Origin of the sequence: Streptomyces sp. NPDC048507 (genome assembly GCF_043199995.1) — a bacterium.
Classification (GTDB): Bacteria; Actinomycetota; Actinomycetes; order Streptomycetales; family Streptomycetaceae; genus Streptomyces.
Map to the genome: position 1 here is coordinate 673,309 of NZ_JBICWZ010000002.1, position 163,343 is coordinate 836,651.

149 protein-coding genes and 1 pseudogene (1 of these 150 running past the window's edge) are annotated in these 163,343 nt (G+C 74.9%); 78 read left to right on the forward strand and 72 right to left on the reverse strand.

The genetic code is table 11. The features are described 5' to 3' along the window. Positions 1–98, forward strand: partial view of an alpha/beta hydrolase fold domain-containing protein gene (locus ACGFXC_RS08100; protein WP_393710650.1) — the 3' end only. It extends 724 nt beyond the left edge of the window; 98 of the gene's 822 nt are visible here — the last part of the coding sequence; the start codon falls outside the window, past its left edge; its stop codon occupies positions 96–98. Here ACGFXC_RS08100 and ACGFXC_RS08105 read toward each other — a convergent pair. The 4 genes from ACGFXC_RS08105 to ACGFXC_RS08120 all read right to left on the reverse strand — a co-directional run bounded on the left by ACGFXC_RS08105 (position 95) and on the right by ACGFXC_RS08120 (position 3,696). After that, complete coding sequence (locus ACGFXC_RS08105) at positions 95–829, reverse strand: class I SAM-dependent methyltransferase (protein WP_393710652.1); 735 nt, start codon at positions 827–829, stop codon at positions 95–97. The two genes, ACGFXC_RS08100 and ACGFXC_RS08105, sit on opposite strands and share 4 nt — an antisense overlap. An 85-nt stretch (positions 830–914) precedes the next feature. Continuing rightward, positions 915–1,268: a FeoC-like transcriptional regulator gene (locus ACGFXC_RS08110; RefSeq protein WP_393710654.1), complete on the reverse strand. Its 354-nt coding sequence runs from the start codon at positions 1,266–1,268 to the stop codon at positions 915–917. Beyond that, on the reverse strand, positions 1,265–3,469 hold the full coding sequence (gene feoB / locus ACGFXC_RS08115) for a ferrous iron transport protein B (protein ID WP_393710655.1): 2,205 nt from the start codon (positions 3,467–3,469) through the stop codon (positions 1,265–1,267). The genes ACGFXC_RS08110 and feoB overlap by 4 nt, the downstream gene beginning before the upstream one ends. Beyond that, positions 3,466–3,696, reverse strand: coding sequence for a ferrous iron transport protein A (locus ACGFXC_RS08120; RefSeq protein WP_393710657.1), 231 nt, complete (start codon positions 3,694–3,696; stop codon positions 3,466–3,468). Before ACGFXC_RS08120 ends, feoB begins: the two co-directional genes overlap by 4 nt. A 224-nt stretch (positions 3,697–3,920) precedes the next feature. Here ACGFXC_RS08120 and ACGFXC_RS08125 point away from each other — a divergent pair, with 224 nt between their 5' ends. Both ACGFXC_RS08125 and ACGFXC_RS08130 read left to right on the forward strand, forming a co-directional pair. Then, positions 3,921–6,131: a PP2C family protein-serine/threonine phosphatase gene (locus ACGFXC_RS08125; protein WP_393710658.1), complete on the forward strand. Its 2,211-nt coding sequence runs from the start codon at positions 3,921–3,923 to the stop codon at positions 6,129–6,131. Positions 6,132–6,416: 285 nt separating this feature from the next. Continuing rightward, positions 6,417–7,823, forward strand: coding sequence for an APC family permease (locus tag ACGFXC_RS08130; protein WP_393710660.1), 1,407 nt, complete (start codon positions 6,417–6,419; stop codon positions 7,821–7,823). Positions 7,824–7,913: 90 nt separating this feature from the next. Here the strand turns inward: ACGFXC_RS08130 and ACGFXC_RS08135 are convergent, their stop codons facing one another. After that, complete coding sequence (locus ACGFXC_RS08135) at positions 7,914–9,722, reverse strand: glycoside hydrolase family 15 protein (RefSeq protein WP_393710662.1); 1,809 nt, start codon at positions 9,720–9,722, stop codon at positions 7,914–7,916. 128 nt (positions 9,723–9,850) lie between these two features. Beyond that, positions 9,851–10,429 (reverse strand): DoxX family protein, encoded by a 579-nt coding sequence (locus tag ACGFXC_RS08140; RefSeq protein WP_393710663.1) that lies wholly within the window; start codon positions 10,427–10,429, stop codon positions 9,851–9,853. Positions 10,430–10,540: 111 nt separating this feature from the next. Here ACGFXC_RS08140 and ACGFXC_RS08145 point away from each other — a divergent pair, with 111 nt between their 5' ends. Both ACGFXC_RS08145 and ACGFXC_RS08150 read left to right on the forward strand, forming a co-directional pair. Beyond that, positions 10,541–11,005, forward strand: a complete 465-nt coding sequence (locus ACGFXC_RS08145; protein ID WP_393710665.1) for a MarR family winged helix-turn-helix transcriptional regulator — start codon at positions 10,541–10,543, stop codon at positions 11,003–11,005. A gap of 26 nt (positions 11,006–11,031) precedes the next feature. Continuing rightward, positions 11,032–11,322, forward strand: coding sequence for a YkvA family protein (locus ACGFXC_RS08150; protein WP_393710942.1), 291 nt, complete (start codon positions 11,032–11,034; stop codon positions 11,320–11,322). A gap of 31 nt (positions 11,323–11,353) precedes the next feature. Here the strand turns inward: ACGFXC_RS08150 and ACGFXC_RS08155 are convergent, their stop codons facing one another. Beyond that, positions 11,354–12,010 carry a fasciclin domain-containing protein gene (locus tag ACGFXC_RS08155; protein WP_393710667.1) on the reverse strand — a complete coding sequence of 219 codons (657 nt, stop codon included), beginning with the start codon at positions 12,008–12,010 and terminating at the stop codon, positions 11,354–11,356. 181 nt (positions 12,011–12,191) lie between these two features. Between ACGFXC_RS08155 and ACGFXC_RS08160 the strand changes: the two genes are divergently transcribed. Continuing rightward, on the forward strand, positions 12,192–13,484 hold the full coding sequence (locus tag ACGFXC_RS08160; RefSeq protein WP_393710669.1) for an SUKH-4 family immunity protein: 1,293 nt from the start codon (positions 12,192–12,194) through the stop codon (positions 13,482–13,484). A gap of 55 nt (positions 13,485–13,539) precedes the next feature. Here the strand turns inward: ACGFXC_RS08160 and ACGFXC_RS08165 are convergent, their stop codons facing one another. The 3 genes from ACGFXC_RS08165 to ACGFXC_RS08175 all read right to left on the reverse strand — a co-directional run bounded on the left by ACGFXC_RS08165 (position 13,540) and on the right by ACGFXC_RS08175 (position 19,061). Then, on the reverse strand, positions 13,540–16,359 hold the full coding sequence (locus ACGFXC_RS08165; RefSeq protein WP_393710670.1) for an AAA family ATPase: 2,820 nt from the start codon (positions 16,357–16,359) through the stop codon (positions 13,540–13,542). A 297-nt stretch (positions 16,360–16,656) separates the two neighbouring features. Further along, on the reverse strand, positions 16,657–18,009 hold the full coding sequence (locus tag ACGFXC_RS08170) for a cytochrome P450 (RefSeq protein ID WP_393710671.1): 1,353 nt from the start codon (positions 18,007–18,009) through the stop codon (positions 16,657–16,659). A gap of 14 nt (positions 18,010–18,023) precedes the next feature. Then, the gene (locus ACGFXC_RS08175) at positions 18,024–19,061 is read right to left on the reverse strand and encodes a lyase (protein ID WP_393710673.1); all 1,038 of its coding nucleotides are present in this window, start codon (positions 19,059–19,061) and stop codon (positions 18,024–18,026) included. Between the two features lie 415 nt (positions 19,062–19,476). Between ACGFXC_RS08175 and dhaK the strand changes: the two genes are divergently transcribed. The 3 genes from dhaK to ACGFXC_RS08190 all read left to right on the forward strand — a co-directional run bounded on the left by dhaK (position 19,477) and on the right by ACGFXC_RS08190 (position 21,556). Further along, on the forward strand, positions 19,477–20,481 hold the full coding sequence (gene dhaK, locus ACGFXC_RS08180) for a dihydroxyacetone kinase subunit DhaK (protein WP_393710674.1): 1,005 nt from the start codon (positions 19,477–19,479) through the stop codon (positions 20,479–20,481). Between the two features lie 62 nt (positions 20,482–20,543). Next, positions 20,544–21,152: a dihydroxyacetone kinase subunit DhaL gene (gene dhaL / locus ACGFXC_RS08185; protein WP_393710676.1), complete on the forward strand. Its 609-nt coding sequence runs from the start codon at positions 20,544–20,546 to the stop codon at positions 21,150–21,152. Beyond that, positions 21,149–21,556: a PTS-dependent dihydroxyacetone kinase phosphotransferase subunit DhaM gene (locus tag ACGFXC_RS08190; RefSeq protein WP_393710678.1), complete on the forward strand. Its 408-nt coding sequence runs from the start codon at positions 21,149–21,151 to the stop codon at positions 21,554–21,556. Before dhaL ends, ACGFXC_RS08190 begins: the two co-directional genes overlap by 4 nt. A 79-nt stretch (positions 21,557–21,635) precedes the next feature. Here ACGFXC_RS08190 and ACGFXC_RS08195 read toward each other — a convergent pair whose 3' ends face one another. Then, positions 21,636–22,022: an RNA-binding S4 domain-containing protein gene (locus ACGFXC_RS08195; protein ID WP_393710680.1), complete on the reverse strand. Its 387-nt coding sequence runs from the start codon at positions 22,020–22,022 to the stop codon at positions 21,636–21,638. 146 nt (positions 22,023–22,168) lie between these two features. Between ACGFXC_RS08195 and ACGFXC_RS08200 the strand changes: the two genes are divergently transcribed. From ACGFXC_RS08200 to ACGFXC_RS08215, 4 genes are all read left to right on the forward strand, one after another. After that, entirely contained in the window at positions 22,169–22,564 is a 396-nt protein-coding gene (locus tag ACGFXC_RS08200) for a molybdopterin-binding protein (RefSeq protein ID WP_393710681.1), read from the forward strand. 140 nt (positions 22,565–22,704) lie between these two features. After that, positions 22,705–23,526, forward strand: coding sequence for a molybdate ABC transporter substrate-binding protein (modA, locus tag ACGFXC_RS08205; protein WP_393710683.1), 822 nt, complete (start codon positions 22,705–22,707; stop codon positions 23,524–23,526). 158 nt (positions 23,527–23,684) lie between these two features. Continuing rightward, positions 23,685–25,637, forward strand: a complete 1,953-nt coding sequence (locus ACGFXC_RS08210) for an ABC transporter permease (RefSeq protein WP_393710684.1) — start codon at positions 23,685–23,687, stop codon at positions 25,635–25,637. Between the two features lie 136 nt (positions 25,638–25,773). Continuing rightward, positions 25,774–26,556: a DUF4328 domain-containing protein gene (locus ACGFXC_RS08215; protein ID WP_393710686.1), complete on the forward strand. Its 783-nt coding sequence runs from the start codon at positions 25,774–25,776 to the stop codon at positions 26,554–26,556. 56 nt (positions 26,557–26,612) lie between these two features. On the opposite strand, the gene ACGFXC_RS08220 is transcribed toward ACGFXC_RS08215, so the two are convergent. Next, on the reverse strand, positions 26,613–28,691 hold the full coding sequence (locus ACGFXC_RS08220) for a SpoIIE family protein phosphatase (RefSeq protein ID WP_393710688.1): 2,079 nt from the start codon (positions 28,689–28,691) through the stop codon (positions 26,613–26,615). Positions 28,692–28,756: 65 nt separating this feature from the next. Next, positions 28,757–30,160, reverse strand: a complete 1,404-nt coding sequence (locus ACGFXC_RS08225) for a DUF6777 domain-containing protein (protein ID WP_393710690.1) — start codon at positions 30,158–30,160, stop codon at positions 28,757–28,759. A 142-nt stretch (positions 30,161–30,302) separates the two neighbouring features. Here ACGFXC_RS08225 and ACGFXC_RS08230 point away from each other — a divergent pair, with 142 nt between their 5' ends. Continuing rightward, positions 30,303–31,547, forward strand: a complete 1,245-nt coding sequence (locus tag ACGFXC_RS08230; RefSeq protein WP_393710692.1) for a streptophobe family protein — start codon at positions 30,303–30,305, stop codon at positions 31,545–31,547. Between the two features lie 31 nt (positions 31,548–31,578). Here the strand turns inward: ACGFXC_RS08230 and ACGFXC_RS08235 are convergent, their stop codons facing one another. The 3 genes from ACGFXC_RS08235 to ACGFXC_RS08245 are packed head-to-tail and all read right to left on the reverse strand — an operon-like array spanning position 31,579 to position 35,498. Next, positions 31,579–32,484 carry a serine/threonine-protein kinase gene (locus ACGFXC_RS08235; RefSeq protein ID WP_393710694.1) on the reverse strand — a complete coding sequence of 302 codons (906 nt, stop codon included), beginning with the start codon at positions 32,482–32,484 and terminating at the stop codon, positions 31,579–31,581. Beyond that, complete coding sequence (locus ACGFXC_RS08240) at positions 32,484–33,089, reverse strand: hypothetical protein (RefSeq protein WP_393710695.1); 606 nt, start codon at positions 33,087–33,089, stop codon at positions 32,484–32,486. The genes ACGFXC_RS08235 and ACGFXC_RS08240 overlap by 1 nt, the downstream gene beginning before the upstream one ends. Before the next feature lie 9 nt (positions 33,090–33,098). After that, positions 33,099–35,498: an FHA domain-containing protein gene (locus tag ACGFXC_RS08245; protein ID WP_393710697.1), complete on the reverse strand. Its 2,400-nt coding sequence runs from the start codon at positions 35,496–35,498 to the stop codon at positions 33,099–33,101. A gap of 161 nt (positions 35,499–35,659) precedes the next feature. Between ACGFXC_RS08245 and ACGFXC_RS08250 the strand changes: the two genes are divergently transcribed. From ACGFXC_RS08250 to ACGFXC_RS08270, 5 genes are all read left to right on the forward strand, one after another. Further along, positions 35,660–36,691 (forward strand): cation diffusion facilitator family transporter, encoded by a 1,032-nt coding sequence (locus tag ACGFXC_RS08250; RefSeq protein WP_393710699.1) that lies wholly within the window; start codon positions 35,660–35,662, stop codon positions 36,689–36,691. 29 nt (positions 36,692–36,720) lie between these two features. Beyond that, entirely contained in the window at positions 36,721–37,224 is a 504-nt protein-coding gene (locus ACGFXC_RS08255; protein ID WP_393710701.1) for an NUDIX domain-containing protein, read from the forward strand. Between the two features lie 48 nt (positions 37,225–37,272). Further along, on the forward strand, positions 37,273–38,529 hold the full coding sequence (locus ACGFXC_RS08260; RefSeq protein ID WP_393710702.1) for a Tm-1-like ATP-binding domain-containing protein: 1,257 nt from the start codon (positions 37,273–37,275) through the stop codon (positions 38,527–38,529). Between the two features lie 143 nt (positions 38,530–38,672). After that, the gene (locus ACGFXC_RS08265) at positions 38,673–40,307 is read left to right on the forward strand and encodes a protein kinase (RefSeq protein ID WP_393710704.1); all 1,635 of its coding nucleotides are present in this window, start codon (positions 38,673–38,675) and stop codon (positions 40,305–40,307) included. After that, the gene (locus ACGFXC_RS08270; RefSeq protein WP_393710706.1) at positions 40,304–40,942 is read left to right on the forward strand and encodes a hypothetical protein; all 639 of its coding nucleotides are present in this window, start codon (positions 40,304–40,306) and stop codon (positions 40,940–40,942) included. Before ACGFXC_RS08265 ends, ACGFXC_RS08270 begins: the two co-directional genes overlap by 4 nt. Here ACGFXC_RS08270 and ACGFXC_RS08275 read toward each other — a convergent pair. Both ACGFXC_RS08275 and ACGFXC_RS08280 read right to left on the reverse strand, forming a co-directional pair. Further along, a complete protein-coding gene (locus ACGFXC_RS08275; RefSeq protein ID WP_393710707.1) occupies positions 40,920–41,246 on the reverse strand; it encodes a DUF6191 domain-containing protein in 327 nt (108 codons plus the stop codon). The two genes, ACGFXC_RS08270 and ACGFXC_RS08275, sit on opposite strands and share 23 nt — an antisense overlap. Positions 41,247–41,569: 323 nt before the next feature. Beyond that, positions 41,570–42,859, reverse strand: a complete 1,290-nt coding sequence (locus tag ACGFXC_RS08280) for an ATP-binding protein (protein WP_393710709.1) — start codon at positions 42,857–42,859, stop codon at positions 41,570–41,572. Between the two features lie 284 nt (positions 42,860–43,143). Here ACGFXC_RS08280 and ACGFXC_RS08285 point away from each other — a divergent pair, with 284 nt between their 5' ends. Continuing rightward, positions 43,144–43,914 (forward strand): trypsin-like serine peptidase, encoded by a 771-nt coding sequence (locus tag ACGFXC_RS08285; RefSeq protein ID WP_393710711.1) that lies wholly within the window; start codon positions 43,144–43,146, stop codon positions 43,912–43,914. 1 nt (position 43,915) lies between these two features. On the opposite strand, the gene ACGFXC_RS08290 is transcribed toward ACGFXC_RS08285, so the two are convergent. From ACGFXC_RS08290 to ACGFXC_RS08300, 3 genes are all read right to left on the reverse strand, one after another. Next, positions 43,916–44,452: an NUDIX domain-containing protein gene (locus ACGFXC_RS08290; protein WP_393710713.1), complete on the reverse strand. Its 537-nt coding sequence runs from the start codon at positions 44,450–44,452 to the stop codon at positions 43,916–43,918. A gap of 37 nt (positions 44,453–44,489) precedes the next feature. Then, entirely contained in the window at positions 44,490–46,112 is a 1,623-nt protein-coding gene (gene lnt / locus ACGFXC_RS08295; protein ID WP_393710715.1) for an apolipoprotein N-acyltransferase, read from the reverse strand. A 69-nt stretch (positions 46,113–46,181) separates the two neighbouring features. After that, positions 46,182–46,697: a hypothetical protein gene (locus ACGFXC_RS08300; RefSeq protein ID WP_393710717.1), complete on the reverse strand. Its 516-nt coding sequence runs from the start codon at positions 46,695–46,697 to the stop codon at positions 46,182–46,184. A gap of 221 nt (positions 46,698–46,918) precedes the next feature. Here ACGFXC_RS08300 and ACGFXC_RS08305 point away from each other — a divergent pair, with 221 nt between their 5' ends. Further along, positions 46,919–47,884: an ADP-ribosylglycohydrolase family protein gene (locus ACGFXC_RS08305; protein WP_393710718.1), complete on the forward strand. Its 966-nt coding sequence runs from the start codon at positions 46,919–46,921 to the stop codon at positions 47,882–47,884. Between the two features lie 26 nt (positions 47,885–47,910). On the opposite strand, the gene ACGFXC_RS08310 is transcribed toward ACGFXC_RS08305, so the two are convergent. Together ACGFXC_RS08310 and ACGFXC_RS08315 are read right to left on the reverse strand one after the other, a co-directional pair. Next, entirely contained in the window at positions 47,911–49,197 is a 1,287-nt protein-coding gene (locus ACGFXC_RS08310) for a hypothetical protein (protein WP_393710719.1), read from the reverse strand. A gap of 120 nt (positions 49,198–49,317) precedes the next feature. Next, a complete protein-coding gene (locus ACGFXC_RS08315; RefSeq protein WP_393710720.1) occupies positions 49,318–50,118 on the reverse strand; it encodes a glutamate racemase in 801 nt (266 codons plus the stop codon). Between the two features lie 107 nt (positions 50,119–50,225). On the opposite strand from ACGFXC_RS08315, the gene ACGFXC_RS08320 reads away from it, so the two are divergent. From ACGFXC_RS08320 to ACGFXC_RS08340, 5 genes are all read left to right on the forward strand, one after another. Then, a complete protein-coding gene (locus ACGFXC_RS08320) occupies positions 50,226–51,455 on the forward strand; it encodes a glycosyltransferase (RefSeq protein ID WP_393710722.1) in 1,230 nt (409 codons plus the stop codon). 271 nt (positions 51,456–51,726) lie between these two features. Further along, positions 51,727–52,254 carry a DUF6643 family protein gene (locus tag ACGFXC_RS08325; protein ID WP_393710724.1) on the forward strand — a complete coding sequence of 176 codons (528 nt, stop codon included), beginning with the start codon at positions 51,727–51,729 and terminating at the stop codon, positions 52,252–52,254. A gap of 83 nt (positions 52,255–52,337) precedes the next feature. Then, the gene (locus ACGFXC_RS08330; protein WP_393710725.1) at positions 52,338–53,165 is read left to right on the forward strand and encodes an MOSC domain-containing protein; all 828 of its coding nucleotides are present in this window, start codon (positions 52,338–52,340) and stop codon (positions 53,163–53,165) included. A gap of 283 nt (positions 53,166–53,448) precedes the next feature. Beyond that, positions 53,449–54,060: a hypothetical protein gene (locus ACGFXC_RS08335; protein ID WP_393710727.1), complete on the forward strand. Its 612-nt coding sequence runs from the start codon at positions 53,449–53,451 to the stop codon at positions 54,058–54,060. A 133-nt stretch (positions 54,061–54,193) separates the two neighbouring features. Beyond that, on the forward strand, positions 54,194–56,686 hold the full coding sequence (locus tag ACGFXC_RS08340; protein WP_393710729.1) for a right-handed parallel beta-helix repeat-containing protein: 2,493 nt from the start codon (positions 54,194–54,196) through the stop codon (positions 56,684–56,686). Here the strand turns inward: ACGFXC_RS08340 and ACGFXC_RS08345 are convergent. Beyond that, the gene (locus ACGFXC_RS08345) at positions 56,637–59,087 is read right to left on the reverse strand and encodes a hypothetical protein (RefSeq protein ID WP_393710943.1); all 2,451 of its coding nucleotides are present in this window, start codon (positions 59,085–59,087) and stop codon (positions 56,637–56,639) included. The genes ACGFXC_RS08340 and ACGFXC_RS08345 overlap by 50 nt on opposite strands. A 193-nt stretch (positions 59,088–59,280) precedes the next feature. On the opposite strand from ACGFXC_RS08345, the gene ACGFXC_RS08350 reads away from it, so the two are divergent. Next, positions 59,281–59,769 carry an SRPBCC family protein gene (locus ACGFXC_RS08350; RefSeq protein WP_393710731.1) on the forward strand — a complete coding sequence of 163 codons (489 nt, stop codon included), beginning with the start codon at positions 59,281–59,283 and terminating at the stop codon, positions 59,767–59,769. A gap of 26 nt (positions 59,770–59,795) precedes the next feature. Here the strand turns inward: ACGFXC_RS08350 and ACGFXC_RS08355 are convergent, their stop codons facing one another. Continuing rightward, complete coding sequence (locus tag ACGFXC_RS08355) at positions 59,796–60,971, reverse strand: PLP-dependent cysteine synthase family protein (RefSeq protein ID WP_393710732.1); 1,176 nt, start codon at positions 60,969–60,971, stop codon at positions 59,796–59,798. 198 nt (positions 60,972–61,169) lie between these two features. Between ACGFXC_RS08355 and ACGFXC_RS08360 the strand changes: the two genes are divergently transcribed. Beyond that, a complete protein-coding gene (locus tag ACGFXC_RS08360; protein ID WP_393710734.1) occupies positions 61,170–61,715 on the forward strand; it encodes an ATP-binding protein in 546 nt (181 codons plus the stop codon). 112 nt (positions 61,716–61,827) lie between these two features. Here ACGFXC_RS08360 and ACGFXC_RS08365 read toward each other — a convergent pair whose 3' ends face one another. Continuing rightward, entirely contained in the window at positions 61,828–63,204 is a 1,377-nt protein-coding gene (locus ACGFXC_RS08365) for an ROK family protein (RefSeq protein WP_393710735.1), read from the reverse strand. A gap of 41 nt (positions 63,205–63,245) precedes the next feature. Beyond that, a complete protein-coding gene (locus ACGFXC_RS08370; RefSeq protein WP_393710737.1) occupies positions 63,246–63,920 on the reverse strand; it encodes an alpha-ketoglutarate-dependent dioxygenase AlkB family protein in 675 nt (224 codons plus the stop codon). A 36-nt stretch (positions 63,921–63,956) separates the two neighbouring features. Here ACGFXC_RS08370 and ACGFXC_RS08375 point away from each other — a divergent pair, with 36 nt between their 5' ends. Continuing rightward, on the forward strand, positions 63,957–64,700 hold the full coding sequence (locus tag ACGFXC_RS08375) for a maleylpyruvate isomerase family mycothiol-dependent enzyme (protein ID WP_393710739.1): 744 nt from the start codon (positions 63,957–63,959) through the stop codon (positions 64,698–64,700). A 16-nt stretch (positions 64,701–64,716) separates the two neighbouring features. Here ACGFXC_RS08375 and ACGFXC_RS08380 read toward each other — a convergent pair whose 3' ends face one another. Both ACGFXC_RS08380 and ACGFXC_RS08385 read right to left on the reverse strand, forming a co-directional pair. Continuing rightward, entirely contained in the window at positions 64,717–65,760 is a 1,044-nt protein-coding gene (locus ACGFXC_RS08380; RefSeq protein ID WP_393710741.1) for a spherulation-specific family 4 protein, read from the reverse strand. A 189-nt stretch (positions 65,761–65,949) separates the two neighbouring features. Next, positions 65,950–66,648, reverse strand: a complete 699-nt coding sequence (locus ACGFXC_RS08385) for a TetR/AcrR family transcriptional regulator (RefSeq protein ID WP_393710743.1) — start codon at positions 66,646–66,648, stop codon at positions 65,950–65,952. A gap of 150 nt (positions 66,649–66,798) precedes the next feature. Between ACGFXC_RS08385 and ACGFXC_RS08390 the strand changes: the two genes are divergently transcribed. Next, the gene (locus tag ACGFXC_RS08390) at positions 66,799–67,257 is read left to right on the forward strand and encodes a nitroreductase/quinone reductase family protein (RefSeq protein WP_393710745.1); all 459 of its coding nucleotides are present in this window, start codon (positions 66,799–66,801) and stop codon (positions 67,255–67,257) included. Positions 67,258–67,326: 69 nt separating this feature from the next. Here ACGFXC_RS08390 and ACGFXC_RS08395 read toward each other — a convergent pair whose 3' ends face one another. Continuing rightward, positions 67,327–68,517, reverse strand: coding sequence for a geranylgeranyl reductase family protein (locus tag ACGFXC_RS08395; protein WP_393710944.1), 1,191 nt, complete (start codon positions 68,515–68,517; stop codon positions 67,327–67,329). A 444-nt stretch (positions 68,518–68,961) separates the two neighbouring features. Here ACGFXC_RS08395 and ACGFXC_RS08400 point away from each other — a divergent pair, with 444 nt between their 5' ends. Further along, positions 68,962–70,326, forward strand: a complete 1,365-nt coding sequence (locus ACGFXC_RS08400; protein WP_393710747.1) for a dipeptidase — start codon at positions 68,962–68,964, stop codon at positions 70,324–70,326. A 174-nt stretch (positions 70,327–70,500) separates the two neighbouring features. Continuing rightward, positions 70,501–71,205 carry an MBL fold metallo-hydrolase gene (locus ACGFXC_RS08405; protein WP_393710749.1) on the forward strand — a complete coding sequence of 235 codons (705 nt, stop codon included), beginning with the start codon at positions 70,501–70,503 and terminating at the stop codon, positions 71,203–71,205. Between the two features lie 19 nt (positions 71,206–71,224). Here ACGFXC_RS08405 and ACGFXC_RS08410 read toward each other — a convergent pair whose 3' ends face one another. After that, on the reverse strand, positions 71,225–71,860 hold the full coding sequence (locus ACGFXC_RS08410) for a helix-turn-helix domain-containing protein (RefSeq protein ID WP_393710750.1): 636 nt from the start codon (positions 71,858–71,860) through the stop codon (positions 71,225–71,227). Positions 71,861–71,938: 78 nt separating this feature from the next. On the opposite strand from ACGFXC_RS08410, the gene ACGFXC_RS08415 reads away from it, so the two are divergent. Beyond that, the gene (locus tag ACGFXC_RS08415) at positions 71,939–72,925 is read left to right on the forward strand and encodes a class I SAM-dependent methyltransferase (protein ID WP_393710752.1); all 987 of its coding nucleotides are present in this window, start codon (positions 71,939–71,941) and stop codon (positions 72,923–72,925) included. Between the two features lie 71 nt (positions 72,926–72,996). Here ACGFXC_RS08415 and ACGFXC_RS08420 read toward each other — a convergent pair whose 3' ends face one another. Then, positions 72,997–74,046, reverse strand: a complete 1,050-nt coding sequence (locus ACGFXC_RS08420; RefSeq protein WP_393710753.1) for an NUDIX domain-containing protein — start codon at positions 74,044–74,046, stop codon at positions 72,997–72,999. 205 nt (positions 74,047–74,251) lie between these two features. Here ACGFXC_RS08420 and ACGFXC_RS08425 point away from each other — a divergent pair, with 205 nt between their 5' ends. Then, entirely contained in the window at positions 74,252–75,241 is a 990-nt protein-coding gene (locus ACGFXC_RS08425; protein ID WP_393710945.1) for a LacI family DNA-binding transcriptional regulator, read from the forward strand. Here the strand turns inward: ACGFXC_RS08425 and ACGFXC_RS08430 are convergent. Continuing rightward, positions 75,231–75,431 (reverse strand): hypothetical protein, encoded by a 201-nt coding sequence (locus tag ACGFXC_RS08430; RefSeq protein WP_393710755.1) that lies wholly within the window; start codon positions 75,429–75,431, stop codon positions 75,231–75,233. The genes ACGFXC_RS08425 and ACGFXC_RS08430 overlap by 11 nt on opposite strands. A 179-nt stretch (positions 75,432–75,610) precedes the next feature. Here ACGFXC_RS08430 and ACGFXC_RS08435 point away from each other — a divergent pair, with 179 nt between their 5' ends. Then, positions 75,611–77,986, forward strand: a complete 2,376-nt coding sequence (locus ACGFXC_RS08435) for a WD40 repeat domain-containing protein (protein WP_393710757.1) — start codon at positions 75,611–75,613, stop codon at positions 77,984–77,986. A 35-nt stretch (positions 77,987–78,021) separates the two neighbouring features. Here the strand turns inward: ACGFXC_RS08435 and ACGFXC_RS08440 are convergent, their stop codons facing one another. The 5 genes from ACGFXC_RS08440 to ACGFXC_RS08460 all read right to left on the reverse strand — a co-directional run bounded on the left by ACGFXC_RS08440 (position 78,022) and on the right by ACGFXC_RS08460 (position 82,773). Next, positions 78,022–79,320, reverse strand: coding sequence for a DUF6986 family protein (locus tag ACGFXC_RS08440; RefSeq protein WP_393710759.1), 1,299 nt, complete (start codon positions 79,318–79,320; stop codon positions 78,022–78,024). 184 nt (positions 79,321–79,504) lie between these two features. Further along, positions 79,505–80,467, reverse strand: a complete 963-nt coding sequence (locus tag ACGFXC_RS08445; RefSeq protein WP_393710761.1) for an electron transfer flavoprotein subunit alpha/FixB family protein — start codon at positions 80,465–80,467, stop codon at positions 79,505–79,507. Between the two features lie 60 nt (positions 80,468–80,527). Next, a complete protein-coding gene (locus ACGFXC_RS08450) occupies positions 80,528–81,313 on the reverse strand; it encodes an electron transfer flavoprotein subunit beta/FixA family protein (protein ID WP_393710762.1) in 786 nt (261 codons plus the stop codon). Positions 81,314–81,515: 202 nt separating this feature from the next. Beyond that, positions 81,516–81,995 (reverse strand): flavin reductase family protein, encoded by a 480-nt coding sequence (locus ACGFXC_RS08455; RefSeq protein ID WP_393710946.1) that lies wholly within the window; start codon positions 81,993–81,995, stop codon positions 81,516–81,518. A gap of 430 nt (positions 81,996–82,425) precedes the next feature. Next, positions 82,426–82,773, reverse strand: a complete 348-nt coding sequence (locus tag ACGFXC_RS08460; protein ID WP_393710764.1) for a TlpA family protein disulfide reductase — start codon at positions 82,771–82,773, stop codon at positions 82,426–82,428. A gap of 216 nt (positions 82,774–82,989) precedes the next feature. On the opposite strand from ACGFXC_RS08460, the gene ACGFXC_RS08465 reads away from it, so the two are divergent. Further along, positions 82,990–83,712, forward strand: a complete 723-nt coding sequence (locus ACGFXC_RS08465) for a lysophospholipid acyltransferase family protein (RefSeq protein WP_393710766.1) — start codon at positions 82,990–82,992, stop codon at positions 83,710–83,712. Positions 83,713–83,805: 93 nt separating this feature from the next. Beyond that, positions 83,806–85,059 carry an MFS transporter gene (locus tag ACGFXC_RS08470; protein WP_393710768.1) on the forward strand — a complete coding sequence of 418 codons (1,254 nt, stop codon included), beginning with the start codon at positions 83,806–83,808 and terminating at the stop codon, positions 85,057–85,059. Here the strand turns inward: ACGFXC_RS08470 and ACGFXC_RS08475 are convergent. From ACGFXC_RS08475 to ACGFXC_RS08495, 5 genes are all read right to left on the reverse strand, one after another. Further along, on the reverse strand, positions 84,995–85,594 hold the full coding sequence (locus tag ACGFXC_RS08475; protein WP_393710770.1) for a transglutaminase family protein: 600 nt from the start codon (positions 85,592–85,594) through the stop codon (positions 84,995–84,997). The genes ACGFXC_RS08470 and ACGFXC_RS08475 overlap by 65 nt on opposite strands. Positions 85,595–85,638: 44 nt before the next feature. Next, the gene (locus ACGFXC_RS08480; protein ID WP_393710771.1) at positions 85,639–86,733 is read right to left on the reverse strand and encodes a threonine aldolase family protein; all 1,095 of its coding nucleotides are present in this window, start codon (positions 86,731–86,733) and stop codon (positions 85,639–85,641) included. After that, positions 86,712–87,473 carry an SDR family NAD(P)-dependent oxidoreductase gene (locus tag ACGFXC_RS08485; protein ID WP_393710773.1) on the reverse strand — a complete coding sequence of 254 codons (762 nt, stop codon included), beginning with the start codon at positions 87,471–87,473 and terminating at the stop codon, positions 86,712–86,714. Before ACGFXC_RS08485 ends, ACGFXC_RS08480 begins: the two co-directional genes overlap by 22 nt. A 26-nt stretch (positions 87,474–87,499) precedes the next feature. After that, the gene (locus tag ACGFXC_RS08490; protein ID WP_393710775.1) at positions 87,500–88,906 is read right to left on the reverse strand and encodes a DUF6421 family protein; all 1,407 of its coding nucleotides are present in this window, start codon (positions 88,904–88,906) and stop codon (positions 87,500–87,502) included. Between the two features lie 149 nt (positions 88,907–89,055). Continuing rightward, the gene (locus ACGFXC_RS08495) at positions 89,056–90,189 is read right to left on the reverse strand and encodes an LLM class flavin-dependent oxidoreductase (RefSeq protein ID WP_393710777.1); all 1,134 of its coding nucleotides are present in this window, start codon (positions 90,187–90,189) and stop codon (positions 89,056–89,058) included. A gap of 49 nt (positions 90,190–90,238) precedes the next feature. Between ACGFXC_RS08495 and ACGFXC_RS08500 the strand changes: the two genes are divergently transcribed. Together ACGFXC_RS08500 and ACGFXC_RS08505 are read left to right on the forward strand one after the other, a co-directional pair. Then, positions 90,239–90,889: a PadR family transcriptional regulator gene (locus ACGFXC_RS08500; RefSeq protein ID WP_393710778.1), complete on the forward strand. Its 651-nt coding sequence runs from the start codon at positions 90,239–90,241 to the stop codon at positions 90,887–90,889. 190 nt (positions 90,890–91,079) lie between these two features. Next, on the forward strand, positions 91,080–91,763 hold the full coding sequence (locus tag ACGFXC_RS08505) for a glycerophosphodiester phosphodiesterase (RefSeq protein ID WP_393710780.1): 684 nt from the start codon (positions 91,080–91,082) through the stop codon (positions 91,761–91,763). Positions 91,764–91,794: 31 nt separating this feature from the next. Here the strand turns inward: ACGFXC_RS08505 and ACGFXC_RS08510 are convergent, their stop codons facing one another. Then, complete coding sequence (locus ACGFXC_RS08510; RefSeq protein ID WP_393710781.1) at positions 91,795–92,334, reverse strand: GNAT family N-acetyltransferase; 540 nt, start codon at positions 92,332–92,334, stop codon at positions 91,795–91,797. 154 nt (positions 92,335–92,488) lie between these two features. On the opposite strand from ACGFXC_RS08510, the gene ACGFXC_RS08515 reads away from it, so the two are divergent. The 3 genes from ACGFXC_RS08515 to ACGFXC_RS08525 all read left to right on the forward strand — a co-directional run bounded on the left by ACGFXC_RS08515 (position 92,489) and on the right by ACGFXC_RS08525 (position 94,877). Continuing rightward, positions 92,489–93,076: a DUF5134 domain-containing protein gene (locus ACGFXC_RS08515; RefSeq protein WP_393710782.1), complete on the forward strand. Its 588-nt coding sequence runs from the start codon at positions 92,489–92,491 to the stop codon at positions 93,074–93,076. Between the two features lie 91 nt (positions 93,077–93,167). Continuing rightward, complete coding sequence (locus ACGFXC_RS08520) at positions 93,168–94,103, forward strand: M56 family metallopeptidase (protein WP_393710783.1); 936 nt, start codon at positions 93,168–93,170, stop codon at positions 94,101–94,103. Between the two features lie 150 nt (positions 94,104–94,253). Continuing rightward, on the forward strand, positions 94,254–94,877 hold the full coding sequence (locus ACGFXC_RS08525; protein WP_393710784.1) for a TetR/AcrR family transcriptional regulator: 624 nt from the start codon (positions 94,254–94,256) through the stop codon (positions 94,875–94,877). A gap of 13 nt (positions 94,878–94,890) precedes the next feature. Here the strand turns inward: ACGFXC_RS08525 and ACGFXC_RS08530 are convergent, their stop codons facing one another. Beyond that, positions 94,891–96,378, reverse strand: a complete 1,488-nt coding sequence (locus ACGFXC_RS08530) for an LVIVD repeat-containing protein (RefSeq protein ID WP_393710786.1) — start codon at positions 96,376–96,378, stop codon at positions 94,891–94,893. A 76-nt stretch (positions 96,379–96,454) separates the two neighbouring features. Here ACGFXC_RS08530 and ACGFXC_RS08535 point away from each other — a divergent pair, with 76 nt between their 5' ends. Together ACGFXC_RS08535 and ACGFXC_RS08540 are read left to right on the forward strand one after the other, a co-directional pair. After that, complete coding sequence (locus tag ACGFXC_RS08535) at positions 96,455–97,114, forward strand: DUF305 domain-containing protein (RefSeq protein WP_393710788.1); 660 nt, start codon at positions 96,455–96,457, stop codon at positions 97,112–97,114. A 52-nt stretch (positions 97,115–97,166) separates the two neighbouring features. After that, the gene (locus ACGFXC_RS08540) at positions 97,167–98,522 is read left to right on the forward strand and encodes an FAD-dependent oxidoreductase (protein WP_393710789.1); all 1,356 of its coding nucleotides are present in this window, start codon (positions 97,167–97,169) and stop codon (positions 98,520–98,522) included. 32 nt (positions 98,523–98,554) lie between these two features. On the opposite strand, the gene ACGFXC_RS08545 is transcribed toward ACGFXC_RS08540, so the two are convergent. Both ACGFXC_RS08545 and ACGFXC_RS08550 read right to left on the reverse strand, forming a co-directional pair. Further along, on the reverse strand, positions 98,555–98,920 hold the full coding sequence (locus ACGFXC_RS08545; protein WP_393710791.1) for an ArsR/SmtB family transcription factor: 366 nt from the start codon (positions 98,918–98,920) through the stop codon (positions 98,555–98,557). Between the two features lie 121 nt (positions 98,921–99,041). Beyond that, entirely contained in the window at positions 99,042–100,121 is a 1,080-nt protein-coding gene (locus tag ACGFXC_RS08550; protein WP_393710947.1) for an NADH:flavin oxidoreductase/NADH oxidase, read from the reverse strand. Between the two features lie 188 nt (positions 100,122–100,309). Between ACGFXC_RS08550 and ACGFXC_RS08555 the strand changes: the two genes are divergently transcribed. The 3 genes from ACGFXC_RS08555 (at position 100,310) to ACGFXC_RS08565 (ending at position 103,157) form a co-directional block, all read left to right on the forward strand. Next, positions 100,310–101,398, forward strand: coding sequence for a WD40/YVTN/BNR-like repeat-containing protein (locus ACGFXC_RS08555; protein WP_393710793.1), 1,089 nt, complete (start codon positions 100,310–100,312; stop codon positions 101,396–101,398). 41 nt (positions 101,399–101,439) lie between these two features. Continuing rightward, positions 101,440–102,126 carry a uracil-DNA glycosylase gene (locus ACGFXC_RS08560; RefSeq protein ID WP_393710794.1) on the forward strand — a complete coding sequence of 229 codons (687 nt, stop codon included), beginning with the start codon at positions 101,440–101,442 and terminating at the stop codon, positions 102,124–102,126. A gap of 110 nt (positions 102,127–102,236) precedes the next feature. After that, on the forward strand, positions 102,237–103,157 hold the full coding sequence (locus ACGFXC_RS08565; protein WP_393710796.1) for a hypothetical protein: 921 nt from the start codon (positions 102,237–102,239) through the stop codon (positions 103,155–103,157). A 77-nt stretch (positions 103,158–103,234) separates the two neighbouring features. Here ACGFXC_RS08565 and ACGFXC_RS08570 read toward each other — a convergent pair whose 3' ends face one another. The 4 genes from ACGFXC_RS08570 to ACGFXC_RS08585 all read right to left on the reverse strand — a co-directional run bounded on the left by ACGFXC_RS08570 (position 103,235) and on the right by ACGFXC_RS08585 (position 108,376). Continuing rightward, a complete protein-coding gene (locus ACGFXC_RS08570; RefSeq protein WP_393710797.1) occupies positions 103,235–104,302 on the reverse strand; it encodes a lactonase family protein in 1,068 nt (355 codons plus the stop codon). Between the two features lie 55 nt (positions 104,303–104,357). After that, a complete protein-coding gene (locus ACGFXC_RS08575) occupies positions 104,358–105,497 on the reverse strand; it encodes a nitric oxide synthase oxygenase (protein ID WP_393710799.1) in 1,140 nt (379 codons plus the stop codon). 190 nt (positions 105,498–105,687) lie between these two features. Further along, positions 105,688–107,184: an FUSC family protein gene (locus ACGFXC_RS08580; RefSeq protein ID WP_393710948.1), complete on the reverse strand. Its 1,497-nt coding sequence runs from the start codon at positions 107,182–107,184 to the stop codon at positions 105,688–105,690. A gap of 463 nt (positions 107,185–107,647) precedes the next feature. Further along, positions 107,648–108,376: a VOC family protein gene (locus ACGFXC_RS08585; protein WP_393710949.1), complete on the reverse strand. Its 729-nt coding sequence runs from the start codon at positions 108,374–108,376 to the stop codon at positions 107,648–107,650. Between the two features lie 353 nt (positions 108,377–108,729). Here ACGFXC_RS08585 and ACGFXC_RS08590 point away from each other — a divergent pair, with 353 nt between their 5' ends. Together ACGFXC_RS08590 and ACGFXC_RS08595 are read left to right on the forward strand one after the other, a co-directional pair. Then, a complete protein-coding gene (locus tag ACGFXC_RS08590; RefSeq protein ID WP_393710800.1) occupies positions 108,730–109,194 on the forward strand; it encodes a DUF5133 domain-containing protein in 465 nt (154 codons plus the stop codon). Positions 109,195–109,398: 204 nt separating this feature from the next. Continuing rightward, complete coding sequence (locus tag ACGFXC_RS08595; RefSeq protein ID WP_393710802.1) at positions 109,399–109,623, forward strand: hypothetical protein; 225 nt, start codon at positions 109,399–109,401, stop codon at positions 109,621–109,623. A gap of 109 nt (positions 109,624–109,732) precedes the next feature. Here the strand turns inward: ACGFXC_RS08595 and ACGFXC_RS08600 are convergent, their stop codons facing one another. Together ACGFXC_RS08600 and ACGFXC_RS08605 are read right to left on the reverse strand one after the other, a co-directional pair. After that, a complete protein-coding gene (locus ACGFXC_RS08600; RefSeq protein ID WP_393710803.1) occupies positions 109,733–112,213 on the reverse strand; it encodes a SpoIIE family protein phosphatase in 2,481 nt (826 codons plus the stop codon). A gap of 39 nt (positions 112,214–112,252) precedes the next feature. Then, a complete protein-coding gene (locus tag ACGFXC_RS08605) occupies positions 112,253–112,741 on the reverse strand; it encodes a flavin reductase family protein (protein ID WP_393710804.1) in 489 nt (162 codons plus the stop codon). 467 nt (positions 112,742–113,208) lie between these two features. Here ACGFXC_RS08605 and ACGFXC_RS08610 point away from each other — a divergent pair, with 467 nt between their 5' ends. Beyond that, on the forward strand, positions 113,209–113,580 hold the full coding sequence (locus tag ACGFXC_RS08610) for a hypothetical protein (RefSeq protein ID WP_393710806.1): 372 nt from the start codon (positions 113,209–113,211) through the stop codon (positions 113,578–113,580). 57 nt (positions 113,581–113,637) lie between these two features. Beyond that, the gene (locus ACGFXC_RS08615) at positions 113,638–115,278 is read left to right on the forward strand and encodes an FAD-dependent monooxygenase (protein WP_393710808.1); all 1,641 of its coding nucleotides are present in this window, start codon (positions 113,638–113,640) and stop codon (positions 115,276–115,278) included. Between the two features lie 15 nt (positions 115,279–115,293). Here ACGFXC_RS08615 and ACGFXC_RS08620 read toward each other — a convergent pair whose 3' ends face one another. The 3 genes from ACGFXC_RS08620 to ACGFXC_RS08630 all read right to left on the reverse strand — a co-directional run bounded on the left by ACGFXC_RS08620 (position 115,294) and on the right by ACGFXC_RS08630 (position 117,915). After that, the gene (locus ACGFXC_RS08620) at positions 115,294–115,716 is read right to left on the reverse strand and encodes a universal stress protein (protein WP_393710810.1); all 423 of its coding nucleotides are present in this window, start codon (positions 115,714–115,716) and stop codon (positions 115,294–115,296) included. 9 nt (positions 115,717–115,725) lie between these two features. Next, positions 115,726–117,207, reverse strand: coding sequence for an APC family permease (locus ACGFXC_RS08625; RefSeq protein WP_393710950.1), 1,482 nt, complete (start codon positions 117,205–117,207; stop codon positions 115,726–115,728). A gap of 114 nt (positions 117,208–117,321) precedes the next feature. Next, on the reverse strand, positions 117,322–117,915 hold the full coding sequence (locus ACGFXC_RS08630) for a histidine phosphatase family protein (RefSeq protein ID WP_393710811.1): 594 nt from the start codon (positions 117,913–117,915) through the stop codon (positions 117,322–117,324). Between the two features lie 91 nt (positions 117,916–118,006). Here ACGFXC_RS08630 and ACGFXC_RS08635 point away from each other — a divergent pair, with 91 nt between their 5' ends. Continuing rightward, on the forward strand, positions 118,007–118,741 hold the full coding sequence (locus tag ACGFXC_RS08635) for a YoaK family protein (RefSeq protein ID WP_393710813.1): 735 nt from the start codon (positions 118,007–118,009) through the stop codon (positions 118,739–118,741). Between the two features lie 97 nt (positions 118,742–118,838). After that, on the forward strand, positions 118,839–119,468 hold the full coding sequence (locus ACGFXC_RS08640) for an RNA polymerase sigma factor (protein WP_393710815.1): 630 nt from the start codon (positions 118,839–118,841) through the stop codon (positions 119,466–119,468). On the opposite strand, the gene ACGFXC_RS08645 is transcribed toward ACGFXC_RS08640, so the two are convergent. The 3 genes from ACGFXC_RS08645 to ACGFXC_RS08655 are packed head-to-tail and all read right to left on the reverse strand — an operon-like array spanning position 119,368 to position 123,615. Beyond that, complete coding sequence (locus ACGFXC_RS08645; RefSeq protein ID WP_393710817.1) at positions 119,368–120,417, reverse strand: MerR family transcriptional regulator; 1,050 nt, start codon at positions 120,415–120,417, stop codon at positions 119,368–119,370. The two genes, ACGFXC_RS08640 and ACGFXC_RS08645, sit on opposite strands and share 101 nt — an antisense overlap. 5 nt (positions 120,418–120,422) lie before the next feature. Further along, the gene (locus ACGFXC_RS08650) at positions 120,423–121,808 is read right to left on the reverse strand and encodes a cryptochrome/photolyase family protein (protein ID WP_393710819.1); all 1,386 of its coding nucleotides are present in this window, start codon (positions 121,806–121,808) and stop codon (positions 120,423–120,425) included. A 16-nt stretch (positions 121,809–121,824) separates the two neighbouring features. Next, positions 121,825–123,615 (reverse strand): SDR family oxidoreductase, encoded by a 1,791-nt coding sequence (locus tag ACGFXC_RS08655; RefSeq protein ID WP_393710820.1) that lies wholly within the window; start codon positions 123,613–123,615, stop codon positions 121,825–121,827. Positions 123,616–123,815: 200 nt separating this feature from the next. Between ACGFXC_RS08655 and ACGFXC_RS08660 the strand changes: the two genes are divergently transcribed. The 14 genes from ACGFXC_RS08660 to ACGFXC_RS08725 all read left to right on the forward strand — a co-directional run bounded on the left by ACGFXC_RS08660 (position 123,816) and on the right by ACGFXC_RS08725 (position 135,597). Continuing rightward, on the forward strand, positions 123,816–125,099 hold the full coding sequence (locus ACGFXC_RS08660; protein WP_393710822.1) for an NAD(P)/FAD-dependent oxidoreductase: 1,284 nt from the start codon (positions 123,816–123,818) through the stop codon (positions 125,097–125,099). Beyond that, positions 125,096–125,863, forward strand: a complete 768-nt coding sequence (locus ACGFXC_RS08665) for a DUF1365 domain-containing protein (RefSeq protein ID WP_393710824.1) — start codon at positions 125,096–125,098, stop codon at positions 125,861–125,863. The genes ACGFXC_RS08660 and ACGFXC_RS08665 overlap by 4 nt, the downstream gene beginning before the upstream one ends. After that, the gene (locus tag ACGFXC_RS08670) at positions 125,833–127,077 is read left to right on the forward strand and encodes a class I SAM-dependent methyltransferase (protein WP_393710826.1); all 1,245 of its coding nucleotides are present in this window, start codon (positions 125,833–125,835) and stop codon (positions 127,075–127,077) included. The genes ACGFXC_RS08665 and ACGFXC_RS08670 overlap by 31 nt, the downstream gene beginning before the upstream one ends. Positions 127,078–127,133: 56 nt before the next feature. Further along, positions 127,134–127,943: a DUF1295 domain-containing protein gene (locus ACGFXC_RS08675; protein WP_393710951.1), complete on the forward strand. Its 810-nt coding sequence runs from the start codon at positions 127,134–127,136 to the stop codon at positions 127,941–127,943. A gap of 25 nt (positions 127,944–127,968) precedes the next feature. Then, a complete protein-coding gene (locus ACGFXC_RS08680) occupies positions 127,969–128,463 on the forward strand; it encodes an Lrp/AsnC family transcriptional regulator (RefSeq protein WP_393710828.1) in 495 nt (164 codons plus the stop codon). 46 nt (positions 128,464–128,509) lie between these two features. After that, positions 128,510–129,226, forward strand: coding sequence for an HAD family hydrolase (locus ACGFXC_RS08685; RefSeq protein ID WP_393710830.1), 717 nt, complete (start codon positions 128,510–128,512; stop codon positions 129,224–129,226). A 101-nt stretch (positions 129,227–129,327) separates the two neighbouring features. After that, positions 129,328–129,573 (forward strand): hypothetical protein, encoded by a 246-nt coding sequence (locus ACGFXC_RS08690; RefSeq protein ID WP_393710831.1) that lies wholly within the window; start codon positions 129,328–129,330, stop codon positions 129,571–129,573. 8 nt (positions 129,574–129,581) lie between these two features. Further along, positions 129,582–130,115 (forward strand): hypothetical protein, encoded by a 534-nt coding sequence (locus ACGFXC_RS08695; RefSeq protein ID WP_393710833.1) that lies wholly within the window; start codon positions 129,582–129,584, stop codon positions 130,113–130,115. A gap of 161 nt (positions 130,116–130,276) precedes the next feature. Continuing rightward, positions 130,277–130,360, forward strand: coding sequence for a putative leader peptide (locus ACGFXC_RS08700; RefSeq protein WP_349817350.1), 84 nt, complete (start codon positions 130,277–130,279; stop codon positions 130,358–130,360). Between the two features lie 224 nt (positions 130,361–130,584). Beyond that, a complete protein-coding gene (locus tag ACGFXC_RS08705) occupies positions 130,585–131,493 on the forward strand; it encodes an ABC transporter permease (RefSeq protein ID WP_393710835.1) in 909 nt (302 codons plus the stop codon). Further along, complete coding sequence (locus tag ACGFXC_RS08710; RefSeq protein WP_393710837.1) at positions 131,466–132,224, forward strand: ABC transporter ATP-binding protein; 759 nt, start codon at positions 131,466–131,468, stop codon at positions 132,222–132,224. Before ACGFXC_RS08705 ends, ACGFXC_RS08710 begins: the two co-directional genes overlap by 28 nt. Before the next feature lie 86 nt (positions 132,225–132,310). Then, positions 132,311–133,363 carry an ABC transporter substrate-binding protein gene (locus tag ACGFXC_RS08715; RefSeq protein ID WP_393710839.1) on the forward strand — a complete coding sequence of 351 codons (1,053 nt, stop codon included), beginning with the start codon at positions 132,311–132,313 and terminating at the stop codon, positions 133,361–133,363. Continuing rightward, a complete protein-coding gene (locus ACGFXC_RS08720; protein ID WP_393710841.1) occupies positions 133,363–134,454 on the forward strand; it encodes an LLM class flavin-dependent oxidoreductase in 1,092 nt (363 codons plus the stop codon). Before ACGFXC_RS08715 ends, ACGFXC_RS08720 begins: the two co-directional genes overlap by 1 nt. A 45-nt stretch (positions 134,455–134,499) precedes the next feature. Then, positions 134,500–135,597, forward strand: coding sequence for an FAD-dependent oxidoreductase (locus ACGFXC_RS08725; protein WP_393710843.1), 1,098 nt, complete (start codon positions 134,500–134,502; stop codon positions 135,595–135,597). Here ACGFXC_RS08725 and mltG read toward each other — a convergent pair. Together mltG and ACGFXC_RS08735 are read right to left on the reverse strand one after the other, a co-directional pair. After that, a complete protein-coding gene (gene mltG, locus ACGFXC_RS08730; RefSeq protein WP_393710845.1) occupies positions 135,594–136,445 on the reverse strand; it encodes an endolytic transglycosylase MltG in 852 nt (283 codons plus the stop codon). The two genes, ACGFXC_RS08725 and mltG, sit on opposite strands and share 4 nt — an antisense overlap. A gap of 73 nt (positions 136,446–136,518) precedes the next feature. After that, the gene (locus ACGFXC_RS08735) at positions 136,519–138,456 is read right to left on the reverse strand and encodes an ABC transporter ATP-binding protein (protein ID WP_393710847.1); all 1,938 of its coding nucleotides are present in this window, start codon (positions 138,454–138,456) and stop codon (positions 136,519–136,521) included. A gap of 86 nt (positions 138,457–138,542) precedes the next feature. Between ACGFXC_RS08735 and ACGFXC_RS08740 the strand changes: the two genes are divergently transcribed. The 4 genes from ACGFXC_RS08740 to ACGFXC_RS08755 all read left to right on the forward strand — a co-directional run bounded on the left by ACGFXC_RS08740 (position 138,543) and on the right by ACGFXC_RS08755 (position 145,861). Next, positions 138,543–139,025 (forward strand): MarR family winged helix-turn-helix transcriptional regulator, encoded by a 483-nt coding sequence (locus ACGFXC_RS08740; RefSeq protein ID WP_393710849.1) that lies wholly within the window; start codon positions 138,543–138,545, stop codon positions 139,023–139,025. Between the two features lie 75 nt (positions 139,026–139,100). Beyond that, entirely contained in the window at positions 139,101–142,046 is a 2,946-nt protein-coding gene (locus ACGFXC_RS08745) for an FAD-binding and (Fe-S)-binding domain-containing protein (protein ID WP_393710851.1), read from the forward strand. A 186-nt stretch (positions 142,047–142,232) separates the two neighbouring features. Continuing rightward, positions 142,233–144,083 (forward strand): ABC transporter transmembrane domain-containing protein, encoded by a 1,851-nt coding sequence (locus ACGFXC_RS08750; RefSeq protein WP_393710853.1) that lies wholly within the window; start codon positions 142,233–142,235, stop codon positions 144,081–144,083. Beyond that, positions 144,080–145,861, forward strand: coding sequence for an ABC transporter ATP-binding protein (locus ACGFXC_RS08755; protein ID WP_393710855.1), 1,782 nt, complete (start codon positions 144,080–144,082; stop codon positions 145,859–145,861). The genes ACGFXC_RS08750 and ACGFXC_RS08755 overlap by 4 nt, the downstream gene beginning before the upstream one ends. 37 nt (positions 145,862–145,898) lie before the next feature. Here the strand turns inward: ACGFXC_RS08755 and ACGFXC_RS08760 are convergent, their stop codons facing one another. Next, positions 145,899–146,690 carry a metal-dependent hydrolase gene (locus ACGFXC_RS08760; protein WP_393710857.1) on the reverse strand — a complete coding sequence of 264 codons (792 nt, stop codon included), beginning with the start codon at positions 146,688–146,690 and terminating at the stop codon, positions 145,899–145,901. 145 nt (positions 146,691–146,835) lie between these two features. Here ACGFXC_RS08760 and ACGFXC_RS08765 point away from each other — a divergent pair, with 145 nt between their 5' ends. From ACGFXC_RS08765 to ACGFXC_RS08775, 3 genes are all read left to right on the forward strand, one after another. Further along, complete coding sequence (locus tag ACGFXC_RS08765) at positions 146,836–149,358, forward strand: DEAD/DEAH box helicase (protein WP_393710858.1); 2,523 nt, start codon at positions 146,836–146,838, stop codon at positions 149,356–149,358. A 61-nt stretch (positions 149,359–149,419) separates the two neighbouring features. Continuing rightward, a complete protein-coding gene (locus tag ACGFXC_RS08770) occupies positions 149,420–150,322 on the forward strand; it encodes an acyl-CoA thioesterase (RefSeq protein ID WP_393710860.1) in 903 nt (300 codons plus the stop codon). Between the two features lie 73 nt (positions 150,323–150,395). Continuing rightward, positions 150,396–150,797 carry a YchJ family protein gene (locus ACGFXC_RS08775; RefSeq protein WP_393710862.1) on the forward strand — a complete coding sequence of 134 codons (402 nt, stop codon included), beginning with the start codon at positions 150,396–150,398 and terminating at the stop codon, positions 150,795–150,797. Here the strand turns inward: ACGFXC_RS08775 and ACGFXC_RS08780 are convergent. After that, entirely contained in the window at positions 150,761–151,627 is an 867-nt protein-coding gene (locus ACGFXC_RS08780) for a DUF6397 family protein (RefSeq protein ID WP_393710864.1), read from the reverse strand. The genes ACGFXC_RS08775 and ACGFXC_RS08780 overlap by 37 nt on opposite strands. A 106-nt stretch (positions 151,628–151,733) precedes the next feature. Then, positions 151,734–152,132: a roadblock/LC7 domain-containing protein gene (locus ACGFXC_RS08785; RefSeq protein ID WP_042800536.1), complete on the reverse strand. Its 399-nt coding sequence runs from the start codon at positions 152,130–152,132 to the stop codon at positions 151,734–151,736. Between the two features lie 106 nt (positions 152,133–152,238). On the opposite strand from ACGFXC_RS08785, the gene ACGFXC_RS08790 reads away from it, so the two are divergent. Then, entirely contained in the window at positions 152,239–152,667 is a 429-nt protein-coding gene (locus ACGFXC_RS08790) for a PPOX class F420-dependent oxidoreductase (RefSeq protein ID WP_393710866.1), read from the forward strand. An 8-nt stretch (positions 152,668–152,675) separates the two neighbouring features. Here the strand turns inward: ACGFXC_RS08790 and ACGFXC_RS08795 are convergent, their stop codons facing one another. The 5 genes and pseudogenes from ACGFXC_RS08795 to ACGFXC_RS08815 all read right to left on the reverse strand — a co-directional run. Next, a complete protein-coding gene (locus ACGFXC_RS08795; RefSeq protein ID WP_393710868.1) occupies positions 152,676–153,296 on the reverse strand; it encodes an ATP/GTP-binding protein in 621 nt (206 codons plus the stop codon). After that, positions 153,296–153,688 carry a DUF742 domain-containing protein gene (locus tag ACGFXC_RS08800; protein ID WP_393710870.1) on the reverse strand — a complete coding sequence of 131 codons (393 nt, stop codon included), beginning with the start codon at positions 153,686–153,688 and terminating at the stop codon, positions 153,296–153,298. The genes ACGFXC_RS08795 and ACGFXC_RS08800 overlap by 1 nt, the downstream gene beginning before the upstream one ends. Before the next feature lie 17 nt (positions 153,689–153,705). Then, positions 153,706–154,209: a roadblock/LC7 domain-containing protein gene (locus ACGFXC_RS08805; RefSeq protein WP_393710871.1), complete on the reverse strand. Its 504-nt coding sequence runs from the start codon at positions 154,207–154,209 to the stop codon at positions 153,706–153,708. Beyond that, positions 154,209–156,839: a nitrate- and nitrite sensing domain-containing protein gene (locus ACGFXC_RS08810; protein ID WP_393710873.1), complete on the reverse strand. Its 2,631-nt coding sequence runs from the start codon at positions 156,837–156,839 to the stop codon at positions 154,209–154,211. The genes ACGFXC_RS08805 and ACGFXC_RS08810 overlap by 1 nt, the downstream gene beginning before the upstream one ends. A gap of 342 nt (positions 156,840–157,181) precedes the next feature. Continuing rightward, a pseudogene (locus ACGFXC_RS08815) lies at positions 157,182–157,925 on the reverse strand (MHYT domain-containing protein); the annotation flags it as partial. Positions 157,926–158,101: 176 nt separating this feature from the next. On the opposite strand from ACGFXC_RS08815, the gene ACGFXC_RS08820 reads away from it, so the two are divergent. Then, positions 158,102–158,719, forward strand: coding sequence for a class I SAM-dependent methyltransferase (locus ACGFXC_RS08820; RefSeq protein ID WP_393710875.1), 618 nt, complete (start codon positions 158,102–158,104; stop codon positions 158,717–158,719). Positions 158,720–158,772: 53 nt separating this feature from the next. Here ACGFXC_RS08820 and ACGFXC_RS08825 read toward each other — a convergent pair whose 3' ends face one another. Further along, entirely contained in the window at positions 158,773–159,687 is a 915-nt protein-coding gene (locus ACGFXC_RS08825) for an oxygenase MpaB family protein (protein ID WP_393710876.1), read from the reverse strand. A 134-nt stretch (positions 159,688–159,821) separates the two neighbouring features. On the opposite strand from ACGFXC_RS08825, the gene ACGFXC_RS08830 reads away from it, so the two are divergent. Then, complete coding sequence (locus ACGFXC_RS08830) at positions 159,822–160,625, forward strand: hypothetical protein (protein ID WP_393710877.1); 804 nt, start codon at positions 159,822–159,824, stop codon at positions 160,623–160,625. A 42-nt stretch (positions 160,626–160,667) separates the two neighbouring features. Here the strand turns inward: ACGFXC_RS08830 and ACGFXC_RS08835 are convergent, their stop codons facing one another. Then, on the reverse strand, positions 160,668–161,228 hold the full coding sequence (locus ACGFXC_RS08835; protein ID WP_393710879.1) for an MOSC domain-containing protein: 561 nt from the start codon (positions 161,226–161,228) through the stop codon (positions 160,668–160,670). A gap of 23 nt (positions 161,229–161,251) precedes the next feature. Beyond that, positions 161,252–161,434: a hypothetical protein gene (locus ACGFXC_RS08840; protein ID WP_393710881.1), complete on the reverse strand. Its 183-nt coding sequence runs from the start codon at positions 161,432–161,434 to the stop codon at positions 161,252–161,254. Positions 161,435–161,703: 269 nt separating this feature from the next. On the opposite strand from ACGFXC_RS08840, the gene ACGFXC_RS08845 reads away from it, so the two are divergent. Then, positions 161,704–163,343, forward strand: a 1,640-nt coding sequence (locus ACGFXC_RS08845; RefSeq protein WP_393710883.1) for an SNF2 helicase-associated domain-containing protein, incomplete at its 3' end; no start/stop codon positions are given.

A 163,343-nucleotide genomic window follows, 5' to 3' on the forward strand; every position in this document is an offset into this window, starting at 1 on the left:
TGCCCCACCTGTACCCGCTGCTCCCGGTCCCCGAGGGCCGCAGTGCGCGGGAGCGCATCGTCGAACTGATCAGGGCCACGACGGCGGACGGTCCTTAGGCCGTACAGGTCATCAGCGAGCTCACCGGCCAGGCGCGGTACGCGTCCCAGTACGCCTCGTCGCGCGCCGGGTCGGCGGGCGGGGTGCGGCTGGGCTGCCAGCCGACGGTGCTGAAGCCCGCGTCGACGGCGGCCTCGGCGAAGTCGGCGTGCGCCCATTCCCGGTACTCGAAGTGCTGCGGGGGCTCGGTCAGGAACTGGGCCTTGAGCAGCGGGGCGTCGCCGTCCGGCAGCCGGTCGAGGATCCGCATCCCGTACGGGGACCAGTCCACGCGCGGAAAGCCGCCCGGGTTGCGCACGAGCGTCAGCAGGCGCCCGCCGGGCCGCAGGTTGGCGCGGATCCCGCGGAACATCGCGTGCAGGGCCTCCCGGTCGGGTGCGTGGCTGAACAGGTACACGGCGGTGGCCACGTCGAAGGGGCCCAGCTGGGGCATGGCCACGGCGTCGGCGAGGACGTACTCGACGCGCACGGTGCCGGGCGCCGCACCGGAGGCGGCCGCCTCGGCCCGGCGCAGCCGTTCGGGGCAGCTGTCGACGCCGACGGCGCGCCGGGCCCCGGACTTCGCGAGCAGCGCGGCGGTGCCGCCGTGTCCGCAGGCCACGTCGAGCGTGTCGAGGTCGCGGACCCCGCCCAGGGCGTCGAGTGCGGTGCGCAGCGTGTGGGCGTCGGCCGCGGTGAAGGCCGCCCGGGGCGCCGGGTGCGTGGACGTCGTGTCGGAGGGCTGGTGCATGCCGGGATGCCTCCCCGGTGGCGGCGCGCGGGACGGCCCGGTGGCGGGCGCGTCCCCCGCACGGGGGAGGCGTTCGGGTCATCGTCTACGGCGTACGGGTCCCGGACTCCCCGCCGCCGGCGCCCGGGGCGGCGGGGTTCGCCGCGGGGGTGAGGGCGACGAGGTGCGGGCCGGCCCCGGCCCGGCAGGACCCGCCGCGCTCGGCCGGGGCGCAGGAGCGGGCGGCGAGGGGGCAGCCCCCGCAGTCGGGGACGCCGAGCGCCGTGCGCCGCAGCCGGCCCTTGCGGACCCAGTACCCGGCGAGTGCCTCCGCCTCGGCGGCGGCGACCCCGAGCCGGGCCGCGATCTCGGGCAGCCCCTCGCCGGGGGCGGCCCGCTCGACCTCGCGCAGGAACTGCCGCAGCAGGCCCGGCCCGGCGGCCCCCGGGCCGGGGGTCACCACAGCAGCCGCCCGATCTGGAAGACGCCGGTGGCCAGCAGCCAGGCGACGCAGAGCTGGAGTCCGAGGCCGATGAGGGTGAGCCGGGTGCCGATCTCGGCCCGCTGCGCGGCGACGGTGGCCATGCAGGGGGTGTAGGCCAGGACGAAGACGAGGAAGGCGAGGGCCGCCGCCCCGGGGTGCCCGCCGGAGGACGCCTCGAAGGTGGCGCGCAGGCTCGCCGTGAACCCCGGACCACCGGGGCCGGCGTCGTCACCGTGCTCACCGCGCCCGGCGGGAGCCGCGTCCGGCCCGGAGGCGTAGGTCTGGGCGAGCGTGGAGATCACGCCCTCCTTGGCGACGAGCCCGGTCCCGAGGGCGGCGGTGGCGTGCCAGTCGCCGAACCCCGCCGGGGCGAGGACGGGCGCGACGGCCCGGGTGACGGTCCCGAAGACGCTGCGCCCCACCTCGGTGTGGCCGAAGCCGCCCGCCCCCGGCCCCGCCGGAACGGCCATCAGCAGCCAGACCGCGGCCGCCGTCGCCACGATGATCCCGCCCGCGGTGCGCAGGAACGCGGAGAGCCGCTGCCACACCTGCGCGCCGGTCACCCGCGGGGTGGGGAGCCGGTACGGGGGCAGCTCCAGCACCAGGGGCTCCTGCGGCATCCCGCGGAAGAGCAGGGGCCGCAGCAGCAGGCCCATGCCGAGGACCAGCAGGACGGAGGCGACGTAGAGGAAGAAGACGACGGTGCCGGAGCCCGCGCCGAAGAAGACCCCGGCGATCATCACGTAGACCGCCAGCCGGGCGGTGCAGCTCGTGTACGGGATCAGCATGCCGACGAGCAGCCGGTGCCGGCGGCGGGCCAGGACGCGGGTGCCGGCGAAGGCGGGGACGTTGCAGCCGAAGCCGACGACGAGCGGCAGGAAGGCCCGGCCGGGCAGGCGCAGCGCACGCATGAGCCGGTCGGCGACGAAGGCGGCGCGGGCGATGTAGCCGGAGTCCTCCAGCAGCGCCAGCAGGGCGAACATGATGATCATCAGGGGGACGAAGGTGAGCAGCTGTCCGACCCCGCCCACCAGTCCGTCCACCAGCAGTCCGGTCAGCCAGCCGGGGGCCCGGGCGGCCTCCGCCAGCCGCTGCGCTCCCCCGCTGACGGGTCCGGAAACGAGGGCTCCGAGGCCGTCCTGGAGGGGTTTGGCGAGGGTGGTGGTGGCCTGGAAGACGGCCCACATGACGGCCAGGAAGAACGGGATCCCGAAGGAACGGGACAGCAACAGCCGGTCCACCCGGTCGGTCAGGGTCGGCCGGGCGCGGGCCGGGCCGGGCACGGCCCGCCCGATGACCGCGTGCGCCCAGGCGAAGCGGGCCTCCGCGACGAGCAGCTCGGCATCGGCGTCCCCGTCGGCGCGGGCGAGCCGGTCCGCCTCGGCGCGGGCCAGGGCCTCCAGCCCGGGCGGTGCGTCCTCGGGCCCCTCCCCGCAGAGCAGGCTCACGGCGAGCCGGCGCGGCGGGTGGGGGTGCGCGGCTTCGGCTGCGGCCCGTTCGAGGCGTTCCAGCGGGGCTGCGACGACCGACCCGGCGTACCAGGCGGCGGGAGCCGCGGCCGGACCGCTCCGGGGGACGGCGGCCCCGGCGACCGCCCCGGCGGGGGCCCGCAGCACCGCCGCGACGGCCTCGCCGAGCCGGTCCAGCCCTGCTCCCGAGCGCCCTACGACGGCCACCACCGGCAGCGCGAGCTCCCGGGCCAGCGCCTCGGGGTCGGTGGCGGCGCCGCGCCGGGCCGCCACGTCCGCCATGGTCAGGGCGACGACGACGGGGATGCCGGTGTCCAGGACCTGGGAGAGGAGGTAGAGGTTGCGGGCGGGGTTGGCCGCGTCCAGGGCGAAGAGCACGGCGTCGGGCCGCTCTCCGGGAGGCGCCGTCAGCACGTCCCGGACCAGGGCTTCGTCCGGAGAATCGGGCTGCAGGCTGTAGGTGCCCGGCAGGTCGGCGACGCGCAGCGGGCCCGCTCCGGGGGCCCGCCAGGTGCCCCGGGCCACGGCGACGGTCTTGCCGGGCCAGTTGCCGGTCCGCTGGCGGGCTCCCGTCAGGGAGTTGAAGAGGGTCGATTTGCCGACGTTCGGGTTTCCGGTGAGCGCGACGAGCGGCGCCGTGGTGGCCGTCCCCCCGCCCTTCCGGTGCCCCGCGTCGGCCACCGTGGCGCCGGTGCTGTGGCAGCTCACCGCTCGCACCTCAGCCGCCCGGCCGTACGGGAGTCCAGCGCCACCCTGGCCGCGCCGAGCCCGACGAGCACCCCGCCGGTGGCGCCCCGGGCGATCACGGTGACGTCGGCGCCGGGCACGAAGCCGAAATCCAGGAGCCGTCTGCGGCTGTCTCCGCCCCCGCCCCCGGGGGCGATCCCGGTGATCCGTACGGTCGTCCCGGGACGGCTGTCATTGAGTGACGGCACCGGTGCACCTTCTTCGGGGTGGTTCCTCGGCTCGGGCGGGGTTCCCGGGCGGGAACGGAGTCGGTAAGGCAACCCTAAGCAGCCCCGGGCGGTCCGGAGCGCGGCCAAGGTCCCCGATCGGCCGGGACCTAAGACCGGCCGATCCCCGTCCCGCCTCGGCCGTTCGGCCGCCCGCCGTGCGGCCGCCCGCCGACCGGAGCCGCCGCGCGAGCGGAGGCGCCGGGATGCAGCGCCGGGCTCCGAGGGCGCATCCTTGCTGTGTGACGGCGAGACCGGACGGCGGCGGCCCCGCCCCCGACGACGCCACGGCCCGGGTGCTCGCGCGTGCGACCGTGAGCGCCGTGGAGGCTCTCGGCGGATACGCGGGCGGGGTGTACCTGCGTTCGGAATCGGCGGAACTGCTGCGGATGGCGGTGGTCACGGGGCTGCCGGGGCCGCTGTTCCGGCCGTGGTGGCGGATGCAGGTGAACCGCCCCTACCCCGTCGCCGAGGCCCACCGCTCGGGCCAGTCCGTGCACCTGGCGGACGAGGAGGCGGCCATGCGCCGCTTCCCCCAGCTGATGGCCGGACTGCCGTTCACCTTCGCCTCGCTGTACGAGCCGGTCGTCGCCGGCCGGGAGCGGTTCGGCGTGCTGTTCGTACTGCGCCCGGCCACCCCCGGGGTTCCGGTGGGGGCCGCCGACCGGGAGCGGCTGCGCGCCTGCGCCGACGGCCTCGCGGCGGAGCTGGCCGCGCTGACGGCGGCTCGCGGAGTCCCCGTGCGGTGGGACGGCGACCCGGTGGACGTCACCCCGCCCCACCCCCCGCCCGGCGGGGGCGCCCGGGAGGCCGTGGACCGGCTGGCGCAGGCCGTGCTGTCCGTGGACCGGGAGGGCAGGATCGGCTTCGTCAACGCCGCCGCCCTGGACCTGCTGGCCGCCGGGGCACCCCCGCCGCGCGGCCGGATGCTGTGGGAGGCGCTGCCCTGGCTGGGGCACCCCGCCTACGAGGACCACTTCCGGGGGGTGTTCCTGTCCCCCGTACCGGTGCTGTTCCCGGCCCGGCGCGGCCCGGGACCGGGCGGCGACTGGGTGGCGGTGGGCCTGTACCCCGGGCCCGACGGGGTGACGGTGACCATCGGCTCCACCGAGGAGCCCGTCTACGCGCCCGGTACGGCGGCCCGCCCGGATCCGGCGCTCGGCCCGCCCGCCGACCGCGCCTCGGCCCTGTACCGGCCGGTGGCACTCGCCATCGCGCTGACGGAGGCGGTGACCGCCCGCCAGGTCTCGGCGGTGGTGACGCAGGAGCTGCTGCCCGCCTTCGGAGGCCGCCAGCTGGCGATCTACGTACTGAACGAACGGCACCTGCACCTGGCCTGGGAGACCGGATTTCCCCAGGGGTTCCTCGACCGTTTCGACGGGGTGTCGCTGGACGTGCGGCTGCCGGGCGTGGAGACCCTCACCTCGGGCCGTCCGCTGTTCTTCGAGTCGATGGGCCACCTGGCCAGGGCCTATCCGGGGATCCCGCTCGACGCCGACGTCGGCGCCCGCGCCTTCCTGCCGCTGATCGCCTCCGGCCGGCCGGTGGGCTCCTGCATCCTCGGCTTCGACACCCCGCGCGGCTTCAGCCCGGAGGAGCGTACGGTGCTCACCGCGCTCGCCGGCCTGATCGGGCAGGCCCTGGAGCGGGCGCGGCGCTACGACAGCGAGGCCGCGCTCGCCCGGGGCCTCCAGTCGGCCCTGCTGCCGCACCGGCTGCCGGTCCTGGAGCACGTGGACACGGTGGGCCGGTACCTGCCCGGCTCGCTCGGCATGGACGTCGGCGGGGACTGGTACGACGTGATCGCGACCCGCGCCGGGCTGCTGGCGCTGGTCATCGGGGACGTCCAGGGCCACGGGGTCGCGGCGGCCGCGACCATGGGCCAGCTGCGCAGCGCCGTACGGGCCTTCGCGCTGAGCGGCAACACCCCCGACGAGGTGGTGCGGATGACGAACGAGCTGCTGATCGACCTGGACCCGGGGCAGTTCGCCAGCTGCTGCTACATCGAGCTCGACCCGGCCTCCGGCCGCGCCCTGGCCGTCCGCGCCGGCCATCCGCAGCCGTTGCTGCGCCGTCCCGGCGGCCGCACCGAGGTGCTGGACCTGCCCGGCGGGGTGGTGCTGGGCATCGACGGGGGCGGCGACTACCCGGTCACCGCGCTGCACCTGGAGCGGGGCGCGGTGCTCGCCCTCTACACCGACGGGCTGGTGGAGACGCCGGGAACGGACATCGACGAGGGGATCGAGCGGCTGCGGGCGGCGCTGGCGCGGGCCCGGCCCTCACCGCTGACGGAGACGGCCGACCGGCTGGTCGCCGAGGCGGGGAGCGCGGCCGACCGCCCCGACGACATCGCCCTGCTGCTCGCCGCCCGCACGGACGGGCCCCGGCGGGCCCCGGAGCGGCCACGGAACGGCTGACGGTGCGCATCGATCCAGCAAAGCGGAAGGAAATTCATCCGGCGGCGGCTGCGGTTCCCGCACCCCCGCACGGCTCAGCGTTTACGCGGTCTTGACGCGCGAACCGGGGCGCCGCCCGGCCCCCCGACGATGGAATCCGCAGGTGAACAGCTCTTGACCTGCGGATCTCGTGCAGATTGCATAGCGGCCCGGGAGCCCCGCAGAAACACCTTTGCCCGCGACCGCCTCGGAGGCGATACCGCTCCCGCTCTCCCCACCGCAACTGCCGATCGGAACACCGCACCGATGACTGACACGATCAGCGCTCCTCAGGCCCTCGCCCCCGCCACCGGGCCCGTACCGCAGAAGCTCAAGCGTTCCATCGGCGTCGTCGGCGGGACCCTGCTCACGCTGTCGTGCGTGACGCCCGCCTCGACCCTCTTCGTCGTCGTGCCCGATCTGTTCTCCAGCCTCGGCACCTGGACCGCGCTCACCATCGCCATCGGCTCGCTGCTCTGCGTCGGCGTGGCGTTCTGCTACTCGGAGCTGGGCACGCTCATCCCCAGCGCCGGCGGCGAGTACGCCATGGTGTCCACCCTCGCCGGGCGGCTGGCGGGCTGGCTGGTCTTCGTCCTGTCGCTGCTCGTGGTGATGATCGTGCCCCCCGTGATCGCCATGGGAACGGCCGACTACCTCTCCCCCGTGATCGACGTGCCGGCCCCGCTGGCCGGTGGCGCCGTGATGCTGCTGGCCACCCTCGCCGGACTGCTGGACCTGCGGGCCAACGCCTGGATCACCGGCATCTTCCTCGTCCTGGAGGTGATCGCCGCGGCGCTGGTCGCCGTACTCGGCTTCGCCCACGGTGAGCGGGGCGCCGGCGCGCTGGTGCACGGACAGGTGGCCGCCGAGGGCGGCGGCACCTCGACGGTGACCGCGATGATGGTGGTCTCCGGGCTGGCCATCGCGCTCTTCATCACCCAGGGCTTCTCCACCGCCGTGTACCTCTCGGAGGAGCTGGAGAAGCCGCGCCGCAACGTCCCGCGGACGGTGCTCGCCACCCTGGCGATCTCCACCGCGGTCATCCTGGTCCCGGTCATCGCCATCACCATGGGCGCCCCGGACCTGGACGCGCTCGCCGCCGGTGACCTGGGTGCGATGGTGACGGCCTGGTCGAACTCGGCCGTCGGCACCTTCGTCAGCCTGTGCGTGGCCCTGGCCATCGTCAACGCGGGCATCGTCATGGTCATCCAGAACTCCCGCGTGCTGTTCGCCTCCGCCCGCGACAAGGCCTGGCCCGAGCCGGTCAACCGCGGCCTGTCGCGCCTGGGCCGGTTCGGTTCCCCGTGGGTGGCGACCCTGCTGGTGGGCGTCCCGGGGGCCGCGATGTGCTTCGTCAACCTGGACACCCTGTACGGGGTGACGGGCGTCTCGGTGACCGGCATGTACCTGCTGGTCGCGGTGGCCGCGCTGTTCAGCCGCCGCGGGGCGCACGGCCGGGCCTCCGCCTGGCGGATGCCGCTGTGGCCCGCGGTGCCGGTCGTGCTGATCCTCGTCCTCGCGTACATCCTCACCCAGCAGGAGACCCGGTACCTGCTGTGGACCGGCGGGATCACCGCCGTGGCCACCCTGTACTGGGCGCTGTACCTGCGGCCGCGCAAGGACACGCGCTGGCTGGTGAGCATTCCGGAGACCGGGGAGGGTCTGGCGGACTGACCCGCGGCCGGACCGGCGGGTCCGGCGGACCGGGCGGGTGCGGCAGGGGCCGTCGCGGCACGCGGCGGCCCCTTCGGCGTGCCCCGCCGGTCAGGGGGCGGGCCGTCGGCCCGTCGGGGCTCCCCCGGCCAGGGTGATGGCGGTGTTGACCAGGCCGACGTGGCTGAACGCCTGCGGGAAGTTTCCCAGTTGGCGGCAGGCGACGGGGTCGTACTCCTCGGCCAGCAGGCCGACGTCGTTGCACGTCTCCAGCAGTCGTTCGAACAGGGCGCGCGCCTCCTTCTCCCGGCCGGTCAGGTGCAGGGCGTCCGCCAGCCAGAACGAGCAGGCCAGGAAGGCCCCTTCGTCCCCGGGGAGCCCGTCGACGGAGGGGCCCTCGGTGCTGTAGCGGCGGACCAGGCCGCTGGAGCCCAGCTCGGCCCGGACGGCGTCGACGGTGCCGATCACGCGCGGGTCGTCGGGCGGCAGGAAACCGACCCGGGGAATGAGCAGGGTGGCCGCGTCGAGTTCGCGGGAGCCGTAGTACTGGGTGAAGGTGCCGCGCTCGGCGTCGAAGCCGTTCTCGCAGACGTCGGCGTGGACCTCGTCCCTTATGGTCCGCCAGCGCTCCACGTCCCCGGGCACCGCCGGGTCCGCCTCCAGGGTCCGGACGGCCCGGTCGGCGGCGACCCACGCCATCACCTTCGAGTGCACGAAGTGGCGGCGGGGCCCGCGCACCTCCCACAGCCCCTCGTCGGGGCGCTGCCAGTTGTGCTCCAGGAAGTCGAGGAGGGCCAGCTGGATCTTCCAGGCGTGCCGTTCCGAGGCGAGGCCGGTGGCCCGGGCGAGGTGCAGGGAGTCGAGGACCTCTCCGTACACGTCGAGCTGGAGCTGGTCCACGGCCGCGTTGCCGACGCGCACGGGCGCGGAGGAGGCGTACCCGCGCAGCCAGGGCAGGTCGGTCTCGGGGATGCGGCGTTCGCCCGCGATGCCGTACATGATCTGGAGGTCGGCCGGGTCACCCGCGACGGCGCGCAGCAGCCAGTGGCGCCAGGCGCGGGCCTCGTCGAGGTAGCCGGTGGAGAGCAGGGCGCCGAGGGTGAGGGTGGAGTCGCGCAGCCAGCAGTAGCGGTAGTCCCAGTTGCGGACGCCGCCGAGCTCTTCCGGCAGGGAGGTGGTGGCGGCGGCGACGATCCCGCCGGTGGGGGCGTAGGTGAGGGCCTTGAGGGTGATCAGGGAGCGGAGCACGGCGTCCCGGTAGGGGCCTTCGTAGGTGCAGGTGCCGGACCACTCCCGCCAGTCGGCGAGGCTCTGGCGGAGCGCCTGGTACGGGTCGACCCGGTCGGGGCGCGGTTCGTGCGAGGGGTGCCAGGTCAGTACGAAGGCCACCTGCTCGCCGGGGCCCACGGTGAACTCCGAGCGGGTGCTGTTGTCCTCGCCCCAGGTGCGGACGGGCGGTTCGCTGCGGAACCAGGCGGAGTCCGGCCCGGCGACGGCGACCCGGTCGCCCTCGCTGCGCCGCACCCAGGGCACGACGTGGCCGTAGTCGAAGCGCAGCCGCAGGACGCTGGTGACGGTGACCCGTCCGGAGATCCCCTCGACGATCCGCATCACGTCGGGGGCGGTGTCGCGCTGGGGCATGAAGTCGGTGACCTTGACGGTGCCCTCGTCGGTCTCCCAGAAGGACTCCAGGACCAGGGTGCCCTCGGCGTAGGCCCGTCGGGTGCAGCGTTCGCCCTCGGCGGCGCCCTTCGGGGCGATGCGCCAGTGGCCGTTCTCCTCGTCCCCGAGGAGGGCGGCGAAGGAGGCGGCCGAGTCGAAGCGGGGCAGGCACAGCCAGTCGATGGACCCGTCACGGCCGACCAGTCCACTGGTCATCAGGTCGCCGATGAGTGCGTAGTCTTCGATGGGTTGTGTCATTTCTCCGCTGTTCCCCCGATTCCCCGGGACCAATCAGGCTGCCCGGCGTTGATCCACCGGCTGACGGCCCGGGGGTTCCGGCAGGAGGGTGACGCCTGCCGGAACGGGGGTGGCGCGGGGGCCGGCCGTCAGTCGCGGATGAGCAGCGTGACGGCCGCGAGGACCACGCCGAGGGCCAGGGCCCCGGCGCCCAGGGGCAGTCGGTGGACGCGCAGGGCCGGGACGGGCAGGAGCCGGTCGACGGCGTGGCGGCCGGGGCCGGTGAGGGTGAGTGCGGCGGCGGCCGCGGCGAGCAGGAACTCGTACTCCGCGCCCTTGGGGGCGAAGAAGGATCCGGCGCCGTGGACGGCGGCGGCGTTGATCATCGTGCCGAGGACGGCCGCGCCGGCGAGCGGGGTGAGGAAGCCGGCGGCGAGGGCGAGGCCGCCCAGCGTCTCGGTGAGGCCGGCGACGGCGGCCATGGTCTCCCCGGCCGGGTATCCGCTGGCGGTGAAGAACTGGCCGGTGCCGCTGATGCCGCCGCCGTCGAACCAGCCGAAGAGCTTCTGGACTCCGTGGGCGGCCACGGTCAGACCGAGGACGAGGCGCAGGAGCAGCAGGCCCGCGTCGTGGGGGGCGGTGGAGACGGCGGGCGCGGCGGGGGCGCCGGACTGCACGGCCGGTGCCGTGGCCTGGGCCTGCGTCGTGGTGGCGGAGGCGCTGGTCATGGGGGGGTTCCTTCCGGTCGGGACGGCCCGAGGGGAGTAGTTCACATTCGAACCGACCTCCCCGACCCTAACCAGTGATTCAAATTGGAACAAACCGTGTAGGCTGGGAGCATGGCTGAAACGAGATGGCTGGACGACCGCGAGATGCGGGCCTGGAACGGCTTCCTGGCCGCGTCCGCACTGGTGAACCGACGCCTCGACCAACAGCTCAAGGACGACTCGGGCCTGTCCCATCCGCAGTACGAGATTCTCGTGCGGCTCGCCGCGGCGCCGGACCGCGAACTGCGGATGACGGAACTCGCCAATGGCCTGATCAACTCCAAGAGCGGGCTGACGTACCAGGTCACGCAGATGGAGAAGGCCGGGCTCGTCCGCCGCCGCAGCTGCCCCTCCGACGTCCGCGGGATCTTCGCCGTCCTCACCGAGGCGGGCCTCGCCCGCCTGGAGGCGGCCGCCCCCGGGCACGTGGCCACCGTCCGGGAGGTCCTCGTCGACGTCCTGACCCCCGCCCAGCTGGACGCGCTCGCCGCCGGCCTGGGCGAGGTCAGCCGCCGGCTGCGCGAACAGGGCGCCTGACGGGGTAGGAGGCCCTCATGGACCTCATGGACGGAAAAGCCTGGATCATCCTCGTCGCGGTGGTCGCCCTCGCCCTGGCCGTCACCGCCGCCGTACTGCTGGTACGGGTCTTCGCCGCGCGCCGGCTGTTGCTCGACGCGGGGATCCCGCTGCGCGACAAGGCGCTGTTCTGGGTGGCCGTCGTGTACACCCTCTCGCCCGTGGACCTGATCCCGGACCCGGTGTACCTCGACGACATCGGTGTCCTGCTGCTCGCGCTGCGCTCCCTGCACGCGGCCGCGACCGCCGCCAAGGGGCCCGCCGACCGGGCCGCCTGACGGCGGATCGCCCGCACCGCCGCCCGTCCCGTTACTTCGGCATCAGGACGGTGTCGACGATGTACACGGTGGCGTTCGCGGTCGGGACGTTGCCGCAGACCACGTTCGAGGTGCCGTTGACCTTGTAGGACTCGCCCGAACCGGCCGTCGTGATCTTGCCCTTCTCCAGGGTGTCGAAGGAACCGTTGGCCAGCTGTCCGGGCGTGACCGTCTGCCCGACGACGTGGTACGTGAGGATCTTGGTGAGCATGTCCTTGTCGGCCAGCACCTTGTCCAGGTCCGCCTTCGGGATCTTGGCGAACGCGTCGTTGGTCGGGGCGAAGACGGTGATGTCCTTGGCGTTGTTCAGGGTGTCCACCAGTCCGGCCTTCTTGACGGCGGCGACCAGCGTGGACAGCGCCGGGTTGTTGGACGCGGCGGTGGCCACGGGGTCCTTGGCCATGCCGTCGAAGCTGCCCGCGCCCTCCTTCGGCACTCCGGCACACGCCGGGCCGAAGGGCTGGTCCGTCATGGCGGCCGGCATCGAACCGGAACTGCTCGGGGCGGCCTCGCCGGCGGCGGTGGCGGAACTCCCGGAAGCCTTGTCCGTACCGGAATCGGAGGAGCAGGCGGCCAGCGCGAAGGGCAGCACCGCGGCGGCGGCGACGGCTACGGCGGTGCGACGGAACCGGATCTTGTTCGTGTTCATGACGTCGTTCTCCCAAGTGGTCGACAGGAGCGGGAAACCGGGGCGGAAACGCCGCGGCCGATGCTCACACCTGGTCTTCGAAGCCGCCCGGCCGGCGGATTGGTCATTCAGCCGACCGAGTGAGGACCGGACCGCCGCTTGACGCCGCCGGACTGTCGGCGGGCGGTGGCACCATGACCCCATGCCTCGTGATGATCTTGCCTCCGCCGGTCCCGCCCCCGGCCCCGCCGACGCCCTCTTCGCCTCCCCCGCCGCCCTCCTGGACGCCGGAGCCGACCGCGCCCGCGCCCTCGCCGCTTCGGCCGGCGGGGTGGGGCGCGAGGTGTTCGCCCAGGCCGAGGCCGTGTTCGGCCGGGCCCCGGTGTCCCGGGCCGAGTTCGCCTCGTGGCTGCACTTCGCCGCCGGGGTCCTCGGCCGCCGGGCGTACGCCGAGGAGACCGCCGCCGCGGAACCCGGGATGCCGTGGCGGACGGTGTGGGCCTGGTGGCGCCCGGTCGGCGCCCACCGGGCCGAACCGAACCTGAGCGGAGACCGGAGCGCCGAGGTGTTCGACGCGCGCGACCCCGCCGCCGGACCGCTGCTCAAGGTGTGGTCCGCCTGGACCACCGAGCGCTGGTTCGACCTCGCCACCGGAGCCCGGCGGCCCGCCCCGGCGAGCGGGACGTACCTGCCCCGGGAGGCGGAGCCCGACGAGGCAGAACCGTTCCTCTTCGACGGCGACGAGGAGGGCTGGGCGCTGCACCGTCCCGGGACGTGGGAGGAGCCCCTGCCCCTCGGCGGGGGCCGCTTCCTGCTCGTGGAGGCGCGCGGGGTGCTGGTCGCCGAGCGCAACGCGGCGGTGACCGGCTGGCCCCGGGGCGGCCCCTCCTGCGCGTCCTGGGAGGCGGCCGGGGGCGAGCCGTGGTTCCTCGGGCCGGGCCCGGCCGCGAGCCCGCTGGACGCCGCCCGCCTGGAGGCGGTGTTCGGCGCGCCGTGGGTGGTGCGGGCGGCGCCGTCCCGGCTGCCGGCCGCGCTGACGCACGCGCCGAGCCGCGCGTTCCTGACCGGGACGGGCCTGCCCCGGCACTGGGCGGCCGGGGTGGCCTCGTTCGCGCTCGGCTACGGGGAGGAGGGCCCCGGACCCGCCGCCGGGGACCCGGACGGGCTGCTGTACCTGGGCGTCTTCGACCTGGGGTACGCGGACCGGGGGCGGGTGCTCCTCGACGGCCGGACGGGGACGGTCCTGGTCTCCCGCAACGGCGCGGCGCCGGTGCGGCTCACGGCGGACGCGGAGACCTTCGTCCGGCTGCTGGAGGCCGTCCGCCGGTTCATGGGGGCCTGCTGGGACCCGTACCCGGCGGAGGACGGCGCGGCGGAGTTCCGCCGCGAGGCCGCCGCGCTGGACCCGGCCGTCCTCGACACCGCGCAGCCCGCGGGAGAGCTGTGGGAGCACCTGTTCGCCTCGGTCACCGAGCTCGGCGTCGACGGCTACTGACGCGGCCGCCGGGAGCGGACCGCCGCGCGTGACGCGACGGCCGCCCCCGGTCCGCTCAGTCCCGCAGGGCCCGGGCGAGTCCCTGCCGGTCGGTGCCCAGCTTCGTGAACACCGCGGACAGCAGCTCCGAGACCGTCCGGGCGTCGCTCTGCGTCTCCTTGACGACGGCCGGGATGTCCAGCCCCTCGGCGATACGGCGCGCCACCTGCAGTTCGGCGGCCGTCAGGGAGTCCTTCTCCGCCGTGTACAGCCGGCGCGGGCGCAGTCCGGCGGAGGCCAGCTGGACGCGGGCCCGGGCGGCGAGCGCGTCGGCGCCGCAGACGGAGGCGGTCTCCATGCCCCGGTAGAGCTGCTGGGCGGCCTGGTGCGGATCGCCGAGGGTGTGCAGGGCCGTCCCGTGGTCGATCAGCGCGTGGGCGAGTTCGAAGGCGGCCGGGGACTGTTCGAGGTGCCCCACCGCCTCCTTGAGCAGCACCGCCGCCCGGGACGGGTCCGAGGCCGCCGCGGCGACCCGCAGGGCGTGCCCGATGATGCTGGGCGCCCCGAACGCGCGGGCCCGCGCGAGGCCTTCGGTGGCCGTGGCCCGGGCCTGCTCGGTGTCGTGGGTCACCTGGGCGAGGGCCAGGTCCAGCTGCCAGGGGCTCCACGACGGGTTGCGGGTGCCGCGCAGGTCCAGGCGCCTGCCCGCCGTGGTGAGGTGGTGCTCGGCCTCGTCGATCCGGCCCTGCGCGAGCAGCAGCTTCCCGTACACCGCCTGCGGATCGGGATAGACGACCGCCTGCGGGAAGCCGTCCGCCAGCCGGTAGGTGCGGGCGACCTGCTTGGCCTCGGAGACGTTGCCCCGGGCGAGCAGCGTCTCGATCAGGGTGCCGATGGCGTACCACTGGGCCGGGATGTTCTGGCCGATGCGGTCCGCGATCTGCAGGCCGTTGCGCACGAAGTCCTCGGCCTCGGCGAGCCGTCCGCGCCGGAAACGGACGTAGCCGAGCAGGGTGTACACGAACGACAGGTGCGCGCCGCGCCAGCCCTTGGCCTCGAACTCGATGATGCCGGTGTTGAAGAGCTCCTCGGCGCGGCCCGGCTGGTCGCAGTACATGAGGGTGAGGGCCACCACGGAGGGCACCTCGAAACCGAAGTCCTGGTCGGTCCAGCTCATCCCGCCGTCGAGCGCCTGTTCCGCGTACTCCAGGGCGGTGGCCGCCGGTTCGCCGCGCACGGTGGCGTCCCAGGCGCGCAGGCCCAGGATGTGCCGCTCGGCCAGTCCCCGGCCGACGACGCGCTTGGCGAACTGGGCCAGGAGCCGGGAGCGGGCGGGCGTGTTCTCCTCGTCCACCCGGACGGAGTTCCACTTGAACTGTTCGGCCTGCATGCGCAGCCGGGTCCGGGAGTTCGAGGCGCTGCGGGCCTCCTCGGCCAGGAGTTCGGCCGCCGCGGCCAGCTGTCCGGTGTGGCCGAGGGCCTGGGCGAGCCGGTAGGTGATCTGCTCCCGCAGTTCCTGCTCGGTCCGGGGCTCCTCCAGCGCGGTCCTGAGCTGGTTGATGGTCGTCATCGGGTCGTGCAGGAGGTTGGCGGAGCCGAGTTCGAAGAGCACCTCGGCCCGGTGTTCCGCGTCCGGCGGTTCGCGCAGGGCGCGCGCCAGGTAGCGCCGCGCGGCGTCGGGCGCGCCGGCGGAGAAGCTCTCCCTGGCGGCCCGGCGCAGCTGCTGGACCACCCACGGGTCGCCTTCGGGATGCATTTCCAGGAGGTGACGGGCGGCGGACGCGGAGCCGTGCCCCTCGTCGACGAGGGCCTGCGCGGCCATCCCGTGCATGCCGACGCGCACGCCGGGCGGGATCGACCGGTAGACCGCCGTGGCGATGAGGGGGTGGAAGAACTCCACGACCTCCTTGCGCTGCAGGCTCGTCAGGACGGTGAGGATACGGGCGGCCCGCAGCTGGTCGATGGCGTCGGCGGCCTGCGCCTCGCCGAGGGCGGCGACGTTCCCGACGATGCCGACCGGGACCGCGTTGCCGAGGACGGCGGCGGCCCAGGCGAGCCGAACGGTGGAGGGTCCGAGCTGTTCGAGCCGCTCGATCAGGCCGCTGCCCTTGACCGCCGAGGCCAGGTCGCGGAGCTGCGGGATGTTGTCCTGGTGCGGCTTGAGGCCGCGGTCGCGGCCCTTCATGCCGAGTTCGACGACCTCGAAGGGGTTGCCGCCGGTGATCGCCCAGCACTCGCGGCAGAACACGTCGTCGGCGCTCTCGCCGAGGGCCTCGCGCACGATGCGGGCCACCGCGCTCGTGGTGAGCGGGGCCAGCTCGTGCGGGCGCGTCCCCTGGCGTCCCATCAGGGCGCGCAGCGGCGCCGCGTCGGCGGGGATCTCGTCCGGCCGGCAGGCCACCATGATCAGCATGGCGAGTTCCTCGGCCCGCGCCGCGAAGGCGGCCAGCCAGGCCAGGGACTCGGCGTCGGCCCAGTGCGCGTCGTCGAGGACCAGGACGACGGGCGCTCCGCTGCGTACCGCTAAATGCGTGACGACCCAGTCCAGGCCGTCGCGCACGCCCTGCGGGTCGGGCGCCGCCGGGCCCTTGGGCGAGGCGGTCAGGCCGAGCGCCGGGGCGACGATGCCGTGCCAGCTGCCGAGCACGTCGCGGCGTTCGTCCTCGCTCATCGCCGCGAAGGTCGGCTGGATGAGCTGGCGCATCACGTGGAACGGAACCTGCTTCTCCTGCTCGCCGCCGCGGGCGGACAGGACGGTGCAGCCCCGCTCGGCGGCGTGCCGCCGGGCCTCGGCCAGCAGGGTGGTCTTGCCTATGCCGCCCGATCCGGCGAAGGTCATGACACCGCCGCGCCGGGCGGCCGCACCGCTGTCGGAGACTCCGAAGAGTTCGTCCACCGCGCGGTGGATCGCCAGAATTTCGGATTCCCGTTCGAGAAGGGGCTGCGTCGCCCCTCCTCTCGGTTCCGTGACATGTGACATTCCTGCCCCCTCCTGCGCGTGCGGCCGAGTGTACGACCCCGGGGGGCGAGATGTTGCTACTTAAACTTAATATTGCGGCATCTCGCCACTCCCGCGGAAGCAATGCTGTACTCTCGGCGGGCTTCATTGCGGTGTGACATGAAAGGATTGACGGAAACCGGACGAAAACGGCCGAAGATCAACCCTGATACGGGCAGAATCGGTCAGATTCCGTCATCGGCGGGCTATGGGAATCATCGGCAGTTCACTCGGCTGGGGAATGCCCGCCGGAACTTCACGCACCGTGACCCCGGGCGCCGGGGTCAGCTCCCACCGCGAGGACACCGTCGCCAGTGCGGTCAGGATCTCCGCCACCGCGAAGGTGTCCCCGATGCACTTGTGCTGTCCGGCCCCGAACGGGACGTAGCGGTGGTCCGTCGGGCGGTCGGCCGCGTCCTCGCGCCAGCGGTCCGGGTCGAAGACCGCCGGATCGGGGAACAGGGCCGGGTCCCGGTGCAACGCGTACGGGCTGTAGGCCAGTTCGGCGCCGGCCGGGATGGAGATCCCGCCGAGGGTGAGCGGGACCAGCGCGCGCCGGGTGAAGAGCAGCGGCGAGTGCAGTCTGAGCGCCTCCTGGAAGACGCGGTTCGCGTAGGTCAGCCGGGACAGGTCCGTGGCCCGGACCGGCCCCTCCCCCACCACCTCGTCGACCTCCTCCTGGAGGCGCCGCTGCACCTCGGGGTGGCGGCCGAGTTCGTGGAAGATCCAGGCCAGTGTGGTCGCCGAGGTCTCCGTACCGGCGAACATGATGGCGATCACCTCGTCGCGCACCTGCTCTGGGGCCATCGTCGCGCCCGTCTCGGCGTCCACGCTGGACAGCAGCAGCGACAGCAGGTCGTGTCGCCCCTCCTGCGCCGCCCCGTACTGCGCGATCACCTGGTCGATCATCGCGCGCAGCCGCGCGGCCGCCGCGTCGAAGCGGCGGTTGTGCGGAACGGGCAGCCGGTCCAGGGACTTGGGCATCACCGCACGCAGCAGCATGCCCTCCAGGACGACGGGCAGCGAGCGGTGCACCTCCTCGACGGCGGGCCGGCTCAGGTCTCCGGAGAAGATCATCTCGGCGACCGAGGAAAGGGCGTAGGTGCGCGTCTCGTTGACCATCGAGACCTCGCGGCCCGAGACCCAGGTGGAGGTCATCGCCCGCGCCTGACGCTCCATCACCTCCGCGTATTCGGTGATGTGCCCCCGGTGGAAGGCCGGTTGCATCATCCGGCGCTGCTTGCGGTGGAAGTCGCCGTCGGTCGTCACGATGCCGTTGCCGAACATCGGTCGGAGCCGGTCGAAGACCCGGCCGCGCCCGAACCGCTGGGCCTGCTGGACGAGTACGGCGTGGACGTGGTCGGGGTCCGTGAGGACGTGCACGGGCCAGGTGCCGATGTCGAGCCGCACGATCCCGCCGTGGTCCCGCAGCGACTCCAGGAACGCGATCGGCTGCCGCCACAGCTGCAGGGCGTGTCCCAGGACCGGTAACCGTCCGGGGGCCACGGGGGCGTTGACCCCCGTGCCGGCATGCTCCGCCTGTGCCATGGACCGACTCCCTGTCATGCCACCGAAACCAGGCCGGGGCGCGTGTACGCAGACTCCAGCCCGGCAGCGAACCGTTCGTCGCTGTACCGCGTGCATTCGTAACGCTGCCACAGATCCGCGCCGATGATCCAGTCCTCGTAGCTGCGCACGCACCGGGCAACGGCCGCGCGTACCTGCGGATCGGTCTCGCCGCGGGCCTCCAGGGTCTCCTCCAACAGGCGTTCGCCGGCCAGGTACTCCTCGATCCGGGCCTGGATGCGGCCCTCGACCTCGCGGACCGCCTCGGGGAGGGAGCAGCCCTCCCAGGAGGAGATGAGGGAGACGAGGTTGTTGTTGTCGCCGCAGGAGTACTCCTTGGGCAGCGAGAACACGTCGTTGCCCCAGGAGATGACGTCGACCGCACTCGCGATCAGCGCCCGGTACTCGGGCAGGTCGTGGATGCGTTGGGGCACGTCGAGGCCGAGGCCGGCCTCCACCATGTCCATCATCGGCAGCATCTGGGAGCTGTGCCGGCGCATCAGCACGTAGTCCTGGACCGTCGGGCGGCCGCCCGCCCCGCGGTTGCCCGCCTCCTGGTCCAGCGAGCGCAGCATGAGCGGGACATGGGCCCGGTAGCGGGCCGCGGGGCCCTCGGGCATGCCGTCCAGGATGCGGTCGCACAGGTCGATGAACCCGCTCACCAGCGGGTTGCGGCGGGCCGGGGCGCCGTCGGCCGTCCCCGTCTCCAGGTAGGTGGTGATCGTGTCCACCACCGGCCGCCAGGCGTCGAGTTCACCCGTCCTGATGAGGTGGTCGTGCTGGTCGTCGAGGACGAACGACCACGCCATCCACTCGGCGAGCAGGACGACCGTCTCGAACGGCACCTCCCCGCTCACGCGTCCCGCGAGATGACCGAAGCCGATGCCCGCGAATTGTTCGACCGCGTCGGTGACGAGTTCGTGGCGCACCACCCAGGTGGTGGCTTCCGCGTTGGCCCGCGCGGCCTGCGGATGCTTGGAGTTCCCGAACGGAAGGTGAAAATCGGGAACGGTGAAAGAGTCGAGCCGGGTCATTGATCCCCCCATGAAAGAGTCCGATTCGCCAATACCCGCTCACCTAAACGACCGCGACCGTCGCGATCGTGTGAAGAGACCTCTCTGCTGCGGCATTGTCGTGGCAGCGAGATGTGACTGCCGAAATGAAACCGGTCAAGGAGCGACCAGATCCCGCCGACGCACGACCACATCAGGCCACCGTTGAACTAATTAACTCGCAGCCCGCAGCGTACTGTCAATGTAGGACGAGAGGAGAAGATGAATTAATCCGGAAAATACCGAAAGTGTATTCGCTCCGAATATGCGACCGGCATACCCGGCGTCACTCGGGTCCCGCGGCCTACACTTCGAGTGGGTACGGCGTCCGGTATAGGTGGGAACGTGACCGGGAGCCGGTCGTGTCGGGCCCCCTCGATCTCACCGGGAGACAACCATGAGGATGCTGATCAACACCGCGGACACGGTCGTCGCCGACGCGCTGCGCGGGATGGCGGCCGCGCACCCCGATCTCGACGTGGACGTCGAGCACCGGGTCGTCGCACGGCGCGACGCGCGCGGCGGCGGGCGGGTCGGGCTGGTGTCCGGCGGCGGCTCCGGTCACGAACCCCTGCACGGCGGGTTCGTGGGGTACGGGATGCTGTCGGCCGCGTGCCCCGGCGAGGTCTTCACCTCGCCCGTGCCGGACCAGATGCTGCGGGCGGCGGGCGCCGTCGAGTCGGGGCAGGGCGTGCTGTTCGTCGTCAAGAACTACACCGGGGACGTCCTCAACTTCCAGATGGCCGCGGAACTGGCCGAGGAGGACGGCGTGCGCGTCGAACGGGTCCTCGTCAACGACGACGTGGCCGTCACCGACAGCCTCTACACCGCCGGCCGGCGCGGCACCGGGGCCACCCTGTTCGTCGAGAAGATCGCCGGAGCGGCCGCCGAGGAGGGTGCCCCGCTGGACCGCGTCGCGGCCATCGCCCGGCAGGTCAACGAGTCCTCGCGCAGCTTCGGCGTCGCCCTCAGCGCCGTCACCACCCCGGCCAAGGGCAGCCCGACCTTCGATCTGCCCGACGGGGAGCTGGAGTTGGGGATCGGCATCCACGGCGAGCCCGGCCGGGAGCGGCGGGCCATGATGACCTCGCGGGAGATCGCGGAGGTGGCGGTGGGCGCCGTACTGGACGACCTCGCGCAGTCCGGGCCGCCGGACGGCCCGGTCCTGGCACTCGTCAACGGCATGGGCGCGACCCCGCTGCTGGAGCTGTACGGGTTCCACGCGGAGGTGGCCCGGGTGCTGGAGGCGCGCGGCGTGCCGGTGGCGCGGGCCCTCGTCGGCAACTACGTGACCTCCCTGGACATGGCGGGCTGCTCGGTGACCCTGTGCCGTGCCGACGACGAACTGCTGCGGCTGTGGGACGCGCCGGTGCAGACCCCCGCGCTGCGCTGGGGCCGCTGAGGCCGACGGTGCGTAGGGTGGCGGGTGGGACCGTCCGAGCGGGTGCGAGACGAGGAGATCCGGTGCGTGACGCAGAGTTCTTCCGGCGCTGGTTGGAGGCCGCCACGGCGGCCGTGGAACGGGAAGCCGACCGGCTGACGGAGCTCGACTCCCCCATCGGGGACGCCGACCACGGCAACAACCTGCTGCGCGGCTTCCTTGCCGTCCGCGCGGCCCTGGACGCGGCCGACGCCCCGACTCCGCCGGGCGGCCTGCTCCAACTGGCCGGGCGGACGCTGATCTCCACCGTCGGCGGCGCCTCCGGGCCGCTGTACGGGACCCTGCTGCGCCGCACGGGCAAGGAGCTCGGGGACGCCGCCGAGGTCTCCGACGAGGCGCTGCGCGAGGCGCTGGACGCGGGCGTGGGCGCGGTCGCCCGGCTGGGCGGGGCGGCGCCGGGCGACAAGACCATGCTGGACGCGTTGGTACCGGGTGTCGCGGCGCTCGGCACCTCCTACGCCGCGGCCGGGGACGCGGCCGAGAACGGCGCGCGGGCGACCACCCCGATGCTCGCGCGCAAGGGCCGCGCCAGTTACCTCGGGGAGCGCAGCATCGGGCACCAGGACCCGGGGGCCACCTCGTCGGCGCTGCTGTTGCGCGCCCTCGCCGACACCGCGGACGGCGGCGCGTGAACGCCGTGGGCGTGGTCGGGATCGTCCTGGTGTCGCACAGCGCCCAGGTCGCGGAGTCGGTGGCCGGGCTGGCCCGCGGGCTGGCGGCCGGCGGGGCCGTGGCTCCGGTGGCCGCGGCGGGCGGCGGCCCGGACGGCGGTCTGGGGACGAACGCGGAACTGGTCCTCGCGGCCGCCGCGTCGGTGGACCGGGGCGCCGGGGTCGTGCTCCTCGCGGACCTGGGCAGCTCCGTGCTGACCGTCAAGGCGCTGCTGGCGGACGAGGAACTCCCCTCGGGCTCCCGTCTCGCGGACGCCCCCTTCCTGGAGGGCGCGGTGGCGGCGGTGGTGGCCGCGTCGACCGGCGCCCCGGCCGACGCGGTGGCGGCGGCCGCCACGGAAGCCTACGGCTACCGCAAGACCTGACCCGCGCCCGGGCTCGGAACCTCGGCCCGGGCGGTGACGCCCCGCACGCGGGGTACCGGGCCGGGGCCGGGCCCGGCCGCTACGGGCGGCCGCGCAGGGTTTCGATGTCGCGGCGTTCGCGCTTGGTCGGGCGGCCCGCGCCGCGGTCGCGGATGCCGACCACCGCGGCCTCCACCCGGGTGGGCGGCGGCGGGCTGTTGTCGACGAAACACTCCGCGGCGACCGGGGGCCCGACCCGCTTGGCCACCGGCCGCCGCACCACGACGATCCGTTCGCGGCCCGCGTGGAAGAGCCGCACCTCGTCCCCGGCCCGGACCGGCTGCGCCGGCTTCGCGCGCTCCCCGTTGACCTTCACGTGGCCCGCCCGGCAGGCGGTGGCCGCGACCGACCGGGTCTTCGTCAGACGGACCGCCCAGATCCAGGCGTCCACCCGGGCGCTTCCCGTCTCCATCACTGCATCAGCCATGCCCAGACCCTACCGATCCGCGGCCGGGGCCCGCCCCGTCGAAACGGAATGGCCTTTGGCGGATAACACAACAAGCATGGCATCTGCAATGGAGATCATCCCAAACGAATTGCAAATGCGGGATACGTGCCCCTACCTTGTCGCTCATGCAGTCCTACACCATCGGACAGGCGGCACGTCTGCTGGGCGTCAGCCCGGACACGGCCCGCCGTTGGGCCGACGCCGGCCGGGTCGTGACCCATCGCGACGAGGGCGGTCGACGCCTGATCAACGGCCGTGACCTGGCTGCCTTCTCCGTCGAGGTGGGCCAGGGCGCCCACACCGAGGACGAAGAACCGTACACCTCGGCCCGCAACGCCTTCCCGGGCATCGTCACGGCCGTCAAGCTCGGCGACGTGGCCGCCCAGGTCGAGATCCAGGCCGGTCCCCACCGCCTGGTCTCGCTGCTGACGCGCGAAGCCGTCGAGGAACTCGGCCTGGAGGTCGGCATGCAGGCCACCGCCCGCGTGAAGTCGACCAGCGTGCACATAGACCGCACCTGATCCAGTCCGCCGCCCCGCACCGCGCGCGCCTTCCGTCCCTTCCGCTCGTTCCCACCCGCTCCGCCCGTCACCGGCGCGGGTCACCACCACGCGGTTCCGGCACCCGGCCGGACCGCCGACCCGACCGAGGAGCCCGACCCATGACCGCGATACTCAACCGCCGTACCGCCGCCGCCGTGCTGACCGCGGCCCTGCTCGTCCCCCTGTCCGCCTGTGGCAACGACAGCGGCGGCGAGAAGAAGGACGACGCCGCGGCCTCGGCGTCCGCGTCCGCCCCGGCCTCGCCCGAGGCCAAGGGCGCGAACCTGACCGTCCTCGCCGCGTCCTCCCTCACCGACGTCTTCAAGGCCGCCGGCGAGGCGTACCAGAAGTCCCACCCGGGCACGAAGGTCACCTTCTCCTTCGCCGGTTCGCAGGAGCTCGCCGCGCAGGTCAAGCAGGGGGCCCCGGCCGACGCGCTGGTCACCGCCGACACCAAGACCATGGACGGCCTCAAGGCCGAGACGAACGACGCCACCGTCATCGCGAAGAACCGTCTGGTCATCGCGGCCGGCAAGGGCAACCCGTTCAAGATCGACGAGCTGAAGGACCTGGCCGACACCAAGCTGAAGGTCGTCCTCGCCGCGCCCGAGGTCCCCGTCGGCCGCTACAGCAAGCAGATCCTCGACGCCCAGAAGCTCGAGGTGAAGCCGGTCTCCCAGGAGCCGAACGTCCGCGCCGTCCTGTCCAAGGTCGAGCTGGGTGAGGCCGACGCCGGTCTCGTCTACAAGACGGACTCCGCCAAGTCCGGCGACAAGGTCGTCAACGTCGAGATCCCGGACGACCAGAACGCCGTGGCCTCCTACCCGGCCGCCACGCTGAAGTCCTCCAAGAACGCCGAGGCCGCCGCCGCGTTCGTGACGTGGCTGAGCAGCCCCGAGGCGCAGAAGATCCTTCAGGACGCCGGTTTCCAGAAGGCGTAACCGCCCCGACGGTCAAGGGGGCTGCCCGGTCCGGGGGGACGGGCAGCCCCTTCGTCGCGTCCGGCGGGCGCGCGCCACGGCCCGCCCGCCCTCCCCCGGCCCCGTGCCCGCGCGCCGCCGCGACCGCCGCCGCGGCGCCCCGATCAGGAACCGGCCCCATGAGCAGACCCCGCACCCGCACCCGTCCGCCCCTGACGCTCGCGCTCCCCGCGCTGCTCGCCGTCGCGTTCCTGCTGATGCCGCTGATCGGAATCCTCACCCGTACCGCATGGGGAGACCTGGGCGGCCACCTCACCAGCCCGGAGGTGGTCGAAGCCCTCAAGCTGTCGCTGCTGGTGTCCCTCTGGGCGCTCGGACTCTCCCTGCTGCTCGGCGTGCCGCTCGCCTGGCTGCTGGCCCGGGTCGAGTTCAGGGGCAAGGCCCTGGTGCGCTCCCTGGTGCTGCTGCCGATGGTGCTGCCGCCGACCGTCGGCGGCGTGGCCCTGCTGCTGGGCTTCGGCCGGCGCGGGCTCCTCGGCCCCTGGCTGGAGAACACCTTCGGCATCACCCTCCCCTTCCACACCTCCGGCGCCGTCGTGGCGGCCACGTTCGTGGCGATGCCCTTCCTGGTGATCAGCCTGGAGGGCGCGCTCGGCGGCCTCAAGCAGAGCTACGAGGAGACCGCGGCCTCCCTCGGCGCCTCGCCGGTCCGGGTGTTCTTCACGGTGACCCTGCCCATGGTGGCCCCCGGCCTGATCGCCGGGGCGGCCCTCACCTGGGCCCGCGCGCTGGGCGAGTTCGGCGCGACCATCACCTTCGCGGGCAACCTGCCCGGCACCACCCAGACCCTGCCCCTCCAGGTGTACCTGCTCCTCCAGGACAAGCCGGAGGCCGCCACCTCGGTCTCGCTGCTGCTGCTCGCCATCGCCATGGGCGTGCTCGTCGCCCTGCGCGGCCGCTGGACCGGCACCCCCCTCGCCGGCCAGGACGTCGGCGCCGCCCGGCCGGCCGACGCACAGGAGGCTCCGCCGCTGCCCGCGGTGGCGGACGACGAGGACCACGCGGAGAAGGCGGCCCGACCGGCGGACGCGGCCGGCCGCTGGCCCCTGCACGCGGAGGTGACCGGCTTCAACGAGCTCACCCTCGACGCCGGGCCCGGCACCACCATCGCCGTCGTCGGCGAGAACGGGGCGGGCAAGACCACCCTGCTGCGGGCCCTGCTCGGCCTGACCCCCCGCGCCCACGCACAGCTGCGCCTCGGCGACACCGACGTCACGAAGCTGCCCCCGCACCGCCGCCAGGTGGCGTGGGTACCGCAGGACGGCGCGCTGTTCCCGCACCTGACGGCGCTGGCCAACACCGCGTACGGACTGCGCGCCCGCGGCGTCGGACGCGCCGAGGCCCGCCGTGAGGCGGGGGCCTGGCTGGAGCGGCTCGGTGTCGGTCACCTCGCCCACCGCAAGCCCGCCCAGCTGTCCGGCGGACAGGCACAGCGAGTGGCCCTCGCCCGGGCACTGGCCGCCCGGCCCCGCCTCCTGCTCCTCGACGAACCCCTCGCCGCCCTCGACCAGACCACCCGCGCCCACGTCCGCCACACCCTGCGCCGCCACCTCGCCGGCTTCGGCGGCGTCTGCCTCATCGTCACCCACGACCCCGTCGAAGCCGTCTCCCTCGCCGACCGCGTCCTCGTACTCGCCGACGGCCGCACCCTCCAGGACGCCCCACCCGCCGAAGTCACCCGCCACCCCCGCTCCCCCTGGGTCGCCCGCATGCTCGGCCGCAACGCCTGGCCCTGCACTGCCACCCGCAACGGCCTCGCCCTCACAACCGGCGGCCGGCTGGTGGTCGCGGAGGCCCCGCCCGAGGGCGCCCGGGCACTGGCGATCATCCCCCCGGAGGCGGTGTCGCTGTACCGGGAGCGCCCGGGCGGCAGTCCGCGCAACGTCTGGCCCGGCACCGTACGGGAGATCACCTCGGTCGGCAGCCGGCTGCGCGTGCTCGTCGGCTCGGCGGAGGTCCCCGACCTGGTCGCGGAGATCACCCCGGAGTCGGCCGCGGAACTGGGCGTGGTCGACGGAGCCCGTCTCTGGACGAGCGTGAAGGCCACCGAGGTCACCCTCGTGACCCTCTAACACGCTTCCCGCCTGCGGGAACACGGCCGGAACCCTTTGGACGCGGGACCCGCGACGGCATAGGTTCGGTGCTGCCGGGCCGCCCGACCGCGGAGGCCCGTTCCCGTTCCGTCCGTCCCGTGGGGGGTCCTCCGTCATGTCCTTCAGCGCACCCGGCTCACCGCCTCCGTCTCCTGCGTCCGCTCCGCCGGCGTACGGGGCTCCGTACCAGGCCGGGCCCGCGCCCTACGGGTACCCCTCGCCGCCGCCCGCCGCCGAGGTGCTGCGCTCCCCCCGGGGCCTCGCGGTCGCGGTGGCGGTCCTGCTGGGCGTGGCGGCGCTGACCGCCGTGCTGGGGAGCGCGGCCGACCTGTACACGTGGTCCCTGATGCAGGACGTGCGGGCCGACCCCCTCGGCGTCGCGCAGAGCACCCTGGAGGGCGCCGACGTCCTCACCTCGCTCGCCGGCCGGCTCCAGGGCCTGGCGCTGCTCGCCACGGGGATCGTGTTCGTCATCTGGTTCCACCGGGTGCGGGTCAACGGCCAGATCTTCAACCCCGGCGCCTTCACCCGGTCGAGCGGCTGGGCCATCGGTGCCTGGTTCATCCCCGTCGGCAACTTCTTCCTGCCGTACGGGATCGCCTCCCAGACCTGGGCGGCGAGCGTACAGCTGGGCCCCGACGGCTCCTTCCGGCGGTTCTCGACGGCCCCGCTGACCGCCTGGTGGGTCCTGTGGGTCCTCTCGCGGGTCCTCGACGCGATCGCCACCGTGCTCGGCCGCCGGGCACAGAACCCCGAGGCCCTCGCCACCGTGTCCGCCCTCGACGCGTTCACCGGACTGACCACGCTCGCGGCGGCCGTCACGGGCATCGTCTTCGTCCTGAAGCTGACGGCCCTGCAGAGCGTCAAGGCGGCTCAGGGCCCCTACGCAGCCGTGTGACGCGCCGGGGCCGGGCCGTCATCCGGGTCGTCTGGGCGGGCCGTCCTCCGGGTCGTCTAGGCACGGGCGGGCGGGCCCACCCGCTCCGGGACGGCGAACTCGCACCACACCGACTTCCCGCCGCCCCGGGGCTCCACGCCCCAGTCGTCCGCGAGCCGGTCCACCAGCAACAGGCCGCGGCCGGACACCGCCCAGTCGTCCGCCTCGCGGCGCCGCGGCAGGGCGCTGCTCAGGTCCTCGACCTGGATCCTGATGCGGCCCTGTGCGGTCAGCCGCAGGCTCAGCGTGCCGCCGCCGTCGGTGTGCACGAGCGCGTTGGTCATCAGCTCGTCCGCCGCGAGCTCGATCTCGTCGGCCCGTTCGCGGGCGCCCCAGGCCGCCACGGCGGCCCGGATCAGGTGCCGGGCCATGGCCGGTCCGTCGGGGTCGCCCGGTGTGAGGCGCTGGGACAGCGGGCCGCCGCCGCGCGGGGCGGGGGTGCCGCGGCGCCGGAGCAGGAGCAGGGCCATGTCGTCCCCGCCACCGGCGTCGCCGACCAGGTCGCACAGCACGTCGGCGAGTTCCTCGACGTCGGCGGGCCCTTCCCGGGCGGCCGCGAGGAACTCCCGCATGCCGCTCTCCGCGTCCGCGCCGTGCCGCTCGATCAGCCCGTCCGTACAGAGCAGCAGGGTGTCGCCGGGGTGCAGTTCCAGGCTGGTGACGGGATAGCCGGAGCCGGTTCCGGGCTGGTCGCGCGGCGGCAGCCCGAGCGGGAGGCCGCCCGCCACCTGGAGCCGGTGGCAGCTGCCGTCGCCGCGCCGCACGACGGGGTCGAGGTGGCCCGCCCGGACCAGGTGCAGCGCGCCGGTCGTCAGGTCCACTTCGGCGTACGTGCAGGTGGCGAAGCGTTCGGTGGCCAGCTCGCGCAGGAAGGCGGAGGCCCGGGCCATCGCCGTACCCGGGGTGTGGCCCTCCAGCACGTACGCACGCAGGACGATCCGCAGCTGGCCCATGACGGCGGCCGCGTCGGTGTCGTGCCCTTCGACGTCCCCGATCATCACCCCGACCCGGCCCTCGCCGAGGGGGATCACGTCGTACCAGTCGCCGCCGATGTCCCGGCCCATCCGGGCCGCCCGGTACCGTACGGCGATCCGCGCGCCCGGCACGTCCGGGATGCGGCGCGGCAGCATGGCCCGCTGGAGGCCCTCGGCGAGGTCGTGCTCCTGCTCGAAGAGGATCGCCCGCTGGAGGCTCTGCCCGATGCCGCTGCCCAGGGCGACCAGGACGTTGCGCTCCTCGTCGGTGAAGTCGCCCTCGCGGGCGTAGAGCAGGCCGAGGGCGCCCACGGCCCGGCCCTGGGCGATCAGCGGCAGGTACACCCCGCTGCGCACGGCGAGCGGCTCGATGTAGGGCCACAGCTCCGGGTAGCGCCGGCGGAACCGCTCGCGCGAGGCGATGAACACGGGCCGCAGGTTCCGTACGGCTTCGCTCATCGGGAACCGCGCGTCGATCCGGGTGTACTCGATCTCCGGCACGTACGAGCCCAGCCGCCCTTCGGCGACCAGGTGGATGCGGGCGCCGTCGACGATGCCGAGCATGACGCTGACGGCGCCGAGGTGGCCGAGGGCCTCGGGGTCCTTGAGGACGTCGGTCACGTCGTTGACGGTGCGGGCGTGGGCGAGGATCGCGGTGGTCCGCTCGACGACCCCGGTCATCCGGCGGCGCCCTTCGTCCCGCTCCCCGTCGGCGCCCGGTTCGCCGGGGTCCTCGGCGGCGTCGCGGATGATCCCGATGACGCGGTACGGGCGCCCGTCCGGTCCGCGCACGATGCTCCCCTGGACGTGGGTCCAGGCGGCGGCGCCGTCGCGGCGGACGCTGCGGAAGTAGGCGCCGTAGTGGCTGCGCCCGTCCTTCAGGGCCCGCTCGACGCGCCGTTCCAGCCGGGGCCGCTCGCCCGGCAGGACCCGGGCCAGCAGCCCTTCCCAGGTGCCGTCGAACTCCTCCGGGCGCAGGTCGAGCACGTCGAGCGCGGTGGCGTCCAGGTGCATCCGCTCGCCGTCGACGTCCCAGTCGAACGTGCCCATGCGGTTGAGCGCGAGGCTCATATCGGGCCGCGCGGGCCAGTCGACCTCGGGGGTGGGTCCCCGCTGGTCCATGCAGACAAGGGTCTCACTGTTACCCCGTCCCCGGCGCGCCGTGGCGGCGGCCGGGACCGGATCGCCTACCGGGACGGGGACCCGGGCGGGGAGGGCGGCTCGGGGCCGGTGGGCGGGCCGGTGGACGGACCGGTGGACGGACCGGTGGATCCGTCCGCCGACGGGCCGGTGGGCGGGCCGCTCGACGGGCCGGCCGGGGTCGCGGGCCCCTTCGGGGTGCCCGTGTCGGGCGGGCCCGTGTCGGGCGGGCCGGTCGACGTCTCCGGGGCGTCCGGGGTGTCCGGGGCGGTCGGGGTGTCCGGGGCGGTCTCGGAGGGGGGCCTCGCGGTCCCGGTGCCGTCCGGGGTGCCGGTGGTGGGGGGCGAGGTGGCGGTGGAGGGCGGCCGGGGCCGCGTGGGCGTACCGGTCGGCGGGGCCGGGGGCGGCGGGGTGAACGGGGCCGGGGGCGGCGCGACGGGCCGGTCCGGCTTCGGAGCGGCACCCGGATCGCGCTCGTACCAGCGGTGGTCGCGGGGGTCGTAGATCACGATCTTCCGCACGACCGTCACCGACGGTGCGATCACGACGACCTGTGACGGCCGGTACGCGGGCCAGGGCCGCCCGCTGCGCTTCGGGTCCGCGGGCAGGGCGACCGGGGCGCCCAGCGGGTTCCCGCAGGCGCAGCGCACCCTCGGCACCCCCCGGTCGTCCACCAGTACGGCCGTGCCGGCCTGGAGCACCGCCTGGTACGGGGTGGCCCTGCCGTCCCGGAAGCCGTGGTTGGTGACCCGGGTGTCGGTCCTCAGCCGGACGGGGGTCAGGGCGCGCAGGCGGCCGGGCACGGACGCCGGGGCGATGCCGAGGGCCGCGGCGAACGCGGCGTTCTTGGCGGGCTCGGCGGACAGCGCGCGGACCTGCCGCTCCACGTCACAGCTGGCGACGTCCTTGGTGCCGCCGTAGAGACCCGGTGCGGAACCGCTGACGCTGCGCGTGGCGGTCGGGCCGGTCCCCGTCGGGGTGGGGGCGGGGCTCCGGCCCGGCGGGGGCGGGACGTCGTGCTGGGCGGCGGTGGACTGCGTGAACGGGTCGCGGCCCGGCTCGGCGGCCGGCTGGAGGAACACCTCGGCCGCCGCCTTCTGGGTGGATCCCCCGCCGCCGGGCCGGGTCAGCACCACGACCAGCGCGGCCACCGCGGCGAGCGCGACGACCGCCGCCGCGAGCCGGGGCCCGGACCGCCACCACGGCCCGGCCCCCTCCGGCGGCGGCCCGCCGGTGCCGCCCGGACCGCCGGTGCCGCCGGGCGGCCCGGCCGGCGGGACGGGGCCCGGCGGGCCCGCGGGGCCCCGTCCGCCGCCCGAGAGCGGCCCGGCGGGCGGCCCGCTGGGGCCGCCGGAGCCGCCGGACGCGGAGGCGGGCCCGCCCGGGGGCGGCCCCGACCGGGCCGGCCGAGGTGGCTGCGGCGGCGGTTCGCCGGAGGGCTGGGTGGTCACGGGTTCTCCTCCCCGAGCGGCGGAACCCCGCGGTTCGACGCGCCGACCGACTGTCCGGAATCAACTGGTTCGCACGCTCCTGCGCATCATTGTGTACTTCCGTCCGGTGGCTGCCGCAAGCCGGAGGTGTCACGGTGAGCGGGTGATCCGTACCTCTCCGCACGCCTGGCGCGACGCCCTCGCGGCCGCCGTGGCGGGCTTCGCGGCGATGACCGCGGTGGCCGCGGCCGGTCTGGCCTGTGCCGGGGCGGGTGACCTGCCGGAGGGTGCGTTCCCCCGGGTGGTCGCCGCGGCCGTGGTGCTGGCGGCCGGCGGAACCGTCGAGGTGTCGGGCGGAGCCGGACTGCTGGGCGGGGCGGAGGCGGACCTGTCGGTGATGCCGCTGTCGGTCACCCTCGCCGGGGCGCTCACCGTCGGCTGCCTGTTCCTGCGCCCGTTGCGCGGCCGGGCGGTGGCGGGGCCCCGGGAACTGCTGCTGCGGGCCGCCCGGCTGGCCCTGCTCTGGCTGGCGCTGCTCACCCTCTTCGCACTCCTGGCCCGGCAGACCTTCGCCGTGTCCCCGTTCGGTGACCTCGGCGACCTCGGCGACCTCGGTGACCTCGGTGACCTCGTGGACGCCTCGCCCACCGTGGGCTTCCGGGCCGCCCTGCCCGCCACCCTCCTCCTCGGGCTCTTCTGGATCCTGGGCCTGTTGCTGATCACCCTGCTGGTCTCGCGCCGCGCCCCGCTGCCCGCCGGCCTGGTGCGCTTCCACACCGCGGTGCGCCCGGCCGCCCACGCCACCGCCGTACTGCTGCTCGCCTGCGTCGGCCTCGGGCTGGTCGCCGGCCTGGTGACGGCCGCCACCCAGGGCCACGCCGCCCGCACCCTGGCGGTCCTCCTGCTCGGCCTGCCCAACCTCGCCTGGCCCGCGCTCACCCTCGGCTTCGGCGGCGCCTGGCACGGCACGGCCCAGGGGCCGTTCGGCCTCCCGGTGCCGCAGTTGCTGGACCGCGTCCTGCGCGGCCCCGACCCGTCCACGGTGGACGTGGCCTCGCTCGCCCGGCAGGACCCCCGGGCGTGGTGGCTGGTCGCGGTGGCCGTCGTGATGCTGCTCGGTACGGGCGTCCTGGCGGCCCTGCGCTCCCCCGCCCGCGTACGGGCCCGGCAGCACGCGCTCCGCCTCGGGGCCGCCCTGGCCCTCGCGACCCTGACGGTCTGCCTGCTGGCCGGGGTCCGGGCCCGCTTCGGCCTGTCCGTCCTCGGCATCGGCGACGCGTCCGCCCTCGGCGGCACGGTGGAACTCACCGCGTACCTCTGGCGCACCACCGCGCTGGCCCTCCTGGCCGGCGCCGCCGCCGGCTGCCTGGGCGCCCTGGCCACCCGCCACCGCACCCCCGGCCGGTGACGGGCGGCCGCGGGCCGGCGGGCGGGGGCGGTCACGGCCGTTCGCGGAACACCGGGAGGGCCCAGGGCGGGGGCGGGGGGAAGGTGGGGGGAACGGTGGTGCGGCGCAGGGCCGTGGTGAAGGAGAGGCAGGTGGGCCAGCGGTCGTCCGGGGTCTTCGCGAGGGCCTTGGCCAGGACCTCGTCCACCGCGGGCGGCAGCTCCGGGCGGTGCGAGCTCGGCGGGGGCGGCGGGTCGTACTGGTGGGCCCAGAGCAGGGCCAGGTCGTCGTCGCGCCGGAAGGGCGGGCTCCCGGTGAGCATCTCGTACACCACGCAGCCCAGGCCGTACACGTCGCAGCGGCCGTCCACCGGCTTTCCGGAGATCTGCTCGGGCGCGACGTAGTCCAGGGTCCCGACGAACTGGCCGACCGTCGTGAAGCCGGTCAGGGAGAGGGACTTCTTCGTCAGCCCGAAGTCCGTCAGGTACACGTGCTCGGGGTGTTCGCCGTCGGTGCCCTCCGCGACCAGGACGTTGCCGGGTTTGACGTCCCGGTGGACCAGGCCGTGCGCGTGGGCGGCGTCGAGCGCCGAGGCGACCTGGCCCGCGATGCGCGCCGCCGTCGCCACGGGCAGCGGCCCCGTGCCGTCGAGCAGGGCGCGCAGGTCCAGGCCGGGGACGTAGCGCATGGCGATGTACAGCAGCCCGTCGGCCTCGCCGGCCTCGTAGACCGGCACGATGTGCGGGTGGTCGATGGCGGCCGCCGCCTTCGACTCGTGCGCGAAGCGCTGCCGGAAGGTGTCGTTGCGGGCCAGCTCCGGCGCCAGCACCTTCAGCGCGACGGTGCGCTCCAGGCGCAGGTCGCGCGCCCGGTAGACGACGGCCATGCCGCCGCGCCCGATCTCGGCCTGCGGGAGGTACCCCGCCACCGGCCGGCCGAGCAGGTCGCCGGCGCCCATCAGCGCCCGCCCGGGCCGGGCGGGTCCACCACGCGCGTCGGCGGATGCGGTTCTTCCCGTACGTCGGCCCGTGGCGCGGCGTCGCCCCCGCCCGGCGGCGGCTCCGGCGCGGGCGGGGCTCCCGGTCCCGCGTCGACGGCGTAGGCGCTCAGACGGCCCCCCTCACCGAACATCCACCGTCCCGCCGCGGCGTCGTAGACCCACACCGACTCCCCGTCCAGCACGACCCCGGCCCGCAGGCCCCCGACGGCGGCGCGGAACCCCTCGGCGGGGCCGCCCGCGGCCCGCCGGTAGCGGGCGAGGGCGTCCGCGGTGGCGGCGAGCAGGGGCTCGGGGTCCTCGGCGCCACCGACGGGGCGGCCCGCGGTGGGCGGGGGTTGCGGCACGGCCACCAGGAGCCGTCCGTCGACCCACGCGGACCATCCGTTGGAGCAGAGGACCTCCCCCCAGTCCCCCTGCCGGGACAGCAGGCGCACGGGCAGGAAGGCGTCCAGGGACGCGGCCGGCCGGTCCGCGCCGGGAGCCTCCCAGGCGGGCAGGCCGTCCCGCGGGACCACGTGCGTGGGGCGGAACGCGGCGTCGGGGCCGCCGTCGGGGGTGGTCATCGCCCGGGCCTACTTCCGCATGACGGCGGGCTCGTGGCGCCGCAGCAGCCGGACGACCAGCACCCCGAACAGCACGGACAGGGCCACGAGCATGCCCACGTTGAGCAGCCAGACCCCGCCGGAGTGGGCGAAGAGCGGGTCGTCGGTGAGGGGGCCGGGCACGATCCGGCGGAGGCCGACCGTGCCGGCCATCGCGCCGAGGGCCCACCGGGAGGGAACCAGCCAGGCCAGTTGTTCGATCACCGGTACTCCGGCGAGCCGGAGCAGCGCGCCGCAGAAGACGACCTGCACGATGGCGAGGAGGACCAGCAGCGGCATGGTGACCTCCTCCTTGGTGACCAGGGCGGAGACGAGCAGGCCGAGCATCATCGCGGTGAAGGACAGCAGGGCCACGGCGAGGGTGATCTCGGCGAGCGGTGGCAGGAACACCCCGGTGGCGCCCGGCGGGCCGAGCCGGACGCCGAACAGGCCGACGAGGGTCAGGACGACGGCCTGGGCCACGGTGACCGCGCCCAGTACCACCACCTTGGACATCAGGTACGCGGACCGCGACAGTCCGACGGCCCGTTCCCGGCGGTAGATCGCCCGCTCCTTGACCAGCTCGCGCACCGCGTTGGCGGCGCCCGTCAGGACGCCGCCCACGCACAGGATGAGCAGGGCGTTGACGGCCGTCTCCCGGGTGAGGGCGCGGCCGGCCAGGGCGCGGGCCATGGCGCCCATCACGAAGGGCAGCGCGACCATGATGGCGAGGAAGGTGCGGTCGGCGCCGAGGGCGGCGGCGTAGCGGCGCACGAGGGTGGACAGCTGGGAGCCCCAGCTCTGCGCCTTGGGCGGCGCGGAAGGCGCGGGAGGTACGGGGGCGGTGCCCGCCAGGCCCGGGGCACCGCCGCCGGGCCGGGGCGTACGGGGTGCGGCTGCGGCGTAGGTCCGGTACTGCGGGGAGGCGGCGTAGGCGCCCGCCCAGTCGCGGTCCCGCTCGTTCTCGAAGGCTTCGAAGGCCTCGGGCCACTGGTCGAAGCCGAAGAAGCCGAGCGCGTCGGCGGGCGGCCCGTACCAGGCGACGCGGCCGCCGGGGGCGAGCACCAGCAGCCGGTCGCAGACGTCGAGGCTCAGGACGCTGTGGGTGACGACGATGACGGTGCGCCCGTCGTCGGCGAGCCCGCGCAGCATGTGCATCACGGAGCGGTCCATGCCGGGGTCCAGGCCGGAGGTGGGCTCGTCGAGGAAGAGCAGGGAGGGCTTCGTCAGCAGCTCCAGGGCGACGGAGACGCGCTTGCGCTGGCCGCCGGAGAGGGTGTGGACGGGCTGGTCGGCGCGCTGGCCGAGCCCGAGTTCGCCGATCACCTCTTCGACCCGGGCCTGCCGTTCGGTCTTGCCGGTGTCCTGCGGGAAGCGCAGTTCGGCGGCGTAGCCGAGGGCCCGGCGGACGGTGAGCTGGGAGTGCAGGATGTCGTCCTGGGGGACGAGGCCGATGCGGCTGCGGAGTTCGGCGTAGTCGCGGTAGAGGTCGCGCCCGTCGTAGAGGACGGTGCCGTGGTCGGCGGGGCGCAGCCCGGTCAGGGCGCCGAGCAGGGTGGACTTCCCGGCGCCGCTGGGGCCGACGACGGCGAGCAGGCAGGAGGCGCCGACGGGGAAGGAGACGTGGTCCAGGAGGGTCTTGCGGCCGTGGTCGACCGCGACGGTGAGGTCCTGGACGTCGAGGGAGACCTCTCCGGTGTCGACGTACTCCTGGAGCTGGTCGCCGACGAGGCAGAAGGCCGAGTGGCCGATGCCGACGATGTCGCCCTCCGCGACGCGGGCCCGGTCCACGCGGACGCCGTTGAGGAAGGTGCCGTTGTGGCTGGAGAGGTCGGTGATCTCGTAGCCGCCGTCGGGGAGGGCGCGCAGCTCGGCGTGCCGACGGGAGACCACGAGGTCTTCGACGACGAGGTCGCCGCCCGGGTCGCGGCCGATCCGCAGGGTGGTGCGGGCGGGGACCGGACGGACGCTGGTGGGCCGCCGGAAGGTCCCGGTGCGCTCGGGGTGCGCAACGGGGGCCGCCGCCCGGGCGGGAACGCGGGGCGCCGCTCGGGCGGTGGCCCTCCCGGTGGCGCGGGCGGACAGGACGACGCGGGGGCCGTCCAGGGCGCTGCCGAAGCGCAGCTCGCTGCCGGGGCCGACCGTCCAGGCGTGGACGCGGTGGCCGTCGGCCCAGGTTCCGTTGGTGCTGTCCTCGTCCTCGACGGTCCAGTGGTCCCCGTCGGGGCGCAGGATCGCGTGGTGCCAGGAGACGCGGGCGTCGTCGAGGCAGATCTCGCAGAGGGGGTCGCGGCCGACGTGGTAGGTCCGCCCCGGGCTCATGTCGGTCGAGCCCCTGGCGGTTTCGAGGACGAGTTCGGGCGCGGTGTCCGCACCGGGGCGCTGCACCATGGGCTGATTTTCCCACGACCGGCCCCGACCGGCACGGGCAGCGTATCCGCAGGTCAGGAGGGTCTTATAGGGAATGACAACGGTCCCCGTTGCAGCCTTTGCCGATCGCGCCGCGGTGCGCTTCACTTCACGCGTCGGAACCGAACAGACGGGGGAACGCCATGACCGGGCACGACCATCCGGACGCGCACGCGCACGAGGGCGGCAACGCGGGCCACGGGCACGCCGGGCACAGCCACGGCGTCGATCCGGACGCCGACCGCCGCTGGCTGGGCATCGCCCTCGCCCTGATCGGCGGCTTCATGGCCATCGAGGTGGTCATCGGCGTGATGGCCCAGTCGCTGGCCCTGATCTCCGACGCGGCGCACATGCTCACGGACGCGGTCTCCATCGTGCTCGCGCTGATCGCGATGCGGCTGGCGGCCCGGCCGGCGCGCGGCGGGTTCACGTACGGCCTCAAGCGGGCCGAGATCCTCTCCGCCCAGGCCAACGGACTGACCCTGCTGCTGCTGGCGGTCTGGCTGGCGTACGAGGCGGTGCGGCGGCTGATCGACCCGCCGCAGGTCGAGGGCGGGCTGGTGCTGGTGACGGCGCTGGCCGGGATCGTGGTCAACGTGGCGGCGGCCTGGTGCATCTCGCGGGCCAACCGGTCCTCCCTGGCCGTGGAGGGCGCCTACCAGCACATCCTGAACGACCTGTACGCCTTCATCGGGACGGCCGTCTCGGGTCTGATCGTGCTCACCACCGGCTTCGCGCGGGCCGACGCGATCGCCACGCTCGTGGTGGTGGTGCTGATGGTCAAGGCGGGCTACGGGCTGGTGCGCGAGTCCGGCCGGATCTTCCTGGAGGCCGCACCGGCGCACATGGACCCGGACGCGGTCGGCGACCGCCTGGTGGGGCACCCGCCGGTCACGGAGGTGCACGACCTGCACATCTGGACGATCACCTCGGGGCAGGCGGCCCTGTCCGCGCACGTGCTCGTGGAGGCGGACGGCGACTGCCACGCGGTGCGCCGGGATCTGGAGCGGCTGCTGGAGAAGGAGTACGGGATCACTCACACCACGCTCCAGGTGGACCACCAGCAGGAGCCGCTGCTGTCGGTCGGCCGGGCGGGCGAGGAGCCGGGCGGTGAGGACCCGCACTGCGCGGACGCGCACGGTCCGGTGCACCGGGAGGGCCCGCATCCGCACTGAGCGGCTCCCGGCGGGGCATACATGAACCCATGACGCAGCCGAAGAGGCACAAGCGCAGCGCCGGCCTGCTGCTGTTCCGCCGCCGTCCGGCCGCCGCGGACGGCGGGAGCGGCGCGGGCGTGGAAGTGCTGCTCGGGCACATGGGCGGTCCCCTCTGGGCGGGCCGGGACGCGGGCGGCTGGGCGATCCCCAAGGGCGAGTACGGGCCCGAGGAGACACCGCGGGACGCGGCCCGGCGGGAGTTCGCGGAGGAGCTGGGGCTGCCACCGCCGGAGGGCGATTACCTGCCGCTCGGCGAGGTGCGGCTGAGCAGCGGGAAGCTGGTCACCGTCTGGGCGGTGGAGGCGGACCTCGACCCGGCGCTGATGGTGCCCGGGACCTTCACGATGGAGTGGCCCCCACACTCGGGGCGGGAGCAGGAGTTCCCGGAACTGGACCGGGCGGCCTGGTTCGCTCCGGCGATGGCCCGCAACAAGTTGATTACCGGTCAAATCCCGTTCCTGGAGCGCCTGTTGGGGCTACTGGAGGGTTGACCCGACCTTTACTTGCCAGCAAACCCCACCTGCGTGGACATTGCACATATGACGAGCGTCGTGCTGGTGGGAACCCTGGACACCAAGGGTGTCGAGTACGGCTGGCTGCGCGAGAGGCTGCTGCGCGCCGGCGTCGAGGTGGTACTGGTCGACACGGGGATCATGGGCGAGCCCCGGGTGAGCGCGGACGTGCCCCGCGAGGAGGTGGCCCGGGCGGCCGGTACGGAACTGGCCCGGCTGAGGGCGACCGCAGACCGGGGCGCGGCCGTGACGACGATGGCCCGGGGCGCCGAGGCGACCCTGCTGGCTCTGCACGCCGAGGGCCGCCTGCACGGGGTGCTCGCGATCGGGGGCAGCGGGGGCACCTCGATCGCGACGCGGGCCATGCGCGCACTGCCGCTCGGCGTACCGAAGGTGATGGTCTCGTCCATGGCGTCCGGGGACGTGGCCCCGTACGTCGGATCCGCGGACATCACGATGATGTACAGCGTGGTGGACATCGCCGGGATCAACAGCGTCTCGGCCCCGGTCCTGGCGAACGCCGCGGAGGCCGTCGCCGGGATGGCCAGAGGGTTCCAGCGGGCCTTACTGGAGCTGCGCCGGCCGGCCCGGCCGGGGGCGGGCCGGCGGCCGCTGGTCGCCGCGAGCATGGCGGGCGTGACCACGACCGGGGTGGACGCGGCCCGGGAGCGGCTGACCGAACTCGGCTACGAGGTGCTGGTCTTCCACTCCAGCGGCACCGGCGGGCGCACCCTGGAGACCCTGGCCGGGCAGGGGATCTTCGCCGGGGTGCTGGACCTGAGCCTCGGCGAGCTCGCCGACGACCTGTGCGGCGGCATCCTCACCGCCGGTCCCGATCGGCTCAGCGCGGCCGGACGGGCCGGAATACCGCAGGTGGTGAGCCTGGGTGCGCTGGACATGGTGAAGTTCGGGCCGCTGGAGAGCCTGCCCGAGCGGGCCCGCTACCGCCGGGTCCGCATCCACAACCCGTCGATCACGGTGATCCGTACGACGGAGTCCGAATGCGCCGAACTCGGCCGCCGGGTCGCCGCGAAGCTGCGCGCGGCCACCGGGCCGACGGCGGTCTGCCTGCCCCTGCGCGGGCTGTCCACGCTCGGCGCGCCGGGCGGCCCGTACCACGATCCCGGCGCGGACCGGGCGCTGTTCACGGCGCTGCGCGAGGGGCTGCGCGGCAGCACCGCCCGCCTCCACGACTACGACACGCACATCAACGACCCGGCGTTCGGACGGGCGGCCGCCGACCGGCTGCACACCATGATCGGGGCGGTCGCGGCCGCGGCCTGAGGACCGCCGGCCGTCCGGGTGCCGGACACCCCGCGGGGTTGGGAACCGGCCGTGGCGGAAACCGTGTCCTGTGGGGTGCCGGTCGGGGGACGACCGGCGGCCGCCCCCCGGGGGGCCGGTGATGCCAGGGACGGGGGCGGACGATGGAGAACGGCTGGACGGTGCCCGGCTACCGCGAGGTGCGGGAGCTCGGCGCGGGCGGCAGCGGCCGCGTCGTGCTCGCGGTGCACGCGGCCACCGGCACGGCGGTCGCGGTGAAGTACCTGTCCGAGACGCTGCGCCGGGACCCCGCCTTCGTCCGGGAGTTCCGGGCGGAGGCGCGGCTGCTGGGCGGCCTGGGATCCCCGTACGTGGTGGGCCTGTACGAGTACGTGGAGGCGCCGGGCGGCGCCGCGATCGTCATGGAACTGGTCGACGGGATCTCGCTGCGCGCGGTCCTGCGGGAGTCGGGCCGGGCGGAGCCGGAAGCGGCGCTGGTGGTGCTCAAGGGCTCCCTGCTCGGGCTGGCCGCGGCCCACCGGGCGGGCGTCGTGCACCGGGACTACAAGCCGGAGAACGTGCTGGTCGCCCCGGACGGTTCCTCGAAGCTGGTCGACTTCGGCATCGCGGCGGGCCGCGGCACCACCCCCGGCGTGGCCGGCACCCCCGCCTACATGGCGCCCGAGCAGTGGCAGGGACGGCCCGCCTCGCCGACCGCCGACGTGTACGCGGCCACCGCGACCTTCTTCGAGTGCCTGACCGGGCGCAAGCCCTACGACGGGGAGAACTTCGCCGAGCTGGCCGTCCAGCACATCGAGGCCCCGGTCCCGGAGACCGAGGCACCCGAGCCGGTGCGGCCGCTGATCCGCCGGGGCCTGGCCAAGCGGCCCGAGCAGCGGCCGGAGAACGCCGAGGCCTTCGTGACGGAGCTGGAGGCGCTGGCGGTGGCCGCGTACGGGCCCGGCTGGGAGGAGCGCGGGCAGCGCAAACTGGCCGCGCTGGCGGCGCTGCTGCCGCTGCTGTTCCCCTCGGCGGGGGCCGCCGCGGCGGGCACCACGGCCGTGGCCACCACCTCGGTCGGACGGGCCGCCGGCTGGGGGCCGGGCCGCGCCGGGTGGTTCGCGGCCGGGCTGGCCCTCGTCCTGGGCGCGGTGCTGGTGCTGACCACCGACGCCGTCGGGGGCACCCCGGACGGGGCCTCGGCGCTCAGCGCGTTCGCCACCACCAGCGCCGCCCCGCCGGGGTCCGCGCCGCCCGCCCCGGGTCCGTCCGCGTCCCCCTCGGGCTCCGCGTCCGCCTCCCCCGGCGCCTCCCCGAGCCCCTCGGTCTCCGCCGGCCCCTCGCCCGCCCCGTCGTCGACGCCGACGCACCCGGCGAGCCCGAACCCCCCGACGACCTCGACGACCCCGACGGCCGGGCCGACCGTCTCCTGGTCCCCGACGCCCACGCCGAGCCCCACCCCCACCCTGCGGGTGACCGGCGTGGACGTCTCCCTCAAGCCCGGGGTCTACCGGGGCGACGCCACCGTCTCCGTCACCGCCCGGGGCAGCGGGCCGGTCACCGTGACCCTCCAGTGGTACCTCGGCTCCGCGCAGGGGTCGTACGCGGTGCCCGACGGCAGCGACACCTTCGTCGTACAGGCCGGGTCCCTCGCCCCGGTGGTGCGCTCGCACTCCTTCTCCCGGGGCGCGGGCTGCTACGGCGGCGTCCGCGTCACCACGCAGCCGGCCGCCGCCACCGGCACGGCCTCCGATTCGCGGCCGCTGCCGCGCTGCCAGGACCAGGAAGTGCCGCGATGAGCGACCCCCGCACCCCGCACCCGGCCGCCGCCTCCACCGCCTCCACCGCCTCCACCGGCGACGACGACGGGTACAGCGCCACCGTCCTCGGCAGCCACTGGTTCAGCGGCCCGCCACCGCAGGACGCCGCGCCCGACCGGGTCGAGGGGTCCGTCCTGCGCTTCGGGCCCGGGGTGACGGCGGCGATGCCGTCCCCGTTCCCGGTGGCGCCCGTGCCGGCCCGGCGCGTCCGGCGGGCACGGGGCGGCTGGCGCCGGTACACCCTGGCGGCCGTGGTGCTCGCGCTGGTGCTGGCCTATCTGGGCTGGCAGCGGTTCGGACCCTCGGTCGTCGTCCGGGACGTGGCGGTCACCACCGACCCGGCGGGTCCCGGCTGCGACACGGCCGCCGATGTGGTGGCCGTCGTACGCACGAACGGGCGGCCCGGGACCCTCACCTACCGCTGGGTCCGCAGCGACGGCACCCGGTCGGACGAGCTGACCGAACGGGTGCCGAGCGGGCGCCGGGAGGCCACGCTGCACCTGCTGTGGACCTTCAGGGGGACGGGCAGCTACCCGGCGCGGGCCGAACTCCAGCTGATCTCACCGGCCGTGCGGTCCGCCGCCGTGGAGTTCACCTACCGCTGCCGCCCGTAACGGGCAGCCGGATCAGGGCGCGGCCGCCGTCGAGGTCCACCCGGGAGTGCGGGGGCGCTCCGTCCTCCTCGTCGTCGCGCATCACGAGGGCGCTCTGCCGTTCCCGCAGCTCGTTCTGCTTGCCCGGCGAGAAGCCTGCGTGCAGCTGCTCGAAGCCGGTCGAGGCCACCTGGCCCCGGCTGCCCTTCCACCGCCAGGGCAGCAGTCCGGCCCGGCCCGCCCGCAGGAGCGCCAGGTCCAGGAACGCGACGGCGGTGAGCACGAGTGCCAGCCCCGGCAGGGTCATGAAGACGACGAAGCCCATGCGGCGACCGTAACCCACCCCGGCGGCCGACCGTCAGGGTCCGCGCGGCTCGTCCTTCCGGCCGGCCGGGCATGGCCGTCCGGCCGAAGCGGCGCCCGGCGGCCCGCTGGTTGACTCGTAGACGTAGACGAGGGCGTACAGGACGCCCTCAGGCACCCCTGCGTGCCACGTTCCAGCCGGCGACACCCCAACCGGAACGTGGCCGTCCCGCTCGGATGCCAAGTCCGCGCGGGAGGCCCGCAGTCGCTTTGGGGAGTGACTGCGGGCCGTTTCGCGCCCCCGGCACGATGGACCGTCCCCCGCCGCAACCGGGGGACGGGGTCTCAGAAGCGGGCGTGGGCGTCGATGTCGGCCGCGAACTCGCCCGTCATCGCCGGGGTCACCGTCGGACGGCACTGGGCGACGGCGGCCAGGTAGTCCGCCGTGGCCGCACCCAGCTGCGCGGCCGCCGCGCCGCGCGCGCCCACCGCCTCCAGGTCCCGTTCGAAGGACACCTGCGCGGCGATCCGCGCCGCGTGCTCGATGTCCGCCGGGGTGAACAGCTCGGTCGCCGCCACCAGAGCGGCCACGTCGACGTCGGCGCGGCCCGCCGTGTACCGCGACCAGATCGCGGAGCGCGCCCCGGCGTCGGGGGTGCCGATCGGGATCAGGTAGTCGAAGCGGCCGGGCCGCAGGAAGGCCGGGTCCAGGGAGCGGATGGAGTTGGTCGCACAGACCAGCAGCCGTTCGCCGCCCTCCCGGAAGCCGGGTATCAGCTTGAGCAGCTCGTTCGTCACCCCGTGGATCCCGCCGGGCTGCGCGGGTTCGGTGCGTACGGGGGCGATCTCCTCGACCTCGTCGATGAAGACGAGCACCCGCTCCAGCTCGGCGATCCGGGCGAAGGCGTCGCGCAGCGCGGCGGCCAGGTTCCCCTCGTCGGCGAGCCGGGACGGCAGGAGTTCGACGAACGGCCAGCCCAGCCGGGAGGCGATGGCCCGGGCGAAGGTGGTCTTGCCGGTGCCGGGGGGCCCGAAGAGGGTGATGGCCCGCGGCGGCCGCACGCCGTGCGCGGCGGCCCGCTCCGGTTCGGCGAGCGGCAGCACCACGCGCCGCTCGATGAGGTCCTTCTCCCGTTCCATGCCGGCGACCTTGTCCCACAGGTCGCTGGGCAGGAACCGGCCGCCGAGGTCGTCGAGCAGCCCGGCGGCGGGCCCGTGCAGCGGCTCGGTCTTCTCGAAGTAGGCGACGGCCGGCTGGCGCGTGTACCCGGCGTTGAGGAGGCCCTCGCCGAGCAGGTCCTCCTCGGGCAGGACGTACGCGATCCGCCCGACGCGGGCGGCGATCAGCCGGCGTTCCAGTTCCACCAGGAGGGCGCTGGCCAGGCCCCGGCCGCGCCATCCGGCGGCGATCGCGATGCGCATCACCCAGGCCCGCTCCCCCGTCACGCAGGCGAGGGCCGCGCCGATCGGGACGCCCTGGTGGACGGCGACCACGCAGGGCTGCCGGTCCGTGAGGGCGCCGATGCATTCGGCGAGGGAGAAGACCGACTCCTGGCCGAGTTCCGCCGTGGTGTCGATGAGGTGGACCACCGCTGCGAGATCGCTCTCGCGGTAGTCGTGGATCAGCCAGTTCACCGGGTACCGCCCCTCGTTCGTGCTCCTGCGGCGAGGCTAGGCGCGGGCGGCCCCGGCGATCACGCACCGCGGTGCACAACAGCCGGGCCCGAAACCCACCGCGGCGTCCATAGACTCCGCGCCGGTCCGGGCGGCGCCGCGGGGGCCGGAGCGGCTCGGGCGGAAGCCGGAGCGGGGTCGCGCGCGGCCGGAGCGGGGCTCGGGCGGAGGCCCGTACGGGATTCACAGCGGATTCATACGGAGTTTCGTGCTCCGGACACAGTTTCGCCGGGAAGGCTCGGCTCATGATCCAACGCATCCTCCTCCGACAGGCCGGCCGCCCCCGCGCCCGGCGGGCGTCCCGGATCCTGCTCGCGGTGGCCGCGATGGCCGCCCTGCTGAGCGTGGACATGCCCGACGCGGCGGCCGTCCCCCCGCTCGGCGTCACCGCCACGGCCCTGCCCGACGCCGGGGTGGCCCGGGTGGGCGCGCTGTTCGCGGACGACCTGGACGGCGGCCACTTCTGCACCGCCGCCGTGGTCCGCAGCGCCGACCGGGACGTGATCGCCACGGCCGCGCACTGCCTCGACCACCCCGACACCACCGTGTTCGCCCCCGGCTACCGGGACGGCGCGGCCCCGTACGGGGTGTGGCGGCTGACGGACGTGCACCTGGCCCCGGACTGGACGGACGGCAGGAACCCCGACGACGACATCGCCTTCGCGACGGTCGCCCGGCCGGACGGGGCCCGGATCGAGGACGTCGTCGGTGCCTTCCCCGTCGCCACCGAGCAGAGCGACGACGTGACGGTGACGGTCCTCGGCTACCCCAGCACCCTGGACGCCCCGCTTCGCTGCTCCAACGCCACCGGCCTGTTCTCCCCGACGCAGCGCCGGATCGACTGCCCCGACCTCAGCGGCGGCACCAGCGGCAGCCCCTGGCTGGCCGACGGTGCGCTGGCCGGGGTCCTCGGCGGTTACGAGGGCGGCGGCACCGTCCCGGAGGTCTCCTACAGTGCGGTGATGGGCGACCAGGCCCTGGAGCTCTACCGCGAGGCGGCGGTCTCGGCCGGCTGAGCTAGACCCCGGGGCCGGCGTGGGGCCCGGCTCCGGACCCGGCTTCGGGCCCGGCTTCGGCTCCGGCGTCGGGGGCCGCGAACCAGGTCGGCTCCTCGCGCTGGGCCCGCCGTACGCGGTCCACGGCGAACGGGTCCAGCGGCGGCAGCCCGTCCGGCTCGAACCAGGCCACCTCCAGCAGCTCCCCGTCCGCGGGCCGGGGCTCGCCGCCCGTCGCGCGGCACCGGAAGGTGATGTCCTGGAACTGGCAGACGTCGCCGTTGGGGTAGGTGATCGGTTCCTGCATCTGTACGAGGACCACCCGCTCCGGCACGCACCGCACGGCCGTCTCCTCGTACACCTCGCGCACCGCCGTCACGGCGGGCTGCTCCCCCGGCTCGGCGATCCCGCCGATCACCGACCAGAGACCGGTGTCGGCCCGGCGGCCGAGCAGCACGCGGCCCCGGTCGTCGAAGACGATGGCGGTCACTCCGGGCAGCAGGAGCAGCAACTGCCCGGACCCGGCCCGGATCGCGCGGATGAAATCAGGTGTGGTCATGCCCCGACCCTACGAGGCCCCGCGCCGCTCGCCCCCGTCATGCGGCCCGGCGGGACCGGATCCGGCGCAGGGCGACCGCGCCCAGACCGCCCGCGGCGACCAGGAGCAGCGCGTACTCGGGCAGCGGGCCGAAACGGGTCGCCGGGGTCTGCGAGGAGCGCAGCGGGATCTCCTCGACGAGGGCGTCGGCGGTGAACATCTTGGTCTGGGAGACGACCGAGCCGTCGGGGCGGATGACGGCGCTCACCCCGCTGGTCACGGGGACGAGGACGCTGCGGCTGTGCTCGACCGCCCGGATCCGGTCCATGGCGAGCTGCTGGTAGGTCATCTCGGTCCGGCCGAAGGTGGCGTTGTTGCTGGGCACGGCGATGACCTGGGCCCCGGCCCGGACGGTGGAGCGGACGGCGTCGTCGAAGGCGGCCTCGTAGCAGGTGACCATTCCGATCCCGCTGCCGCCCATGTCGAAGACGCCGGGCTCCTTGCCGGGGCCGAAGTCGCGGCGGACCCGGTCCACGTCGGAGCTGAAGAGGCGGACGAACGAGCGCATCGGGATCCGCTCGCCGAAGGGCTGGATCTTGCGCTTGTCGTAGGTGTCGGTGGGGCCCTTGACCGGGTCCCACAGGATCATCGTGTTGCGCAGCGGGCCGGTCTCCGGGGCCAGTACGGAGCCGATCGCGACGGGCACGCCGATGGCCTTGACGGCCCGGTCGATGACGTCGTAGGCGTCGGGCTGCGTGTAGGGGTCGATGTCGGAGGAGTTCTCCGGCCACACCACGAAGTCGGGCTTGGGTACGCGCCCGGCCTTGACGTCCTCGGCGAGCTGGAGGGTGCGCTTCGCGTGGTTGTCCAGGACCTGGCGGCGCTGGGCGTTGAAGTCGAAGCCGGCGCGGGGGACGTTGCCCTGGATCACGGCGGCGACGGCCGTCCCGTCCTCGGCGGCGTCGGAGACCAGCGGCCGGGCGGCGAGGGCCGCGCCGACGGGGGCGACGACGGTGAGGACGGCCAGCGCGGCGGTGGTGCGGCCGGGGTGGCTGCGGGCGACGCGGACGGCCTCGTACAGCCCGAATCCGCACAGGGCCACCGCGAAGGACAGCAGCGGGGTGCCGCCGAGGGCGGCGAGCGGTACGAAGACGCCCTCGGCCTGCCCGTAGGCGAGCTTGCCCCAGGAGAAGCCGCCGAAGGGGGCCCGGGCGCGCAGGGCCTCGCCCGCGACCCAGACGGCGGCGGCCCACAGCGGCGCGCCGGGAAGGCGGCTGACGAGGGCGATGCCGAGGCAGGTGAGGCCGATCAGGAGGGCTTCGAGGGTGACGAGCGCGATCCAGGGGACCGGGCCGACGCCCTCGCTGGTCCAGACGAGCAGCGGCAGCAGGTAGCCGAGCCCGAAGAGGAAGCCGAGTCCGAAGCCCGCCCGGGCGCGGCGGCCGCGCAGGCAGCCGGCGAGCAGGGCCAGCGCGAAGGGGGCCAGCCACCACAGCGGGCGGGGCGGGAAGCTGAGGTAGAGCAGCACGCCCGCGGCGGCGGCGAGCACGGGCCGCACCAGCCGGGCGCCCCTGCGCCGGCCGGACTCCGGGACGGCGTCGGCCGCACCGGTGGAGGTCCGGGACGGTCCGGCGGGCATCGGGGGCTCGCTCTCGGCGGCGCGGGTGACACTGCTGCTCATCTGGCGGAGTGTACGTCCCCCTGCCCCAAGGGCCGGTAAGGAGCCGCTGCGCGCCCGGCCCGGGCCGCGCTAGCGGGCGAGGGCGCGCAGGTGGGTGCGGATGACGCGGACGGCGTTCTCGGCGTCGTCGACGGTGACCGTGAACAGCTTGCCGTCGCCGAGCCGCAGCTCGACGCCCTCACCGCGCCGGACGATGATCGCGGTCCCCTTCTCGGGGCGCCAGCGGTAGCCCCAGCCGCCCCACTGCTGCGGGGTGATGCGGGGCCGGAACTCGGCGGCGGTGACTTCGGAGAGCCGGATCGTGCGGCGCGGCAGTCCGATGTGCCCGCAGCGGACGTCGAGGCTCTTGGAGTCGACGGTGACGCGCACGTGCACGAAGGCGAGGGTGCCGTAGAGGATGAGCAGCCCGGCCGCGAGGCAGCCGATCACGGACATGAGCAGCGGCACCATGCCGGAGGTCCAGGCGTTGTCGACGGCGAGCTCGATGCCCAGCGCGAGGCAGGCGGCACCGGCCGCGGCGAGCAGCCACTGCACCCGGTTGGAGGCCCGGCCCGTCCAGAGCGGACCAGGGGGGTGAACCGTCATGTCCAGCAGCGTACCCACGTTCCGCTCCCCCACCACCCGGCTTCGGCCAGTCGGCGCAGGCGGGAGCGGACGCCTCCCACGAGGGCGGTCTTCCGGCGCGGCCCCGTCTGCGGCAGGCTCGACGTCGGGCGGGAGGTCACGGGCACGCGTCCGCGTGTGCCGCGAGGACGGCCTGTCGGACGAGGGAACGCGGACGGCCGGGTGCGGGGGAAGGGGAGCGCGTGCGGGACGGCGAGGGTTCGGCTCGGTGGCTGGAGCGGGCCGTGGGGGCGGTGCTGGGCTCGGCGGCCGGGGACGCGCTCGGCGCGCCGTACGAATTCGGTCCGGCGGGCCAGCTCTCGGCGCGGGGCGAGGAGATGCGCGGGGGCGGCGGCTGGGACCCGGGCGAGGCGACCGACGACACGCAGATGGCGGTCCTCGTCGGGGAGTCGCTCCTCGAACACGGCGGGCTCGAACTGCCGGACGTCTTCCGGCGGTTCCAGGAGTGGGCGGCCTGGCAGCCCAAGGACATCGGCCTGCAGACCGAAGACGTGCTGACCAACGGGGAGTCGTGGGACCTGGCCGCCGCCCTGCACTTCCAGGTCAACGCGCGGGCGGCGGGCAACGGTTCCCTGATGCGGGCCTCGACCTCCGCCGTCTGGTTCGCGCCGGCGGGCCGGGCCGCCACGATGGACGCCGCCCGGCGGATCGCCGCGCTCACGCACGGCGACGCCGCCGCCTGGGAGGGCACCGCCGTCCTGCACGAGCTCGTACGGGTGGCCCTGGGCGGCGACGATCCGCTCGCGGCGCTGCCGTCGGTGCTGGACGAGGTGCGCCCCGCCCACCGCGAGCGGTACGCGCGCGTGCTCGGCCCCGGCTGGCATCCCGAGCCGGCCACCGAGTTCAACGGGGCGGTGTGGCCGTGCCTCGGCTCGGCGGTGTGGGCGCTGCGGACCACCTCCGGCTTCGCGCAGGCCGTACGGGCCGCCGTGGACCTCGGCGGGGACACCGACACGGTGGCGGCGGTGACGGGGACGCTGGCCGGGGCGGTGTACGGGGCCGGGGCCGTCCCCGCGCACTGGACGCAGCCGCTGCACGTGCCCCTGCCCGGCCCGGTCCCCGGCCGCGGCCGCGCCCCCGCCAGGATCCTGGACGCCGAGGCCCTGCGCGCCCTGGCCCGGGACCTGGCCCTGGGTCCGCGGCGCTGAACCGCGCGGCCCGGGCAGCCCGAGGGTCAGCCGCAGCCGCATCCTCCGCAACCGCCGCAGCCCGAGCCGCAGCCCCCGTCGCCGCCGCCACAGCCGCCGCCGGCCGCGGCTCCCGTGCCGGTGGCGGCCGCCGTGCCGCGGGTGGTCGCCGAGCGCCGCCCGGACGGCGGTGGCGGCGCGTACGTACGGGCGCGCTCGCGGCGCCGCTCCTGCGTCTCCCGGTGGGAGACCCCGGCCGGGACCCAGCCGTCCAGCCCCGGCCGGCGCCTCGGCAGCAGCGGGGCCGCCGCGACGGAGGCCGAGATGGCGCCCCCGCCGTGGACGGCGTACTCGACGACGATCTCGGCGCCCTCGTGGACCGGGCCGTGGAGCACCGCTTCGAAGGGTTCGGCCCGGGCGTCGATGTCGTGCAGTCCGCGCGGGTGGCGCCCGTCGGCCGCGCGGGCCAGCATCCGTACGCCGGTGCGCGTGTCCCCGCGGCCCGGGCGGTAGCAGATCAGGGGCGTCCCGGCGGGCGAGTCGGCGTCCGGGTAGAGCCAGAAGTGACCGGACGGCGCCACCCGTACGCCCACCAGCAGCGCGGGCTGCGGCGCCCGGTGCAGCCGCCGCGCGGCCAGGTCGGCCGTCCAGCCCCGGGCCAGCAGGGTGGTGCCGGCGACCAGCAGGGGCAGGGCGGCGCGCTGCTGGCCGAGGGCGTCGTACGGGGCCCGGCCGCCGAGGTCGCCGAGGATCCCGTCCAGGAGGATGCCCGCGGCGACGAGGCAGAGGAAGCCGCCGGTCAGCAGGGGCATGTTGCCGCGCCGGTCGTGCCCGGTGGGCAGCAGCCTCGGGAGCGGGTGGCGGGCCGGACCGGCCGCGGCGAGGGCGAGCCGGGCCTGTGCGCGCCGGGCCCGCAGCCGCAGGAGCGCCCCGGCCGCCGCCCACGGCGACAGCAGGCAGACCAGCAGCAGCCCGGTCCGGGCGGCGGTGCCGTCGGCCGCGGAGAGGGCAACGGCCGACTCCACGGCGAGCAGCGCGGCGGACACGGCGGCCGCGCCCGGCAGGAAGCGGTACCAGAGCGGCAGGGCCACCAGCAGGACCGCGTCGGGGTAGGCCCGCCAGGCGGTGCCGACGGCTCGCTCGGGGGCCTCTTCGTGGAGGATCAGCGCGAGGCAGACGCAGACGAGGGCGGCAAGGAACCAGCTTCCGGGGCCGGGGGCGAAGACGGCGGGCGGACGCGCACGGCGCCAGCGGGCGGCCGCCTCGACTCCCCACGCGCCCATGCCGTTTGCCGGTGCCGCGCCCACGGGCAGGTGCTTGGCGTAGGCAGTCACGGGGCCCAGTATGCGAGGGCTCCGGCCACGGGGGAACGGGGATTTCGGCACGGCCCGGCCGGCCCGTGACACCAGTGGCGGGAGGGGCTCGGGAGACGACGGTGACGGCGGCCCCGGGACCTACAGGGCGGCGGGGACTCCGTGCTCGTGTCCCGCGAGCAGCCGGCCTTCGGCATAGCCGAGGGCGGCGCGCGGCAGCGTGGACGTCCGGCCGCTGTGCAGGACGGTCAGCCCGCCGGTGCGGGGCAGCCCCGGCGCGGGCTCGGCGCCGATGCGGCGCAGGGCCTGGACGGCGACGGCCTCGGCGGAGCCGTGGTACCGCAGCGCGGCACCGCCGGTCCGGGCGGCCAGCGCGGCCCGGATCGGCTCCGCGACCAGCTCGTAGTGGGTGCATCCGAGCACCACGTCGGTGACGTCGGCCGGGGTGAGCGCCGCCGCGGCGGCGACCGCCCGCACGACGGCGGCCTCGTCGCAGGCCTCGACTGCGTCGGCGAGACCGGGGCAGGGCACTTCGGTGACCGGGACCCCGGCGGCGAAGTCGCGGATCAGCCCGCGCTGGTAGGGGCTGCCGGTGGTGGCGGGGGTGGCCCAGATCGCCACGCGGCCGCCGGCGGCCGCGGCGGGCTTGATCGCGGGCACGGTCCCGATGACGGGGATGCCGGGTTCCAGATCGCCGCGCAGCGTCTCCAGGGAGTGCACGGACGCGGTGTTGCAGGCCACGATCAGCGCCTCGGGGCGCAGCGCGGCCGCCGCCCGCGCGACGGCGCGGGCCCGTCCGGTCAGGTCGGCGGGCGTGCGCGGCCCCCAGGGCATCCCGTCGGGATCCGAGGACAGCAGCAGATCGGCGTCCGGCCTCAGCCGGCGCGTGGCGGCGGCCGCAGCGAGGAGGCCGATTCCGGAGTCCATCAGGGCGATCTTCACCTGGTCACCTTAGTCGACTTGACCGACCGGCCCGCTCCCGTCCGGGCCGCGCGCGCCGCACCGGCGGGGCGGGCGACAGGGCTCGCCGGGTTCGGCACACTGCGGGCATGGGCCTCCTCATCGCCGCCTACGCCTCCCTCGCCGCCTGGCTCTGGCTGACCCTCGCCCAGGGCATGTTCTGGCGCACCGACGTCCGCCTCCCGCCGCGCACCGCCCCCGCCCGCTGGCCCTCCGTCGCCATCGTCGTCCCGGCCCGGGACGAGGCCGGGGTGCTCCCGCTGAGCCTGCCGTCCCTGCTCGCGCAGGACTATCCCGGCGAGGCGCGGATCGTCCTCGTGGACGACGGCAGCACCGACGGCACCGCCGCCCTCGCCGAGCGGCTGGCCGCCGAGCAGCCGGGCCTGCCGCTGACCGTGGTCTCCCCCGGTGACCCGCCGCCCGGGTGGACGGGCAAGCTGTGGGCCCTGCGCCACGGCATCGCCCACGCCCGCGCCGGCCGCTTCCGCACCCACCCCGACGGGAGTGCGGGCCCCGGGCCGGACCTCGGTGCGGGCTCCGGTGCGGGCGGCCCGGAGTTCCTGCTGCTCACCGACGCCGACATCGCGCACGAGCCCGACAGCCTGCGCGAGCTGGTGGCCGCGGCGGCCTCCGCCGACCTCGACCTCGTCTCGCAGATGGCCCGGCTGCGCGTCGTCAGCCCGTGGGAGCGGCTCGTCGTCCCGGCGTTCGTGTACTTCTTCGCCCAGCTGTACCCCTTCCGCCGGATCAACCGGCCCGCCGCCCGGACCGCGGCGGCCGCGGGCGGCTGCGTCCTGCTGCGGACCGGGGCGGCGGTCCGGGCCGGGATCCCCGACTCGATCCGCCAGGCCGTCATCGACGACGTCTCCCTGGCACGCGCGGTCCAGCGCTCCGGGGGACGGATCTGGCTCGGGCTGGCGGAGCGGGTGGACAGCGTGCGCCCGTACCCCGCACTGGCGGACCTGTGGCGGATGGTGTCGCGCAGCGCGTACGCCCAACTGCGCCACCAGCCGCTGCTGCTGGCGGGGACGGTGGCGGGGCTGGTCCTCGTCTACCTGGTGCCGCCGGCCGCGCTCCTGGCGGGTCTCGCTGCCGGGCGGCCGGCGCTCGCCTGGGCCGGCGGGGCGGCCTGGCTGCTGATGGCGGGCACCTACCTGCCGATGGTGCGCCACTACCGCCAGCCCGCGGTCCTCGCCGCGCTGCTTCCGCTTACGGCGCTGCTGTACCTGCTGATGACCGTGGACTCCGCCGTGCAGCACTACCGGGGCCGCGGCGCCGCGTGGAAGGGACGCACCTACGCCCGTCCGACGGACGCCTGAACCGGCGGGGCGGCCGGCCCCCGGTTGCGGCCGCTCGCGGGCTGAGGGGACGTCATACGAGGTCACCGCGTTGTGACGCTGTGTCAGCGGCGGATAGGTGCAACGCCCAACCGGTGAGTACGAGTAGGAACAAGACGGGGCGCAAGTGGTGAATCGTGCAGGTGAACGCCAAGTGAAAGCTGAGGCCCTGACCTGGGAATATGCAGGTCAGGGCGGTGTTGACGGCACCTCGCTATGGACCCCGTGAAGCCGTGGGCTTAACTTAGGTCCCATGACCTCCCCCCGCTCCACTTATGGCGGCGGTTACTACTCCGCGCCCTCCTTCACGGACACCCCCATCTACGACTCCCTCGTCGCCGAACGCGGCACCCCGCAGATCGCCCCGATCCGCGTTCCGGCCGCGTACGAGTCCCCCAGTGCCGGTTACTCGAGCGGTGGTTACCTGCCGGCCCTGCCGTCCGCGCTGCCCGCCCTCCCGGCCGCGCCGTCCATGCCGCAGCAGCAGGGCGGTCCGGGGTACGGGTACGCGTACCCGCAGCAGGCCGCGCCGCAGCAGCAGCCGATGCAGATGCCGGTGCCGCTCCAGGCCGCGCCCGCCCCGTACATCCCGCAGCAGCAGCCGATGGCCGCCCGCGCGGGGTACGTCCCGCAGCCCCAGCCGCAGCAGCCCCGGCCCGTCGCGGCCGGCACCGGGTACGAGGCCATGCGCCCGGCGGCCCCGCGGCCGGTGCCGACGCCCGCGCAGGTCCCCTCGTACGAGGACCCGTACGGCCGCCCGTACCAGGGGCGCGGCTACTGACGGGCCCGACGGACCCCGGGCCGTCGCGGGCCCGCGCGAAACGCGCTGGGAGTCCGGCGCGGACGGCTGGCACCATGGAGTCCATGTCGAACCTGTACGTCCAGTCCCTCCACGTCCACCCGGTGAAGTCGGTGGCGGGGACCGCTCCCGACGAGGCGGCCGTGGAGCCCTGGGGGCTGGCCGGCGACCGCCGGTGGGCCGTGGTCGACACGGCGGGCGCGATCATCACCCAACGCCAGCAGGCGCGGCTGGCGCTGGCTTCGGCGCGCCCGCTGGACGGCGGGCGCGTCCTGCTGTCCGGGCCGGGCATGGCCGACCTGGCCGTGGAGGTGCCGCCGCCGGGTCCGCTGGAGCCGGTCGTCCTGTTCGGCAAGAAGATCGAGACGGTCGTCGCGGGGCGCCGTGCCGCCGACTGGTTCAGCACCTACCTCGGGCAGCCCGCGCGGCTGGTCCACCTCGACGCTCCGGCCATGCGCCGGCCCGTGGACCCCGACTACGCGCTGCCCGGCGAAACGGTCAGCCTCGCGGACGCCTATCCGCTGCTGCTGACCACCACCGCCTCCCTGGACGCCCTGAACGCGCTGATCGCCGCGGGTGCGCACGCCGAGGAGGGGCCGCTGCCCATGAACCGCTTCCGCCCCAGCCTGGTCGTCGGCGGGCCGGCGCGGGCCTGGGCCGAGGACGGCTGGCGGCGCATCGCGGTCGGCGACGCCGTCTTCCGGGGCGTGCGCGAGTGCGGGCGCTGCATCGTGACCACCACCGACCAGGGGACGGCACGGCGCGGCCGCGAGCCGCTGAAGACCCTGGCCGCGCACCGCAGGATCGGCAAGTCGCTCGCCTTCGGGCGGCAGCTGGTGCCGGTGGTCCTGGGCACGGTGCGGGTGGGCGACGAGGTGCGCGTCCTGGAGTGAGGGCGGCCGGCCCCGCAGCGCCCGGCCGAACCCGTACGCCACTGACCACGGCGGGCGGGGGGAAGGTGGAACAACACCTTCGAGGGGCTCCGGGCGTCCACAGGAACCAACGGGCCACGCGGGGCCGTTGGAGCATGCGGACGGGTGACCACGCACCGCGACCGGTAACACCGGATCGGGTGACACTCGTCCCGCATGTCCCGGAATGCGCGTTCGCCGGACATGCGGAAGGCTGGAACGCGCAGGCAGACGGATGGCGGCGCAAGTAGGGGGAGCCGGGACCGTGCGAACAGCAATGGGAGTGTGGCGTTGGCGGCGCAATCCGCTACGCCGGCCGACCGACCTCTTCGAGGCGTGGGTGGCCTTCGCGGCGCTCGTGTGCGTGCTGCTGGTGGCCCCGGCCGTCGGCTGCGCGGCGGGCCTGAAGGTGGACGGCACGCTACAGCGGGCCGCGCGCGAGCAGCGGCACGAGCGATACCTGGTCCCGGCGGTGGTGGTGGCCCCGGCGCCCGGGCCGGTCCCCGGGGCGGCCGCGGATCCGGGCGCGCAGCGGCAGGCCCCGGAGCGGACCCCGGTCGTGGCCTCGTGGACGGCGCCGGACGGCAGCAGTCACCGGGGCACGGTGCCGGCGGCGCAGGAACCGCCCCGGCCCGGCGAACGGTTCCGGATATGGACCGACATCAAGGGGCGGCTGGTGGGGCAGCCGCTCGACCCGGCCGCCGCCTCCTTCCACGCGGGCGCGGCGGGCCTGGCGGCGGCGCTCACCGCGGCCGCGCTGGCGGAGACGGTCCGGCGGCTCGTCGTACGCCGGCTCATGCATCGGCGGTACATACGTCTGGACCGTGCGTGGGCCGCGGCCGGACCCGACTGGGGCCGGGCGGGCGCGGGCAGCTGACCTGGCAACTCCCCGGCCCCGCGCGCGCTACGGTGGGGCCGGAGGCCGGTCGGCGCTCCGGCCGCACCGTGCGGCTCTCGCCGCTCCGGCCGCTTCGACAACGCGAGTACGAGGGTGGGGGCACGACAGCGCCATGGCTCAGGGCACGGTCCAGGTGACGCACGGCGGGGCCTCGCGGTGGCGGCGGCGTTCCGGTGAGTATCCGACGCTGAGCGCCGCGCTCGCCGTCGCGGGCGACGGCGACGTGCTGTCCATCGCCCCCGGCACCTACCGGGAGAACCTGGTCCTGCGGCATGCCGTCACCCTGCGCGGGCCGGAGGGGGCCGTCGCCGGATCGGTGCGGATCGCCCCGCTGGACGGGGTCGCGCTGACGGTGCGCGCCTCCGCCGTGGTCCAGGACCTCTATCTGGAGGGCGCGGACCGGGCGGCGCCCGCGCTGCTCGTCGAGGACGGCTGTCCCGAGCTGAGCGACCTGCGGGTGCACACCCGTTCCGCGGCCGGCATCGAGGTGCGCGGCGGGGCCCGGCCGCTGGTGCGCCGGTGCACGGTGGAGAATCCGGCCGGGGTCGGGATCTCCGTCCTGGACGGCGGCGGCGGGGTGTTCGAGGAGTGCGAGGTGGTGGCCGCCGGGCAGGCCGGCGTATCGGTGCGCGGCGGGCACCCCCGCCTGGAGCGCTGCCGGATCCACCACTCGACGGGCGCGGGCATCGCGGTGACCGGCGACGGCTCGGGGCTGGAAGCGCTGGGCTGCGAGGTGTACGAGGTCAAGGGCACCGGGGTGCAGATCGCGGCGCGGGCCGTCGCCCGGCTCACCGACTGCTCGGTGCACCGCACCTCGGCCGACGGGGTCACCCTCGACACCGACGCCGTGCTGACCCTGGCGGGCTGCGACATCCACGACATCCCGGAGAACGCCGTGGACCTGCGTTCCCGTTCGGTGCTGACCCTCAGCCGCACCACGGTCCGCCGGTTCGGGCGCAACGGCCTGTCGGTGTGGGATCCGGGGACCCGGGTGGATGCCGAGTCCTGCGAGATCCACGACAGCACCGGGGACTATCCGGCGGTGTGGATCAGCGACGGGGCGACGGCCTCCCTGGACTCCTGCCGCGTGCACGACGTCCCGGACGCGCTGTTCGTGCTGGACCGCGGTTCGCGCGTCGACGTCGTCGACAGCGACCTCTCCCAGGTCCGCAACACGGCCGTCTCGGTCAGCGACGGCGCGAGCGCGCAGCTCGACGACTGCCGCATCCGCGAGGCGGGCACGGGGGCCTGGTTCCGTGACCACGGCAGCGGCGGCACCCTCGCCAACTGCACCATCGACGGCGTACAGACGGGCGTGATCGTCACCAAGGGCGCCGATCCGGTGCTGGAGCGGTGCACGGTCAGCTCCCCCGCCGAGGCCGGTTTCTACGTGTCGGCGGGCGGCCGGGGCACCTTCACGGCCTGCCGGGTCAGCGGCAGTTCGGGCTTCGGCTTCCACGTCATCGACGGCTGCCGGACGACCCTGACCCGCTGCCACACCGAGCGCTGCGCCCGCGGGGGCTACGAGTTCGCGGAGGACGGCCCGCTCGCCGAGGACTGCACCAGCGACGCGTCCGGTCCCCGCCTCGCCGCCCAGGCCGCGGGCGGCGCCACGGCCGCCGGGGCGCAGCCCGGGATCCGCACGGTGACGGCCGCCCAGGGCCTCGCCGACCGGGCCGACGGGCTCCCCGGGCAACGGCACGCGGGCCCGCCCGGACCCCCGGCCGCCGACGGCTCCGGCGCCGCGGACGCGGGAGCGGGGGCGGGGGCGGGGGCGGGCGCGGCCCGGGCTTCGGGCGAGGTGCTGGGACAGCTGGACGCGCTGGTGGGCCTGGACAGCGTCAAGCGCGAGGTGCGGGCCCTGACCGACATGATCGAGGTCGGCCGCAGGCGGCAGCGGGCGGGCCTGAAGGCCGCCTCGGTCCGCCGCCACCTGGTGTTCACCGGCTCCCCCGGCACGGGCAAGACCACGGTCGCCCGGCTGTACGGGGAGATCCTGGCCTCCCTCGGGGTGCTGGAGCGCGGGCACCTGGTGGAGGTGTCCCGGGTGGATCTGGTCGGCGAGCACATCGGGTCCACCGCGATCCGTACGCAGGAGGCCTTCGACCGGGCGCGCGGCGGCGTGCTGTTCATCGACGAGGCGTACGCGCTGGCGCCGGAGGACTCGGGGCGCGACTTCGGCCGCGAGGCGATCGACACGCTGGTGAAGCTGATGGAGGACCACCGGGAGGCCGTGGTGGTGATCGTCGCCGGGTACACGGAGGAGATGGACCGCTTCCTGACCGTCAATCCCGGGGTGGCCTCGCGCTTCTCGCGCACCATCACCTTCGGCGACTACGGGCCGCGGGAGCTGCTGCGGATCGTGGAACAGCAGGCGGAGGAGCACGAGTACCGGCTGGGCGAGGGCACCGGGGAGGCGCTGCTGGCGTACTTCACCGAGCTGCCCAAGGGCCCGGCGTTCGGCAACGGCCGCACCGCGCGCCAGACCTTCGAGTCGATGGTGGAACGGCACGCGGGGCGGGTCGCGCAGCTGGCCGAGCCGAGCACGGACGACCTCACGCTCCTGTTCCCGGCGGATCTGCCCGCTCCGGCCGCGGCGCACTGATCCGCGGGCCGGGAAGGTCCCTGGTGTCCGGTACGCCGGCCCGCGCGGCGGCGGCGAGCCGTGCCAGCAGTGCGTCGCGTTCGGCGTCGAAGGCGGGATCGGCCTGGTAGTCCCCGTGGCGGAGGATCGGCGCGGGCAGCGGGTCGCGGGGGCTGCGCCCGTAGGCGAGCGGATCGCGCAGGGGGCCGAGGTCCACGGGGTCCCCTTCCCCGGCGCCCGCGCCCACCGCGCCGCCGATGGGCCCGCCGATGGGGTCGGTGGACCGCCAGAGGTTGCGCCAGCAGTCGAGGTCCCGGTGCAGGGCGGCGAGCGGGCCGGGCCCGAAGCAGTCGGGGAACCAGCGTCCGTAGAGCCGGGCCAGCGGGGATCCGTAGGTCAGCAGTGCGACGCGGCGGCGCGTGGCGGGCGGCAGCTGCCAGACGGCGGCGGCCGCGAGGACGCTGCCCTGGGAGTGCCCGGAGATGACGAGGCGGCCGCCGGTCCGGGCGGTCCAGGCGGTCATCCGCCAGGCCAGGTCGGGCACGGCCCGCTCCGCGTAGCAGGGCGGGGCGAAGGGGTGGGCGGCGCGGGGCCAGAAGGTGCCGACGTCCCAGAGGATCCCTATGGTGCGGCGGGCCGCCGGGTCGCGGTAGGCGCGGCGGCCCCAGGCCGCGAAGGCGGCGATGCCGATGCCGATCAGCCAGGACCCGGTGTCCTGGGCGGCGCGGGCGGCGGCCGCCAGCAGCGGCTGGGTGTCGCGGGCGGCCTCGCCCGGGACCCGGCCGGTGAACCAGGCCCCGGCGAGGGCGCCGGTCCCGAGCAGCAGGGTGATCCCGGAGACGGCCCCCACGAACCAGGGTGCGGAGTCGGTGAGCGCGGCGGCGGCCCGCGCCCCGGCGATCTTGCGGCTGCGGTCGGCGTCGGGCGGCTCGCCGGGGTACTCGGCGGCGACGGTGGCGGCGCTCCGGCGCCGGTCGAGGGCGGCACGGGACCCCACCCCGGCGGCCAGCAGCCCGAGGGCGATCAGCAGCGGCGGCAGGACGGCCGCCTGCCAGGACAGCAGCACGGGCGGGCCCGGGAACGCGGCGCCGGGCGGCGTGCCGGGGGTGGCGCCGCCGTCGATCCAGTCGGCGACGCGCTGGGCGACCCCGCCGGACATGACCCCGCCGAGGGCGCAGCCGAGCATGGCGACGGCGGGTCCGCCCAGGCCCCGCAGGGCGGCTCCGGTGCGGGGCGCGCCACGGTGCAGTCGGCGGGCGACGAGGGCGAGGGCCAGCACGCAGCCGCCCTGACCGAGCATCAGCACCCCGAAGGTGAAGTCCCCCGGGAGCCGTCCGGCCGCCACCCAGCCGGGCCGGGACCAGCAGGCGTGGAGGAGTACGGCGGCCAGCAGGGCGAGGGCTCCGCCGGGCAGCAGGGTGATCGCGGCCCGGTCGAGCCGGTGGTCGGGCCGGGCCTCGCTGCGGCCGCGCCGGCAGACGACCCACAGCACGATGGCGGCCCCGGCGGCGAGCAGGGCCCCGAGGGCCCAGCCGGTGGCGCGCAGTGCCGGGCCGGCGGCGGCGTCGGCCCGGTCGTGGCGGACGGCGGGCACGGCGACGGCCACCGCGACGGTGAGCAGCCCGGCGGCGGTGTGGGCGGCGCGCAGCCGGGCCACGATGCGCCGGCCGTACCAGAAGCCGGGGCGCCCGAGCGGAGCATCCTCGCCGCCGGCGGCCTCCGGGCCGCCGGGGGACGCTCCGCCGTCGGGTTCGGCGGCGGGGGGCGACTGGGACTCGTAGGCGCTCCAGGTGCGGTTCGACAGGTACCAGAGCAGGCCGGTCAGGGCGGCCGGGACCAGGGCGCCGAGCGCGAGGCGCCGCCCGGGCTGACCCCACCAGCGGCCCGGCTCCGCGAAGCCGAGCCAGGAACGGGAGGCGGTGCAGGCGGAGTTGCCCGCGCACTGCCAGGCGAGCAGGTCGAGGGCGACCTCGCAGGCGGCGGCGACCAGCAGCACGGTGAGGCTGAGGGCCAGGACGCGGACGAGGAGCCCGTACGTCCGCACCGCGCGGGCTGCGGCCTTGTCCCGGGCCCGGGCCGGGGGCCTGGCCCAGTGGGCGAGGTTGACCACCATGAAGGGCAGGAGCAGCAGCCACAGGGCGCGGGCGCCGTTGCCGGAGGTGAGGCGGGACCAGCAGTAGGCCTCGCGCACGGGACGGCCGGCGTAACGCCCGGGGTGGGCCTCGGCGTCGGCGTCTTCGGCGCGGCGGAACACGGCGGCGGTGGAGTCGCCGGTGACCCGGACGGGGTGCGGGTCCCGGAGCAGCTCCCCGGGAGGGGCTCCGGCGACTCCGTGGACGAGGAGTTCGAGGGACAGCGGATCCGGCACGGGGCCTCCGCGGGTGTGTGGGGGGGGCGGGACGCGGGGCGGCCCCTCCAGCATCCCGCCCGGCGGCCGCGCCGACCAGGCCCCTTGCGTGTGAACCCGGACCGGCGCAGACATCTGACGGGCGGCCAGCTAGGGTGGCGCGGCACGCGCGCCGGCCGGTGGCGCCACACCCCCGTGCGCGGCCCGGCCGTAGCGGCCCGCCGGCCCGCAGCAGACGTACCGCCCGCCGCACCCAGGAGGTACCCGCATGACCCGCCGACTCCGCCCCGTGGGGCTGGGTTTCACCGATGACGCGCCCGTCCGCCTGGTCTTCGGGGCCCGGGTCTCGGCCGGTCCCGGGGACGTGTACCGGGCGCTCGCCGAGGAGGTGACGGGCTGGCCGGACTGGTTCGGGGCCGTGACCCTGGCCCGGCCCACCCGCGGCGGCGCGGGACGGGAGGTGCGGCTGGCGGGCGGCGTCCGCTTCCAGGAGACGGTCATGGCCGCCGATCCCGGGCTGCGCTACGCGTACCGGGTCGACGAGACCAACGCGCCGGGCCTGCGCGCCCTGCTGGAGGAGTGGCGCCTGACGCCTGCGGACGACTCCCGCGGGACGCTCGTGCGCTGGACCTTCGCGGCCGACGGCCCGGCCGTCCTGCGCCTGGCGCTCACCGCCGCGCGCCCGGCCCTCGGCCACTCCTTCCGCACGGCGGTGCGTGCCCTCGACGCCCGCCTGACGGCCGCCGGCGGCCTCTGAGGCTGCCGGGCTGCCGGGATGCGGGGTCAGGCTCCCGGCTCGCGCCAGTCCCCCGTTTCCAGGAGCGTCCGCAGGGTCTTCGCGTACGGGGCGATGTCGAGGCCCTGCGCCGCCAGCCACTCGTCGGAGTAGTACTTGTCGAGGTAGCGGTCGCCCGGGTCGCAGAGCAGGGTGACGACGCTGCCCGTGCGCCCCTCCGCCACCATCTCGGAGACGATCTTCAGCGCGCTCCACAGTCCGGTGCCCGTGGAACCGCCCGCCTTGCGCCCTATGGCCTGCTCCAGGGCGCGGCAGGCGGCGACGGACGCCGCGTCGGGCACCCGCATCATGCGGTCGATGGCACCCGGCACGAAGCTCGGCTCCATCCGCGGGCGGCCGATCCCCTCGATGCGCGAGCCGCAGTCGCTGCTCGCGTGCGGGTCGCCCTTGGTCCAGCCGTCGAAGAAACAGGAGTTCTCCGGGTCCGGGACGCAGATGCGGGTGTCGTGCTGCATGTAGTGCACGTAGCGCGCGATGGTCGCGGAGGTGCCGCCGGTGCCGGCGGTCGCCACGATCCAGGTGGGTTCCGGGTACCGCTCCAGGCGCAGCTGCTGGTACATCGACTCGGCGATGTTGTTGTTGCCGCGCCAGTCGGTGGCCCGCTCGGCATAGGTGAACTGGTCCATGTAGTGACCGCCGGTGCGGGCGGCCAGGTCCGCCGACTCCTCGTACATCTTCATGGGGTCGTCGACGAAGTGGCACGCGCCGCCGTGGAATTCGATGAGGCGGCACTTCTCCGGGCTGGTGGTCCTCGGCATCACCGCGATGAACGGCACGCCGATCAGCTTGGCGAAGTAGGCCTCGGAGACCGCGGTGGAGCCGCTGGAGGCCTCGATGACGGGGCGGCCGGGGCGGATCCAGCCGTTGCAGAGCGCGTACAGGAACAGCGAGCGGGCCAGGCGGTGCTTGAGGGAGCCCGTCGGGTGCGTGGACTCGTCCTTGAGGTAGAGGTCGATGCCCCAGGCCTCGGGGAGCGGGAAGCGCAGCAGGTGCGTGTCGGCGGAACGGTTGGCGTCCGCCTGGACCTTGCGCACGGCCTCCTTGAGCCAGGCGCGGTAGTCGGCGTCGCTGTGGTCGACGTCGACCGTCGTCATGACCGCGCCCGCGGCCCCGGCCGGGCCTGCGCCCGCGGCCGTCGTACCGGTGGTGCCGGTGGTGCTCATGCGCCTTGCTCCTTTGTCCGTCCCGTGACCCCCTGCTTTCGCAATGTACCCCTCTCACCTGCACAAACGGTTACTTTGGGTTTCCATGCGGATCGCTTTCGGTCGCGTTCGGTTGCAGCCGGGGCCACCGTGGGTGACTCTGGTGGTGCGCTACCGAGGGTGCAGCACCCGTAACACTGATGTCGGGGAGTCGCAGCCGTGATCAGTCATTCCCGCAGGCACTGCGTCGTCGAACTGCAGGCCTTGCCCGGGCGGATCGGCCAGGTCCGCAGGATCGTTTCCGCGCAGCTGCGCCACTGGCAGCTCGACCCGCTCATAGACCGGGCCGCGCTCGGCGTGACGGAACTGCTCAGCAACGTCCACCGCCACGCGCAGCCCGACAAGGTCTGCACGGTCGAGATCGAGCTCCGCCTGGGGCGGCTGACCGTCTCCGTCCGCGACAGCGATCCGCGGCTGCCCGTACTGCGGCAGGCCGGCACGCTGGAGACCTGCGGGCGCGGGCTGGCGCTCGTGGAGGCCGTCAGCGAGGCCTGGGGGGTCCGGCCGCAGCAGGACGGGCCCGGCAAGGTGGTGTGGTTCTCGCTACGGGCCGCCCCCGCCCCGTCCGCCCCGGTCGCCACGGTCCGTATCGGCGTGAACCAGCCGGTACGGACGCCCACCCGGCCGGTGCTCACCGCCGTGGACGCGATGGCCGTCTGCGACACCGTGCCGGTGGCGGTCCCGGCCGGAACCGGGCCCGGCTGACCCCCCGACGGCCCAGACGCCCCTTCCCCCCGGCCCCCGCGCCCGTCACCCGGCAGCCCGGCGCCCCGCAGCCGGCACCCGGCGCCGGGCTGCCGGGTGACGGGCCCGCCGGTCAGGCGGCCGCGGCGCCCAGGGCCCCGAGCGGGTCGTCCAGCACCGGCTGCCACGCCAGCTCCGCGGCGCCGACCAGGCTGTTGTGGTCGAGGGTGCACGGCAGGATCGGCACGCCCCCGCTGCGCCCCCACAGGCTCCGGTCCGCGACCACCGCGCGCAGCCGCTCCGGATCGGCGTGCAGCAGTTCCCGGTGGAGTCCGCCGAGGATGATCCGGTCCGGGTTCAGGATGTTGACCAGGCCCGCGAGGCCCAGCCCGAGCCGGTCGATGAGCTCTTCGGCGGCGGCGCGCACGCCCGGCTCCGCGTACTCGGTGCGCAGCAGGTCACGGGCCTGCTGGAGCAGCGAGACCTCCGGTCCCGGGATACGGCCCGCCGCGGTGAGGAAGGCCAGCGGGTCGGCCTCCACGTCCAGGCAGCCGCGGCTCCCGCAGTGGCAGGCGCGCCCCTCCGGGTTGACGGTGAGGTGGCCGACCTCCAGGGCCAGGCCCGCGCTCCCGCTGTGCAGCCGGCCGTCCAGGACCAGCGCCCCGCCCACGCCCCGGTGGCCGGTCGCCACGCACAGCAGGTGCTGCGCGCTGCGCCCCGCCCCGTGCCGGTGCTCGGCCAGCGCGGCCAGGTTGACGTCGTTGCCGGTCAGGGCCGGTCCGTCGATCCCGGCCGCCTTCACGCACCGCGCGAAGATGGCCCGTACGGGAGAGCCGGCCGGCCAGGCCAGGTGCAGCGGGTTGAGCGCCGTGCCCTCGGGCTCCGCGACCGCCGAGGGCACGGCGAGGCCCGCCCCGACGCAGCGCCGCCCGGACGCGGCGAGCAGCGCGGCGCCCGCCTCGACGACCGCGCCGAGCACCTGGGCGGGATCGGCGGAGACGGTGACCTTGCCGGGCGCCGTCGCCACGATCCGCCCGCCGAGGCCGACCAGGGCCGCGCGGAACCCGTCCGGGTGCACCTGCGCGGCCAGCGCCACCGGGCCGTTCTCGTCGACGGCCAGCCGGTGCGAGGGGCGGCCCTGTGCTCCGCCCGCGCCGCCGGGGCGGGAGTCGACGCGGATCAGGCCGAGCGCCTCCAGTTCGGCGGCGACGGCACCGGCGGTGGCACGAGTGACGCCCAGCTCGGCCGTCAGGACCGCACGCGTCGGGGCCCGGCCGGTGTGGACCAGCTCCAGCGCCGGGCCGAGGGCGCCCCGGCCGCGCTCCAGCCTGGTCCGCGCCGACGCCGCGGCGGCCGCCGCGGCCGAAGGCGCTGCCGGGGCCGGCGGAGCCGCCGAAGCTGCCGGAGCGGTCTCCCCGGCGGTCTCCCCGGCCGGATCCGGAGTCGTCGCCGCAGCCGCGGACACCGTGGTCACATCCCCCACCCGCGGCGGGGCCCCGTTGCCGTTCATGAGAGGGATCCTCGCATGATCGGGAGGTGTCGGGCGCCCGGCTACGGCCCGAGACCGCCGACCCGCAGTGTGATGTTGAGCCGCCCGGTCAGTCCCAGGCCGGGCGGCCCGGTGCCGGGCAGGACCTTCGGCACTCCGTGGAAGGCCAGCCGGCCCGGTCCCCCGAAGACGAACAGGTCCCCGCTGCGCAGCTCGACGTCCCGGTACGGGCGGGCGCGCGAGGCCGTGTTGCCGAAGCGGAAGAGGCAGGTGTCGCCCAGGCTGAGCGAGACGACCGGGGCGCCGGAGCGCTCCTCGGCGTCCCGGTGCATGCCCATGCGGGAGTCGCCGCCGTAGAAGTTGACCAGGGCGATGTCGTACGCCTCCCCGGGCTCCAGGGTCCCGGCGGCGGCTCCGGGGACGGCGGCGGCATCGGCTACGGCCCGCCGGCCCAGGTCGGCCAGCCAGCCGGGCATCGGCTTCACGGGGGCCCCGTCCCCGTCGACGGCGGTCCGCGCGTACCCGTACGGGTACCAGTGCAGCCCCAGGCAGACCTGCCGGGCGGTCATCGTCCCGCCTCCCGGCGTGCGGACGGTGCGCAGCCCGGCGGGCGGACGGGCCCATTCCCGGCAGGCCGCGAGCAGTTCCCGCTGGCTCCGGGGCCCGAGCCAGTCGGGCAGGTGCACCGCGCCGGGTGCGATCTCCACCGGCTCGCGCGGGAACAGTTCTCCGTCCACCCCCCCATTGTCGCGGCGCGCTGGCAGACTCGCGGTATGAAGATCACCGAATACGTGGAGACCCTCGACCGGGAGGGCCGGCTGCTCGCCGAGGCGGCCGAGCGGGCGGGTACGGAAGCACCGGTACCGACGTGTCCGGGCTGGCGGGTGAGCGACCTGCTGCGGCACGTGGGCTCGGTGCACCGCTGGGCCGCCACACTCGTCGCGGACGCCCTACTGGAGCCGGCGCCGTACCCGGACCTCCCCGAACTGGCCGGGGCGGAGCTGCTGGCCTGGTTCCGGGAAGGGCACGCGGAGCTGGTCCGGGTCCTGACGGAGGCGCCCGCGGACCTGGTGTGCTGGACCTTCCTCCCGACGGCGCCGTCCTCGCCGCTGGCGTTCTGGGCCCGTCGGCAGGCCCACGAGACGACCGTGCACCGCTTCGACGCCGAGTCCGCGCTGGGCCCGGCGCGCACGCCGGTGAGCCCGGAGTTCGCGGAGGACGGGGTGGACGAGCTGCTCACCGGCTTCCACGCCCGGCCGCGCAGCCGGGTGCGTACCGAGGAGCCGAAGACGCTGCGCGTGCGGGCGGCGGACACCGGGGCGGTGTGGACGGTGCACCTGTCGCGCGAGCCCGCCCGTACGGTGCTCGGCGACACCGGGGAGGCGGCGGACTGCGAGCTGACCGGTGAGGCGGCCTGGCTGTACGCGGCCCTGTGGAACCGGGTCCCGCTGGCCGGTCCGGAGGTCTCCGGCGACGCCTCGCTGGCCGCGCTGTGGCAGGAGACCGCCCGCATCTGACGACAGGCGCGGGCGCTCAGCCGAGGGTGGCCGCGTAGCGGGTCTGGGGGCTGAACTCCCACTCGGGTGCGGCGTTCCAGGGGTTGGGCATGGCCGCGCTGGTCGCGTACGCGTAACCGGCGCCGCGTTCGAAGGCGGTGCGCAGGGTGGTGCGCATCGCCTCCTCGTCGGGGACGTCGTGGACGAGGTGCCAGAACGAGGTGCCCGCCGGGTCGAGTTCGGCGCCCGGCCGGTAGCCGCCGACGGGGTCGAACACGTTGCCGCCGGGCCAGCCGGTGGAGGTGTAGGCGGCGTAGGAGTCCTCGAAGGTGACGAAGACGTCGGCCGTGCGGTGGCCGGGTTCGAGGTAGCAGCCGGCGATGGCCGTGCCCGGGTTGTTGACGACGAGCTCGTCGGCGCCCGGGGCCACGGCGTTCATCGTCTCCTGGACGTAGCGGCGCAGTGCGGCGTACCGGTCGCGGGTGGCGTTGGCGGGGCCGCAGTCGCGGCTGACGACGTCGAAGAAGATGCCGTCGACGTGGAGGCGGCCGCCGGTGTCCCCGGCGGGCCGCAGGTAGTTGTCGACGGAGGCCTTCACCGCGGCGAGGTCGCGGTTGCCGTGGTCGGTGTGGACGTACCCGAGGACCTTGGTCTTCTCACCGGTGGCGGTGGTCCCGGCGCGCAGGGCGTCCGCGCGGGCCCGCCAGGCGGCGTCGAAGGGGGCGTCGCCGTTGCCGGGGTTGAGGACGACGACGGAGGCCGCCGGGCCCGCGGCGGTGAGGTCGGCCAGGACCCGGTCGCCCGCCCAGACGTAGGCGGGCACGGCTATGTCCAGGCCCCGCACGCCCGGCGCCCGGGGTCTGGGCGGCGCCGGGGCCGGGACGTCGGTCGCGGAGGGGACGGGCGCGGGTGCCCGGGCCGACGCGGGTACGGGCGCGGGCGCGGCGGGGGCGGCGGACGCGGCCGGGCCGCGGGCACCGCGGGGCCCCTCGGCCGGGGCCGTCACGGCGGGTGCGCAGGCGGCGAGCAACCATGTCGCCAGGGCTGCGTACAGGGCCTTCACGGCGCGGGCGCGGGGCATGGCTGTTCCTCCGGGCGGGCTGGGGGGGGCGACCCGACGAACAGTAGACGCGCGGCAAGTCGGTGAAGGGCGAACCACCCACTTTGATGTGAGGAACAGACAAGCGATCTGTCACCTCATCATCTGATGGGACGTCGGACGGGCCGCCCCGGACGGAGGCCGTCCGCACCGGCCCACCGCCCGCGCCCCTCAGACGGCGGGCAGCCCTACCGCCTGCGCCAGTTGATCGGCGGCGTGCGCGAAGAACGCGTCCCGCTCCTCGACGACCCGGTTGAACTGGCCGAACAGCTCGGCGGAGACGAGCCCGACGAGCTGCGCCAAGGCGGCGACGAGGGCGGCGGCCACTTCGGGCGGCAGCCCCTCGGCGAAGTCGGCCGCCATCCGGGCGGCTTCGGTGCGCAGGGCGGCGGGCAGCGGCGGCAGGGCCAGGCCGCGGCCGGCGTGGGCGGCGCGGAGGATGCCGATGAGGACGTTGGCGACCCGGGAGGCCGGGCCGACGGTGTCTTGCGGTGCGCTGTACCCGGGGACGGGGGAGCCGTAGACGAGGGCGTACTCGTGGGGGTGGGCCAGGGCCCAGGCGCGGACGGCCCGGCAGACCGCCGCCCAGCGGGCGCGGGGCGGGTCCCCGGCGGCGAGGGCGGCCGCGTCGGCCGCCTCGGCGGCGGCACCGACGCTGTCGTAGGCGTCGATGATCAGCGCGGTGAGCAGCTCGTCGCGGCTCGGGAAGTAGCGGTAGAGGGCGGAGGAGACCATGCCCAGCTCGCGGGCGACGGCGCGCAGCGAGAGCTTGGCGGCGCCTTCGGCGGCCAGGGCGCGGCGTGCCTCGTCCTTGATGGCGGCGGTGACCTCGATGCGGGCCCGTTCCCTGGCCCCTCGCACGGTGCTCATGGGCCTCAGGGTGCCATACGAGTGGAGCAGTGCACAAAGATACGAGCGCCGATCTATTTAGAGAGCACTGCTCTTGTTTTGGTGCGGCGATCCGTGCACACTGTTCTCAAGCGAGAGCACCGCTCTCCCGGTCCGCCCCCGGAGGCCCTCATGAACGCGCCCACCCCCTACTACGCACAGGCCAGCGCGGCCGGCGTCCGTTTCAACGCCTTCTTCGGCAAGCTCGCCCGCTTCGGGATCAGCCTGGCCGGGACCGCCGAGCTGTCGGTGCGCGGCCGCAGCTCCGGGCAGATGCAGCGGATCCCGGTCAACCCGCACACGTACGAGGGCGCCCAGTACCTGGTCTCGGCGCGCGGCCACTCCCAGTGGGTCCGCAACATGCGGGCCGCGGGCGGCGGCGAGCTGCGCGTGGGCCGCAAGGTCCGCACCTTCACCGTCACGGAGCTCACCGACCCGGCGGAGCAGGCCGCCGTACTGCGGACCTACCTGAAGAAGTGGGGCTGGGAGGTCAACCGGTTCTTCCGGGGCGTCACGGCGGACTCGTCCGAAGCCGAACTCCGGGCGGCCGCCGCCGACCACCCCGTCTTCCGCATCACGACCGCGCACTGACGCCCCGCGACGAGCCGGGGCCCGGGCCCGCGCCGGGGGCGGGCCCGGGCCCCGTCCCGCCCCGGGCGGCTAGCCGCGGCCGCCGCGGGCCTGGCGGGCGTCCAGCATGTGCAGGGCCTTGCGCGCGAGCGGGTACGTACGCACCAGATCGGCCAGCGTCGTCGACCCGCGCGTGATCCGGGCGAACGCCAGCCAGGCCGGCCGCACGCCCGTGATGGCCAGGTGCAGCATCGCCGGGCGGGACTCGAACACCGTCAGCATCCGCTTGCCGACGCCCATTTCCACGCCCAGCCCGGCCTTGACCGCGAACGCGTAGTTGAGCGCCTGGCGCCGCGCGTCCACCGCGTCCTGCGCTTCGGAGATCTTCACGGCCCACTCCCCCGCGAGCCGCCCCGAGCGCAGTGCGAAGGAGATGCCCTCCCGCGTCCACGGCTCCAGCAGCCCGGCCGCGTCGCCCGCCACCAGCACCCGGCCGCGCGAGAGCGGCGAGTCGGGCTTGCGGCAGCGGGTCAGGTGCCCCGAGGAGATCTCCGGCTCGAAGCCGGCCAGCCCCAGCCGCCCGATGAAGTCGTCCAGGTAGCGCTTGGTCGCGGCGCCGTCGCCCTTCGCCGAAATGACACCGACGGTCAGCGTGTCGCCCTTGGGGAAGACCCAGCCGTAACTGCCGGGCAGCGGACCCCAGTCGATCAGGACGCGGCCCTTCCAGTCCGCGGCGACCGTCGCCGGGACGGGGATCTCCGCCTCCAGACCCAGGTCGACCTGGTCCATCTCCACCCCGACGTGCGCCCCGATCCGGCTGGCGCTGCCGTCCGCGCCGACCACGGCCCGGGCGAGCACCGTCTCGCCGTCCGCGAGGACCACCGCGACCGTACGCCGGTCGGGCACCGCCGTACCGTGCTGCTCGACGCGAGTCACGGCCGTCCCCGTACGGAGCGTGGCGCCGGCCTTCTCGGCCTCGGCGACCAGCGCCGCGTCGAACTCCGGCCGGTTGACGAGCCCGAAGAGCATCCCCTTCGAGCGCCGGGTGCGGGTCAGCTTCCCGTTGTGGGAGAAGGTGACGGCGTTGACGCGGTCCTTGAAGGGCAGGACGAAGCCCGGCGGCAGGGCGTCGCGCGAGGGCCCGATGATGCCGCCGCCGCAGGTCTTGTACCGGGGCAGTTCGGCCTTCTCCAGCAGCAGGACGCTGCGCCCCGCCGTGGCCGCCGCGTAGGCCGCCGAGGCCCCGGCCGGTCCCGCGCCGACCACGACGACGTCCCACACCTCACCGGATCCCCCGGCAACCTCCTCCGGACTCCCGGCCGGTGCCGGTACGGAGGCCGCCCCGCCCTCCTCGGCCGCGCCGTCCGCGCCGTCCGCGCCGTCCGCCTCCGCGGGCACCTGCGCGCGTTCCCGCGCCCGTTCCCCGCCTTCCGCGGGGTCCGCACCTTCCGCGGGGTCCGCGTGGTCCGCGCGTCCCTCCGGTGCGGCGGCCGCCGTACCCTCGTCGCCCGCCCCCCGAGCGGCCTGCCCTGCGCTTGCGCCGTTAACGTCGTCGTCGCTGCTCACGATGTGCTGCTGCTCCTGATCACGCGGTTGCTCCGATGCCGTGGAAATCCTACGGGCACAGTCGCCTCGCCCCTCTGTGCGAGGATCGGCACTGTCTTTCACCTTGCTTTCGCCGCACCCGGCACCCACATAAACGTCGCACCCACGAGGAGCGTGCCCATGTCCCAGAATCCGATCGCCGAGACCGTCGCCTCGCTGATGCCCCGCGCCAAGGCGGAGCTGACCGAGCTGGTGGCCTTCCAGTCGGTCGCGGACTGGGCCCAGTTCCCGCGGAGCGAGAGCGAGGGCGCCGCGAACTGGGTGGCCGACGCGCTGCGCGCCGAGGGCTTCCAGGACGTGGCGCTGCTCGACACCCCCGACGGCACCCAGTCCGTGTACGGCTTCCTGCCCGGCCCCGAGGGCGCGCCCACCGTACTCCTCTACGCGCACTACGACGTGCAGCCGCCGCTGGACGACGACGCCTGGATCTCCCCCGCCTTCGAGCTGACCGAGCGCGACGGCCGCTGGTACGGGCGCGGTGCCGCGGACTGCAAGGGCGGCTTCGTGCTGCACCTGCTGGCGCTGCGCGCGCTGAAGGCGAACGGCGGGGTGCCCGTCTCCGTGAAGGTGATCGTCGAGGGCTCGGAGGAGCAGGGCACCGGCGGCCTCCAGCAGTACGCCGAGGCCCACCCGGAGCTCCTGGCCGCCGACACCATCGTCATCGGCGACGCGGGCAACTTCCGCCTGGGCCTGCCGACCGTCACGGCCACCCTGCGCGGCATGACGCTGGTCAAGGTGAAGATCGACACCCTGGGCGGCAACCTGCACTCCGGCATGTTCGGCGGCGTGGCCCCCGATGCGCTCGCCGCCCTGATCCGGCTGCTGGACTCGCTGCGCGCGGCGGACGGTTCGACCACCGTGGACGGGCTCGCCTCGGACGCGGTGTGGGAGGGCCTGCAGTACCCGGAGGCCGACTTCCGCTCGGACGCCAAGGTCCTGGACGGTGTCGGCCTGATCGGCGAGGGCACCATCGCGGACCGGCTGTGGGCCCGGCCCGCCGTCACCGTGCTCGGCATCGACTGCCCGCCGGTGATCGGCGCGACCCCCTCCGTCCACGCGAGCGCGGGTGCGCTGATCAGCCTGCGCGTGCCGCCGGGCGTGGACACCGCCGAGGCCATCAAGCTGCTGGAGGCCCACCTGGTCGCCCACACCCCGTGGCGGGCGAAGCTGGAGCTGGAGGTCGTCGGACAGGGCCAGCCCTTCCAGGCGGACACCACCAGCCCGGCGTACGCGTCGATGGCGGCGGCCCTGCGGGAGGCGTACGACGGCCAGGAGATGCAGATCAGCGGCATGGGCGGGTCGATCCCGCTGTGCAACACGCTGACGTCCCTGTACCCGGACGCGGAGATGCTGCTGATCGGCCTGAGCGAGCCGGAGGCGCAGATCCACGCGGTGAACGAGAGCGTGTCGCCGCAGGAGCTGGAGCGCCTGTCGGTGGCCGAGGCCCTCTTCCTGGTCAACTACGCGGAGTCCAAGCGCGTCTGATTCACCCCTGCCCGAAGAAGCACGACGCCCGGGGCGCGAGCCGCCCCGGGCGTGCCCGTTTCCGCGCCCCGTTTCCGCGCCCCGTTTCCGCGCCCGGCGTACTGCGCCGTGCGCGTACTCCGCTCGCCGCGAAGTCATGGCCGCCGGGGCGGTGCCGGTGCCTAGGTTCACGGCATGGACATCGTCGAAGTACTCCCCCAGCGGCTCCACATGCTGCGCTTCCCCATCGGCCAGGCCTACCTCTGGCAGGACGGCGGAGCCCTGACCCTGATCGACGCCGGCCACGCCGGGTCGGCCGACGCCGTCGAGGCGGCGATGCGCTCCCTCGGTCTCGCGCCGGAACGGCTGGAGCGGATCGTCCTGACGCACTGCCACCGGGACCACGTCGGAGCGGCCGGTGAACTCGCCGCCCGCCGGGGTGCGCAGGTGGCGGCGCACCGGCTGGACGCCCCCGTGGTCCGGGGTGAACTGCCGGTGCCCGAACCGGTGCTGCTGGACTGGGAGATCCCGCTGTACGCACACGGGCTGACCGCGCCCGAGGCCCCGGCGACCCGGGTCGACCGGGAGCTGGAGGACGGTGACGTCCTGCCCTTCGGGGACGGAGCGGTCGTGGTCCACGCCCCGGGCCACACGCCGGGGAGCATCGGCATCCACCTGCCGGCCCACGGGGTGCTCTTCACCGGTGACTGCGTGGCCGCGGTGGGTCAGGTGATGCTCGGGGTGTTCAACGTCGACCGCGCACGGGCCCTGGAATCCTTCCGGCGCCTGGCCGCCCTCGCACCGGAGGTGGCCTGCTTCGGCCACGGCGACCCGTGGGTGACCGACACCGCGGCCACCCTCCGGGCGGCGGCGGAGGCCGCCGCCGCGCCCACCGGCTGACCGGTTCCCGATCCGCACCTCACGCCTGGGGCTTGGCCCGTACGTGCATGCGCTCGCCCTGCCTCCCGAACAGGCTCAGCACCTCGACGGGCTGCCCGTCGGCGCTGCTGAACCAGTGGGGCAGCCGGGTGTCGAACTCGGCCGCCTCGCCGGGCCCGAGGACGAGATCGTGCTCGGCGAGGACGAGCCTGAGCTTGCCGTGCAGCACGTAGAGCCACTCGTAGCCCTCGTGCGTACGGTGATCGGGCTCGGGACCCCGGTCCGTGATGATCATCTTGTACGCCTGGAGGGGGCCCGGGCTGCGGGTCAGCGGGACGTACGAACCGCCGTGGGGCAGCGGGTGCGGCTTGAGCCGGACCCGGGGGTCCCCGACCTCGGGCGCCCCGACCAAGTCGTCGAGCGGCACCCGGTAGGCACCGGCGAGCGGCAGCAGCAGTTCCAGGCTGGGGCGGCGCTGTCCCGACTCCAGCCGGGAGAGGGTGCTCTTGGAGATGCCCGTCGCCTCGGAGAGGGCGGCGAGGGTCAGGCCGCGCTGCGCGCGCAGCCGCTTCAGCCGCGGGGCCACCTCGTCGAGGACGGTCTGGTAGGGAGCCGGTACGTCCGGGCCGGTGTCCGGGGGCGCGTCCGGGCGCGGGTCCGGCGGAGGTGTGTCCATCCGGGCATTCCACCCCGCTTTCCCGGAATCGGCAACACAAGTTGCCATTCCCCTCCTCCCGGGCGCACCCTCCTCCGCATGAGCGCACACACCTCCGCCCACGAACGCCACCACACCCCCGAGGACCACGGGAGCCACGGGAATCACGCGGGTCACGGCCAGGGACAGGGCCACACCCACGGCCACACGGCCACCGACGCCGACTGGGAGACCCTGGCCACCCACCTGGAGACCAGCGCCGAACTGCATCTCCCCGCCTACCGCGACACGGCGGCCCGTCTGCGCGCGCTGCTCGGCCCCGGGCACCCGGTCCGGCGCGTCCTGGACATCGGCAGCGGGCCCGGTGTGATGACCGGCGTCTTCGCCGAGACGTTCCCGCACGCCGAGGCCGTGGCCGTGGACGCCACCCCCGCCCTGCTGGAGCACGCGCTGGCGCGGGCCGAGCGGCTCGGCCTCACCGGCGGCCGCGTCTCGGTCCGCCAGGCCCGGCTGCCGCAGGACCTGGCGGCCCTGGCGGGCGAGTCCGGCCCCGGCCCCGCCGACCTGATCTGGAGCAGCAAGGCCGTGCACCACGTCGGTGACCAGCAGGGCGCCCTGGACGCGTTGGCCGGCCTCCTGCGCCCCGGCGGCATGCTCGCCGTGGCCGAGGGCGGTCTGCCGATGCGGTACCTGCCCCGGGACATCGGTCTGGGCCGCCCCGGGCTCCAGGCGCGGCTCGACGCCGCCCAGGAGGAGCGGTTCCAGGGCATGCGGGCCGGGCTGCCCGACAGCGTCCGGGTGCGCGAGGACTGGCCGGCGATGCTCGGCCGGGCCGGGCTGACCGGGGTGGGCTCCTTCACGTCCCTCCTCGATCTGCCCGCCCCGCTCCCCGGTCCGGGCCGCGCGTTCCTGCACTCCCAGCTGACGCGGCTGCGCGGGGCGATGACCGATCAGCTGGACGCGGACGACCTGGCGACCCTCGACGTCCTGACCGACCCGGAGGCGGCCGAGGGCATCCTGCGGCGGCCCGACGTCTTCCTCCTGTCGGCCGTCACCGTCTTCACCGGCACCCGTCCGGCGCGCTGACGCCCTCATCCCGGGCCGCCCCGCCCCGTGACCCGGCGCGGCCCGGCGGCCCGGAGCGGGACGCCGGGTGGTCACGGAGTGGGGCGGCCCGCCTCCAGGTACAGGGGGCGGCCACGTTCGCGGGCCCGCAGCGCCCAGCGCAGCCGGTCGTGACGCTGGCGCGGCAGCAGCCCGGCGGCCTCCTCCTCGGTGACGAACCGCCAGGCGCGCAGCTCGGGGCCGGGCAGCCGCAGCCGCGCGGTGTCCGCCTCGCCGAGCCGGCCGCCGTCGAAGAGCAGCCGCAGGCCCCCGTACGCCGGTGAGCGGGGCGGCTCCCAGTCGACCACCAGCAGGCCGGGGGGCCGCTCCAGCGTCAGGCCCAGTTCCTCCGCGACCTCCCGTACGCCCGCGCGGGCGGGGGCCTCGCCCGGCTCGACGACCCCGCCCGGGAACTCCCAGCCCGGCTTGTACGTCGGATCCACCAGGAGCACCCGGTCCCGGTCGTCGAAGAGCAGCACCCCCGCCGCCACCGTCTCCCGCGTCGGTTCCGGGGTCTGCACGATGTCGCAGACGGCCGCGGTGCCGGTGCGTACGGCGTCGGCGATCCGCTCGGCGGTCTCGCGTACCGAGAGGCGGCCGTTGTCGATGACGTGCGCGTCGCCGGTGAGCCAGGACAGCGCCTGGAGGTAGAGCGGGATGTGGTCGGCGCCGCGGCCCGGATCCCGGCCCGGATCCCGCGGGTCCGCCGGCTGCTCGGGTGCCTCCCGCCGCCGTTGCGCCAGGCGCTCGCGCAGGATCGTTTCCTCAGGGGCCAGCAGGACGTGCCGCACCGGAATCCGGCGCGCGGCCAGACCGCCGAAGATCTCGTCCCGGTAGTCCTGGCGCAGCAGCGTCATCGGCACCACCAGCACCCCGCCCGTCTCCGCGAGCACCGCCGCCGCCGCGTCCACGACGAGCCGCCGCCAGCTCGGGAGGTCCTGGTAGTCGCTCACCTCGGCGAGGCGCTTGCGCGGCAGCAGCCGGCGCACCGCGTCGCCGATGAGCTGCGGGTCGTACAGGGTTGCGTCCGGCAGGAGTCCGGCCAGTTCGCGCGCCGTGCTGGTCTTCCCGGCACCGAACGTGCCGTTGATCCAGACAATCACGTCTACCCCTCTCCCCAGGGCTCGGCTCCCAAGCCCCCTGTGGCTTGCCCGCCCCACCCTGCCACGGAAACCCGCTCTCCGGCCGAGTGCTTATCCTCAAGGTCAGGGCCGGGATCAAAGCCGCGCCACCGTCGCCCCAGGAGGTCTCCCCGCCGTGCCGCAGACCCGTCAGCCGTCCGAGCCCCGCTACGGCAACCGGCCGACCATGAAGGACGTGGCGGCCCGGGCGGGCGTGGGCCTGAAGACCGTCTCACGGGTCGTCAACGGTGAGCCGGGGGTCACCCCCGACACCGAACGGCGGGTCCAGGAGGCCATCGAGGCACTCGGGTTCCGCCGCAACGACAGTGCGCGCGTCCTGCGCAAGGGACGTACCGCGACGGTGGGGCTGGTCCTGGAAGACCTCGCCGACCCGTTCTACGGGCCGCTCAACCGGGCCGTGGAAGAGGTGGCCCGGACGCACGGGGCGCTGCTCATCAACGGTTCCAGCGCGGAGGACCCGGACCGCGAGCGGGAGTTGGCGCTCGCCCTGTGCGCGCGGCGGGTGGACGGGCTGATCGTGATCCCCGCCGGGGACGACCACCGCTACCTGGAGCCGGAGATCCGGGCGGGCGTGGCGACGGTGTTCGTGGACCGCCCGGCGGGCCGGATCGACGCGGACGTCGTCCTGTCGGACAGCTTCGGCGGCGCCCGGGACGGGGTGGCGCACCTCATCGCGGGCGGCCACCGGCGGATCGGCTTCATCGGCGACCACCCCCGCATCCACACGGCGACGGAACGCCTGCGCGGCTACCGCGCCGCCATGGAGGCCGCGGGCCTGCCCGCGGACGGCTCCTGGGTCTCCCTCGGCTCCACCGGCCCGGACCGCGTCGCCGCGGCGGCCCGCGCGATGCTGACGGGTCCCGACCCGGTCACGGCGGTCTTCGCGGGCAACAACCGGGTCACGGTCACGGTGGTCCGCGTGCTGGCCGAACACCCGCGTCCCGTCGCCCTGGTGGGCTTCGACGACTTCGAGCTCGCCGATCTGCTCCGGCCGGGCGTCACGGTCGTGGCCCAGGACGCGGCGGCCCTGGGCCGGGTGGCCACGGACCGCCTCTTCCAGCGCCTCGCCGGCGCCGCCCTCCCCCCGGCCCGCATCGAACTCCCCACCCGCCTCGTCCCCCGCGGCTCGGGCGAACTCCCCCCGTTCACCGGATGAGCCCCCGCAGCGCGGGCACGCTCGCGCCGGCCGCACCCAGCCCGGCGAGTGCGGACAGGGCCGCGCCGGTGCCCCCGAGGAAGCTCAGGCCGCCCGCCAGGTAGCCGACGTGCGCCGCGCCCATCAGGACGACGGCGGTGTGCAGGGACAGGAACGACGGGCGTTCCCCAGGATTGCGGGATGTGGTCACGGCCCGATTCCAGCCGACCGCCCGGCCCGGCGCCGCACGGGCGGAACGGACCCGTACCGGCTCCGATCGCCGCCGGACTCCGGCGCGCGAACGGCCGTGCCCGGCCCCGTTCGGGGAAGTCCGGGTCCGTCCGGCGGATCTCCCCTAGCCTGGACGTCCGCACGGTCCGGGAGGCGCAGGTGGGCGCGCAGGGCGGCTTCGAGGAAGAACTGAGTCTGCTCTCGGCGGACCTGCGCGCGCTGCGCATCGAGCGGGGCAATCCGTCGTACCGGACGCTGGAGGTCCGGGCGGCGAAGTCCAGGACCGGCATCCGGCTCCCCGTCGCCACGCAGAGCGACGCCTTCCGGGGCAGGCGGCTCCCCGGCCTGGACACCCTGATGGCGCTGGTGCGGATCCTGAACGCGTACGACGAATACGGGCAGGAGACCGCGGTCCCGCCGCACGACTCCCCCCGTCTGACGCCCTGGCGGCTGCGCTGGCGCGTCCTGGCGTCCCTGGAGCGGCCGCCCGCGGACCGCCCCCGGCCGGCGTCCGCCGCGCCCGGACCGGCGCCCGGACCGGCTCCCGCCCCCGGACCGGCACCCGCGCCCGCCCCGCGGGCCGGTGCCATCGCCGCGTACCGGGCCGGCGCAAGGGCGGCGGCACGCGCGAACGCCGGGCCCCGGTCGTGGCCCCCGCCCGCGTCGGCGGACCCGCTCGGATTCCGCCCGGCGCGGCGGCTGACCGCACCGACCCCCGACCTCGGCGGTGTCGCCTTCTCCCCCGACGGACGGCTCATGGCCACGACCGCCCTGGGGCCGGTGCGGTTGTGGGATCCCGCGCGCGGCCTGTGCGTCGGCGAGATCGACCCCGGCTGCGCGGGCGTCCCCGCCGTCGCCTTCTCGCCGGACGGCCGCACCCTGGCCACGGGGACCTCCGACGGCGTGGCGAGGCTGTGGAGTCTTCCGGCCCTCACCACGGCCGGCCCCGCCCTGCTCGGGCACGAGGAGGGCATCGGGCTGGTGGCCTTCTCGTCCGACGGCCGGACGGTGGTCACCGCCTCCGACGACGAGAGCGTCCGCCGGTGGGACGTCTCCACCGGCGCACCGGTGGGGCCCCCGGTCGTCGGACACTTCGGTGAGGTCACGGCCCTGGCCTTCCGTCCCGACGGCGGCCTGCTGGCGGCGGTCCGCGGCAAGCAGGCCGTCCAGCTCTGGGACCTCGCAGCGCAGGTCGGCAAGCCCCTCGTCGGGCACGGGGGCGAGGTCCTCGGGGCCGCCTTCTCCCCCGATGCCCGGCTGCTGGCCACCGTCGGGACCGACGGCGCCCGGATCTGGGACACCGCGACCGGCACCGCCGTCCACGGCCCGCTGGCCGGACCCGATCCCTTCGCGTGGGGCGCGGCCTTCTCCCCCGACGGGCGTCTGCTGGCCACCGCCTGCGACGAGGGGTCCGTACGCCTGTGGACCACGGACACCGGCGCGGCCGTGGGACCGCCCCTGACCGGATCCGGCCGGCCCGTCCACCACGTCGCCTTCTCCCCGGACGGCCGCCGGCTGGCCTTCTGCGGCGAGAGCGACACCGTGGTCGTCCACGAACGGGATCCGGCCGTGACCCTGCCGCCCTCTTCCCTCGGCTCCCGGGCACTGGCCGCGGTCCTGGGACGCGGAGACGCCGTCCCCCTGCCCCCCGTGACGAGCCGGGGCGCGGGTGCGCTGCTCCGCCCCGCCTTCTCGCCCGACGGCGGCAGGCTGCTCGTCCACACCGCCGACGGCGCCGTCCTGAGCTGGGACGCCGGGACCCTGACCGCCCTGCCGGAGACCCTGACCGTCCCCGGCCGGGGACCGTGGGGGCTGGAATTCCCGGACGGGGGCGGGCCGGCGCGGCTCTGGAGTCCCGGCGTCGCGCGGCCCGGTCCGCCGCGGAGCCCGGTGTCCCTGGTGCGGGACGTGGCGTTCGCGCCCGACGGGCAACGGCTCGCCGTGACCGGTGCCCGGGGTTCCTGGAGGCTCGGCCCGACGGCTGCGCCGGACGGCTTCGCGGGGGCGGACCTGAGCCCCGGGCAGCAGGGCCTCCCGGTGGCCTTCTCCGGTGACGGGCGGATCCTGGCCGTCGCGGCGGCCGGATCCGTCGGCCTCTTCGACCCCGACCCGGCTCCCTCCGAGACCGGGCGGGTGGAAGCCTGCGGGGCGGAGATCAGCGCCCTCGCCCTCGCCCCGGACGGCCGCCGTCTGGCCACCGGCGACCTCGCCGGAATGGTCCGGCTGTGGGACCTCGGCGACCCGCGTCCACCGTTCGGCCGGGAGTTGGCCGCGCCCCCCGGACCGGTCCACCACCTGGCCTTCTCCCCCGACGGCAGGCTCCTCGCCGGTGCGTGCGCGGGCGGCGGGGTCCACGTGTGGGACGCCCACCCGGGCGGGTCCGCCACCGGCCTGGCGCCGGCCGGGTACGCCGGCGCCGTCCGCGGTGTGGCCTTCTCCCCCGACGGGAGCCTCCTCGCCGGCGCCGGGGAGGACGGGGTGCTGCGGTGCTGGGTGCTGCCGGGGCCGTACGCGCCGACGGCCCGCCCCCGGTGACGCGGGGACGGGCCGTGCGGGCGGCGGGGGGGGTATCAGGCGGTGGCCGTCAGGGTGGCGGAGCGGCGGGGGATGGCGAAGGCGTCCAGTTCGGCGCGGGTCAGGCCGGTCAGGGCGGTGACCTCCTCGGTGCCGACGGCACCGCAGTCCAGGCCGCGGACCAGGTAGCCGGCCAGGGCCTTGGCGGTGGCCGGCTCGTCCATGACGTCGCCCTCGATCTTGGCCACGTACGCCTTCAGGCGGGCGGCCGCGGTCTCCAGGCCCTCGCGGTAGAAGACGAAGACGGCCGCGTAGCGGGTCGGCAGGTGCGCCGGGTGCATGTCCCAGCCCTGGTAGTAGGCGCGGGCCAGGGCCCGGCGGGTGAGGCCGTAGTGGAGCTTCCAGGCCTCGTGGACGTGCTCGGTGGTGCCGATCGGCAGGACGTTCGTCGAGCCGTCGGAGACGCGTACGCCGGTGCCCGCGGCCGCGACCTGCATGATCGCCTTCGCGTGGTCGGCGGCGGGGTGGTCGCTCGACTGGTAGGCGGCGGAGACGCCGACGCAGGCGCTGTAGTCGAAGGTGCCGTAGTGCAGGCCGGTGGCGCGGCCCTTGGCGGCCTCGATCATCCGGGCGACCGTGGCGGTTCCGTCGGAGGCGACGATGGACTGGCTGGTCTCGATCTGGATCTCGAAGCCGATCCGGCCCGGGCGCAGGCCGCGGGTGATCTCGAAGGCCTCCAGCAGCTTGACGAAGGCGCTGACCTGCTCGGCGTAGGTCACCTTGGGCAGGGTCAGGACCAGGCCTTCGGGCAGGCCGCCGTGCGCGAGCAGGCCGGACAGGAAGATGTCGGTGGTGCGGATGCCGCGGTCGCGGACGTTGGACTCCATGCACTTCATGCGGATGCCCATGTACGGGGCGTTCGTGCCGTTGGCGAAGGCTTCAGAGACGAGGCGGGCGGCGCGGGCCGCGGCCTGGTCCTCCTCCTCGTCGGAGCGGACGCCGAAGCCGTCCTCGAAGTCCACGCGGAGGTCCTCGATCGGCTCGCTCAGGAGCTTGGCGCGGACGCGCTCGTACACCGGCACGGCCAGCTCGTCGGAGATGCCGAGGACCTTGGCGAAGGTCGCGGCGTCCGGGGCGTGCTCGTCGAGGGCGGCGAGGGCCTGGTCGCCCCAGGTGCGGATGGTGTCGGCCGCGAAGACGTCACCGGGGACGTAGACCGTGTGGATGGGCTGACGGGTGCCGGGGTCGCCCGGGTAGTGACGCGCAAGTTCCGCGTCCACCGGCGCCAGGGAAGCGCTGATGCCCTCGCTGACCGCGCCTGCGAGGCTCGTCGCCACCTTCTCCTGCTGACCCATCGTGCACTCTCCTCTTTTCCGCTTCACGGAAGCTTAGATCCGCATAGCAGAATTTAGCCATGGGGTTCCGCTCCGTCAATGGTCCCTCCGCCCTCGTGGACAAACGACTCGGGGCCGCGTGGTGACAAACACCACACGGCCCCGGAGGCGGAGAGTACGCAGGTCAGACAGCGACCCGGGGGTTTCAGCCCTTGCGCGCCTTGATCTCGCCGGTCAGCTGCGGGACGACCTCGAAGAGGTCGCCGACGACTCCGTAGTCGACCAGGTCGAAGATCGGGGCCTCGGCGTCCTTGTTGATGGCCACGATGGTCTTCGAGGTCTGCATGCCGGCCCGGTGCTGGATCGCGCCCGAGATGCCGGAGGCGATGTACAGCTGCGGGGAGACCGACTTGCCGGTCTGGCCGACCTGGTTGGAGTGCGGGTACCAGCCGGCGTCGACGGCGGCGCGCGAGGCACCGACCGCCGCACCGAGGGAGTCCGCGAGGTCCTCGATGAGGTGGAAGTTCTCCGCACCGTTGACGCCGCGGCCGCCGGAGACGACGATCGCGGCCTCGGTCAGCTCCGGACGGCCGGTCGACTCGCGCGGGGTGCGCGCGGTGACCTTGGTACCGGTGGCCAGGGCGCCGAAGGTGACGGCGAGCGCCTCGACGGCACCGGCGGCCGGGGCGGCCTCGACCGGGGCGGAGTTGGGCTTCACGGTGATGACCGGGGTGCCCTTGGAGACGCGGGACTTGGTGGTGAACGACGCGGCGAACGCGGCCTGCGTCGCGACCGGACCCTCGTCACCGGCCTCCAGGTCGATGGCGTCGGTGATGATTCCGGAGCCGATGCGCACGGCGAGGCGCGCGGCGATCTCCTTGCCCTCGGCGGAGGAGGGGACGAGCACGGCGGCCGGGGACACCAGGTCGTAGGCGGCCTGGAGCGCGTCCACCTTCGGTACGACGAGGTAGTCGGCGAACTCGGGGGCGTCGGCGGTGAGGACCTTGACGGCACCGTGCTCGGCCAGGACGGCGGCGGTGGCCTGCGCACCGGCGCCCAGGGCGACGGCGACGGGCTCGCCGACGCGGCGGGCCAGCGTCAGGAGCTCCAGGGTGGGCTTGCGGACGGCGCCGTCCGCGTGGTCGACGTAGACGAGAACTTCAGCCATGGGACTGCTCTCCTGCTATTGCGAAGTGTCTGGGGGCGTATGGAGGGAGGGCTGAAGTTCTCAGATGAACTTCTGGCCGACCAGGAACTCGGCCAGCTGCTTGCCGCCCTCGCCCTCGTCCTTGACCACGGTGCCGGCGGTGCGGGCCGGACGCTGCGCCGCGGAGTCGACCGCGGTCCAGGAGCCTTCGAGGCCGACCTCGTCGGACTCGATCTCCAGCTCCTCCAGGTCCCAGGACTCCACCGGCTTCTTCTTGGCGGCCATGATGCCCTTGAAGGAGGGGTAGCGGGCCTCGCCCGACTGGTCGGTCACGGAGACGACCGCGGGGAGGGAGGCCTGGAGCTGCTCGCTGGCGGAGTCGCCGTCGCGGCGGCCCGTCACGGTGCCGTCCTCGACCTTGACCTCGGACAGCAGGGTGACCTGCGGGACGCCCAGGCGCTCGGCCAGGATCGCCGGGAGGACGCCCATGGTGCCGTCCGTCGAGGCCATGCCGGTGATGACCAGGTCGTAACCGGCCTTCTCGATGGCCTTGGCGAGCACCAGCGAGGTGCCCATGACGTCGCTGCCGTGCAGGTCGTCGTCCTCGACGTGGACGGCCTTGTCCGCGCCCATCGACAGCGCCTTGCGCAGCGCGTCCTTGGCGTCCTCGGGGCCCACCGTCAGGACGGTGATCTCGGCGTCGTCCGCCTCGTCGGCGATCTGCAGCGCCTGCTCGACGGCGTACTCGTCGAGCTCCGACAGCAGGCCGTCGACGTCGTCGCGGTCCACGGTCAGGTCATCGGCGAAGTGCCGGTCACCGGTGGCGTCGGGCACGTACTTCACACAGACAACGATCCTCAGGCTCACGCCGGCTCTCCTACCGCATCGTCTTTTACTGATACCGCCTTGTGCAGGCAGCATAGGCGCCTTCTGGGGCGGATCCCGGTCGGGGCGGCCCGCGCTCCGACCAGAATGTTACTCGTCAGTACACAACGGGTCCCCGCAGGTTGCAAGGCCGTCGAACTGTGATCTGGCCAACGCCGTCCGAACCCGCCCCAGCAGGGACGATTCAGTCCCGCAACGCGTTGAAGCGACCCTGGTGGTAGAGCAGGGGCCGGCCCTCACCGGCCGGATCCCCCGCCACCGCCTCCGCGATGATCACACGGTGCGCCCCGGCGGGCACCCTGGCCACCACCCGGCACACCAGCCACGCCAGCACCCCGTCGAGCAGCGGCACGCCGTGCGGCCCCGCCGTCCACCCGGTACCGGAGCCGAAGCGGTCGGCCCCGCTGCGCGCGAAGAGCCCGGCCAGCTCCCGTTGGTGCTCGCCGAGTATGTGCACGCCGAGGTGCTCCGAGTCCCGTACGGCGGGCCAGCTGGAGGCACCCGTGCCGATGGTGAAGGAGAGCAGCGGCGGTTCCGCGGAGACGGAGTTGAGCGAGGTCGCGGTGAAGCCGACGGGGCGGCCGCCCTGCTCCGCGGTGATCACGGCGACCCCGGCGGCGTGCCGGCGGAAGACGGAGCGGAGCAGATCGGGCGAGCCGGGCAGGGCGCCCGCGGGGTCCGCGGCGCCGGCGGGGCCCGCCGGGCGGGCGGGGTCGGCCTGCGTCGCCGGGCGGGCCGGCGCGGCCGGGCGGGCCGGGTGGCCCGGATGGGCCTGGTGGGCCTGGAGGGCCGCACCGTCGCCGGAGGAATGGGTGAACGGGGCCGTCGGGAGCGTGGGGGCCGTCATGGGAAGGCTTCCTTCTGCCGCGGAGGTCGCGGGCGCGGTCGGGATCGGGGATCGGTGCTCGGAGGCGTTCAGTGATCCCGACAGCGCGCGCTCGCGTGTCGGACGAGGTCCACGTGGACCCGCCCGTAAAGCAGGAGTTCGTACCGCATGCCGCCAGCCTGGCGATCTCCCGTGTACACAGTCAAGCCAAGGCGGTCAGATGTCAGGCGCGTCACGCTGCGTGCGGGCGCGCGCACCGGCGCGTCCGTCACACCGTCGCCCCCAGGGCGGCGATCACGTCCGCCTTGCGGGGCATGCCCTCCGCGCGCCGCACGATGCGTCCGGCGGCGTCCAGGACGAGCACGGTCGGGGTCTTCTCCACGCCGAGGGCGCGCACGAGCCCGAGGTTGCGCTCGGCGTCGATCTCGATGTGGGCCACCCCTTCCACCATGGCGGCGACCTCGGCGAGGATCCGGCGGGTGGCCCGGCAGGGCTGGCAGAACGCACTGGAGAACTGGACCAGGCTGGCCCGCTCCCCCGGTTCGCCGCCCAGCTCCGCCGCACCCAGCGGCCGGTGCCCGCCCGCCGCCCGACCACCCCGTTCGCCTCCCGGCACGCCCGCTCTCCTCTGCTCCGTCCGCCTGTACGTACCCTGTTCGCAGCACCCGCCCGGTGTCGCGCATTCCCCGCGTGACGAGAATCTCCCCGGGCGCGCCCCTCTGAACTGGTCAGCGGGCCGCGTTTGGGGCACGATCCCCATGGTCGCGTACCTACGCTGCCGTAACTTCCGGCCGGGAGCACCTCCCCAGGCAGAAAGCGGGGTCTCCCCACCATGGCTGAGCTCGTCTACCCCCCAGTGATCGGCGCCGCGCACACCCTGTTCCGCGCGCTGGACATCCGGATCGACATGAAGGGCACCGAGAACATCCCGCGCAAGGGCGGGGCGGTCCTGGTGTCGAACCACATCGGCTACCTCGACTTCATCTTCGCGGGCCTGACCGCGCGGCCGCAGAAGCGCCTGGTGCGCTTCATGGCCAAGGAGTCGGTGTTCCGCCACAAGGTCTCCGGACCGCTGATGCGGGCGATGAAGCACATCCCGGTGGACCGCAAGCAGGGTGAGGCGGCGTACCAGCACGCGCTGGACTCGCTGCGCTCCGGCGAGATCATCGGCGTGTTCCCGGAGGCGACGATCTCCCAGTCGTTCACGCTCAAGAGCTTCAAGTCGGGTGCCGCGCGCATGGCGCAGGAGGCCGGGGTCCCGCTGATCCCGGTGGCGCTGTGGGGCACCCAGCGGCTGTGGACCAAGGGCCGGCCCAAGGACCTCAAGCGCAGCCACATCCCGGTGACGATGCGGATCGGCGAGCCCATGGACGCCCCCGCCGACCAGTTCGCGGGGGCCATCACCCGCCGCCTGCGCGAGCGCGTCCAGGAGCTGCTGGACGCGGCCCAGGCCGCCTACCCGGCCCGGCCCAAGGGCCCCGAGGACTCCTGGTGGCTGCCGGCCCACCTGGGCGGCAGCGCCCCCACCGCCGCGCAGGTCAAGGAAGCGGGCTGAGCCCCGCGCCGATCGCGCTCCTTCCGCCCCGCAGCCGTCCGGCGTAGCGTCGTGCGCGGCCATCGGGCCGCACGGCGTGGAGGGGGTGGGCCGGTGGGCGGGTTCGGGCGGTACCTGGCGGCGGCCCTGGCCGCGCGCTTCGCCTCCGAGGGCATGGGCCTGGCGGTGGTGCTGCTCGCCCTGGAACGGACGGGGAGCGCCGCGCACGGGGCGTTCGTCCTGACCGCCTGGCTCGCGCCGCACGTGCTGGCCGCGCCGCTGGCGGGCACCCTGGCCTCCCGGGTGCGCCGGCCCCGGCTGTTCTACGCGGGCTCGCTGGCCGGTTTCACGACGGCGGTGGCGGCGCTGGCGGTCCTGCTGGGCCGGGCGCCGACGCCGGCGGTGCTCGCGGTGGCGGTGCTCGGCGGCGGCTGCGGGCCGACCGTGACGGGCGGGCTCTCCAGCCTGGTCGCCTCCCTGGTGCCCGCGGGCCCGCAGCGGGACAAGGCGTACGCCTGGGACGCCTCCACCTACAACGCGGCGGCGGTGACCGCCCCGGCTGCCGTCGGCCTGGTGGCGGTGCCCGTCTCGGCCGCGTACGCGATGGCCGTGCTGGCGGCCTCCGCGGCCCTCTCGGCGGCGCTGGCCGCCTCCCTGCCGTACAAGACCCCGTACGCGGACCCGCGCGATCCGGACGCGCCCCCCGCGGCCCCGCGCGCCGGGCCGGGGGCCGGGCTGGCCGCCCTGTGGCGGGTGCGGGAGCTGCGGGCGATCACCTCTGCGACGACCCTGGCCTTCGTCGGCATCGGGTCGCTGACCACCACCTCGGTGCTGCTGGCCGCCGGTCTCGGCAGTCCGGGCGCGGGCGGGGTGCTGATGACGGCCTTCGCGGTGGGCGCGCTGGCGGGCTCTCTGACGCTGGGCCGGATGACGTCCGTCGCGCCCGCCCGGCTGGCCCGGCGGGCGATGGCCGGCACCGGGCTCGCGCTCGCGGCGGCGGCCTTCGCGCCCGGCGTCGGCTGGACTGCGGCGGCGTTCGCGGCGGCCGGGGTGTGCGACGGGCCGCTCCTGACGGCGACGCTGCGGATCCGCTCGGCGCACGCCCCGGACGGGGTACGGGCCCAGGTGTTCACCCTGGGGGCGGGGCTGAAGCTGACGGCGGCTTCGGCGGGCGCCGCCCTGGTGGGTCTGGCGGCCGCCGCGCCGCCGCGTTCGCTGCTGCTCGCGATCGCCGGACTGCAGCTGGCGGCCGCGGCGCTGCACGCGCTCGTCCGGGTACCGGGGGCGCAGTCGGCGCCGCCGTCTACAGGGCGGTCGGCAGGTTCCGCCACAGCTCCCGCCGGTCCGCGGACTCCTGGAGCGCCCTGAGCGCGACGGGGTGCGGGGCGGCGTGCAGTGCCGGGTAGTCGTACTCGCCGAGTTCCGGGCGGACGGGGAAGGCGAGGCGTTCGCGGTCGAGGCTGAACCGGGCGTCGACGCCGGGCTTGTTGCCGCGCGGGTCGACACGGGACCAGCGGTCGGCGCCGGGCGGCCTGAGGGCGACGAGGCCGTGGACGACCGGGCCGGAGCCGTCGTCCTCGGTGAGGCGCTGGTAGCAGAGGGCGGCCGGGATGCCGCGGGCACGCAGCAGCGCGGCCAGCGCGTGGGACTTGGCGTAGCAGATGCCGGTGCGCGTGCGCAGGACGTCGGAGGCGCGCCAGGTGACCCGGTCGTCCTGCGCGTCGCCGGAGTGCGCGACGGCGTCGCGGACGAACTCGAAGGCGGCCGCGGCATAGGTGAGGGCGTCGCCGGTGGCCGTCCAGAGGGCGTCGGCCGTTTCGCGGACGTAGGGGTGGTCGTGGTCGACCGCTTCGTCCGCCGCGAGGTAGGCGGACACGTCGGAATGCTCCTGGATCATTTCCATGATCCAGGAGCATACCTATGCGGAAATCAGCATGACTATCGAATTTACCGGGCCAGCTCTTCCTTCAGCGCCTGGAGGAAGCCGTCCACGTCTTCCTCCTGGGTGTCGAAGCCGCACATCCAGCGGACGTCACCGGCCGCCTCGTCCCAGAAGTAGAAGCGGTAGCGCTGCTGGAGCCTGCGCGTGACCTCGTGCGGCAGCCGCGCGAAGACGGCGTTCGCCTGCACCGGGTAGAGGATCTCCACCCCGTCCGTCTCGCGCACGCCGGCCGCGAGCCGCTGGGCCATCGCGTTGGCGTGGCCGGCGTTGCGCAGCCACAGGTCCTTCGCGAGCAGCGCTTCGAGCTGGACGGACACGAACCGCATCTTCGAGGCGAGCTGCATCGACATCTTGCGGATGTGGTTCATCTGCCGGACCGCGTCCGGGTTGAGCACCACCACGGCCTCGCCGAACATCATGCCGTTCTTCGTGCCGCCGTACGAGAGCACGTCGACCCCGACCGCGTTGGTGAAGGTGCGCATCGGCACGTCCAGCGAGGCGGCGGCGTTGGCTATCCGGGCGCCGTCGAGGTGCACCTTCATGCCGAGGCCGTGGGCGTGCTCGCAGATGGCCCTGATCTCGTCCGGGGTGTAGACCGTGCCGAGCTCGGTGTTCTGCGTGATCGAGACGACCTGCGGCATGGCCCGGTGCTCGTCGTCGAAGCCCCAGGCCTCCTGGTCGATCAGCTCGGGGGTGAGCTTGCCGTCCGGCGTGGGCACGGCGAGCAGCTTGAGGCCCGCCATGCGCTCGGGCGCGCCCCCCTCGTCCACGTTGATGTGCGCGCTCTTGGCGCAGATCACCGCTCCCCAGCGGTCGGTCATCGCCTGGAGGGCGGTGACGTTCGCGCCGGTGCCGTTGAAGACCGGGAACGCCTGCGCGTACGGACCGAAGTGGCTGCGGAAGATCTTCTGCAGGTGCTCGGTGTACTCGTCCTCGCCGTACGAGACCTGGTGGCCGCCGTTGGCGAGCGCCACGGCGGCGAGCACCTCGGGGTGCACGCCGGCGTAGTTGTCGCTGGCGAATCCGCGCACGGCCGGGTCGTGGTGGCGCCGGGCGTCGGTCTTGCCGGTGCCGGTCCTCACGGTTGCGGGGTGAGCCACAGACGCTGTCCGTTCACATCGGAGGCGGGCCGCTCCCACACGCCGGCGATGGCCTCGGCCAGCTCCTTGACGTCGGTGAAGCCCGCGAACTTCGCACTGGGACGCTCGGCGCGCATCGCGTCGTGCACCAGTGCCTTGATGACCAGGATCGCAGCCGCCGCGCCGGGGCCGTCCTCGCCCCCCGCCTTGCGGAAGGAGTCCGCCATGGCGAGGGTCCAGGCCTCCGCGGCCGCCTTGCCCGCGTTGTAGGCGGCGTTGTTGGCGACCGGCTTGTGCGCGCCGGACTGGCTGACCAGCACGAAGCGACCGCGGTCGCTGCGCAGCAGGCCGTCGTGGAAGGCGAGCGAGGTGTGCTGGACGGTGCGGATCAGGAGCTTCTCCAGGAAGTCCCAGTCCGCGAGGTCGACGTCGGTGAAGGTCTTGCTGCCGCGCCAGCCGCCGACCAGGTGGACGACGCCGTCGATCCGGCCGAACTCCTTCTCGGTGCGCTCGGCCCAGGCCTTGGTGGCCGCCAGGTCGAGCAGGTCGACGGTGTCACCGGTGACGGTGGCGCCGCCGTGGGCGTAGCGGGCCGCGTCGACGGCTTCGGCGAGCCGGGCCGGATCGGCGTCGGAGGCGACGACCACGGCTCCCGCCTCGGCGAGGCGGAGCAGGGCCGCGCGCCCCGCGGGGCCGCCCGCCCCGGCCACCGCGACCACCGCTCCGTGGAGCCTGCCGTTGCCGTTCCCGGAGCCGTTCATCCGTGCAGCCTCCTGAGGGCGAGTGCTCACGCGGCGGCCCGCTCGGCCGCTTCGGCGTTCAGGGCGGTGATGCCCCTGGTCGAGGCGATCACGCCCTTGAGCTTCTTGGCGAGGGCCTCGTAGAACATGCTGAGCGGAAACTCGTCCGCGAGCACGTCGTCGACGAGCTTGCGGGGCGGCTGCGTCAGGTCGAGGGCGTCGGGACCCTTGGCCCACTTGGACCCCGGGTGCGGGGCGAGGTAGGTCGAGACCAGTTCGTAGGCCTTGAACCAGTGGACCAGCTTCGGGCGGTCGATGCCCGCCCGGTAGAGGTCTTCGATGTCGGCGCACAGCTGGTTGGTGACCTGCGGGGCGCGCATCCAGTCGATCTTCAGCTTGTTGTCCGTCCAGCGCACGACGTCGTGCTTGTGGAGGTACGCGAAGAGCAGCTGGCCGCCGAGGCCGTCGTAGTTGCGGTTGCGGTCGCCGGAGACGGGGAAGCGGAACATCCGGTCGAAGAGGACGGCGTACTGGACGTCACGGCCGTGCTCGTTGCCCTCGGACTCCAGCTTCACGGCCTCCTTGAAGGCGGTGAGGTCGCAGCGCAGCTCCTCCAGGCCGTACATCCAGAACGGCTGGCGCTGCTTGATCATGAAGGGGTCGAACGGCAGGTCGCCGTGGCTGTGGGTGCGGTCGTGGACCATGTCCCACAGGACGAAGGCCTTCTCGCAGCGCTCCTGGTCCTCGACCATGCGGGCGATGTCCTCGGGCAGCTCGATGCCGAGGATGTCGACGGCGGCCTCGGTCACCTTGCGGTAGCGGGCGGCCTCGCGGTCGCAGAAGATCCCGCCCCAGGTGAAGCGCTCGGGGGCCTCGCGCACGGCGATGGTCTCCGGGAAGAGCACGGCGGAGTGGGTGTCGTAGCCCGGGGTGAAGTCCTCGAAGGTGATGCCGAGGAACAGCGGGTTGTCGTACCGGGTGCGCTCCAGCTCGGAGAGCCACTCGGGCCACACCATCTTGAGCACGACGGCCTCGAAGTTGCGGTCCGGGTTGCCGTTCTGGGTGTACATGGGGAAGACGACCAGGTGCTGGAGCCCGTCCTCGCGGCCGCCGGCCGGGTGGAAGGCCAGCAGGGAGTCGAGGAAGTCCGGCACGCCGAAGCCGCCGGCCACCCACTTGCGCAGGTCGGCGACGAGCGCGTGGTGGTAGGCCCGGGCGTGCGGCAGCAGCGGGGACAGCACCTCGACCGCCGCGGCCACGCGCTGCACGGCGGACTCGACGGCGCCCGGCGCGGGCGCGCCCTCGGCTTCGAAGTCGATCGAGCCGTCCTTGGCCTGCCAGGGGCGGATCTCCTCCACGGCGGCCTTGAGCTCGGGCCACGCGGGGTGGTCGACCACCCGCGCCCCAGCGGTTATCACGGCACCGCCGGCACCCGGCACAAGAGTTTCCGTCATGTCACTTCCTCCACGGGAGAACCTCACGTCAAGACAGCGTATGCATGTAAGGGTCTCGACCTCAAGAGTTAACGCGGGAAAATATCCTGCTCCACCCCCTGCTCCACCGAAAGTCTTCCCGTCGTCACGGGTGGAAGCCACCACTCCGCCTACCTGACGCGAGGGATCCCCGAGAAGTGCGGGATCACCTTCTCCCCCCACTGGCGCAGCGTCTCCAGGCAGGCCTCCTGCGGCACCGTGCCCATCTGGACCAGGCACATCACCTCGTCCGCGCCCGCCTCCCGCAGCCGCTCCACGTACGCGATGGCCTCGTCCGCGCTCCCGTAGGCGTGGTCCGCGTTGAAGGTGGCGGTCGCGTTCGGCCGGACGGGGATGTCCAGCTCGTGCAGCCGGGCGACGACCTGCTCGGCGGCCCGGCGCATCTGCGCGCCCTCGTCGGCGCCCGCGACCACCGCTTCGTCGGGGACGCCGGCGCCCCCGTACCAGTGGCCGATGGACTGCGCGAAGAACCGCTGCCCCCGCACCCCGATCCGGCGGGCCTCCTCGGGATCGTCGAGCACGATCGTGGGGCAGAGCACCGAGAAGTGGTCGTTGACCACCGTGGAGACGAAGGCGCTCCCGTCCCGGGCCGCGCGCGCGGCGTCGTACGCGGAGCGCATCGCGGCGATCGACTCCGGCCCGGCGAAGCCCATCACCAGCGCGCCGACACCCAGCTCGGCGGCCCGCACCAGGGTCTCGGTCCGGCTGCACGCGAGGAAGAGCGGCGGGTGCGGGGTCTGCGCCGGGCGCGGCAGGATCGGGTGCGGGGCGATGTCCAGCAGCGGTCCGTGGTGCTCCAGCTCCTCCTCCCGCCAGGCCTTCCCGATGATCCGCAGCGCCTCCTCCACCTCGGCGGTGGTGCGCTCCCGGTCCACGCCGCACAGCGAGGTCTCCTGTTCCGTGCCCCCGCGCCCGGCCCCCAGGTCCAGGCGCCCGCCGGAGAGCAGGTCGAGCATGGCGGCCCGCTCGGCGACCCGCACCGGATGGTTGAAGTTGAAGGGCATGCACACGACGCCGTGACCGATGCGTATGGTGTTCGTCCGGGCCGCGACCCAGGTCAGGAAGATTTCCGGAGCTGACATGTGGGCGTACCACTTCAGGGAGTGGTGCTCGACGGCCCAGATCCGGTCGAATCCCATGCGTTCGGCGAGCACCGCCTGCTCGACGCAGTCGCGGATCACCTGGTGCTCCCGCTCGACGGTCGGGTCGGCGAGCTGAGCTTCGAAGATGACGGAGAACTTCACGATGCCTCCAGGGTTGCGTCCACTGCCCGGTCTCACTTCTATTCGGAATATGACTAGTAGTCAGACGGCGAACAAGCAAGAGCTTCCGCCGACCGCGTGGGCGGTCCTCGGCCTGCTCTCGTTCCCCGGCGAACGCACCGGGTACGAGCTGAAGAAGTGGGCGGACTCCTCCCTGCGCTTCTTCTACTGGTCACCGGCGATCAGCCAGATCTACGCGGAACTGCGCCGGCTGGAGGACCTCGGTTACGCGGCCTCCGCGCGCTCGGGGCCCGAGGAGGCCCGCGCCAAGCGCCGGTACGCGATCACCGACGCGGGGCGCACGGCCCTCGCCGGCTGGGCCCGCGACACCGCCGAGGCCGGGCCCCCGGTGCTCAAGCACGGGCTGCTGCTGCGGATCTGGCTGGGACACCTGTCGGAGCCGGAGCGGCTCTGCGCGATGGTGGAGGACCACCGGGAGCGGACCCTGGCCGAACTGGCCTCCGTGCGCGAGGCCATGGCGCACGCGGCGGAGGTACCCGAGTGGGCCTTCCCCGTCCTCGCCCTGCGCTGGAGCGAGCGCCAGCACCTGGCGGAGCTGGAGCTGGCCGACGCCCTGCTGGCGGACCTCGCCGAGGTGCGCGCCCCCGCCGCCGGTGACGGGCCCGGGGCCCCCGCCGGGACCGGCCGTCAAGCCGATGGGGACGCGCCCACGCCCGGGTGACGCGGCACGGCGGCCGCGGCGCCGCACGGCGCGCACGGCCCTGGCGGGAAGCGGCCGGAGAGCTTCCGCGAGCCGTCGCACGACCGGTCCCCCCGCGGGCGGGGCGCACTAGCATGCGACCTCACCGCGCGCGGCCGGTCGGGACACCGCGACCGCGCGCCGAGCCGCCGTCGACGGAAGCGAGAGAACCTTGACTTTCCTCACCATCGGTCACCGCGGAGTCATGGGCGTCGAACCGGAGAACACCCTGCGGTCGTTCGTCCGGGCGGAACGCTCCGGGATGGACTCCCTCGCACTGGACGTCCGCCTCAGCAAGGACGGCGCCCTCGTCGTCCTGCACGACGCCGAGGTGGACCGCACCACCGACGGCGCGGGTGCCGTCGCCGACCTGACCCTGGCCGAGCTGCGCGGGCTGGACGCGGGCGCGGGCGAACGCGTACCGGTCCTGGAAGAAGTGCTGGACGCCGTCCGGGCCCCGCTCCAGGTGGCGGTCCACGACCGGGGCGCCGCCGGGGCCCTCGCGGACCTGGTCGTGCGCCTCGACCTCACCTCGCGGATGGAGGTGTCCTCGGCCGACGGCACTCTGATCGCCTCGGTCGCGGGGCGGGCGCCGGGCGTCCGGACGGTCCTGCGGGTGCCCGGACACCGGGAGGGCGTCGTGGAGCAGGCCCTGGCCGCCGGCGCGCGGACCCTGGCGCTCGACATCCGCCGGATCTCCCTGGAGACGGTGGAGGCGGCGCACGCGGCCGGGCTGCGGGTGACGGGCTGGACGGTCAACACGCTGGATCAGCTGCGCCTCGCGCGGGCCCTCCAGCTGGACGGCGCGGCCACGGACTTCCCGGAGATCCGCAGCACGGGCCGCTTCACGGCGTGAGCCGCCGGCGGCTCCGGAGGGTCGAGACGGTTCAGAGGGCCTTGACGAGCAGCTCGAAGGCCAGGTCGTCGCGGAGCGGCACGCCGAAGCGCGCGTCGCCGTAGGGGAAGGGGCTCAGCTCGCCGGTGCGCTCGTAGCCGCGGCGCACGTAGTAGGCGATGAGCTCCTCCCGTACGTTGACCACCGTCATCCGCATCTGCTTGGCGCCCCAGGTCTCGCGGGCGCGGCGCTCGGCCTCGGCCATGATCTCCTTGCCGAGGCCGCCGCCCTGGAGCCCGGGGCGGACCGCGAACATGCCGAAGTAGACGTGGTCACCGCGGTGTTCGAGCTGGCAGCAGGCGATCAGCTCGCCGGACCGCTCGACGACGAGGAGGGTCCCGTCCGGGTTGGCGATGACCTCGCGGACGCCGTCGGGGTCGGTGCGCTGCCCGTCGAGGAAGTCCGCCTCGGTGGTCCAGCCGGAGCGGCTGGCGTCGCCGCGGTAGGCGGACTCGACCAGGGCCACCAGTTCCGGAACGTCGGCCTCCACGGCGCTGCGGTAGCTCAGGGCGGCGGAGTGGGCGGTCGGCATCGGTGGAGCTCCGTTCGGTGCGGCGGCACGGGGCGTGCCGGGTGCGGCGAGGAGAGCCTAACCCGGTGCGGTGCGAGGGCGCGGTGCGGGCGGCGTGAGAGGGCCGCCGGGCGGGCATTCCTTCCCTGACGCCGACGAACCGGGAGGTTCCGCCGTGCACGGACCCGCGATGTCCCTCTCCCCCTTCTCCGCCGCCGCCGTGAGCGCCTGGCTGCTGGTCCTGCTCTGTGCCGCGAGCGGTACGTACTGTCTGCTGCGGGCGCGCAGAGCGGACCGCCGCGCCCGCGGCGCGGCCGCGGGCGAAGCGGTGATGGGCCTGGGGATGGCGGCCATGGCCGTGCCGTCCGGGACCGGTGCCTGGGGTCCGCAGATCCTGCTGGCGCTCTTCTGCGGGGCCGCGCTGCACGCGGTGTGGCTGCTGCGCGGCGGGGCGCACCACGCGCACCACCTGGTCGGGTCGCTGGCGATGGCCTACATGGCGCTGGAGCTGACCGCCGGGGCGGGGCACGGCCACGGGCACGACGGGCCGGGGCTGCCCCTGGTGACGGGGGCGCTGCTCGTCTACTACGCCGGATACGTGCTGCTGGGCGGGGCCCGGCTGGTGACGGCGGGGGGCGCCCCCATGCCGGGCGCGGCGTCCGTACGGGGGCCGGGTGCGGGCGCGGGGCCGGGCGGTGAGCTGACGCGGGCCTGCCGACTCGCCATGGCGACGGGGATGTTGGCGATGCTGCTGATCATGTGAGGCAGCGCCCGGAGGGGGGCGGACGTGTCCTGCGTCACCAATGTCGCGGGACCGTACCCGTGGGCGGACCGGCGCTCATAGGCTGGCGTCCATGATGGTCCCCGCCGCCCTCCTGATGCTCGGCGCGCTGACCGCGGTCCTCGCGCCCCGTCTGCTGGCCCGGGCCCAGTGGCCCGACCGTGAACCCGTCGTCGCGCTGTGGGCGTGGCAGTGCGTGGTGGGTGCGACCCTGCTGTGCCTGGCACTGTCGATGCTGCTGAGCGCGGCCGCCGCCTGGCAGGCGGTGCGCGGCGGGCTGTTCGCGGGGGCCCCGCACGGGGTGGCGGACGCGTACGCGCTGGGTGCGGCGGGCGGGCCCTGGGCCGCCGGCACCGCCCTGGCCCTGGCCTGCGGAGGCCTGTGGACCGGCGCGATGCTGACCCGGGAGGTGCTGGGGGCGCGGGCCCGGCGGCGTACGAGCGGGGCCGAACTGCTGCGCCGCGCGCCGCTGTTGCCCGGCGAGGACCCGGCGGCGGCACGGCTGGTGGTGCTGGAGGGACCCCGCCCGGAAGCCTGGTGGCAGCCGGGGTCGGCGCCGCGGCTGGTGGTGACCACGGCGGCGCTGGGCCGGCTCAAGGGCAGCCAGCTGGACGCGGTGCTGGCGCACGAGCAGGGGCACGTGGCGGCCCGGCACGACTGGCTGCTGCACTGCTCGCGGGCGCTCGCGCAGGGGTTCCCGCAGGTGCCGGTCTTCGCGGCGTTCGAGGCGGAGATGCACCGGCTGGTGGAGCTGGCCGCCGATGACGTGGCGTCGCGGCGCTACGGCCGTCTCACGATCGCGCTGGCCCTGGTCGGGCTGAACGAGGACCGGGGCGTCTTCGGCCCCTGCCCGACGCGGGCGCACGTGCCCCAACGGGTGCGGCGGCTGCTGTCGCCCGCGCCCCGGCTGTCGGCGGGGCGACGGCTTCGGCTGACGGCGCTGGCCACCCTGGTGCCGGCGGTGCCGCTGGTGGTGGCGTTCGTACCGGGCCTGAGCGCGCTGGCGTAGTCACCGGGGGGCTGGTCTCGGGCCCGCACCGCCGGATGCGGCGTGCGGCCGGAGGGGGTGCCTGCTCGGGGTGATCCCCCGCGTCACCCCGAGCAGACGGTCCCGTGCGCTGAGTATATTGGCTCGAAGCCAGTCAACGCAGGAGTAAGCATGTCCCCGCGCAGCGCATCGGTCAATGAAGAATTGCGCAGACGTTCCCGGGAGCGGCTGCTCCAGGCGACGGTCGAGCTGGTCGCCGAGCGCGGCTACGAGGCGACGAAGCTCGGGGACATCGCCGACCGGGCGGGCGCGGCCCGCGGACTGGTCTCGTACTACTTCCCCGGCAAGCGCCAGCTGTTGCAGTCGGCCGTGCACCGGCTGATGCACCTGGCGCTGGAGGCCGGACTGGAGCGGGAGCCGCGCAGCGACGACGGACGCGAGCGGCTCGCCCGGGCGATCGACGCGGTCCTGGGGCTGGCCCGCGACCACCCGCGGCTGATGCGGACGCACATGGCGGGGATCCTCCAGGCGGAGGGGTTCATCCAGTGCCCGGAGCAGCAGCGGCTCGCCGCGCTGCTGCGGGACACCGTGGCGCGGTACGGCTCGCCGGACGTGGACCGGGACTATCCGCTGCTGCGGGCGCTGCTGATGGGGGCGGTGGTGGCGGTGCTGCTGCCGGGGGCCCCGATGCCCGCGTCCCGGCTGCGGGCGGAGCTCTTCCAGCGGTACGGGCTGGAGTGGGAGCTGGGGGTCCCGCCGGACGGCGGACCGCCCGGCGGAACGTCCTCCCGCTAGGGAGCGGCGCGGCTCAGTGGTACTCGGGCTGGCTCTGCACGTTGAGCCGGTCCATGCGGACCCACTTGGCCGCCTCGGTGCGCCGGTCGTCGAGCCTCAGGACGTCGAGGCCCTTGGCGATGTCGTTCGAGTAGATGTGGCCGTTGTAGTAGTACGCCGACCAGGAGCCGCCGAGACCGAGCCGGTCGGTGGTCAGCGGGCCGCGCTCGAAGTAGCCGATCTCCTTGGGGCGGGTGGAGTCGGTGAAGTCCCATACGGACACCCCGCCCTGGTACCAGGCCTGGACCATGATGTCGCGGCCGCCGCCGACCGGGATCAGCGAGCCGTTGTGGGCCACGCAGTTCTCGGTGTCGGCCTGGTGGCGGGGGATCTTGAAGTAGCCCTTGAAGACCAGCTTGCGCTGGTCGCCGCGGCCGGTGATGTCGTAGATCCCGTCGGCGCCCCGGTCCGGGCCGGTGGCCTCGTTGCAGGTGGCGCTGCCGCCGCCGCCCAGCTCGTCGGTGAACACCACTTTGTCCGCACGCTCGTTGAAGGTCGCCGAGTGCCAGAAGGCGAAGTTCACGTTGTCCTGCACGCGGTCGATGACCCGGGGCCGTTCGGGGTCGCTGATGTCGAAGAGGATGCCGTCGCCCATGCAGGCGCCGGCGGCCAGGTCCTCGGACGGCAGCACGGTGATGTCGTGGCAGCCGGTGGTCTTGGAGACCCCGGGGTTGGCGGGCGCGCCCGGGTTGCCGCCGTCCGGGAAGAGCACCGGGAAGGCGACGACGGCGGCCCGGGTCGGGGCCTTCTTGGGCACCTTGACGACCGAGATCCCGTCGTGCGGCGGCCGGCAGTCCGGGAAGGCCTCGCTGGGCGAGTAGGAGGCGACGTAGAGGTAGATGTCGCGGGCGCCGGGCACCAGGGTGTGGGTGTGGGAACCGCAGGCGGTCTCGACGGATTTGATGTACTTGGGGTTCTTCTTGTCCTTGATGTCGAAGATCTTGATGCCCTCCCACGAGGACTTCTCCGTGGCGGGCTGCGAGACGCTGTTGCAGGAGTCGTCGCTGCGCGAGGAGTCGGTGGACAGGAAGAGCAGGTCGCCGGAGACCGAGATGTCGTTCTGGCCGCCGGGGCAGAGCACCCGGGTGACCACCTTGGGCGACCTGGGGTCGGCGATGTCGTAGATCGTGAAGCCGTCGTAATTGCCCGCGTAGGCGAAGTTCCCCTGGAACGCCAGGTCCGAGTTGATGGCGGCGGGGTCGGCGCTGGGGACGTTGGCCAGGGGCTTGATGTTGCGGCTGTGCACGATCTCGTCCTGGCCGGGTATCTCGCCGGGGGCGAGTTCACGGTCCGGGGCGAGGCCCGCGCTCTGCCGGGAACCGGCGCCGGGCGACAGGTCGCCGGGGTCGGGGGTGGCGGCCGCCGGTCCGGCGGCGGCCAGGAGCGTAGTGAGGAGCCCGGCAGCGGCCAGGGCCGCCCCCAGGCTCCGGCGGCGCACTCTGGTGGTGTGCAACGTGGTCACTGTGCCTCCCGTGGGGGCCCGCGCGTTCCGTTCCACCGGGGAACGGAACCTGGACCCCGGCAGTATCTTCCTTTCCATGGACATGGCAAACGCGTTACTCGGCCGATTCCTGGGGGCGGCGCTGGCCGCCGGCCTCCTCCTCGCGCTCACGGGCTGCCAGGACGGCGGCGGTGGCTCCGCCGCCCCGGCCGCCGGGGACGGCGCGGTGGTGGTGGCCCCCGGCAAACCGGGCGAGAAGGCCCGCACCCTCTCCCCCGGACAGGCCGCGAAGGAACGTCCCGACGACACCCCCAACGCCGCCGACCACGCCTACGTGCGGCGCATGACCGAGCACCACCGCCAGGCCCTCGCCCTGAGCGCCCTCGCCCCCGGCCGGGCCTCGTCGGAGGCGGTCCGGCGCCTCGCCGAACGCATCGCGGCCGCGCAGGGGCCCGAGATCGCGGCCATGGACAAGTGGGTCGCCCTCCACCCCTCCCCCGATCCCGCCGCGACGGGCCACGACCACGCGGCGATGCCCGGCATGGCGACGGAGCAGCAGCTCACGGAGCTGACCGCGGCCCGGGGGGCCGACTTCGACCGGCTCTTCCTGAGGCTGATGACCGCCCACCACGAGGGCGCCGTGAAGATGGCCGCCGAGGCGCTGGCCGGGGGCAACAACGTCGCCGTCGAAGAGCTGGCCACCGAGGTCGTGGCGACCCAGACGGCCGAGATCCACCGGATGCGCGCGATGGGCTGACTGCCCCGGGAGCCGGTGTCATGCTGGGAGCACCTGCGGGAGGAGCTCCGCCGTGCTTCGTGTCGCCGTCGTCGGTTCGGGCCCCAGCGGGGTCTACGCCGCTCAGGCACTGGTCCAGCAGCGTGAGGTGCCGGGCGTACGGGTCGACGTACTGGACCGGCTGCCGGCCCCGTACGGGCTCGTGCGGTACGGGGTGGCCCCCGACCACGAGAAGATCAAATCGCTGACCGGAAGCCTGCGGTCGGTGCTGGAGGACGAGCGGATCCGCTTCCTCGGCAACGTGGAGGTGGGCGGCGAACTCCTGCCCACCGCACGGCTGTCGGAGCTCTACCACGCGGTGGTCTACTGCGTGGGCGCGGCGCGCGACCGGACGCTGGGCATCCCCGGCGAGGACCTCGCCGGGGTGCACTCCGCGACGGCCTTCGTGTCCTGGTACAGCGGTCACCCCGACGCGGCCGCCTTCGACCTCGCCGGGGTGCGCTCGGCGGTGGTGGTCGGGGCCGGGAACGTCGCCGTGGACGTGGCCCGGATCCTGGCCCGGGGCGGGCCCGAACTGGAGCCGACGGACATGCCCCAGCCCGCGCTCGGGGTCCTCGCCGGGAGCGGGCTGCGGACGGTGGCGATGGTGGCCCGGCGCGGCCCGTCGCAGGCCAGGTTCACCACCAAGGAGCTCCGCGAACTGGGCACCCTGGCGGACGTGGACGCCCGGGCCGACGCCGCCGAGCTGGCCCTCGACCCCGCCTGGGCCGACCCGGCCGCGGCGGCGGCGCTGCCCGCCGCGGCCCGGCGCAACCTGGAGGTGCTGCGCGGCTGGGCGGCGGCCGCACCGGCCGCCGGAGCGCGCCGGAGCATCTCCCTGCGCTTCTACCTGCGTCCCGTCGAACTGCTCGGCGGGCCGCGGGGGCGGGTGCGCGCGGTGCGCTGCGAGCGGACCGCCCCGGACGGCCTCGGCGGAGTGCGCGGCACGGGCACGTACGAGGACCTCGACGCCGAACTGGTGCTGCGCTCGGTCGGCTACCGGGGGGTGCCGCTGGCCGGGCTGCCCTTCGACGCCGACACCGGGACGGTGCCGCACGCGGCGGGCCGGGTGGTGCGCGCGGGCCGGGCCTCGGTCGGAGAGTACGTGGCGGGGTGGATCAAGCGCGGGCCGACCGGAGTGATCGGCACCAACCGGCCGTGCGCCAAGGAGACGGTGTCCTCGCTGCTCCAGGACGCCGGAGCACTGGCCCGCCGCGAACGTCCGGGCGATCCGCTGGAGGCGCTGTGCGCGGCCGGGCTGCGCCCCGTCCGGTGGCCGGGCTGGCTGGCGATCGAGGCGGCCGAGGCGGAACTGGGCCGTTCGCTCGGCCGCCGCTCGGTGAAGATCCCCGACTGGCCGGGCCTGCGGGCGGCGGCCGGCCTGTCCTGAGCCGTCCCGCCCGCGCGACCCCCGGGGACGGCCTACGCCACGGGCGCGGCGGGCGCCGCGAGGCGGGCGGTTTCGGCCGCGGCGGCCGTCAGGACGGTGTCCAGGAGTCCGGGGAAGAGGGTCTGGAGCTCGGCCCGGCGCAGGCCGTTCAGTTTGGTGGTGCCGCGGTAGGTCTGGCGCACGACACCGCTCTCACGCAGGACGCGGAAGTGGTGCGTGGTGGTGGACTTGGTGACCGGCAGGTCGAAGTACGAGCAGGCCAGCTCGGCTTCCGTGGCGGCGAGGTCGCGCACGATGGACAGCCGGACCGGGTCGGAGAGCGCGTGCAGCACCGCTTCGAGGCGGATCTCCCCGGGCTCGGGATGGGCGAGGGCGCGGGCCGTGTCGCGTTCCGTCATGTCCGGCTCCACTCGTCGGATCGGCTGCGCCCGCCGGGCGGCGGACCCCCATCGTACGAGAACCGTCGTAGGACCGGTGGGGGTGCGGCGCGGGTGGGGGGAACTCCCGCGCCGCACCGGTTCACCAGGAGCGGTGGTACTGGACCGGCATGCGCAGCTCTGCGCCGAGTCCGGCGGCGGCGCGGCGGGCCCAGTAGGGGTCGCGCAGCAGCTCCCGGCCGAGGAGGACCGCGTCCGCCTCGCCGTTGGCCAGGATCTTCTCGGCCTGTTCCGGCTCGGTGATCAGGCCGACGGCGGCCACCGGGAGGGTGGTCTCGGCCTTGACGCGGGCCGCGAACGGCACCTGGTAGCCCGGGCCGACGGGGATCTTCGCGTGCGGGGCGAGACCGCCCGTGGAGACGTCGAGCAGGTCGACCCCGTGGTCCGCCAGCAGGCCGGCCAGCCGGACCGTCTCGTCGGCGGTCCAGCCCTGCTCCTCCAGCCAGTCGGTGGCCGAAATCCGGAAGAACAGCGGGAGTTCCTCGGGCCACACCGCCCGTACGGCGTCGACGACTTCGAGGGCGAGGCGGGTGCGGTTCTCGAACGAGCCGCCGTGGGAGTCGGTGCGGGCGTTGCTGTGCGGGGAGAGGAACTGGCCGATGAGGTATCCGTGGGCGCCGTGGATCTCCAGGACCTGGAAGCCTGCGGCCAGGGCGCGGGTGGCGGCCGCCGCGAACAGGGCGGGCAGCTCGCCGATCTCCTCGGCGGTCAGGGCGTGCGGGACCGGGTCGCCCTCCCCGAACGGCACGGCGCTCGGCGCGAGCGGTGTCCAGCCGTGCGCCTCGGGCCCGACGGGGCGGCCGCCCTTCCAGGGCCGCTCGGTGGAAGCCTTGCGGCCTGCGTGGGCGATCTGGATGCCGGGGACGGCGCCCTGGGACTTCACGAAGTCGGTGATCCGGCGCAGCGCCCCGACCTGTGTGTCGTTCCAGATGCCGAGGTCGTAGGGGCTGATCCGGCCGTCCGGGGAGACGGCAGTGGCCTCCTGGATGATCAGGCCGGTGCCGCCGGTGGCGCGGGCCGCGTAGTGGGTGAAGTGCCAGTCGGTGGCCACACCGGCGTCCGGACCGTCGGGCGCGGCGCTGTACTGGCACATCGGCGCCATCCACACCCGGTTCGGGACGGTCACCGACCGCAGCGTGTACGGCTGGAACAGGGCGGACAGGGCGGTGGGGGCTGCGGCACTCATGGGGCTCTCCAGATTCACCGGACGCGCACCGGGGGTCGGCGCTAAGTACGAGAGACACCGTACTACGAAATATTTCGTAGTACGAGAGTCACCGTACAAGTGTCCGGCGGGTGCAGACTGGCCGGAAGCCGTCGTGGAGCACAGGACGTCCGGAGGTGCCGGCCATGAGCGAGGTGCTGCTGCTCGCGGGAACCCGCAAGGGACTGTTCGTCGGCCGCCGCCGGGGCTCCGGCCCCTGGGAGCTCCGCGGACCCCATTTCAACGCGCAAGCCGTCTCGGCCGTCGCGATCGACGGACGGGGACCGGTTCCCCGGCTGCTGGCCGGCGGGGACAGCGCGCACTGGGGGCCGTCCGTCTTCTCCTCGGACGACCTCGGGGCCACCTGGACCGAACCCGCCGCACCCGCCATCAGGTTCCCGCAGGACACCGGCGCCTCTCTGGAACGGGTCTGGCAGCTGCACCCCGCGGGCCCCGAGGCCCCGGACGTGGTCTACGCCGGAACGGAACCGGCCGCCCTGTTCCGCTCCACCGACCGGGGAACCTCCTTCGAACTCGTCCGCCCGCTGTGGGAGCACCCGACCCGCTCGGCATGGGTGCCGGGCGGTGGGGGCGAGGGCCTGCACACGGTGATCACCGATCCGGCCGACCGGGCCGCGGTGACGGTCGCCGTCTCCACCGCCGGGGTGTTCCGCAGCCGGGACGGCGGGGCCGGCTGGACCCCGTCCAACCGGGGCATCGAGGCGGCCTTCCTGCCCGATCCGCACCCCGAGTTCGGCCAGTGCGTCCACAAGATCGCCCAGGACGCCGGGAACCGCGACCGGCTCTACCTCCAGAACCACTGGGGCGTGTACCGCAGCGACGACGCGGGCGCCACCTGGAGCGACATCGGGGGCGCACTGCCCTCCGACTTCGGCTTCGCCGTGGCCGCGCACCCCCACCGCCCGGACACCGCCTACGTCTTCCCACTCAACGCCGACTCCGACCGGGTCCCGGCCGAGCACCGGTGCCGGGTCTTCCGCACCGGGGACGCGGGGGCGCACTGGGAGCCGCTCACGAAGGGCCTGCCGTCGGGGGACCACTACGGCACGGTGCTGCGCGACGCCCTGTGCACCGACGACGCGGACCCGGCGGGCGTCTACTTCGGCAACCGCAACGGCGAGTTGTACGCCAGCGACGACGACGGGGACAGCTGGCGACCTCTGGCCGCCCACCTGCCGGACGTCCTGTGCGTCCGCGCGGCCGTACTGCGCTGACCGCGACCGGCTGTCGGTGTGGGCCAGTAGAGTGATCACCCATGGCAGCACGACCGTTGAACGAGATCGTCGAGCCGGGCTGGGCCCGGGCTCTGGAGCCGGTGGCGGCGCAGATCGCCACCATGGGCGACTTCCTGCGCACCGAGATCGCGGCCGGGAGGACGTACGTCCCCGCCGGGGCGAACGTCCTGCGCGCGTTCCAGCAGCCCTTCGACGAGGTGAAGGTACTGATCGTGGGGCAGGACCCGTACCCCACACCGGGGCACGCGATGGGCCTGTCCTTCTCGGTGGCGCCGGAGGTGGACCCGTGGCCGCCGAGCCTGGACAACATCTTCCGCGAGATGCACGCGGACATCGGGACCGGCCGCCCGGTCAACGGCGACCTGACCCCCTGGACCCGGCAGGGCGTGCTGCTGCTGAACCGCTCGCTGACCACCGCCCCGCGCAAGACCGGCGGTCACCGCGGCAAGGGCTGGGAGGCGGTCACCGAGCAGGCGATCCGGGCCCTGGCGGCGCGCGGCAAGCCGCTGGTGTCGGTGCTGTGGGGGCGCGACGCGCGCAACCTGCGGCCGCTGCTGGGCGAACTCCCGGCCGTGGAGTCGGTGCACCCCTCCCCGATGTCCGCCGCCAACGGCTTCTTCGGGTCCAGGCCGTTCAGCCGGACCAACGACCTGCTGGTCCGCCAGGGTGCAGAGCCCGTCGACTGGCGGCTCCCGACCGTCAGTTGAACGGTATATGACCTTGAACTACGACATTCAATGGATAAATACGGACAGATGCCGCCCGAATAGGCCCTGCCCGAACACCAGGTTCCGATAAGCCAGTAGCATGCGGCGCCATGAGCTCCCCCACTGGGCCCGCAAATGGCCTGCCCGTACGAATGCCGCGACCCCGCCAGACCGGACGGCACCGCCGGCCCGAGCCCGCGGTGGCGCCCGAGGGCGCGCCCGCGCTGGTGCTCGCCGTGCCCGGTGCCCCCTCGGCCGCCTCGCGGGGGCTCGCGGAAGAGATCATCAGCATCGGCCGCTCCGAGCTGCCCGGCCTGGACGCCCGCATCGGCTACCTCGACGGTGACGACGCCGAGGGGGCCGAGTTCCGCTCGCTCTCCGGCGTGCTCGACTCCGTCGTCGCCGAGCGGACCGCCCGCGCGGAGTTCGCCCGCGCGGCCGGTCACGAGGTGCCCGCGCCGACCGGCCCGGACGCCGTGGTCGTGCCCCTGCTGGCCGGCCCCGACGGGGGCCTGCTGCGCCGGGTCCGCCAGGCGCTGATGGACTCCTCCGCCGCCGCCGAGCTGGCCGACGTACTCGGCCCGCACCCGCTGCTCGCCGAGGGCCTGCACGTGCGGCTCTCCGAGGCCGGCCTGGCCCGCGCCGACCGCGCCCGCCTGTTCACCGTGGCCACCGCCGCCGACGGCATCATCCTCGCCACCACCGGCGGCGAGGAGGCCGTCCAGGCGGCCGGGATCACCGGCATGCTGCTGGCCGCCCGCCTCGCGGTGCCCGTGATGGCCGCCGCCCTGGACCAGGAGGGCTCGGTGGCCGCCGTCGCCGCCGAGCTGCGCGGCTCGGGCTCCGCCCAGCTGGCGCTGGCGCCCTACCTGATCGGCCCGGAGGCCGCCGAAGGCCTGCTGGACACCGCCTGCAAGGAGGCCGACTGCGCCACCGCCGAGGTGCTGGGGTCCTACTCCGCGCTCGGCAAGCTGGCCGTCGCCCAGTACAGCGCCGCCCTCGGGATCACGCTGGGCGCCGCCGCCCACTGAGCTCCGTCACCGCGCGAAGAGGGCCCGCTCCGGTCAAGGATTCCGGAGGCGGGCCCTCGCCGTGTCCGCGACCGCGCTCAGCCGAAGACCACGCACGAGGCCGCCGGTACGGGGACCGACCCGGCCCGGCGCGGCTCGCCGGTCCGCCCGTCCACCTCGAACCAGGTGACGTCGCCGGAGCGTTCGTTGGCCGCGTAGAGGCGGCGTCCGGCCGGATCGGCCGCGAGGTCGCGCGGCCACGCGCCGCCGCAGCCGACCGTGCCGGTGAGCAGCGGCTCCTCCGGGCCCGCGGCCAGCGAGAAGGTGACCAGGGTGTCGGTGCCGCGCACGGCGGCCCAGACGAAGCGCCCGTCGGGCGAGGCCACGACCGCGGAGGGGTAGGGCCGCACGGCGCCCGGAGCGCCCGCCGGGGCGACCGGAACCTCTCGGACCGGTTCCAGGTGCCCCGACGCCGCGTTCCAGCGGCACACGGTCAGCTGCGGCTCCAGCTCGTGCAGTACGTAGACCACCCCGCCCGCCGGGTGGAAGGCGAGGTGACGCGGTCCGGTCCCGGCCCGCAGGGGCACTTCCGCGTGCACCCGGAGTGCGCCGGTGGCCGGGTCGGGCGCGCAGACCCGTACCGCGTCCGAGCCCAGGTCCACGCCGAGCACCCACCGGCCGGTGGGGTCGGGCAGCACCTGGTGCGCGTGCGGGGCCTCCTGGCGTTCGGGGTCGGGCCCGGCGCCGCGGTGCGCGAGGACGGCGGCCGGCCCGTGCGGGGCGCCGTCCGGGCCGATCGGCAGACTGCTGACGCTGCCGGAGGTGTAGTTGGCGGTGACCAGCCGCCCCCCGGCCAGGCAGAGGTGGGTGGGGCCCGAGCCGCCGACGGGCACGGGCGCCCCGAGCGGGGCCAGTCCCCCGGCGGCGACGCGGAAGGCGCCCACCGCACCGGGGCCGGTCTCGCTGACGGCGTAGAGCACGCCGGCGGCCCGGTCGAGCGCGAGGTAGGAGGGGTCGGGCAGGGAGGCGTCGGCCGCGAGGGGGGTCAGCTCCCCGGTGGCCGGATCCACGGCCGCGATGGTGACACCGCGGCCGCCCCCCGAGGTGAACGAGCCGATGTAGGCACGGTGCGCGCCGCCTTGGTCCCTGCAGTCCGCGTCGCCCACGGGTGCCCCTTCTCCGCCGTCCCGGATCCGTACGGAGCCGACGGTAACAGAAGGTCTAGACCAAATCTTCCCCTCGGGCACGTTCCTGCGCCCCGGGGTGGTGGACGTACGCGGTCGCGCTCGGCCGGTCCTCGTAGGTCCGGTGGAAGACCGGGGTGGCCGATCCCGACATCGGGGGGACGATCCAGGACCAGTCCGCGCCCACCGCGCGGCCCTTGCTCTCCTCGCGCTCCAGGTGGGAGAGGAACCGGCGGGACTCGGTGTGGTGGTCGGCGATGGTCACCCCGGCGGCGTCGAAGGAGTGCAGCACCGCCCGGTTGAGTTCGACGAGCGCCCGGTCCTTCCACAGCGAACGGTCGCTGGAGGTGTCCAGGCCGAGGCGGCGGGCCACGGCGGGCAGCAGGTTGTAGCGGTCGGTGTCGGCGAGGTTGCGGGCACCTATCTCGGTCCCCATGTACCAGCCGTTGAAGGGGGCCGCCGGGTAGTGGACGCCGCCGATCTCCAGGCACATGTTGGAGATGGCGGGCACGGCGTGCCAGCGCAGGTCCCAGTCGCTCCAGTCGTCCCGCGCGTCCGGGTGCCGTACGGGCACCTCCAGCACCGCGTCGGCGGGGGTCTCGAACCAGCGGGGCTTGTCGTCGACGCCCTGGACCACCAGCGGCAGGAGGTCGAAGGGGGTGCCCGGCCCGCCGGACCACCCGAGCCCCAGCAGCGCTTCGGTGAGCGGGGCGTTGCGGGCGTCGCCCACCGTGATCGAGTGGTGGTCGCCGTACCCGGCGTAGCGCACCAGCTGCTCGTTCCAGATCAGCGGGCCGGGGCGGCCGGGGGCGTCCGGGGCGAAGACGGTGATGGTGGGGCGGACCCGGCCGCCGTTGGTGGCCTCCCGCAGGTGCTCGAAGCTCTCCCGCGCGATGTCCTCGGCCTCGGTCAGCATGCGCCGGTCGCGCACGCGCAGCGAGTTCCAGTAGAGGCGCCCTATGCAGCGGTTGCTGTTGCGCCAGGCGACGCGGGCCCCGTGGACCAGCTCCTGCGGGGTGTGGCGGTAGGTGCCGGTCTCGGCGAGCTCGGCGCGGACGGCGGCGATCCGGGCCCGCGGATCGCCCGCTTCCGGGTTCTCCCGGTGGAAGAGCCGGATGAACTCCTCGGCTTCCTCACCCACCTGAGCGGTGCTGGCGTGCTGCTGGAGTATGTCCATTGCGCCCCGAAGCCCCCCGTCCGACCGGATCCACCCCGTACGCACCGGATGCATGTGCACGTGCGGGATGACCCGTTGTACAGGGCGCTGGTCAGCGGCGTGGCCACTCGGAGGAGTGAACACTCCTCCGAGTGATCTTCTCGCATCGGCCTGCGGGCCGGGCGCGGCTGCCCTACGCTTCGCGCCCGCGTCAGGCCGCGGCGGCGAGCGGGGCGCGCGGGTGGGTGCGCAGGGGGGCGGCGAGGGCCGTGAGGGCCTGTTCCAGGCCGTGCAGGTGGGCCAGGGCCGGTTCGGCGGCGGCCGGGTGGGCCGGGGCCCGCGCGGCGTTCGGCTCCGGGGCGCCCTGGGGGGCGGTGAGCGCTTCGACGGCCGCCTCGACCCGCCAGCAGGCGGCGGCGAGCCGGGCGTCGTGGGAGGCCTGCGGGTCGGCGGCGACCACCACGAGCCCGTGCACCTCGCGGGCGCAGTCGTCGAGCAGGGCGAGCACCTGGCGGGCCCGGGCCTTGCGGGCGCGCGACGGGCTCAGCGGGTGGACGAGCGGGGCCAGCGCCATCCGCACCCGGCCGAGCAGCAGTTCCAGCTCGGCGGCGTGCGGGGCGGGGTCCGCGTGCGGGTGCCCGGCGAGCCGGTCGAGGGAGGCCGCGGTGGAGGCCCGTACGCAGTGCAGCGCGCGCTGGATCCAGGCGTCGTTGGCGGCGTGCGTGGTGACGGGCAGGACGAGGACCACGGCGAGGGCCGCGCCCAGCGCGCCGACGGCCGTCTCCTCGAAGCGCAGCAGCAGCAGACCGGGGTGGAGCACGCCGAGGAGCCCGTAGAGCAGTCCCGCCATGACGGTGACGAAGAACATCATCCAGGAGTAGGAGGGGGCGGCCGTGTAGAAGATGCCGAAGACGCAGACGGCGACGAGGGCGGCGGTGGGCACGGGCGCGCCGTGCAGCGGTACGGCGATCAGCAGCCCGGCCGCGATGCCGATGACGGTGCCCAGCACCCGGCGGAAGCCGCGGACCAGGGTCTCCCCGCGCGAGGCGGTGTTGACGAAGATCCACCAGGCGGTGCCGACGGCCCAGTACCAGCGGTCCTCGGAGAGCACCTGCCCGATGGCGAGGGCGAAACCGCAGGCGGCGGTGGCCTGGAAGGCCTGCCGGGTGGTGGGCCGGGCGAGCCCGGCGCCGGGCAGTCCGGGCGGGGCGGCGGCCGGCGGGGTGCGGCGCTCGATGGGCCACAGCACGAAGCGCGCGGCCCCGGCCGACAGCAGTGCCAGCGTGACGGCGGCGAACAGCTCGGGGAGCTGGGCGGGCACGGCGTGCAGGAACTGGGTGACGAAGAACATCATGAAGCCGAAGATGCCGAGGGCGTGCCCGCGCGGTCCCCAGCGGCGGGCGTACACCCCGGCGAAGACCACGGCGAGGAAGGCCGCGTCGCGGGCCTGCGGCAGTCCGTGCAGGGTGGTGGCCAGCGCGAGGACGGGGAAGCCGGCCACGGGCAGCAGGGCGGTGGTGATCCGCTGGGCGCGCACGTCGGCGTCCAGGACGGTGAAGAGCGCCAGCAGGGCCGCGAGGCCGCCGGTGATGGAGGCGGTCAGGGAGAGCCCCGCCAGTTCGGCCACGGTGACGGCGAGCCCGACGCCGACGACCGCGCGCAGTGAGTTCCTGAGCCTCGCACGGCCCGGGTCCGGAGCCACGAACATTCTCTTCACGGCGGTGTGCCGCCCCCCTCGCGATGGCGCACGCCGGTCCGCCTCCCGCCCGGGGGTGGTGGGCGGTGTGGGGGCACGGCGAAGGCGCCACGCTCCGGAGCGGCCTCGTTGCCGTCCGGCGCTGCGTGGCGCCGTAAGTACATGGATAGGACACAGATAACCATCCGAAGGCCCACTGGCTCAACCGCGGGGCCCGGCACTGGGCCATTGGCACAGCCCGGGGCGGCCGGATTCGACCGGGAATCCGCCAGCGGACCAGTCCGCTCCGACGGGGGTCCGCCGGGCGCGTGGACGCGCACCGGGCGGGTACGTGCAGCACACGGGGTGCGGCTCTGGCCATAGGGGCTGCGACGGGGGCCGCACCCCGACATGACGTGGGCCGACGCCGGTGCGGCGCGGGCAGATGCCGGTGCGGCGCGGGCCGACGCCGGCGGACGTGGGCCCCGCTCCGGCGTCAGGGGGCGTTGGGCGCGACGGCGGTGAAGAGCGCGCCGTCGGGGTCGCGCAGGGTCAGGGAGCGGCTGGCCGGGGTGGTGTGGACCGGTGACGCGATGGTCCCGCCGAGCGCGGTCGCCCGGTCGGCGGCCGCCTCCAGGTCGGGCACGTGGAAGTGGGTGTGCCAGCGGGGCCGGACGTTCGGGTCCGGGTCCGCCTCCACCGCGCCGCCGCTGATCCGGGCCACGGTGTCCCGGCCGTGGCGCAGGACGACCCGGTCGTGCTCGTAGGAGACGTTGCAGCAGTCGGGGCTGCCGTCGGCCCAGCCGAGGACCTGGCCGTAGAAGATGGCCGCCGCGAAGGCGTCGCGGGTGCGCAGTTCCAGCCACGCGGGGGCGCCGTCGCCCGCCAGGCTCCAGTCGGGGATGACCCCGCCCTCCCAGAACCCGAAGACCGCGCCGTCGGGGTCGGCCGCGAGGGCGGCCCGGCCCGTCCCGAAGGGCAGGGGTCCGACGGCCACGGTGGCGCCGCGTTCACGGACCCGGGCGGCGGCCACGTCCGCGTCGTCGACGGCGAAGTACGGGGTCCAGACCACGGGCAGGCCCGGGGAGGGGGCGGCCGGGGCGCCGATGCCCGCGACGGGCGCGCCGTCCAGGAAGGCCACCGACAGGCCGTCGCCGGTGTCGCGGAACTCCCACCCCATCACCGCGGCGTAGAACCGCTGCGCCGAGGGCAGGTCCCGGGTCATCAGGCTGACCCAGCAGGGTGCGCCCGCGAGTGCGTGGCTGGATGTCGACACGGCGTGCACGTCTCCTCTGCCGCCCGGCGGACGGAACCCGGCCACCGTAGCCCCGGCGGAACGCGGCGGCCGTGAGGCTCGGCAGGCCCCGCCCGATCGGACGCAGCGGGGCGGGCGGCACGAGCCCGGACGCCCGGCGGGGACCGGGCGTTTCGAGGCGGGAATACCTTTCATACGTGCGGACATCGGCACGCTCGACCTTGGGTTGAAGGGATCATCCGGTGGCGACTCCTCGCATTCCTCAGACCGGTGGAGGCGAAGCCTCCGCCCCGTGCGCGGCCGAGTGGGCGGTGGGGGTGGTGATGGTGATGACCCCTTGTCCGGAGCGGGACGCGCACCGGATCCTGGCTGCCGCGGCCGCCGCCGCACACGTCACCGCCGAGGAGCTGGCCGCGGCCCTGGCGGCCGCCGGCCCGCGCGGCAAGGGACTGCCGAGGGCCGTGGAACGGGCCCTGCGGCGGGCGGTCGTGGCGGCCCGGACGGCGGGTCCGGCCCAGGCCCTGGTCGTACCGGCCCGGCCGCTGGTGCCGAGCCTGGCCCGGACCGAAAAGGCCCTCCGCCGGTTCCGGGCGTGCCGGGCCCGGCTGCGGGCGGCGCCGGGGGAGGCGCGGGCCCGCCGGGCGATGGACGACGCCGCGTACACGCTGTGCGTCCTGCTGGGGCGCCCCACGGCCCACGAAGCCCTCCACGCCGCACGGCTGCGCCTCACCGCACTCCCGGCGACGCCCCCGCCGGAGGACCTCCTGCCGGCCGGAGTCGCCGTCTGACGGCCCGTCGCCACGGCGCCCCGGCCGGACCCGCGAGCCGGGCCGGCGCGCTGCCCGTGGGCCGGTCCCCAAACCTGTGGCGCGGCGGATTCGCCCGGTCGGCCGAAGCCCGGTGGCCGTCTGGCCGATAGCGGGCTCTCATGGGACAGCGGGCGGTTCCCCGCCCCACCCACGCAAGCGCGGAAAGGCGTCCACATGTACGAAATGCGCGCTGAATCCCCGGACGGCAGGGGTGAACTCCTGTGGCACGTCCTCGCCAAGGAGCCCGCTTCCGGAACTCTCTGCGGCCGCCACGCGCCGCCCCCGGTCAGCACCCCTACCGAGACCGGCGAGGCGACCGCGGAACGGTACTGCACCCACTGCATGGGGGCCTTCCGCTCGGCGGTGCAGGCCCATGCCGAGAAGGAGCTGAGGCCCGAGGCCGCCTAGCCGGCCGGCGGCACGGGCCGCGACGGCCCCCGTGGTGGTCCCGGACTCCGCAGTTCCCGGTCCGGGACCACCCGTGTGTCCGGCGCGCCGGGAGAGGGGCCGGGGGGCCTCAGGCGTCGTCCGGGACGTGCAGGTCCAGGACGCAGATGTCGTCGCGGTGGCCCCGGCGCAGCGCGGCCAGGGTGCGGGCGAGCGTCTGGTGGCGCCCCTCGCGCAGGAGCCGCAGGGCGGTCGTCGCGAGCCGGTCCAGCCCGGCCTCGATGTCCTCCCCCGGCTCCTCCACGAGGCCGTCGGTGTAGAGCAGCAGGTGGTCGCCGGGCAGCAGGTCGACCGTGCTCTGCCCGTACGCGGCCCGGAAGGCGGCGCCGAGCAGGGGGCCGGCCGGCTGCGGCAGGAAGACCGCCTCGTCGCCGCGGATCAGCAGGGGCGGCAGATGGCCCGCCCGGACCCAGGTCAGGCGCCGGTCCGCGGGCCGGTAGCGGCCCATCACCATGGTGGCGGTGGCGCTCCCGGCCGGGTCGGTGGCGGTGTGCATGAGCAGCGCGTTGAGGCGGCCCAGGACGTCGGGCAGTGCCGAGCCGGTGATGGTCATGCCCTTGGTGGTGAACCGCAGCTGCGCCATGGTGCCGACGGCGGGCAGACCGTGCCCGGCGACGTCCCCGACGACGAAGAGGGCGCCCCCGTCGGGGAGTCCGATGGCGCTGTACCAGTCGCCGCCGACGTTGATGCCGCTGTCGGCGGGTACGTAGGCGACGTCCACCCGCAGTCCCGCCAGCTCCAGCGACTGCTGCGGGATCGGCAGCAGCGTGTCCTGGAGCCGGGCGGCGAGCAGCCGTTCGGCCTTGAGCATGCCGCGCTGGATCAGCACGTCGCGCTCGCTCTCGCGCAGGGCGACCTCGGCGTTCTGCAGCGCGGTGACGTCCTGGAGGAGACCGTGCACCTCGACGGGGGCGCCGTCGGCGTCGGTCTGGGTCTCGGCGACGATCCGTACGTGGCGCACGCCCAGGGGGGTGGTCACGCGGAAGGCCTCGTCGACGGGCTCGCCCCCGCCGAGCAGGCGTGCCACGGCCGCGCTCATCCTCGGCAGGTCGGCGGCCACCAGGTACCGGGGCAGTTCGTCCAGCCGGACGGGCCCGAGGGCCGGGTCGCGGCCGAAGATGGCGTACAGCTGGTCGGACCAGACGGCGGTGTCCGCCACCAGGTTCCAGCCCGCCCAGCCGAGGTTGCCCAGCCGCTGCATGTCGGCCAGCCGACGGACCTCGCGCTCGCTGACGTCGTGGCGGATCCAGGACACGACCAGGCGCTCCCCGAGCGGGGTCGCCCGTACGGAGTACACGGACCGGCGCTGGACCCCGGCGACCACCTCCTCGTAGGTGAAGGGTTCGCCCTCGTACGTCCTCCCGGTCCGCAGCGCGGCCAGGTAGCCGTCCCACAGGGCCGTGCCCGCCACCGTGGGGTAGGTCTCCAGGACCCGCCGACCCACGAGTTCGGTGCCGCGCCGCCCCGCCACGTCGACGGATTCGGGGGCCGCCGCGTCGATCCGGTAGTCCTCGACCTCGCCCGCCGCCGAGCGCAGCGGGGTGAGCACGATGGCGGGCCCGGACAGGGCGTCGAGGACGTGCTGGACGGCGTCGGCCCCGGCGCGGCCCCCGTCGTCGGCGCCGCCGGTGCCCCCGACCGCGGGGGCGCGGCCGTCCAGCGCGCCGAGGGGTGCGGCGCAGAGCCGCACGGCGCGCCGCAGCAGGTCGCGGGTGGGCGCGTCGAAGGCGCCCGGCACGCTCCGCAGGAAGCCGACGACGGCCCTCGGGGGCCCGTCGCCCGGCACGGGCAGCCAGGCGCGGGAGGGCCAGCGCTCCGGCGGGTCCCCGATCATCAGGTAACGGCGGGCGTCGCGCTCCGGGTCCTCCAGCCAGAGGGGTCCGCAGGTGGCGATGGCCTCCAGCGCGGCGATGCCGCTGAGCGGCGGGACGTGGCGCCACTGGTTGGCGACCACCCCGCCCACCCCGGCGTGGCCGGTCAGTTCCAGGCTGCCGCCGGGGGCGCGGGCGTAGACCATGACGCCGTCCACGCCCGTGCCGCCGCCGTCCAGTCCCGACCTCAGCAGCTCGGCGAGGTCGTCCCCGGAGCCCGCGGCGGACAGCCCTTCGGCCAGCCGGGCCAGGATCCGGGGGTGTCCGGCGGCGGGGCCGTTGGCGCCGGCCGGGGAGCCGGCCGGCGCCGGGCCCGCGTCGGGCTCCGCCCGCCGACGCCCCGCCGGCGCGGCCGGGGCGGAGGGGACGGGCGGGGCGGAGGGGGCGAGCGGGGATTCCGGCGGGCGGCCGCCCGGGGAGACCCCGCCCAGGATGATCCAGCACTGCTCCAGGAGGCTGCGCCCGCGCCCGGCGGCGTGTTGGACGAGCCGTTCGTAGGCGGCGTCGGCGCCGAGCCCCAGCCGGGCCATGAGCACGCCCTTGGCCCGCTCCACGACGGCCGTGGTCGCGGCGACCCCCTCCAGGTCCTCGATCTCCTGCCGCAGCCGGGCCACGACCTTGGCCAGCGCGAGCACCTCGGGTGCCGCGCCCTCGCCGGCGGACCGGGGGTCGCTGTCCATGGTTCGAGGATGGCACGGGCCGGCCCCGCCCGGCGGCCCTCAGGCGGGATGTCCCGGCTCCAGGTCCCGGACGTCGCTCAGCCGCAGCATCTCGGGCGGCGGCCCCGCCCGGCGCGGACAGGTCTCGACGGGGGTCAGCAGGAAGCCCACGTGGTCCCCGCCCTCGACGCTGCGCTCGACACGGCCGGTGAACCAGGTGCGGGCCGGCGTCAGGACCGGGCTGCCCGCGTACCCGGGCCGCCAGCCGGTCAGGGCGAACTTGTCGGTCCGGTCGCCCGTCCGCCCGCCGAAGAGCTCCGCGAGGTCCCGCTGGTCGCGTTCGAGCGCGTGCACGGTGAGGTACGCCGCCCCGCGCGCGACCCGGTACGTGTGGTTGGCGGTGGACAGCCAGACGAAGAAGCGGGGCGGGTCGATGGAGCACTGCGAGGCGAAGCCGACCAGACAGCCGGCCCGGGCGCCGCCCGATTCGGCCGTGACCACGTACATCGGCACGTCGAGCCCGTCGGTGAAGGGATCCAGCGCGCTCACGGGGCCTCTCCTTCGCTCACGGGGCCTGCGCGCGGTCCGTCGCCCGCGCGGTCCGCCGCCCCCTGCAGCGGCTACCCGGCCGGGGCCGCGGGCAACCCGCCCCCGCATGAGGCGCGTGACCGAGGGCAGGCGCCGGGGGTGCGGAAGCGGCCGCACGCCCCCTCGGCACGGTGGCGCGCGGCGCCGCCGCCGGACGGGACCACGTACAGCGAGGTGACGCACATGGAGCGCAGGACCGCGCCGGGCACCGCTCCGGCGACGCGGGCGGAGCCGGAACCCGGGGGGCCGGGGCCCGTTCCCCCGTCCCCCGGGCCGGTGCCACGTGATCCGGAGCCCGCGCGGCCGCGGCCCCGGCCGAAGCCGCGTGACCCGCGCTCCGACCCGGCGAGGCCCTCCCCGCCGTCGCCGGAGCCGCCGTCGGAGCGTCCCTCGGTCCCCGAGCCCATCCGACTGACGGGCTGATCGCCATGAGCCTCGAACATCCCGCCGAGAGGCACGGGGACGGCCGGATCGGCCGGTTCGGCAAGCTCGCCGAGCTCGCCTCCAACTTCACCAGCTCGGCGCTCTTCTCCGGCCTGTGCGTGCTGCTGGTGGCCGCCTTCGTGACGGTCCACGTGGCCGGGCTGTCCATGGAGTGGCAGCACCTCGTGGGCGACGCCATGGGGGCGGTCTCCCTCCTGCTGCTGGCCCTGCTGAAGAACGCCGAGCGGCGCGCCGAGCACGCGATCCAGCGCAAGCTCGACGCCATCGCCGCCGCCCTGCTGGAATCGCAGCGCGGTGAACCGGGCCGGGCGGCCCGCGCGCTGGAGGAGGCCATCGGGCTGGACGACCAGACCTGAGCCGCTCCCGCCGTCCGCCCGGTCGCCGGGCGGCGGCCGGGCGGTGACGATGGAGGAATGCGCGACGAACCGGTGGACGTACTGATCGTCGGAGCGGGTCCGGTGGGGCTGACCGCGGCGGTGGAGCTGCGTCGGCGCGGGACCGGCTGCCGGATCGTGGACCGGCTGCCGCGGCGGCTGCCGTACGCGAAGGCCGTGGGCGTCCAGCCGCGGACCCTGGAACTGTGGGACCGGATGGGCCTCGTACGGGCCGCGCTGGACGCGGCCGTCCCGCTGTACGGGCAGCTGGCCTACGCCGACGGCGTGGAGAGCGGCCGGCTGGAGATGCGGGTGCCGCCCGGTATCCCGTACGGGTTCGCGGCGCTGCCGCAGTACGAGACCGAGCGGATCCTGGAGGAGTTCCTGGCCCGCTTCGGGACGGGCGTCGAACGGGGCACCGAGCTGGTCTCGTTCGTCCAGGACGCCGACGGCGTGACCTGCCGGCTGGCCGGCCCGGACGGCGTGGAGGAGGTGCGCACCCGCTACCTGGTGGGCTGCGACGGGGCGCACAGCCTGGTCCGCAAGGGGCTGGGACTCACCTTCGAGGGCGGGGCGTTCGCCGACGAGTACATGCTGGCGGACGTGGTGCTCGACTGGGACCTGCCCTACGGGTACACCGTCCGGTCGATGCACCACGACGCCGCCGGCCGGATCGACGACGTGCTCGTGTGCATCCCGCTGCCCGGGGCGGGCCGCTACCGGGCGTCGATGCTGGTGCCGCCGGAGCTGTCGTCCCCGCAGGCCGCCCCGGACGGGGTCGCGCACGGGCTGGAGGGCGGCCCGCGCCCCGGCCTCCCCCACGTCCAGGCGGTCCTGGACCGGCTGTCGCCCCGGCCGGTGACGGCTTCCGGGCTGCGCTGGTCCTCCGTCTTCCGGATCAGCCACCGGATCGTCGACCGGTACGGGCAGGGTCGTGTCTTCGTCGCCGGAGACGCCGCGCACATCCACCCGCCGACCGGCGCGCAGGGCATGAACACCGGGATCCAGGACGCCTGGAACCTGGCCTGGAAGCTGGCCCTGGCCGTGGCCGGGGACGCCTCCCCCGGTCTGCTCGACAGCTACGACGCGGAGCGCCGGCCGGTCGGCGAGGAGGTCGTCGGGCGGACGGTGCGGCACGCCGCCGAGGGCGTGCAGGCCGATCCCGAGGACGGCGCGACCCTGCTCCTGCGCGAGGCGCAGCTCCTCCTCGGCTACCCCGACAGCCCCATCGTGCTGCGGGGCGGCCCGGACGGCGCCTCCCCGGGCCCGGGCCCGGGCCCGGGCGAGCGCGCGCCCGACTGCGGGGGGCTGTCCGGACCGATCGCGGCCCACCCCCTGCGGCTGCACGAGCTGCTGCGCGGCAGCGAGCACGTGCTGCTGGTCTGCGCCCCGAGCGCGGACACCCCCTGCGTCCCCGGACTCGCCGCACTGGCCGGCGGGTTGCCCGCGGGACGGCTCACGGCGTACGCGGTCCTCACCGAGGGCGGGACCGCGCCCGCCTGGGCCCCGATGCCGGTGTTCCTCGACGGGCGGGGCGACTTCGCCCGCGTCTACGGGGTGCGGGAGCCGACCGCCTTCGTGGTCCGCCCGGACGGCTACCTCGGTGCCCGGCTGACCCCGCCGACGGCCGCCGGCCTGAGCGCGTACCTGTCGCGGGTCTTCGCGCCGGACCCGGCGTAGGCCGGACGCCCGCTCCTACGGCCCGTCGGCGGTCGGGACGCAGAGCACCGGCACGGGTGAGAGGTGCAGGAGCTTGTGCGGGGTGGAGCCGAGGAGGGCGCCGCGGATCGGGCTGTCGCCCCAGCTGCCCACGATGATGACCCGGGCGTCGTGTCGTTCGGCCGCGTTCAGCAGCGCCTGGGCCGGCCGGTCGTCGACCACTTCGACGGTGGACGGGACCCCGGCCTCGTCGGCGGCCTCGACGGCCCGCGCCAGGGCGCTGCGGCCCGCCTGGAGGACGGCCTCGCGGTGGGCGCGGTACTCCTCCCCGGTGGGTCCGGGCGCGGCCGCGCCGTAGACGAGGACGAGCGGCTCCCCGAAGGCGGTGGCCACCTCCAGCGCCACCCGCAGGGCGCGTTCCGCGCCGGGCGACTCGTCGTACCCCAGGACCACGGACATCCGGCCTCCTCAGGACTTCGCGCCGGGGACGAGGGCCGGGTCGACCACGCCCCGGCGCTCCTGCCAGAACCTGCCGTCGCGGACCCGCCAGAAGCACATCAGCAGGACGCCGGCCACGGCGATCCCGATGCCGATGACCAGGGGCGGCCCGAGACCGAACCAGGACACTCCGCCGGCGGAGTTCCCGGGGTCGGACATGTCGCTCACGGACTCCACCAGCAGCCAGGCCAGCAGGCCCGCGCCGACCAGCGGGCCGAGGCCGATGAGGAGGAAGTTGTGCGCGTTCTGCAGGAGGTGGCGGCGGTAGTACACCGCGCAGGCCACACCGGTGAGCGCGTAGTAGAAGGCGATGAGCAGGGAGAGCGCCGTGAGGGAGTCGAGCAGGGCGTTCTCGCTGATCTGGTTCACGACGAGGTACCAGCCGATGGCGATGGCGGCGACCCACCAGGTGCTGACGTCCGGGGTGCGGAAGCGCGGGTGGATGTGGGCCAGGTGGGGCGGGAGCGCGTGGCGGCGGGCCATCGACAGGGCGGTGCGGGAAGCGGGGATGATCGTCGTCTGGGTGGAGGCGAGGGCGGAGGTGCAGACGGCGAGCAGCACCATCCAGTCCCATCCGCCCATCACCTCGTGGGCGAGCGTCGCGAAGACGGCCTCCTCCTCGCCGGCGTTCTCCGCGAGGAACTTCGTCCCGGCGTAGGCGACGACGGCGTAGCCGACGGACAGGTAGGTCACCAGCAGCACGATGGTCGACCAGATGCCGGCCTTGCCGGGGGCGGTGGCGGAGTCCTCGACCTCCTCGGTGAGGTTCACGGCGGATTCCCAGCCCCAGTAGATGAACACGCCGAGCAGCAGGCCGCCGGTGAGCGCGCTGCCGCCCGCGCCGAAGGGATTGAGCCAGGAGAAGGAGGGCGGGGTGCCGTCCAGGGTGCTGGTGCCGGCGTAGACGCGGTAGATGGCGACCACCGCGAAGACCAGCAGGAAGAACACCTGGGCCAGGATGAGGACGTCCTGGAGGCGGGCCGACATCTCGGTGCCGATGACGCAGACGGCGGTCATCGCGAGGATCACCACGACGGTCAGCCCCTGCCGGACCAGCTCGTTGGCGGCCCAGCCGTCGAGGCCCGCGGCGAGCAGGCCGAAGTGGACGGCCACGTCCGCGAGGGAGCCGATGACGAGGACGCCGGTCATGGTGATGGCCCAGCCGCCGAGCCAGCCCGCCCAGGGGCCCATGGCGCGCGTCACCCAGGAGAAGGTGGTGCCGCAGTCCTGGTCGACCTTGTTGAGGTAGTAGAAGGCGGCGGCGATCAGCAGCATCGGGACGAAGGACGCCAGCATCACGCCCGGCGCGTAGATCCCGGCGAGGGCCACGATCGGGCCGATCACGGCGGCCAGGGAGTAGGCCGGCGAGGTGGAGTTCAGGCCGATCACCAGGGCGTCGAGGAACCCGATGGCGTTGGCCTTCAGGCTCGCCTCGGGGGCGGCTCCCGGCATCGTGCTGCCCGGTGCGCCGCGGTCGCCGTCGTCCATGTACGCATCGTCACGCACCCGGCCCGCGCGCGCGAGGCGGGCGGGCCGGGCGGGCCACGGGCGGCCCGGAGGCCGGATTCAGGGGCGGGTGTTCCAGCCGGCCACGACCGGAAGTCCGTGCTCCGTGGACAGCACGCTGACCGTGCCGGTGCGCAGCAGGAAGAGCCGGCCGTCCTCGGGGGGCAGGCCGAGGTAACGGGCGGTCAGCACGCGCAGGAAGTGGCCGTGCGCGACGAGCACCACGTCGCCCCGGTCCGCGCGGAGCACCTGTCCGGCCCGGGCCAGGACCCGGTCCGCGCGGACGCCGACCTGGGCGGCCCGCTCGCCGGGGTGGTGGGCGTCGCCGGGCGGCACCCCGTCGGTCCACAGCGACCACTGCGGCACCGTCCGCTGGATCTCGGCGGTCGTGATGCCCTCGTAGCCGCCGTAGTCCCATTCGTGCAGGTCGGGGTCGGGGACACCGTCGGAGAGCCCGGCGAGCTGTGCGGTGGCGACGGCCCGGCTGAGCGGGCTGGTCAGCACCAGGGCGGGGCGCTCGTCGCGGAAGAAGGGCGCCAGGGAGATGGCCTCCTCGACCCCGCGCGCGGTCAGCGGCACGTCGGTCAGGCCCGTGTGCCGCCCGTCCGCGCTCCAGGCGGTCTCGCCGTGCCTCACCAGTAGCAGATCACTCATGCTCCGGACCCTAGGGCATGTCCGCGAACTCCCCCCGCCCTCCCGCATGTCGCCGTCGCCCCGGCCGGGGCGCGTGCCAGGGTCGGGCGTCATGGACGTGAACACGCGCCGGAGGGGGGCCGGGGCGCTGCGGCCCACCCTGGCGGGTCTGCTGCTCGCCCTCACCGCGGTCACCGGCCTGATCGAGGCGGTGAGCCTGCTCGCCCTCGGGCCGGTGTTCACCGCGATGCAGACCGGCAACGTGCTGTTCCTGGCCTTCGGGGCGGCCCACGAGGGCGGCCTGCCCACCCTGCCGGCCGCCGTGTCGCTGGCGGCCTTCGTCCTGGGGGCGGTGTGCGGGGCGCGGCTGGAGGCGGCCGCGGAGCTGCGGGGCTGGCGCTGGATGTGCGTGGGCCTCTACGCGGAGACGGCGCTGATCGTGGCCGCGGCCGTCAGCGGATGGGGGGTGGCCCCGAGGTTCGGCGGGCCGGGGGCCCCGCACCTGCTGGAGGCCGCTCTGCTGTCGGTGGCGATGGGCATCCGGAACGTGACGAGCATGCGGGTCGACCTGCCCGGGGTGCCGACCACGCTGGTCACCCGGTCCATGACGGGGCTGGTGGCCGGCTCCGTCCTCGGCCGGGACAGCGCCTTCGGGTACGGGAGCGGGGCGGCGGGCTGGGCGCGGCGGGCCCTGGCCGTGCTGGCCATGTTCACGGGCGGGCTGGCCGGGGCCCTGCTGGTGCGGGCCGGATGGACGGTGGGCGAGCTGTTGCTGCCGGCCGCGGTGGTCGTGGCGGCGGTGACGGTGGTGCACCGGGCCCTGCTGCCGAGGCTGCACAGCCGCTAGGGAACGGCCGGGGCGGCCCGTCCCCGGGGGGCCGCGTCGATTCGCTGCGAAAACGCTGCAACTTGGTTCCGGTCCCGTCCGTGGCGAGGCTCGTGACATGGACGAGGCCCCCCGCACGACCGATCGGGACACCGCCCTCTGCGCCGGGTTCGCCGCAGGGGACGAGGGCGCCGTGGAGGCCGTCTACCGGCGCTGGCGGCCCCTGGTGCTGACGCTCGCCCGCCGCTCCCTGGGCGACGAGCGGGAGGCCGAGGACGTGACACAGCTGGTCTTCCTCGCCGCCTGGCGCGGCCGGGGCGGCTACCGGCCCGGCCCGGGCGGGCTCGGCGCCTGGCTCACCGGAATCACCCGCCACAAGGTCGCCGACGCCCTGGAGGCCCGGTCCCGGCGGGCGCGTACGGTGGCCGCCGCCGCCGTCCTCGACGGCCCGCACGCGTTCGGCCCGGACCCGGGGACGTCCGGCGCGGCCGGGTGGCCGGGGCCCGAGCAGGTGCTGGACCGGGTGCTGATCAAGGGCGAGCTGGCCCGGCTGCCGTCCGCGCAGCGGCGCGTGCTGTGGCTGGCCTTCTACGCCGATCTCAGCCAGAGCCAGATCGCCGCCCGCACCGGGCTCCCGCTGGGCACCGTCAAGAGCCACATGCGGCGGGCGCTGCACGTCCTGCGGCAGTCCCTGGGCGGGCCCCCGGCCCCGGCCCCGCGGCGGGTCCCGCTGCCAGCGCCTCGATGACGGCGAGGCCCGACCGCAGCCCGAAGAGCCGCTCGGTGCGCGGCTCCCGGTTGCGGCCGTCCCAGCCCGGTCCGGCCAGCAGCAGCGCCGGGCGGCCGCGCGCGCCGCGCAGCCCCCACTCGATGCCGGCCACCGACCGGACCAGGGCCCGGTCGGCGGTGGCGCGGGACTGCGACCAGAGCACGGCGGCCCGGGGGCCCGTGCGCCGGACCGCGTCGCACAGCGCCTCGGCGGGCAGGGCCGCGCCGAACATCCGTACCGGCAGGCCGCGTTCGCCGAGGGCCACGGCCAGCGCCTCGATCGGCAGGCTGTGCAGCTCCCCGGGCACGCAGGCGAGCAGCACCGGGGGCGTGTCCGGCCGCTCGGGCGCGGGCCGGACGCGGTGCAGGGCGGCGCAGACCTGCCAGGACAGCAGGTGCTCCACCTCGATGTACCGCTCCCCCGCCGAGGCCCATTTGCGGCCCACCGCGTGCAGGGTCGGCGCGATGACCTCCTCCCACGCGGTGACCACGCCGCACTCCGCGAGGGCGGCCTCCAGCAGGTGCGCCACCGCCGGCGCGTCCAGGCGTACGGCGGCCCGCGCGAGCCCCCTGGCTTCCGGCCGCACCTCCCCGAGGGGGAGGGCGCCGGGGCCGCCCGGCGTCACGGCCGCCGCCCGGTCCGCGGCGCGGGCGGCGGTCGCTGCGCCGAGCGCGGCCCGCGCCGCCTCGGACGGGGGCACGCCCCGCGCGGTCAGCCGGCACATCTCCTCGAGCCGGGCGATGTCCCCGGGGGTCCAGCGGCGGTGCCTGCCGTCCTCGCGGCGGGCCGGGCCGATGGCGTAGCGGCGCTCCCAGGAACGCAGCGTGGTCGGCGACACCCCCAGGCGGCGGGCGACGGCGCCCGTGCTCAGGGCGGGCTCGCCGCCCGTGCTCGGGGCGGGCTCGGGGGGCACCGCCGCGGGGTCCATCCGGCTCACGATACGGCGCCGGGCCGCCCCTGCCGGAAGCGTCCGAGGCCGTCGGCGAGGTCGACCAGGGGGTCCGGGTAGTCGAAGCGGGCCCGTTCCGGACCGGACAGCCGCCAGGGCTCGTGGACGCGGGGCGCCGGCAGACCGGCCAGCTCGGGCACCCAGCGGTGCACGTAGCGGCCCTCCGGGTCGTAGCGCATCCCCTGGCGGACGGGGTTGAGGACCCGGTTGGGACGGGTGTCGGTGCCGGTGCCGGCCACCCACTGCCAGTTGAGCTGGTTGTTGGCCACGTCCCCGTCGACGAGGAGGTCCAGGAAGTGCCGGGCTCCGGTGCGCCAGTCGACGTACAGGGTCTTGGCGAGGAAGCTCGCGGCCAGCAGGCGGCCCCGGTTGTGCATCCAGCCCTCGTGCGCCAGCTGGCGCATGGCCGCGTCGACGACGGGGTAGCCGGTGCGGCCCTCCTTCCAGGCGCGGACCTCCTCCTCGGCTTCGGGGCCGGTGCGCCAGTGGTCCCGGCGGGTGCGGTAGTCCTCGGTCGCGACGGCGGGGCGGGCGGCGAGGACCTGGTGGTGGAAGTCGCGCCAGCACAGCTGCCGGACGAACGCCTCGGCGCCGGGACCGCCGGCCGTCCGGGCCCGGTGGACGGCCTCGACGGGCGAGAGGGTGCCGAAGTGCAGGTGCGGGGAGAGGCGGGAGGTGGCGTCGCCCGCCAGGTCGTCGTGGGACTCGTCGTAGCGGGTGATCCCGGCGCGCAGCCAGCGCGTGAGGAGACGACGGGCCTCGCCCTCGCCGCCGCGCGCCAGGCCCGGGGAGACCCCGGTGACCGCCGAGCGGCGGGGCGGCTCCTCGGAGCCGAGGGAGTCGGGGACCCGTACCGCGCGGGGGGCGGCCTCGACGGGCCGCGGCGGGAGCTCGGCCCAGCGGCGCAGGTAGGGGGTGAAGACGGCGAAGTGGTCGGAGCCCGAACCGGAGGGGAGGACCGCACCGGGAGCCACCGCGGTGATGGTCGTGTCGTGGACGTAGAGCCTGCGCCCCTGGGACTCCAGGGCCTCGCGCAGCCGTTCCTCGCGGGCGTGGGCGTAGCCGCTGACGCCCGCGGCCATGTGGACCTCGTCCGCGTCGGCCTCCTGGACGAGGGCGCAGACCTCGGCGACCACGTCCCCGGAGCGCAGCACGAGGCGGCCGCCGCGCTCGCGCAGGGCGGTGTCCAGGTCGGCGAGGCAGTCGGCGAGGAAGGCCAGCCGGTTGGGCGCGGCGAAGGCGGAGTCCCGGATGACGCGGTCGCGGACGAAGAGCGGCACCACCTGGTCGCTGGAGGACAGGGCGGCCCGGAGCGGTGGATGGTCGTGCACGCGCAGGTCGGAGGTGTACAGGACCACGGCGGTGTTCATGGTTCTCGGCTCCGCGTCAGAGGTGTGGGGGGCGGCTGTCACGGGGTTCTTCGGCGGTGGGGGCCGCTGCGGATGCGGCACGTTCGGCGGCGCCGGCGATGTTGCGGGCCATGCCGCCGAAGACGACGGCGTGGAAGGGGGACACGCTCCACCAGTACAGGTGGCCGAGCAGTCCGTGCGGGTGGAACAGCGCCCGCTGCCGGTACACCGCCCCGCCGCCGGGGCGGGGGGCCGCGCCGTTGGAGCCCGGAGCGGTGCCGCCGGGGGCCGGGGGCGCGGCTGCGGCGGAGCCCGTACCCGCGAAGGAGCCGCCGCCGGAGGAGCCGCCGCCCGAGGGGCCGTCGCCGGAGGAGCCGTCGTCGGAGGGGTCGGCGTGGAGTTCCAGCCAGGCCAGGCCCGGGAGGCGCATCTCGGCGCGCAGGCGCAGCAGACGGCCCGGTTCGATCTCCTCCACCCGCCAGAAGTCCAGGGAGTCGCCCACGCGCAGCCGGGCGGCGTCGCGGCGGCCGCGCCGGATGCCGACGCCGCCGACGAGCCGGTCCAGCCAGCCCCGTACGGCCCAGGCCAGCGGGAAGGAGTACCAGCCGTTCTCCCCGCCGATGCCCTCCACGACCCGCCACAGCGCGGCGGCCGGGGCGTCGACGGCCAGTTCCCGCTCGTCGGCGTAGAGGCTGCCGCCCGCCCAGTCCGGGTCGGTGGGCAGCGGGTCGCTGGGCGCGCCCGGCAGGGAGGCGGAGGACCAGCGGGTGGTCACCTTGGCGTCCCGGACCCGCTGCAGGGCCAGCGCGAGGGCCTGGTCGAAGCCGATCGGGGAGCCCGGCGGGTCGGGGACGTAGGCGGCGATGTCGTGCTCGTCGCAGACCACCTCGTGGCGCAGGGATTCCGCGAGCGGCCGGGCCAGTGCGCGCGGCACCGGCGTGACGAGGCCGATCCAGTGGCTGGAGAGCCTCGGCGTCAGCATGGGGACCCGCACGATGAGCCGCCTGGGCAGCTCCGCCACGGAGGCGTAGCGCCGCATCATCTCCTCGTACGTGACCACGTCCGGGCCGCCGATGTCGAAGGACCGGCTGACCTCGGACGGCATGCCGGCGCTGCCGACGAGGTAGCGCAGGACGTCCCGGACGGCGATGGGCTGGATGCGGGTGCCGACCCAGCTGGGGGTCACCATCACCGGCAGTCGTTCGGTCAGGTAGCGCAGCATCTCGAAGGAGGCGGAACCGGAGCCGATGATGACGGCGGCGCGCAGGACGGTGGTGGGCACCCCCGAGGCGAGGAGGATCTCCCCGACCTCGGCGCGGGAGCGCAGGTGCGGGGAGAGGGCCTCGCGCGGGACGTCGAGGGGGATCAGTCCGCCGAGGTAGACGATCCGGCCGACCCCGGCCGCGCGGGCCTGCTCGGCGAAGATCCGGGCGGCGGCGCGGTCCCGGTCCTCGAAGCCGGATCCGGTGCCGAGGGCGTGCACGAGGTAGTAGGCGACGTCGATGCCCTCCAGGGCCGCCCCGACGGACGCCGGGTCCGTGACGTCGCCGCGCACCACCTCGGCGCGGCCGGCCCAGGGGTGGTCGCGCAGTCGCTCCGGGGAGCGGGCCAGGCAGCGGACGCGGTGTCCGGCGTCGAGGAGCTCGGGCACCAGGCGGCCGCCGATGTAGCCGGTGGCACCGGTGACCAGGCAGTGCCGGCCGGGCGCGCCCGTCCCGGGCGTCTTCGTCCCGGGGGCCTGCGGGCCGGGCTGCCGCGGGTCGGGCGCCTGCGGGCCGGGCTGCCGGGCGTCGGGCTCTTGCGGGTCGGGCGTCTGCGGGCCGGGCATGTGCGTCCTCCGCTCGTCGTTTCCCCCGCCCCGGGGGCGTTCCGTGGCCCCGGAAGGGATTCGGGCGGGCCGCCGCGATCGGATGCGGCGGCCCGGCCCCCGGGATCCACCATGCCGCTCCGCGGACCGGTTCGCCCCACGACACATCCGAGACCCCCTCCGGCTCCGAAGTAACGGTGAGCGGCGAAGGAAGGAGCGAGATGACCGAGCGAGGACGACCGCGTACGGCCGTGGTCGGCGGGGGTGTCTCGGGGCTGACGGCGGCGTACGTGCTGGCCCGCAGCCATGAGGTGACCCTGTACGAGGCCGACGACCGGCTGGGCGGTCATGCCCACACCCACGAGGTGAAGGGGCCGGACGGCCTGGTCCGGGCCGTCGATTCCGGTTTCATCGTGCACAACGACCGTACGTACCCGCACCTGCTGCGGCTCTTCGGCGAACTGGGCGTCGCCACCCGGCCCACCACCATGAGCCTGTCGGTGCACTGCGAGGGCTGCGGCCTGGAGTACGCGGGGGCGCGCGGGCCGCGCGGGCTGTTCGCCCGGCCCCGGTGCGCGCTGCGGCCCGCCTACCTGCGGATGCTCGCGCGGGTGCCGGAGTTCCACCGGCAGGCCCGGCGGCTGCTGGCCGGACCCGCGACGACGCCCGAGCCGACCCTGGGCGAGTTCCTGGAGCGGGGCGGCTTCGGGCCCTACTTCACCGGGCACTTCGCGGTGCCGCTGGTGGCCTCCGTGTGGTCCTGCCCGCCGGGGGACGCGCTGTCCTACCCGGCGCGGTACCTGTTCCGCTTCCTCGACCACCACGGCATGCTCACGGTGGGCGGCTCGCCGCGCTGGCGCACCGTGGAGGGCGGTTCCGCGCGGTACGTGGAGCGGCTCCGGGACGCGCTGGGCGCGGGCGCGGTCCGCTCCGGGGCCCGGGTGCGGTCGGTCTCCCGCACGGCGGGCGGGGTCTGGATCACCACCGCCGACGGGGTCCCGGCGGCGTACGACTCGGTGGTGCTCGCCGTCCACGCGGACCAGGCGCTGGGGCTGCTGGCCGACCCCAGCGACACCGAGCGCGCGGTGCTCGGCGCCTTCCGCTACTCCCGCAACCGGACGGTGCTGCACACCGACGCCTCGGTGCTGCCGCGCGCCTCGGGGGCCCGGGGCTGCTGGAACCACCGGCTGTCCGGTTGCCGGCCGGCGGGGGCGCCGGTGGAGGTCAGCTACGACATGAACCGGCTCCAGGGACTGTCGGGGCCGGAGGCGTACGTGGTGACGCTGAACGCGGCGGCGGGCCGGGTGCGCCCGGACCGGGTGCTCGCCGAAATGGTGTACGAACACCCGCTGTACACGCCGGAGTCGGTGGCGGCGCAGCAGCGGCTGCCCGCGCTGTCGGGACCGGTGACGGCCTTCGCGGGGGCGTACCACGGCTGGGGGTTCCACGAGGACGGCTGCCGTTCGGGCGTGGCGGCGGCGGCCGCGCTGGGGGTGGTCTGGTGAGGGCCGGCCGGGCGCGCGGGGCCGGGCCGGCCGCGGGCGGCGTCCTGTACGAGGCCGACATACGTCACGTGCGCGGCGGCGGCCACCGGTACGCCCTGCGCCACCGCACGTACATGTGGCTGGTGGACCTGGACGCGCCGCCGCGGCTGCCGGCCCCGCTGCGGGCGCTGGCCCGGTTCGATGCCCGGGACCACTTCGGCGGCGGCCTGCCCACGATCCGGGCGGGCCTGGACGGCTTCCTCGCGGCGCGCGGGGCGGCGCTGCCGGCCGGTTCGCGGGTGCTGATGCTGGCGCACGCCCGGGTGTTCGGGTACGTCTTCAACCCGCTCTCGGTGTACTGGTGCCACGGCCCGGACGGGGCCCTGCGGCAGATCGTCGCCGAGGTGCACAACACGTACGGGGAGCGCCACTGCTACCTCCTGGGCCCGGAGAGCGCCGACGAGGGGCGCGTCCCGAAGGAGTTCCACGTCTCCCCCTTCCTGGAGGTGGACGGGGACTACCTGATGCGGCTGCCCGAGCCCGGCGAGCGGCTCGCCCTGACGGTCCAACTGGCGGGCGGGGCCGACGGGGCCCGGCTGACCGCGACCGTACGGGGCCGCCGCCGACCCGGGGGCGCGCGCGGACTGCTGCGCGCCGCCCTGCGCCATCCCTGGTCCACCGCCGCCGTGACGGTGGGCATCCGTTTCCACGGCATAAGGCTGTGGCTGCGCGGGGTGCCCGTGCAGCCACGGCCGTGCCACGTACCCCAGGAGGGTGTGAAGTGACGCTGACGACGCTTCCGGCCGTACCGCCCGTTTCCCGGACGCGGGCGGCCGTCGGCCGGCTGATCATCCGCCGGGCTCTGGACCGGCTGCCGCTCCAGGTCCGGATGGGGCCCGACGGGGTGCTGGGCCGGGGCGGCCCGGCGATGGCCGTGCACGATCCGGCCGCCTTCGAACGCCGGATCGCCGCCGAGGGGCTGATCGGCTTCGGCGAGTCGTACGTCGCCGGGGAATGGGACGCCCGCGATCCGGTGGCGGTGCTGACCGTCATGGCCGGGCACGTCGCGGCGCTGGTGCCGGCCCCGCTCCAGCGGCTGCGGGGGTTGTGGGCGGCCCGGCAGCCCCGGGAGCAGCGCAACACCCGCAGCGGTTCGCGCAGCAACATCGAGCGGCACTACGACCTGTCCAACGAGCTGTTCGCCGAGTTCCTGGACCCGACGATGAGCTACTCCTCGGCGGTGTTCGGGGCCCTTCCCGCGCGGCCCTCGGACCTCGCGGCGGCCCAGCACCGCAAGATCGACATGCTGCTGGACCTGGCAGGAGTGGGACCGGACGTCCGGCTCCTGGAGATCGGCACCGGCTGGGGAGAGCTGGCGATCCGGGCGGCCGCGCGCGGGGCCCGGGTGGTGACCCTGACGCTCTCGCGCGAGCAGCAGGAGCTGGCGCGCGAGCGAATCGCCGCGGCGGGCCTGGCGGACCGGGTGGAGGTGCGGCTCTGCGACTACCGGGAGGCGCGCGGCGGCTACGACGCGATCGTCAGCGTCGAGATGATCGAGGCGGTCGGCGTCGAGTACTGGCCGGTGTACTTCCGCACGCTGGACCGGCTGCTGGAGCCGGGCGGGCGGGTGGCGCTCCAGGCGATCACCATGCCGCACGAGCGGATGCTGGCCACGAAGGACACGTACACCTGGATCCAGAAGTACATCTTCCCCGGCGGGATGCTCCCGTCGGTGCGGGCGGTCGAGGAGACGGCCCGGGCGCACGGCGGACTGCGGGTGGTGCGGTGCGAGGGCTACGGGGCGCACTACGCGCAGACGCTCCGGCTGTGGCGCGAGCGCTTCGAGGAGCGGACGGGGCGGGTGGCGGAGCTGGGCTTCGACGAGCGGTTCCGGCGGATGTGGACCTTCTACCTCGCCTACTGCGAGGCCGGGTTCGCCTCCGGCTACCTGGACGTCCACCAGTTCCTGCTGACCCGGGACGGGGGTGAGCGGCGGTGAACTGGGGCGGCTTCGGAGCCGGTCTGGCGGTGGCGGCGGGGGCGGCGCTCGCCGTGATGCTGCTCGCCTTCGCGGTGGGCGTGCGGCGGGGCATCCACCGGGGCGTCGACGTGGCGTGGGGGCTGGCCTTCGCGGCGGTCGCGGTGGCGACGTACGGGTTCGCGGGCGGAGGCGGCGGGCGCCGGCTGCTGCTGATGGCCCTCACCGTGCTGTGGGGGCTCCGGCTGGCCGGGCACATCGCGTGGCGCGGGCGGGGGCACGGCGAGGATCCGCGGTACGAGCGGATGCTGTCGAAGGCCCCCGGGAAACGGGCCCCGTACGCCCTGCGGATGGTGTACCTGCTCCAGGGGGCGCTGGTGTGGCTGGTGTCGGTGCCCGTGGTGGCCGGGACGTACGCGGACACCCGTCCCGGCGGCCTCACGGCGGGTGCGGCGGGCGTTCTCGCGGTGGCGGGGAGCGTGCTCTGGCTCTGCGGGATCGCCTTCGAGGCGGTGGGCGACCACCAGCTGGCCCGCTTCAAGGCGGATCCCGCCCACCGGGGAATGATCATGGACCGGGGGCTGTGGTCGTGGACCCGGCATCCGAACTACTTCGGCGACTTCTGCGTGTGGTGGGGACTGTTCCTGATCGCCTGCGGATCGCCCGAGGCGGCCGCCGTGTCGGTGCTCTCGCCGCTGGTGATGTCGTACCTGCTGATCGGGGGCAGCGGAAAGCGGCTGCTGGAGCGGCACATGGCGGACCGGCCGGGCTATGCGGCCTACCGGGCCCGGACCAGCGGTTTCCTGCCGTGGCCGCCGGCCCGGGGCGACCGGAGTACCGTCGGGGGCGCGAGCGGGGCGGGTGACGGACGCCCCGGAAGCGGATGATCCGGACCATTGGTACAGTCCGCCCATGCCGGTGGACGAACTCGACACCCTGATCCTGCGCCTGCTGATCGAGCGGCCCCGCACCAGCGTCCGCGAGTACGCCCGCATCCTCGGAGTGGCGCGCGGCACCCTCCAGGCCCGGCTGGACCGGCTGGAGCGGACCGGAGTGATCACCGGGACGGGCCCCGCGCTCTCCCCCGCGGCGCTGGGCCACCCCGTGCTGGCCTTCGTCCACATCGAGGTCACCCAGGGGCACCTGGACGAGGCCGGCGAGGCCCTCGCCGCCGTGCCCGAGATCATCGAGGCCTTCTCGATCACCGGCGGCGGGGACCTGCTGACCCGGGTGGCCGCCCGGGACAACGCCCACCTTGAGGACGTGATCCAGCGGCTGATCCGGCTGCCGGGCGTGGTCCGCACCCGTACCGAGGTGGCCCTGCGCGAGCGGGTGGCCCACCGGCTGCTGCCCCTGGTCGAATCCGTGGGCCGGGACGCGGCGGCACGGGCGGCCCGCAAACCCTGACAGGATGGTCGGGACAGGCACACGACCGGCAGGACGGGCACAACGGATGATTTCCGTCATATTCGATCTCGACGGCACCCTCGTGGACAGCGAACCGAACTACTACGAGTCGGGCCGCCTCACCCTGGAGCGCCACGGGGTCCCCGATTTCACGTGGGAGCAGCACTCCCGCTTCATCGGCATCGGCACCCTGGAGACGCTGGAGATCCTGAAGGAGCGCTACGGGCTGCGGACCCCCGTCGAGCAGCTGCTCGCGGAGCAGAACGCCAGTTACCTGGAGCTCGCCCGCACCCGTACCGAGGCCTTCCCGGAGATGCGGAAGTTCGTCGAGCGGCTGCACGCGCGGGGCACGGCGATGGCGGTGGCCTCCGGCTCCTCGCGCGAGGCGATCGACGCCGTGCTGGCGGGCACCGGACTGGACGCGCTGCTGGGCACGGTCGTCTCGGCGGAAGAGGTCGCGCGGGGCAAGCCCGCCCCGGACGTGTTCCTGGAGGCGGCCCGCCGGCTCGGCGCCGCGCCGGCCGACTGCGTGGTCCTCGAGGACGCGGCGCCCGGCGCGCTGGCCGCACACGCCGCCGGAATGGGCTGCGTGGCGGTCCCGTACGTGACGGACACCGCGGACGACCCGGCCTTCGCCGCGGCGGGCCTGCTCTTCCCGGGCGGGCAGGCCGAGTTCAGCGCCGACGCGGCCTTCGACTGGCTGCTGGCGCGCGAAGCAGCCCGAGCCGCCCGAGCCGCCCGATCCGCCGCGAGATCGGCCTGAACTGCCCCTGGGAACTGCCCCCTTGGCGGCGCCCGCGCTCCTACGCTCGGGCCTCGGCGGCGGCGGGGAGAGCTCGCCGCCCTGATGCGGGAGAGGGCTTGATGGACATGAACAGGAACAAACTGGCGGCCGGCGGCGCCGCCGTCGTGATGGCGGCGGGGATCGCGATGACGGCGGTCGGTACGGCGAACGCGGCCCCGGGCGGCGCGCGCATCACCTCGGTGGAGCAGCTGCACCACACCCTCTCGCAGGCGGTGGCGCACGAGCAGACCCTCGGCCTCCAGGGCACCCTCGGCGACCCCGTCGGCCGTGAGGTGCTGGCGTCGAGCGACGCCGTAGAGGGCTGACGGGCCGGGTGAGCACCGTGGGAAGCGACGACCAGACGGCAAGCGGCCGGACGGCGAGCAGCCGGGCGGCGGACGGCCGGGCGGAACCGGCCCCGGCGACCTGGTGCCCGAGCGGCGAAGCCCGGGCCCCCGAGTCCCTCGTCCTCGGCGTCCGTTCGGCGACGGACGGCCAGGTGGTCTACCTCGCCGACCCGGTCCCGGCGTCCGAGGTGCTCGGCAGTGTCCCCGAGGGCATCGAACCGACCCGGGTCCTGCGCTTCGCCTCGCACTGCGTCTCCGCCTGCGTCAACCGGCGGGGGGACGACTGCGCCCTGGTGGAACGGGTCCTGACCCTGCCCGCGGCCACGGCGGACGCCCGCGCGGTCCCGCGGTGCCACCTGCGCTCCCGGTGCCAGTGGTGGCAGCAGACGGGCGTCTCCGCCTGCCACCGCTGCCCGGCCGTCACCACGGCCACCTTCCGGGAGGACGAACTCGCCACCCTGGTGGCCGACCCGTCCACCACCCCGGAGCAACTGGCCGCCTGGATCAGGGAGTCCGCCTGACCCAGCCAGGCCGCCCCAGGCGGCGCGACCCCCGTCCGGCGATGCCCCCGTCGCCGGCCGGGGGTTTCCGCGTTCCCGCCGCGTCCCGGCATCGAAGACGGTTCGTCCAGTGGGCGAGACGCCATTGACCGGCCTCCGGCCGGATGGCTACCTTCTGCCGCATGTTGCGTTCAGCCCTGCTCACCACGCGCGGTCACATCGACCTGCTGCGGGTGGCCTCCGCCGCGTGTCGCCGCGGCTGCTGACGCCCTCTTCCGCTTTCCCCGCCACCCGTCACGGGCGCCGCGCGCCCGTCTCCGGCGCGCCCTGAACCACCCTTCCCCGCACCTTCCCTGACCGCGCCCGCAGAGCTGCGCAGCGGCGGGGCGGGGCTGTGGGCGGGCGGCCGTGGGCCGGGCGGGCTTCGCGGCCCCTTCCCTCTCGCCTTCCTCCTCCCCTCCGCCTCCGTCTCCGTCTCCGTGGAGCCTTCATGAGCATCGGCCATGCGCCGCCCGACATATCCCCCAAAACGGGATCCGAGCCGGCCGCTTCGATCCCCGAAACGTCCACCACCACACCCGCCGCGGCCGCCGCGCCCGCCCTGGTGCCCGTCGTACCGGCGTCCGCGCGCCGCCGGTCCGTACCGCGCTGGGCACGGCGCACCGCCGGCCCCCTGCTCCTCCTCGCCCTGTGGCAACTGGCCAGCACCTTCGGGATGTTGCCGGTGGACGCCCTCGCCCCGCCGTCGACGATCGCCCGGGCGGGCGCGGACCTGATCGGGGACGGGACCCTGCCTTCGGCGATGGCGATCTCCCTCCAGCGCGTCGCGATCGGCCTGCTGATCGGCGGCACCGCAGGTACCGCGCTCGCACTGCTCTCGGGGCTCTCCCGGCTCGGCGAGGACCTGATCGACGCGAGCGTGCAGATGCTCCGCACCGTTCCGTGGGTCGGTCTGATTCCGCTGTTCATCATCTGGATGGGCATCGGCGAAGCCCCCAAGGTGGCCCTGATCGCGCTGGGCACCGCCTTCCACCTGTACCTGAACGTGTACGCCGGGATCCGCGGCGTGGACGAGCAGCTCATCGAGGCGGGCGGTTCGCTGGGGCTCGGCCGGTGGGGCCTCGTCCGGCACGTGGTGCTTCCGGGCGCCCTGCCCGGGTTCATGACCGGGCTGCGCTACTCGCTCGCGACCGCCTGGCTGGCCCTGGTGTTCGGGGAGTCCATCAACGCCGACGCCGGAATCGGGTTCCTGATGAACCAGGCCCGCGAGTTCTTCCGTACCGACGTCATCGTCGTCTGCCTCGTCGTCTACGCCTTCCTCGGCCTGTCCGCCGACCTCCTCGTCCGCGCTCTCGAAAGGCTGCTGCTGCAATGGCGACCGACCTTCAAGGGACAGTGATCCCGCGGGCCCGCACGGGCTCCGCCCCCGCCCCCTCCCCCGCCGCCGCCGTGCGCGTGGCCGGGCTGACCCGGTCCTTCGGCGGCCGGGCCGTCATCGAGGGGCTCGACCTGACCCTGCGCGCGGGGGAGTTCACCGTCCTGCTGGGACGCAGCGGCTGCGGCAAGTCCACGCTGCTGCGGATCCTGGCCGGCCTGGACCGGGAGATCGAGGGCGAGGTCCTGGTCCCTGAGCGGCGGGCGGTCGCCTTCCAGGCGCCCCGGCTGATGCCGTGGAAGCGGGTCTGGCGCAACGTGCTGCTCGGGCTGCCGGGACGTCCCGAACGGGAGCGTGCCGAGCGGGCCTTGGCCGAGGTCGGGCTGGAGCACCGGAGCGAAGCCTGGCCCAAGACCCTGTCGGGCGGCGAGGCCCAGCGCGCGTCGCTGGCCCGGGCTCTGGTCCGCGAGCCCGATCTGCTGTTGCTGGACGAGCCGTTCGGGGCGCTGGACGCGCTCACCCGGATCAAGGCCCAGCGACTGGTCGCCGAGCTGTGGCAGCGGCGGGGCTGCGCGGTGCTCCTCGTCACGCACGACGTGGACGAGGCGGTGCTGCTGGCCGACCGGATCCTGGTGATGGACGAGGGCAGGATCGCCCACGACACGCAGGTGGAGCTGGAGCGGCCGCGGTCGGTCGGGGACGCGGGGTTCGCGCGGCTGCGCGCGCTGCTGCTCTCCGAACTCGGCGTCGCCTGAACCGCGCCCCGCCCCCGGGCCCCCGCTCCCCCTTCCTTCCTTCCTTCCTTCCGCACACCCGCGCACAAGAGACCGAAGAGAACACCATGAGACGCACCTCCCTGTCCCTGTCCCTGCTCGCCGCCCTCGTCCCGCTGTCCCTGGCGCTGACCGCCTGCGGCGGGGACTCCGCCGCCGACAGCGGTCCGGGCTCTTCCCGGGACGGGGCCGCGGCGGGCGGCGCGAAGGTCACCCTCAGCGTGGGCGACCAGAAGGGCGGCTCCGAGTCGCTGCTGCGGGCGGCCGGGGAGCTGGAGAACCTCGACTACACGATCAAGTGGTCCACCTTCACCTCCGGGCCGCCGCTGCTGGAGGCGGTCAACGCCAAGGCAGTCGACATCGGCGCGGTGGGCAACACCCCGCCCGTGTTCGCCGCGGCCGCCAAGTCGAAGATCGCGGTGGTCGCCGCCTCGCACGGCTCTTCCGCGGGCGAGGCGATCCTCGTGCCCAAGGACTCCCCGCTGAAGGCCCCCGCCGACCTGCGCGGCAAGAAGATTGCCGTGGCACAGGGCAGTTCGGCGCACTTCCAGCTGATCGCGAGCCTCCAGCAGGCCGGTCTGACCCCCTCCGACGTGCAGATCACCCTGCTCCAGCCGGCGGACGCGCTCGCCGCGTTCAACAGCGGCAAGGTGGACGCGTGGGCGGTCTGGGACCCGTACACCTCGCAGGTGCTGCGGACCGGGGCGCGCGTCCTCACCACCGGTGAGGGGATCGTCAACGGTCTGGGCTTCCAGGTCGCGGCGCCGTCCGCGCTGGCGGACCCGGCGAAGGGCAAGGCCCTCGCGGACTACGTCCAGCGGCTCCAGCGGGCCCAGGAGTGGGTGTTCACGCACCCGGAGGAGTGGGCCAAGGCCTGGGCGAAGGAGACCGGTCTGCCGTACGAGGTGGCCCTCGACTCGGTGAAGCGCAGCTCCGGGACCCGTGTGTCGGTCGCGGTGGACGACGCGGCCGTGGCTTCCGAGCAGAAGATCGCGGACACCTTCGCCGAGCTGAAGCTGATCCCCGGCAAGGTCGTCTTCAAGGACTACGTCGACACCCGGTTCAACGGCTCCCTGCCGCCCTCCACCACCACGCCCCGCGCGTTCGGGAAGGACTCCTGATGACCGTCCGACTGCACTGGTTCCTGCCGACCGGCGGCGACGGCCGCACGCTCGTCGACCGGCACGCGTACGCCCACAACAGGGCGGCGTCCGGGGTGCGCGCGCCCGACATCGAGTACCTGGCCCAGATCGCGAAGGCCGCCGAGCGGCTCGGGTTCGAGGCGGTGCTGACCCCGACCGGCACCTGGTGCGAAGACGCCTGGCTGACCACGGTGGCCCTCGCGCAGCACACCGAGCGGCTGAAGTTCCTGGTCGCGTTCCGGCCCGGGGTGATCTCGCCGACCCTGGCCGCGCAGATGGCGGCGACGTACCAGCGGATCACCCGCGGACGGCTGCTGCTGAACGTGGTGACGGGCGGGGACGGGGCGGAGCAGCGTCGGTTCGGGGACCACCTCGACCACGACCGCCGCTACGAGCGGACCGCCGAGTTCCTGTCGGTCGTGCGGGGGGTGTGGGGCGGGCAGCCCTACGACTTCCGGGGCGAGCACTACCGGATCGAGGGCGGGCTGACGGCACTGCCGCCCGGCCCGCTGCCGGAGATCTTCTTCGGCGGTTCCTCGGCCGCGGCCGGCCCCGTGGCCGCCGAGCATGCCGACGTGTACCTGACCTGGGGCGAGCCGCCGCAGCAGGTGAAGGAGAAGATCGACTGGATCCGCGCGCTGGCCGAGGAGCGGGGGCGGACCGTGCGGTTCGGCATCCGGTTGCACACCATTTCGCGGGATTCCGCGAAGGAGGCGTGGGGGGCGGCCGACCGGCTGCTCGGGGACCTGTCCGACGCGGACATCGCCACCGCGCAGTCGCTGCTGGGCGTGAGCGAGTCGGTGGGGCAACAGCGGATGCTGGCCCTGCACGGCGGCTCGCGGGACGGGCTGGAGATCTCGCCGAACCTGTGGGCGGGCGTGGGCCTGGTCCGGGGCGGTGCGGGGACGGCACTCGTGGGCAGCCACGGGGACGTGGCGGACCGGATCGAGGAGTACCACGCGCTCGGGATCGAGCACTTCGTCCTGTCGGGGTACCCGCACCTGGAGGAGGCGTACTGGTTCGGGGAGGGCGTGACCCCGGAGCTGGCCGCGCGGGGACTGCTGCCCTAGGGGAAGATCCCGGGACCCGCGCGGGTTGGTAGAACCGTGAACGAAATGGCGCGGGGTGCGGCAGAAGTGGACGTGGTGGTCGTCGGGGCGGGCCAGGCGGGCCTGTCCAGCGCGTACCACCTGGCCCGGGCGGGGATCGGCCACGTGGTGCTCGACCACTCGCCCCGGCCGGGCGGCGCCTGGCAGTTCCGCTGGCCCTCGCTCACCTACGGCAAGGTCCACGGGATGCACGCGCTGCCGGGCATGGAGCTGGTCGGCGCGGATCCGCTGCGGCCCTCGTCCGAGGTGGTCGGGGAGTACTTCGCGGCGTACGAGGAGCGCTTCGGGCTGCGCGTGCGCCGGCCCGTGGACGTGAGCGCGGTGCGCGACGCGGGCGACGGCGGCGCCGACGGCCCGGCCGGGCGGCTGCTCGTGGAGTCCTCGGCGGGGAACTGGTCGGCGCGGGCGCTGGTCAACGCCACCGGCACCTGGGACCGGCCGTTCTGGCCGCGCTACCCGGGCCAGGAGCTGTTCCGGGGCCGCCAGCTGCACACGGCGAACTACCCGGGCCCGCAGGAGTTCGCCGGGGCCCGGGTCATCGTCGTCGGCGGCGGCACCTCGGCGGTGCAGCACCTGCTGGAAATCTCCGAGGCGGCGGCGAAGACCACGTGGGTCACCCGTCGGCCGCCCGTGTTCCGAGAGGGGACCTTCGGCGAGGCCGAGGGGCGGGCGGCGGTGGCACAGGTCGAGGAGCGGGTCCGGCGCGGGCTGCCGCCGCAGAGCGTGGTCAGTGTGACCGGCCTGCCGCTGAACGCGGCCGTACGGGCGGGGCTGGCCTCGGGGGTCCTGGAGCGGCGGCCCGTCTTCGACCACCTCACCGCGACGGGGGCCGTGTGGGCGGACGGCAGCCGGGTGGAGGCCGACGTCGTCCTGTGGGCCACCGGCTTCCGGGCCGCCGTCGACCACCTGCCCCCCCTGCGGCTGCGCGAGCCGGGCGGCGGCATCCGGGTCGAGGGCACCAGGGCCGTCCGGGACCCGCGCGTCCATCTGGTCGGCTACGGCCCCTCGTCGTCGACGGTCGGTGCGAACCGGGCGGGCGCCGCCGCCACCCGCGAACTGCGCCGCTTCCTGGCCCGCACCCCGTCCGCCGCCGTCCCCGGTTAGGGCGTCCGGGGAGCGGGCGCAGCCGCGGCCGCGCGGTGCTGGTTGAACTCGGCCACGTGCCGCTTGTGCTCCTCGTAGGTCGCCGAGAAACGGGTGTCGCCCGGTTTCACGGTGACGAAGAACAGCCAGTCGCCGGGGGTCGGTGCGACCGCCGCCGCCATGGCGCGCAGGCCGGGGCTGTCGATCGGGGTGGGCGGCAGGCCCTGGCGTTCGTAGGTGTTGAAGGGGTGGTCGATGTGGGTGTCGCTGAGCTTGGTGTCGACCGTGTTGCGGCCCAGCGCGTAGTTGATGGTGGAGTCCATCTGGAGCGGCATCGACTTCGCCAGGCGGTTGTGCACCACGCGCGCGACCTTGCCCATGTCCGCCGCCGTGTCGGCCTCCGCCTCGATGATGCTGGCGAGGGTGGCCGTTTGGTACGGGGTCATGCCGTGCGCCTTGCCGCCGTCGGCGACGGGCTTCGTGGCGAGCTTCCGGTTCGCCGTCTCCACCATGTAGGTGAGCAGCGCGACCGGGGTGGACTTCGAGGTCACCGGGTACGTAGCCGGGAAGAGGTACCCCTCCGGGTTGCCCTTGGCCTCCGCCGGCAGGGGCAGCGCGGCCGTGGCGGCGGCTTTCCGGGTGCTGCCGGGCGGGAGTTTCAGTTCGCGGTCGACGGCCGCGTAGACCTGGGGGGCCCGCCACCCTTCGGGGATCAGCAGGCGGCGCGGCTGCTCGGGGGGCGCCTCGCCGGGCAGGAGCGGAATGAGGACGGCGGCCCCGAGCCCGAGCAGTATGCCGAGGAAGAGCGCCAGGCGGCCTCGGCGGGTGAGCCGGGAGCGGCGCGATGACGGCCGGTCTTCTTGACGCATGCGGGAACGCTAGCCCGCACATCCGCACATTTACGGCATTACATGCCTTCTCACCCTCACTTAAGTCATACGATCACACCTTTACCGGAGTCGGCAGAGGCTCCTCCCACGGCCCCCGACCCGCGCGCGCCCCCTCCACATCCGCATCCTCATCCGTGTCCGCACCCGGCCCCGGCTCCCGCACTGCGGGGGTGGCCTGCGCGGCGTCCCGGTCCCGGCGGACCAGCGCCGCATAGCGCCCGTCGGCACCCAGCAGTTCCTCGTGCGTCCCGCGCTCGGCTATGCGGCCCGCGTCCAGCACCACGATCTGATCGGCGTCCCGGACGGTGGAGAGGCGGTGGGCGATGGTGATGGTGGTGCGGCCCCGCGAGAGGTTGTCGATGGCCCGCTGCACCGCGTGCTCGGTGCGGGTGTCCAGGGCGCTGGTGGCCTCGTCGAGGATGAGCACCGGCGGATCGCGCAGGATCGTGCGGGCGATGGCCAGACGCTGCTTCTCGCCGCCGGAGAAGCGGTAGCCGCGCTCGCCGACCAGGGTGTCGTAGCCGTCGGGCAGGGACTCGATGTGGTCGTGGATCTGGGCCGCCCGGGCCGCCTCGGTGATTTCCTCGTCGGTGGCGTCGGGCTTGGCGAAGCGCAGGTTGTCGGCGACGGAGGCGTGGAAGAGGTAGGTCTCCTGGGAGACCACGCCTATGGAGCGGGCCAGCGAATCGAAGTCGAGGTCGCGCACGTCCACCCCGTCCAGGGCGACCCGCCCGCCCGTGACGTCGTAGAGCCGGGGCACCAGGTAGCTGAGGGTGCTCTTGCCGGAGCCGGTCGGGCCGACCACGGCGAGGGAACCGCCGGCGGGAACGGTGATGTCGATCCCGGTGAGCGTCGGGCCGTTCTGGGGCTCGTAGGCGAAGTGCACGTCCTCCAGGCGGACCTCGCCCTTGGCCCGGTCCAGCCGGACGGGGTCCGGGCGCTCGGTGATGTCCACCGGCAGGTCGAGGTACTCGAAGATGCGGGCGAACAGCGCTAGCGAGGTCTGGATCTGCACCCCGGTCGACAGCAGGCTCACGGCGGGCCGGAACAGGCCCTGCTGGAGGCTGACGAAGGCGACGAGCGTACCGACGGAGAGCGAGGGGGCGCCGGTCTGCAGGGCGATGCCCGCGGCCCAGTAGATGAGCGCGGGCATGGCGGCCATGACGATGCCGATGGTGGACATGCGCCAGCGCCCGGCCATGCTGGAGCGCACCTCCAGGCCGACCAGCTTCTCGGACTCCTCGGAGAAGGACTTGGTCAGCGACTCCGAACGGCCCATGGTGCGGCCCAGCAGGATGCCGCTCACGGAGAGGGACTCGGTGACCTCGGCGGCCATCGCGGCCATCTGCTTCTGCCGCTGCATGGTGATCTTCTTGCGCTCGCGCCCGACGCGGCGGCTGATCCACACGAAGACGGGCAGCAGGAGCAGCGAGACGAGGGTGAGTCGCCAGTCGAGGGCGAGCATCGCGACGACGGAGGCGATGACGGCGGTCAGGTTGGACACGAGCGAGGTCGCGGTCGAGGTGACGGTGGCCTGCATGCCGCCGATGTCGTTGGCTATGCGGGACTGCACCTCACCGGTGCGCGTCCGCGTGAAGAAGGCCAGCGGCATCCGCTGGAGCTGGGCGTAGACGGCGGTGCGCAGATCGTGCATGACGCGCTGGCCGACGGTGGTGGAGATCAGGGTCTGCAGGACGCCGAACACACTGGTCACGACGGCGGTCAGGATCATGCCGAGGGCGAGCAGGCTCAGCAGCCCCGTGCGGCCCTGCGGGATCGCGACGTCCAGGATCTCCTTGAGCAGGAACGGCGAGGCGACGCCGACCAGCGAGGACGCGGCGACCAGCGCCCCGACCACCGCGAGGCGTCCGCGGTAGGGACGGAACAGGCCCAGGATCCGCCGCAGCTCGCGCGGGCGCTCGGAGGGGGCCGGGCGAGTGGGGTCGAGGGCTTCGTTCGATGGGGTCCACTTCGGTTCTTCGGGGCGCATGGGCCTCCTTCTGACGAGACTCCGATGAGCATAGCTCATTGTTACCTATACTCACAATGAATCCGGTCCTGGTACTGTTTCCCAGTATGAGCACCGGTTCCGAGACCGACACCCCCGACTCCACCGACGGCGTCCTCGCCGAGCAGCTGCTGCGCCTCACGCGCCGGCTCCACCGCATCCAGAAACGCCACCTGGAGCCGCTCGGGATCACCCCGGCGCAGGGCCGGCTGCTCCGGCTCGTCGCGCACCACGGCGGCGAGCAGCCGCCCCGAATGGCCGATCTCGCCAAGCGCCTTGAGGTCGTGCCGCGCGCCGTGACCACCCTCGTCGACGGCCTGGAGACGGCCGACTGCGTACGCCGCGTACCGGACCCCGCCAACCGCCGCGTCATCCGGATCGAGCTCACCGAAACCGGTCGCGCCACGCTGCGCCGTCTGCGCAGCGCGCGGACCGGCGCCGCGGAGGAGATCCTGGCTCCGTTGACCGCCGCGCAGCGCGAGGTGCTCGGCGGCCTGCTCAACGCGCTGGCGGACGCCCCGGCGGGGATCCCGGCGGAACGCGGCTGCTGAGGCGGGCGCGGGCGCCGGACGCCCCCGCCGGCGCCGGCGCCCGTACGGACGGACCGTGACCCGGGAGGGACCGACATGCCGCTGCTGGAACCGGAGCCCGACGCCCTTCGCCCGCCGGGCCCGGGAGCCCCTGCCCCCGACCGGGTCCCCGACCGGCTCGCGGCGGGCACCCCGGCCGGGCTGCGGGCCGGGCTGACCGAGCTGCTCGGCGCCGAGAAGGTGCTGTGGAAGGTCTCCGACCTGGTCCGCTACGCCACCGACGCCTCCCCGTACCGGTTCGTGCCGCAGGTCGTGGTGGTCGCCGAGGACATCGACGACGTCTCCGCCGTGCTCTCGTACGCCCACGGCATGCAGCGCGAAGTGGTCTTCCGCGCCGCTGGGACCTCGCTGAACGGCCAGGCCCAGGGGGAGGACATCCTGGTCGACGTGCGCCGTCACTGGGCCGGGACGGAGGTCCTGGACGGCGGCCGCCGGGCCCGGATCCGTCCGGGCACCACCGTGCTGCGGGCCAACGCCGCCTTGGCCCGGCACGGCCGGATCCTGGGCCCGGACCCGGCCAGCGCCCTCGCCTGCACCCTGGGCGGGGTCGTGGCGAACAACGCCTCGGGCATGACGGCGGGCACCACGAGGAACTCGTACCGCACCCTGTCCTCCCTCACCTTCGTGCTGCCGACCGGCACCGTGGTCGACACCGCCGATCCGCTCGCCGACGAGGAACTGGCCCGCGCCGAGCCGGCCCTCTGCCGCGGGCTGCTGGAGATCAAACGGGAGATCGAGGCCGACCCGGAACTCGTCGCCCGCATCCGCGCCAAGTACGAGATCAAGAACACCACCGGCTACCGTCTCGACGCCTACCTCGACGGCACCACGCCCGTGGAGATCCTGCGCGGACTGATGGTCGGCTCCGAGGGCACCCTCGGGTTCATCTCCGAGGTGGTCTTCGACACCCTGCCGCTCGACCGCGAACTCACCACCGCCCTGCTCTTCTTCCCCTCCCTGACCGCCGCGGCCGCCGCCGTACCGCTGTTCAACGAGGCGGGCGCCCTGGCCGTGGAGCTGATGGACGGCAACACCCTGCGCGCCTCGGTCAGCGTCGCGGGCGTGCCCGCCGACTGGGCGGACCTGCCGAAGGACACGGCCGCGCTGCTGGTGGAGTTCCGGGCCCCGGACGCGGCGGGCCGCGCGGAGTGCGAGCGGCGGGCGGCCGGGGTGCTGGCCGGGCTGGAACTCGTCGCCCCGGTCGCCTCCGTCACCAACGCCTTCACCGCGGACCCCGCGGTCATCTCCGGCTACTGGAAGGCCCGCAAGGCCTTCGTCACGGCCGTCGGCGGCGCCCGCGCACCCGGCACCACCCTGATCACCGAGGACTTCGCCGTACCCCCCTCGCGCCTGGCCGAGGCCTGCGCGGCCCTCCTCGTCCTCCAGGCCGAGCACGGTTTCGACGCGGCCGTCGCCGGTCACGCCGCCCACGGCAACCTGCACTTCCTGCTCGCCTTCGACGCCTCGGTGCCCGCCGACGTCGACCGGTACGCGGCCTTCATGGAGGACTTCTGCCGGCTCACCGTCGAACGGTTCGACGGCTCGCTGAAGGCCGAGCACTCCACGGGCCGCAACATGGCCCCCTTCCTCGAACTGGAATGGGGCCCCCGGGCCACCGAACTGATGTGGCGCACGAAGCGGACCGTCGACCCGGACCTCGTCCTCGCCCCGCGGATCCTCCTCGACCGCGATCCGCGGGCCCATCTGCGCGGGCTGAAGACGATCCCCCGGGTCGAGGCCGTCGCCGATCCCTGCATCGAGTGCGGGTTCTGCGAACCGGTCTGTCCCAGCCGCGACCTGACGACCACTCCGCGCCAGCGGATCGCGCTGCGCCGCGAGATGATGCGCCAGCTGCCCGGCGCCCCCGTCCTCGACGGCCTGCTCGACGCCTACGGCTACGACGCCGTCGACACCTGCGCGGGCGACTCCGCCTGCGCCCTCGCCTGCCCCGTGGGCATCGACACCGGCGCCCTGATGAAGGACTTCCGCCACCGGCGCCACGGGCCGCGCGAGGAACGCGTCGCCGCCCTGGCCGCGAAGCGGTTCCGCGGCGTGGAGGCCGCCGCCCGGCTGGCCGTGGCCGCGGCCGGGGCGATCACCGCCCGGATCGGCGACGGCCCCCTGACGGCGGTGACGGCGGCCGCCCGCAAGGCCGTGCGCCCCGACCTGGTGCCCCGCTGGCTGCCCCAGATCCCCGGCGCCGCCGCCCGTACCCTCCCCGCGACCCGGCGGGCGGACGCGGCCGCCGTGTACTACCCGGCCTGCGTCAACCGCATCTTCGGCGGCCCCCGCGGCGACCGCGGGCCCTCCCTGCCGCAGGCGGTGGTCGCCGTGTCGCAGCGGGCGGGCAGGCCCGTGTGGATCCCCGGCGACGTCACCGGGACCTGCTGCGCCACCATCTGGCACTCCAAGGGGTACGAGGACGGCACCCGGGTGATGGCCAACCGGATCGTCGAGGCGGCCTGGGGATGGACGGCCGGGGGCCGGCTCCCGCTGGTGGTGGACGCCTCCTCCTGCACCCTGGGCATCGCGCACGAGGTGGTCCCGTACCTGACCGGGGACAACCGCGCCCTGCACGCCGAGCTGCGGGTCGTCGACTCCGTCGTCTGGGCGGCGGAGGAACTGCTGCCCCGGCTGGAGGTGCTGAGCACGGTCGGCTCGGCGGTCCTCCATCCCACCTGCTCGATGCACCGGCTGGACGACGTCGCCGCGCTCCGGGCGGTGGCCGGGGCCTGCGCCGACGAGGTGAGCGTCCCGCACGACGCGGGCTGCTGCGCCTTCGCCGGGGACCGGGGGATGCTGCACCCGGAGCTGACGGCGGCGGCGACGGCCCGCGAGGCGGCGGAGGTGACCTCCCGGCCGTACGAGGCCCACCTGTCCGCGAACCGGATGTGCGAGGTGGGCATGGAACGGGCCACCGGGCACGCCTACTCCTCGGTACTGCTCGCGCTGGAACGCGCCACCCGCCCCGCGAAGCCCTGACCGCGACGCGCCTCCGGGGCACCGGTCCGCCCTGGCCCCGGTCCTCCCGGGTGTCCCGGACACCCTCCGCGCGCCCCGCGATGTGCGCGGGCGCACTCCTCCCCGCACCGGAAAATCGATTGCCGGGGCCCGGTCCGGAAGACGAACCTTGCGTGGTTCGGCCAACTCGACCAGTCATGGGGCGTCATGCAGATCAGCGATCTTCCGTATGCGGACCCAGGACGACCCGACGCCCGCTCCGGACCGGCGTTCCTCCGGTGGCTCGGACGCGGCCAGCTCGGCGGCCAGGCCCGCAGCCTCGCCTGGGGCCTCGTGCACTTCGGCGGCGTCGCCGGACTGCCGTACGCCGTCGGACTCGGCGTGGACGCGGTCGTCCGGCGCGACGGCGCCCGGCTGCTCCAGGTCGGCGCTCTGCTGCTGCTCCTCGGCGTGGCGGTATCCGTCGGCGACGCCATGCTGCACCGCACCGCCGTCACCAACTGGATCACCGCCGCCGCCCGCGTCCAGCAGCTGCTGGCCCGCAAGACCGCCGAGCTGGGCTCCGCCCTCACCCGCCGGGTCGCGGCGGGTGAGGTGGTCGCCGTGTCCACGGGCGACGTCGAGAAGATCGGCTGGTTCGTCGAGGCGGTCTCCCGCTTCCTCGCCGCCGCCCTCACCGTCGTCGCGATCTGCGTCGGCCTGCTGTTCTACGCCCCCGCCATCGGCGTGGTCGTCGCCGTCGGCGTCCCCGTGCTGGCCCTGTCCGTGCTGCCGCTGCTGCCCCGCGCCACCCGGCGCGCGGACCTCCAGCGCGAGAAGGCGGGCAAGGCCACCGAGCTGGCCTCCGACACCGTGGCGGGCCTGCGCGTGCTGCGCGGCATCGGTGGCGAGGAACTGTTCCTGGGCCGCTACCGCGAGGCCTCGCAGGAGGTCCGCCGGGCCGCCGTGCGCAGCGCGCGGATGTGGGCGCTGATCGCCGCCGTCCAGGTGCTGCTGCCGGGCGCGCTGCTGATCACGGTGATCTGGTACGGCTCCGTGCTGGTGCTCGACGAGCGGCTGGCGGTCGGTGAACTGGTCGCGGCCTTCAGCGCGGTGAGCACCATGCTGTACCCGCTGCGGCACTTCCAGGAGATCGCGATGGCGTACTCCTTCTCCCGGCCCTCCGCCGCACGCGCGGCCCGGGTGCTGTCGCTGACCCGCACCGACGCCGACACCGAAACCGCCGCCGCCGGCTCCGGCTCCGGCTCCGGAGCGGTGGTCCGGCCGCCGGCTCCGGGCGGCGATCTGTACGACGCCGAGACGGGGGTGCTGGCTCCGGCCGGACGGTTCACGGCGGTCGTGTGCGGGGACCCCGACCTCGCGGGCCGGCTGGCCGAGCGGCTGGGCGGCCATCCGATGGACTCCGCCGCCGGGGCCCGTTCCGCGCTGCTGGGCGGGGTGGCGCTGGACGAACTCCCGCTGGACGCGGCGCGCGAGCTGGTCCTCGTCCAGGACAAGGATCCGGTGCTGCTGTCCGGGACGCTGCGCCAGCTGTTCGACGTACCGGCCTCCGGCTGCGTCACGGCCGAGGACGCGCTGGCGGCGGCCCGGTGCGACGACGTCCTGGAGGCGCTGCTGCAGTCGGCCCCCGAGGCGGTGGACGACCCGATGGACGCCCGGATCACCGAGCGCGGCCGCTCGCTCTCCGGCGGCCAGCGCCAGCGGCTGGCGCTGGCCCGGTCGCTGGTCACCGACCCGGAGGTACTGGTGCTGGACGAGCCGACGTCGGCGGTCGATGCGCACACCGAGGCACGGATCGCCGAGGGCATCGCGGCCCTGCGCACCGGACGCACGACCGTGGTCCTGGCCTCCTCGCCCCTGCTGCTGGACCGCGCCGACCGGGTCGTCCTGGTCCACGAGGGCCGCGCCCTCCCGGCGGCCACGCACCGCGAACTGCTGCGGGCCGAGCCGCGCTACCGGGCGGTCGTCACGCGCGAGACGGACGAGGAACAGCGGCGCGCCGGGATCGGCCTGGCGGGGCCGGCCGGCGAACTCACAGAGATCGAGGAATCCGCATGATCGGCTTGGCGCCCCCGGAACACGATCCGGCGGCCCCCGAGACGGCCGCGACCCTGCCCGTGGGCTCGTCGTCGACCGTACGGGGCTACGTGCGCGGCCTGCTGCGCCGGCACCGGCGCGCCTTCGTGGCGCTGGTGGCGGTCAACGCGGTGGCGGTGATCGCCTCCATGGTCGGGCCCGCCCTGCTGGGGCGGGTCGTCGACGAGCTCTCCTCGGGGGCCCGCGAGCTCCATCTGGGCGGCGTGGCGCTGCTGTTCGCCGTGGCGCTGGCCGTCCAGACGTTCTTCACCCGGCTGGTGCGGCTGCGCGGGGCGATGCTCGGCGAGGAGATGCTGGCCGACCTGCGCGAGGACTTCCTGGTGCGTTCCGTCGGGCTGCCCCCGGGCGTCCTGGAGCGCGCCGGCACCGGTGACCTGCTCTCGCGGATCACGACCGACATCGACCGGCTGGGCAACGCCATGCGCGAGGCCGTGCCGCAGCTGACCATCGGCGTGGTCTGGGCCGGGCTGCTCTACGGGGCGCTCGCGGTGACCGCGCCGCCGCTGGCGCTGGCCGCGCTGCTGGCGCTGCCGGTGCTGGTGGCCGGCTGCCGCTGGTACTTCCGGCGGGCGCCGTCGGCGTACCGCTCCGAGGCCGCCGGGTACGCGGCGGTCGCGGCGGCGCTCACGGAGACCGTGGACGCGGGCCGGACCGTGGAGGCGCACCGCCTCGGGCGGCGCCGGATCTCGCTGTCGGAGCAGCGGATCAAGGAGTGGACGGCCTGGGAGCGGTACACGCTCTACCTGCGGACGGTCCTCTTCCCCGTCGTGAACGTCACGTACATCGTGATCCTCGGCTCCGTGCTGATGATCGGCGGCTACTGCGTGCTGCGCGGCTGGATGTCGGTCGGTCAGATGACCACGGGGGCGCTGCTGGCGCAGATGATGGTCGATCCGATCGGTCTGATCCTGCGCTGGTACGACGAGCTCCAGGTCGCCCAGGTCTCGCTGGCCCGGCTGGTCGGCGTGCACGAGATCGAACCGGACGCGGGGGACGCCTCGGTCGCCCCGCGGGGCCGGGCGGTGCGGGCCGACGAGGTCCACTTCGGTTACAAGGAGGGCGTGGACGTCCTGCACCGGGTGTCGATGTCGGTGCCGCCGGGCACCCGGATGGCGCTGGTCGGCCCTTCGGGAGCGGGCAAGTCGACGCTGGGACGGCTGCTGGCGGGCATCTACGCGCCCCGCACCGGCGAGGTCACCCTCGGCGGGGCGCGGCTGTCGCGGATGCCGGCGGAGCGGGTGCGGGAGCACGTGGCGCTGGTCAACCAGGAGCACCACGTGTTCGTCGGCTCGCTGCGGGACAACCTGCGGCTGGCCCGGGCGGGTGCGGCGGACGCCGAACTGTGGGAGGCGCTGGGGGCGGTGGACGCCGACGGCTGGGCGCGGGCGCTGGAGGACGGGCTGGACACCGGGGTGGGTTCGGGCGGGACGGCCCTGACTCCGGCGCAGGCCCAGCAGGTCGCGCTGGCCCGGCTGGTGCTGGCGGATCCGCACACGCTGGTACTGGACGAGGCGACCTCGCTGCTGGATCCGCGGGCGGCCCGGCACCTGGAGCGCTCGCTGGCCCGGGTGCTGGACGGGCGTACGGTCATCGCCATCGCCCACCGGCTGCACACCGCGCACGACGCGGACGTGATCGCGGTGGTGGAGGAGGGCCGGATCAGCGAGCTGGGTTCGCACGAGGAACTGGTCGCGGCGGACGGCGCCTATGCCGCTCTGTGGCGTTCCTGGCACGGCTGACACCCGGCGCCCCGCCCGGTGGGGCGGGGCGGGGCGGTCAGATGAAACCGAGGGCCGCCGCGCCGCCCACGCCGCCGAGCAGCATGAAGACCGGCATCAGCACCTTGAGCTCCACCCAGCTGCCGGCGCGGAACCGCATCATCTTCGGCGGGCCGATCGGGTACCAGCGCTTGCCCGCGATGGGCAGGGGCCACAGGATCGGGCAGCCGGAGACGGTCAGCGCGTCGCCGATGTCGTGGACGAGGGCGCCGAGCACGATCGGCAGACCGAGCCACAGGTACTCCTGGCCGGGTCCGGTGAAGAGCCAGCCCGCGCCGTTGCCCGGCTGGTCCAGCACGCCGGCGAGGATCCAGGCGCTGGTCGCGCCGAGCAGCCAGACCAGGACGTCGCTGGACATCCGGGCGGCCCGCCAGAGCAGCCCCTCGACGGCCAGGACCAGGTGGACGAAGAGCAGCGCGAGCACGCCCCAGCGGCCGACGGTGACGGCGAGCGCGGAGGACCCGGCCCCTATCAGGACCGCCCACAGCCAGGTGTGGGTGAGCGTGCGGTGGCCCCCGCTGCGGCGGGCGTCGCGCGGCGCGCGGGTGGCCTTGTAGACGGAGTACGAGATCTTGTCGACCACCTCGCACAGGCCCCGGGACAGCGGACCGAAGGCGCGCGAGATCGTCGCCGACTTGTGGTCGAGGTCGGGGGCGAGGGCTGCCCCGGCGCAGATCAGCGCACCGACGACGAGGACGGGCCAGGGCATCGGGTGCCCGGCGGCCGCGGTCGCGGCGCCGACGCCCAGCCAGGCGGCCGCCCCGGACAGTGAGTGAGCCGGACCCATCATGTCTGTTCCCCGCCCCGGTGCTGTGTGGTCGGGCCCCGTCGAGTCGGTTCGGTCGGGCCGCGTCGACGGCACAGCGTACCCGTGATGATCTTCCTTCCGGCCGCCGGTTCCCTCTTCCGGCCGGAAGCCAGGCAAGATGGGGGGTGTGACCCTCATTGATCAGCTCCCGCCGAACGCCGACCCCGACGCCCTCTTCGAGGCCTTCTCCTCGTGGGCGGAGGACCAGGGCATCACCCTGTACCCGGCGCAGGAGGAAGCACTGATCGAGGTGGTCTCCGGTGCGAACGTGATCCTGTCGACGCCGACCGGCTCCGGCAAGAGCCTCGTCGCCGCGGGTGCGCACTTCACGGCGCTGGCCCAGGACAAGGTCACCTTCTACACCGCCCCGATCAAGGCGCTGGTGTCGGAGAAGTTCTTCGACCTGTGCAAGCTCTTCGGCACCGAGAACGTCGGCATGCTCACCGGCGACGCCTCCGTGAACGCGGACGCCCCCGTGATCTGCTGCACCGCCGAGGTGCTGGCCTCCATCGCGCTGCGCGACGGCAAGTACGCCGACATCGGCCAGGTCGTGATGGACGAGTTCCACTTCTACGCGGAGCCGGACCGCGGCTGGGCCTGGCAGATCCCGCTGCTGGAGCTGCCGCAGGCGCAGTTCGTCCTGATGTCGGCGACCCTCGGCGACATGAAGCGGTTCGAGGAAGACCTGACCCGGCGCACGGGCCGCCCCACCTCGGTGGTCCGCTCCGCGACCCGGCCCGTACCGCTGTCGTACGAATACGTGACCACGCCGATCACGGACACCATCACCGAGCTGCTGGAGACCCGGCAGGCGCCGGTCTACATCGTGCACTTCACGCAGGCCCAGGCGGTCGAGCGGGCGCAGTCGCTGATGAGCATCAACATGTGCACCCGCGAGGAGAAGGACAAGATCGCGGATCTGATCGGCAACTTCCGTTTCACCACGAAGTTCGGCCAGAACCTCTCCCGCTACGTCCGCCACGGCATCGGCGTGCACCACGCGGGGATGCTGCCCAAGTACCGTCGGCTGGTGGAGAAGCTGGCCCAGGCCGGTCTGCTGAAGGTCATCTGCGGGACCGACACCCTCGGCGTGGGCGTCAACGTCCCCATCCGCACGGTGCTGTTCACCGCGCTCACCAAGTACGACGGCAACCGCGTCCGCACGCTGCGCGCCCGCGAGTTCCACCAGATCGCCGGCCGCGCGGGCCGGGCCGGCTTCGACACGGCGGGCTACGTGGTCGCGCAGGCGCCGGAGCACGTCATCGAGAACGAGAAGGCCCTCGCGAAGGCGGGCGACGACCCGAAGAAGCGCCGCAAGGTGGTCCGCAAGAAGGCCCCCGAGGGCTTCGTGGCATGGTCGGACACCACCTTCGAGAAGCTCATCGCCGCCGACCCGGAGCCGCTGACCTCGCGCTTCAAGGTCACCAACATCATGCTGCTGTCGGTCATCGCCCGGCCGGGGGACGCCTTCAAGGCGATGCGCCACCTCCTGGAGGACAACCACGAGCCGCGCAAGGCACAGCTGAGGCACATCCGCCGGGCCATCGCGATCTACCGTTCGCTGCTCGACGGCGGCGTCGTGGAGAAGCTCGACGCCCCGGACGCGGAGGGCCGCACCATCCGGCTCACCGTGGACCTCCAGCAGGACTTCGCGCTGAACCAGCCGCTGTCCACCTTCGCGCTGGCCTCCTTCGACCTGCTGGACCCGGAGTCCCCCTCCTACGCACTGGACATGGTCTCGGTGGTCGAGTCGACCCTGGACGACCCGCGCCAGATCCTGGCCGCCCAGCAGAACAAGGAGCGGGGCATCGCGGTCGGCGCGATGAAGGCCGACGGGATCGAGTACGAGGAGCGCATGGAGCGGCTCCAGGACGTCACCTATCCCAAGCCCCTGGAAGAACTGCTGCTGCACGCCTACGACGTGTACAGCAAGAGCCACCCGTGGGTCCGGGACCACCCGGTCTCCCCCAAGTCGATCATTCGCGACATGTACGAGCGCGCGATGACCTTCACGGAGTTCACCTCCTTCTACGAGCTGGCCCGTACCGAGGGCATCGTGCTGCGCTACCTGGCCGGCGCCTTCAAGGCGCTGGACCACACGATCCCCGACGACCTGAAGTCCGAGGACCTCCAGGACCTCATCGCCTGGCTGGGCGAGCTGGTCCGCCAGGTCGACTCCAGCCTGCTCGACGAGTGGGAGCAGCTGGCGAACCCCGAGGTGGAGACGGCGGAGCAGGCGCAGGAGAAGGCCGATCAGGTCAAGCCGGTCACGGCGAACGCCCGCGCCTTCCGCGTCCTGGTCCGCAACGCGATGTTCCGCCGGGTGGAACTGGCGGCCCTGGACCACGTCAACGTCCTGGGCGAGCTGGACGCCGACGCCGGCTGGAACGCCGACGCCTGGGGCGACGCGATGGACGGCTACTGGGACGAGTACGACGACCTGGGCACCGGCCCGGACGCCCGCGGCCCCAAGCTGCTCCAGATCGAGGAGGACCCGGCGCACGGGCTGTGGCGCGTCCGCCAGACCTTCGCGGACCCCAACGGCGACCATGGCTGGGGCATCAGCGCCGAGGTCGACCTCGCCGCGTCCGACGAGGAGGGCCGGGCCGTCATCCGGGTCACCTCCGTCGGTGAGCTCGGCGCACTCTGACCCCACCCCGCAAGCCGCCGGCCGGGGCGCACCCGCCGGACCCGACCGTGGAGAAGCCCTGATGACGAACCCCGCCGAGAGACTGGTCGATCTGCTCGACCTGGAGCAGATCGAGGTCAACATCTTCCGGGGGGCCAGCCCCCAGGAGTCCCTCCAGCGCGTGTTCGGCGGGCAGGTCGCCGGCCAGGCGCTGGTGGCGGCCGGCCGCACCACCGAGAGCGACCGGCCGGTCCATTCGCTGCACGCGTACTTCCTGCGCCCCGGGATCCCCGGGGTGCCGATCGTGTACCAGGTGGAGCGGGTGCGCGACGGGCGTTCCTTCACCACGCGCCGGGTCACCGCGGTCCAGCAGGGCAAGACCATCTTCAATCTGACCGCCTCCTTCCATCATCCGGAGGAGGGCGGCATCGAGCACCAGCTGCCGCCCCGCCTCGACTTCCCGCACCCGGACTCGCTCCCGAAGGTCGCGGACGAGATCCGCGAGCACCTGGGCTCGCTGCCCGAGGCCCTGGAGCGGATGGCCCGCCGCCAGCCCTTCGACATCCGGTACGTGGACCGGCTCCGCTGGACCCCGGAGGATCTCAAGGACGCCGATCCGCGCAGCGCGGTGTGGATGCGGGCGGTCGGCCCGCTGGGCGACGACCCGCTGGTGCACACCTGCGCCCTCACCTACGCCAGTGACATGACCCTCCTCGACGCCGTGCGCATCCCCGTGGAACCCCTGTGGGGCATGCGCGGTTTCGACATGGCCTCGCTGGACCACGCCATGTGGTTCCACCGGCCGTTCCGGGCGGACGAGTGGTTCCTGTACGACCAGGAGGCTCCCATCGCGCACGGCGGCCGCGGTCTGGCCCGCGGCCGGATCTACGACCTGGAGGGCAGACTGCTGGTCTCCGTGGTCCAGGAGGGCCTCTTCCGTCCGTACCCGCCGGCTTCGGCCACGCCTGCCGTGTCCCCGCAGTAGTTCCACCGCCCTCCCCGCCCGAGCACCGGGGCCCGTAAGGGCCCGTTGAGAAGACCCGAAGAGCTGAGCGCACATGCCCACCCCCGAGCTCCCCTGCCCCTGCGGGTTGCCCGCCGCCTATCCGGCGTGCTGCGGCCGCTTCCACTCCGGCGGCCGCCAGGCACCCACCGCCGAACTGCTGATGCGCTCCCGCTTCAGCGCCTTCGCGGTCGGTGACACCGCCTACCTGCTGCGGTCCTGGCACTCCTCGACCCGCCCCGCCCGGCTCGACCTGGACCCGGAGCAGCTCTGGGAGCGCCTGGAGATCCTCGCCACCGAGCGCGGCGGCATGTTCGAGACGGAGGGATCGGTGGAGTTCCGGGCGCACTACCGCGAGGGCGGCCACACGGGTTCGCTGCGCGAGCACAGCGCCTTCTCCCGCGAGGGCGGGGCCTGGGTCTACGTCGGCCCCCTCTCGCCCGTCGAGTTCGACTGACCCCGCGCCCCGCTCAGGGCGAAGTCGAGGCTGGTGCGGTACCAGTGGACCTCGTCCGGCGGCTGCGCCAGCAGCAGCCGGTCCGCCACGGCGGCCGCCGCCGGGGCCTGTGGGTGTCCGTAAGGCAGGGGTGGCGCGAGCGCGGCCAGCACGATCCGTTCCTCCGGGTCGGGAGCGGCCAGGCGCACCTGGGGTTCGGGAAGTACGGAGGCCAGCACGGCGGCCCGCTCCCAGGGGTCGGCGGTTCGTCTCAGCAGCAGCCCCACATGCCGCCCCCGCCACCTGCGGGGGCGCAGATCCGCGCCGGCCTCCATCAGCTCCCGGTCCTGCGGGGGCGCGGCCCCGGCGAGCATCCCGGGCTCCCTGGCGGCGAACTCCCGCAGTTCCGCGCTCAGATAGCTCCAGACGACGGCCCGGTAGCGGTTGATCCGGTATCCGACGGGGACCAGGTGGCCGCAGCGCGCGAGCCGGGTGAAGCGGCTCGGTCCGATCTCCAGCACGCCCGCTCCGGCATCGGCGCCGGCCACGGTCTCGATCTGCTCCCGCAGGGCCTCCGGGAAACCCTCCCGCGCCCTGATCCGGTCCAGTTCGGCGCGGGCGAAGCGGGCGGCGCCGCTCGGCGCCCGGGGGCCGGCGCGCACCAGGCCCAACTGGACGGCTCGGGCGAACTCGCCGCGGCGCAGCCCCAGTTCCCCCGCCGCACGCAGGCCTCCCAGCAGTTCCCGCGGCCGCGCGTCTCCCCGTAACTCCGGACGGGGGTCCGGTCCGGGATTCCCCCGGAATTCCTCGCCGGCCGGTACCGACGCACGCTCCAGCGCTTGCACCTTCATCACGGTCCTCCCCCACGAGTGGCGATCACTCTGTGTGAAGACCGTAACTCAGCGCGACAGACCCGTGCGAGGCCTGTGGATAACTCTCGCGGCGGTCCGCCGGTCCTCAGCCCCCGGTGATCCGCCGCTCCGCCACTCCCAGGTGCTCACCGACCCGGTTGACCAGCAGCGTCATCTCGTACGCCACCTGCACGATGTCCGCCTCGGCCGCGCTCAGCGCGCACAGGCAGCTGCCCGAACCCGCCGCGACGACGAAGAGGAACCCCTCGTCGTACTCGACCATGGTCTGGCGCACCTCACCCGCCCGGAAGTGCCGTCCGGAGCCCTTCGCGAGGCTCTGCAACCCGGCCGCCACGGCAGCGAGGTGTTCCGCGTCCTCCCGCGCCAGCCCGGCGCTGGCCGCCGTCACCAGCCCGTCGTTCGACAGCACCACCGCGTGGCGGACCTGCTGGACCCTGCGCGTGAGGTCGTCCAGCAACCAGTCGAGCTGCTTGTCCAGTGCCATTTCAAGCCCCTCCCCGTCGACGCGGCCGACGTGGCCGCGCCCCACCCCGCGTAGTCGTGGCGCAAGCCTTCCCCACCAGGGCCTTTCCGGCAAGGAGGATGGGCCCATGGCACAGAAGATGACTCAAGAGGAATGGCGGGCCTTCGTCTCGCACTCCACCCGCACGGGAAAGCTGTCCACGGTCCGCGAGGACGGAAGCCCTCACATCGCTCCCATCTGGTTCGTTCTCGACGGGGATTCCTTCGTGTTCAACACCGGGAGGAACACCGTCAAGGGGCGGAATCTGGCCCGCGACGGCCGGGTCGCCCTCTGCGTGGACGACGACCGGCCGCCCTTCTCCTACGTCGTCCTCCAGGGGCGCGCCGAGATCAGCGACGATCTGGAGGAGATGCTCCCCTGGGCGACGCGGATCGGCGCCCGCTACATGGGCGAGGAACGCGGGGAGGCCTTCGGCCGCCGCAACGCCGTACCCGGCGAACTCCTCGTCCGCGTCTCCATCGACAAGGTGATCGCCACGGCCGGCATCGCCGACTGACCGGCGCCTCACACGGGATCGGCCTGCGGTCCCACCGAATCGAGCAGCCGGGCGGTGTGCACCCGCCCGGCGTACTCGACGAGCCGGATCAGCACTTCCTTCCCCGAGTCCTTGTCCCGGGCGTCACACAGCACCACCGGCGTCCCCTGTTCCAGGTCCAGGGCCCGTGCCACCTCGTCGGATCCGTACCGGCGGGCACGGGCGAAGCAGTTGACGGCCACCACGAAGGGGATCCGCCGGTGCTCGAAGTAGTCCACCGCGGGGAAGCAGTCCTCCAGCCGCCGGGTGTCGGCGAGGACGACCGCTCCGAGCGCGCCCTGCGCCAGCTCGTCCCACAGGAACCAGAACCGGTCCTGGCCCGGCGTCCCGAACAGGTACAGCGACAGGCCGGACCGGATGGTGATCCGGCCGAAGTCCATGGCCACGGTGGTCGTGGTCTTCTGGCCGACGCCGTCCGTGTCGTCGACGCGTTCGCCCGCCTCGCTCAGCAGTTCCTCGGTCCGCAGCGGCCGGATCTCGCTGACCGCTCCCACGAGCGTGGTCTTGCCGACCCCGAAGCCGCCCGCCACCAGGATCTTCAGGGCGAGCGCGGCCAGTTCCCCGTCCGCCCCGTCGTCGTGCAGTCCCATCACAGCGCTCGCAATCCTTCGATGACTTCCCGCAGAATCCGTTCGTCCGGCAGCCGGGCCGGCGGCACAGGACGGCTGACCTTGACGTGCCCCGCCTCCAGCAGGTCCCCCAGCAGCACCCGCACCACCCCCACCGGCAGGTCGGCGTCGGCGGCCAGCTCGGCCACCGACTGCGTCTCGTCCCGGCAGAGCCCGAGCAGCGCCCGGTGCTCCGGGCCGAGCAGCGATTCCTCCCCCGCGGCCGCCGCCGGGTCGACCACGACCAGCGCGATGAGGTCGAAGCGCACCCCGTGCGGTCCCGGCTTCGTACGGCCGCCGGTCACGGCGTACGGGCGCACCAGCGGGCCCGCCTCGGCGTCGTACCACCGGCCCGCCGCCTGCTGGGCGTCCATGCGCCGGACCGCCCCCTTCACCCGGCGGCCGGCGGCCGGGCCGCGAACCGGGGCGGTGCGTACAGGTGCTCGCCGACCCGCTTGACCAGCCGGGCCATCTCGTAGGCGATCAGCCCGATGTCGGCGCCCGCCTCGCTGAGGACGGCCAGGCAGGAACCGTCACCGGCCGCCGCGACGAACAGGAAGCCCTCGTCCATCTCCACCATCGTCTGGCGCACGCCCCCGGCGTGGAAGTGCCGGCCCGCGCCCTTGGCGAGACTGTGGAAGCCGGAGGCCACGGCCGCCAGGTGTTCGGCGTCCTCCCGGCTCAACGCCTGCGAGGAACCGACGGCCAGACCGTCGTTGGACAGGACCACGGCGTGCCGGACCTCGCGGACCCGCGTGACCAGGTCGTCCAGCAGCCAGTCCGGTTCACCCGGCCGGGGGCCCGCGTCATGGCCGGGGTCGGCGTCATGGCCGGGGTCGGCGTCGTGGCCCGGGTGGACGTCGAAGCCCAGGTCGGTCCTGCGGTGTTCGATCATCACACTTCTCCTTCGTTGCCTGCGTGGGGGCGGGCCCCGTGCGCCTTCGAGGTCTCCCGGGCCCCGCGCGCCCAGCCGTCCCGGAAGGCGGCCATCCGCTCCCGTGCCTGCTCGGGGCTGCGGCCCCGGGGGGCTCCTTCGGGCCGGCCGCCACCGGGGCCCTCCTTCGCGGCGGGCGCCTCGCGCAGCTGCGGCACCAGGCTGGCCTGGCGGACCCGGCGCGGCAGTTCGGTCACCGACCCGGCGGCGGGGGCGGCGGAGGCGGGCGCCGGTGCGGGCGCCGGGTGCGTACGGGTGCCCGCGCCGCCGGGGCCGCGCGGCCGGAGGGGGGCCACCGGGGCGGGGGACGGCGGTTGCCTTACGGGGGCGGGCTCCGCGGCCGGGGCGGCGACCGGCGGGGGGACGGACGCCGGGACGGAGGGCCGGCCGGGCGACGGGACGCCGCGCACGGTCTCCCGTACGGGCTGCGCGGCCGCGGAACGGCGCGGCTGCTCCTCTGCGGCGGCCCGGGCGGTGCTCCCGTCCGGGGCGGGGGCCCCGATGGCGCCCTGGAGAAGGGACTTGGGCAGCAGGACCACCGCCGTGGTGCCTCCGTAGGGGGACGCGCGCAGGTGGACCCGTACTCCGTGGCGGGCGGAGAGGCGGCTGACGACGAAGAGGCCGAGGCGGTCGCTGTCGAACAGGTCGAGGTCCTCGGAGTGCTCGATCCGGCGGTTGGCAGCGCCGAGGGCCTCGCGGCCCATGCCGAGGCCGCGGTCCTCGACCTCCAGGACGTATCCGGCGCCGACGGGCTCCCCGCTGACCCGGACCTTGGTGTGCGGCGGGGAGAACTGGGCGGCGTTCTCGATCAGTTCGGCGAGGAGGTGGGTGAGGTCGGCCACCGACCCGCCGACGACGGCGGCTTCGGCGAGGCCGCGGACCTCGACGCGCGGATAGTCCTCGATCTCGGAGACGGCGGCGCGCACCACGTTGGTCAGCGGCACCGGCGTGCGCCAGGCCCGGCCGGGAGCGGCGCCCGAGAGGATGATCAGGCTCTCCGCGTGGCGGCGCATGCGGGTGGTGAGGTGGTCGAGCCGGAAGAGGTCGCCGAGCTCGCCCGGGTCGTCGGCGCGCCGCTCCATCGAGTCCAGCAGGGTGAGCTGCTTGTGGACCAGGACCTGGCTGCGCCGGGCGAGGTTGACGAAGACGCCGCTGACCCCGCTGGCGAGTTCGGCGCGCTCGACGGCGGCGCTGAGGGCCGCCCGGTGGACGGTGGACAGGGCCTCGCCGACCTGGGTGACCTCGTCCCCGGCGGGCGGCCCGGAGGGGGGCCCGGCCTCGCCCTCGACGTCGACGGCCTGTCCGGCCCGGAGGCGGTCCATGGCGTGCGGGAGCTTGCGGTGGGCGATCTCCAGGGCGGCGTTGCGCAGCGAGACGAGCTCGACGACGAGGGCGCGGCCGATGCGGACCGAGATGACGAGCGAGGCGGCGACCGCGGCCAGGCCCAGCAGCACGGCGGCCCCGGCGGGGCTGAACAGCGCCTCGGCGAGCGGGTCGGTGCGCGGCCCGGCCGCGGCCCGGGCGGCCTCCCGGATCTCGTGCATCGAGCCGCTGACACTCGTGTACGCGGCCTCCCAGTTCGCGGGCGCAGTCCCCTGGGCCAGGGCCAGGGCGGGGGCGGCGGGAGCGGGGGCGGTGGGGGCCAGCGCCCGGTCCTCGGCGGCGGTGAGCTCGGCGTAGGCGGCGCCCTTCGCCACGGACGCCCAGGCGGCCCGCTGGGGGGCGGGCAGGTCGCCCGCGGTGGCGGCGGTCAGGGCGCGCCGGGTTTCGACGGCCCCGGTCAGGCGGCGCAGCGCGTCGCCGGTGCGCGGTCCCGGGAGGGCGAGGAGCGCGTCCTCCCGGGCCAGCATCTCGCCGGCGCGGGCGAACTCCAGCAGGACGCGGGCGTCGGAGCCGGGGGCGGCGGCGTCCCGGTCGCCGTCCAGGGCGCCTTCGACGGCGAGGGCGGAATCGGCGAGGCGGGTGTACGTCTCGTAAGCGCCCTCCGGGGTCGCGCGGCGTTCGGTGGCGTCCCGGCGGGCGGCGGCGAGCCCTTCCGCTCCGCTGACGAAGGCGCCGAGCCGGGCGACCACGTCGGGGCGGTAGTCGCCGGTTTCGGCCACGGTGTGCCTGTCTCCGAGACGCAGCCGGCGCACGGCCTCGTCGGTCCGGCGGGCCTGCTGGGCCAGGGCGGCCGCCTGGTCGGAGGCGGGATCGGCCAGGAAGCGGACGGCGGCGCGGCGTTCGGCCTGGAGCTCGGTCAGGGCGGCGGCGACGGGGGTGCGGATCTCGGCGTCGGCCTGCCGGGCGCGGCCGAGGAGGGCGACGTCCTGGGCGGCGCTGACGGTGGCGAAGGCCCAGAGGGCGAGCAGGGAGACGACCGGGACCATCAGCAGGGAGAGGATCTTCGCCCGGACGGTGCCGGGCCGCAGCCGTACCCGCAGCCGTGGGCGGGGGCGCGCGGCGGCCGGGGCGCCCCCGGGTGGGGAGGGCCGCGGGTCCGGGGCCGGTGGTTCCTCGGCAGGGGGACCGGCGTGCGCCCGACGGCCGCGCGCCGGGGGCAGGGGCGGCCGCGGGACCGCTGCTTCCGGTCTTCTGCGGGGTGTGCGCATGGACTCCTCGTTCCGGGCGGTGCGGGGCTGGCGGTTCGGCGGGCAGGCGAGGGCTCGGGGCCGGCAGGGGGCTCGGGGCCGGCGGGGCCGGCGGGGCCGCGGGGCAAGCGCGAGGCTCGGCCCGGGCGGGGGCAGGGGGGCGTGGCATGCGGGGGGGGCGGGTCAGTGGGCGGGCACCGTGCCCCGTCCCCGGCGACCCGCGGCGGGAGGGGACGCCGCCCCGGCGTCCGCTCCGCCGCCCGCTCCGCCGCCCGCTCCGCCGCCCGCTCCGCCGCCCGGCGCCGTGCCCGGCACGCCAGCCGCTCCGCCGCCCGGCGCGCCCGGCACGGTGCGGGAGGCCGCGGCCGCGGCCGTCGCGGCCCGCTCGTCGGCGGTCGGGGACAGTGCCACGAACGCGGCGGTGATGAAGAGGTAGGAGCCGAGCCCGACCGCGAGCGGAAAGATGAACTGCAGGGTGGTGGCTCCGGACAGCGGCCGGTCCGACGGCGTGACGTGGACGGAGACGGCCAGCATCCCGGTGTAGTGCATGCTGCTGACGGCCAGGCCCATCACGAGGGAGGCGACCGTGACGGCCGCCGGGGACTTGATGGTGAAGGCGGCCCACAGGGCGACGGTGGCCGCGACGACGGCGATGACGACCGAGAGCCCGACGGCCGCCGGCGCGTAGCTGATCCCGCCGTGCAGGCGCAGGGCGGCCATGCCGAGGTAGTGCATGCTCGCGACGCCGAGTCCGGTGGTGAGTCCGCCGATGACGAGGGAGCGGCCGCGCGCCCTGCCGTAGCCGACGGCGAAGACCCCCGCGCCGACGACGAGCATCGCCCCGAGCAGGCTGAGGACGGTCAGCGGCACGTCGTAGCGGATGTCGGTGCCGGTGACGTGGAAGCCGAGCATCGCGACGAAGTGCATCGTCCAGATGCCGGTGCCGATGGCGGAGGCCGCCGTGATCAGCCAGTTGCGGCGGGAGGCTCCGGTCGCGGCGAGCGCGCGGACGGTGCAGCTCAGGCCGAGGGCGGCGCCGATCGACGCCATCACGTACGACAGTGCGGGTGTCAGCCAGCCATAGGCGGCGTGGTCCAGGTGTCCCATGGCCACGGGACGCTAGTCCGGGTGAGGGCGCGAACACGGGGAGCATTTCGAAAGCCGCTGGAACTGCTGGAATATGACAGAGCTACGTTCATCTCCGATCACACCGCGTGCCACCTTGTACACGGCCCGCACGCCCGCACGCACGCCCGAAACCGGAGGTGCGGGATCATGGGGGCATGAGCTCTGTGAACCGTACGAACGAGGACCGCACGCGCGTGCAGGAGTTCTTCGGAACGCGCGCCGCCGACTGGGACCGCAAGTTCCCCGGGGACGGGCCCGCCTTCGCGACCGCCGTCGGCGAGTTCGGCGTGGGGCCGGGTGACCGGGTGCTCGACGCCGGCTGCGGGACGGGCCGGGCGCTGACCCCGTTGCGCGCGGCGGTCGGTCCGTCCGGGACCGTCCTCGGCGTGGACCTCACGGAGCGCATGCTGGCCGCCGCCCGGGAGGCCGGGCGGGACGCCGACGGCACGCTGCTGCGCGCCGACGTGGCCCGGCTGCCGCTGCGCGACGCGGCCCTGGACGCGGTGTTCGCCGCCGGGCTGATCGCGCACCTGCCCGACCCGGAGGCGAACCTGCGCGAGCTCGCCCGCGTGGTGCGCCCCGGCGGCCGGCTCGCGCTCTTCCACCCGGTCGGGCGGGCAGCGCTCGCCGCCCGCCACGGCCGCGAGCTGACCCCGGACGACCTGCGGGCGGAGCCGAACCTGCGCCCGCTGCTGGCCGGTTCGGGCTGGGAGATGACCTCGTACGCCGACGAGGACGAGCGTTTCCTGGTCCTGGCGGCCCGCCGCCCCTGAGGTCTTCACCCCGTACGTCGGCCCGCGCGCCGGGGTCCCGCGGCACCCGGGGGCTACGCGGGCGGCGGGGCCTCGGCTCCGGCCGGTCGGCGCGGGTGCGGCACGGGGCAGCCGCCCGCGCCGGGCCGGGGGAAGGTACCGAGCTCGCCGACGTCGTAGCCGTCCGGATAGCCCTTGATCTCCGGATTCTGACGGGCGTGGTGCGGGGCGTCGCGGGGCGGCATCAGCCGCACCGCGCGGCCCCGCAGCCGCAGGGCGCCACGGACCAGCCGGAGCAGGGCGGGGCGCGGCGGCTCGTAGCGGAAGGCGTGCAGCAGCGGCTCGTCGAGGAGGGCCAGGCTCGCCCGGCGCACGGCGGGGGCCAGCGGCGCCGGGTACCAGGACGCCATCAGGCCGAGGGTGGCGTCGGCGACCTTGCGGCCGCCCTCGTCCCAGCCGAAGTGCTCCCGCTCGTAGGCGTCCAGGACGGTCTCGAACTCCTCGAAGGATGCCGGGACGTCCTTGATGCCGAGGTGCCGGCCGAGGGTGGCGTAGTAGGCGGCGCAGGCCCGGCGCTCGTGGTGGGTGAGGGGGCGCCAGCCGTAGGCGTCGATCCAGCGGGCCGGGATGACCACGAACGTGCACAGGACGTAGCGCATGTCGCCGTCGGAGATGTCGTAGCCGCGGTGCATCTGGTTGACGCGGCGGATCGCGGTGCGCGCCGTGTCGCTGTCGAAACCGTGCTCGACGACCGCGTCGAGGAGCAGTGCCGTGTCGTCGTAGCGCTTCTGGGCGCGATCGGTGAACTCGCCGGTCGCCGCGAGCAGGCCGCCGATGGCCGGGACCGCGAAGGTCCGCAGGAGCGCGAGCTCCAGGGCGCGGGTGACGTCCCAGGGGAACTCGTAGGTGGCGGTGAGCCGGTAGATGGCCAGGAAGTCCTTGTCGGGATCGAGGCGGAGGATCTCCCTGAGCCGGTCGTAACGCCGCACCGGTGCCCCTTTCTGTGGCGGGTGTTCAACTCTACGTGCAGGTAGCGGCCTTGGAAATCGGTCCTCGCGGGCTCTCGACGTGCGTGTTACCCGCTGGTTAAGGTGCGCCGACGACAGAGCGATCGGGAGGCCACGTGTCCGTGTCCGACGAGGAGGACGGGGGCTCGCTGTACGTGCTGACCGCCGTACTGCTGACCCCCACCCAGTTCCCGGCGGTGTTCGGCGACGATTTCCCCGAGGCCTGTGCCTTGCTGGGCGTGCCGGCGACCGCCGACGGCTACGGGCTGGTGCTCGGGCAGGACGAGGAGGGCGCGCGCTGGACGGTCGTCGTGGACGACGTCTCGCTCGTGGCCACGGCCATCGCCTCCTGGGACTGCGGCATGGAGTACGAGCTGTCTCCCGACGAACGCACGGTCGTGGCCTCGCTGGCGGGCTGGCCGCTGGAGCTGACGGTGGCGGCGCCGGACGTGCCCGGGCCGCACGATCCGGAGCAGGGCGCGGACGGGACGGGCCGGGTGCCGCTGGCTCCGCCGTCGGCGCGGGTGTGGGGGCCGGTCCAGCGGCGCCTGGGCGCGGACCAGATCGCCCGCGAGTGGACGGACTGGCGCGAGCGCGTCGCGGAGGACGGCGGGGCCGCGGCCGCGGCGCATCCGGGGCTTGCGCGGGCGCTGCGGGAGGCCTCGGCGTACACGCGCCAGGCGCCGCCGCCGGGCCGGGTCCGCTCCGCCTTCGCGGGCGAGGACGCGCGGACGGTCCGGGCCGACGGGCCCGGCTGGTCGCTGGTGGCCCGGACCGGCGAGGCGGCCTTCGTCCTGCTGGACGAGGAGCCCGGCGAGGTCCTGGCCGTCCCGCGCACGGCGGGCCCCGGCCTGCCGGAGTACCCCGGACTCCCGCAGCTGCTGGCGGCGCTGGACCGCGTCGCCATCCGCCCGGCCTGACCCGGGGCGGGCCGTCGGCGGCGGCGAACGGGGCCGGAGCGATCAGACGCGTTCGAGCGGAACGTGCGGCGGGGCCGGCAGGGTGACTTCGATGGCGTCGCCGGGTCGGATGGTGCCGCCCTGGTGGACCACGCCCATGATCCCGGCCTTGCGGACCACCCGGCCCTGCTCGTCCCGGCCGACGACCTGCTTGAGCAGGCCGTCCTGGAAGGCGTTGATCTGCGGGCACGGGTTGCGCAGGCCCGTCACCTCCACGACCGCCTCCCGGCCGAGGCGCAACAGCGTCCCCGTCGGCAGGGCGTGCAGGTCTATGCCCTCCGTCGTCACGTTCTCCCCGAGCTCGCCCGGCTCCACGCTGAAGCCCGCCGAGGCCACTTCGTCGAAGAGTTCGCGGTGGATCAGGTGTACCTGCCGGAGGTTCGGCTGGGTCGGATCCGCCGCCACCCGTGAGCGGTGCTTGACCGTGACGCCCGCGTGCACGTCGCCCTCCACACCCAGTCCGGCGAGCAGCGTGATGCTCGGCCGGTTGGGTTTGGTGAACGAGTACTCGCCGTTGCTGCTGACCGCGGCGATCTGTGCGGTGCCCCCGTGAGCGCTGTTCATGTAAGACGTCCCCCCTGCCGCCCTCAGCGGCCGAGCTGCTTCCTGGATATGCCCCGCAGACGACGCTTCTGGGAGGAGTCCAGCAGCAGGTAGGCCGCGACCGGGACCCCGATCAGGACCGCCAGTCCCGCCCAGAACCCGAGCAGGGAGTACAGCACCACGGCTGCCACGACCGCGCCGACCGCGACCTTCGCGTTCTTCGACATCCGCGGACACCTCCTTCTTCGACTGCCTCGACTTCTCCGACCGGTCCGACTTCTGCGACCGGTCCGACCGGTCCGACCGGTCACCACGTCCGTCATCTGCACAACGTGCCGTCCGGAGCGTACGTTCCCGGCCACCGAGAGAGCCACGGGGGTGGCCGCCGGAGCCACCCGTGACGTGATCCGGGTCACCGCGCCCCCACGGCCCGGGAGGCCGCCGGGTGGGTTACTCTCGGCCGCCCCGTCCCCCCGAAGCCGAATCCAGGGAGCTCGTGCCCACCGAGATCTCCGGCCCGCCGCCGCGCTGCTCGGCCGTCTTCCTGCCCGCCGACCCGCCCCGCGAGGGCCGGATCGCCTTCTGGCGGCCCGATGCCCCGGCCCTCCTCGACGGGGAGGGCCGCGAGCCGCTCGACGTCGTCACCCCGGAGCGGGGACGCATCACCGTTCCCGCGCTCGTCCTGCCTCTCGGCGCCGCCCTGCCGGTGCTCACCCGGGCCCGGGCCGCCGCCACCGGACCGGGTGGTTCCGCCGGCGGACCGGGCGACCCGGCCGCCGCGTTCTGGGGCGCGGCCGCGTTGCTCGCCCTGCGCTTCGCCGCGCGCGGACTGCTGCTGCCCGGGCTGAGCCCCGACGGCCACGACGCCTGGCGGATGGGCCCGCTGGGCGCCACCGACCTCGTCGAGGTGCGCGAACTGGCCGCCGCCATGCCGCCCGGGGCCCACTGCGTCCCGCTGGACCCCGCCGGTGACGGCCCCGACGGTCACGACCCCGAGGCCCCGCCCCGGCTGCCCACGCCCGAACCCCTCCTGCGCGCCTTCCTCGACGCGGTCGCCGACACGCTGCCGCGCTCCCCCGCCGCGCCCGCCGCCGCGGGCGGCCCCGCCTACGCGGCCACCGGGCCGGCCCGGGAGCCGCGCCCCCGCCCAAGCCTGCGCACCTGGGCCCGCGAGGTGGCCGCGGGGCACGACGCCGGGATCCGGATCTCCCTGCGCCTCGAACTCATCCGGACGCCCCAGGCCCCCGCCCATGCCCCCGCCGGTACCCGCGCCGAGAGCGACGCCCCGGGGCTCCGGGCCGTCCTCCAGGTGCACGGCCTCGCCGACGCCTCGCTCGTCGCCGACGCGGCCGACGTGTGGACGGCGTCGCCCGGCTCCACCGGCGCCGCCTTCCCGCCCCGCGCCCGGCTGGACGCGCTGCGGGCACTGCGCCGGGCCGCCGCGCTGTGGCCTGCCCTCACCCCGCTGCTCGGGACGGCCGTTCCGGACTCCGTCGACCTCGCCGACGAGGAGGTCGCGGAGCTGCTCGGCGAAGCCGCCGCGGCGCTCGCCGCCGACGGGGTCGAGGTCCACTGGCCCCGGGACCTCGTCCGGACCCTGGACTCCGGCGTGGTGGCCACCGGCCCCGCCGGGTCAGCGGCGCCCTCCCTCCTCTCCCCCGGCGACCTGCTCTCCTTCGACTGGCGCCACGGCCTCGGCGACGGCGCCGCCGACCTCACCGCCGCCGAACTCGACCGGCTGGCCGAGGCGCGGCGGCCCCTGGTCCGGCTGCGCGACCGGTGGGTGCTGGCCGACCCGGCCACCGTGCGCCGGGCCCGCGCCCGCCGCGGCCGGGCCGCCACGGTCACGGCGGCGGACGCGCTGGCCGCCGTACTCACCGGTTCGGCCGAGATCGACGGCACCCGGGTCGACGTCACCGCGGCGGGGGCGCTCGCGGCGTTGCGGGAGCGGTTGACGGGGGAGTTGCCGGTGGTGGCGCAGCCGGTGGGGCTGAAGGCGGTGTTGCGGGATTACCAGGTGCGGGGTCTGGCGTGGCTGGACCTGATGAGTTCGCTGGGTCTGGGGGGTTGTCTGGCGGATGACATGGGGCTGGGCAAGACGGTGACGCTGATCGCGTTGCATCTGCACCGGGACCG

Coding starts and splice junctions, on each gene's coding strand:
- ACGFXC_RS08585 (WP_393710949.1), bottom strand. CDS start 108,376: ATGACCCGGGACCTGCCCTCGGCGCAGCGGTTCTACGCCGCGGTGATG.
- ACGFXC_RS08465 (WP_393710766.1), top strand. CDS start 82,990: ATGGCTGAGCTCGTCTACCCCCCAGTGATCGGCGCCGCGCACACCCTG.
- ACGFXC_RS08650 (WP_393710819.1), bottom strand. CDS start 121,808: ATGAACACCGCCGTGGTCCTGTACACCTCCGACCTGCGCGTGCACGAC.
- ACGFXC_RS08510 (WP_393710781.1), bottom strand. CDS start 92,334: ATGCCGACCGCCCACTCCGCCGCCCTGAGCTACCGCAGCGCCGTGGAG.
- ACGFXC_RS08720 (WP_393710841.1), top strand. CDS start 133,363: ATGACCGTCCGACTGCACTGGTTCCTGCCGACCGGCGGCGACGGCCGC.
- ACGFXC_RS08745 (WP_393710851.1), top strand. CDS start 139,101: ATGCCGCTGCTGGAACCGGAGCCCGACGCCCTTCGCCCGCCGGGCCCG.
- ACGFXC_RS08580 (WP_393710948.1), bottom strand. CDS start 107,184: ATGTTCGTGGCTCCGGACCCGGGCCGTGCGAGGCTCAGGAACTCACTG.
- ACGFXC_RS08340 (WP_393710729.1), top strand. CDS start 54,194: ATGGCTCAGGGCACGGTCCAGGTGACGCACGGCGGGGCCTCGCGGTGG.
- ACGFXC_RS08145 (WP_393710665.1), top strand. CDS start 10,541: ATGGCTGAAACGAGATGGCTGGACGACCGCGAGATGCGGGCCTGGAAC.
- ACGFXC_RS08735 (WP_393710847.1), bottom strand. CDS start 138,456: ATGCGCCCCGAAGAACCGAAGTGGACCCCATCGAACGAAGCCCTCGAC.
- ACGFXC_RS08150 (WP_393710942.1), top strand. CDS start 11,032: ATGGACGGAAAAGCCTGGATCATCCTCGTCGCGGTGGTCGCCCTCGCC.
- ACGFXC_RS08645 (WP_393710817.1), bottom strand. CDS start 120,417: ATGGACCCCGCGGCGGTGCCCCCCGAGCCCGCCCCGAGCACGGGCGGC.
- ACGFXC_RS08555 (WP_393710793.1), top strand. CDS start 100,310: ATGAGCGAGGTGCTGCTGCTCGCGGGAACCCGCAAGGGACTGTTCGTC.
- ACGFXC_RS08655 (WP_393710820.1), bottom strand. CDS start 123,615: ATGCCCGGCCCGCAGACGCCCGACCCGCAAGAGCCCGACGCCCGGCAG.
- ACGFXC_RS08780 (WP_393710864.1), bottom strand. CDS start 151,627: ATGAAGGTGCAAGCGCTGGAGCGTGCGTCGGTACCGGCCGGCGAGGAA.
- ACGFXC_RS08615 (WP_393710808.1), top strand. CDS start 113,638: ATGCGCGACGAACCGGTGGACGTACTGATCGTCGGAGCGGGTCCGGTG.
- ACGFXC_RS08400 (WP_393710747.1), top strand. CDS start 68,962: ATGTCCCAGAATCCGATCGCCGAGACCGTCGCCTCGCTGATGCCCCGC.
- ACGFXC_RS08690 (WP_393710831.1), top strand. CDS start 129,328: ATGGACATGAACAGGAACAAACTGGCGGCCGGCGGCGCCGCCGTCGTG.
- ACGFXC_RS08560 (WP_393710794.1), top strand. CDS start 101,440: ATGGCAGCACGACCGTTGAACGAGATCGTCGAGCCGGGCTGGGCCCGG.
- ACGFXC_RS08490 (WP_393710775.1), bottom strand. CDS start 88,906: ATGACGGAAACTCTTGTGCCGGGTGCCGGCGGTGCCGTGATAACCGCT.
- ACGFXC_RS08590 (WP_393710800.1), top strand. CDS start 108,730: ATGGTGATGACCCCTTGTCCGGAGCGGGACGCGCACCGGATCCTGGCT.
- ACGFXC_RS08130 (WP_393710660.1), top strand. CDS start 6,417: ATGACTGACACGATCAGCGCTCCTCAGGCCCTCGCCCCCGCCACCGGG.
- ACGFXC_RS08125 (WP_393710658.1), top strand. CDS start 3,921: ATGCAGCGCCGGGCTCCGAGGGCGCATCCTTGCTGTGTGACGGCGAGA.
- ACGFXC_RS08835 (WP_393710879.1), bottom strand. CDS start 161,228: ATGAACAGCGCTCACGGGGGCACCGCACAGATCGCCGCGGTCAGCAGC.
- ACGFXC_RS08270 (WP_393710706.1), top strand. CDS start 40,304: ATGAGCGACCCCCGCACCCCGCACCCGGCCGCCGCCTCCACCGCCTCC.
- ACGFXC_RS08155 (WP_393710667.1), bottom strand. CDS start 12,010: ATGAACACGAACAAGATCCGGTTCCGTCGCACCGCCGTAGCCGTCGCC.
- ACGFXC_RS08260 (WP_393710702.1), top strand. CDS start 37,273: ATGACGAGCGTCGTGCTGGTGGGAACCCTGGACACCAAGGGTGTCGAG.
- ACGFXC_RS08620 (WP_393710810.1), bottom strand. CDS start 115,716: ATGTCCGTGGTCCTGGGGTACGACGAGTCGCCCGGCGCGGAACGCGCC.
- ACGFXC_RS08755 (WP_393710855.1), top strand. CDS start 144,080: ATGATCGGCTTGGCGCCCCCGGAACACGATCCGGCGGCCCCCGAGACG.
- ACGFXC_RS08290 (WP_393710713.1), bottom strand. CDS start 44,452: ATGACCACACCTGATTTCATCCGCGCGATCCGGGCCGGGTCCGGGCAG.
- ACGFXC_RS08785 (WP_042800536.1), bottom strand. CDS start 152,132: ATGGCACTGGACAAGCAGCTCGACTGGTTGCTGGACGACCTCACGCGC.
- ACGFXC_RS08175 (WP_393710673.1), bottom strand. CDS start 19,061: ATGACCCGGCTCGACTCTTTCACCGTTCCCGATTTTCACCTTCCGTTC.
- ACGFXC_RS08380 (WP_393710741.1), bottom strand. CDS start 65,760: ATGCCCCGCGCCCGCGCCGTGAAGGCCCTGTACGCAGCCCTGGCGACA.
- ACGFXC_RS08660 (WP_393710822.1), top strand. CDS start 123,816: ATGACCGAGCGAGGACGACCGCGTACGGCCGTGGTCGGCGGGGGTGTC.
- ACGFXC_RS08600 (WP_393710803.1), bottom strand. CDS start 112,213: ATGGACAGCGACCCCCGGTCCGCCGGCGAGGGCGCGGCACCCGAGGTG.
- ACGFXC_RS08525 (WP_393710784.1), top strand. CDS start 94,254: ATGTCCCCGCGCAGCGCATCGGTCAATGAAGAATTGCGCAGACGTTCC.
- ACGFXC_RS08160 (WP_393710669.1), top strand. CDS start 12,192: ATGCCTCGTGATGATCTTGCCTCCGCCGGTCCCGCCCCCGGCCCCGCC.
- ACGFXC_RS08200 (WP_393710681.1), top strand. CDS start 22,169: ATGCAGTCCTACACCATCGGACAGGCGGCACGTCTGCTGGGCGTCAGC.
- ACGFXC_RS08410 (WP_393710750.1), bottom strand. CDS start 71,860: ATGGACACACCTCCGCCGGACCCGCGCCCGGACGCGCCCCCGGACACC.
- ACGFXC_RS08675 (WP_393710951.1), top strand. CDS start 127,134: ATGCTGCTCGCCTTCGCGGTGGGCGTGCGGCGGGGCATCCACCGGGGC.
- ACGFXC_RS08770 (WP_393710860.1), top strand. CDS start 149,420: ATGACGAACCCCGCCGAGAGACTGGTCGATCTGCTCGACCTGGAGCAG.
- ACGFXC_RS08565 (WP_393710796.1), top strand. CDS start 102,237: ATGAGCTCCCCCACTGGGCCCGCAAATGGCCTGCCCGTACGAATGCCG.
- ACGFXC_RS08245 (WP_393710697.1), bottom strand. CDS start 35,498: ATGGTGCAGCGCCCCGGTGCGGACACCGCGCCCGAACTCGTCCTCGAA.
- ACGFXC_RS08800 (WP_393710870.1), bottom strand. CDS start 153,688: ATGGACGCCCAGCAGGCGGCGGGCCGGTGGTACGACGCCGAGGCGGGC.
- ACGFXC_RS08365 (WP_393710735.1), bottom strand. CDS start 63,204: ATGAACGGCAACGGGGCCCCGCCGCGGGTGGGGGATGTGACCACGGTG.
- ACGFXC_RS08685 (WP_393710830.1), top strand. CDS start 128,510: ATGATTTCCGTCATATTCGATCTCGACGGCACCCTCGTGGACAGCGAA.
- ACGFXC_RS08640 (WP_393710815.1), top strand. CDS start 118,839: ATGGACGAGGCCCCCCGCACGACCGATCGGGACACCGCCCTCTGCGCC.
- ACGFXC_RS08415 (WP_393710752.1), top strand. CDS start 71,939: ATGAGCGCACACACCTCCGCCCACGAACGCCACCACACCCCCGAGGAC.
- ACGFXC_RS08195 (WP_393710680.1), bottom strand. CDS start 22,022: ATGGCTGATGCAGTGATGGAGACGGGAAGCGCCCGGGTGGACGCCTGG.
- ACGFXC_RS08535 (WP_393710788.1), top strand. CDS start 96,455: ATGGACATGGCAAACGCGTTACTCGGCCGATTCCTGGGGGCGGCGCTG.
- ACGFXC_RS08795 (WP_393710868.1), bottom strand. CDS start 153,296: ATGGGACTGCACGACGACGGGGCGGACGGGGAACTGGCCGCGCTCGCC.
- ACGFXC_RS08475 (WP_393710770.1), bottom strand. CDS start 85,594: ATGGAAATGATCCAGGAGCATTCCGACGTGTCCGCCTACCTCGCGGCG.
- ACGFXC_RS08405 (WP_393710749.1), top strand. CDS start 70,501: ATGGACATCGTCGAAGTACTCCCCCAGCGGCTCCACATGCTGCGCTTC.
- ACGFXC_RS08545 (WP_393710791.1), bottom strand. CDS start 98,920: ATGACGGAACGCGACACGGCCCGCGCCCTCGCCCATCCCGAGCCCGGG.
- ACGFXC_RS08820 (WP_393710875.1), top strand. CDS start 158,102: ATGAGCTCTGTGAACCGTACGAACGAGGACCGCACGCGCGTGCAGGAG.
- ACGFXC_RS08630 (WP_393710811.1), bottom strand. CDS start 117,915: ATGAGTGATCTGCTACTGGTGAGGCACGGCGAGACCGCCTGGAGCGCG.
- ACGFXC_RS08285 (WP_393710711.1), top strand. CDS start 43,144: ATGATCCAACGCATCCTCCTCCGACAGGCCGGCCGCCCCCGCGCCCGG.
- ACGFXC_RS08345 (WP_393710943.1), bottom strand. CDS start 59,087: ATGCTGGAGGGGCCGCCCCGCGTCCCGCCCCCCCCACACACCCGCGGA.
- ACGFXC_RS08700 (WP_349817350.1), top strand. CDS start 130,277: ATGTTGCGTTCAGCCCTGCTCACCACGCGCGGTCACATCGACCTGCTG.
- ACGFXC_RS08300 (WP_393710717.1), bottom strand. CDS start 46,697: ATGACGGTTCACCCCCCTGGTCCGCTCTGGACGGGCCGGGCCTCCAAC.
- ACGFXC_RS08520 (WP_393710783.1), top strand. CDS start 93,168: ATGATGGTCCCCGCCGCCCTCCTGATGCTCGGCGCGCTGACCGCGGTC.
- dhaK (WP_393710674.1), top strand. CDS start 19,477: ATGAGGATGCTGATCAACACCGCGGACACGGTCGTCGCCGACGCGCTG.
- ACGFXC_RS08445 (WP_393710761.1), bottom strand. CDS start 80,467: ATGGCTGAAGTTCTCGTCTACGTCGACCACGCGGACGGCGCCGTCCGC.
- ACGFXC_RS08250 (WP_393710699.1), top strand. CDS start 35,660: ATGACCGGGCACGACCATCCGGACGCGCACGCGCACGAGGGCGGCAAC.
- ACGFXC_RS08265 (WP_393710704.1), top strand. CDS start 38,673: ATGGAGAACGGCTGGACGGTGCCCGGCTACCGCGAGGTGCGGGAGCTC.
- ACGFXC_RS08740 (WP_393710849.1), top strand. CDS start 138,543: ATGAGCACCGGTTCCGAGACCGACACCCCCGACTCCACCGACGGCGTC.
- ACGFXC_RS08390 (WP_393710745.1), top strand. CDS start 66,799: ATGAACGCGCCCACCCCCTACTACGCACAGGCCAGCGCGGCCGGCGTC.
- modA (WP_393710683.1), top strand. CDS start 22,705: ATGACCGCGATACTCAACCGCCGTACCGCCGCCGCCGTGCTGACCGCG.
- ACGFXC_RS08715 (WP_393710839.1), top strand. CDS start 132,311: ATGAGACGCACCTCCCTGTCCCTGTCCCTGCTCGCCGCCCTCGTCCCG.
- ACGFXC_RS08210 (WP_393710684.1), top strand. CDS start 23,685: ATGAGCAGACCCCGCACCCGCACCCGTCCGCCCCTGACGCTCGCGCTC.
- ACGFXC_RS08805 (WP_393710871.1), bottom strand. CDS start 154,209: ATGATCGAACACCGCAGGACCGACCTGGGCTTCGACGTCCACCCGGGC.
- ACGFXC_RS08235 (WP_393710694.1), bottom strand. CDS start 32,484: ATGGGCGCCGGCGACCTGCTCGGCCGGCCGGTGGCGGGGTACCTCCCG.
- ACGFXC_RS08610 (WP_393710806.1), top strand. CDS start 113,209: ATGAGCCTCGAACATCCCGCCGAGAGGCACGGGGACGGCCGGATCGGC.
- ACGFXC_RS08320 (WP_393710722.1), top strand. CDS start 50,226: ATGGGCCTCCTCATCGCCGCCTACGCCTCCCTCGCCGCCTGGCTCTGG.
- lnt (WP_393710715.1), bottom strand. CDS start 46,112: ATGAGCAGCAGTGTCACCCGCGCCGCCGAGAGCGAGCCCCCGATGCCC.
- ACGFXC_RS08355 (WP_393710732.1), bottom strand. CDS start 60,971: ATGAGCACCACCGGCACCACCGGTACGACGGCCGCGGGCGCAGGCCCG.
- ACGFXC_RS08425 (WP_393710945.1), top strand. CDS start 74,252: ATGAAGGACGTGGCGGCCCGGGCGGGCGTGGGCCTGAAGACCGTCTCA.
- ACGFXC_RS08350 (WP_393710731.1), top strand. CDS start 59,281: ATGACCCGCCGACTCCGCCCCGTGGGGCTGGGTTTCACCGATGACGCG.
- ACGFXC_RS08385 (WP_393710743.1), bottom strand. CDS start 66,648: ATGAGCACCGTGCGAGGGGCCAGGGAACGGGCCCGCATCGAGGTCACC.
- ACGFXC_RS08275 (WP_393710707.1), bottom strand. CDS start 41,246: ATGGGCTTCGTCGTCTTCATGACCCTGCCGGGGCTGGCACTCGTGCTC.
- ACGFXC_RS08595 (WP_393710802.1), top strand. CDS start 109,399: ATGCGCGCTGAATCCCCGGACGGCAGGGGTGAACTCCTGTGGCACGTC.
- ACGFXC_RS08440 (WP_393710759.1), bottom strand. CDS start 79,320: ATGGGTCAGCAGGAGAAGGTGGCGACGAGCCTCGCAGGCGCGGTCAGC.
- ACGFXC_RS08840 (WP_393710881.1), bottom strand. CDS start 161,434: ATGTCGAAGAACGCGAAGGTCGCGGTCGGCGCGGTCGTGGCAGCCGTG.
- ACGFXC_RS08500 (WP_393710778.1), top strand. CDS start 90,239: ATGACTAGTAGTCAGACGGCGAACAAGCAAGAGCTTCCGCCGACCGCG.
- ACGFXC_RS08140 (WP_393710663.1), bottom strand. CDS start 10,429: ATGACCAGCGCCTCCGCCACCACGACGCAGGCCCAGGCCACGGCACCG.
- ACGFXC_RS08790 (WP_393710866.1), top strand. CDS start 152,239: ATGGCACAGAAGATGACTCAAGAGGAATGGCGGGCCTTCGTCTCGCAC.
- ACGFXC_RS08135 (WP_393710662.1), bottom strand. CDS start 9,722: ATGACACAACCCATCGAAGACTACGCACTCATCGGCGACCTGATGACC.
- ACGFXC_RS08725 (WP_393710843.1), top strand. CDS start 134,500: ATGGCGCGGGGTGCGGCAGAAGTGGACGTGGTGGTCGTCGGGGCGGGC.
- ACGFXC_RS08625 (WP_393710950.1), bottom strand. CDS start 117,207: ATGCCGGGAGCCGCCCCCGAGGCGAGCCTGAAGGCCAACGCCATCGGG.
- ACGFXC_RS08325 (WP_393710724.1), top strand. CDS start 51,727: ATGACCTCCCCCCGCTCCACTTATGGCGGCGGTTACTACTCCGCGCCC.
- ACGFXC_RS08105 (WP_393710652.1), bottom strand. CDS start 829: ATGCACCAGCCCTCCGACACGACGTCCACGCACCCGGCGCCCCGGGCG.
- ACGFXC_RS08680 (WP_393710828.1), top strand. CDS start 127,969: ATGCCGGTGGACGAACTCGACACCCTGATCCTGCGCCTGCTGATCGAG.
- ACGFXC_RS08375 (WP_393710739.1), top strand. CDS start 63,957: ATGAAGATCACCGAATACGTGGAGACCCTCGACCGGGAGGGCCGGCTG.
- ACGFXC_RS08750 (WP_393710853.1), top strand. CDS start 142,233: ATGCAGATCAGCGATCTTCCGTATGCGGACCCAGGACGACCCGACGCC.
- mltG (WP_393710845.1), bottom strand. CDS start 136,445: ATGCGTCAAGAAGACCGGCCGTCATCGCGCCGCTCCCGGCTCACCCGC.
- ACGFXC_RS08705 (WP_393710835.1), top strand. CDS start 130,585: ATGAGCATCGGCCATGCGCCGCCCGACATATCCCCCAAAACGGGATCC.
- ACGFXC_RS08760 (WP_393710857.1), bottom strand. CDS start 146,690: ATGATGGGTCCGGCTCACTCACTGTCCGGGGCGGCCGCCTGGCTGGGC.
- ACGFXC_RS08710 (WP_393710837.1), top strand. CDS start 131,466: ATGGCGACCGACCTTCAAGGGACAGTGATCCCGCGGGCCCGCACGGGC.
- ACGFXC_RS08635 (WP_393710813.1), top strand. CDS start 118,007: ATGGACGTGAACACGCGCCGGAGGGGGGCCGGGGCGCTGCGGCCCACC.
- ACGFXC_RS08220 (WP_393710688.1), bottom strand. CDS start 28,691: ATGGACCAGCGGGGACCCACCCCCGAGGTCGACTGGCCCGCGCGGCCC.
- ACGFXC_RS08775 (WP_393710862.1), top strand. CDS start 150,396: ATGCCCACCCCCGAGCTCCCCTGCCCCTGCGGGTTGCCCGCCGCCTAT.
- ACGFXC_RS08215 (WP_393710686.1), top strand. CDS start 25,774: ATGTCCTTCAGCGCACCCGGCTCACCGCCTCCGTCTCCTGCGTCCGCT.
- ACGFXC_RS08255 (WP_393710701.1), top strand. CDS start 36,721: ATGACGCAGCCGAAGAGGCACAAGCGCAGCGCCGGCCTGCTGCTGTTC.
- ACGFXC_RS08485 (WP_393710773.1), bottom strand. CDS start 87,473: ATGAACGGCTCCGGGAACGGCAACGGCAGGCTCCACGGAGCGGTGGTC.
- ACGFXC_RS08575 (WP_393710799.1), bottom strand. CDS start 105,497: ATGGACATACTCCAGCAGCACGCCAGCACCGCTCAGGTGGGTGAGGAA.
- ACGFXC_RS08330 (WP_393710725.1), top strand. CDS start 52,338: ATGTCGAACCTGTACGTCCAGTCCCTCCACGTCCACCCGGTGAAGTCG.
- ACGFXC_RS08810 (WP_393710873.1), bottom strand. CDS start 156,839: ATGCGCACACCCCGCAGAAGACCGGAAGCAGCGGTCCCGCGGCCGCCC.
- ACGFXC_RS08240 (WP_393710695.1), bottom strand. CDS start 33,089: ATGACCACCCCCGACGGCGGCCCCGACGCCGCGTTCCGCCCCACGCAC.
- ACGFXC_RS08170 (WP_393710671.1), bottom strand. CDS start 18,009: ATGGCACAGGCGGAGCATGCCGGCACGGGGGTCAACGCCCCCGTGGCC.